Raw genomic sequence first — 208076 nt, forward strand, 5'->3', positions numbered from 1 at the left:
TGCGTTTCCGACTCTATCAGATCTTTTCTCGACCCGATTTCCTCGGTGCTTTCCAGGTTCCCGCTTCCGCGTTTCCCTTTCCGGCGGTTCCGACTTTATCAGAAGTTCTGAGCCGGCTTTCCCACCCGCTCCGGGCATCACGTCCGGCACAGAAGTGCCGGGCTTCCCGGTTGGGCGGGCCGTAAACGTACTGGAGCGGGGCGCCCCGATGCAAATCGAGGCGCCCCGCTCCGGACGTACACCGACGAGGATCAGACCTCCACGACCACCGGGAGGATCATCGGCCTGCGGCGATACCTGTCCGAGACCCACTTCCCGAGGGTCCGGCGGATGAGCTGCTGGAGCTGGTGGAGCTCCACGACGCCGTCCTGGGCGGACCGCTCCAGCACCTCCGTGACCTTCGGCAGGACCTCGACGAACGCCGAGTCGTCGATGCCGGAGCCACGGGCCTGGACGTGCGGGCCACCGGTGATCTTGCCGGTGGAGGCGTCCATGACCACGAAGACCGAGATGATGCCCTCGTCACCGAGGATCTTGCGGTCCTTCAGGGCCGGCTCCCCGACGTCACCGACCGAGAGGCCGTCGACGTAGACGTATCCGGCCTGCACCTTGCCGGAGATCCGGGCCTTGCCCCCGACGAGGTCGACCACCACGCCGTCCTCGGCGATGACGATGCGGTCGTGGGGCACACCCGTCAGCACGCCCAGCTCGGCGTTGGCCCGCAGGTGGCGCCACTCGCCGTGCACCGGCATCAGGTTCTTGGGGCGGCAGATGTTGTAGAAGTACAGCAGCTCGCCCGCGGACGCGTGGCCGGAGACGTGCACCTTGGCGTTGCCCTTGTGGACGACGTGGGCGCCCCAGCGGGTCAATCCGTTGATCACGCGGTAGACCGCGTTCTCGTTCCCGGGGATCAGCGAGGACGCCAGGATCACCGTGTCGCCGTCGACGATCCGGATCTGGTGGTCGCGGTTGGCCATGCGGGACAGGGCCGCCATCGGCTCGCCCTGGGAGCCCGTGCAGACCAGGACCACCTGGTGATCGGGCAGGTCGTCCAGCGTCCTGACGTCCACGACCAGGCCCGGCGGGACCTTCAGGTAGCCGAGGTCGCGGGCGATCCCCATGTTGCGGACCATGGAGCGTCCGACGAAGGCGACCCGGCGGCCGTACTCGTGGGCGGCGTCCAGGATCTGCTGGATGCGGTGGACGTGACTGGCGAAGCTCGCCACGATGATCCGCTTGTTGGCGTTGGCGAAGACCGTGCGCAGGACGTTGGAGATGTCCCGCTCGGGCGGGACGAAGCCCGGGACCTCGGCGTTCGTCGAGTCGGCGAGGAGCAGGTCGATGCCCTCCTCGCTGAGCCGCGCGAACGCGTGCAGGTCGGTGAGCCGGTTGTCCAGGGGGAGCTGGTCCATCTTGAAGTCGCCGGTGTGGACGACCATGCCGGCGGGGGTGCGGATGGCGACCGCGAGGGCATCCGGGATGGAGTGGTTGACGGCGACGAACTCGCAGTCGAAGGGGCCGATGCGCTCGCGGTTCCCCTCCGCCACCTCCAGGGTGTACGGGCGGATCCGGTGCTCCTGGAGCTTGGCCTCGATCAGGGCGAGGGTCAGCTTGGAGCCGATCAGCGGGATGTCCGGCTTCTCGCGGAGCAGGAAGGGGACGCCGCCGATGTGGTCCTCGTGGCCGTGCGTGAGGACGATGCCCTCGATGTCGTCGAGGCGGTCGCGGATGGACGAGAAGTCCGGCAGGATCAGGTCGATTCCGGGCTGCTCCTCCTCCGGGAAGAGCACTCCGCAGTCGACGATCAGCAGACGGCCGCCGTACTCGAAGACCGTCATGTTCCGGCCGATCTCACCGAGGCCACCGAGCGGGGTGACCCTCAGGCCGCCCTGGGGCAGCGGCGGGGGCGAGCCGAGTTCAGGATGCGGATGACTCAAAAGACTCTCCTCACCACGCGCGCCACGTACCGGTACGGCACGTGGCGCGCATGACGTTCGTGCGGAAGCAGTTGTCGTTGTGCGACGCGGGCACCGGTGGCCCGCGTCTTTCTGTTGTTGTTCAGTTGTGAAGCCCGTGTGATGCCAAGTCTGTTGTCAGAGCTGTACCCCACCCGCAGCAAGATCGATCTTGAGCTGGGCAATCTCCTCGGGCGAGCACTCGACCATGGGCAGGCGCAGCGGCCCGGCGGGCAGGCCCTGGAGGGCGAGTGCGGCCTTGGTGGTCATGACGCCCTGGGTGCGGAACATGCCCGTGTAGACGGGGAGCAGCTTCTGGTGGATCTCGGTGGCCTTGACGACGTCACCGGAGACGTAGGCGTCCACGAGGGCGCGCAGGTCGGGGGTGACCAGGTGGCCGACGACCGAGACGAAGCCGACCGCGCCCACGGAGAGCAGCGGGAGGTTGAGCATGTCGTCACCGGAGTACCAGGCGAGGCGCGAGCGCGCGATGGCCCAGCCGGCGCGGCCGAGGTCGCCCTTGGCGTCCTTGTTGGCGACGATCCGGGGGTGCTCGGCGAGCCGGACGAGGGTCTCCGTGCTGATCGGGACGCCGCTGCGGCCGGGGATGTCGTAGAGCATGACCGGCAGCCCGGTCGCGTCGGCGACGGTGGTGAAGTGCCGGTACAGGCCCTCCTGCGGGGGCTTGTTGTAGTACGGCGTGACGACCAGCAGGCCGTGCGCGCCGTCGCGCTCGGCCCGGCGGGCCAGCTCGACGCTGTGGCGGGTGTCGTTGGTGCCGACACCGGCCACGACGTGGGCGCGGTCGCCGACCGCCTCGACCACGGCTCGTACCAGGTCCGATTTCTCCGCGTCACTGGTCGTGGGCGACTCGCCGGTGGTGCCGTTGACGATCAGGCCGTCGTTGCCTGCGTCCACCAGGTGGGCGGCGAGCCGCTGCGCGCCGTCGAGGTCGAGTGCGCCGTCCGCCGCGAAGGGCGTGACCATGGCGGTGAGGACCCGCCCGAAGGGGGTCTGCGGAGTCGAGGTCGGAGCCATGGGTAACACGCTACTCGGTGCTCGATGGGGGGTGTGTCCATGGGGTCTGGGGAAAGTCAGGACAAAAAGGGAGCCCGGCACTGCCTGCTCGGGGGTTCAAGCAGTGCCGGGTCCGTTTGATCAGGCTAGATGAACTTCTACAAATGCCGCAATACGGACACTTCGCGAGGCTGACCCGTACATCCGTTCCGGGTGGGCGAACAGGGCTTCGTCACGGGGCCACCCGCCCGTTCGCATTGAAGGCCGCGTACGTGAGCGGCATGAGCTTCGCCCACTCCGCCTCCATCTTCTCGCCCACCATCTCGATCTCCCGCTGCGGGAAGGACGGCACCTTGGCCAGCTCGTGCTGGGTGCGCAGACCGAGGAAGTGCATCAGGGAGCGGGCGTTGCAGGTGGCGTACATGGAGGAGTAGAGGCCGACCGGCAGGGCCGAGCGGGCCACCTCGCGCGCGACGCCCTCGGCGAGGAGCTTCTGGTAGGCCGCGTACGCCTGCTCGTACGACTCCTTCAGGGTGCTGCTCACGCTCTCGTGCTGGCCCGGGGTGCCCTCGACGAAGACGTACTTGCCCGGGCGGCCCTGCTGGACCAGCTTGCGGGAGCTGTCCGGGACGTAGAAGACGGGCTCCAGCTCCCGGTAGCGGCCGGACTCCTCGTTGTACGACCAGCCGACGCGGTGCCGCATGAACTCGCGGAACACGAAGATCGGGGCGCTGATGAAGAACGTCATCGAGTTGTGCTCGAACGGGCTGCCGTGCCGGTCCCGGAGCAGGTAGTTGATCAGACCCTTGGAGCGCTCGGGGTCCTTCTTCAGCTCGTCCAGGGACTGCTCGCCGGCGGTCGAGACGCGGGCGGCGAAGAGGACATCGGCGTCCGACGCGCTGGACTTCACCAGCTCGACGGTGACGTCACTGCGGAACGTGAGCGACTCGGTGGTCACGGGGGTTGGGGTCCTTCCCTCACTTCTGTGGTTCGCGCCCACCTTACGGGGCACCCGCCGGGGCCGGAGCAGCACCTCGCCCCGAGAACGTACCGGCGACTTCTTCCGACATGGGCACCTTTTGTGCCATCCGTTCGTCTGTATCGGTGAGGACTGCACGTTCGATCCGAACCCGAGACGAGAGGCAACCGCGATGTTCCGTCGGCGCGAGCCCGTACCCTTCGCCTTCCTGGCCGAGGCGGACAGGTTCCGCAGCAATATCACTCCCCCGCCCCGACGGCGGGCGCCCGTCGGCGAGCTGGCCGGGCGCTGGCTGCTGGGGCTGACCATCGTCGCCGGGCTGGTCGGCGCCCTGATCGTCGGCATGCCGGCGGTGTCCACGCCGTCCGGTGCACCGGCTCAGCAGTCCCAGGCGTCCCACGGACAGCCGGCCGGGGGGCGCTGACCCTTACGGCCGCTCAAGGCTGGTGAGCGGTAACACAGCCGGATAATCTCACCGGGCACAGTCCACGCGAGGACCGAGTGAGGACCAGCCGTGCCCCTGCCCTTCCTGACGGCCGACCGCACCTTCGAGACGGCGTCCGAGAGCGCGCTGCCGTACGACGACCCGGACCGCTGGCGACGCCCCTACCGGCCGGGTCCCTGGCGGGTCGGCGTGGCCGCGCTGGGACTGCTGCTGGCCTCGTTCGTCCTGTTCGCGGCCGTCCTCATCGCACCGGCCGGCTCGCTGTCCGCCGCCTGCGCGGTCCTCGCCGCGGGCCTGGCGATCGTCGCCGGCGCGCTGCGGCTGCTGCGCATGGGGGTGTGGGTGAGCGGGCGCGGGCTGCGCCGGGTCGGTCTCTTGCTGACGCGGACCGTGCCGTGGTCGCGCGTGGCCGCCGTGCGGACGGCGCAGCAGCCGGTGCGCTGGCTGGGACTGCCGCGCACGGTGCAGGGACAGGCGCTCGTGCTCGTACGCAAGGACCGGCGTCCCGACGATCCGGCACCGCTGCTCACCACGCACGGCCTGGACTTCCTGGGCCGTCCGGCGGCCTTCGACCGGGCGGCGGACACGGTGGAGGCCTGGGCCGCGGAGCACCGGCGCGGCTGACCGGCGGACACCGCACCGAAGGGCCGGGCCGCGTTGTCGCGGGCCGGCCCTTCGGCGTAGGTACGGCACCCGGACGCGGAGCCGCGTCGACGGCCTGCGGGTCGCGCCGGGTCTCCCTACCCCCGCTGCTGAGTGGACGCGGGCGGGACCCGTGCCGACCCCCTGCCGCCGGGAAGCGGACGCGAGCCGGCCGGTGCCGGACGGCACCCGACCCCGGACCCCCGTGGCCCTGCCGGGCCCGGACCGCCGGCGGCCGCACTGTTCCTTCCGGGGCCCTCGGCCCTCCCCCAGTGCAGAGCCAGCGCGGGCGTACCCGTGCCGGCGACATCCGGTCTCGCCGTCACGCCGGCGGCCGGCCGCACCCGGGCCGGCCCTTACGTCCTGCCGGTCCCCGGCCCGCTCGACCCCCGCCGCCGGGAAGCGGACGCGAGCCGGCCGGTGCCGGACGGCACCCGACCCCGCCCCCCGTGGCCCTGCCGGGCCCGGACCGCCGGCGGCCGCGCTGTTCCTTCCGGGGCCCTCGGCCCTCCCCCACCGGTGGAGAGCCGACGCGGGCGGACCGTGCCAGAGACAGCCGTCTTGGGCCGGCCCTTACGTCAGCCGCCTGCCGGGTACGGGCCGCCGTCGGCCGGGCCCTCGGCGTTCCGGTGGGGAGCGGACGCGGGTCGGTCAGGCTCGGGCGGGTTCGGCGTCGTGCAGGGCGATGGCGCGCTGCATCGCCTTTCTGGCCCGTGGGGTGTCGTGGGCGTCGTGGTAGGCGACGGCGAGGCGGAACCAGCAGCGCCAGTCGTCGGGCGACTTCTCCGTCTCGGCCTTGCGCCGGGCGAAGACCTCGTCGGCCGAATCGCGGTCGATCCGGCCGCTGGGCGTGCGCTTCAGCTCGTCGACGGGCAGGCCGCCCTCGGCGTCGAGTTCGGCGGCGAGCCGGTTGGCCCGGCGGACGAACTGGGTGTTCTTCCACAGGAACCACAGGCCGATGACCGGCAGGATCAGCACCGCCACGCCGAACGTGACGGTCAGGAGCGTGCCGGACTGGATGAGCATGACGCCGCGGCTGCCGACCAGGAGGAAGTAGAAGACCAGGACGGCGGCCGTGACGAGGTAAGTGATCTTCGCGCGCATGACGGATGGCTCAGCTCAGGTCCAGGAAGTGCTCCAGGCCGAACGTGAGGCCCGGAGTGGTCACCACGCGGCGCACGCCGAGCAGGATGCCCGGCATGAAGCTGCTGTGGTGCAGGGAGTCGTGCCGCACGGTCAGGGTCTCGCCCTCGGCGCCGAGCAGCACCTCCTGGTGGGCCAGGAGGCCGCGGAGCCGGACGGCGTGCACCGGGATCCCGTCGACGTCCGCGCCCCGGGCGCCGTCGAGGGCCGTGACGGTGGCGTCCGGCGCCGGGGCCGTGCCGGCCGTCCGGCGGGCCTCGGCGATGAGCTGGGCCGTGCGGGTGGCCGTACCGCTCGGGGCGTCGACCTTGTTCGGGTGGTGCAGCTCGACCACCTCGACGGACTCGAAGTACGGCGCGGCGATCTGCGCGAACTTCATGGTCAGGACGGCGCCGATGGAGAAGTTCGGCGCGATGAGCACGCCGGTCGCCGGGGATGCGGCGAGCTGGTCCCGGAGCCGCGCGAGGCGCTCCTCGGTCCAGCCGGTGGTACCGACGACCGCGTGGATCCCGTGGCGCACGCAGAAGTCGAGGTTGTCCATGACCGAGGCGGGGGTGGTCAGCTCGACGGCGACCTGGGCGCCGGTTTCGACCAGCGTCCGGAGCTCGTCGCCCCGGCCGAGGGCGGCGACCAGTTCCATGTCCTCGGCGGCCTCGACCGCCCTGACCGCCTCGGACCCGATCCGGCCCCGGGCACCGAGGACCGCCACGCGCAGCTTGCTCATCTTCGTTTCCTTACCGACTTACCGACGTATCGATTCCGAGGACGGACGGGTCACGCGACAGCATCGTGCAGGCGTGCGGCCTGCTTGTCCTTCAGCGGGCCGATGACCGACAGCGACGGCCGCTGCCCCAGGATGTCGCGGGCGACCGAGCGGACCTCGTCCGGGGTGACCGCGGCGATCCTGGCCAGCATGTCGTCGACGGACATCTGCTCGCCCCAGCACAGCTCGCTCTTGCCGATGCGGTTCATCAGCGCGCCGGTGTCCTCCAGGCCCAGGACGGTGGAGCCCCGCAGCTGGCCGACGGCGCGGGTGATCTCGTCGTCGGAGAGCCCGTTGTCCGCGACGTGGTCGAGTTCGTCCCGGCAGATCCGCAGCACGTCGTGGACCTGCGAGGGACGGCAGCCGGCGTACACGCCGAACAGGCCGCAGTCGGCGAAGCCGGAGGTGTAGGAGTACACGCTGTAGGCGAGGCCGCGCTTCTCCCTGACCTCCTGGAACAGCCGGGACGACATGCCGCCGCCGAGAGCGGTGTTCAGCACGCCCATGGCCCAGCGGCGGTCGTCGGTGCGGGCGAGGCCCGGCATGCCGAGGACGACGTGCGCCTGCTCGGTCTTGCGGGCGAGCAGTTCGACCTTGCCGTGGGTGCGGATCGTGCGGCTGCCGTCGCGGGGGGCGATGGGCCGCGCGTCCGTGTTCCCGAGGGCGCCCGCCTTCTCGAAGGCAGCGCGGACCTGTCGTACGACCTTGTTGTGGTCGACGTTGCCGGCGCAGGCGACCACGAGGTGGGTGGGGTCGTAGTGCTTGCGGTAGAAGCGGCGGATGCGGTCGGCGGTGAGGGCGTTGACCGTGTCGACGGTGCCGAGGACCGGGCGGCCGAGGGCGTTGTTGCCGAACATGGTCTGCGCGAACAGGTCGTGCACGCAGTCGCCCGGGTCGTCCTCGGTCATCGCGATCTCTTCGAGGATCGCGCCGCGCTCGACGTCGACGTCCTCCTCGCGGATCAGGGACCCGGTCAGCATGTCGCAGACGACGTCGATGGCCAGGGGCAGGTCGGTGTCGAGCACGCGTGCGTAGTAGCACGTGTACTCCTTCGCCGTGAACGCGTTCATCTCGCCGCCGACGGCGTCGACGGCGGAGGAGATGTCGAGCGCGCTGCGCCGGGAGGTGCCCTTGAAGAGCAGGTGCTCCAGGTAGTGCGTGGCGCCGTTCAGGGCCGGGGTCTCGTCGCGGGAGCCGACGTGCGCCCAGATGCCGAAGGTGGCGGAGCGCACCGAGGGGAGGGTCTCGGTGACGATGCGCAGGCCGCCCGGGAGGGTGGTCCTGCGGACCGTGCCGATGCCGTTCGCGCCCTTGACCAGCGTTTGGGTACGGGCGACGGCCCGCGCCTCCGAAGAGGTGCGGGCCGTCGCCTTGGAGCTACGGGACGTCACTGGTCGGCGTCGTCCTTCGCGGTCTCGTCCGCTTCCTCGCCCTCGATCACGGGGATCAGGGAGAGCTTGCCGCGGGAGTCGATCTCGGCGATCTCGACCTGGACCTTGTGGCCCACGCCGAGGACGTCCTCGACGTTCTCCACGCGCTTGCCGCCGGCGAGCTTGCGGATCTGCGAGATGTGCAGCAGACCGTCCTTGCCCGGGAGCAGCGACACGAACGCGCCGAAGGTCGTGGTCTTGACGACCGTACCCAGGTAGCGCTCGCCGACCTCCGGCATGGTCGGGTTGGCGATGCCGTTGATCGTGGCGCGGGCGGCCTCGGCCTGCGAGCCGACCTGGGCACCGATGTAGATGGTGCCGTCGTCCTCGATCGTGATCTCGGCGCCGGTGTCCTCCTGGATCTGGTTGATCATCTTGCCCTTGGGGCCGATGACCTCACCGATCTTGTCGACCGGGATCTTGACGGTGATGATCCGCGGGGCGTTCGGGGACATCTCGTCGGGCCGGTCGATGGCCTCCATCATCACGTCGAGGATGTGGAGACGGGCGTCGCGGGCCTGCTTGAGGGCCGCGGCCAGGACGGAGGCGGGAATGCCGTCCAGCTTGGTGTCGAGCTGGAGGGCGGTCACGAACTCCTTGGTGCCGGCGACCTTGAAGTCCATGTCACCGAAGGCGTCCTCCGCACCGAGGATGTCGGTGAGGGCGACGTAGTGCGTCTCGCCGTTGATCTCCTGGGAGATCAGGCCCATGGCGATACCGGCGACCGGGGCCTTCAGCGGCACACCGGCGTTCAGCAGCGACATGGTGGAGGCGCAGACCGAGCCCATGGACGTCGAGCCGTTGGAGCCGAGGGCCTCGGACACCTGGCGGATCGCGTAGGGGAACTCCTCGCGCGTCGGCAGGACCGGCACGATGGCGCGCTCGGCGAGGGCGCCGTGGCCGATCTCGCGGCGCTTCGGGGAGCCGACGCGGCCGGTCTCACCGACGGAGTACGGCGGGAAGTTGTAGTTGTGCATGTAGCGCTTGCGGGTCACCGGGGAGAGGGTGTCCAGCTGCTGTTCCATGCGGAGCATGTTGAGGGTGGTGACGCCCAGGATCTGGGTCTCGCCACGCTCGAACAGCGCGGAGCCGTGCACCCGCGGGATGGCCTCGACCTCGGCGGCCAGCGTGCGGATGTCGGTGACACCGCGGCCGTCGATGCGCTTCTTCTCCTTGATCACGCGCTCGCGGACCAGCTGCTTGGTGAGCGAGCGGTACGCGGCGGAGATCTCCTTCTCGCGGCCCTCGAACTCCGGCAGGAGCTTCTCGGCGGCGAGCGCCTTGACGCGGTCCAGCTCGGCCTCGCGGTCCTGCTTGCCGGCGATGGTGAGCGCCTGGGCCAGCTCGGGGCGGACGGCCGCGGTCAGGGCCTCGAAGACGTCGTCCTGGTAGTCCAGGAAGACCGGGAACTCGCCGGTCGGCTTGGCGGCCTTGGCGGCGAGGTCGGCCTGGGCGCGGCAGAGGACCTTGATGAAGGGCTTCGCGGCGTCCAGTCCGGAGGCGACGACCTCCTCGGTCGGCGCCTCGGCGCCGCCCTCGACCAGCTTGATGGTCTTGTCGGTGGCCTCGGCCTCGACCATCATGATCGCGACGTCGCCGTCCTCCAGGACGCGGCCGGCGACGACCATGTCGAAGACGGCGTCCTCCAGCTCGGTGTGGGTCGGGAACGCGACCCACTGACCGCGGATCAGCGCGACGCGGACGCCGCCGATCGGGCCGGAGAAGGGCAGGCCGGCCAGCTGCGTGGACGCGGACGCGGCGTTGATCGCCACGACGTCGTACAGGTGGTCGGGGTTGAGGGCCATGATCGTGGCGACGACCTGGATCTCGTTGCGCAGGCCCTTCTTGAAGGACGGGCGCAGCGGGCGGTCGATCAGGCGGCAGGTGAGGATCGCGTCCTCGGAGGGCCGGCCCTCACGTCGGAAGAAGCTGCCGGGGATCTTGCCGGCGGCGTACATCCGCTCCTCGACGTCCACCGTCAGGGGGAAGAAGTCGAGCTGGTCCTTGGGGTTCTTGGAGGCGGTGGTGGCCGACAGCACCATGGTGTCGTCGTCCAGGTACGCCACGGCGGAGCCGGCGGCCTGCTTGGCCAGGCGGCCCGTCTCGAAGCGGATGGTGCGGGTGCCGAAGGAGCCGTTGTCGATGACGGCTTCGGCGTAGTGGGTCTCGTTCTCCACTAGCGATTTCTCCGTTACTTTGTCGTCTTTCGTCCCTCGGCTGCCCGTGTGGCAGGGGGACGGTGGCGGAGAAGCGCGCCGTCTGGTGCGGGCCGGTCTTCGATCGAAGCACCCGGGGCTCGCTTCCCCCCGGGGGCCACTACCGAGGACCGGCGGCGGCGCGGTGCGCTTCTCCTCGTTCTGTGTCGTCGTACGTACTGCGTTCGTACTGCGTTACTGCGTTGTGCTACCACACTACAAAGCGTCGGTGACACTCCGCACGTTTCCGCACGTGCGGCGAAGTATGCCGGGTGCGGAGCGATTCCCCGCATACGGCAAAGGGAGCGGTCCCCGGGTTCCGGGAACCGCCCCCTTCATGGCGTCCTACTTGGCGCCGGCCGCACCGCGGCGGATGCCGAGGCGGTCGACCAGCGCACGGAAGCGCTGGATGTCCTTCTTCGCCAGGTACTGCAGCAGGCGACGACGCTGACCGACCAGGATCAGCAGACCCCGGCGGGAGTGGTGGTCGTGCTTGTGGGTCTTGAGGTGCTCCGTCAGGTCGGAGATCCGACGGGAGAGCATGGCCACCTGGACCTCGGGGGAGCCGGTGTCGCCCTCCTTGGTACCGAACTCGGTGATGATCTGCTTCTTCGTAGCGGCGTCGAGCGACACGCGTACTCCTCATAGTCTGGGATTGCCACCGAGTGCCCCCGGTCTGCATCGCGGGGGAGCTTCCGTTACTCGGAAAGCGGGGATCCGCTGGGCGCGGCCTCCAGGGCGCAGTTTCCTGCGGGCTCCGGGGGTGCGTACACAAACGGCCGTCACTCAGGGTACCAGCCCGTGAAGGACCTCCTCCGCCCGGTCGGCTCACCCTCCTGAGCGCAGGGGCCTGGGCCACTAGGGTGAGCGCCCGGACCGTACGTACCTCGGGAAGGGGTCGCTGCACGATGGCGGAAACGGAAGCGGAGATCAAGGCGCGCAAGGAGCGGGAGCGGGACGAGCTGTACGGGCTCGACATCTCCGGTGCCGAGTGGCACTGCGCGCCGGGCACGGAGGAGCACGAGGAGCGGGTGGAGATCGCGTACCTGCCCGGCGGCGCGGTGGCGATGCGGTCCTCGCTCGACCCGGACACCGTGCTGCGCTACACCGAGGCGGAGTGGCGGGCGTTCGTGCTGGGAGCGCGGGACGGGGAGTTCGATCTGAAGCCCATGGCCCACAACGGCGGGCTGGACCCGCAGTAGCGGCACGACCGGGCGGTCACCGGGCCCCGGCTCCTCGTGAGCCGGGGCCCGTGCCGTCGGTCGCGCTGACGCGCCGGCCGTTGGCGGTTGTGCGGCCGGCGGTCCGGACGGTCGGCCGTCTGCGGTCGGCCGTGCGGTCGTACGGTCGTCGGCGGGTCCGGCCGGCCGTTGGCGGTCGGCCGGCTGGCCGTGCGACTGGCGGTCCGGCCGAGCGGTCGGCGTCGATCGCGCTGATGCGCCGGCCGCCGACGGTCGCGGGGCCGGCGGTCCGGACGGTCGACCGTTGGCGGTCGGCCGGCTCGGCCGGCCGGTCCGCGGACCGGCCGGGCGGTCGGCGTCGATCGCCCTGATGCGCCGGCCGCCGACGGTCGCGCGGCCGGCGGTCCGGACGGTCGACCGTTGGCGGTCGGCCGGGCCGGCCGTGTGGTCCGCGGGCCGGCCGGGCGGTCGGCGTCAGTCGCCCTGATGCACCGACCGCCGACGGTCGCGCGGCCAGCAGTCCGGCCGGGCAGTCGGACATGCGGTCGGCGGTCCGGTCGGGCATGCGGTCGGCGGTCCGGCGGTCGGTCATCGTACGACGGTTGCCGTCCGACGGTCGGCGTCCGACGGTCGGCGTCCGAACGTCGGCGTCCGAACGTCGGCGTCCGAACGTCGGCGTCCGACGGTCGTCCGTCAGGAGCTGGTCATCGACCGGGCCGTCGCGTACACGTCGAAGACGGCCAGGGCGAGTGGGATCAGCGTCAGCAGCACGAAGCCCTCGCAGATCTCCAGGAAGCGGCCCCAGAAGGGGGTCGGTCCACCGCGCGGCAGGATCAGGCCGAGGGCGGTCACCAGGGCCGTGGCCAGCGCGATGACCGCGATCAGCCAGACGGTGCGGATGTCGAGGTCGGTGCGGTCCCCGGCCAGCGCCGCGCGCACGACGTGCTGCGGCGGGTTCAGGGCGAGACCGAGGCCCAGCAGGACCAGGGAGGCGAGCCCGGCCGCGAGGACGGAGGCGACCTGGGCGGTGTAGCGGAACAGGCCGGCGCGCATGAGCATCGCGATGCCGGTGGCGAACGCGAGCAGCTGGGCCCAGACGTCGTCGGAGAAGCCCAGCACGGCCGAGGCGCCGACGGCGAGCAGCGCGCAGCCGCCGACCAGGCCGACGAGGAGTTCGTGGCCGCGCCGCGTCTGCGCCTCGATGCGCCCGGTGTCCACGGGCTCCTGCGCGGCGGTCTCGATGCCGTAGGCGGAGCGCGCGGTGCCGCCGCTGGGATTCTCGAAGCCGATCGGCAGCCGGGCGAAGCGCATCGACATGCCGGGCAGGAAGGCGAGGGCGCCGACGGCGACGGGCGCGCACAGGGCGGCCGTCTCGGTCGGGGCCCAGCCGGTGAGGGTGGCGGTGAAGACGACGGCCAGGGCGATCGCCGAGGCGAACACGAACGCGACGAAGGGACCGTCGCCGTGGGGCGCGCACAGGGCGAGGACCAGTGCGGCGACCAGGACGGCCGCGCACGCCAGCAGGAACTGGAGCCTGCCGATGCCCTCGCCGTCGCTCAGCGGCAGCAGCCCGCTGCCGGCGACGCCGATGTTGGGCAGGGCGCCGAGGCCGAGGGCGACGGCCGAACCGCGGTCGTCGTAGACGCGGGCGCGGACCGCGGAGAGCACGACCAGGAGGACGCCGGTGACGGCGGCGAGGATGCCGGCCAGTCCGTGCATGTCGTGCAGCGGGTCGGCGGTCCAGGCGACGAACGCGAGCAGGGCGGGCAGGACCCCGCCGCCGGTCAGGCCGGCGGCCCGGGTCAGGTCACCGCTCCACAGCTTGTGCTGCCTGGTGACGGAGGAGGCGACCGCCTCGGCGACGTCGTCGTGGACGGCCGGCGGCAGGGAGTCCGCGAACGGGCGGAGGGTGAGGAGTTCGCCGTCGAGGATGCGCTGGGCGGCGAAGGAGCGGGCGCTGTCCAGCACGGTGCCGTCGGTGCGGACCAGGTGGTAGCCGACCGGGGCGCCCGCGGTGGGGCTCTGCTGGGACAGGCGGAGGATCTCGGGGTAGAGGTCGGCGACCGGGACGTCGTCGGGCAGTGCCACGTCGATACGGCTGTCCGGCGCGACGATGGTGACCCGGCAGAAGCCGAGTCCGGTGCCGGGGCCGGATCCGGAAGGGCCTCCCGTCCCGGATCCGCCGGTGGCGGCGGCCGTCATGCTCACCTGCTGCTCCCCCTCGGTGGTGGTGGTGCGTCTATGTCGTGAAGGTCCCGTGCCGGTCCGCTCCGTACGCGGCGGCAGGGGTGCCCTACGGCGGTGTTCCGGGACTGCCTCCCCCGCGTATCGAGGGGTTCGCCCCGGTATCTCCGGCCTGTTCGGCGTGTGCTCACGCGAACATCCGGCACCCTACCGCTCACCCGTGTCCCGCGAACTCAGTAGGATCACGCGGCGGCCTGCGCTCGCCGGACACGGGGCGGCGAGCGGAATGCCTGGGTCGGGCAAGGGAATTGGTGGAGCGGTGAGCCAGATTGTCGTGAAGCGCCCTCCCCGGGCGCTGCCGTCCGAGGTGCCCACGGAAGAGGTCGTCGTCCAGCCACCGCCGGAACTGCCGCGGGGGCACCAGGAGAGCGTGCTGATGCAGCTCCTACCCACGCTGGGCATGGGCGGTTCGGTGGTGTTCTTCTTCACGAACGGCCAGCCGTTCATGAAGATCATGGGCATGATCATGATCGCCTCGACGGTGGGGATGTCCATCGCGATGGTGGTCCGCTTCCGCCGCGGCTCCCAGGGCCAGCTGGCCGACATGCGCCGCGACTACCTCAGCTATCTGTCACAGACGCGCCGGTCCGCCGTACGGACGGCGAAGGCCCAGCGGGACGCGCAGTACTACCTGCACCCCTCCCCCGAGCAGCTGTGGGCGCTCGTCGCCGAGGGCAGCCGGGTGTGGGAGCGGCGGCCCGGCGACGAGGACTTCGCGCACGTACGCGTCGGCCTGGGCCCGCAGCCGCTGGCGACCCCGCTCGTCGCCCCTGAGACGGGCCCCGTCGAGCAGCTGGAACCGCTGACCGCCGGTGCGATGCAGCGGTTCCTCGCCGCGCACCACAGCGTCGGCGACCTGCCGATGGCCGTGTCGCTGCGCGCCTTCTCCCACGTCACGGTCAGCGGTGAACCGCGGTCCGTACGGGCCTCGGCCCGCGCCCTGGTCGGCTCGCTGGCCTCGCTGCACTCCCCCCAGGACCTGATCATCGCGGTGGCCGCGGGCCGCGAGGCCCTGCCGCACTGGGACTGGGCGAAGTGGCTGCCGCACGTGCAGGCGCCCGGTGCCGTGGACGGCGCGGGCTCCCGCCGGCTGATCGGCGCCGACCCGCGCGAGCTGGAGGACCTGCTCGCCGCCCGGCTGACCGGCCGGCCGCGCTTCCACCCCGGCGCGGGACCGCTGCTGGACGAGCCGCACATCGTGCTCGTCCTGGACGACCTGTCCCTGCTGCCGGACTCGGTCCTCGCCAACCCGGAGGGCCTCCAGGGCGTCACGGTGCTCGAGGTGGTGCCGGGCGACCTCACGACGGTGGGCGGCGACCTGTCCATCGTCGTACAGCCCGGCCTGCTGCGCCTGGAGTCCGGGCACGGCGAGGTCTACGACGGCACCCCGGACGCCCTCTCCTACGAGTCCGCCGAAGCGCTGGCCCGGCAACTCGCGCCGCTGCGCATGGCGTCGGGCGGCGACGACGACGAACCGCTGCTCGCCAACCTGGAGTTCACCGAACTGCTGGGCCTCGGCGACGCCGCGTCCGTCGACACCAAGCGCACCTGGCGGCCGCGCGCGCTCGCGGAACGGCTCCGGGTGCCGATCGGCGTCGGCCCGGACGGCAGGCCCGTCATGCTGGACCTGAAGGAGGCCGCGCAGGAGGGCATGGGCCCGCACGGCCTGTGCGTCGGCGCCACCGGTTCCGGCAAGTCGGAGTTGCTGCGCACGCTCGTGCTGGGCCTCGCGGTCACCCACTCCTCGGAGACCCTGAACTTCGTCCTCGCGGACTTCAAGGGCGGCGCGACCTTCGCCGGAATGGCGCAGATGCCGCACGTGGCGGCCGTGATCACCAACCTCGCCGACGACCTCACCCTGGTCGACCGCATGGGCGACTCCATCCGCGGCGAACTGAACCGCCGCCAGGAACTGCTGCGCGACGCCGGCAACTACGCCAACATCCACGACTACGAGAAGGCACGCGCGGCGGGCGCCCCGCTCCAGCCGATCCCCTCCCTGGTCCTGGTCATCGACGAGTTCAGCGAACTGCTCTCCGCCAAGCCCGACTTCATCGAGATGTTCGTGCAGATCGGCCGCATCGGCCGATCCCTGGGCGTGCACCTGCTGCTCGCCTCGCAGCGCCTGGAGGAGGGCCGGCTGCGCGGCCTCGAGACCTATCTGTCGTACCGGATCGGTCTGCGCACCTTCTCCGCGGCCGAGTCCCGCGCCGCGCTCGGCGTCCCCGACGCCTACGAACTCCCCAACGTGCCCGGTTCCGGCTTCCTGAAGTACGGCACGGACGAGATGGTCCGCTTCAAGGCGGCGTACGTCTCGGGCGTGTACCGCTCGGGCACACAGCGCGGAACCCTGACCGGCGGGCAACTCCCCGTGGACCGGCGGCCGGTGCTGTTCACGGCCACCGAGGTGCCCGTCCGCTACACCGCGCTCCCGCAGCAGCGCGCGCACTCCGAGGCCGCGGTGGACGAGGCGCTCGCCGACACCGTCCTGGACGTGATCGTGCGCCGTCTGGAGGCGCAGGGCCCCGCCGCGCACCAGGTGTGGCTGCCCCCGCTGGAGAGCCCGCCGTCGCTGGACGCGCTGCTGCCGGGCCTGGCGGCGGTGCAGGGCCGCGGCCTGACCCAGCCCGGTTACGAGGGCGCGGGCCGGCTGGTCGTCCCCGCCGGCCTCGTCGACAAGCCGTACGAGCAGCGCCGCGACCGGCTGATGCTCGACTTCTCGGGCGCGGCCGGCCACATGCAGATCGTCGGCGGCCCCCAGTCCGGCAAGTCCACGCTGCTGCGCTCCCTGATCTGCTCCTTCGCGCTCACCCACACGCCGTACGAGGTGCAGTTCTACGGCCTCGACTTCGGTGGCGGCGGCATGGCCGCGGTCGGCGGGCTGCCGCACGTCGGCGGCATCGCCTCGCGCCTGGACCCGGAGCGGGTCCGCCGTACGGTCTCCGAGGTGTACGGCGTCCTCACCCGCCGCGAGGAGTACTTCCGCACGGCCGGCATCGCCTCGATCGCCGACTACCGCGCCCGGCGCGCCCGCGGCGACATCTCGGTGACCGACCAGCCGTGGGGCGACGTCTTCCTGGTCATCGACGGCTGGGGCAACTTCCGCGCGGACTACGAGGGTCTGGAGACGGCGGTCCTGGACATCGCCGCCCGCGGCCTCGGCTACGGCATTCACGTGATCATCACGGCGTCGCGCTCGATGGAGGTCCGGGCCAACCTCAAGGACCACCTCATGAACCGGCTGGAGCTGCGCCTCGGCGACGTCATGGACTCGGAGATCGACCGCAAGGTCGCGGTGAACGTCCCCGCGGGCGTCCCCGGCCGCGGTCTGTCCCCGCAGAAGCTGCACTTCATGGCGGCGGTCCCGCGCATCGACGGCCTCACCTCCGACACGGACCTGGCCGAGGCCACGGCCGCGCTCACGACCGAGGTCGGCCGCCACTGGCAGGCGCCGGGCGCCCCCGAGGTACGGCTGCTGCCGCGCCAGCTGGAGGCCGTCGAGCTGCCCTCCGGCGAGCGCTTCCCGCAGCGCGGCGTCGCCTTCGCGCTCGACGAGGAGAACCTGGAACCGGTGTTCCTCGACTTCGAGCAGGACCCGTTCTTCCTCGTCTTCGGCGAGAGCGAGTCCGGCAAGTCCAACCTGCTGCGCCTGCTGATCAAGCAGCTCACCCTGCGGTACGGCGGCGACGAGGCGAAGTTCTTCGTGGTGGACAACCGGCGCTCGCTCCTGGACGTCACACCGGCGTCCCACCTCGCGGAGTACATTCCGATGTCCAGCCAGATGGAGCACCACATGGTGGCCCTGGCCGACCTCATGCAGCGCCGCACCCCCACCGCCGACGTCACGCCGCAGCAGCTGCGGGACCGCAGCTGGTGGCGCGGCCCGCAGGTCTTCGTCGTCATCGACGACTACGACCTCGTCTCCAACTCCACCGGCAACCCGCTCAGCGGCCTGACGGAGATGCTGCCGTTCGCCCGCGACGTCGGCGTCCGCTTCATCATCGCCCGCTCCTCCGCGGGCGCCGGCCGGGCCTCCTACGAGCCGTTCATGCAGCGCATGAAGGAACTCGGCGCCCAGGGCGTCGTCCTGGCCGGTGACCCGGCGGAGGGTGACATCCTCAACGGCGTCCGGCCCCGCCCGATGCCCGCGGGACGCGGCGTATTCGTGTCCCGCAAGCGGGGGAAGCCGCTGGTGCAGACCGGGTTGGTGGACGTGGAGTACTGAGGCGGAGGGCGACGGGGCGTCGCGTCACGGGGTGACGCGACGCCCCTCGCGCCTTCCGGAGACGCCTCAGCGGGCCCGGCCGGGCATGACAAAGGGTGGGCACCTCCCGTGCGTGCCCACCCTGTTGCCGTGACGTGCCGGCCGTTCCGACCGACCTACATGAAGTAGCTGGCGGCCTTCCGGTCGCCGCCCTGGTAGTCACCGCCGGCCGCGTGCACGACCTTGCCGATCTGGACCAGGGCCTCGTGGATGCCCTTGGCCTCGCGGTCCCAGGCGGCCTGCTGCTCGGTGTACGCGTTGTGGGCCTCGCCCTCCCACATGCTGGCGACGCCGGCGACCTTCTGCTTGATGGCCTCGAGGCCCTCTTCCAGCCGCCGCGCGTGGTTGGCCAGCTGGGTGGCGGTCTCGTCAAGGCTGCCGTAGGTGACTTCCAGCTCGCCGCTGTTGTTGACGCCCATGATTGCTCCGTTGCTGAAGGGTGGTGGCCTGGTGGGGATCAGTAGCTGGACAGCGCCGAGTGCGCGCCACCGAGGTCGACGTCGATGCTCTGGACCTGCGAGCGGACCTCGTCCTCCGTGCCGTCCTTGATCTTCCGGGTGGTGCTCATGGCCTCGATGAACTTGGCGAGGATGTTGCCGATCTTGACCATGCGCTCGTTGATCTCGGTCTGCTTCGAGTTGAAGGCACCGGCGCCGATGCCCTTCCAGTTGCCCTCGAGGCTGTCGATCAGGGCCTGGAGCTCCTTGAGCTGACCCTTGATGCCCTCGAAACGGTGCAGAAGCTCCTTTTCGAGGACAACAATGTCCTTGTCACTTACCTTCTGGCGCTGCGTCGCCATTTCCATGCCTTTCTTCGTGGGCTGACCTTGCCGGGCGCCGCGTCATGAGTCAGGCGTCAGCGCTGTCGGCAAGTGGTCCTGCTGCTCACTCGGCGAATGAGCAGGTATGCGGGAGAACGCTCAGGCGTTACGGCGTGCGCGCTTCACGGCGAGACCGGCGCCTGCGATGACCAGTACGGCTGCTACGGCGCCGATGATCACCCAGGTCTGGGTGTTGTCGCTGCCGGAGTCGGCGTCCTTGGCGGCGGACGTGGGGCCACCGGAGGAACCGGTGTCCTTGGCCGGCGTCTTGGCGGAGGGCGACGCCGCGGGGCTCTTGGTGGCGGTGATGTCCTCGTCCGGGGCCGTTCCGTTCTCGGCGGCCAGGGGGTCCCTGTTGGCCGGACCGGGATCGAAGTTCTTGTCCGCCAGCACCAGGCGCGGACGCATGAGGCCGTAGCCGAGGTACTTGCTGGGCTTGCCCTTCGGCCACGTACGCCCGGCGGTGTCGATGAGGGACCGGAGGACCTGGTTGGCCGTCCAGTCGGGATGAGCGGACCAGACGAGGGCGGCGGAGGCGGAGGCTATGGCGGAGGCGTTGCTGGTGCCCTGCGTGTCGCAGTATTGGGTGAACGTGGTGTCGCACCAGCCGGGAAGGTTGAGGCCGGGCGCCGACAGGTCCACGTAGTTGCCGTACGTGGAGAAGTTGCCGACCGTTCCCGCCTTGTCGACTGCGGCCACGCCGGTGACATAAGGATCGCTCGACGGATACTCGCGCTTGTTTCCCTTGTCTCCGCCATTACCGATAGAGGCGAACAGCAATTTACCCTTGGAGGCGGCGTACTTGACGGCGTCCTCCTCCTCACCCTCGTAGTACTCGCTTCCGAAGGACATATTGATGATCTTGGCGTCACTGTCGGCAGCCGCCCTGATCGCCTCGGGAGAGGTGAGGGACTTCGCCCGCTCCTCCCTGTCCTTCAGCGCATCGAGTCCCACGCGAATTGGGATGATCTTCGCCCCCGGAGCGAGGCCCTTGATGCCACCACCGGCCCCTGTGCCGGCGATTATCTCTGCCATCGACGTGCCGTGGCCGACGTAGTCCCGGGTGACGTGATACTTGGCGGCGTCCGGCACCTCATCGACAAGCACCTGCCCCTTGAGCGAGGGGGTCTGCGGGTTCACCCCGGTGTCGATGACCGCGACCTTCACCCCCTTGCCGGTGCTGTGCTTCCACATCTCGTCCGCGTGCATCACGTCCAGATACCACTGCTTGGACTGAACATCGTCCGAGGCCGCGGCTCCGGGGGCCAGCCCTGCCGACGTGATGACCAGCGTGCCCAGTACGGAGCACACGGCAGACAGCCGTATCGCGTTACGCCTCGTCAGCAGGGCGATCCCCATGCCACGTCGGCCGGTCCCTGGCTTCATGCCTGTCTACGTCCTCGCTCGTGTTCAGTCGCTCGTCTGTGGCACATCACGCCGCTGCCGCGACGAGCGGTGCTCTTCCTTCTCGGCGGGCGCACCAGTACGACCGGGCTTGTCGCCCGCGCCCTGGGGGCCGCCCACCGCTCCACGACCGAGCCCCTTGGCACCGGCCTCGGAGCCCTTGAGCGGGGCTCCCGCAGTATTGCGGGGCGCGCCGATCGCACCCTCCGGGTTGCCCGCCGAGCGCAGCACCGCCTGGCTGGCGCCGGGTTCCGTCTTCGCCGCGGGGGTACCGACGACCCCTCGCTGACCGAGAGCGCCCTTCGAGGGCTTATTGGTGACCGGTTCGTCGGCGCCGACGACCGTACCGCGCGGCACACGAGGGTTGGCCGTCCCACCGGACGTACGGCCCGTGACCGGCTTGCCGCCTACGACACCGTTGCGTGCCGCACCGGTGGGACCGGCCGTTCCGGACCGCCCGCCAGGCGGGGTGGCCGGCCTCGGCGTTCCGCCGGTGACGCCGCGCCCCATCGGTGCCCGCCCGGACTGAGCGGCCCCTCGTGCACCCGGCTGACCCGTCGGAGTCGTACGACCCACGGCACGAGCCGCCTGTCCCATGCGGCCCTGCGGGGCTCGGCCGCCCGCGACGGAACGTCCCGTCTGCCCCGCGGGTCCCTGCGGTACTCGACCGCTTCCGGCACCCGAAGGGCCGGTGCGTCCCTGCGCGGAGACCGGGAACCGGCTGGTCGGCCCGTAGCCAGGGGTACGGCCGGAGGTGGGCGCTACGGGAGGCCCCATCGGCCCCGGAGGCAGCGGCAGCTGCCCACCGCCCCCAGCGGTTGTCGGCAGAGTAGGCGCCGGGGAACTGGGCGGCGTGGCGGGCGTCTGCGGAGGCAGCGTCGTCGTGGTGTTGATCTCCGTGCCGACATCGTGCCCGGAGGGTGCAGTGGGCTCGGGAACTTCTTTGAGCGGCGGTACGTGGCCGCCGACCTCGGTTTCGTGCACGGTGGGCGTGCCGTGAACGGTAGCCGTAGCGTGGTGGCCTTCCACCGCGCTTCCGTGGTTTGCCGCCACACTTCGCCGGACGGTGACAGGGCGGGACGAGGCCGATTCCGAGCCGTTCGGCATCAAGCTCGTCGCATGTCGTGACGGCTTTGGCACACCCACATCCGGAATCGGACTGTACGGCTTAGGGTCGCTCGCCATAGCCGTCCCCAGCGCGGTCGCGGACACCGCGTAGAACGACGCCAGCCGGTTCACCTGGTTGATCGCCTCTTGGCGGTTCTTCTCCACGGCGAGCGCGGCGGCGTAGTCGGGGTTGCCGTCGACCTGCTTGGTCTTGGGCAGCTGCGTGGGGCGCTTCTGCTCGCTCGCGGGCCGGGTGTCGCGGGGCGGCATGGACTTGCGTACGGAGGCCAGCCCCGTGGCGGCGGCCGAGATCTCGGTCGCGGCGGCGTCGGCGAAGGTCGCAAGTCCCTTGGTCCAGTCGATGAGGCCCGAGGTCCACTTGTGGAAGGCGTCCGCGCCCTCGCCCTGCCAGTCGACGCCACGGAGGTGGGTCTCCAGGTCCGTCGCCGCGTCGTGGATGGCTGTACGGGCATCCCACAGGGCCTTGCTGGCCGTCTCCAGGTGCTCGGGGTTGGAGTGGTGGACCAGATCGATCATCGCGTTGAGGTCGTGGTCCTCGAAGTCGGTCCTGCCGAGGGACAGCACCGCTCCGATCGGCGTGCCCTTGAACGCGTTCTGGAACCGGCTGAGCGTGTTGACCGCGCCGACCTGCTCGTTGGCCTGCTGGACGTCGTTCTTGTACTCCGGCTTCTGCTGCCAGTTGTCGCTCATCAGAACTTGCCCCCCGCGGACTTGTTCCCGCCGCTGTGCTCAGCCCCGGCGGGCTTCTCCTGGGTGTGCTTCTCCTCGGGCTGCGCCTTGCGGTGTTCCGCTTCGAGGTGCGCGCGGATCTCCCAGAACCGGCGCCGGACCTCGTCCTCCGTACCGTCGTACGTGACGTCGGCCGCGTGGGCCGCCAGCGTCAGCGCCTCGATCTGCATGCTGAGGTTCTTCGACAGCGAGGTGAGACGCTCATGCACCTGCTCGTACCTGCCGTGCAGCTCGGTCGCCTCGTGGAAGGGGATGTTCGAGCCGCTGAAGGAGCTGGGGCTCAGCGTGTGCTCCGCGAGCCTGGACGGACTGCCCGGAGCCCCCTCGAAGGCTTTGAGCGCGTCGTCCACTTTCCTCTTGAACTTCGACAGCGCATCGATGCCGCGCCTCATGCCCGAGCCGCCACCGTCGCCCACCGCGACCCCTTCCCCGTTTCCCCGTTGGTAGAACTGGACAGGCCGAGGGGACAGAGTCGCGCCCCCGATCTATCGCTGACCACTGTAGTCATTGTGTAAATCGCGGCCAACTGAACTCTGCGACGGTTCAGTTGCGAAGGCGTCCCGAAGTGGTCGGGGCGTGATCGCCGGAGACCGACAAGGCGGTCAATAACGACAGATGGGGACGGTCATCTCCGCAGAAGCTTCACAGGGACACGCTGGACGGTGCGCCGGCGCACCTCCGCCGAATTTTCACGCCTGACAGATCCCGCATAGCGGACATGGCATTAATTTTCCCCGACAGCGGTTGCTAGCTTGACCCGCAGCGACGTAGTCACGGGGGAAAGGGCCTGTCCATGGCGTGGGACGAGTGGGAGCAGCTCAAGACGCGGGCCGCCGAGGGGCAGTCGGCGCACATGCAGCTCAACCATGTCGACGGGGGCGGCGGCACGTACGGCCCGTACGTCCTCCCCGGCAAGACCGGTGACCTCAAGGTGGGGCACGAGGATCTGGAGAAGATCGGCAGCGCCGCCCACCACCTCTACAACCAGCTCTGGGACAAGGCCCGCGTGGCCTCGCCCAGCAGCGACTCCGCGGCCGGCGACCTCTCCCAGCAGGGCTTCGCCCTCGGCGCCGGACTCCAGCACGTCTCGACCCGCTGGGAGGAGCAGCTGAAGTCGCTGATGGACGCCTGCGCCCAGATCTCCAACCACATGCAGACCACCAAGGCCGTGCACGCGAACGACGAGCACTACATCCAGCGGCAGATGAGCAGCATCGACACGCTGGACGCCGGGTTCGACGAGCGGGTCGGGGCGCCGGGAAAGAAGAACTCCATCTACGGGGAGAAGGACAAGAAAGAAGAACTCCATCTACGGGGAGAAGGACAAGAGCGAGCAGAAGGAGTAGCGGCGCCGGGAGAGCGCGACGAGACCTGCCTCCGCACCGGCTGCCACCGCTACCCCGAAGGACGACACCCGTATGGATTTCAACGCGCTGTTCCACGCCAACTTCAAGCTGCTCGACGACGCCGTCACCGACTGGTCGACGCTCGTCAAGCACCTGGCCGACCTGAAGAAGGACGCCGAGGACGACCTGCACAAGGCTGCCCTCACGGCCGACTGGGCCGGCGTGAACGCACAGGTCTCCAGGGAGTTCATCGGCAAGACCGCCGGTGAGTTCGGCGACGCCCACACGCAGGCCACCACCATCCACAACATCCTGCGCGACACCCGGGACGAGCTGAAGACGTATCACCAGCAGCTGACGGGCGCCGTCTCCCGCGCACACGACAAGCACCTGACCGTCGTCGACACCGGCAACGGCACGTTCACGGTCACGGGCAACACCCGGCCCGACTGGAACTCCGACCCCAGCGGCAACACGGGCGCGACGAACCAGAAGGACGTCGACGCCTTCCGCGACGAGATCCAGGGCATCCTCGGCAAGGCCACCGAGAGCGACAACACGGCCAGGGACGTCCTCACGGCGATCGTCGACCAGAGCACGACGGGCTTCTCCGACGCCGCCTACAAGGACCGGGACACCGCGGCGGATGCCGTCAAGGAAGCCGACGAGCTGGCGAAGCTCGCCAAAAAGAATCCGGACGACCTGTCCGTGGAGGACTTCGACCGGATCAACGCGGGGCTGAAGAAGTACGCGAACGACCCGCTGTTCGCCGAGCGCTTCACCACCGGCCTCGGGCCGCAGAAGACCCTGGAGTTCTGGACCGGGATCAGCGATCCCAACCGGGGCAACTACGAGCTGGGGCACAAGCGCCTCGACCAGTTCGACGACCTTCAGCGCAACCTGGGGCTCACGCTGGCCCACGCCACACAGAGCGATTCCGCGAGCATGACCGAGTGGCAGCGCAACATGATCGACATCGGTGACAAACCGCTCTACGGCGACCGGGGTGGCCCCATGGGCTTCCAGGTCATGAGCAACCTCATGCGGACCGGTGATTATGACGACCAGTTCCTGAAGGACTACGGAACCCGGCTGATGGTCACCGAGCGGAAGATGACCGGTAACGGCGCACACGGGAACCCGATATGGCAGCGCATGGGCGGGAGTGCCTGGCTGAACCGGATCGGCGACGACAGCGGCAACGATCCGCTCACCGGCTATCTCAAGGGTCTGTCCAACAGCCCTGACGCGGCCACCGATTTCCTCAACCAGCAGTACGTCTCCAAGGACGACCCGGACAACCCCTTCGAGCGGGACACGGACGGCAACGGCAAGAAGGGCAAGGTGTCGTTGTCGAACTTCCAGTACCTGTTCGAGGAGCGGGAGTGGCCCAAGGAGGCGGACCTCCACGGCGACGAGATCGTCACGGGCCAGAACAACCTTGCGCTGGCCCTGGAGGCCGCCACGACGGGACATCCGGCTGGCGAGATGCCCACGGTGGACACCCCTCCCCACAGTGCGGGGCAGGCGAAGCTCGTGGAGGACATCTTCCAGTCGGTGTCGGAGGACCCGAAGCGGCTGACCGGCCGCGGCTACATGTCGGACAGCATGGGCCAGATCGCCGCCGAGTACATGCCCGACATCCACCGGGAACTGCACGCGGGCGACGCCAGCGAGAAGACCCTGTTCCCCGTGGCGGGCACGGCGGCCAAGCTCAACGAGCGGGACATCACTCGGTTCCTGTACACGGTCGGCCAGAACCCCGAAGGCTACGCCGCGGTGAACCTCGGCCAGCACAGTTACACGACGCAGCTGATGCGGCATCACTTCGAGCACCCGGGGGCCTACGTAAGGGATCCTGCGTTCTCGGAGGCCGACAACCTGAAGCAGGGAACCGAACAGATCGCCCGGAAAGCGGGCGAGATCGAGGGCATCATCGGTGCCGGCCGCGCCTACCAGGCCGAACTGGAGGGTGGCGCGAAGGACGCCGACTACAACGCCGCGATCGAGAGGGCCGGAAGCTGGGGCGGCACGGCCATCGGCATCGGCATCGGCATGGCGACGGAGCCGATGACCGGTCCCGGCGGTGCCATCATCGGTGACGTGGCCGGTACGGCGGCCGACGAAATCATCGGGAAGATCACTGAAGGAGCCATGAAGGACAGCTCCGGAGAGATCATCTACCGCAACGGGGAGAGCTTCGAGGAGACGTCCGACTCCACCTACAAGCTGGTGGAGCTCGCCGCCCAGAAGGCGGGGGAGAACTCCGGGCACCGCTACCCGCTGATCGAGGCTTCGGTGGCCACAGCCGCGGAGGACGGTTTCAACACAGCCGGGACGAAGGTGCACAAGTACCTCGACGGGGAGGGCATCCCCAGGCAACTCGACACGGAAGACTGAGACATTGGCATCCACTCGTACCAAGTCCCTGCTCGCGGGGGGAGCGGCGCTGCTGCTCTGCCTGGTCCTGGGTGTCCTCTACGCACTGGGGCTGCCGCCCTTCGGGGACGAGGGGGGCGACATCAAGGCGTCCGAGGTGTGCGGGGTGCTGGGCCGCTCGTCCAGCAGCGCCACCGCGTTGAAGCGCGTTCTGCCCGACAAGTCGTCCTACGCGTTCGACGGCGCCGTGACCGACCCTCGTCTCGACGACATGGACTCGAGCTACTCCGCGTCCTGTTTCGTCGACGGCGACGGGAAGCAACTCGTCGCGGCGACGGCCGAGATGGCGCAGTACGGCAAGGCCGATGAGTGGGTGGAGGACGTGATCAAGAACAATGTGCCGGCCGGCACGGTGAAGCCGTTCGGTGCCGGCGACAAGGCAGTCGCATCGGACAAGGTCGCCGCCATCTACTTCCCCTGTGTCGCCCGCGGTGTCGGCCAACATCTGAGCGTGGTCGTACACCTCGTACAGCCCGGCAGCGCTGACAGCGGTCAACTGCGGGACGGGCTGATCACCCTCGCCCGGAACGCCGCACTGGCCGCCCACCGGAAGGCGAACTGCGACGCACCGCCCGAGCTGACGCACTGAGCCGGTGCGCCTCCTCCTGGCCCTCGGCGATGACGAGAATGCCAGGAAGACGATTGCCGGCCCTTGCCAGGGCCTCCTGGGGAAGCCATCGCGGTCTCTGTTCTCCTGTTCACCCTGACGAGTTGTCCCGAGGGCGATCAGCACGCTCGTCAAGGTGCTGAAGCCCGCGCGCCACGACGAGGCTGCCATGGAGAAGCTCGTTCGCGGTTACACGGTCCCACTGAAGAAACAGCGTCCGTGCAAGACCGCGTCCTGAACCCCGGCCGGGTTCGGCGCGTACGTTCTACCGTCCTGGGCCACCACGCGGTCCGCTGTCACCGCAGGGTCGGCCAGAACCGACGCGACATGCCGCGCCGCCTCTCCCGCGTACGAGGTCATCCTCGGCGCAGAAGCCCCCGGCGTCTCCTGCGCGCGTCTCGCAAGGCCACCGCTCCGCCGCTCAGGCCCGCCACCAGGACCGCCACGCCGACGGCCACGTACGTGGCGATGCGGGCGGTGCGTTCCTGGGGGGTTTCGCCGAGGGTGAGCCGGGCGGGGGTCGGGGCCTGCGCATGGGTGAGGCCCGCGTCGGAGTGAGGGGTCTCGATCGGGTGATCGTCCTCCGTCAGCGCGCGGACGGGGTCCACCACGCCCCAGCCGACCAGCCGGTCGTGGCCGGTGATGGAGCGTTCCGCCGTCTGCTCGATCTGGGCCACGACCTCACGCGCCGTCCACGTGCGGTGCTTCGCCTTGATCAGCGCGGCGACGCCGGCGACGTACGGGGCGGAGAAGCTGGTGCCGTTGTCGGTGCAGTGGCCGCCCTTGGGGACCGTGGAGATCATGTCGACGCCCGGGGCGGCGACTCCGACGAAGTCTCCGGACTGGGAGAAGGCCGCGCGTTCGTTGTTGCGGTCGGAGGCGGCGACGGCGAGGACGCCGTCGTAGGAGGCGGGGTACGTCTTCTTCGAGTTGCCGCCGAGGCCGCCGTTGCCGGCGGAGGCGACCACGACGATCCTGGCCGCCAGTGCCTCGTTCACCGCCCGGTGCAGGTCCTCGTCGGGGACGGCGGCGTCGGCCGTGTCCTGGGAGATGTTGATGACGTCGGCCTTCTCCTTGATCGCGTGCCGGATGGCCGTGGCGAGAGTGGCGGCCGTGCCGTGGCCTTCCGCGTCGTTCTGCTTGATCGGGATGATCGTGGCCTCGGGGGCGAGGCCGACGAAGCCCGTGCCCTTCATGGGGCGGGCCGCGATGATGCCCGCGACGCGTGTGCCGTGGCCGACCGTGTCGGTCGTGCCCTTGGCGTTGCCGCGGTCGAGGGGCTGGCCCTTCTTGTCCTTAGGTGGCAGGAAGTTGGCGCCCAGGGAGGCGTCGACGGCGTGGGTGAGCTGCGGGTTGGCCGTGTCGACGCCCGTGTCGATGACGGCGACCCTGGTGTTGCTGCCCTTGGACCGGCTCCACAGCTCGTCGAGGTTGACGCGCTGGAGCGCCCAGGGCGTGCCCGTGTACCTGTGGTTGGTCCTGGAGAACGTGCACTGGCCGAAGTCGGGGTCGGCCGCCGCGGCCGGTGCCGTCAGCAGGGTGACGGCCAGTGCCGCGGTCGTCGCGAGGGCCGTACGGGTCGGGAGCGTCCGCGTCATCGCCGTACCCCTCAGGAGCCCTGCGGCTGGCGGGCCGCCGCGGTCGACAGGCGGGGGCCGGTCGGCAGGAACTCCGACCAGGCCGCGGGGATCGGCGCGGGGCTCACATCGGCGTAGCCGAGGCGGGTCTGCGCCAGCTTCGCCTCCCCCTGGAGCTGCTTGCGCAGCCTGGCCGACATGCCGATGCCCTTGTCGGCGCCGGCGCTGTCGTCGTTGGACTGGAGGGCGTAGCGCAGACCGGTGTCGGTGACCAGGAACACGCCGCCGACCGTCGTCTTCGTCCCCTGGAACTGGCGGTAGAGCTGGCCGGAGCCGGCGGTGACGTAGGCGCTGGAGGAGCCGGTGGGCAGGACGGCCGGGAAGTCGGTGCCGGCCCAGGTGCTCAGGGTCGTGGCGCCGTTGTGGGGGTCGACGTGGCCGAGGACGTTGCAGACGGTGTTGCGGCTGCCGTCGGCGGTGGAGGCGTCGTTGACCGCGCTGGGTTTCTCGGTGGGCCACGTGTAGCGGGCGGCGAACGGTGCGCCACGGGTGATGGCGCCCGCGCTGACCTCCAGGGGGTGTCCGGCCTGGCCGAGCCGCACGAGGTCCTTGCTGACCAGCAGGAGCTGGCTGACGAAGTAGGAGACGGGGGCGACCCGGCCGGGGAGGACGACGAAGTACTGCTCCTGGCCGTTGACCGGCGCCCGGAGCACCATGCCGACGCGGTTGGCCTGCTCGTCCAGCTGGCCGGGGGCCTTGGCCGGGGAGCCGGGGACGCCGTCGATCGTCGGGAAGCGGATCGGGTCGCCCTCGTGCAGCGTCGCGATCCACTCCCTGGTCACCTGCTGCGGTGTGCGGTCGGTGCCCACGAGGGTCTGGAGGAGCAGGCTGTCGCCGGCGTCCACCGGGTAGGCCCGGCCGTGCGCGTCGATCACGTACTGCTTCTTGTCCGGGGTGGCGACGTAGAGGAGTTCGCCGCCGCGCAGTTTCTCCCGGGGGTCGGCGAGCTTGTCCTGGTCGCGCGGGGCGAGGACGAACGCGGCCCGCTGGAGGGAGTTGCCGCTGCCGCTCGGGCGTTCGCAGACGGCCCACTGCTTGGCCGCGCCGGCCTCCGTGCTGGAGGGCAGCCGGTCGGGGGCGTAGGGGATGCCGATGGTGACGCCGTGCGGAACCTTGCCGTTGTCGAGGATCGACTCGTCGACGGTGACGACGTCGACGTTGTTCTGGGTGTCGAGGACGAGCCTGGCGGAGGCCATGTTGAGCACCGGGTGGAGCTGGGTCTTGCCCTTGGTCTTCAGCACCACGTAGCGGGTGGTGGACTTGCTGGCGATGATCACCTTCTGGCCCGGGTCGTTCCAGCCCTGTGGAGCGGTCGGCTTGAACATGCCCCAGGCACCGAAGGCCGCGAGGACGACGACACCGACGATCGCGCCGGGCAGGACGGCGCGCAGCGGCCGGGGCGCTCCCTCGTCCGAGGCATCCGGTGACGACTGCACGAACGACGCGAGCATGCGGCGCTTCGCGAAGGTGTAGGCGTTGAGTTGGTCCCGCCGAGATGCCATCTGTGCCCGTTTCTCCCCGTGTCTCACCCGGAGCGTGCCCGGGGACCACGTTCCCCCGCCCTCCGTTGTCGGACCCGGCCCCTACTATGCCTGGTACGGAGCGGGTCTCGTGGAGCGGGTAGGGTACCTGGGCCCTCAAGGGCCTTGTTCAGTGGCCTGGTTCCAGCGAGTTGTGAGCAAATCGGGGGGATGGAGTGATGGCTTCCGGAGCGCGGACGCGAACACGCGGCCGGTCGGCGGCACGGGGCCGCGCGGCCGGGTCCGGGACGCCGGCGCACGAGACGCCCGCCCGGAGCGGCACGCAGCGGCAGCAGGTCACGCCCGGCCTCCGGCAGCGGCCGGGCCGGGCCGGCTCGTTCCGTTTGCAACGGCTCCTGCTGGTGGAGCTGGCGGCGGCCGTGCTGCTCGTCGGCTGGGCCGTCGGGATGGCGGCCCTGGTGCCGGCCGCGGTGATCGCCCTGGCACTGCTCCTGCTGGCGTTCGTACGGCGGCGCGGCCGCTCCCTGCCCGAGTGGCTGGCCACGGCTCGGGAGCTGCGGGCACGGCAGAAGCGGGCCGCGAACACCCCGATACCGCCGGGTACGGAGCCCGGGCTGGTCCCGGCGGTGGAGTGCGAGCCGGCCCTGCGCACGTACTCCTACGGCGCGCGTGACCGGCGGCCGGCCGGTCTCGTCGGGGACGGGACGTTCGTCACGGCCGTGCTCCAGGTGGAGGCCGACGCGACCGCGCTGCGGGCCGAGCGGAGCCGGCAGCCGCTGCCCCTGGGGCTGGTGCGGGACGCGCTGGAGGTGGACGGGATCCGCCTGGAGTCGGCGCAGATCGTGCTGCACACCCAGCCGGCGCCCGCGCTGCACCTGCCCCAGCAGTCCGTGGCCGTCGCCAACTACCTGCCGCTCCAGGAGCAGACCGGCGCCCCGGCCGTCCGCATCACCTGGATCGCGCTGAAGCTCGACCCCGAGCTGTGCGCGGAGGCCGTGGCCGCGCGCGGCGGCGGACTGACGGGGGCGCAGAAGTGCGCCGTACGGACCGCGGACCATCTGGCGAGCCGGCTGACCGGCGCCGGGTTCCGGGCGCGCGTGCTGGACGAGGAGGAGCTGGTCGCCGCCCTCGCCACCTCCGCCTGCGCCAATCCCCTGGTGACCGCGGAGGCGGGGCGCGGCGAGACCCGGGAGCGGCGCACGGAGGAGTCCGGGCGCAGCTGGCGCTGCGACAACCGGCGGCACACCACGTACTGGGTCCGGCGCTGGCCCCAACTGGGCGGCGCCGGAGGCGAGTCGCTCCCGCAGTTCGTCGCCCGGGTCACCGCGATACCGGCCCTGGCGACCACCTTCAGCCTCACCCTCGCGCGCGGGGAGCGGCAGGAGGTGTCGCTGTGCGGGCATCTGCGGGTGACCGGGCGCAGCGACGACGAACTCGTCGCGGCGCGCCGCGCCCTGGAGGACGCGGCCCGGCAGGCAGGGGCCGGCCTGGCCCGCCTCGACCGTGAGCAACTGCCCGGCATGCTGGCCACTCTGCCCCTCGGAGGTGCGCGGTGACGACGATTCCGACGGCCCCCATGACGCCGGGTACGCCCGCGCGGGAGGCGAGTGAGCCGTCCGGGCCACGGCGGACCGTCGAGCGGCTGCGGCACGGGCTCGGCCTGATCGGCCCCCGGCACGGCCGGCACGGGCTGCCCGCGCAGCAGCTGGACGCGCTCGCCCTGCCCATCGGGGACGACGGAGTGGTGGCCGGTGTCGACGCCGAGGGCCAGCCGGCCGTCCTCGGCATCAACCGGCCCACGCCGTACGACGTCGTCCTGATCGGTGGCCTGTGGACCGCGCAGGTCCTGGCGCTGCGCTCGGCCGCCACCGGCGCCCGGGTCGCCGTGGAGACCGGCCGGCCACAGGCCTGGATGCAGATGGTGCACGCCATGGGCGGCGGACAGAACGGCCTGTCCGTGTACGACGTCGGGCGGGTGCCGCCGCAGGGCGCCTCCGCCGGTACACCCGTGCTGGTGGTCCGGGACTGCGGTATGCGGCCCCCGCGCGGCCGGGTGGTGTCCGGGCCCTGGCAGTCGGTGCTGACGCTGCTGCCGTACCTCAGCCCGGTCGCGCCCCGGCTGCTCCGGCAGGCCCGGCTCGCCGGCATCCAGCGGGTCTCGCCGGACGAGGCGGCCGAACTGGGGCGCACGATGGGCCTGTCACGCACCGAGATCGAGTCGCTGCCCGCGCTGCCCGACGGCGTCACCCTGTGGTGCACCGACCGCGACCGGCAGTACGTGCTGACGCAACCCACCGACGCCGAGACCGGATTGTTGGGCACACCCCGACGGATGGACTGAACGCCCCTTTCCGCCGCTTTTGTTCGCGGTCTCGACGGGTCCACGAGGGACGCACGGGGCGTCTGCGGGCGTGCGTGACCTGGTGGGCGGGTGCCGAGGGACGGGCGGGCCTGCCGAGGGGCCGCTCCTGGTGATTAGGCTGGGAGCGGGCGCGATGGCAGGACCCGTGGACCGGGCGTCGGTGTCCCGGGGGGAGGGCCGGTGCACCGGACCGCCCCGAACGACGACGGACGACTCGGTACGACACGACATGGTCGCCCCGGCACGGCATGAGGGTGCTCGACCACACCAGGAGGAACTGTGAGCAGCGATCGGGACGGGACGCGCGGGGGCTGGGACACACCCGGCGATGACCAGCCCGACGCGGAGGCCGTCGAGACCACCGGCGAGTTCACCATCGACTACGCTCCCCCCGCCTGGTACACGCAGAACGCGTCCGGTACGGGGGCGGGCTCGGGCGGCGTGAGCGGTTTCCCCGGGGCCGGCGACCCCCGGACCGCCGGTGGCCCGGGCTCTTCGGCGGCCCCCGGACTGCCGTTCCCCACGGGCACGCCGGTCACTGGTCCGACACCGCCTCCCCCGTCCGCCCAGCCGACGGGCACCCCGCCCCAGGGCACTCCGTACGCTCCGCCGCAGGGGGCTCCCTTCACGCCGCCGCAGGGCGTCCCGGCGCAGGGGGCTCCGTACGCTCCGCCGGCTCCGCCCGCGCCGGTGAGCGGTCCGCCGTTCGCCCCGGCCGCGCAGCCCGCGCCGCCGGTCGGCAGCCCCGTCCCGATGCCGCGGCTGCCCGAGGGCTTCGAGCCGCAGGACGCCCGGCAGGAGGCGTCGGGCGCCTCCCCCGTGGTCGAGCCGGAGACGGACAACGGCGACCTGGAGAGCGGGGCGACCATGCGGTTCTCCGCCGTCGCCCTGAAGCGCCAGATGGCCGAGATCGCCGAGCGCACGGCAGCGACCGGGGAGCCGGGTGAACCGGGTGAACCGGGTGAACCGGGTGAACCGGGTGACTCTGACGGTGAGGCATCCACGGAGAGCACGGTTGCCGCGAAGGTCGGCGGCGTGGACGCCGGTGACGCGGGCGACGAGGTCGGTGGGGGCGAGGTCACGCCGGCCGGTGTCGCCGAGGAGTCCGGCGACGGCGCCGGCGCGCGGACGGACGGGGTGGCCGACGTCGCCGCCACCGTCCCGGAGGCTTCCTCACCCTCGGTGAACGAGGCGCGGCGCGAGGACGATCAGGATGGCGCCGAGGGCACGGGGACCTCCGAGGCGCCGGAGACGGCCGCCTCGGACAACGGCTCGGCGGACAACGCCGCCGCGGGGCAGGGCCCGGACGCGGCTGCGCAGCCCGGCGAGCAGGAGGGCACCACCGACGCCGCCCGGCCCGGGACACCCGAGGACTCGGCCGACGCCGCGCAGTCCCACGCGCCGGAGGACGCCTTCTCCGGCGCCGGTGACTCGGCTGACGGCGGCTCGGATGACGCCGCCCGGCAGACTGGTGCACCGCGCTCGGACGCACCGCACGCGGAGGCACCGCACGCAGACGCTTCGCACGCGGACGCGCCGGAAACGGAGGGACCGCAGGGCGACCCACCGCAGCCTGACGCGCCGCAGACCGACGCGGCCCAGCCCAACGCCCACTTGGGCGGCGCCACACAGCCCGGCGGCCACGGCGCCCAGCAGCCCGGCGGATACGGCTTCCCGCAGCCCACCCCGCCCGGGACCGGCACCCCGCAGCCCGGCAGCCCGCAGCCTGGCGGCCACAACGCGCAACAGCCCGGCGCCTACGGCTTCCCGCAGCCCACCCCGGCCGGGGTCGATGCCCCACAGCCCGGCGTCCAGCAGGTCGGGGTTTTCCAGCCCGGTGCAGGCGTTCCGCAGCCGGGCGTGTCTCAGCCCGGAGCCGGCGCCCCGTACCCCGCCGCGCCCCCCGCTCCCCCGGCCCCTCAGGGGGCGCAGCCCGGCTGGGCCCCGCAGTCCGCGCCGTCCGCGCCGCAGAACGGGCTGCCCCCGTTGCCGCCCTCGTACCAGCCCGCCGCCCCCGCTGCCGCGGCCCAGTGGCCCGCGCAGCCCGCGCCGCAGCAGACTCCCCCGCCGCAGACTTCCCCGCAGCAGCCCGGTCCGATGCCCGGCCAGCAGCCGCAACCGCCGGCCGCGCAGGGCCCCGTCGGCGTGCCCGGCCAGCAGCCGCCGTTCCAGCCGCAGGCCCCGCAGCCCTCGCCCGCCGCATGGAACCAGCAGCACCCGGCCGGCCGGCCCGGCGCGCCCGCCGCACCGGCGCCGTCCCCGCAGCCGACGCCCAACGGCCCCACGCCGCCGACCGGTTACGGTTTCCCGCAGACCGGCGCACCCAACACCTTTGCCCCGCCGGCCGGTTACGGTTTCCCCCAGCCCCCGGCGCCCCAGCCGAACCCCAACGGACCCACGCCGCCGAGCGGTTACGGCTTCCCGCCGGAAGCCGCCGCCCCACAGCCCCAGCCCCAGCCCCAGCCGCAGCCCGGCGGCTACGGTTTCCCCCAGCCCCCGCAGAACCCGGGCTTCCCCCCGGTGTCCGACGCGCCGCAGGCCCCCCAGGCCCCGGTCGACCCCCGTTCCGGTGCCGCGTGGCCGCAGGCCGTCCAGCATGACCAGCGGCAGCCGACCAACCCCGGTGCGGCGCCGCTCGGTTACACCGCTGCCGTGGAGCTGTCCGCGGACCGGCTGCTCAACAACAAGCGGCAGAAGGCGAAGAGTGGCCGGCCCACGGCGGCCACCTCACGGTTCAAGCTGGGCGGGAAGAAGGAGGAGGCCGAGCGGCAGCGGAAGCTGGAGCTGATCCGTACGCCGGTGCTGTCCTGCTACCGGATCGCGGTCATCAGCCTCAAGGGCGGCGTCGGCAAGACGACCACGACGACCGCGCTCGGTGCGACCCTGGCCACCGAACGGCAGGACAAGATACTCGCCATCGACGCGAACCCGGACGCCGGCACGCTCGGGCGGCGGGTGCGGCGCGAGACGGGGGCGACCATCCGTGACCTCGTCCAGGCGATCCCGTACCTGAACTCGTACATGGACATCCGGCGGTTCACCTCGCAGGCGCCCTCCGGCCTGGAGATCATCGCCAACGACGTGGACCCCGCCGTCTCGACCACGTTCAACGACGAGGACTACCGGCGGGCTATAGACGTGCTCGGGCGGCAGTACCCGGTCATCCTGACCGACTCGGGTACGGGTCTGCTGTACAGCGCCATGCGCGGGGTGCTCGACCTCGCCGACCAGCTGATCATCATCTCGACGCCGTCCGTGGACGGGGCGAGCAGCGCCAGTACGACGCTGGACTGGCTGTCCGCGCACGGGTACGCCGACCTGGTCTCCCGTTCCCTCACCGTGATCTCCGGGGTCCGCGAGACCGGCAAGATGATCAAGGTCGAGGACATCGTGGCGCACTTCGAGACGCGGACCCGCGCCGTCGTGGTCGTGCCCTTCGACGAGCACCTGGCCGCCGGCGCCGAGGTCGACCTCGACATGATGCGCCCGCGGACACGCGAGGCGTACTTCAACCTCGCCGCGCTGGTCGCCGAGGACCTCACCCGCCACCAGCAGGCGCACGGACTGTGGACGAGTGACGGCAACCCGCCGCCGGTGGCCGCTCCGCCCATGCCGGGCCAGGCCCAGGGCCAGCCGTACGCCCCCGGTCAGCCGTACCCGCAGGGGCAGGGACAGCCGTACCCGCAGGGGCAAGGGCAGCCCTACCCGCAGGGGCAGCAGCCGTATCCGCAGGGCCCCGGACAGCCGTACGCCCCGCCGCAACAGCCGTACCCGGGGCAGCCGTATCCGGCGCAGCCCGGGTATCCCCAGCCCGGACACCCCCAGCCGAAGCCGGGCCAGCAGCCGCCGCAGGCTCCCCCGGCCCCGCCCCAGCAGTAGGCGCACGCAGGAGGGAGGCACGAGAAGGGCGGCCGGTGCTCCACCGCACCGGCCGCCCTCCGTGTCGTACCGCCCTGCCGCGCTACCGCCGTACGGCGGTCACTCCTGCGCCGCCACGATCTGGCGGCACCGCTCCACGTCGTGCGCCATCTGGTCCAGCAGGGCCTGAAGCGACTCGAACTTCGCCTGGCCGCGCACGTAAGCGAGGAAGTCGACGGCGACGTGCAGGCCGTACAGGTCGAGGCCGACGCGGTCGATGGCGTACGCCTCCACCGTGCGCTCGGTGCCGTCGAACTGCGGGTTCGTGCCGACGGAGATCGCGGCCGGCATGACCTCGTCCTGGGCGTGCAGATAGCCCGCGTACACGCCGTCGGCGGGGATGGCGGTGTGCGGCAGGGTCTCGACGTTGGCCGTCGGGAAGCCCAGTTCACGGCCGCGCTGGGCGCCGCGGACGACGATGCCCTCGACGCGGTGCGGGCGGCCCAGGATCTCGCGGGCGCCCGCGAGATCGCCCTCGGCGACCAGACGGCGCGTCAGGGTCGAGGAGAACGGCTCGCCGCCGCCCGCCTCACCGGTGACGTACAGGTCGACGACGTCGACCTCGAAGTCGTAGACCTTGCCCTGCCCGATGAGGAACTCGACGTTGCCGGCGGCCTTGTGGCCGAAACGGAAGTTGGGGCCCTCCACGACCGCCTTGGCATGCAGCTTGTCCACCAGGACCTTCACCACGAAGTCGGCGGGCGACAGCTTGGAGAACTCGGTGGTGAACGGGAGGATGAGGACCGCCTCGACGCCCAGCTCGGCCATCAGTTCGGCGCGGCGGTGGTGCGGGGCGAGCAGCGGCGGGTGGCTGCCGGGGCGGACGACCTCGCTGGGGTGCGGGTCGAAGGTGACCACGACGGCGGGTACGCCCAGTTCACGGGCGCGGTCGACGGTGTGCTTGATGATCAGCTGGTGGCCGCGGTGGACTCCGTCGTAGGAACCGATGGTGACGACGCTGCGCCCCCAGTCCTGGGGGATGTCCTCCAAGCCACGCCAGCGCTGCACTGTGACCGCTCCTCGAACCCGTGTCCGTGTCTGTCCTGACCTCGTTGTGCAGGTCTAAGGGTGCCATGCCGGGTGCGCGCTGCCCGCATCGGCATGGAGGCTGTGACGGGGCGCACGTTCCCGCCGCCGCTCAGGCCGGTACGCGTACGCCCGCCAGGCTCTCGATCACGCGGCGGGTGCCGGGGCCCGGCACGGCGGCCCAGTCGTCGGGGGCGTCGGTCAGCCAGCGGGCCAGGCGCGCGGCGAAGCCGGGCACGTGCCGGCCGAGGTCGGTCAGAGCGCGGTCGAACCGGACGGCCCCCTCGGACGTGCGGGCGAGGAGCAGGCCGGTGCGGTGGACGAGCCCGCGGACCTCCTCCTCCGGTCTGGCCTCCTCCTGGCCGCCGCTGTCCTGGGCCACGGCCGCGTGCAGGACGGCGTCCAGTACGGCCGGGTCCTGTTCCCGGGTGAGCAGTAACTCCAGCAGTTCGCGGCGCAGCGGGCGGGAGGCGGGGGTTCCGGTGGCGGCGAGGACGGTGGCGAGCGCCGCCCGGAGCTGCTCGGGACCCTCGTCGAGCAGGCCGGTGACGAGGGGCAGCAGGACCGGGCGGGCGGTGGGGCCCTGTTCGAGGCGGCGGTCGACGTGTCCGGCGACGTGTCCGGCGGTGTCCGGACGCAGCCGCACCGCCTCCCCCACGAGGACGGCGACGCGGCGGGCGAGGGCCGGATCGGTGACCTCGGCGAGGCTGCGCAGGGCCGCCGCGGTGTCCAGGCCCTCGGTGTCCGGGGCACGCAGGTGCGTGCGGAAGGCTTCCAGGACCGGTTCCGGGTGGGTGGCCAGGGCCGGGATCAGGGCGCTCGGCGGGAACAGCGGGTCGCCGTCGGCGAAGTGGCGCAGTGCGGCGGGCAGATGGCGGTCGCGGGTCCGCGGGTCGTGGACCAGCAGGGCGAGGGCGCCGCCGTGCAGGTCACGGTCGGCGGGGCGGGCGAGCAGCGCGAGGGCGGCCCAGCGCAGCAGTTCCCGGTCGGCGTCCGAACGGACGTGCGGGGCCGTGCGCAGTCCGCTCGTCACCGCCGCCGCCCGGCGGACGGGACGCTCGTCGTGCGCCCAGCGGTCCACGGCCCGGCACACGGCCGACGGCTCGTCCTCGGCGAGTACGGCGAGCAGCTCGTCGGCACGGCGGTCCCCGCAGGCCACCAGCACCTCGGTGAGATCGTCCGGTGCGCCGTGCCGGTGCGTGTGCAGCAGCGCCTGCGCGGCCGTGGCCACGGTGGCGTGCGGGGTCGCGGGCAACGGGCGCTCGTCGGCGAACCAGCGGGTCAGCAGGGGCTGTACGACGGTGGGGGCGGCGGCGAGCAGCCCGGCGACGGCGTCCAGGTACCGGTCCCCGGCCGCGGGCGGCGCCGGGTCGGCCAGCACCAGCCGGCGCAGCAGGTCCAGGCGCTCGGCGCCGGAGACGGGCACGGCCGTCCAGAAGGCCGGGCCGAACTCGGCCGGCACGGGCCGCTCGGCACGGCGCCGGGCGACGACGCGGTCGGCGAGCAGGCGCAGCACCTCGGTGTACGGCGTCGCGTCCGGGACCTCGAGCAGCGTCCGGGCGAGCAGCCGGGCGGCCCACCAGGAATCGGGGTCCCGCTCCAGGGCGTCGATCAACTCGCCCAGTTGGTAGGCCAGTTGCTGGGGCCCGTGCTGGCGGGCGAGGTGCAGCAGCGCCTGTACGACGGGGCCGACGCGGTGGTGCGGCACCGGGACGGGGTGGGACTCGTGGCGGCTGCCGGGGCGGTGCACCAGGGCCCGCAGAGCCTCCTCCAGGTCCAGGTGCACGCCCTGGATCCAGTCGGCCAGTTCCTCGTGGGCGAAGCGGTAGCCGCGGCCGGCCGGCACGAGGAGCCCTTCGGTGAGGACGGCTGAGGCCCAGCCGGTACCGCCGCCCAGCCGGGCCGGGGCGGGCCCCCAGGGGAACACCGCCTCGAACGCCTCCCGGTCCAGCTCGCCCTGCCCGGGCCCGAGGCTGCGCCGGGCGGCCTCGTGCACCTGGCCGGCCACGCGCGCGGCGAGCCGCCGTACGGCCGTACCCCGCAGACCGGCCGCGGCGGCGAGACGCACCGCGATGCGCAGGCACATCAGGTCGAGGTAGGCGGCGAAGACGTCGTGCCGGTCGACGGGCCCGGCGACCGGGGCGTCGGGGACGGCGGCCCGGACCTCGGACACCAGCCGCAGAGCGAGCGGATGCCCGGCGTCCCGCCCAGCCAGAACACCCTCCGCGATGCCGTACCGAGCACGGGCCCGGCATGCCTCGTCGTCGTCCAGATCACCGAGACGCAGACAGGGCGGAAGCGGCAGAGGGGCGTTACCGGGCGCGGGGTCGGTCGTGCGGCGCGGCGGGGCCGGGGACACGGCCGGGGTGGCGGGTGGCGCCTTCGGCGGGGCCGGGCCGGTACAGCCGGCGGGCGGGACCGCGTCGGCGGCCGGGGAGGAGGGCCGAGCCTCTGCGAGGGGGACGGCCGGCGCCCGGACCACATGCTCGGCCGGGGCGGGCAGCGGCACTGCCGATGTGGCCGCGACGGGGAGCGGTACGTCCGGCGCGGCCGCTGCGAGGAGTGGTGCTTCCGGCGTGAGCGGACCGGGCGCGGCAGGACGCGGGGCCGCGTGAACGGGGGCCGGAACGAAGGGCCGCGCATTCGCGGTGGGGACGGCCGACGGCGGAACCACAGGGGCGCCGGCCGGGGCAGAGGCCCGCGCACCCGCGGTCGGGACGGCGGACGGCGAGACCACAGGAGCGGCCGCAGCGGAGGGCGGCGCGTCCGCAGTCGGCCGTGGGGGCGTCGGAGTGGCCGGGGTGTGGAGCAGGTCGGCCGGGAAGTACGTCCCGGCGCGTTCCCAGTACTCCTCGCGACAGGCCACCACCAGGCGGGCCCCGGTCCCGCGCAGCCAGTCGGCGGTACCCCGGGTCCACTCGGGCAGCCGGTGGGCGAGGACGGGCGGCATCTCCTCGGGGCCGTCGAGGAGGAGCAGCAACGGGCGGCCCACCCGGGCGGCGAGGCCGGCCAGGCGTTCGGGGGTGAGGTCGCCGAGGTCCTCGGGGTGCGCGCCCCGGGACGCGGCGACGATCCGGGCGGCCCGCTCCACCGCCCGAGCGGCGGCCTCCGCCACACAACCGTCGGTCTCCATCAGGTCGGCACCACGCAGCCACACCGTCGGCGCGGGCGGACCAGCCCCCACCCGGCCGACCGCCGCGGAGCCGTCGGCCTCTGCCGCATCGCCACCACCCGCCCAGACCTCCGGCCCGGACAGACCACCCCCCACCCGGCCGACCGCCCCCACCGCAGAACCCTCGGCCCCCGCGGGTTCGCCACCGGCCACCGCCGCCACGGAACCACCGGTTTCCGGCAGGTCGGAACGGCACGGGTGCGGGTGCGGGGTCGGCGTGGGGAGATCGGAACGGCACGGGTGCGGCGTAGGCAGGCCGGTCCGGGCCCGGCGGGCGGCGAGTGCCGCGAGTTCTGTCGTTCGGCCGCTGCCCGGGGCGCCGACGAGGCCGAGCACGGGCCGGTCGCCCCCGGTGAACGCGGCCAGCTCCCGCACGATGCCGGCTCGTTCGACGGCGTCCGTGTCGCCGGTGAGGGCACCCGGAGGCCCGTCCTGGCCCACGGAGGTCGCGGTCAGCTGGAGGATGCCGGCGAGGTTGAGGTCGGCGCCGTACGCGGGCACGGTGGCCGCGTTGCGGGCGAGCACACCGGCGAGGGTGGTGCCGGCGGCGGGACGCAGCGGGACCGCGAAGCCCGCGTCGCGCCGGTCGGAGCGCAGGGCGGTGCCGAGGACCCCGACGACCGCGCCGGTGCGGGCGTCGATCACCGGCCCCCCGGCCGCGCCGCCGCCGAGCCGGAGCGCGTCCCGGCCGGCCGTACCGATGGCCAGCTCCAGGGCGTCGTCGAGGAGGTGGACGCCGTGCGGGGCGGTGTAGGTCACCGGGGTCGCCGCCAGCACCCTGGCCTCGCGCCAGCAGCCGGCGACGATCCGTACGTACGTGCCGGCGTCGATGCGGTCCCGCGCCGTCAGCGGTAACGGGTCCACGCCCAGGCCCTGGGTACGCACCAGAGCGAGGTCGAGGGCGGGCAGCGGGGTGACCGCGTCGGAGGTGACCACGCGGGTCCGGCCGGCCGCGTGCAGCACCAGGCGGGAGAGGCCGTCGACGTTCTCGTGGCTGGTGAGCAGGGTGCCCTCGTGATCGACGAGGAAGCCGAGGCCCCGGAGGCGGCCGGCCGGGTCGTGGAGCCGGACGAGAGCGGCGTCGGCCCGGCCACCATCAGCACCGGCACAGGCGGCACGCTCTCCGTCGGTCCCCGTACCGGTACCAACACTGTCCACGTCGGTCACGCAGACGCCCCGGCCGGACTCGTCCCCGTGCTCCCGGCGCCCGCCCGCGGTGCGCGGGCCCCGTTGCGTCATGGCCGTACCTCCCGCCGTCCCCGCGTGCCCTGGGCACCGACGGTAGGCGCGTGATGATCGGCGGGACAGATCCCCCGGCGAACGCGCCCCCTTCCGCTCCCCCGGTTCACTCCGAGCGCCTGCCCGGACGGGTGAATAGGCGGGGGCGGCTGGACAAGGCTAGGGGTGGGGGAACCGGGGGGGCCGTGGAGCGGCGGCAGGGGCGGGGGTCCGTGCCCGGCCGCCGCTCCACGAGAGGACGACGGCCGGGGAGGACGAAGGCCCGGCGGACCATCCGGCCGCCCGGCCCGGCGGACCGGCCGGGCGACCGGTCAGCCGAAGACGGCCAGGCTCTTCGCCTTGCCCTTGTGCTCCTCGACGAGCGCGAGGAAGCGGCCCTCGCGGTCGAACACGGCCACGGGACCGGCGCCCGCGTACTCGTCCGGCATCTCCAGCCGGACGCCGTTCAGCAGCAGCTGGGACCGCCTGGCGTCGACGTCCCAGCGGCGGAACGCCGCCGTCGCGGCCTCGGCGACCGGCATCACGGTCAGCTCCTGCTGGAGCTGGTCGAGCGTCTTCGCCGTGTCGAGCTTGTACGGGCCGACACGCGTCCGGCGCAGCGCGGTGAGGTGCCCGCCCACGCCGAGGCCGGCGCCCAGGTCGCGGGCGAGGGCGCGGATGTAGGTGCCGGAGGAGCAGACCACCGACACGATCAGGTCGAGCACGGGCGTGCCGTCCTCGGCGACGGCGTCCCGGACGTCGTACACCGTGAACGAGGAGACGGTCACGGGCCGGGCGGGGATCTCGAACTCCTCGCCCTCGCGCGCCCGCTTGTAGGACCGTACGCCGTTGATCTTGATGGCGCTGACCTTGGACGGCACCTGCATGATGTCGCCGCTCAGCCGGGCGATGCCGGCGTCGATGGCGTCCCGGGTCACCTTGGAGGCGTCGGTGGCGGAGGTGATGTCGCCCTCGGCGTCGTCGGTGAGGGTGTTCTGGCCCAGGCGGATGGTGCCCAGGTACTCCTTCTCGGTGAGCGCCAGGTGCCCGAGGAGCTTGGTGGCGCGCTCGATCCCGAGGACCAGGACGCCGGTCGCCATCGGGTCGAGGGTGCCGGCGTGGCCGACGCGGCGCGTCCGCGCGATCCCGCGCATCTTGGCGACCACGTCGTGCGAAGTGAAGCCCGACGGCTTGTCGACGATGACAAGGCCGTCGGGCGTGGTGTGCTTCTGGGTCATTCCGCGGCGTCGCCGTCCGTGTCGGTCTCGTCGTCGTCGGGCTTGCGGTAGGGGTCCGGGCCGGCGGCGTACGAGGCGCCCGTGGCCGCGTCGCGTACCTGCTGGTCGGACTGCCGGGCCCGGTCGAGGAGGTCCTCGATGGTCTTGGCGGTGTCCGGCAGGGCGTCGGCGACGAAGGTGAGGGTCGGCGTGAACTTCACCTGCGCCGCGCGGCCCACCTCGGACCGCAGGACGCCCTTGGCGCTCTCCAGGCCCGCGGCGGCGGCGGCCCGCTCCTCCTCGTCACCGTAGACCGTGTAGAAGACGGTCGCCTCCCGCAGGTCACCCGTGACCCGGGTGTCCGTGATGGTGACGTGCGAGCCGAGCCGCGGGTCCTTGATCCCGCGCTGAAGCTTCTGGGCCACCACCTCCCGGATGAGGTCCGCCAGCCTTTTCGCCCGCGCGTTGTCGGCCACTGGTCCGTCTCCCGTTCTTTCTTCTGCTTCGTGTTCTGTGGTCAGTCGTCGTCGCCGTGGAGGCGCCGTCGTACGGACAGCAACTCCACCTCGGGGCGCCCGGCGACCAGCCGTTCGCACCGGTCCAGTACGTCGGTGACGTGCGCCGTGTCGCCGGCGACCACGGCGAGGCCGATGACTGCCCGCCGGTGGAGGTCCATGTGGTCCACCTCGGCCGCGCTCACGGCGTACTTCCGCTGGAGTTCGGCGACGATCGGGCGGACGACGGAGCGTTTCTCCTTCAGCGAGTGGACGTCGCCGAGGAGGAGGTCGAAGGACAGAGTCCCCACGTACATGTGTGTAACCGGTTCACCCGCCGGTACGGGATCGATGACCCCGGATCCGTATGGCCGGGGACACCAAGAACCGTACAACGAAGCGGCCCGTGGGCTCGACGGATATTACGCTCCGTGGGCCGTGGACACGGGCCGCAAACGGCGTGCCGGCCGACGGGACCGAAGTCCCGTCGGCCGGCACGCACCGTGAGCGTTACGCCCGCGGCTTCTCGCGCATCTCGTACGTCGCGATGACGTCGTCGACCTTGATGTCGTTGAAGTTGCCGAGGTTGATACCGCCCTCGAACCCTTCGCGGATCTCGGTGACGTCGTCCTTGAAGCGACGAAGACCCTCGATGTTGAGGTTCTCCGCGACCACCTTGCCGTCGCGGATGAGGCGCGCCTTGGTGTTGCGCTTGACCTCGCCGGAACGGATGAGGACACCCGCGATGTTGCCCAGCTTGGACGACCTGAAGACCTCGCGGATCTCCGCCGTACCGAGCTGGACCTCCTCGAACTCCGGCTTGAGCATGCCCTTGAGGGCCGCCTCGATCTCCTCGATCGCCTGGTAGATGACCGAGTAGTACCGGACGTCCACACCCTCGCGCTCGGCCATCTGCGCCGCGCGGCCGGCCGCGCGGACGTTGAAGCCGATCACGATGGCGTCGGAGCCCATCGCCAGGTCGATGTCGGACTCCGTGACCGCACCGACGCCGCGGTGCAGGACCCGGATGTCGACCTCTTCGCCGACGTCCAGCTGGAGCAGGGAGGACTCGAGGGCCTCGACGGAACCGGACGCGTCACCCTTGATGATCAGGTTCAGCTGCTGGATCTCGCCGGCCTTGAGCACCTTGTCCAGGTCCTCCAGGGACACGCGGCGCGTGCGCTTCGCGAAGGCCGCGTTGCGCTCACGGGCAGCGCGCTTCTCCGCGATCTGGCGGGCCGTACGGTCCTCCTCGACCACGAGGAAGTTGTCACCGGCACCCGGGACGTTGGTCAGGCCCAGGACCTGGACCGGCGTCGACGGACCGGCCTCGGCGACGTTGTTGCCGTTGTCGTCGAGCATGGCGCGCACCCGGCCGTAGGCGTCGCCCACGACCATCGTGTCGCCGACCCGCAGCGTGCCTCGCTGGACGAGGACCGTCGCCACGGCACCACGGCCGCGGTCGAGACGGGACTCGATCGAGATGCCCTGCGCGTCCTGGCTCGGGTTGGCCCGAAGGTCGAGCGAGGCGTCGGCCGTGAGGACCACGGCCTCCAGCAGCGAGTCGATGTTCAGACCCTGCTTGGCGGAGATGTCGACGAACATCGTGTCGCCGCCGTACTCCTCGGCCACCAGACCGAACTCGGTCAGCTGACCGCGCACCTTGGTCGGGTCGGCGCCCTCGACGTCGATCTTGTTGACCGCGACGACGATCGGCACGTCGGCCGCCTTGGCGTGGTTGAGCGCCTCGACCGTCTGCGGCATGACGCCGTCGTTGGCCGCGACGACCAGGATCGCGATGTCGGTCGACTTCGCACCACGGGCACGCATGGCGGTGAACGCCTCGTGACCCGGGGTGTCGATGAAGGTGATCTTGCGCTCTTCGTCGTTGACCTCGGTCGAGACCTGGTAGGCACCGATGTGCTGGGTGATGCCGCCGGCCTCGCCCGCGATGACGTTCGTCTTGCGGATGGCGTCGAGCAGCCGGGTCTTACCGTGGTCGACGTGACCCATGACGGTCACGACCGGCGGACGGACGACCAGGTCGTCCTCGTCGCCCTCGTCCTCACCGAACTCGATGTCGAAGGACTCGAGCAGCTCGCGGTCCTCCTCCTCGGGGCTGACGATCTGAACCGTGTAGTTCATCTCGCCGGCGAGGAGTTCCAGGGTCTCGTCGGAGACGGACTGCGTGGCCGTGACCATCTCGCCGAGGTTCATCATGACCGCGACGAGCGACGCCGGGTTGGCGTTGATCTTCTCCGCGAAGTCCGTGAGCGACGCGCCGCGGGAGAGGCGGATGGCCTCGCCGTTGCCGCGCGGCAGCATCACGCCGCCGACGCTCGGGGCCTGCATGGCCTCGTACTCCTGGCGCCTCTGCCGCTTCGACTTGCGGCCACGACGCGCGGGACCGCCGGGACGGCCGAAGGCGCCCTGCGTGCCACCGCGGCCACCGGGACCACCGGGACGGCCACCGAAGCCGGGACGGCCACCGCCGCCACCGCCGGGACCACCCGGACGACCGGCGAAGCCACCGCCACCGCCACCACCGGGACCACCGGGACGACCGGCGAAACCGCCGCCGCCGCCACCGGGACGACCGGCGAAGCCGCCGCCGCCACCCGGGCGACCGCCGCCGCCACCGGGACGACCGCCGGCACCGGGACCGCGGCCGCCGGGGCCACCGCCGCCCGGACGCGGGCCGGCAGCGGGACGCTGCGGCATCATGCCGGGGTTGGGACGCGGACCGGCCGGGCCGGGACGCGGGCCGCCCTGCGGGCGGGGCATGCCGGCCGGCGACGGACGGGAACCGCCGGGAGACTGCGGACGCGGACCGCCGCCCTGGGCGCCGGGCGCCTGCGGACGGGGGCCGGCGCCGGGGGCACCGGGGCCACCGGGACGCGGACCGCCCTGCGGGCGCGGAGCCTGCGGGCGGGCCATGCCGGTGGAACCACCGGAGGTGAAGGGATTGTTACCCGGACGCGGACCGGCCGGACGGCCACCCGGACGCGGCGCGGAACCGCCGGGACGCGAGCCGCCCTGGGCGGCCGCGGGGCGCTGGCCCTGCTGGCCCTGACCGGGACCGCCGGGGCGGCCACCGGGCCTGGGGGCACCGGGACGAGCGCCCGGACGCTGGCCCTGGTTCTGGGGCTGACTCTGCGGCTGGCTCTGTGCTGCCGGAGCCTGCGGGGCCGGGGCCGGGGCCTGCGGGGCCGGGGCAGCCGGCGGAGCGGTGAACTCCGGGGCGGCCGGGGCCGGGCGCGGCGCGGGCTTGGGACCCGGCACGGGACGCGGGCCGGGGGCCGGCGCGGATGCCGAAGAGGCCGCCGGGGCGGCCGGCTGCTGGGCAGCGGGCGCCGTCGACGGCTTGGGGGCCGGCGGCCTCGGGCCAGCCGGACGTGCCGCCTGCGCCGGAGAGGGCGCGGCGGGCCTGGGGGCAGCCTTGCGCGGGGCGGGCTTCCCGGCGGACTTGCCGGAGCCACCGCCCTGGAAGGCGTCGGTCAGCTTGCGTACAACCGGCGCTTCGATGGTCGAAGACGCCGAACGGACGAATTCACCGAGTTCCTGGAGCTTGGCCATGACGGCCTTGCTCTCTACACCGAACTCCTTGGCGAGTTCGTATACCCGGACCTTAGCCACTTCGCTCCTTTGAGGTCCGGGTTGAAGCCGGACCGTCGCTAGTTCATGGGCGTACTCATCGCGTACTCATCGAGTGCTCATCGCAATCTCGACCTGCTTTCGACTCGCGAGGTACCAGGCCGCACGGTGTTCCGTACGGCATGTCTTACGGCGTTGCCTGCTTGGCAACTGTCGTCTGCTCGACGTATCGGCGCAACGCCTTTGTGTCGAGCGCTCCCGGGGCGCGCAGTGCCCGCGGGAACACCCGGCGGCGTACCGCCTGGTCGAGACAGACCAGGACGGGATGCACGTAGGCACCCCGGCCGGGCAGCGTACCGCGAGGATCGGGGACGCATGCGTCCCCGCTCTTCACGATCCGCAGGAGATCGTTCTTGGCCGCCCGCTCCCGACACCCCACACAGGTGCGTTCAGGGCATACTCGGTCGTGCGTCCGGCCAGACACAGCTAAGTCTACCTCCCCGTACCGACCTCACCCCTTCGGGGCAGCGATCGAACGGCTCTTGTCGTGATTCAAGCGACCTACGGCCTGGATCTATTCCCCGGAGCCACGGTCTCCCGCGGGTCCTACTCCCCGGCCTGCTCGATGTCGGGCCGGATGTCGATCCGCCAGCCGGTGAGGCGGGCGGCGAGGCGGGCGTTCTGGCCCTCCTTGCCGATCGCCAGCGACAGCTGGTAGTCCGGCACGGTCACCCGGGCGGAGCGGGCGCCCATGTCCACGACCTCCACCTTGTTCACCCGCGCGGGTGACAGGGCGTTCGCGACCATCTCCGCCGGGTCGTCCGACCAGTCGACGATGTCGATCTTCTCACCGTTCAGCTCGCCCATCACGTTGCGCACCCGGCCGCCCATGGGGCCGATGCAGGCGCCCTTGGCGTTCAGGCCCGAACGGGTGGACCGTACGGCGATCTTCGTGCGGTGACCGGCCTCACGGGCGATCGCGGCGATCTCCACCGAACCGTCGGCGATCTCCGGCACCTCCAGGGCGAAGAGCTTCTTCACCAGGTTGGGGTGCGTACGCGAAAGGGTCACGGAGGGACCGCGGACGCCCTTGGCGACCCGGACGACGTAGCTGCGCAGCCGCATGCCGTGCGGGTAGGTCTCGCCGGGCACCTGCTCCTGCACCGGCAGGATGGCCTCCAGCTTGCCGATGTCCACCAGCACGTTCTTCGGGTCGCGGCCCTGCTGGACGACACCGGTGACGATGTCGCCCTCCCGGCCGGCGTACTCGCCGAGCGTCGCGTCGTCCTCGGCGTCGCGCAGCCGCTGGAGGATCACCTGCTTGGCGGTGGACGCGGCGATCCGGCCGAAGCCGGACGGGGTGTCGTCGAACTCGCGGGACTCCTGGCCCTCTTCGAGGTCGTCGGGGTCCTCCTTCGCCCACACGGTCACGTGTCCGGTCTCCCGGTCGAGCTCCACGCGCGCGTGCCGGCGGCTTCCCTCGGTGCGGTGATACGCGATGAGGAGGGCCGACTCGATCGCCCCGACCAGCAGGTCGAAGGAGATCTCCTTCTCCCGCACCAAGCCCCGCAGGGCGCTCATGTCGATGTCCACGGCTACGCCTCCTCCTCTTCCTTCATGTCCTTCTCGGTGTTCTTGCTGTCCTTGCGGTTGAACTCGACCTGCACCCGGGCCCGGGCCACCTCCGGGAAGGCGAGCCTGCGGGCGGTGGCCTTGCGGCCCTTCACCCCGGGCACCTCGACGTCGACGCCCTCGTCGTCCACCCGCAGGATCCGCGCGACCAGTTCGTCACCCTCGGCCAGCTGGAACCGCACCAGCCGGTCGGTGGCGCGCACGAAGTGCCGGTGCTCGGTGAGGAGGCGCTCCGCGCCGGGGGTCCCGACCTCCAGGTCGTACGCGTCCTCGCCCATCGCGTTCGTCTCGTCGAGCTTCGCCGAGAGCGCACGGCTCACATCGGCGATCGCGTCCAGGTCCGCTCCGGTGTCGGAGTCCACGACCACACGCAGCACCCGCTTGCGCCCTACGGAGTCCACGGCGATCTCTTCGAGATCCAGCCCCTGGGAGGTGACGAGCGGTTCGAGCAGCTCTCGCAGCCTCTCGCTCTGGGTGGTGCTCATCCGGGTGACTCCTCGGCCGCGTGTGCTGTTGTGGGATGGGTCGCGTGTCTGGTCAAAGGGTATCGGGTCGCGGAAGGTGTTGCCGTCCACCCGAGGCCTCGCGGTGCCGGTGAGTGGCGCGGGACGGGTGCGCGGGTACGGTGATCACGGGCGGGCCGCCCGCCAGCCGTTTCTCCCTCCGCACGAGTTCTCCGAGGACGTCCGCCGTGCCGTACCCCCCACCGCCGCGCACCCCTTCGGGGCCGCGCAGAAGATCCCTGCTCGTCTCGGCCGGCGCCGCCGCCCTGCTGGCGGGCTGCTCGGCCGGACCGGACACGGGCGACGGTCCGTCGGCCGTCGCCGCGGCGCGCGCGCGTGCGGCCCGGGACAGCCGGGGGCTGCTGGAGCGCTACGACGCCGTGCTCGCCGCCCGTCCGGGGCTCGCGGACCGGCTGCGCCCGCTGCGGGCGCAGGTCGCGGCCCACGCGGCGGCCTTCGGGGACGGTACGGCGGCCACCGGCGCGATCGCCGGCACGGCCACGGCCACGGCGTCGTCCTCCCCCGCTCCCGTGCCCGGCACCGACAAGGAGGCCCTCGCCGCCCTCGCCGCCGCCGAGCGGGCCCTCGCCGACCGGCGGGGCAGGGAACTGCTGGACGTACCCGGCGAGCTGGCGCGGCTGCTGGCGTCGGTCGCGGCGGCCGGGGCCGCGCACGCGTACCTGCTGACGGAGGGGGCCAGGTGAGCGACGTCACCGAGCAGGCCGAGCTGACGGCGCTCCAGGCGGCGCTGGCGGCGGAACACGCGGCGGTGTACGGCTACGGCGTCGTCGGCGGCCGGGTCGGCGAGCAGCGCCGGTCCGAGGCGCGGGCGGCGTACGACGCCCACCGGGCGCGCCGGGACACGCTGGTGCGCGCGGTGCGGGACCTGGGCGGCGCGCCGGTCGCCGCGAGCGCCGCGTACGCGCTGCCGTTCCCGGTCCGGGACGGAGGGTCGGCGGTACGGCTGGCGGCCCGGCTGGAGGAGCGGGTGGCCGCGGTCTACTCGGACCTGGTGCGGGCGGCGAGCGGCGCGCGGCGGGCCGACGCCGCCGGGGCGCTGCGGGAGGCCGCGGTGCGGGCGGTCCGCTGGAGCGGGGAGAGCGTAGCCTTCCCTGGGCTCGCCGAGCGGTCCGCCGGGCAGGCGGGTGCGGCCGGTACGACCCCGTCGGCACCGGCGTCCCGGTAGGCGCTCGGCAAGGGGCCGGACAGGACGGGACCGGACAGGAAGGGAACGACTCGCGCATGGCTTTCGAACCGCCGCAGCGCCTGGTGCGGGCGCTCGGTGAGACGGCACCGGCCGGTGACGACTGGCTGGCGCGGCTGCCCGCGGTGGCCGAGCGGGCCGTGGCCCGGCGCGAGTTGACCGTCGAGCGGGTCCAGGTGCCGGGCGGGCGCAGCAGCCTGGTCGTGCTGGTACGGCGGGCGGACGGCACACCGGCCGTGCTGAAGCTGGCCCCGCCGCGGGCCCGCCCGGGCAGCGAGCGGGTGGCGCTGGCGCACTGGGCCGGGCTGGGCGCCGTACAGCTGCTGGACGCGGAGCCGGACGAGGGGGTGCTGCTGCTGGAGCGGCTGCACCCGGATGTGTCGGTGCGGTCGCTGCCGGAGGCGAAGGCGCTGCTGGAGGCGGCGGGGACGCTGCGCAGGCTGTGGGTGGAGCCGCCGGCCGGGCATGTCTTCGAGACCGTGGCGGAGCGCACCGGCCGGCAGGCGGCGGCGATGCGGGCGGGCGCCGGGGCCGACGCGGAGGCGGCGGCGCTGGTCGACGCGGCGCTGGCGGCCCGCGAGGAGCTGCTGGCCGCGCCGCCCGGGCAGCTGCTGCTGCACGGCACGTTCCGGCAGAGCAAGGTGCTCGCCGGGGAGCGGACGCCGTGGCTCGCGGTGGGCCCGGACCCGGTGGTCGGTGAGAGCGCCTTCGATCTGGCCCGGCTGGTGCGGGACCGGGTGGAGGACCTGATCGCGGCGCCGTCCGGACCGGCCGTCACCCGGCGCCGTATCAAGCGGCTCGCGGAGTCGCTGGAGGTGGACCAGGAGCGGCTGCGCGGCTGGACGCTGTTCCGGGCGGTGGAGTCGGGGATCCGGGCCCGGCGGGTCGGCCGCGAGAAGGACGCGGAACTGCTGCTGGAGTTCGCGGGCTGGCTGTGAAGCCTGCCCCCGGAGGGGTCGGCCCGCTACCGTTCGCCGCGCCCGCCGTCCGGCCACGGCCACGGCCACGGCAGGATCCGGAGGGCGCCGGGCTTCTCCGCCGGGGCGGGCAGGCGGCCCCGCGCGGGCCCCGGTGCGTGCCGCCGCGAGGCGGAGGGAGAGCCGGCGCGGGGGGCGGGCCCAGGTCGTGTCGTCGAACTCCCGCCGTTCGCCCGGAGGGCGGGCTCCGCGGCGTCAGGTGCGTGCTCTCGGCGTGCCGGGTCCCGACTCTCGTACCGGACGTACTCGGGTCGGCGTCGTGGAGCAGGCGGGAGTCCGACGACACCGTCTAGAGCCGGCCGGTGTCCGGGCTCAGGTGGCGCCGGTAGTGGACGCCGGGGCGGCCGGCGACGGTGATGTTCCCCGTCACGGTGAAGCCGTTGCGCTCCAGGACGGTCCGGGAGGCCGTGTGGTCGGCGGTGGTGCGCGCGGTGAGGGCGGACAGCCCGTACGCCGCGCGGGCCAGGCCGCAGATCTCGCCGACCATCGCGGTGGCCAGTCCGCGGCCCGCGGCGTGCTCGCCGATCCGGTAGCCGAGTTCGGCGCTCCCCGCGGCGACGTCCATCAGGTTGACGCGGCCGACGATCTCGCCCCGGTCGTCGAGGACGACGTGGAAGTGGCAGACGCCGGCCGCCTGTTCGGCGAGGAGTGCGCGGTGGCGGGCGGCGAACCCGGTGAAGTACGCCTCGCCGCGGTCGGACACTGTCCGGGCGAAGTACGCCCGGTTGGCGCGTTCGAAGGCCAGCAGGGCGGCCTCGTGGCCGGGCCGCAGTCGCTCGAGTGTCGGCATGCGGGCCAGCGTAGACAGCGGTCGGCGTCCGGTCGAAGCGGTTTTCCGGGGGCGCACCGGCGGGAGTCCGGGGGCGGCCGTCGGCCCGCGGACTCCCGTGGGTGCGCTCTACTGCGCGGTCAGGCGGGCGATCGCGTCCTCGACCGTCAGCTCCTCGCGCTCACCGGTCCTGCGGTCCTTCAGTTCCAGGACGCCCTCGCCGGAGCGGCGGCCGGCCACCAGGATCTGCGGGACGCCGATCAGCTCGGCGTCGGTGAACTTCACGCCCGGGGAGACCCCGGCCCGGTCGTCCACCAGGACGCGGACGCCCGCGGCGGCCAGCTTCCCGGCGACGTCGAGGGCCAGCTCGGTCTGGAGGGCCTTGCCGGCGGCGACGACGTGCACGTCGGCCGGGGCGACCTCCTTGGTCCACACCAGGCCGTGCTCGTCGGCGGTCTGCTCGGCGAGCGCGGCGACGGCGCGGGAGACGCCGATGCCGTAGGAGCCCATGGTGACGCGGACGGGCTTGCCGTTCTGGCCGAGGACGTCCAGCTTGAGGGCGTCGGTGTACTTGCGGCCCAGCTGGAAGATGTGTCCGATCTCGATGGCGCGGTCCAGCTTCAGGCCGGTGCCGCACTTCGGGCAGGGATCGCCGTCCTGGACGACGACGACGTCCACGTACGCGTCGACCTCGAAGTCACGGCCGGCGACGACGTTCCGGGCGTGCGTGTGCTCCTTGTTGGCGCCGGTGATCCAGGCGGTGCCGGGGGCCACGCGGGGGTCGGCGATGTACGTCACCTTCTCGCCGAGGCCCTGCGGTCCGACGTAGCCGCGCACCAGGTCGGGGCGGCCGGCGAAGTCCGCCTCGGTGACCATCTCGACGGAGGCCGGGGCGAAGTGCGCCTCGACCTTGTCCAGGTCGACCTCGCGGTCCCCGGGCACGCCGACGGCGACGATCTCGCCGTCCACCTTGACCAGCAGGTTCTTCAGCGTGGCGGAGGCCGGGACGCCGAGGGAGGCGGCGAGGGTCTCGATGGTCGGGGTGTCGGGGGTGGGAATCTCCTCGAGCGCGGGCACGGCGGAGCCGTCGACCGGCTTCAGCTCGTAGGTGATCGCCTCGGTGTTGGCGGCGAAGTCGCAGTTCGGGCAGTCCGCGAAGGTGTCCTCGCCGGCCTCGGCGGGAGCGAGGAACTCCTCGGACTTCGAGCCGCCCATCGCGCCGGCGGTGGCGGCGCAGATGCGGTAGTCGAGGCCGAGGCGCTCGAAGACGCGCTGGTAGGCCTGGCGGTGCAGGGCGTAGGACTTGGCGAGGCCCTCGTCCTCGGTGTCGAAGGAGTACGAGTCCTTCATGAGGAACTCACGGCCGCGCAGGATGCCGGCGCGGGGGCGGGCCTCGTCGCGGAACTTGGTCTGGATCTGGTAGAGGATCACCGGCAGGTCCTTGTAGGACGTGCACTGGTCCTTGACGAGGAGGGTGAAGATCTCCTCGTGGGTGGGGCCGAGGAGGTAGTCGCCGCCCTTGCGGTCCTTGAGCCGGAACAGCTCCTGGCCGTACTCCTCCCAGCGGCCGGTCGCCTCGTAGGGCTCGCGGGGCAGCAGGGCGGGCAGCGAGACCTCCTGGGCGCCGATGGCGTCCATCTCCTCGCGCACGATCCGCTCCACGTTGGCGAGGACCTTCTTGCCGAGGGGCAGCCAGCTCCAGATGCCGGCGGCCGTGCGGCGGACGTAGCCGGCGCGGACGAGGAGCTTGTGGCTGAGGACCTCGGCGTCCGCCGGGTCGTCGCGCAGCGTCTTCACCATCAACTGGGACATGCGCTGGACCGGTGCGTTGGCCATGGTTCTCGTACTCCTGCCGGATGGGGGTCCCCCACTCGGGCGGGGCCGGGAGTGGGGAAGGGTGCTGGCACAGGAGGTTAGCCGGGCCGCCTGTGCCGGTGGAAATCGGTTAACGCCGGCGCAGGGGCAGGGGGGCGCCCATGACGGCGTACGGTCTCGTCGCGCTCGGGAAGTGGACCTGGCGGGCCAGGTCGGTGTAGCCGAGGGAGTGGTAGAGGCCGCGGGCGGGGCTGTCGGTGTCGATCGCGGAGAGGATCGAGCGGGGTTGCGCGGCGCTGTCAGTGATCGTGGTGATCAGCTGGCGGCCGATGCCGTGGTTCTGGTGGTCGGGGTGGACGTGGAGCTCGGTGATGACGAAGGAGTCGTCCAGCCAGGCCTGGTTGCCGTTGGCGCGCAGGTAGGGCTCCACGACGGTGGACCACCAGTGGATGCGGCTGTTGGGCATGCCGTACACGAATCCGACGAGCAGACCGCCGGCTCTCGCGCCGTAGGCCCGGGCGCCCTCGTACTGCATGTGGCGCAGGACGATCTGGCGGCGTACGGCGACCTCGTCGGGGCCCAGCCCGAAGGCGAGGGCCTGGACCGCCAGGGCCTCGTCGACGTGGGCTGTGAGGTCCAGGGTGCCGATCACGGGGTCCATGCGGGGAGCGTACAGGGGGTTCAGAACAGCACACTCATGAAGGCGCCGACCTCGTGGAAGCCCACGCGGTGGTACGTCCGGCGGGCCGCGGTGTTGTAGTCGTTCACGTAGAGACTGGCGACGGGGGCGATGTCGGCCAGGGCGTAGCGCAGGACCGCCGCCATGCCGGGGGCGGCCAGGTTCCTGCCCCGGTACTCGGGTGCCACCCAGACGCCCTGGATCTGGCAGGCGTGGTGGGTGGCCGCGCCGATCTCCGCCTTGAACACGACCCGCCCGCTGCCGTCGACGCGGGCGAAGGAGCGGCCGGCGCCGACCAGCTCGGCCACGCGTGCCTGGTAGAGCAGGCCGCCGTCGCCGGCCATCGGGGAGACGCCGACCTCCTCGGTGAACATCGCCACGCACGCCGGCATGATCGTCTCCATCTCGTCCTTGCGGACGCGGCGGACGTGCGGGTCGGGGGCGACGGAGGCCGGCATGCGGTCGGTGACCATCAGCGGCTGGTGGGCGCGGACCTCGCGGGCCGGGCCCCAGTGCGGCTCCAGCAGCCGCCACAGCTCGGCGGTGGCGTCGGCGGGGCCGACGATGGAGGAGCAGCGGCGGCCGGCCCGCCGGGCGCGGTCGGCGAAGGCGCGGACGGCGCGGGGGGTGGCGCAGAGGGGGACGAGGTTGGCGCCCGCGTAGCACAGGGACGTGAGCATGCCGTCCTCGTACCAGCCCCACATCTCGCCGCCGAGGCGCCAGGGGTCGAGGCCGGCGACCTGGACCCGGGAGGCCACGAAGGCGTTGGCGACCGGCTCGCGGTCGAGGACGGCGAGCGCGGCGTCCAGGTCGCTCGGTTCGAGCACCCGTGAGGTGGTCTGGGTCAACACGTGCGGGGCCTCACCCTGGCTGGGTTCTGCTGATCTCCGCACTATAGCCGCGCCGCTTGTGCGGTGCGGCTCCCGGCCGGTGGCCCGCGGCCGGCCGGTATCAGCCCGTCACGGACACCGACGGTTCGCCGGAGGCGGTGCCGTCGGCCTCCATCTCGGCGGCCAGCTTCATGGCCTCCTCGATGAGGGTTTCCACGATCTTGGACTCGGGGACGGTCTTGATGACCTCGCCCTTGACGAAGATCTGGCCCTTGCCGTTGCCGGAGGCGACGCCGAGGTCGGCCTCGCGGGCCTCGCCGGGGCCGTTGACGACGCAGCCCATGACGGCGACGCGCAGCGGGACCTCCATGCCGGTGAGGCCGGCGGTGACCTCTTCGGCGAGCTTGTACACATCGACCTGGGCGCGGCCGCAGGACGGGCAGGAGACGATCTCCAGGCCGCGCTGGCGCAGGTTCAGCGACTCCAGGATCTGGATGCCGACCTTGACCTCCTCGACGGGCGGCGCTGAGAGGGAGACGCGGATGGTGTCGCCGATGCCCTGGGAGAGGAGGGCACCGAAGGCCACGGCCGACTTGATGGTGCCCTGGAAGGCGGGGCCGGCCTCGGTGACGCCGAGGTGGAGGGGGTAGTCGCACTGCTCGGCGAGCTGGCGGTACGCCTCGATCATGACGACCGGGTCGTTGTGCTTGACGGAGATCTTGATGTCGCGGAAGCCGTGCTCCTCGAAGAGGGACGCCTCCCACAGGGCCGACTCGACCAGGGCCTCGGGGGTCGCCTTGCCGTACTTCTGGAGCAGGCGGCGGTCGAGGGAGCCGGCGTTGACCCCGATGCGGATCGGGGTGCCGTGCTCCGTGGCGGCCTTGGCGATCTCCTTGACCTTGTCGTCGAACTGCTTGATGTTGCCCGGGTTGACGCGGACGGCGGCGCAGCCCGCCTCGATGGCGGCGAAGACGTACTTGGGCTGGAAGTGGATGTCCGCGATGACCGGGATCTGCGACTTGCGGGCGATGGTCGCGAGGGCGTCGGCGTCGTCCTGGGTGGGGCAGGCGACGCGGACGATCTGGCAGCCGGACGCGGTCAGTTCGGCGATCTGCTGGAGGGTGGCGCCGATGTCGGACGTACGCGTCGTGGTCATCGACTGGACCGATACGGGTGCGTCTCCGCCGACCGCCACGCTTCCGACCTGGATCTGCCGGCTCCTGCGGCGTTCGGCGAGCTTGGTCGGAACGGACGGCATGCCGAGAGAAATCGCAGTCATCTGCTGTGCAACCCCAAGTCGTGGATCAAGGTCCGGTCCCGTGAACCGCGGGTCCCGGGCTTCGAGATTACGGCACCGGCCCGGGCGCGGGCACATCCCACCCGGCAATGGCACCCGTTCGGGGCGGCCCGGGAACGGTCGTGTCCCGGGCCGCCCCCGAAGGCCGCCCGGCTAGGTGATCTTCACCGGGTTGACCACGTCGGCGATGAGGACCAGGACGGTGAAGCAGACGAAGATCCCGGCCACCACGTACGCCACCGGCATCAGCTTGGCGACGTCGAACGGGCCGGGGTCGGGCCGGCGCAGCACCCGGGCCAGGTTGCGCCGCAGCGACTCCCACAGGGCGCCCGCGATGTGCCCGCCGTCGAGCGGGAGCAGCGGGAGCATGTTGAACAGGAACAGGGAGAGGTTGAAGCCGGCGAGCACGAACACGAACATGGCCAGCTGCTGCGAGGCGGGGATGTCCAGGGTGGCGATCTCGCCGGTGACCCGGGCCGCGCCGACGATGCCCATCGGGGAGTCCGGTTCGCGCGGGCCGTCGCCGAAGGCCGCGTCCCACAGGGCCGGGATCTTGCCGGGCAGGGCGACGAGGGAGTCGACGGCGTCGCCGACCCGGTCGCCCATCCAGGTCACGGACTCGCCGAAGTCCTGCTTGACGACGCCGGTCGCGGAGCCGAAGCCGAGGAAGCCGGCCTTGACGTAGCCGTCGACGTAGTTGCCGGCGGCGTCCTTCCTGGCGACCCGGTTCTCGGTGATCTTCGCGTGCAGGGTCAGGCGCTGCCCCTTGCGGTCGACGACGATCGCGACGTCCTTGCCGGCGCTGTCCCGGATGAGGTCCGAGAGCGTGTTCCAGTCCTTGGTGGGCACGCCGCCGAAGGAGATGATCCTGTCGCCCGCCTTCATGCCGGCCCGCGCCGCCGGGGACTCGGGGTCGGACTTCTTGCAGGTGTCGCGGTGCTGGCTCTGTTCGATGACGCAGGCCGAGACGGAGGCGACGGTGGTGGTCTGCTGCTGGATGCCGAAGCCCATCAGCACCGTGAGGAACAGGGCGATCGCGAGCACCAGGTTCATGAAGGGGCCCGCGAACATGACGATGACGCGCTTCCACGGCCTGCGCGTGTAGAACATGCGCGTCTCGTCACCCGGCTGGAGTTCCTCGAAGGCCGCCGAGCGGGCGTCCTCGATCATGCCCCGCCACGGCGAGGTGGAGCGGGCGGAGACCCGGCCCTGGCCGTCGGGCGGGAACATGCCGATCATGCGGATGTAGCCGCCGAGCGGGACGGCCTTGATGCCGTACTCGGTGTCGCCCTTCTTGCGCGACCAGATGGTGGGGCCGAACCCCACCATGTACTGCGGGACGCGGATGCCGAAGAGCTTGGCCGTGGACAGGTGCCCCAGCTCGTGCCAGGCGATCGAGACGAGCAGGCCGACGGCGAAGACCACTATGCCGAGGATGAACATCAAGGTCGTCATGCACGCGCCTCCGCGGTCGCCGTCGTGGCTGTGAGTTCGCGGGCCCGGGCCCGCGCCCAGGTCTCCGCTTCGAGGACGTCCGACACGGTGAGCGAGGTTCCCGCGAGCGGGGTGCCGTGCTCCTCGACCACCCGCGTCACGGTCTCCATGATGCCGTTGAAGGGCAGCGCGCCGTCCAGGAAGGCGGCGACGCACTCCTCGTTGGCGGCATTGAACACCGCCGGGGCGGTGCCCGCGAGCCGCCCCACGTGCCGGGCGAGGTCCACCGAGGGGAAGGCCTCGTTGTCCAGGGGGAAGAACTCCCAGGTGGAGGCCTCGCTCCAGGAGAAGGCGGGGGCCGCGTCGGGAACGCGTTCGGGCCAGCCCAGGCCGATGGCGATCGGCCCGCGCATGTCGGGGGGCGTCGCCTGGGCGATCGTGGATCCATCGGTGAACTCGACCATCGAGTGGACATACGACTGCGGGTGCACGACGACCTCAATGCGGTCGAAGGAAATGTCGTACAGCAGGTGCGCCTCGATGACCTCCAGCCCCTTGTTGACGAGGGTCGCGGAGTTGACCGTGATCACCGGGCCCATCGCCCAGGTGGGGTGGGCGAGGGCGTCCGCCACGGTGACGTGCGCCAGGTCCGCCCTGCTCCGGCCGCGGAAGGGGCCGCCGGACGCGGTGACGACGAGCTTGCGGACGTCGGCGCGGGTGCCGGCGGCGAGGGCCTGGAAGAGGGCCGCGTGCTCGGAGTCGACCGGGATGATCTGGCCCGGCTCGGCGAGCGCCCTGACCAGCGGGCCGCCGACGATCAGCGACTCCTTGTTGGCGAGCGCCAGGGTGCGGCCCGCCTCCAGGGCGGCGAGGGTGGGGGCGAGGCCGATGGAGCCGGTGATGCCGTTCAGCACGGTGTGGCAGTCGGAGGCGGCGAGCAGGGTGGCCGCGTCGGCACCGGCGAGGATCTCGGGCAGCGGCTCCGCGGCGCCGTACTCGGCGGCGAGCGCCTCGCGCAGCGCGGGTACGACGTCCTCGCGGGCGACCGCCACGGTCCGTACCCGCAGCCGGTGCGCCTGCTCGGCGAGGAGGGCGATCCGGCCGCCGTTCGCGGACAGGCCGGTGACCCGGAAGCGGTCGGGGTTGCGCAGCACGAGGTCGATGGCCTGGGTGCCGATGGATCCGGTGGAACCGAGGATCACCACGTCCTTGGGGCCGTCCCCGGTGACGGGGTCGTACACGAGGTGCGGGTCGGCGAGGGGCGCCGGATGGGCGGGACTGTCGGTCATCCCCCCATTGTGGCCGCAAGCCGAGCCGCGCCGGGCAGGGCGTCCCTCGCACGGGTGTCACGGCGGCCCGCGCGGCCGGCGGGAGGGGGTTCTCCGAAAGTGAAGTCCTGGTGAAGATCGTGTGATAACACTTCAGTTCACACTGTTTCGCGGACGACATCCTGGGGGGATCTCCATGCGTACTGCGCACCTGCGCGCCGCCCTGCCCGCCTTCGCCGGGGCCGCCGTGCTCACCGGCACCCTGCTCAGCACCCCGGCCGAGGCCGCCGGGGGCGTGCGGATCCATCACGTCTGGTTCGACAGCCCGGGCTCGGACAACCGCTCCAACAAGAGCCTGAACGCCGAGTGGGTGCAGCTGAAGAACACCAGCGGATCCGCGGTCTCCCTCAAGGGCTGGGTCCTGAAGGACGCCTCGAACCACAGGTACGTCTTCCCGAGCGTCAGAATCGGCGCCGGGAAGTACCTGAAGGTCCACACGGGCAGCGGCTCGGACACCGCGTCGGACAAGTACCAGGACCGCCGCGCCTACGTCTGGAACAACGACAAGGACACGGCCACGCTGACCAGGGCGAGCGGCACCAGGGTCGACTCCTGCTCCTGGACGACGCGGGACCCGAGCGACACGTACTGCTAGCTGCCGTACGGCCTCCGCATGCTCTCGTGACGGCTCTCGCCCGGACTGGCGTCGGCGATCCACGGGCCGTCACCCGAGGGGTCGAGGATGCCCTCCTCCAGCCACTCGTACGCTCCGCCGAGGACCTGCTTGACCACCTTGCGGTCCAGGTCGTCGGTGTTGGTCCACAGCCGGGTGAAGAGTTCGTCCACCCGGATGCGGGCCTGGCGGCAGAAGGCGTCGGCGAGCTGGTAGGCCTCGCGGCCGTGCTCGCCCCGCGTGCGCAGCCGCTCGGCCCGGACACAGGCCGCGCTCATCGCGAACAGCTCCGCGCCGATGTCCACGATCCGGCCGAGGAAGCCCTGCTTGGTCTCCATCCGGCCCTGCCAGCGCGCCATGGCGTAGAAGGTGGAGCGGGCCAGTTTGCGGGCCGTGCGCTCGACGTACCTCAGGTGCCCGGAGAGGTCGATGCCGTGCCGGAAGTCGCCGTACGACGTGGGCAGTTGGCCGGGGCCGGCGACCAGTTTCGGCAGCCACCCGGCGTAGAAGACGCCCGCGCTCGCGCCCGCCCTCGCCTTGGCGGACAGGGACTTGTCGGGGTCGATGAGGTCACCGGCGACCGAGAGGTGCGCGTCGACGGCCTCCCTCGCGATCAGCAGGTGCATGATCTCCGTCGAGCCCTCGAAGATGCGGTTGATGCGCAGGTCGCGCAGGATCTGCTCGGCCGGGACGGCGCGCTCGCCCCGCGCGCGCAGCGACTCGGCCGTCTCGTAGCCCCGGCCGCCGCGGATCTGGACCAGTTCGTCGGCCATCGTCCAGGCCATCTCGGAGCCGTAGAGCTTGGCGAGGGCGGCCTCGATGCGGATGTCGTTGCGGTCCTCGTCGGCCATCTGCGACGACAGGTCGAGGACGGCTTCGAGGGCGAACGTGGTGGCCGCGATGAAGCTGATCTTGGAGCCGACGGCTTCGTGCAGCGCGACCGGCTTGCCCCACTGCTCGCGCTCCGCCGCCCATTGCCGGGCGATCTTCAGGCACCACTTCCCGGCGCCCGCGCACATGGCGGGCAGCGAGAGCCGGCCGGTGTTGAGGGTGGTGAGGGCGATCTTGAGTCCCGCGCCCTCGGGGCCGATGCGGTGGGCGGCGGGGACTCGGACCCGGTGGAAGCGGGTGACGCCGTTCTCGATGCCGCGCAGACCCATGAAGGCGTTGCGGTTCTCCACGGTGATGCCCTCGGACGCGGCCTCCACGACGAACGCGGTGATGCCGCCCTTGTGGCCCTCGGACCTCGGCACGCGCGCCATGACCACGAGCAGGTCGGCGACCACCCCGTTGGTGGTCCACAGCTTCACCCCGTCGAGGACGTAGTCGTCGCCGTCCGGCACGGCCGTGGTGGCGAGCCGGGCCGGGTCCGAGCCGACGTCCGGCTCGGTGAGCAGGAAGGCGGAGATGTCGGTGCGCGCGCAGCGGGGCAGGAAGGCGTCCTTCTGCTCCTGGGTGCCGAACATCTTCACCGGCTGGGGTACGCCGATCGACTGGTGGGCGGAGAGGAGCGCGCCGACGGCGGGGCTGACGGAGCCGACCAGGGCGAGGGCCTTGTTGTAGTAGAGCTGGCTGAGGCCGAGACCGCCGTAGCGGGAGTCGATCTTCATGCCGAGGGCGCCGAGTTCCTTCAGGCCGGCCACGACCTCGTCGGGGATGCGGGCCTCGCGCTCGATGCGGGCGGGGTCGATGCCCGACTCGCAGAAGGCGCGCAGCTTCGCCAGGAACTCCTCGCCGCGCCGCACGGACTCGTCGGCGGGGAGCGGGTGGGGGTGGATGAGGTCGAGCCGGAAGCGTCCGAGGAAGAGTTCCTTGGCGAAGCTGGGCTTGCGCCAGTCCTGTTCCCGGGCGGCCTCCGCCACCTGTCGGGCCTCGCGCTCGGTGACGGTGGTGCGTGGGGTGGAGGGGGCGGACATGGAGGCTCACCTCGCCGCGAAAAGGGATGAGGGGGATGGTTCACGACCGATCGGTGCTACTGGATCGTTGGTACCCGAAACGCACCGGCCCCACCACCCCTCGCGCGTCCGAACGGCCGAAAGGCCCGCCGATGGCCACGGGGGGTGGGGCGGGGAAACTACGGGAGACTACGGGGGGCAGCCGGAAGGCCTCCGGAAAGTTGTCGAAGCGCTTCGACTGCCTCTGGACACCCCACCCCGGCTGGAGCTAGTGTCCTTCTCATCCTCACTCGTCGTATCGGCAGCGCGCGCTGTCGAAGCGCTTCACCAGGTTGGGAGAGCTGGATGGTCACCCTCGCCGAGGTCGCCCAGCACGCCGGAGTATCGGCGAGCACGGTGAGCTATGTCCTCAGCGGCAAGCGGTCCATCTCCACCACCACCCGGCATCGGGTCGAGCAGAGCATCCGGGAACTGGGGTACCACCCGAACGCGGGCGCCCGCGCCCTGGCGAGCAGCCGTTCCAACATCATCGCCCTGATGATCCCGCTGCGCACCGACATGTACGTGCCGGTGATGATGGAGATCGCCATCGCGGTGGCCACCACGGCCCGCACCCACGGGTACGACGTCCTGCTGCTCACCGGTGAGGAGGGGCCCGACGCGGTGCGCCGGGTGACCGGCAGCGGGCTCGCCGACGCCATGATCCTGATGGACGTGGAGCTGGACGACGAGCGGCTGCCGCTGCTGCGGGGAACCGACCAGCCGTCGGTGCTGATCGGTCTGCCCGCCGACACCACCGGTCTGACCTGCGTGGACCTCGACTGGAGCGCGACGGGCGCGCTCTGTGTGGAGCACCTGGCCGGGCTCGGCCACTGTGACATCGCAGTCATCGGCGAGGCCCCGGCGGTCTACGAACGGCACACCGGCTTCGCCGAGCGCACGCTCGACGGGCTGCGCTCCCGGGCCCGGGAGACGGGGATGCGCGTACTGCACCGGCCCTGCGAGGGCGGCTACGACGCGATGGCCCTCACACTGGCCCGGATCTTCGACGAGCGGCCGCGGACGACCGGGTTCGTGGTGCAGAACGAGTCGGCGGTGGAACCGCTGCTCGCGCTGCTGCGCCAGCAGGGCCGGGCCGTGCCCGAGGACGTGTCCGTGGTCGCGGTCTGCCCGGAACAGGTCGCCGTCCAGGCCTCGGTGCGGCTGACCTCGGTCGCCGTGCCCGCCCAGGAGCTGGGCCGGCACGCCGTGGAACACCTGGTCGCCAAGCTGGAGGGGCGGGGCGGCGACGAGGTCGAGCTGCTCGCGCCCGAGCTGACGGTACGGGCGAGTTCGGGACCGGCGCCCGCGGTGTCCTGACCCACCGGGTCCTGACCCACCGGGTCCCGGCCGACCGTCCCCGACCGTGTCCGGACCCGCCGAGTCCGACCCAACCCCTTGTGCCCGACGAGTCCTGACTCCGGCCCACCGTCTTCTGCCCGACCGAGTCCTGACCCGCCGAGTCCGACCCACCGCCTTGTGCCCGACCGAGTCCTGACCCGCCGAGTCCGGCCCACCGTCTTCTGCCCCGCTGTCCCGACCCACCGCGTCCCCGCCCGCCGACTTCCCGCCTACCGCTCCCCGGCCCGCCGTCTCCTCCCGGCGTGTCCCGACCCACCGTTTTCCGGCCCGCCGTCGTCCGCCCCACCGGGGCCCGGTCCACCGCCCCGCCGGCGGTACGTCCGGGTGCGCCGGGTCCGCTTCCCCCCGCGCCGGCGGGACGCGCCCGCCTGTCCCGTACCTGTCCGCACGCCTCTCCTCGGGAGCCGCCGTGAACCAGCCTGCCGTCGCGCAGAGCGCGATCAGCCTCGCCCAGTCCTCCCCCACCGTCGGCACGCTCCGGGAACGGGACGGGGCGCTGGAGTGGAGCGGCCGTCAGGAGACGGTGCGGATCGAGCCGTGGGGTCCGGACGCGGTCCGGGTGCGGGCCCGGCTCGGCGGTCCGGTGCTCCAGGGGCTGCCCGGGGCGCTTCTCGAACCGCCGCCCGCCCGGGACGGCACGGTCGTCACCGGTGACGGCGTGGGACGGCTGACCGTCGGCGCCCTCACCGTCGAGGTGTCCGCCGAGGGCCTGATCCGTTTCCTGCGCACCGACGACCGTACCGAGCTGCTCGCCGAGGAGCGCGCCCACTTCTGGTGGCCGGGCCCCCGCCTGTACACGCCGGCCGGCAACGGCCACCACCGGCTGGAGCAGCGGTTCGCCGCCTACGAGGGCGAGAAGCTGTACGGCCTGGGCCAGCACCAGCACGGCCGCCTCGACCAGAAGGGCCTGGTGCTGGACCTGGTGCAGCGCAACGCCGAGGTCAGCGTGCCGGTGCTGGTCTCCAGCCGTGGCTACACCCTGCTGTGGAACAACCCGGCGATCGGCCGGGTGGAGCTGGCAGGCAACGGCACCCGGTGGGTGGCGGACTCCGCCCGGCAGATCGACTACTGGATCACGGCGGGCACGCCGGCCGACGGACAGCGCGCCTACACCGCGGTGACCGGGCGTTCGCCGATGCTGCCCGAGTGGGCGGCGGGCTTCTGGCAGTGCAAACTGCGCTACCGCACACAGGACGAACTCCTCGCCGTGGCCCGGGAGTACAAGCGCCGTGGGCTGCCCCTCGCGGCGATCGTCTGCGACTTCTTCCACTGGACGCACCTGGGCGAGTGGAAGTTCGACCCGAAGGAGTGGCCCGACCCGGCGGCGATGGTGCGGGAGCTGGACGAACTCGGCGTCAAGCTGGTCGTCTCCGTCTGGCCGTCGGTGTCCCCGCTGTCGGAGAACCACCAGCTGATGGAGCAGCGCGGCCACTTCATCGGCACGCAGTACGGGCCGCTCGCGCACGCCGACTGGCCGGACAAGGGCGTCGACTCCACCGTCCAGGTCGCGTTCTACGACGCCACGAATCCCGGGGCCCGGGAGTTCGTGTGGTCGCGCGTCCGTGACAACTACCTGATCCCGTACGGCATCACCGCCTTCTGGCTGGACGCGTGCGAGCCCGAGCTGAAGCCCGGCTTCCAGGAGAATCTGCGGTACTGGGCGGGCCCGGGTCTGGAGGTCGGCAACCTCTATCCGGCCGAGAACGCCCGCACCTTCCACGAGGGCCTGCGCGCGACCGGCGAGCAGGAGGTCATCACCCTCAACCGCTCGGCGTGGGCGGGCAGTCAGCGCTACGGCGCCGCGCTGTGGTCCGGAGACATCGGCACGGACTTCGCGACCCTGCGCCGGCAGATAGCGGCCGGGCTGAACACCGCCCTGTCCGGCATCCCGTGGTGGAACACCGACATCGGCGGCTTCCACGGCGGCGACCCGGACGACCCGGCGTACCGGGAGGTGCTGGTCCGCTGGTTCCAGTTCGGCGCGCTGTCCCCGCTGATGCGGCTGCACGGTTTCCGGGACCCGGGCATGCCGCTGGGCCCGGAGATGACGGGCGGCCCGAACGAGGTGTGGTCCTACGGCGAGGAGGCCGGCGCGATCCTGGAGCGCTTCCTGCGGCTGCGCGAGCGGCTGAGGCCGTACATCCTGACGGTCATGCGGGAGGCGCACGAGGAGGGCCTGCCGGTGATGCGCCCGCTGTTCCTCGAGTTCCCGGCGGACCAGGCGGCCTGGGGGGTGGACGACGCCTACCTCTTCGGCCGGGACCTGCTCGTCGCCCCGGTGCTGACGGCGGGGGCGACGGCCCGGACGTCGTACCTCCCGGCGGGCGCGCGCTGGACGGACGCGTGGACCGGTGTGACGTACGAGGGTGGTGCGGCCGTGACGGTGGACGCGCCACTGGACCGGATCCCGCTGTTCCTGCGGGACGGGGCGCGGCTGCCGGTGGCGGAGTAGGACAGCAAGGGGCCGGCCCCTGGGGAGGGAGCCGGCCCCGACGGCTCAGCTGCTGCTGACGCTGAGGCTGTTGGTGGTGAAGTCCAGTCCGCCGGAGGAGGACGTGATCTCGTAGCCGAACTGGACGTCGCCGATGGTCACGTCGCCGAACCAGCCCTTGGTGTCCTTGATCCACTTCAGGATCGGCAGGATGTTGACCGTGCCGGATCCGGAGTTGGAGCTGCGGACGAAGGAGAACACCGCGTTGGCGCCGTTGTCGCCCTTGTAGACGGTCCAGGTGGAGCCGCCGAGGGTGACCGTGCCCTGCGAGGTGCCGAGCGGGCCGACCGCGCCGGTCTTGTTGACCCAGAGCATGATCTCGTAGTGGTAGGCCGTGTCCCAGATGTCGTACGACGTGTTGTACGCGCCGGACGACGGGACGGTGACGTTGTAGCTGCTGGTGAGGGAGGTCAGGGAGCCGATCGGCTTGTTGATGACCTTCTTGGCGTTGGGGTAGGACTTGATGCCGCCGGTGTTCGGGTGGTTCGCCCGGACGCCCCAGTTGGTGCCGGAGTTGGCCCAGATGCACTGGCTGCCGGCGCCGGAGCCCCAGATGTCGTTGTAGAGGGTGTAGCCGTTCAGGGTGGTGCTGCCCCACTGGTCGCAGGAGTTCCAGACGGCGGCGGAGGCGGGTGCCGAGGCGAGGCCGACGGTGGCGCCGAGGGCGAGCGCGGGGGCGATCAGGGCCTTGGCGACCCTGGTCAGTGTGCTTGTTGCCATGGTGTCCCTTCCATGGGTGGGGGAGGTGGGGGAGGTGGTGCTGATCGCCGCGTCCTCAGGGTGAGGACGCGTTCTTCTCCGGCGACCAGGTCGAGCGGCTCGGCGCCGGAGGAAGTCCGCAGTTCGATGCGGTGGGTGCGGTGGGGCCGCAGGACGGCTCGGGCACCGTCGGGGCTCCAGCCGAGGTCGAGTTCCGCGCCGAACCGGGTGCGTATGCCGCGCAGTTCGCCGCCGGGGCAGGTGTCCGGTACGGCGGGCAGCAGGACCAGCCGGTGGGGGGTGGACTGGACGAGCATCTCGATCAGCACGCCGGGCAGGGTGTGCGCGGCGTCCGCGTTGTAGACGTCGCGGTGCGGGTAGTGGGCGCTCATCAGGGAGGCGTGGAAGAAGTCGCCGTCCAGAACCCGGCGCAGGGCCCCGGCGGCCCGGACGGTGTCCCCGAGCCGGGCGGCGATCAGGGCGCGGTGCAGGTGCCCGTGGGCGGAGTCGTTCCCGGTGCCGCGCAGGGCGAGCGCACGGTGGGCGGCGGCGGCCAGGCGCGGGGTGTCGTACGGGGTGATCTCCTCCAGCGGCCAGACGCCGTACAGGTGGCTGAGGTGGCGGTGGTCGTACGTGTCGTCGAGCCCCGGCCAGGCCCATTCGGCGAGGGCGCCGTCGGCGTTGATCCGGTGCGGGGGCAGCCGGTCCGCCAGCGCCCGCCAAGCGGCGGCGCGTCGGGGGTGGTAGCGGGCGGCGGTGCGCAGGGTGTGCCGGGCGGCGGAGAGGTCCATGGCCGCGTTGACCGTGCCGCAACCGCCGTTCGCGGGGCGGTTCTCGGGCGAGTAGGAGGGCACGACGACGAGATGGCCGTCGGCGTCGGTGCGGGTGAGGAAGTCCTCGTAGAAGACGGCCGCCTCGGCGAGGGCGGCGGCGGTGCGCGGATCTTGGGCGCCGTGGATCTCGTCGTGGTCGACCAGCGGTTTGAGCAGCCAGTCCGCGCCGGCGGTCCACAGGTGCAGCGGGTAGTCGCGGCTGAAGTGGTACGTCAGCCCGGACTCGCCGTCGGTGTGCGAGGGCGCGACCGCGCCCCGGGCGCCGAAGACGGCACGCGCGTTGGCCCGCCAGTCCGGCAGCTGCCGCTCGACCAGCGCGGCCAGGGATTCGGTGACCTCGGGCAGGGCGGCGGCGGGTGCGGCGGCGGTCTGGAGGTTGAGGTTGGCGTTCGTGGTGAACGCCCCCGACCAGGCGGTGTCCCAGTCCCCCGTCCACAGTCCGGTGAGCCGGGGCGGGAGCAGGCCGCTGGCGGAGAGCAGGTGGTAGCGGCCGGCCGCGAAGAGCCTCTCCAGCAGGGCCGGGCTGTGCGGGCGCCGCAGCAGCTCGGAGCCGGGCAGGGCACGCTCGGCCGGGTCGGCGCCGAGATCGAGGGTGACCCGCAGGTAGGCCGTGCGGTGCCGGACCAGGTGGCGGGCGAGCAGACTGTCGTACGGCCGCTCGGTGCCGTCCAGCAGGTCCTGGAGCCCGCGGGCCTCGGCGACGACGTCCGCCTCGCCGGTGTGCCGGCGCACCCGGGTGAGCAGCAGCACCGAGCGGGCGCCGGTGACGCGGACGCCCGGCGGGACGAGTTCGGTACGGCCGCCGAGGGCGGCGACGAGGGTCACGCCGGTGTAGGCGCGGTCGCTGTCCGGGTAGCGGGCGCGCAGGCTGAGCAGGGCGCCCTCGGGGGTGAGCAGGGTGCCCTGGCCGACCCGCAGTCCCGTGGGGGCGCCCGGCAGCCGGTGGTCGAGGCAGACCTCGAGATCGCCGGCGGTGACCTCGTGCACGATGACGTCGTCGGCGCGGGAGACGAAGACGCGGCTGCCGGTGCCGGCGCGGACCGCGGTGGCCTCGCCGGTGGTGAAGTCGACGGCGCGGTGGTGGCCGTCGGGTCCGCTGCCCGCCGGTCTGCTCAGCCGTATCCGGAAGGCCGGATGGAAGGGCTGCACCCACTGCAACGGCCGGCCGTCGGTGAAGCCGTCGGCCGCGGTGAGGTCACCGGCGAGCAACCTGTCCTGTACGGAGTGGAGTCGGGCGGCGAGCCGCGGCGGTCGGGCGTGCTCGGCGCCGTTGGGCCGCACCAGGGTGTGATGGGTGACGACGACCCGCTCGTCGTTCGGGTCACCGGACACGAGGACGCCGTGGTGGCCGTTGCCGCTCAGGAAGGCGTCCTCCCAGCGGGCGGCCGGGGCCGGCTCCCAGGTGCCGTGGACCGGGATGTGGCTCATGGCCGCAGCACCGCCACGCCGTGGCGGCCGAGGGTGACCGCGTCCGTGACGTCCGTACCGCCGATCAGCTCGCGACGCGTTCCGGGCACCTGGACGGTGACCTGCTCCCGCCCGTGGTTGAGCAGGAACAGCAGCTCCCCGCGGCGCACCGCCTCCACCCCCGCCGGAAGCCCGTCGAGCACCGGCCGCACCCCCGCCCCGGCGGCGATGCCGGCCAGCAGGGAGCACAGCGCGTCCGGCTCGGGGAGGGTGGAGACGTACCAGGCGCGGCCCCGGCGCAGCACGGCGGGCAGCCCGTCGAGTTCTCCGCCCCGGTACGGCACGGTCTCGGCGGCGCCCGGCTCCGGTTCGATCTCCTCCGACCACAGCGTGCCGCGGAAACCTTCGCACTCCACGGTCTCCCCCGCCTCCAGCGGCCACCACTCGTGCAGGGTGCGGATGCCGAACAGCTCGCGCAGCCGGGCGTCCATGCCGCCGGTGCGGACCCGGTCGTCCTCGTCGGCGACACCGGTGAGGAAACCGCAGACGAGGGTGCCGCCACCGCGGACGTACGCGAGGAGGTTGGTGACGGCCGTGTCGGTGAGGAGGTACAACTGCGGGACGACGACGAGCCGGTAGCCGGACAGGTCGTGCTCCGGGTGGGCGAAGTCGGTGGTCAGGTGGGCCTCCCACAGGGCCCCGTGCCAGGCGGTGAGGACCTCCGGGAGGTCCACGAGCGTCGACGGCCGCCCCTCGTGCGCGCCGGCCCACCACGAGTGCCAGTCGTGCAGGACGGCGATGTCCGCGTCGATCCGGCCGCCGCTCACGTCACCCGAGATCCGCTCCAGCTCGGCCCCGAGCTGCCGGATCTCCTGGTACGTGCGCCCCTGCTCCCCCGCGTGGCCGACCATGCCGGAGTGGAACTTCTCGGCGCCCTGCCGGGACTGGCGCCACTGGAAGTAGCAGACGGCGTCGGCGCCGCGGGCGACGGCCTGGAACGACCACAAGCGGTTGAGGCCGCGCGGTTTGGGATGGTTCACGCCCCGCCAGTTGACCGGGCCGGCCGCCTGTTCCATGAGCATCCACGGCCCGCGCGCCTGCGAACGGGTGAGGTCCTGCACGAGAGCGCCGTGCTGCGCGCCCAGCGGATCACGCGGGTCTGGGTAGAGGTCGACGGAGACGACGTCCTCCTCCCCGGCCCAGCGCCAGGCGTCCTGCCCGATCCACAGCGGCATGAAGTTGGTGGTGACGGGGAGGTGCGGGGTGTACCGGCGGACGATGTCCCGTTCGGCGGTGTAGCACTCCAGGAGCATGTCGGAGGTGAACCGGCGGAAGTCCAGCACCTGGGCGGGGTTCTTCAGGTAGTGGGCGCGGCGCGGGGGCAGGATGCCGTCCCAGGTGTCGTAACCCTGGCTCCAGAAGGCGGTCCCCCAAGCGGTGTTGAGCGCGTCCAGGGTCGTGTACCGCTGCCGGAGCCAGCGGCGGAAGGCGGCGGCGGCCTCGTCGCCGTGGTCGGCGGTGCAGTACTCGTTGTTGATGTGCCACATGGTGAGGGCCGGGTGGGTGCCGTAGCGGGCGGCGAGGTCCTCGGTGATGGCGGCGGCGTACCGGCGGTAGGTGGCGCTGGAGTGCGAGAAGTGCTGCCGGCCGCCCCACCACTCGGTGTGGCCGTCGGCGTCCCGGGGCAGGGTGTCGGGGTGCAGCCGGCCCATCCAGGGCGGCGGGGAGGACGTGGGCGTGGCGAGGACGACCCCGATGCCGTTGGCGTGCAGGAGGTCCATGAGCCGGTCCAGCCAGCCGAAATCGCGTGCTCCCGGCTCCGGTTCGAGCCGGGACCAGGAGAAGACGCCGAGGGTGACGGAGTTGACCCGGGCCCGCGTCATCAGTCGGACGTCGTCCTGCCAGGTCTCCTCCGGCCACTGCTCGGGGTTGTAGTCGCCGCCGAAGAGGATGCGGCCCCGGGTGGCGTCGCTGAGGGCCGGTCTCATGCGCTCTCCCCGTACTGGATCCCGCGCCCGTTGGTGGCGAGGTAGACCCGGCCGTGGATGCGCGGGTCACCGGTGATCGCCTGCCCGGTCCAGCCCCACTGGTGGGCGTCGTCGTTGATCCGGGTCCAGGTCCTGGCCCCGTCGTCGGAGCGCAGGACGGCGGGGCCGGAGCCCGTGGCGCCGACCAGGTAGAGCGCCGGGTAGCGGGCGCCGGGCGCGGCCTTGCCGAAGCCGAGGGTGTAGGCGGCCCGGACACCGCCGACCGCGGTGAAGCTCACCCCGCCGTCGGTGGACCGGTACAGCCCGTGCTCCTTGGCGCTCAGCCACAGGTCTCCGCTGCGCCCGGGTGCCACGGCGAGCTGGAACTGGCTGTCGCCGGCGGGCAGTCCGGTGGCGCGGGCGGTGAACGTACGGCCGTGGCCGGTGCCGGCGTACAGCGTGCCGGTGGCGGTGTCGTAGGCGTAGAAGACGGCCGGGTCGGCCGGGTCGGCCACCGGGGTGGCTCCCTGCGGGAACGAGGGCACCTCAGCCCAGCCGGCACCGCCGTCGGCCGACCGGTGGGCGGGCCCGTTCGCGAGGGCCCACAGCAGCACACCGCCGTCGGCGCTGACGGCGATCGGGCCGGGGCCGTCACCGGCGTGGGCGGGCTGGGCCGGGAAGGGGGCCCAGGTGCGTCCGCCGTCCTCGGAGAAGGCGCCGTTGCCGTGGTCGCCCCACCCGGTCCGCACGACGTACGACGGTCTCGCCGCGGCCAGCGCGAGTCCGGTCGCCGTGCCGAACACGGGGTTCGTGGCCATGCCGCGCGCCGGGGATGCGGTGAGCCGCTCGTGGTACAGCACACCGATGTCGCCGTTCCCGCTGATCAGATGGGCCGCTCCGGTGGGCGGTGAGATCAGCTGCCGTACGGAGGTCTCCTCCAGGCCGCGGACGCGGGGCGCCCAGTGGACGAGGTCGCGGGTGCCGTAGACCGTGGCGCCGGTGCCGTACAGGACGTGCTCCGGGTCGTACGGGTCGACGGCGACGGCCTGGATCCACCAGCCGAACTTCGGCTCGTCCCGGCCCCAGCGGAGGTAGGGGGTCTCGGAGACGTCGAGGACGGCGGTGTCCTCGAGGGACACCCAGCTGCGGCCGCCGTCCGTGGTCCGGTACAGGGTGTCGACGGCGGACCACCGGTTGTTGGTGGAGACGACCACGGTGCCGGGACGGCGGGCGGCGACGGCGACCCCGCCGTACCCGAAGGTGTCGGTGCCGCCCGGGACGGCCGGGGTGACGTCGGTCCAGGTGCCGGTGGCGGTGTCCAGCTTGTGCACGCTGCCGGTGGTCTGGCCGTTGGGGCCCGGCGCGTCGGCGTACGTGACGTACAGCTCGCGGGTGTGGTGGTCGTGGGCGGCACGGACCGGGACCCGGGCGGAGGCACCGGCCGGCTGCCCGGGGACGGGCTCCCAGGTGGTGCCGTCCGCGGTGCGGTACAGGTTGGGCCGCGCGGAGGTGCCGTCGGCGTCGCCCCAGCCGGCGTACACGGTGCGGCCGGCGGCGACGAGGAGGGTGACGCCCTGGCCGGTGCCGGTCGGCGTGGCCGGGAATCCCGGCGCCGCCGACCAGGTGGCGCCCCGGTCCGTCGACCTGAGCAGCCCGTCGTGGCGGGTGCCGAGCCAGAGGGTGTCGCTGTCACGGGGGTCGACGAGGAGCCGTTCGCCGGTGCCCCGGCCGTCCTCGTTGGCGCCGAGCCGCGCGGGCAGACCGGTGCGGTGCCAGGTGGCGCCGCGGTCCTCGGAGCGCAGGAACGCGCCGTCGCCGGCCCAGGGCTGGGCGTACGTGCCGAGGGCGAGATACAGCCGGTCCGGGTGGGCGGGATCGACGGCCAGGGCCTCCACCCCGAGGAGGTTCCAGTCGTCCCAGCCGAGGTGGTCGGTGAGCGGGGTCCAGCGGGCGGTCTCCCGGTCCCAGCGGTAGGCGCCGCCGATGTCCGTGCGGGCGTAGGCGAGGCCGGGGACGGTGGGGTGGAAGAGGATGCCGGTGACGAATCCGGTGCCGCCGATCACCGCCGTGCGCCAGCGGTACGCCGGGTGCCGGGCCTCGGCCGCGTGTCCCTGCGTGGGCAGACCGGCGAGCGCGGCGGCCGCGGCGGTTCCGGCGAGTACGGTTCTGCGGCTCGGGTTGGGCATGGGGTACCTCACTGGACGGGGGCGGGGTGGGTGGTCCGGGGCGGGACCGCTGGTTGTGCTCGGCGGGGGCGGCTTCTCGGATGACGGAGCCGCGGTGCCCGGGGGCGCGGGCCGCGGCGGTACGGGGGCGCAGTACTTCGGGGTCGGGGAGCACGGGGTGGCGAGGGGGCCGACGCGCGGCCGGCACCGCCCGCGGCCGGGCCCCACGGCGCGGCCCGCGGCCCTACGGTGCCCCCCGCGGCGGCCCCCGGTCACCGGCGAGCCGCACCACCCGCCCCCCGGGGGGCGCCGGTCAGCCCTTCACCGCCCCCGTCAGCATCCCCTTCCTGAAGTGCTTCTGGACGAACGGCGACAGCACGGCCACCGGCAGCAGGGCCATCACCATGACCGCCATCTGTACGGCCAGCCCGGACAGTTCGCCCGTCTTGATGGCCTGCCCCAGCCCCACGGGCGCCTCCTGCTTCTGCACCAGCTGGATCATGACGTTCTGGAGCGGCATCATGTCCTGGTCGTTGAGGTACAGCGAGGCGTTGAACCAGGCGCTCCAGTACCCGACCGCGTAGAACAGCGTGATCACCGCGAGGACCGCCCGGGAGAGCGGCATCACGATCTGGAACAGGATGCGGATGTCCCCCGCCCCGTCGATGCGCGCGCTGTCGGTCAGTTCGGGCGAGATGCCCATGAAGAAACCGCGCAGGACGAGGATGTTGAAGACGCTGATCGCGCTGGGCAGGATCAGCGCGAGGTAGGTGTCGGTCAGCCCGAGGGACTGCACCAGCAGGTACGTCGGGATGAGCCCGGCGCTGAAGAACATGGTGGCCATCAGCACCATCAGGATCCACCGGTGCCCCAGCGACCCGCTGCGCGAGAGGCCGTAGGCGCACAGGACGGACACGGTCATCGAGAACGCCGTGCCGACCAGCGTGACGAGGATGCTGACGAGCGCGGCCCGGGTGACCTGGCCGCCGCTGAGCAGTTCCCGGTAGGCCACGAAGGTGATGCCCTTGGGGATCATGACCAGGCCGCCGGCCTCGTCGATGGTCCGCCGTGAGGACAGGCTGGTGACGAGGACGATCCACAGCGGGAAGAGGACGCCCAGGCAGGCGAAGGTGAGCACGAGGCTCTTGGCCGCGAGGCCCGCCCGGCCCGGCTTCTCCTCCCACACCGGGCGGGGCGGGGCGGCCCACCGGCGCGGCCTGCCCACCACCGGGTCCGCCGCCGGGTCCGCCGGTCGGCCGAGGACGGTTGTCACTTCTGGTACACCCCCTGCTCGCCCATGAGATGGGCCACCTTGTTGGCGGCGAGGACCAGGCCGATGCTGACCACGCCCTTGACGAGACCGGCGGCGGCCGCGTAACCGAAGTCCTGGTTGCGGACGCCGTTCCACCACACGAAGGTGTCCAGGACCTCCGAGGCTCCCGGTCCGACGGCGTCGCGCTGGAGCAGGATCTGTTCGAAGCCGACGGTCAGCGCGTCACCGACGCGCAGCACCAGCAGCAGCGCGATCACCGGGCGCAGCGCGGGCAGCGTGACGTGCCACATGCGGCGCCAGCGGCCGGCGCCGTCCATCGCGGCGGCCTCGTACAGGTCGGGGCTGACGGAGGCCAGCGCGGCGAGGAAGACGATGATCCCCCAGCCGGCGTCCTTCCACACGCTCTGCGCGGTGACGAGGAACTTGAAGGTGTCGGGGTCGGTCATGACGTCGAGGCCGTCGAAGCCGTGCTGCCGCATCAGCTGGGAGAACAGTCCTGCGCCGCCCATGAGTTGCTGGAACACGGCGATGACGAGCACCCAGGAGAAGAAGTGCGGCAGGTACAGGACGGCCTGCGCGACGGCCCGGACCCGGGGCCTGACGACGCTGTTGATGAGCAGCGCGAGGAGGATCGGGATCGGGAAGTAGAGGACCAGCTGGAGGACGAACAGCACCAGCGTGTTCGACATCGCGTTCCAGAACGCGGAGTCCTGGAAGATCTGCTGGAAGTTGGCCAGGCCGACCCAGGGACTGTGCAGGATGGAGATGACGCCGTTGTCGCTGACGTAGGGGTCGTAGTCCTCGAAGGCGACGATGTTGCCGAGGATCGGCAGGTAGTTGAAGAGCAGGAGCAGGACGACGGCCGGGAGCGTCATCAGGAGCAGGACGCGGTCGCGTCCGAACCTCAGGCGCAGGCTGGGCCTCGCCGCGCGTCGTCCGTCACGGGAACCGGTGGTGTCGCCGGGCGCCGCCGGGGTGGTCGCCGTCATGTCGGCCTCGGCCCTGCTCCGAGGCACCGTGCTGTGGGACACGGACTTCTCCTTGCCTCGTGCCTCGGGTCAGCCGGCCGCCGGGCCGTTCTCGTCGAGGACCTTCTTGTACCAGTCGCGCAGCTTGTCGCCGCCCCTGCTGCGCCAGTCGGAGACGGCCTGCTGCATGTCGCCGATCTTCTTGCGGCCGCGCACGATGTCGTCCTCCAGCTGCTCGAAGTCGTTGCCGAGGCCGGTGTAGCGGCTGGGCTCGGTGATCTGCATGCCGTAGAAGGAGGACTTGGTGGTGAAGGCGCCCATCCGCTGCTGCCACTCGACCTGGCCCCTGGCGACCTCGGGGAAGTCGGGGTGGGCGATGGTCGGGGCGGGGCCGGCGATCATGACGTAGGCGTTGAGCACGTCGATGTTGCCCTGGTCGGTCTTGGTGGGGACGCCCTTCTTGACGGTGTAGTGGGTGCCCTCGACGCCGTAGTTGGTGAGCATGTACTCCTTGGTGCCGTACGGCGCGGCGGTGGCGTCGGCGACGGCGAGCACGTCCCGGATCACCGCTTCGGAGGCCTTCCTGTTGACGAAGGCGAAGATCCCGGCGGGCTGTTCGGCATAGAGCCGGGGGGCACCGCCGTCGTGGCCGAAGACGTCCATGCCCCAGACCTTGAACCCGGGGTTGTGGGTGGCCTGTTCGGCGGTGCGGCTCCACCACTGCGAGATGTTGTTGGCGTAGATGAGGAACTCGCCGGCCGCGAACTTGGGGCCGGGGTCGGTGGCCTGGCTCTTGCCGAGCCTGGCGTCGGGGTGCACGACGCCGGCGGCGAAGAGCTTGCGGGTCCACTCCAGCGCCTCGAGGTACTCGTCGGTCTCGATGCGGTTGACGAGCTTGCCGTCGGCCAGGTTCCAGCCGAGCGGCTTCTCGCTGCCGGAGAGCACGCCGAACATCTGGAAGGCGGTCCACTTCATGTCGAGGCAGGCCCACCGCTTGGCCTTGGCGTTGGTGATGTCCTTGGCGAGGGCCATGAACTCGTCCGCCGAGCGCGGTACCCGGTAACCCTCCTTGTCGAAGACGTCCTTGCGGTACAGGGGCACGATGCCGGTGACGTAGGGGGCGGGCTGGGGCAGGCCGCGCAGTCTGCCGCCGAAGACGGAGCGCTGCCAGGCGTCCGTCGGGATCGCGGCCAGGTTCGGGTAGTCCTTGACGGCGTCGCCGGAGAGGTAGGGGCCGAGGTCGGCGAACTTGGAGATGACGGCGCTGGGGATCTTGCCGTTCATGTTCCAGCCGGGGACGACCACCACGTCGGGCACCTCGCTGGAGGCGAGGACCGCGCCGAGCTTCTGCTCGTAGGTGTTGCCGTCCTGGTTCTGCCACCGGACGTCGACGCCGACGAGGTCGTTCATCGCCCGGTAGTAGGCGTTGTCCTGCTTGGGCGGTGAGCCCCAGAACGGCGACATGACGGTGACCTTGTTGCCCTTGCCGAGCTTCCTGGGCACGGATGTCTTCAGGTCCGCGAGGTCGAGCCTGCGGGTGAACCCGGCGGCCGAGCCGTTCTTGGCCGGGATGTCCGGCGCCACCACGTTCCCGGCCACGTACGCCGGGAGCAGTTTCCTGGCGTTCTTGCCGGCCGAGGTGCCCCCTCGGGCACCGCTGTCCGCGCTTCCGCAGGCGGTGAGCAGCGGCATCCCCCCGGCCACCGCGGCGGCGGCGACCGCGGTGGAGGCGAGGATGCCTCTCCTGCTGGGAGCGGAGGAGGCGGCGTTCGGCGTCATTGCGTCAACCCTTCGTGGCGCACCAGGACACCCGGCGGTGGCCGTCGGCTGCGGTGTCTCGAGTGGATCTGGCTGAGCGGAAGCGTTCTTCGGTGGGGCACGACAGTCGAAGCGCTTCGATGTTGCTGCGAGGTTAAGTGAACGCCTGGGGGCGCACAAGGGTCGTCGCCAAGATTCCTGCGATCTCCGGCGCCCTTGCGGGGAGTCGATTACGCCGGTGGTGCCATGGAGAAGTCGGCGGTGTTTCGCCCATGCACCTTGACACCCGGCCTTGTGCGACTGAGCATCGAAGCGCTTCGAAAGCGCCGGGCCGCTGCCGTGCCGCTCCATTCGCAAGGGGAACCACTCGTGACCGTTGACCCGCCGTCCACCCCGCCCTTCCGCGATCCGCGGCTGCCGTTCCAGAAGCGCGTCGAGGATCTGCTGGCCCGGCTCACCCGTGCGGAGAAGATCTCCTTCCTGCACCAGTTCGCGCCCGCCGTGGAGCGCCTGGGCATCGCCGCCTGGCGGACCGGCCAGGAGGCACTGCACGGCGTGGCCTGGATGGGCCCGGCGACGGTGTTCCCGCAGGCCGTCGGGCTCGGCGCGACCTGGAACCCGGACCTCGTACGGCGGGTCGGCGAGGCGGTGTCCCGGGAGATCCGGGCGATGCGCGCCCGCGACGAGCGGGTCGGCCTGAACGTCTGGGCCCCGACGGTCAACCTGCTGCGCCACCCGCTGTGGGGCCGTAACGAGGAGGGCTACGCGGAGGACCCGAAGCTGACCTCGGTCATCGCCACGGCGTACACCCGCGGCCTGCGCGGCGACCACCCCTTGTACTGGCGCACCGCGCCGGTGCTGAAGCACTGGCTGGCACACAACAACGAGCGGGACCGGGACACCTCGTCGTCCTCCGTGCGTCCGCGCGTGCTGCACGAGTACGACCTGCGCGCCTTCCGTGACACGGTCGGGGCGGGCGCGGTGGCCGGGGTGATGCCGGCCTACAACCTGGTCAACGGCCGCCCCAACCACGTCTCCCCGTACCTGCGCGAGCACCTGCGCACCTGGACCGACGAGGAGCTGCTGGTCTGCTCGGACGCGGGCGCGCCCTCCAACCTGGTCGACACCGAGCACTACTTCGACACCCACGAGGAGGCCACCGCGGCGGCCCTGCTGGCCGGCGTGGACAGCTTCACCGACCACGGCACGGACGGCACGCTGATCACCGCGCGGGTCGAAGGGGCCCTGGCGCAGGGCCTGCTGACGGAGGCGGACATCGACACCGCCGTGCGCCGCCAGCTCTCCGTCCGGTTCCGGCTCGGCGAGTTCGACCCGCTCCTCGACCCGCACGCGGGCACCGGCGCGTTCGACACCCCGGCGCACCGGGCGCTCGCGCGGGAGGCCGCCGAGCAGGCGGTCGTGCTGCTGAAGAACGACGCCGACCTGCTGCCGCTCGCCCCGGACACCCGGCTCGCGGTCGTCGGCCTGCTCGCCGACGAGTGCAAACTGGACTGGTACAGCGGCTACCTCCTGCACCGCTCCACCCCGCTGGACGGCCTGTACGAGCGGTTCGGCGCGCAGCGGGTGCGGTTCGCGGAGGGCGTGGACCGGGTCCGGCTGCGGACGGCGGCCGGCGCGTTCCTCGCCGTGCCCGTGGCGGACGCCCCCGACGAGGCGCGCGGCGCCGAGGGCGCCCTGGACCCGGCGCTGCTGTCCGGGCGCACCGACCTGCCGCCGCTCACCACCGACGCCACCGGCACCGAGTTCGCGCTGGCCGACTGGGGCGAGGGGGTGCTGACCCTGCGCGCCCCCGACGGCCGCTACCTCTCGGTCGCCGAGGACGGCTGCGTCCGGGCCTCCGCCGACCAGCCCGGCGGCTGGGTCGTCCAGGAGACGTTCCGCCTGGAACCGCACGACGGCGGTCACCTCCTCAGGCACCTCGGCACGGGTCGTCATCTCCGTGTCGCCGCCGACGGCGTGCGGGTTGCCGACACGGGTGACGTCTTCCAGGTGGTCACGGTCGAACGGGGCGAGGACGCGGTGGCGCGGGTGGCGGGCGCGGCCGACGTCGTCGTGGTGGTGGCGGGCAACGATCCGCACATCAACGGCCGCGAGACCGAGGACCGTACGACGCTGCTGCTGCCGGAGCACCAGCAGCGGCTGCTGCGCGCGGCCCGGGCGGCCAACCCGCGCACCGTGCTGGCGCTCGTGTCGGCGTACCCGTACGCGGTGGACGCCGCCTCACTGCCGGCCGTTCTGTGGACGGCGCACGGCGGCCAGGCGGCGGGCACGGCGCTGGCCCGGGTGCTGGCCGGCGACGTCTCCCCGGCCGGCCGCCTCCCCCAGACCTGGTACGCCGACGACGCCGACCTGCCCGGCCTCCTCGACTACGACGTGATCGGCGGCCGGCAGACCTACCTCTACTTCGACGGCAGCCCGCTCTTCCCCTTCGGCCACGGCCTGTCGTACGCCTCCTTCGCGTACGACGGCCTGACGGCCCGCGTGCGGGCCGGCTCGGTCCTCGTGAGCTGCACGGTCGGCAACACCGGCGACCGGCCGGCGGACGAGGTGGTCCAGCTCTACGGCCGGGCCGTGGACCCGTCGGTGCCCCGCCCGCGCCGCGAACTGCTGGCCCACCGCCGGCTCACGCTCGCCCCCGGCGAGACGGCCGAGGTCGCGTTCGAAGTCCCCCTGTCCGCGCTGGAGTTCTGGGACGTGGCCCACGGCGTCCGGCGGCTGGAGGACGGCCCGTACGAGCTGCTGGTGGGGGCGTCCAGCGAGGACGTACGGCTGCGCACGACCGTCAGCCCCGGGGGCCGGCCCGCCACTGTGCGGCCGGTGCTGGACCGGGGCCTTCCGGCCGCCGACTTCGACGAGCAGTCCGGAGCCGCGATCGTGGACCGGACGAGGACGGCGGGCGACGCGGTGACCCCGGCCCACGAACGGAGCGCCGAACTCCTCTACCGCGCCTGCGACTTCGGTGCGGGGGTGACCGAGGTGACCGCAGAGCTGGCGGGCGAGGGCACCCTGGAACTGTCCCTGGACGGCGGCCCGGTGCTCGCCGTCCTCACCCTGGACACCCCCACGGCCGGCCCGTACGCCTACACCACCCGCACCGCCGGGCTCGTCGCCGCGGGCGTCCACGACGTCCGCCTCGCGCTGCGCGGCCCCCTGCGGCTCGCGCACGTCCGTTTCCCCGGCTGAGGGGGGCGGGGAAACGGCGGACATGCGAACGGCCGCAGCCCCCGCACAGTGGGCTGCGGCCGTCCTGTTCCGACCTGTCCGTGGCAGGTCAGAGCGCGAGACCGGTGAGAACCAGCACGCGCTCGTAGGTGTAGTCCTCCATCGCGAACCGGACGCCCTCGCGGCCCACACCGGACTGCTTGGCGCCGCCGTACGGCATCTGGTCGGCACGGTAGGACGGGACGTCGCCGATCACCACACCGCCGACCTCGAGGGCGCGGTGGGCACGGAAGGCGACCTGGAGGTCGTGGGTGAACACGCCCGCCTGGAGGCCGTACTTGGAGTCGTTGACCGCGGCGAACGCCTCGGCCTCGCCGTCCACCTTCCGCACGGTGAGGACGGGTCCGAAGACCTCCTCGCAGGCGATCGTGGTGTCGGCCGGTACGTCGGTGAGGACGGTCGGCGCGTAGGAGGCGCCGTCGCGCTTGCCGCCGGTGAGGAGCTGCGCCCCCGCCGAGACGGCCTCGTCCACCCACGCCTCCACGCGCTTGGCGGCGTCCTCGCTGACCAGCGGGCCGACGTCCGTCGTGTCGTCGGTGGGGTCACCGGTGACCTGGGCCTCGACCGCGGCGACGATGCGCGGCAGCAGCCGGTCGTACACGGAGGCGTCGGCGATCACCCGCTGCACCGAGATGCAGGACTGGCCGCCCTGGTAGTTGGAGAAGGTCGCGATGCGCGTCGCGGCCCAGTCCAGGTCGGCATCGCAGGCGTAGTCGCCGAGGACGACCGCCGCGCCGTTGCCGCCCAGCTCCAGCGTGCAGTGCTTGCGCGGCACCGAGTCCATGATCGCGTAGCCGACCTTCTCGGAACCGGTGAAGGAGATCACCGGCAGGCGCTCGTCCTGGACGAGGGCGGGCATGCGGTCGTTGGCGACCGGGAGGATCGACCAGGAACCGGCGGGCAGGTCGGTCTCGGCCAGCAGGTCACCCAGGATCAGCCCGGACAGCGGCGTGGCCGGGGCCGGCTTCAGGATGATCGGCGCGCCGGCGGCGATCGCCGGGGCGACCTTGTGGGCGCACAGGTTCAGCGGGAAGTTGAACGGCGCGATGCCGAGCACGACACCCTTCGGGAAGCGGCGGGTGAGCGCCAGCCGGCCCTGGCCGCCGGCGTCGGTGTCGAGCCGCTGGGCCTCGCCGCCGTTGAACCGGCGGGCCTCCTCGGCGGCGAACCGGAACACGGAGACCGCGCGGCCGACCTCACCCCTGGCCCACTTGATCGGCTTGCCGTTCTCGGCGGAGATCAGCTGGGCGATCTCCTCGGTGCGCTCGGCCAGCCGCCTGCTGACGTGGTCGAGCGCGGCGGCGCGCACGTGCGCCGGGGTGGCGGCGAACTCGTCCCGCACGGCGTACGCGGCGGCCACGGCCTCCTCGACCTGGGCGTCGGTCGGCACGCCGACCTTCCCCACGAGCCGGCCGTCCCACGGGGAGGTGACGTCGAAGGTGTCCTCGCCGGTGACCTGGCGGCCGGCGAGCCAGAAGGCATGGGTGGAAGTCATGTACGAGTCCCGGCCCTTCCGCGTTGGGGGTGTACTTGGCTTGCGTGCTCCACGGTAGGACGGCGCCGCCGGAGGGTCGCTTGTCCGTGCCGTACCACTCGGGGCGGGGGGTACGCCGGTTTGGCGGGGTGGACCACGCCCGGTGGGCCGGGGAGCCTGCGGAGCCGCTCTCCCCCGGGCGGTCACTCGGTCGACGTCGCCTTCAGGGCCAGCCACAGCTCCATGCGTACGTCCGGGTCGTCCAGGCTGCGCCCCAGGATCTCCTCGACCCGGCGCATCCGGTAGCGCAGCGTGTGCCGGTGGACGCCGAGGTCGGCCGCGGCCGCGTCCCACTGCCCGTGCCGGGACAGCCACGCCCGCAGCGAGGCCACCAGATCGCCCCGGCCCGTCGCGTCGTGGTCGTGCAACGCCCGCAGCAGCCCGTCGGCGAACGCCTTCACCGCGTCATCGGCCAGCAGCGGCAGCACGGAGCCCGCGGCCAGCTGCTCGTGCTCCACGAACACCCGCCCCCGCCGCCGCGCCACCGACAGCGCCTGCCCGGCCTGCTTGTACGCCAGTGCCGCCGCGGTCGGCCCGGCGGGCGCCGACAGGCCTACGACCAGGTCGTTCTCGTCCGCACGGCCCTGCTCGGGCGCGGTTCGCGCGCTCTCGCGCGCCGCCGCGTACGTGGCACACGCGGCCACCGCCGTACCCCCGTCGGCGGCCAGCACCACCAGCCGCTCCCCCTCGGGCACGACCAGCACGGCCTCCCCGGAACGCGCCGCGGCGGACTCCACGGCCTCCGTGAGCTCACCCAGCGACTCGCCCGCCGTGCCGGCCGGGGACTCGGCGACGATCATCCGGAACGGCGCGTCGAGCAGCCCGCCGTACAGGTCCCCGGCGACGGCCCGGGCGTGATCGGGCTCGCCGGCGAGCAGCATGCGCAGCACCGCCGTACCGATCCGCTGCTCGGCCGCGTGCAGGGAGCGGGAGCGTTCGGTGGTGAGGGTGAGCAGGGCGATGGCGGAGTGCACGGCGTAGCGCTCGGCGGTGCCGAGGGGCGCGGCCGTGCCGACGGCGAGCGCGGCCCGCGGGCGGCGGCCGGTGCCGAGACTGTGCAGTTCCACCCGGTCCTCGTGGTCCGGTCCGCCGACGACGGAGGACGCGGGGGCGGGCCGCTCCCGCAGCCGTTCGACCTCGGCGGTGATCCGGGCGGCCCGCCGGCCCGCCCAGTCCGGGGCGGCGGCGACGACGGCACCCGAGGCGTCGTACAGCGCGGCCCAGCCGTCGACCTGCGTGGCGAGCACGCCGAGCACGCCCTCGGGGCCGGAGTTCAGCGCCTGCCGGGTCAGCTCGCGCTGGGCGGCGAAGCCTGCCGTGACCGCGCGGTACTGGTCCGCGGCGATCGCCGCGGACACCGCCTTGCTGATGGCCAGGAAAGGGGTGCGGCGGGGCACCTCCAGCAGCGGCAGCCCCTCCTCGGCGCAGGCGTCGACGAGCGGCTCGGGCACCTGCTCGTAGTTGACGCCCACGGCGAACCCCAGGCCGACCACGCCCGCGCCGGACAGCCGCCGCACATAGCGCCGCATGGCCTCCGGGTTCTCGGCGTCCAGTTTCAGCGCGGTGATCAGCAGCAGCTCACCGCCCTCCATGTAGGGCACGGGGTCGGCCAGCTCGCTGACGTGCGCCCAGCGGACGGGCACGTCGAGACGGTCCTCGCCCGCGCGCACGGTCAGCTTGAGCGCGGAGTGGTGGACGAGCGAGGCGAGAGTCGGGGGCATGGCGCCTTCACGGTGAGGGAGGGGTGATCTTTTGGCCACGGTGTATGAACGGCCTACGGCGATTCTGCCTCACCGTACGATCACCCGCTGGCCGTCACGCCCGCAGATCCACCAGCAACGGCGGCGCGTGCTCCCCCTGCACGGTGGTCAACGACAGCACCGCGTGCCCCGCCGGCACCCCATGAGCCAACTCGGAAGCCGACCACCGCTCCCGCTCCACCTGCCGAACGGTGACGGCCCGCGCCGTCGGCGCCTGACCCGTGATGACCCGGCGCAGCATGTGCACGGCCTTGCCGGCCGGGGTCTCGGCGATGATCTGCCGGTCGGTGACGTCCCGGGTCTCGGTCCACTCCTTGCCCCACACCTCGGCGAAGTCCTGCCCGTCCCAGGGCGTGAGCCCGGACAACGCCATCCGGCAGCCGGTGGCACCGAGCAGCGGGCCGCGCAGCGGCCGGGGTGCGTCGTCCAGGGTGCGCAGCGTGAGCACGGTCCCGGCGTTGACGCTGCGCAGCCGCTGGATGCCGCGCACGGCCTCCGGGGTGACGACGCCGGTGGCGTCGTCGAGCAGCAGGCAGGCGAAGAGCGAGCGGTCCTCGCGTACCGTCACGGCGGCCGTGAACTGGGCGAGCACCAGCCGGGCCAGGATCCGGGAGGCGTCGGCGTGGCCGCGCTGGGGCAGGTCGATGCGGACCCGGACCGGGTGGTCGAGGGCCCGCAGCGAGAACGGCCGGCTCTGCCCGGAGGTGTCGAAGAACGCGGCGAAGGCGGGCCGGTCGAGCAGCGCGATCCGGTCGGCGAGAACCGTGCCGACATCGCCCGGGTGGGCCATCTGCCGCTCACGCGCGTCCAGTTCACGCAGCAGCGAGGAGTGCCCGGTATCGGTCAGCGCCTTGCGCAGCGCGGCCAGCGGGCCGGGCGTGCCGTCGAGGAGCTGCCGCAGTTCCGGCACGGAGGGGAAGCGGTCGTGGACGGCCCGGAAGGGGCCGAGCAGCTGGGCGAGGACGGTGGTGGAACGGCGGGTGTCACTGCCCGGGTGCGGGTCGGCGAGGTCGCCGACGAGGGCCTCGGCGAGTATGGCGGCGGCCTCGTCGGGATCGGTGGTGCCGCCGTAGAGGTCCAGGTCGTAGGCGGATTCGGGGTGACCGACGCGTACGACGACGTCGTAGGCCTCGGCCGGGCCGAGTCCGGCGCCCGCCGCGCCGGCCACCACGACCGCCGCCCGGCCGGCGAGGGCGTGCAGACACAGGGACTCGGCGAGCGGCCGCACGACGGCGCCGGTCTTGCCGGAGCCGGCCGGGCCGACGGCGACCAGCGAGGTGCCGAGCAGGTCGGGGCCGAGGGCCAGCCCGGCGCCACGGTAGTGGTAGGGGTTGCGGGGGTCGTCGGCGGCGGTGCCGAGCCGGACCTGGCCGGTGAGCAGGTCGTGACGGGCCTGCCGGACGGGCAGGTCCCGGTCGCCGGACGGGTGCGGGCAGGCCGCGGCGCCGTCCTTGAGCACGGCCCCGGTGAAGGCGGCCAGGGCGTGCCGCCCGGACCGTACGCTCTGCCAGGCCCTGCTGATCCGGGCGTGGTCCACGTCCCGCATCAGCCCGGCCCGCGCCTCACCGGCCAGCCGCTCAGCAGCCTCGTACGCCCCGGCCTGCCGCAGCTGGGGCCATGCGGCGGGGTCGTGGTCGGGGGTGGACGGCTGTGTGACCTCGGGCGTCGCGGGCTTCCAGGCGGGGGGGCCGTACCGGCGCCATACCTCGCCCCAGCGGCCGAGGCGGCCGACGACCAGCAGGATGGCGAGGGCGATGACGCTGTAGTACGAGTACCAGAGGATCGCGTTGCCGACGCGGTCGTTGCCCTGGCGCCAGGAGTCGGGGGTGAACAGCACCAGCGGCAGCACCCACCAGCCGCCGAGGTAGTTGTTCCACAGCAGGGACCACACGAGCCACCCCACCAGGAAGGCGATCACCGCGCCGCTGAGCAGCTGCCGGGCCGGGATCAGCTGGGGCTCCTGTTCGGGCCGGGGCCGGTGCCCGAAGCGCCAGACGCCGGGCGCCGCGTCCGGGCGTGGGGTCCGCAGCCAGGTCAGGAACGCCGAGCCGTCCGGCCGGGGCGGCACGCCGGGCGGCATCGAGGGCATGGCCGGCACCCCGGAGGCATCCGGCGGACCCCCCGGATGCGGTACCGGTGTGGTGTGGGTGCCGCGTGTGTCATGTGTGCCGTCGCTGTCCATCCGCCCTGCCCCCTGACCAGCCGTTCCGTCCGCCATCAGCGAGTCAATCTAACGCCCCGGCCAGGGGAGTTCACCGCTTACGTGGCCGTAAGGCGCCGTACCCGTCCGGGTGGGCTATGTCCACCGCGGACAACGACTTCCGCCGACAACGCCCACATGGAGCATGCCCACCCCGCGGGAGCGGTCTTAGCCTGCGAGAAAAGAAGGTATGCGTCCGAAAACGCACCGCCCGGAACCGCCCGGGACCGCCCGGTACGCAAGATCATCAGGGAGCCCCCATGACCGCACTTCCGCAGGAGCGCCGCGTCGTCACCGCCATTCCCGGCCCGAAGTCGCAGGAGCTTCAGGCCCGCCGTACCGCCGCGGTCGCGCAGGGCGTGGGCTCCGTGCTGCCCGTGTTCACCACCCGCGCGGGCGGCGGCATCATCGAGGACGTCGACGGCAACCGGCTCATCGACTTCGGTTCCGGTATCGCGGTGACGAGCGTCGGCGCGTCCGCCGAGGCCGTCGTGCGCCGGGCCTCGGCCCAGCTCGCCGACTTCACCCACACCTGTTTCATGGTCACCCCCTACGAGGGCTACGTGGAGGTCGCCGAGGCGCTGGCCGAGCTGACCCCGGGCGACCACGCCAAGAAGTCAGCGCTGTTCAACTCCGGCGCCGAGGCCGTCGAGAACGCCGTCAAGATCGCTCGCGCGTACACCAAGCGGCAGGCCGTGGTCGTGTTCGACCACGGTTACCACGGCCGGACCAACCTCACGATGGCGCTGACGGCGAAGAACATGCCGTACAAGCACGGCTTCGGGCCCTTCGCGCCCGAGGTGTACCGCGTGCCGGTGGCGTACGGCTACCGCTGGCCGACCGGTGCGCAGAACGCCGGCCCGGAGGCCGCCGCGCAGGCCATCGACCAGATCACCAAGCAGGTCGGCCCGGACAACGTCGCCGCGATCATCATCGAGCCGGTGCTCGGCGAGGGCGGCTTCATCGAGCCGGCCAAGGGCTTCCTGCCGGAGATCGTGAAGTTCGCCAACGACAACGGCATCGTGTTCGTCGCCGACGAGATCCAGTCCGGTTTCTGCCGTACCGGCCAGTGGTTCGCGTGCGAGGACGAGGGCATCGTCCCGGACCTGATCACCACCGCCAAGGGCATCGCCGGCGGTCTGCCGCTGGCCGCCGTCACCGGCCGCGCGGAGATCATGGACGCCGCGCACGCGGGCGGCCTCGGTGGTACGTACGGCGGTAACCCCGTCGCCTGCGCGGGTGCGCTCGGCGCCATCGAGACCATGCGCGAGCTGGACCTCAACGGCAAGGCCAAGCGCATCGAGGAGATCATGAAGGGTCGCCTCACCGCCATGGCCGAGAAGTTCGACGTCATCGGCGACGTCCGTGGCCGTGGCGCGATGATCGCCGTCGAGCTGGTCAAGGACCGCGCCACCAAGGAGCCGAACCCGGAGGCCACCGCCGCGCTGGCCAAGGCCTGCCACGCCGAGGGGCTGCTGGTCCTGACCTGCGGCACCTACGGCAACGTGCTGCGATTCCTGCCCCCGCTCGTCATCGGCGAGGACCTGCTGAACGAGGGCCTCGACATCATCGAGCAGGCTTTCGCGGGCGTCTGAGCCGCACATCCGAGCGACTGGTTCGCACCTCTGTAGGACACCTGCGGCAGGCCGTGTGAAGAAGGTGTGCGGGGTGGATGACGGGAGCCGATTCCGTCTGCCCAAGCGCCCCGGCCTGCCGTAGGTTTCCTTCAGATGAGAGATACACCCCGCCCACAGGGGACTGTGGGCGGCGCCGGGCCGAGGCATCCCCAGCTTCGACCTGGTCGTGCCCTCGCGCACAGATCCGGCGCCTGACGGCTCCGGGATCTCCTCACCGATCGGACGGTCGCCGCCCCAAACCCCCCGGGGCGCGCGACGTTCCGGTCCGGGCGGCCGCCCCGGAACGACCCCCCCTTGTTCCGGGGCGGCCGGCCTCCTTCTCCGCGATGTCTGCCAAGCTGGTCGCCGTGTCGACCTCAGTCCGCCGCGCCCTGCTCGCCGGCGTCCCGGCCGTCGCGGCCGTCCTGTTCGTCCTGATCACCTGGCAGGTCGTGGCGCACGGCCCGCTGCTGGGGCCGGATGCCCGGCTGAGCCGGGCCCTGGTCCGCCCGGACCGGTTCTCCGAACTCCTCTCCGACCTCGGCAACGTCCAGGTCGCCGTCCCCGCGCTCGCCGCCGCCCTCGCGTACGCGGCCCGGCGGGGCCGTGCCACCGGCGTGGACCGGTGGTGGCTGCCGCCGCTCGCCGCGGCCGTGCTGATGACGCTGGTGCCGGCGGCCGTGGTGCCGCTGAAGGACTTCACCGGCCGGCCGGGGACCCCTGTGGTGCCCCCGGCGACCGGCTACTTCCCGTCGGGTCACACGGTGACGGCGATGGTCGCGTACGGTTCCGCGACCCTGCTCCTGCTGCCCGGGCTGCGTTCGCCCGCCGCCCGCCGCCTGCTGGTGGCCGGCTGTGCGGCGCTCGTCCTCGGGGTGTCGTACGGCCTGGTCCGCCGGGGCTGGCACTGGCCGCTGGACGTGGTGGCCGGCTGGTGCCTGGGCACGGTGCTGCTGACCGCCCTCGCCCTGGTGGTCAGCCGAAGTAGGCGTCGAAGTTCTTCTGGAACTCCCAGTTCGCGTAGCGGTCCCAGTTCACCGACCACGTCATCAGACCGCGCAGGGCGGGCCAGGTCCCGTGGGGCGCGTACGAGCCGCAGTTCGTCTTCTTCGTGAGGCAGTCCAGGGCCTTGGTGACCTCGGACGGGGAGACGTAGCCGTTGCCCGCGTTCGTCGACGCCGGCATGCCGATGGCGACCTGGTCGGGGCGCAGCGGCGGGAAGACGTTGCCGGTGTCGCCGGCGACCGGGAAGCCGCTGAGGAGCATGTCGGTCATGGCGATGTGGAAGTCGGCGCCGCCCATGGAGTGGTACTGGTTGTCCAGGCCCATGATCGGGCCCGAGTTGTAGTCCTGGACGTGGAGCAGGGTCAGGTCGTCGCGCAGGGCGTGGATCACCGGGAGGTAGGCGCCGCAGCGCGGGTCCTGGCCGCCCCACTTGCCGGTGCCGTAGTACTGGTAGCCGTTCTGCACGAAGAAGGTCTCGGGGGCCATGGTCAGGACGAACTTGGCGCCGTACCTGGCCTTGAGGGTCTTCAGTGCCGAGATCAGGTTGACGATCACGGGGGTGGTCGGGTTGCGGAAGTCGGTGTCACCGGTGTTCAGGGACAGCGAGTGGCCCTCGAAGTCGACGTCGAGTCCGTCGAGGCCGTAGGTGTCGATGATCTTCGAGACGGAGGAGACGAAGGTGTCGCGGGCGGCCGTCGTGGTCAGCTGGACCTGGCCGTTCTGGCCGCCGATCGAGATCAGCACCTTCTTGCCGGCCGCCTGCTTGGCCTTGACCGCGGCCTTGAAGTCGGCGTCGCTCTCCACGTTCGGGCACTCGGTGACCGGGCAGCGGTTGAAGCGGATGTCGCCGGAGGTGGCCGAGGTGGGCTCGCCGAAGGACAGGTCGATGACGTCCCAGCTGTCGGGGACGTCCGCGAGGCGGGTGTAGCCGGCGCCGTTGGCGAAGCCGGCGTGGAGGTAGCCGACGAGGGCGTGGGCGGGCAGGTCGGCCGGGCCGCCGCCGGTGCCCGCGCCGGTCGTGGCGGTCACGGCCGTGGATCTCGCGGACTCGCCGGCGTCGTTGACCGCGGCGACCTGGAAGCTGTAGGCGGTGGAGGCCGCGAGTCCGGAGACGGTCGCCGAGGTGCCGGTCACGGTCTGGACCCTGGCGCCGTCGCGGTAGACGGCGTAGCCGGTGGCGCCGGTCACCGCCGACCAGGACAGGCCGACGGAGGACTGGGTCACGGAGGTGGTCCTCAGGCCGGCGGGCGCGGCGGGCGGCTGCCCGGTGCCGCTGCCGCCGGGGCCGACGAGGGTGATGTCGTCGGCGTTGTAGGCGCCGGTGCCGTACCAGCCGTGGGTGTTGATCGTGACCTTGGTGGTCGTGGGTCCGGTGCGGAAGGTGGTGCTCAGCTTCTGCCAGTCGGGGGCGGACCGGGTCCAGGTGGAGACGTCGGTGGTGCCGGTGCCGGTCGCGCCGAGGTAGACGTAGGAGCCGCGGACGTAACCGGACAGGGTGTACTGCGCGTCGGGCTGGACGGCCACGGTCTGGCCGCACTGGGCGTTGTCGCCGCCCGCGGGCGTCGCCTGGAGTGCGGCCTTCCCGCTGTGCACGGGCGAGCCGACGGTCGTGCCGGCCGTGCAGGTCCAGCCGGTCAGGCCGGACTCGAAGCCGCCGTTGACGGCTGTGTCCACGTCGGCCCCGCCGCCCCCGTCGGCCGCGTCGGCGGCCGAGGAGAGCGCGGTGATGCCGGGCACGGCCAGCAGTGCGGCCGTGAGCACGGTGAGGACGGTGCCGGGACGTCTGGGGCGATCCACAAGGGCCTCCGGGGTCAGGGGAGTTGACGGGGCCGAGCGGACACAACTTGGTCCAGACCAATCTTGTTGTCAAGGTGTCCGGGCGTCACCCGTCCGCGTTCCTCCCCCGCGCCGGCCCCGCCACCGCCTCGTGCATCGCCATCTCCAGCAGCGCCGGGTCGGTCAGCGTGCCCGAGCCGTCCGGCGGCACCAGCCAGCGCACCCCCCGGGTCGCCCGGCCCGGATACGGCACGACGATCCAGGTGCCGGCCCCGGCGGTACGGATGCCGGTGCCGAGCCAGCGGGCCGCGGTGCCCGGCGGCACGAGGAACCCCACCCGGCTGTCGCCGAAGTCGGTGAGCACCGGGCCGGGCCGGCCGAGCATGCGGGTGAGCACGTCGAGAGTCGGATAACCGAGGTCGCCCGGCAGGATGAGGACGTCCCACGCCTTGCCCGCGGGCAGCAGGGCGACCCCGAGGGGGTTGCGTTCCCACTCCCGGCGGCAGACTCCGGGGTCGGGTGCGACGGATGCCAGCCATGCGACCGCCGTCTTCGGACCGGTCATCGAAGAACCTCCCTCTCTCGTCCGACGCGGTCGCGTCACGGGGAGAGAGGGAGGTCCGGCCGGAGCATTACGCGGGTTCTCCCGCCTTCGCCGCGCGGTCCGGATCGTGGCTAACTGTCGAAGCCCAGGCCGAGCCGGTCCATCGTCCGCAGCCACAGGTTCCGGCGGCCGCCGTGGGCGTCCGCGCGGGCCAGGGACCACTTGGTGAGGGCGATCCCGGTCCAGGCGAAGGGTTCCGGCGGGAACGGCAGCGGCTTCTTGCGGACCATCTCCAGCTCGGTCCGCTCGGTGCGCTCCCCGTCCAGCAGGTCCAGCATGACGTCCGCGCCGAAGCGGGTCGCGCCGACACCGAGGCCCGTGTAGCCGGCCGCGTAGGCCACGCGGCCCTGGTGGGCGGTGCCGAAGAACGCCGAGAAGCGGGAGCAGGTGTCGATCGCGCCGCCCCAGGCGTGGGTGAAGCGGACGCCCTCCAGCTGCGGGAAGCAGGTGAAGAAGTGGCCGGCGAGCTTGGCGTACGTCTCGGGCCGGTCGTCGTACTCGGCGCGGACCCGGCCGCCGTACGGGTAGATCGCGTCGTAACCGCCCCACAGGACGCGGTTGTCGGCGGACAGCCGGAAGTAGTGGAACTGGTTGGCGCTGTCCCCCAGCCCCTGCCGGTTCTTCCAGCCGATCTCCGCCAGCCGGTCGGGCGTGAGCGGTTCGGTCATCAGCGCGTAGTCGTAGACGGGGACGGTGTACGACCGCACGCGGCGCAGCAGGCTCGGGAAGATGTTCGTGCCGAGCGCCACCCTGCGGGCGCGGACCGCGCCGTACGGGGTGCGTACGGCCATGCCGCCGCCGTACTGCTTCAGCGTCAGCGCGGGCGTGTGCTCGTAGACCCGGACGCCGAGCCTGACGCACGCCCGCTTCAGGCCCCACGCCAGTTTCGCCGGGTGCAGCATGGCCACGCCCCTGCGGTCCCACAGGCCGGCCTCGAAGGTCGGCGAGTTCACCTGCTCGCGCACCGCGTCGGCGTCCAGGAACTCGATGCCGTCGGCGAGCCCCTTCTCCTCCAGTTCCCGGTGCCAGTCCCGCAGTTCCCAGGCCTGGTACGTCTCGGTGGCGACGTCGATCTCGCCGGTGCGTTCGAAGTCGCAGTCGATGCCGTGCCGGGCGACCGCGGCCTCGATCTCGTCGAGGTTGCGCAGGCCCAGCTCCTGGAGCCGCTGGATCTCGCGGGGCCAGCGGGCGAGCCCGTTGGGCAGGCCGTGGGTGAGGGAGGCGGCGCAGAAGCCGCCGTTGCGGCCGGAGGCGGCCCAGCCCACCTCGCGGCCCTCCAGCAGCACCACGTCGCGCTGCGGGTCGCGCTCCTTGGCGTTGAGCGCGGTCCACAGTCCGCTGTAGCCGCCGCCGACGACCAGCAGGTCGCACGTCTCGGTGCCGGTGAGGGCGGGTTCGGCGGGCGGCTTGCCGGGGTCCTCCAGCCAGTACGGCACCGGTCGTGCCTCGCGGAGAGAGGCGGTCCAGTTGTCTCTGCCACGGCTCATGGCGCTCGGGGCCATGATTTCAACTCCCTACAGGGGCTTATGCCTTGTGTTTGCTACGGCGGCCGGTGACGACCATCGACGTCAGCACGAACAGCACCGCGACCAGGAACATGGCCGTGCCGATCACGTTGATCTGCACGGGTGTGCCGCGCTGCGCCGATCCCCACACGAACATGGGGAAGGTGACGGTCGAACCGGCGTTGAAGTTGGTGATGATGAAATCGTCGAAGGACAGCGCGAAGGAGAGCAGCGCGCCCGCGGCGATCCCGGGTGCCGCGATGGGCAGGGTGACCCGCACGAAGGTCTGCGCGGGACCGGCGTACAGGTCCCGGGCGGCCTCCTCCAGACGCGGGTCCATCGACATCACGCGCGCCTTGACGGCGGTGACGACGAAGCTCAGGCAGAACATGATGTGCGCGATGAGGATCGTCCAGAAGCCCAGCTGAGCACCCATGTTGAGGAACAGGGTGAGCAGCGAGGCGGCCATGACGACCTCGGGCATGGCCATCGGCAGGAAGATCAGCGAGTTGACGGCGCCGCGGGCACGGAAGCGGTAGCGGACCAGCGCGAAGGAGATCATCGTGCCGAGGACGGTGGCGCCGGCCGTCGCCCACACGGCGATCTGGAGGCTGAGGGACAGCGAGCCGCACATGCCGGCGACCCCGCACGGGTCCCGCCAGGCGTCCGTGGAGAACTGCTGCCACTCGTAGTTGAAGCGGCCCTTCGGCCGGTTGAAGGAGAACACCGTGACGATGACGTTCGGCAGCAGCAGATAGGCGAGCGTCAGCAGTCCCGCGATGACGACGAGACGGCGCTTGAGCCAGTTGACGAGGAGCATTTAGACCAGGTCCTCCGTCCCCGACCGGCGGATGTAGAGCGTGACCATGGCCAGGATCGCGGCCATGAGGATGAAGGAGAGCGCCGCCGCCGTCGGGTAGTCCAGGATGCGCAGGAACTGGGTCTGGATGACGTTGCCGATCATGCGGGTGTCGGTGGAGCCGAGGAGTTCGGCGTTGACGTAGTCGCCGGCCGCCGGGATGAACGTCAGCAGGGTCCCGGAGACCACGCCCGGCATCGACAGCGGGAAGGTCACCTTGCGGAAGGTGGTCCAGGGCTTGGCGTACAGGTCGCCGGCCGCCTCGTGCAGCCGTCCGTCGATCCGCTCCAGCGAGCTGTACAGCGGCAGGATCATGAACGGCAGGAAGTTGTACGTCAGTCCGCAGACCACCGCCAGCGGGGTGGCCAGCACCCGGTCGCCGGCCGTCCAGCCGAGCCAGTCGGTCAGGTCCAGGACGTGCAGCGAGTTCAGCGTGTGCACGACCGGGCCGTTGTCGGCGAGGATCGTCTTCCAGGCCAGGGTGCGGATCAGGAAGCTGGTGAAGAACGGTGCGATCACCAGGATCATGATCAGGTTCCGCCAGCGGCCCGCGCGGAAGGCGATCAGATAGGCGAGCGGGTAGCCGAGGAGGAGGCAGAGCACGGTCGCGGCGGCGGCGTAGAGGACGGACCGCAGGAACTGCGGCCAGTACTCGGACAGGGCGTCCCAGTACGTCGCCAGGTGCCAGGTGACCTTGTAGCCCTGTTCCAGGGAGCCGGTCTGCACGGACGTGGAGGCCTGGTAGAGCATCGGCAGCGCGAAGAAGACGACCAGCCACAGCAGGCCGGGCAGCAGCAGCCAGTACGGCGTGAACCGGCCGCGTCTGCGCGGTGGCCTCTTCTCCGGTGCGGTGGGACTGAGCGGCGGGGGCGCCTCGGTGAGCGTCGACATCAGGCGGCGGCCTCTTCCTCGGTGCCCGCGTCGATGTCCTGCGCCGCGTCGAGGCCGAAGGTGTGCGCCGGGCTCCAGTGCAGGACCACCTCGGCGCCGGGCACCAGCCGGCCGTCGCGCTCGACGTTCTGCACGTACACCGACAGCTCCTTGCAGACGGGGCTGTCGATGACGTACTGCGTGGAGACACCGATGAAGCTCGCGTCGGCGATCCGGCCGGTGACGCGGTTGCGGCCCGCGGGGACGGAGCCGGCGTCGTCGGCGTGCGTGAGGGAGATCTTCTCCGGGCGGATGCCGACCAGCACCGTGCCGCCGGCCGTCGTCGGGGCCGAACACCGCGCCTCGGGCAGCACCAGCTTGCCGCCGCCCGCCGTGAGCACGAGATCGTCGCCGCTGCGGGTGTCGACCTCGGCGCGGATGAGGTTGGAGGTGCCGAGGAAGTTCGCTACGAAGGTGGTCCGCGGGTTCTCGTAGAGGTCGGCCGGCGAGCCGAGCTGCTCGACCCGGCCGCCGTTCATCACGGCGACCGTGTCGGCCATGGTCATGGCCTCCTCCTGGTCGTGCGTGACGTGCACGAAGGTGATGCCGACCTCGGTCTGGATCCGCTTCAGCTCCAGCTGCATCTGGCGGCGCAGTTTGAGGTCGAGGGCACCGAGGGGCTCGTCGAGGAGGAGCACCTTCGGGTGGTTGATGAGGGCGCGGGCGACGGCCACGCGCTGCTGCTGGCCGCCGGAGAGCTGGTGCGGCTTCTTGCGCGCCTGCTCGCCCAGCTGGACCAGGTCCAGCATCTCCTCGACCTGCTTCTTCACGCTCTTCACGCCGCGCCGGCGCAGGCCGAAGGCGACGTTCTCGAAGATGTCCAGGTGCGGGAAGAGGGCGTAGGACTGGAAGACCGTGTTCACGGGCCGCTTGTACGGCGGCAGGTGGGTGACGTCCTCCTCGCCGAGGCGGACGGTGCCCGACGTGGGCTCCTCCAGGCCGGCGATCATGCGCAGGGTGGTGGTCTTGCCGCAGCCGGACGCGCCGAGCAGGGCGAAGAAGGAGCCCTGGGGCACGGTCAGGTCCAGCGGGTGTACGGCGGTGAAGGAGCCGTAGGTCTTGGAGATACCGGAGAGGCGGACGTCGCCGCTGTTGTGTGGTGTCGTCTTCATCGTCGTCGTCACGCCCCTGTGAGCTTCGCGAACTTCTCTTCGTAGGCCGTCTCTTCCTTCTGGCTCAGGGAGCGGAAGGCATGGGACTTCGCCTGCATGGCCTTGTCGGGGACGATCAGCGGGTTGTCCGCCGCGTCTTTGTCGATCTTCGCAAGGTACGGCTTCACCCCGTCGACCGGCGTCACGTAGTTGATGTACGCGGCCAGCTCCGCGGCCTGCCGGGGCTCGTAGTAGAAGTCGATGAGCCGCTCGGCGTTGGTCTTGTGGCGCGCCCTGTTCGGTACGCACATGTTGTCGGTCGACGTCATGTAGCCGCTGTCCGGGACGACGAAGCCGACGTCCGGGCTGTCCGCCTTGAGCTGGACGACGTCGCCCGCCCAGGCCACGCAGGCCGCGAAGTCGCCCTTGGTGAGGTCGGACGTGTAGTCGTTGCCGGTGAAGCGGCGGATCTGGCCCTTGTCGACGGCCTTCTGGAGACGGGCAATGGCCGCGTCGAAGTCGTCGTCGGTGAACTTCCCCGGGTCCTTGCCCATGTCGAGCAGGGTCATGCCGACGGAGTCGCGCATCTCCGACAGGAAGCCGACGCGCCCCTTGAGCCGGGGGTTGTCCAGCAGGTCGGAGACCGAGGTGACCTCGATGCCGTCGAGTGCCTTCTTGTTGTAGGCGATGACGGTGGAGATGCCCTGCCAGGGGTAGGAGTACGCCCGCCCCGGGTCCCAGTCCGGGTCGCGGAACTGGGCCGAGAGGTTGCTGTAGGCGTGCGGCAGGTTGGACGGGTCCAGTTTCTGGACCCAGCCGAGCCGGATGAGCCGGGCGGCCAGCCAGTCGGTGAGGACGATGATGTCGCGGCCGGTGTCCTGGCCCGCGGCGAGCTGTGGCTTGAGCTTGCCGAAGAACTCGTTGTTGTCGTTGATGTCCTCGCTGTACCTGACCGTGATCCCGGTCCGCCTGCGGAAGGTGTCGAGCGTCGGGTGGCGTTTTCCCTTGTCGTCGACGTCGATGTACTCGGTCCAGTTGGAGAAGTTCACCACCTTCTCCTCGGCCGAGTGGTCCTCGGCGGAGGTGCCGCCCCGGCTCTTGCCGGCCGCGGGGATCCCGCAGGCGCTCAGCGCCCCGAGGCCGCCGGCCGCGAGCGCACCGCCGGTGGACGCCCGCAGCAGCGACCGGCGGGTCAGGCCCGCCCTGCCGTTGCGGAGACTGCGCCGCATGGCCGCGAGTTGCGGCGGGGTCGGGCGGTCGGGCTCGTACTGCTCCATGCGCGTGGTGCCCTTTCGGGAGGGATCGGCCTGGTCACTGGCCTGATCGTCGCTAGCGGTCCCCGAAGATCGTGCGGTGCCAGTCCTTCCGCGCCACCGCCGTGTTGTCGAACATTACGTGCTTGACCTGCGTGTACTCCTCGAACGAGTACGCCGACATGTCCTTGCCGAAGCCGGAGGCCTTGTATCCGCCGTGCGGCATCTCGCTGATGATCGGGATGTGGTCGTTGATCCACACGCACCCAGCCTTGATCTCGCGGGTGGCACGGTTGGCGCGGTAGACGTCGCGGCTCCACGCGGAGGCGGCGAGGCCGTACGGTGTGTCGTTGGCCAGCCGGATGCCCTCATCATCACCGTCGAACGGCAGTACGACCAGTACGGGACCGAAAATCTCGGACCGGACGACCTCGCTGTCCTGCGGGGCGCCGGCGATCAGGGTGGGCCGGTAGTAGGCGCCCTTCCCCAGGTCCCCCCCGGGGGCCTCGCCGCCGGTCACCACGCGCGCGTAGGCACGCGCCCGGTCCACGAAACCGGCGACCCGGTCGCGCTGGGCGTGCGAGATCAGCGGCCCGAGGTCGGTACCGGGCGCGAACGGGTCGCCGAGCCGCACGGTTTCCATCAGCGCGGCCGTCCGCTCGACGAACGCCTCGTACAGCGGTCGCTGCACGTACGCGCGCGTGGCCGCCGTGCAGTCCTGGCCGGTGTTGATGAGCGCGCCGGCGACCGCGCCGTGGACCGCGGCCTCCAGGTCGGCGTCGTCGAAGACGACGAAGGGTGCCTTGCCGCCCAGCTCCAGATGCAGCCGCTTGACGGTCGCGGTGGCGACCTCGGCGACCCGCTTGCCGACACCGGTGGAGCCGGTGAAGGAGGTCATGGCCACGTCCGGGTGGCCGACCAGGTGCTCCCCGGCCTCCCGCCCGGTCCCGGTGACGATGTTGACCACCCCGTCCGGGATTCCGGCGTCGGTGGCGGCCTGGGCGAACAGCAGCGAGGTCAGCGGGGTCAGCTCGGCGGGCTTCAGCACGATCGTGTTGCCCGCGGCGATCGCCGGGAGGATCTTCCAGGCGGCCATCTGGAGCGGGTAGTTCCAGGGCGCGATCGACCCGACGACCCCGATGGGCTCGCGCCGGACGTACGAGGTGTGGTCACCGGAGTACTCACCGGCGGACTGCCCCTGGAGATGCCGGGCGGCGCCCGCGAAGAACGCGGTGTTGTCGATGGTGCCCGGCACGTCGAACTCGCGGGTGAGCTTCAGCGGCTTGCCGCACTGGAGGGACTCGGCGCGGGCGAGGTCCTCGGCGCGGTCGGCGAGCACGGCGGCGAACCGGTGCAGGGCGTCCGAGCGCTCGCCCGGGGTCGCGGCGGCCCAGCCCGGGAAGGCCGCGCGTGCGGCGGCGACGGCCGCGTCGACGTCGTCGGCGCCGGCCAATTCGTACGTGTACACCCCCTCGCCGCTCGCGGGGTCGACCACCGTGTGGGTGTGACCCGAGGTGCCCCTGGTCAGCCGGCCCGCGATGAACTGCGCGCCGTCCGCGAAGCGGTCCTGCGCGGCGAATCGTTCCTCTGCGGGGAATCGTTCCGGGGTGGCGGTGCCCGGGTTGTGCATGTCGCTCTCCTCCGCCGTTCGCCCCGTCCCGGTGGGCGGGTGGCGTAGCTCCAGCTCGATTTGAGTGCCGATCCTGGCAGAGGGAGTGGTCGTCAACAAGTGATTCCGTTGTTGCCTTTTGGTTACGCGACGGAATCTGTCGACCAGGTGTCGAGTCGGGAAGGAAAAGGACGGACGGAGTGTCAGTGGTGCGTGCCACACTCGCGTGCATGGGGAAGATCGACGGGCTGGAAGCCCTGATCAGGGAGGTCCGGGCCGGTTCCCGGATCAAGTACCTCCACTTCTGGGGGCACCGGCCGCGGCCCGACGGCCGGATCGGCGCGAGCTGTCTCAGCCAGTGGTGGCCGTCACCGTTCGTGGTGGACGGTGCGGAGTACGCGACGGCCGAGCACTGGATGATGGCCGGCAAGGCCCGGCTGTTCGGCGACGCGGAGGCGGAGCGGCGGGTGCTGGCCGCGGAGCATCCCGCCGAGGCGAAGAAGGCGGGCCGGCTGGTCCGGGGATTCGACGACGCGACCTGGGAGCGGGAGCGGTTCCGGATCGTGGTCGAGGGCAGCGTGCACAAGTTCGCGGCCCACGAGAACCTGCTCCAGTACCTGCTGGGCACCGGCGACCGGGTCCTGGTGGAGGCCAGTCCCGTCGACCCCGTGTGGGGCATCGGCCTGCCGGCGGACGACGATGCGGCCGACGACCCGCAACGCTGGCAGGGCCAGAACCTGCTGGGCTTCGCCCTGATGGAGGCCCGGGAGAGATTGGCGGGGACGGGCGCCTGAGGGGACCGGCGCCTGAGCGGGGGCGGGCGCCGGGGGAGGCGGGCCTCCGAGCGGGGGCGGGCCTGAGCGGGGGCGGGGGCGGGGGCCCGAGTGAAGGGGGCGGGGACCCGGGGAGGCGAGCCCGAGCGGGGGGCGGTGCCCGAGCGGGGGCGGGGGCCCGAGTGAAGGGGGCGGGGGCCCGAGTGAAGGGGGCGGGGGCCCGGGGAGGCAAGCCCGAGCGGGGGGCGACGCCTGAGCGAAGGCGGGCCCGAGCGGGGGGCGAGGGACCGGGTAGGCGAGCCCGAGCCGGGGCCGGTACCCGAGCGGAGGCGGACCTGAGCAGGCGTCGACGCCCGAACGGGGGCGAGCCGGGGCCGGTGCTCGAGCGGAGGCGGACGTGAATATGGGCCGGGCCTGAGCGGGAGCCGACGTCTAGGCGGAGGCCAACCTGAGCGGGAGGGGGGACGAGCGAGGGTGGGGCCCGCACGGGGCGGGAGCCTGAAGCCGGGCGGGGCGGGTGCCCGAACGGGGGCGGGCACCCGCCGGGACGGGGCCCCGGGCGGAGGCAGGCATCGGAACGGGGGGCCGGGCGGAGGCCCGAGCCGGAGCGGAGGCCTGTGCCGGAGGTGGGCGCCCGAGCGGGACGGGAACCTGAGCCGGGATGAGAGCCCGAGCCGGAACGGACGCCCGAGCGGAGGCAGGCACCGGAACGGAGGGCGGGGGCCCGACCGGAAGCAGGCGTCGAGACGGGGCGGGGGCGCCGGGACAGGGCGGGGGCCCCGAGCCGGAGGTGGGCGCCCGAGCGGAGACGGGAGCCTGAGCCGGGAGCAGGGCCCGAGCCGGGACGGAGGCCCGAGCGGAGACAGGCACCGGAACGGAGGGCGGGGGCCCGACCGCAGGCAGGCGTCGAGACGGGGCGGGGGCGCCGGGACAGGGCGGGGGCCCCGAGCCGGAGGAGGGTGCCCAAGCGGGGACGTGGGCCCGAGTCGCGGTGACGGGAGCCCGAACGGAGACGAGCCGCCGGACGGGTGCCCCGAGCCGGAGGCGGGGTGTCCGAGCGGGAACGGCGGCCCGAGCGGGGGGACGGGAGCCCGAACCGGGACGGGAACCCGTATCGGGGCGGGAACCCGAGTCAGGGCGGGAGCCCGAACCGGGACGCGGGCCGAACCGGGGTGGGGCGTTGTCCGGGGTGGGGCGTTGTCCGGGGTGGGGTCTCAGGTGTACACCGCGACGGCGAAGGCGAACAGGGCCGCCACCAGGACGATCCCCGCGGCCCCGCAGATGATGCCGGCCAGGGCCACGCCCGGGTTGGTCGCCTCGCCGTGGCGGGCCTTGGACCTGCCCACCGCGCCGAAGATCACCGCCAGGACGCCGAGCACCAGCGCCACCGGCCACAGCAGGAAACCGGCCGCCGCGATGATGCCGAGTACCAGCGAGGCCGTCCCCATGCCGTTGTTCGGAAGCGGCTGCGTTCCGGGCCAGGCGTAACCGGGGCCGCCGCCGTACGGGGCGGGCGAGGCGCCCGGGTAGCCGTACGCCGGAGCCGTCCCCGGGTAGCCGTACGGCACCTGACCGGGGCCGCCGGGGGCGATGGGAGGCGGCGGCACCGGGTCCGCCGCCCCCTGCCCCGCGGTGGGAGGCACCGGCGGCGCGTAGGGGTTCGGCTGCGGGATGCCGGCCGGCGGCGTGAACGGGTTCGGCTGCGGGGCCGGGGTTGAGGCGGAGGCCGGGGGCACGTAAGGGTTCCCCTGCGGGGCCGGAGTCGAGGCCGGCGGCGCGTACGGGTTCGGCTGCTGGGCCGAGGGAGGCGACGGCGGCGCGTACGGGTTGCCCTGCGTGGCCGGAGTCGGTGGCGCGAAGGGGTTCGGCCGCTGGGCCGGGCTCGTCGGGGCGGAGCCGGCGGCGGGGCTCGCCCATGGCGCGGCGGCGCCGGCGGGCGCCTCCGGGGCCGTGGGGAACGAGGTCAGCGTTCGCTGGTCGTGGACGGAGCCGGGGCCGGAACCGGGGGCCGGGACAGCGTCCCGCACCGGTGCCTCCCCCGCGGCCCGGGCCGCCGCGTCCTTGTGCAGGGAGACCCGGGGCGCCCCGGACCCGTGCCCGGCGGCCTGCTCCCCCGGCGTGGACTGCGGCACCTCGTCGGACATGGTGGAAGAACCCTCCGCTGGACGTCCCGTCATGCTACGGGCAGGCCGGGACACCGCGGCCCGGGGCCTACGATGATCCGGCGTCACCGATCAGCCGATCACCGCGCCCGCACGACCGACGCCGTCCCGCGGGCGCCCGTCCCGGGGAGGACCCCTTGACCGACAGCTCCGTACCCGCCGCCGGCACCACCGGCCGCGATCTGCGCGCCTTCATCGCCGGGCTGCCCAAGGCCGAACTGCACGTGCACCACGTCGGCTCCGCCTCCCCCCGGATCGTCTCGGAACTGGCCGCCCGCCACCCCGACTCCAAGGTCCCCACCGACCCCGAGGCCCTGGCCGACTACTTCACCTTCACGGACTTCGCGCACTTCATCGAGGTGTACCTGTCGGTCGTGGACCTCATCCGCACCCCGGAGGACGTCCGGCTGCTCACCTACGAGGTGGCCCGGGACCTGGCCCGGCAGCAGGTGCGGTACGCCGAGCTGACCATCACCCCCTTCTCCTCCATCCGCCGCGGGATCGAGGAGCGGTCCTTCATGGCCGCGATCGAGGACGCCCGCAAGGCGGCCGAGGCCGAGTTCGGGACCGTACTGCGCTGGTGCTTCGACATACCCGGCGAGGCCGGTCCCGACGCGGCCGAGGAGACCGCGCGGCTGGCCACCGACGACCGGATCCGCCCGGAGGGCCTGGTGTCGTTCGGGCTCGGCGGCCCCGAGATCGGTGTGCCCCGGCCGCAGTTCAAGCCGTACTTCGACCGGGCCCTCGCCGCCGGCCTGCACTCCGTTCCGCACGCCGGTGAGACGACCGGGCCGCAGACGGTGTGGGACGCGCTGACCGAGCTGCGCGCCGAGCGGATCGGGCACGGCACCAGCTCCGCGCGCGATCCCCGGCTGCTCGCCCACCTCGCCGAGCACCGCATCCCGCTGGAGGTGTGCCCGACCTCCAACATCGCCACCCGCGCGGTCCGCACCCTGGAGGAGCACCCGCTCGCGGAGTTCGCGCGCGCCGGGGTGCTGGTCACGATCAACTCGGACGACCCGCCGATGTTCGGCACCGACCTCAACAACGAGTACGCGGTGGCCGCCCGCCTCCTGGGCCTGGACGAGCGCGGTCTCGCCGGCCTCGCGAAGAACGCCGTCGAGGCCTCGTTCCTGGACGCGGAGGGCAAGGCACGGATCATCGCGGAGATCGACACGTACACCGCCGGGCGGCTCGCCTCCTGACGCCCACCACAATGGGCTCATGCAGACCGTGACCGCCGTGGCCCACCGCGGCGACCCCTACCGTTTCCGTGAGAACACGACCGACTCGCTGCGTTCCGCGCTCGACCGGGGCGCCGACGCCGTCGAGATCGACGTACGGCTCACCCGTGACGGCGTCCCCGTGCTGCTGCACGACGACACGCTCCAGCGGTTGTGGGGGGTGCGGCGGCCGCTGAGCGCGCTGTCCGCCGAGGAGGTGCGCGGCCTCACGGCGGGCGGTGTGCCCACGCTGGCGGAGGCGTTGTCCGCGACCGGCGAGGCCCGGGTCATGGTGGACCTGTGCGGACGGGTCGACCGCCGGACGGTCGAGCGGGTCCTGGACGCCGTACGGCAGAGCGGGGCCCGGGACCGCGCCTACTACTGCGCGGGCGCCGAGGCGATGCTCGCCGTCCGGGCCGCCGACCCGGCCGCCGAGATCGCCCTGACCTGGACGTCCCTGGCCCCGCCCCGGCCCGCGCTGCTGGCGGCGGTGCGCCCCCGCTGGCTCAACTACCGGTTCCCGCTGGTCGACCGGGAGCTGGCCGCCCGGGTCCACCGCGACGGCTGCCTGCTGTCGGTGTGGACCCCGGACACCCGCCGCGCCATGCGCCGGCTGCTGGATCTCGGCGTCGACTCGATCACGACGAACCGCGTCGACGTCCTGCACACCCTGCGCGCCCCGGAGTTCCCGCCGGCTCCGGGGGACCAGCTGTCCCCGTAGGGGTGATCCCTGGCCATTCCCCTGTGGAGAGGGGCGGTTGCTCGGGGACCAGCAGGGGTCGTATGCCGTCCTCGGTGAGGATCCGCCCTCCGCCCCGGCGCCGGAGGATGATCTCGCGTCCTCTTCCCGATCTTCTCAAGGAGCCCCGTATGCGCCGGAACAGCCGCCTCCTCCTGTCCGCCGGTCTCGTCGCCGCGCTGGCCGCCGGCCCGCTGGCCGCACCCGCGTCCGCCGCCCCGAGGGCACCGGCCGCCGCCGGTGTCACGGCCGGCCCGGACAGCGAGGCGCTCTCCGCCGCGATCGCCGGCCTCCCCGACCAGGACGCCACCGCCGCGTTGCTGCGCGTCGGCGGTGACGGGACCTGGCGCGGAACGGCCGGCGTACGGGACGTCAGGACCGGGGCCCCGGCGCTGGAGAACGGGCGGTTCCGGGCCGGGTCGGTGACGAAGGTGGTCACCGCGTCGATCGTGCTCCAGCTCGCCGCGGAGGGCCGGATCGACCTGGACGGCACCGTGCAGCGGTACCTTCCGGGCCTGCTCACCGACGAGTTCGCCCCCGTCACCGTACGGCAGTTGCTCGACTACACCAGCGGCCTGCGCCCGGGGGCGTCACTGGGTGACACGGTCGAGGACGGCTACTCGCACCGCTTCGAGACGCTGACGCCCCGGCAGGTCGTGGCGGCCTCCGTCGCGCGGGGCCCGGCGTACGCGCCGGGCACGCGGCAGGACTACGGCAACATCCACTACACCGTGCTCGGCATGCTCATCGAGAAGGTGACCGGTGACACGTACGCGCACCAGGCCGAGGCGCGGATCTTCCGGCCGCTCGGCATGCGGCACAGCTCCTTCCCGGCCGGCGCGGATCCCCGCATCCACGGGCCGCACAACCGCGGTTACGACTGGATCGACGGCAAGCTGGTCGACGTGACCGACTGGAACATGACGGACCGCTTCGCCGCCGGCGACCTGATATCGACCGACGCCGATCTGGAGCGGCTGCTGGTGGGGCTGTTCCGCGGCCGGGTGGTGCCCGAGCCGCAGCTGACGGAGATGTTCACGCTGCCTGACGTGCCCGGGGCGCGGTACGGGGCGGGACTGGAGCGGTTCGACTTGAACGGCCGGGTGATCTGGGGCAAGACCGGCTCACGCCCGGGCTACGCGACGGTGATCGCGGCGACCCGGGACCTGTCCCGCACCCTGGTCTACTCGGTCAACTCCACGGACGCCAAGGGCGACGGCCTCACCGTCGCCCGGCGTTTCGCGTTCCCCGCGTTCAACCGCTGATGCCCAAAGCCCACGCCCGTGGTTGAACGCGTTCAAAAGCAGTCCGGCAGGCTCCGGCCCGCACCCTGCGGGTCAGCGGTCGCGCCGTCACAGACCCGCGATCCGGTTCCACCGCCGGGCGAACTCCCCGCGTTCCGTGGACGTGATGTCGCGGGCGACGGCGAGGCGCTCGCGCATGCCGGGGTCCGGGAAGATCAGCGGGTTGTCGGCGAGGGCGGCGGTGTCCTTGTCCCGGGACGCGGCCAGGACCTCGCGGGCGGCGGGGACCGGGCACACGTAGTTGACCCAGGCGGCGAGCCGCGCGGCGGGCCCCGGTTCGTAGTAGTAGTCGATCAGGCGCTCGGCGTCGGCCTTGTGGCGGGCCCGGTCGGGGATCATCAGGGAGTCCGACCACAGCTCGGCGCCCTCCTCGGGGACGACGAAGCGGATGTCGGGGTTGTCGGCCTGGAGCTGGATGACGTCGCCGGAGTACGCCTGGCAGGCGAGGACGTCGCCGCTGACCAGGTCCTTGGTGTAGTCGTTGCCGGTGAAGCGGCGGATCTGGCCCCGCTGGACCTCCCGCTCCACCTGGTCGCACATCCGGTGGAAGTCGTCGGCGGTCCACCGTGTGATGTCCACGCCGTTGCCCTGCATGAGCAGCGCGAACGCCTCGTCCAGGCCGGACAGGAGTGTGACCCGGCCCTTGAGGTCCTTGGCCCAGAGGTCGGAGACACGGCGGATCTCGCGGCCGAGCCTGCGGTGGTTGTAGGCGATACCGGTGATGCCCGACTGCCAGGGCACGGTGAACCGGCGGCCCGGGTCGAAGGCGGGCGAGCGCAGCAGCGGGTCCAGGTTCTTCGCCACGTGCGGCTGGCGGGCGCGGTCCATCTCCTGGACCCAGCCCAGCCGGACGTACCGGGCGCACATCCAGTCGCTGATGACGATCAGGTCCCGGCCGGTGGCCTGGTGGTTCATCAGCGCGGGGCTGATCTTGCCGAAGAACTCGTCGTTGTCGTTGATCTCCTCCACGTAGTCGACGGAGATCCCGGTGCGCCTCCCGAACGCCTCCAGCGTGGGCCGGCGGCTGGGGTCGGCGTCGTCGGTGTCGATGTAGAGGGGCCAGTTCGCCCAGGTCAGCTTCCGGTCGGCCGCCGACTGGTCGGTCACGGACCGGTCGCCGGGCCGGACGTAGGCGGCGGGCACCCCGCAGCCGGCCAGGGCGCCGAGCGCGGCGGTGCCGCCGAGGGCGGCGAGGAGGGAGCGGCGGGACGGCGCGGACGTACGGGAAGAAGTCTGGGGCACCCCGGAAGCATGCCGCCGAGGTCCGCGGCCGGACAATCGACGCTGCGTCGAGCGGGACGGCGCCGGGCCGACACCTTGTCGATCAAGCGTGTGCCGGCCGCTTGCCCCGGCCGCCCGGCGATATGACGCGGCGCGGCCCGCGGAGGGGGAGGTGACCCGTCCGCGGGCCGCGCTGCCGGACGCCGGTCAGGACTCAGTCCAGCGACGTCATCACGTGCTTGATCCGCGTGTAGTCCTCGAACCCGTATCCCGACAGGTCCTTGCCGTAGCCGGACTTCTTGAAGCCGCCGTGCGGCATCTCCGCGACCAGCGGGATGTGCGTGTTGATCCACACGCAGCCGAAGTCGAGCTTCTTCGACATGCGCATCGCGCGGCCGTGGTCCTTGGTCCACACCGAGGACGCGAGGGCGTACTCGACGCCGTTGGCGTACGCGAGGGCCTGCTCCTCGTCCGTGAAGGACTGGACGGTGATGACCGGGCCGAAGACCTCGTTCTGCACGATCTCGTCGTCCTGCTTCAGGCCGGAGACGACGGTCGGGGCGAAGAAGTAGCCCTTGTCGCCGACCCGCTCGCCGCCCGCCTCGACCTTGGCGTGCGCCGGGAGGCGGTCGATGAAGCCGGCGACCTGCTTGAGCTGGTTGGGGTTGTTCAGCGGGCCGAAGAGGACGTCCTCGTCGTCGGGCTGCCCGGTCTTCGTCTCGGACGCGGCCTTGGCGAGCGCGGCCACGAACTCGTCGTGGATGGACTCCTGGACGAGGACGCGGGTCGCGGCCGTACAGTCCTGGCCGGCGTTGAAGAAGCCCGCGACGGAGATGTCCTCGACGGCCTTGGCGATGTCGGTGTCCTCGAAGACGACGACCGGGGCCTTGCCGCCCAGCTCCAGGTGGACCCGCTTGAGGTCCTTGGAGGCGGACTCGGCGACGGACATGCCTGCGCGCACGGAGCCGGTGATGGAGGCCATCGCCGGGGTCTCGTGCTCGACCATCAGGCGGCCGGTGTCGCGGTCGCCGCAGAGGACGTTGAAGACGCCCTTGGGCAGGATCGAGCCGATGATGTCGGCGATCAGGACGGTGGAGGCCGGGGTGGTGTCCGACGGCTTCAGGACGACCGTGTTGCCGGCGGCGACGGCCGGGGCGAACTTCCACACGGCCATCATCATCGGGTAGTTCCACGGCGCGACCTGCGCGCAGACGCCGACCGGCTCGCGGCGGACGATCGAGGTCATGCCGTCCATGTACTCGCCCGCCGAGCGGCCCTCCAGCATCCGCGCCGCGCCCGCGAAGAAGCGGATCTGGTCGACCATCGGCGGGATCTCCTCGGAGCGGGTGAGCCCGACCGGCTTGCCGGTGTTCTCGACCTCGGCCGCGATCAGCTCCTCGGCCCGCTCCTCGAACGCGTCCGCGATCTTCAGGAGGGCCTTCTGCCGCTCGGCGGGCGTGGTGTCGCGCCAGGCGGGGAAGGCGCGGGCGGCGGCCTCCATGGCGGCGTCGACGTCCGCCTGCCCCGACAGCGGCGCGGTGGCGTAGGCCTCGCCCGTCGCGGGGTTGACGACCTCGGTGGTCCGTCCGTCGGCGGCGTCCCGGAACTCACCGTCGATGTAGTTGCGCAGACGACGCAGCTCGGTGCTCACTGCCGGCCTCCTGATCTGGGGTTCTGGCTGTCCAAACGCTGAGACACCCACCCTAGTCGCCGAACCCGCGTTTTCAACACCCCCACCGCCGCCACTTCTGCGAAATCCGCAAGGTCTGGTCTCAGAAACAACGAATTTCATCGCTCGCACCTTGCAAAACTGTCGAGACGTCGTGCACAGTGAGGTCGTGGCCAGTCGAAGCGCAGACCAGAGGGACTCGTCCCGCGAGTCCAGGAACGGCACTCCCCAGCTGGATGCCGTCTCCCTCGCCATCATCCAGCAGCTCCAGGAGGACGGCCGCCGGCCGTACGCCGCGATCGGCAAGGCCGTGGGCCTGTCGGAGGCCGCCGTGCGCCAGCGCGTGCAGAAGCTGCTGGACCAGGGCGTGATGCAGATCGTCGCCGTGACGGACCCGCTCACCGTGGGCTTCCGCCGGCAGGCGATGGTCGGGATCAACGTCGAGGGCGATGTCGAGTCGATCGCGGACGCGCTGACGGACATGTCGGAGGTCGAGTACGTGGTGATGACCGCGGGCTCGTTCGACATCCTCGCCGAGATCGTCTGCGAGGACGACGACCACCTGCTGGGCGTCATCAACAAACGCATCCGTGCCCTGCCCGGCGTGCGCTCCACCGAGAGCTTCGTCTACCTGAAGCTGAAGAAGCAGACCTACATGTGGGGAACCCGATAACCGTGAGCACCAAGGACCTCAGCCGCACCGCGTACGACCACCTGTGGATGCACTTCACCCGCATGTCCTCGTACGAGAACGCTCCCGTCCCGACCATCGTCCGGGGCGAGGGCACCTACATCTACGACGACAAGGGCAGGCGCTACCTCGACGGTCTCGCGGGTCTGTTCGTGGTCCAGGCCGGTCACGGCCGTACGGAACTCGCCGAGACCGCGTTCAAGCAGGCCCAGGAGCTGGCCTTCTTCCCGGTGTGGTCCTACGCCCACCCGAAGGCCGTCGAGCTGGCCGAGCGGCTGGCCGACTACGCCCCGGGCGACCTGAACAAGGTCTTCTTCACCACCGGTGGCGGCGAGGCCGTCGAGACCGCCTGGAAGCTGGCCAAGCAGTACTTCAAGCTCCAGGGCAAGCCGACCAAGTACAAGGTCATCTCGCGCGCGGTCGCCTACCACGGCACCCCGCAGGGCGCCCTGTCCATCACCGGTCTGCCGGCTCTGAAGGCCCCCTTCGAGCCGCTGGTCCCGGGCGCCCACAAGGTGCCGAACACCAACATCTACCGCGCCCCGATCCACGGCGACGACCCCGAGGCCTTCGGCCGCTGGGCCGCCGACCAGATCGAGCAGGAGATCCTCTTCGAGGGCCCGGAGACCGTCGCCGCGGTCTTCCTCGAGCCGGTGCAGAACGCCGGCGGCTGCTTCCCGCCGCCGCCCGGGTACTTCCAGCGGGTCCGCGAGATCTGCGACAAGTACGACGTGCTGCTCGTCTCCGACGAGGTCATCTGCGCCTTCGGCCGCCTGGGCACGATGTTCGCCTGCGACAAGTTCGGCTACGTCCCGGACATGATCACCTGTGCCAAGGGCATGACCTCGGGCTACTCCCCGATCGGCGCCTGCATCGTCTCCGACCGGATCGCCGAGCCGTTCTACAAGGGTGACAACACCTTCCTGCACGGCTACACCTTCGGCGGCCACCCGGTGTCGGCCGCGGTGGGCTGCGCCAACCTCGACCTGTTCGAGCGCGAGGGCCTCAACCAGCACGTGCTGGACAACGAGGGCGCGTTCCTGTCGACCCTCCAGAAGCTGCACGACCTGCCGATCGTCGGCGACGTCCGCGGCAACGGCTTCTTCTACGGCATCGAGCTGGTGAAGGACAAGAACACCAAGGAGTCCTTCAACGACGAGGAGACCGAGCGCGTCCTGTACGGCTTCCTCTCCAAGGCGCTGTTCGACAACGGCCTGTACTGCCGTGCCGACGACCGCGGCGACCCGGTCGTCCAGCTCGCCCCGCCGCTGATCTCCGACCAGGGCACCTTCGACGAGATCGAGCAGATCCTGCGCGCGACGCTGACCGAGGCGTGGACCAAGCTTTGAGCCGCACGCGTCCGATCAGCTGATCACACCGGCCCCGGTGCCGCCCGTTCGAGTGAGAACGGCGGCCCGGGGCCGTGTGCCGTCCGTCCCCGCCCCGGTGAGCTGCCTAGCGTGCAGTGACCGATCGGCCCAGGCTTCGTTCGCCCACATGGGGGATCAGGCACGGGAATACGGATCAGAACCGAGGTGACGCCCATGGAGTCCCCGCCGGACAACGACGTGCTCTGGGCACGCTCCCTGCACTTCACGCACCGCGACGGCTCCCCCGGCCTCGCCGGGGTGTCGCTCGGCGTGCGGGAAGGCGAGATCCTCGCCGTCAGCGGTCCGCGCGGCAGCGGCAAGACGACCCTGCTGCGCTGTCTGTCCGGCCAGGTACCGGTGCGCACCGGCGAGGTCTGGTTCAACAGCGCCCCCGTGCACACCCTCGGCCCGGTGGCCCGCGAGCGGCTGCGCCGCAGCCGCTTCGGCTGGATCGACCCCGAGCCGGTCCTGGTCCCCGAGCTGAACGTCTGGGAGAACACGGCTCTCCCGCTGATGCTGCGCGGCACCGGCCGCCGCCGCGCCAAGGCCGCCGCGCTGGAATGGCTGGAACGGCTGGACGTCGGCGACCGGGCCCGCTGCCGCCCGCGGGAGCTGCGGCAGGCCGAACGCCAGCGCGTCGCCATCGCCCGCGCGCTCGCCCCCGCCCCGACGGTCCTCTTCGCCGACGAGCCCACGGCCCCCCTGCACCGCGCCGACCGCACCCACGTCCTGCGCACCCTGACCACGGCCGCCCGCTCGCACGGCATCACGGTCGTCCTCGCCACGCACGACGCCGACACCGCCGCCCTCGCCGACAGCACGGTGACCCTGCTGGACGGGCGGCGCGTGCACACCGTGCAGCTGCCGGACGCCCCCGGCGCGGAAGGCCGGGCCGCGTGCTCGCTCTCCGTCTGACCCGCGCCGCCCGGCCCGCCGTCCAGCTGCGCCGCCTGCTGGTGGCCGCGGCCGCGGCGGGCACCGCGTTCCTGCTCCTCGCCTGCCTCGGTTACGCCCTCGGCCACCCCGAGGCCGCGGGCCCCGCCGCGCTGCGCCTGACCTGGTGCGCGGTGCCGCTCGCCGCCACGGTGTACTTCGCGGTCGCGGTCGCCCGCACCGACCCGGCGACCCGGCCGCGCCCCGGCCTGTCCGCCGTGGGTCTCGGGCCGGCCCGCCTCATGGCCGTCTCCGCCCTGTCGACGGCCCTGGCCTGTGTCCTGGGCTCCGTGCTGGCCCTGCTGTCCTTCCTCCACCTGCGGGGCGACCTGACGGGCGTGCCGTTCCGCGACGCTACGGCCGACTTCCTGGCCGCCGGCCAGCCCCTCCCGGTGCCGGCGGCCCTGACCCTGCTCGCCCTGGTCCCCGCCGCCACCAGCGCGACGGTGGCCCTGGCCCTCCGCCCGCGGGACCCCCGCCCGGCGGCACCGGCCGCCCGCAGGTACGGCCGCTTCGGCGCGCACGGCGAGGCGGCGGCACGGGAGACCTTCGGGGCGTACGGCAGGTTCGGGGCACGATTCGGCCGGCGCCCCGCGGGCGGCACCGGGGACGGCGGGCACGCCGGCCGCGGGGCCGCCGGCGCGGAGGCCGGGGGGCACCCCGGCCGGGAGGCGGCGGCCGGCCGTAACGCCGGGAGGGTCCCCGCGGGCGCGGACCACGGTGAGGCGGCACCGGACACGGCGGCCGGCCCCGCGCTGCCCGCGCCGGACGCCGACCGCGTCGACGCGGAGCCCGCGTCCCTCGGCGGCGCACCCGCCACGCCCGCCGGCCTGCCCTGGGGCGTGGCCCTCCTCGCCGCCGGTCTCGCCGTCCACGCCTACGCCGGCCGCGTCGCGCCCGGACTCTCCCCCACGGCGCTCCCCGGCTGGGTGCTCACCGCGACCGGCCTCGTCCTGGCCTCCCCCGGCCTCACCCACCTGTGCGGCCGGCTCCTCCAGTCCGTCCGGCCGGGGGCGCTCCGGCTGCTCGCCGGCCGGGTCCTCATGGCCGAGGCCGCCCGGATCGGCCGTCCGCTGGGCGTGGTCTGCGCGGTGGGATCCGCCGGTTACGCCGTGACCGCCCTGTACGGCGGTGGCGCGGTCCCCTCTTCCGGCCCGCTGACCACGCTCGGCGCGCTGGTCGTCGCCGGCTGCACGGTCGCCACGCTGCTCACCGCGGCCGTGGAGGCCCGCCAGTGCCGCGCCGACACCGTCGCCGCGCTGCTGCGCCTCGGCGCGCCCGCCATGCTGCTGCGCGCCGCCGCCGCCCTGCGGGCAGCCGCCCTGCTGACGCTGTTCGGCCCGCTCACCCTGGCCGTCGCCACGCTGTCGGCGCTGCCGGCGCCCCGCTGAGCGTTCCGGCACGGAAAAAGGTCCCCGTCCGGCGATGAGTCCGGCGCCGCCGGCCGGTCTACCCACCGGAAGCGACACACCGCGCAGCCCCGACGGGAGAGGCCCCCATGTACCAGCAGATGATCTTCGTGAACCTGCCCGTGACCGACCTCGACGCCTCCAAGAGGTTCTTCACGGGACTCGGCTACTCGATCAACCCCCAGTTCAGCGACGAGAAGGCCGCCGCCGTGGTGATCAGCGACACGATCGTGGTGATGCTGCTGACGCGGCCGTTCTACGCGACCTTCACCAAGAAGGAGATCGCCGACGCGACGACCACCAACGAGGTGATGCTCTGTCTGAGCGCCGAGAGCCGTGAGCAGGTCGACGAGTTGGTCGACCGGGCGATCGCGGCCGGCGGCGCGGCGACCGGCGAGAACCAGGACCACGGTTCCATGTACGGCCGCGCCTTCGAGGACCTCGACGGCCACATCTGGGAAGTGATGTGGATGGATCCGGCCGCGATCCAGGGCTGACCGCCCCCCGGCCGAACGCCCGTGCCAGCATGGGCGGGTGCATCCGATACCCGCCCAGCCGCCCCGTGCCGCCCACGACCACGAGATCGAGTCCCTCGCCGAGTTCGACGAGGTGGTCGCCGAGCACGGCACACTCGCCCGGTTCCGCGTCCAGGCCGTGGACCTGACCGGCCGTACGGACGTCCTGCTCCGGCTCGACAGCACCGGCGCCGTCTTCCTCGGCTGCCCGATGGCCCCCGAGGCCGCCGCCCGGGTCCGGTCGGCCGGCGCCCTGGTGTTCCCGCCGATCCCGGGGCTGCCCTTCGACCCGTACCGGGGCTTCGTCTACACCCCGGACGAGCTGTTCGACTCGCTGGCGGCAGGGTACGAGGCGACACCGGACGCGCGCGCGTACGCCTGGTTCCAGCGGACGAAGGCCGACGGTGACATCTTCTCCTCGATGCTGCGGGCGATCCACGACGACGCCGTCTCCGACGCCCTGGACGAACTCCTCGCCGGCGCCCGGGTGGTGGGGGTCATGGGCGGCCACGCGATGGCCCGCGGCACGGCCGCATACGCGGGTGCCGCCCGGCTGGGCCGGGCCCTGACCCGCGCCGGGTACACGGTCGCCACCGGCGGCGGGCCGGGCGCGATGGAGGCCGCCAACCTCGGCGCGTACGCCGCGCCGTTCGACGACGACATGCTGGACGACGCGCTCCGGCTGCTGGCCAAGGAGCCCTCGTTCCGGCCGTCGGTCACGGACTGGGCGCGGGCCGCCTTCGAGGTGCGCGACCGCTGGCCGGGGGGCGGGACGTCGGTGGGCATCCCCACCTGGTTCTACGGCCACGAACCGCCGAACGCCTTCGCCGCGCACCTCGCCAAGTACTTCGCCAACGCCACCCGCGAGGACGGCCTGCTGGCCCGCTCCACCGCCGGGGTGGTGTTCCTGCCGGGCGCGGCCGGGACCGTACAGGAGATCTTCGACAACGCGACGCCCAACTACTACGAGTCCCGCGGGGAACCGGCCCCGATGGTGCTCGTGGACCGCGCGCACTGGACGCGGGACCTGCCGGCCTGGCCGTTGCTGGAGTCGCTGGCGCGGGGGCGGGCGATGGAGTCCCGTATCACCCTCGTTGACCGTATCGAGCAGGCGCCGGACGCCATCAAACGTCTGGGCGGGCAATAAGCGGGCAAAGTCAACGGCTGTTGACGGCCCACACGTTGACACTGCTTCCGGAGCGCTTATAAACCTGTGAGTTCTCGGGGGTGCTGGGGCCTCGCCTCGCCTTCCGCCCCAACTCCCCCGCCACCCCCCGCGATTGCACTCTGTAAAGGACAAACGTTGTCCATGACTCGCCGTAGCGTACGCCGTTCCGTGCACGTTCTGGGTGTCGCCTCCGGGTCGGCGGCGCTGGTGCTGGGCCTTACCGGCTCCGCGCTCGCCTGCGACATCAAAGACTTCTCCGCCGAAGCCAGGTGCGACGGCGCCAAGGGCGTCATAGTCGTCACCGACACGGACGCCTCCGCCGCCGACGCCACCGTCGGTGTCTTCCTCGAGGGCGACGGCGGCGTCGAGACGAAGGTCGGCGAACAGCCGGTCAAGGGCTCGAAGGGGGGCGCCCGGATCACGTTCCCCGAACAGTGGAAGCCGAGCGCCACCTACCGGGTCCATGTCAAGGCCCGCAACGTCGACCGTGACATCAAGCCCGACCTGGTGACCCCGTCCACCGCCTGCAAGGCGGAGAGCGAGCCCCCGAAGCCGACCGCCTCCACCACACCGCCGCCGTCCCCCTCCGTGTCGGCATCGGCATCGGCATCGGCATCGGTGCCGGCCTCCGCGTCCGCGTCCGCGTCGGCCCCGGCGGGGTCGGCGACCCCCTCGCCGGCGGCCTCCGGGTCCAGCTCCGCCCCGGCGGGCGCGCCGGGCAACGCGCCGTCCCCGGCGGTCGGTGACTCCAACCTCGCCGAGACCGGCGCCGACTCCCACACCGGCCTGATCGCCGGCCTCGCGGTGGCCCTGGTCGTCGTCGGCGGCGGTGCGGTCTACGCCGGCGCGCGCCGGCGCGGGGCGAAGCACAACGGCTGACCCGGCCCCGCCACACCCCGGCCGGCCCGCCCTCCCCACCCGGGGGAGAGCGGGCCGGTCAGCACGGGCCGCACCGACGCGGGACCGATGGCATGGGCCGGGACCGGTGAGCATGGGCCGGATCGCAGAGGGACCGGTGAGCACGGAGCGGGCCGACGAGGGACCGGTGAGCACGGGCCGGCCGACGGACCGCCACGGGCCTCCGCCGCCCCACCCAGCCAGCTGACCCGGCCGGCTCACCCAGCCGACTCCACCCAGCCGGCTCACCTGCCGTCGGTCCACCCGGCGGCAGGCCCGGCCCGCTCACCCGCCGAGGGTCCACCTGGCCGGCGGTCTCCTCACGGTGGTGGCCGTGCGCGAGACGCTCAGTCCAGGACGACGGTCTCGGACACGTCGAACTCCACCCCGACCACGCCACCCGGCTCCGGCGCGTCCCGCAGCGCGCAGGCCGCCTCCAGCCACGGGGCCCCCTCCGGCTGGAGGCGCACGGCCACATGAGTGCCCCGGAACGTACGGGCGGTCACCGTGCAGGGCAGGCCCTGGTCCACGGGCACCAGCCGGATCCCGGCGGGCCGGACGAGAATCGTGCGGGCGCCCTGCGCCGAGCCGTCGGGCACCGGCACCTTGCCCCACGGGCTGTCGGCGACCGTGCCGGCGACGGTCGCCCCCACCACGTTGTCGAAACCGAGGAACCGGGCCACGAACGCGTCGGCGGGCCGCTGCCACACCTCCAGCGGCGTGCCCGACTGCGCGATCCGCCCGTCGCGCATCACCACCACCCGGTCGGCCAGCGCGAACGCCTCCCCCTGGTCGTGGGTGACCGCGAGCACGGTGGTGCCCAACCGCCCGAACAGCTCCCGCAGTTCCACCACCAGCCGCTCCCGCAGCGAGCGGTCGAGCTGGCCGAGCGGCTCGTCCAGCATCAGCAGCCGGGGCCGGGGCGCGAGGGCGCGGGCCAGCGCGACGCGCTGCTGCTCGCCGCCGGACAGGGAGGCCACGGCCCGCCGGGCGGCACCGGGCAGCCCGACGAGCTCCAGCAACTGCCCCACCTCGGGGTCCCGTTCACCCCTGGCGACGCCGTGCATACGCAGCCCGAACGCCACGTTCGCGCCGACGTCCCGCTGCGGGAAGAGCTGGTGGTCCTGGAACATGAGCCCCATTCCCCGCTTGTGCGCGGGGACATGGGTCTGGTCGCGGCCGTCCAGCAGCACCCGCCCGGCGTCCAGGGGTTGCAGTCCCGCCACGGCCCTGAGCAGGGTCGACTTGCCGCTGCCGCTGGGCCCGAGCACACACACCACCTCATGCTCGGCGACGTCGAGGCCGACGGCGTCGAGCACGGGCCGCCCGCCGAGGCACACGGTCGCGGCGTCGAGGCTCAGCAGCATCAGAACTCCCCCGTCCGGTCGGTCCGCAGCCGCTCCAGGATCAGCAGCGCGGCGGCGCACACCACCATGAGAATGGTCGAAAGGGCCATCGCCTGGCCGTAGTTGAGGTCTCCGGGACGGCTCAGCAGGCGGGCCACGGCGACCGGGAGGGTGGGGTTGTCGGGGCGGGCGATGAACACGGTCGCCCCGAACTCCCCGAGCGACACGGCGAACGCGAACCCGGCCGAGACCAGCAGCGCCCGCCGCACCAACGGCAGGTCCACCTCCCGCCACACCCGCCACGGCGAGGCCCCGAGCACGGCCGCCGCCTCCCGCAGCCGTCCGTCCACCGCGCGCAGCACGGGCAGCATGGTGCGTACGACGAAGGGGGCGCCCACCAGGGCCTGGGCGAGCGGCACCAGGATCCACGACTGGCGCAGATCCAGCGGCGGCCTGTCCAGCGCGATCAGGAAACCAAAGCCGACGGTCACGGCGGAGACGCCGAGCGGCAGCATCAGCAGCGCGTCGAAGCCCCGCACCAGTCGTCCCGCGTCCCGCCCGGCCAGCGCGGCGGCGGCGAGACCGCCCACCAGGACGGCGATGGCGGTGGCGGCGACGGCGTACTCCAGCGAGGTCCACACGGCGTGCACGGGCGCCACCAGGAACGTACCGCCGTCGGAGTCGGTCAGGGCCCGGTAGTAGCCGAGACCGGGGGCGTCGAGGGAGCGCCGGACGAGCACGGCGAGCGGCAGCACCAGGAGCAGGGCGATCGTCAGGAGGACCCCGGCGAGCAGCGCCCACTGGCCGCCGCCGCGCGGCGGGCGGGCGGTCACCTTCGGGTCGACCAGGCGCAGGGCGGTCTCCCGCCGCCGTACGGTCCGGGCGTGCACGGCGAGGATCGCGCCGACGGCGACGAACTGCACGAGGGTGAGGACGGCGGCCGTGGACAGGTCGAAGACCTCGGAGGTCTGCCGGTAGATCTCCACCTCCAGGGTGGAGAAGGTGGGGCCGCCGAGGATCTGCACCACGCCGAAGGAGGTGAAGGTGAACAGGAACACCATCAGCGCGGCGGCGGCCACGGCGGGCGCGAGCGCGGGCAGGGTGACCTGCCGCCAGGCCTTCGCCGGGGAGGCGCCCAGCAGGCGGGCGGCCTCCTCCTGGCGTGGGTCGAGCTGGGCCCACAGACCGCCGACGGTGCGGACGACGACCGCGTAGTTGAAGAAGACGTGGGCCAGCAGGATCGCCCACACGGTGGTGTCGAGCCGTACGCCCCACAACTGGTCGAGCAGCCCGTTGTGCCCGAGCAGGGCCAGGAAGGCGCTGCCGGCGACGACGGTCGGGAGCACGAACGGGACGGTGACCACGGCCCGCAGCAGTTGCTTGCCCGGGAAGCGCAGGCGGGCGAAGACGTAGGCGGCGGGCAGCGCGAGCAGCAGGGTGAGCGCGGTGGAGGCCAGCGCCTGCCAGGTGGTGAACCACAGCACGTGCCGGATGTCGGGCTGCGTGACGACGTCCGCGATCCGTCCGAGCCGCCAGCCGCCGTCCGCCTTCAGGCCGCGCGCGACGATCGCGGCCACGGGCCAGGCGAAGAACAGCGCGAAGAACGCGACGGGCAGGGCCATCAGCCCGAACCGCGCCGCGCTCCCCCGCCGGGTCCGGGCTACCTCAGTACGAGTGACGTCCACGTCTTGACCCACTGGTCGCGGTTGGCGGCGATCCGGTCCGGGGCCATGGTCTGCGGGTCCTTGGCCTGGGGGCCGTACTTCAGGAAGTCCGGCGGCACCTGGGCGGCCTCGCGCACGGGGTAGACGAACATGTTCAGCGGCATGTCCTCCTGGAACTCCTTGCTGAGCAGGAAGTCGAGGAACGCCTTGCCGCCCTTGGGGTTGCGGGCGTTGCTCAGGAGCCCCGCGTACTCGGTCTGCCGGAAGCAGGTGCCGCTCGCCACACCGGTCGGGGCGGTGGCGGGCCGCTTCTTGGCGTAGATCACCTCGGCGGGCGGGGAGGAGGCGTACGACACCACGAGCGGGCGGTCGCCGCCGGCCTTGCGGCCCTGGGTGGAGCCGGAGAACTCCTGGTCGTAGGCCTGCTCCCAGCCGTCGACGACCTTGACGCCGTTGGCCTTGAGCTTCTTCCAGTAGTCCTGCCAGCCCGCGTCGCCGAACTGTGCGGCGCTGCCGAGGAGGAAGCCGAGGCCCGGTGAGGAGGTGGCCGCGTTCTCGGTGACGAGCAGGTTCTTGTAGCGAGGATCGGCGAGGTCGGCGAAGGACCGCGGCGGGGTCAGCCGGTGCGCGCTGAAGTAGGCCTTGTCGTAGTTGACGCAGATGTCGCCGGTGTCGACGGGCGTGACGCGGTGCCTCGTCCGGTCGACCTGGTACTGCGGCAGGACCGTGCCGGATCCCTTGGCCTGATACGGCTGGAACAGCCCGTTGTCCAGGGCGCGGGACAGCAGGGTGTTGTCGACGCCGAAGAGGACGTCGCCCTGCGGGTTGTCCTTGGTGAGGATCGCCTTGTTGACGGCCTGGCCGGCGTCGCCGTCCTTGAGGACCTTGACCTGGTACCCGGACCGCTTCTCGAAGTCCTTCAGGACGTTCTTCGAGACGCTCCACGAGTCGTGGCTGACGAGGGTGACGGTCCTGGAGTCCGTGGGCTTCCCGGTGTCCGACGACCCGCACCCGGTCAGCGCGGGCAGGGCGAGGAGACCTAGCCCCGCCGCCACGGCCACGAGGGTCTTGTTGTGCACTGGATGTCCTCCTGGGGTGGGCCAGGAAGAGACGCGGCCCTGCCCGGGCCTCCGCGAGGGAGGCCGGGCAGGGCGCAACAGCTTGAGTGGTGACCGAACTTCCTACCCAGAATGACCTGGGCGAGGTTCAGAGGGTCTGCGGCCCGGTTGCCGCACTCTCAGCGCTGTGGCGCTCCCCTGTCGGAATATGAAGATATGTGGACGTGGTCAGATTACCGCTCGGTGGCCGCGAGCTGACCGCAGGCCCCGTCGATCTCCTGTCCACGGGTGTCCCGGACGGTCACCGGCACGCCGTGCGCGGCGATGGCCTCCACGAACGCCTTCTCGTCCTCCGGCCGGGAGGCCGTCCACTTCGAACCCGGGGTCGGGTTGAGCGGGATGAGGTTGACGTGCACGGGCTTGCCCCGGAGCAGCCGGCCGAGCCGGTCACCGCGCCAGGCCTGGTCGTTGATGTCCCGGATCAGCGCGTACTCGATCGACAGCCGGCGGCCCGACCTCTCGGTGTACTCGAAACCGGCGTCCAGCACCTCGCGCACCTTCCACCGCGTGTTCACGGGGACGAGGGTGTCGCGCAGTTCGTCATCGGGGGCGTGCAGGGAGATCGCGAGCCGGCACTTGAAGCCCTCGTCGGAGAACCGGTGGATGGCCGGCACCAGTCCGACGGTCGAGACGGTGATCCCGCGCTGGGACAGTCCCAGCCCGTCCGGGGCCGGGTCGGTGAGCGCCCGGATGGCGCCGACGACCCGCTTGTAGTTGGCGAGGGGCTCGCCCATGCCCATGAAGACGATGTTGGACAGCCGCGCCGGTCCGCCCGGCACCTCCCCGTCCCGCAGCGCCCGCATCCCGTCCACGATCTGGTGCACGATCTCGGCGGTGGACAGGTTCCGGTCCAGACCGGCCTGCCCGGTGGCGCAGAACGGGCAGTTCATCCCGCATCCGGCCTGGGAGCTGATGCACATGGTGACCCGGTCCGGGTACCGCATCAGCACGGACTCGACCAGCGTGCCGTCGAACAGCCGCCACAGCGTCTTGCGCGTGGTCCCCTGGTCGGTCGACAGATGCCGGACGACCGTCATCAGCTCCGGCAGCAGCGCTTCTTGCAGCTTCCCGCGCGACCCGGCGGGGATGTCGGTCCACTGCGCGGGGTCGTGCGCGTACCGCGCGAAGTAGTGCTGCGCGAGCTGCTTGGCACGGAACGGCTTCTCACCGATCTCGGCCACCGCGTCCTTGCGCTCGGCGGGCGTGAGGTCGGCGAGATGCCGCGGCGGCTTCTTGGCTCCGCGCGGCGCGACAAAGGTGAGTTCTCCGGGCTTAGGCATGGCTCTACCAGTGTCGCAGATCCAATCGGGTGACCTGGGGCCGTCGCCCGCTACGAGTGCCCTTCGTGCTGTTCGCCGGTCGTCGCTCAGCGGCCGGACGGCCGGCGGGCGGTACGGACAACGCGGGCGGCCGTCCGGCGCGGGCGGCGCAGCCGGGGGTCCGTGCACCTGTCGGTGGGGCAAGTGGGCATTGCCCACTTGCCCCACCTCGGTTAGGCTGGGGATACCGCGATCCCGCCTGGACTCGGCGCCCTCCCGCGGTGTTGACCGACCAACGCCGAGACGTCGGACCACCAAGGAGTGCAGCCATGAGGACCAATGCGCGCGAGGAGTTCGAAGCCATAGCAGAGACCGAAGTCGACGCCCGAGGACGCGTCTCCCTCGGACGCGCCGGAGCCAAGCCGGGCCGGCGCTACCGGGTGGAGGCCGACCCCGACGGTGTGCTCTTGCTGACCCCTGTCGTCTCCATCCCCGAGCGCGAACTACTGGTCTGGACAGACCACGAGGTAGCCGATCGCGTTCGCCGCGGAGTGCAGCAGGCCAAGGAAGGGAAGACCAAGGACCTCGGCGACTTCAGCCAGTACCTCGCGGAGGACGAAACCGAGGACTGACCTTTGTTCACCCTTCGCTTTTCCGACGACGCTGAAGCCACGCTCGACCGGTTGACGGCGGGCGGCAACGCCACCGCCTCGAAGCTGAAGAAGGTTCATCGCACCCTCGGACGCCTCCAGATCGACCCGAGATATCCGGGCTTGCGTTCCCACCAGTACGAGCACTTCCCGAATCTGCCGAGCGAGAAGGTCTGGGACTCCTACGTGGAGAACCAGACGGCGTCAGCCTGGCGCGTCTACTGGATGTACGGCCCGAACGAGAAGGACGAGCAGGGCAACGAGGTGTCCGTGATCACCGTGCTGCTGATCGGTCCGCACCTCTAGCAGTGACGCCCACGCCCGGGTCCCGGCACAGAGGGGGATCTCGCCTCTCACCAGGTCACGGGCAGGGTCCTCGGGCCGCGGATCAGGCCCTGGCGCTGGAACTCGACCTCCTGTGGGGGCACCGCCAGCCGGATGCCGGGGAAGCGGGTGAGAACGGCGCCGATCACCACCTCGGCCTCCATGCGGGCCATGACGGCGGCCAGGCAGTGGTGCGGGCCGTGGCCGAACGCCAGGTGGGCCCGGTTCTCGCGGTCGAAGTCCAGGGCGTCGGGGTCGGGGAACACCTCGGGGTCGCGGTTGGCGGCGACGTACGCGTTGTAGACGACCTCACCGGCCCGGATCAACTGGCCGCCGACGGTGACGTCCTCCACGGCGATCCGGGGGATGCCGACGCCGTTGCGGTGCGGGACGTAGCGGAACAGCTCGTCCACGGCCCGGGGCAGCAGCTCGGGCTCGCGGCGCAGCCGGTTCAGGTGCCCGGGGTGGGTGAGCAGCGCGTACATCATCGAGCCGCTGTTGTTGCGGACGGCGTGGCCGCCGCTGACCTGGACGGCGGTGGCGAGGGAGATCGCCTCGTCGTCGGTGATCTCACCCGCCGTGACGGCCTGGGCCAGCACCCCGGCGAGGTCCTCGCGGGGCTCCGCACGGCGGTGCCGGAGCAGTTCGGCGATGCGGGCGCGGTTGGTCCGGGCCACCTGTGCGGCGCGCTCCTTGGACTCGGCGCCCGCGGACAGCAGTGCCTCGCCCGTCTCCGCCCAGCGGTGCCAGTCCTTCTCCTCCACGCCGAGGAAGTCGCGGATCACGGCGATCGGGAAGGGGCCGTGCAGGTGCTCCATCAGGTCGGCCGGTGCGCCGGCGCGTTCCATCCCGTCGAGCAGCTCGGCGGCCCGGCGCTCGGCCAGCGGGCGCAGCCGCTGCATGCTCCGGCCGGTGAACGCGCGGGCGACGACCCGGCGCAGCCGGTTGTGGCGGGGCGGGTCGATGTATTGCAGGCCCGCCGTCTGCGAGGCAACCGGCTCCGGGCGCATGCTGGTGACGTCGCGGCCGACGACCTGTTCCCGGGAGAAGCGCGGGTCGGAGGTGACGAAGCGGATGTCCTCGTACCGGGTGGCCAGCCAGGCGTGGCCCTCCCCGTACGGCAGCCTGATCCGGGTGACGGGCTCCTCGCGCAGCACCTCGTCCAGGAACGGGTCGGGGTCGAGTGCGGGCAGGTCGTCGACGGGCCAGAACCTCACCCGCGGCGGAGACGGGGCGGAGGGCGGTACGGCGGCTGGGTCGAGGGGCATCGGACACACTCCCTGCTGCGTGGCCGGGCGGCGGGGGAACGCCGTCCTCTGAAGGGAGTCTGCCGCGCCCGGAGCTCACCCGCCGAGTCGTGCTGCGGCATCCGGGTGCCGCCTTCCCCGGGACCGGCCGCCTCCGGAGCAGGGGTGGTTCCGGGACGCACGACGGCTTTCCAGCGGGGCTGATGCCGGGACACGGTCAGGTCCCAGGTCTGGATATGACGACGGGCCCCCGTCCTGTGTGCGGACGGGGGCCCGGAAGTCGTACGGTGCCCGGCTCGGCGCTCTCAGCCGCCGCCGACGAAGACCACCATCAGCAGCCACACCACCGGAGCCGTGGGCAGCAGGGAGTCCAGCCGGTCCATGATGCCGCCGTGACCGGGGAGCAGGGTGCCCATGTCCTTGATGCCCAGGTCCCGCTTGATCATCGACTCGCCCAGGTCGCCCAGCGTGGCGCTGGCCGCGACCGCGAGGCCCAGCAGCAGGCCCTGCCACCAGATGCCGTCGTCGATCAGGAAATGCATGCACAGCGCGCCCGCGACCATCGCGAACAGCACGGCGCCCAGCAGGCCCTCGCGGGTCTTGCCGGGGCTGATGCGCGGGGCGAGCCGGTTCTTGCCGAAGCGCCAGCCGACCGCGTACGCGCCGGTGTCGCTGACGACCGTCAGCAGCAGGAAGGTCAGGACACGCCAGGGCCCGTCGTCGGCGGTGAGCATCATCGCGACGAAGGTGGCCAGGAAGGGCACGTAGAACGCCGCGAAGACGCCGGCCGTGACGTCCTTGAGGTAGCCCTCCGGTGGTTCCGTCATGCGCCAGACCAGCACGGCCAGGGCGGTCAGGGCCATGGCGACCCACGCGCCCTCGGCGCCGCGCACATACCCGGCGACGACCATCGCCGCGCCGCCGACCGCCAGCGGCACGAGCGGCGCCTTGATGCCCTTGCGTTCCTGGAGCCTGCTCGTCAGTTCCCACAGACCGACGACGACGGCGACCGCTATGACGCCGATGAACACGGACTTGACAATGAACAGCGAGGCGATGATCACCACACCGAGCCCGACCCCGACCCCTATGGCCGCGCTCAGGTCACGGCCCGCGCTCTTCTTCTGCGGCGCCGGCGGCGGGGGCTGCGGGGCGTCGGGCATGGGCTCCGGGTTCTGGGTCTCGGCGGGGAGTCCCCCGGTCTGGAACGCCTCGTTCGGGAACGGCTCGTTCGGGAACGCCTCGTCCTGGAAGGTGTCATTCCGGAAGGTGTCATTCCGGAACGTGCCGTTGTGGAGGGCTTCGTTCGGGAACGGCTCACTCGGGAACGAGGGGCCGCTCAGCCGAGCGGCCCCCCGGTCGTCGTCCTGGTCCCCGCCGTACGCGGGTACGTCGGGCACGATGGGCATGGGGCGAGTCTGCTGCGCCTCAGGCGCATCGTATGCGGGACCCGCCGGGACGGCCCCCGGGGCAGGCTGGGCAGGTCCGCCGTCGGCGGGACCCCAGTACCCGGCCTGCCCCGCCGACGGCGGCGCCCCCCAGGAAGAGTCGTTCATCAGACTTCGAGCAGCTCCGCTTCCTTGTGCTTCAGGAGCTCGTCCACCTGGGCGACGTACTTGGCCGTCAGGTCGTCGAGTTCCTTCTCCGCACGGCGGCCCTCGTCCTCACCGATCTCGCCGTCCTTGACGAACTTGTCGATGGTGTCCTTGGACTTGCGGCGCACGGAACGGATGGACACCTTCGAGTCCTCGCCCTTGCTCTTGGCGACCTTGATGTACTCGCGGCGCCGGTCCTCGGTCAGCTCGGGGAACACCACCCGGATGATGTTGCCGTCGTTGCTGGGGTTGACGCCCAGGTCCGAGTCGCGGATGGCCTGCTCGATGTTGCGCAGCGCGGTCTTGTCGAACGGCGTCACGACCGCCATGCGCGGCTCCGGCACGGAGAACGAGGCCAGCTGGTTGATCGGGGTCGGGGCCCCGTAGTACTCGGCCACGATCTTGTTGAACATCGCCGGATGGGCTCGGCCGGTGCGGATCGCGGCGAGGTCCTCCTTGGCGACCACGACGGCCTTCTCCATCTTCTCCTCGGCCTCGAGGAGGGTCTCTTCGATCACCACTTGCTCCTGCGTGTCTTGAGTAAGGCCCGGCTGCGGTTCCTCGTCGAGGCGGCGGCCGGCTGCGTCGCGTCTTCTTCCTGCACGGTTCCCGACCGTCAGGACATTGTCCATCCCCCGGCCGGGGTGCGTCCCGTCCGTCCCCCGGACAGGTGGTACGCCCGAGGCGGCGGGGGTGTGCCGGTCAGTCCCGGTTGCCCTGCTCGCCCACCAGCGTGCCGATCTTCTCACCCTTGACGGCCCGGGCGATATTGCCCTCGGCGAGAAGCTCGAAGACGAGGATCGGCAGCTTGTTGTCACGGCACAGGGTGATGGCGGTGGCGTCGGCGACCTTGAGCTCCCGGGTGATGACCTCGCCGTAGCCGAGGGCGTCGAACTTGACGGCGTCGGGGTTGGTCTTGGGGTCGGAGTCGTAGACCCCGTCCACACCGTTCTTGCCCATGAGCAGCGCCTCGGCGTCGATCTCCAGGGCGCGCTGGGCGGCGGTGGTGTCGGTGGAGAAGTACGGCATGCCCATGCCGGCGCCGAAGATGACCACGCGGCCCTTCTCCAGGTGGCGCACGGCGCGCAGCGGGATGTACGGCTCGGCGACCTGGCCCATGGTGATGGCGGTCTGCACGCGGGACTGGATCCCCTCCTTCTCCAGGAAGTCCTGGAGGGCGAGGCAGTTCATCACGGTGCCGAGCATGCCCATGTAGTCGGAGCGGGCACGGTCCATGCCGCGCTGCTGGAGTTCGGCGCCACGGAAGAAGTTGCCGCCGCCGATGACGACCGCGACCTGCGCGCCGTCACGCACGACGGCGGCGATCTCGCGGGCGATCTTGTGCACCACGTCGGGGTCGACGCCCAGGCCCCCGCCACCGGAGAAGGCCTCTCCGGACAGCTTCAGCAGAAACCGGCCGTGTACTTTGCCGTCGTCGCTCTTCTGGGCCTTGGTGGTCATGGGGGATCCCGCCTCTTTCACGTGGTGCGCATACGAAGAAGGCCATTGCCGATGGGGGTGGTTTTCGCTCCCATGCGCGGCAATGGCCTCCTCGTCAGATCTGCTGCCGTCCGCCCTCACGCCGGGGTGTGGCGGTGTGCGCGGACGACTGCGGTCGACCCTATCGGGATTTCTCCGGGAATCTCCCCGGGGATATCCCCGCGGGCCGGGTGTCGATCGCGGTCCGGACTCAGATGCCGACCTTGATGCGCGAGAAGCGCTTCAGGGTGACACCGGCCTCGTCCAGCACCTTCTGGACCGACTTCTTGTTGTCGAGCGCGTACGGCTGACCGAGCAGCGTCGCGTCCTTGAAGAAGCCGTTCAGACGACCCTCGACGATCTTCGCGATCGCGGCCTCGGGCTTGCCCTCGGCGCGGGTGGTCTCCTCGGCGATGCGGCGCTCGGACTCGACGACCTCGGCCGGGATCTCGTCCTTGGAGAGGTACTTCGGCGCGAAGGCGGCGATGTGCTGGGCGACGCCCTTGGCGACCTCGGCGTTCGGCTTGTCGAACTCGACCAGAACACCGATCTGCGGGGGCAGGTCGGGCATGGTGCGGTGCATGTAGGCGCTGACGTAGCCGTCGGTGAACTGCGCGAAGCGGTCCAGGACGATCTTCTCGCCGAGGTTGGCGTTGGCCTCGTCGACGTACGCCTGTACGGTCTTGCCGGCCTCGATCTCGGAGGCGAGCAGGGCCTCGATGTCGGCCGGGTTCGTCTTGACGACGTGCTCGGCGATGGTGTTGGCCACGGCCTGGAACTTCTCGCTCTTGGCGACGAAGTCCGTCTCGCACTTCAGCTCGACCAGGACACCGGAGGAGTTGTCGCCGGCGATGATGGAGACCACGGCGCCGTTCTCGGCGGAGCGGCCCTCACGCTTGGCGACGCCCTTCTGGCCCTTGATGCGCAGCGCCTCGACGGCCTTGTCGACACTGCCCTCGGCCTCGTCCAGCGCCTTCTTGCAGTCCATCATGCCGGCGCCGGTGAGCTCACGGAGCTTCTTGACGTCGGCGGCGGTGTAGTTCGCCATGAGTCTGTGAGTCTTTCTCGAAGTCTGGAAGATCTTCAGATCCGCACGGTCCGCGGTCCGGTCCGTGGTCCGCGTCCACAGGTGAACGCGGACCGCGTACGTCGTGCCGACCTACGGGTGAACAGCGGGGGCGGACTTCATCGCGCCCGAGGCGCATGGGATGCAGTACCGCCCCGCTGTCGAACGCTGACGGACCGGCGTCAGGCCTGCTCGCCCTCGGCGGCCTGCTCGCCCTCGGCCGGAGCCTCGGCCTCGGCAGCCGGAGCCGCCTCGGCGGACTCGGCGGCCTCGTCGGCCGGAGCCTCGGCCTCGGTCTCGGCGGCCGGGGTGGCCTCCGCGGCCGGAGCCTCGTCCTTCTTCTCACCCTCGAGCAGGTCGCGCTCCCACTCGGCGAGCGGCTCGCCCGCGGCCTTCTCGCCCTTGTCACCGGTGGCGACGCCGGAACGGGAGATGAGGCCCTCGGCGACGGCGTCGGCGATCACACGGGTGAGCAGGGTGACGGAGCGGATCGCGTCGTCGTTGCCCGGGATCTTGTAGTCGACCTCGTCGGGGTCGCAGTTGGTGTCGAGGATCGCGACGACCGGAATGTTCAGCTTCCGGGCCTCACCGACGGCGATGTGCTCCTTCTTGGTGTCCACGATCCAGACGGCGCTGGGCACCTTGGACATCTCGCGGATACCGCCGAGGGTCTTCTCCAGCTTGGCCTTCTCGCGCGAGAGGACCAGCAGCTCCTTCTTGGTCAGACCGGAGGCCGCGACGTCCTCGAAGTCGATCTGCTCGAGTTCCTTCAGGCGCTGAAGACGCTTGTAGACGGTCGAGAAGTTGGTGAGCATGCCGCCCAGCCAGCGCTGGTTCACGTAGGGCATGCCGACGCGGGTCGCCTGCTCGGCGATGGCCTCCTGCGCCTGCTTCTTCGTGCCGACGAACATGACCGTGCCGCCGTGGGCGACGGTCTCCTTGACGAACTCGTAGGCGCGGTCGATGTACGACAGCGACTGGAGCAGGTCGATGATGTAGATGCCGTTGCGCTCGGTGAAGATAAAGCGCTTCATCTTCGGGTTCCAGCGACGGGTCTGGTGACCGAAGTGGACGCCGCTTTCCAGCAGCTCCCGCATCGTGACGACGGCCATGGCCGTTCTCCTTGGTGTTCTCGGTTGTGCCGCGTCCGCCGGACGGCGGTCGCGCCTGACGCCCGTGATGCGCCGTGCCGCGAAGGACCGAGGGGCGCTTAGTACGGACCCTTGACGGGTGCCGAACCGGGGCGTGCGAAGTCGACCCGGTGACCCGGATCGCCATGAGAAGTGTACGGGACCGGCGGGGTACCGGGTGACGCCGCTGTCCACAACCGGGGAGTGGTCCACAGGGTCCGGCGGGGAGCACGGCGGATGCGGGACGGTTCTCGCATGCGACGAGTGATGCGGTACGCGGCGTTGTGGGTGGTTCTGCTGTGCGGATCGATGACGGCCGCACTGTCCGCGCCGGCCCGGGCGGACGATCCACCGGGGCCGGCACCGGGGCCACCGCCCGCGCCCGGGCCGCCCGGGGCTCCGGTCCCGGCCGTGGGCCGCGCCTGGCCGGTGGGCGGCCGGCCGACGGTGGTACGAGGCTGGAATCCGCCGGCCACGGTGTACGGCCCCGGGCACCGGGGAGTGGACCTCGCCGCGCCGGCCGGCACCCCGGTACGCGCGGTGGCCCGGGGGCGGGTGTCCTTCGCGGGCCGGGTGGCCGGGCGGGGCGTGGTGTCGGTGGAGCTGGCGGGAACGGATCTGCGGACCACGTACGAGCCGGTGAGCCCGTCGGTGAGGAAGGGGGACGAGGTGGAGGCGGGCGGGGTGGTGGGGGTGGTGGAGCCGGCGGGCTCGCACTGCGCGAGGACGGCGTGCGTGCACTGGGGCGCGCTGCGAGGCGGGACCTACGTGGACCCACTGGCCCTGCTGCCCCCGTGGCTGCTGCGCAGAGGCCCGTCGAGACTGCTGCCGGTGCTGGGCGTGCCCATGCCGTGACCGCTGATCGGCCAGGGGCGGAGGAGGGCGGGGCGGGGGGCGAAGCGGGGGGCGGGGGGCGAGGGGGGGCGGAGGCGGTCAGCCTCGGACGCCGCGCAGGGCCATGGTCACCGCGGCCTCCGTCACCACGGCGGGGTCCTCGGCCGCGCCCAGCTCGATCCGCCGGACCGCCGCGTCCACGACCCCCTGCAACAGCATCGCCGCCAGCCGGGGCTGGCCGTGCCCCAGCTCCCCCAGCGCGTCGACGATCATCGCGACGAGCCCCCCGTGGGCCGCGCGGATCTTCTCCCGGGCCCCGGCGTCCAGCTCACTGGCGGAGATGGCCACGACCGCCCGGTGCCGCCGGTCGCCGACCAGGGCCAGCTGCTGCCGGACATAGGCCTCGACCTTGCCCTCGGGTGACTCGGCGCACTCCATCACCGCCGCGACCTCCGCCGCCCACACGGGGAAGTCGGCCTCGCACAGCTCCTCGACCACGGCCGCCCGGGACCGGAAGTACTCGTACACCGACGACCGGGCGAGCCCGGTCCGCTCGGCCAGCGCGGGAAAGGTCAGCGCCTCCGTCCCGCCCTCGGACAGCAGGGTCCGGGCCGCGTCCAGCAGGGCGGCTCGCTGCATCGACCGGTGCTCGGCCACGGAGGCCGCTCGAATCCTTGGCACGCCGACCACTTTACGGACGCGCCCGGGCGAACGGGAGCGGCTCAGCGCCCGAAGCTCGCCAGCTTCGCCCGCAGCTGGAGCACCGACTTGGTGTGGATCTGGCTGACCCGGCTCTCGGTGACGCCCAGCACGTTGCCGATCTCGGCGAGGGTGAGTCCCTCGTAGTAGTACAGCGTGACCACGGTCTTCTCCCGCTCCGGCAGCGTGTTGATGGCCCGCGCGAGGAACCGCCGCAGCTCCCGGTCCTCGGCCACCTCCACCGGGTTGTCGGCGGCGGTGTCCTCCAGCGTGTCCATCAGGCTGAGCCGGTCCCCGCCCTCGCCGCCGACGTGCAGCAGCTCCTCCAGGGCGACGACGTTGGCCAGCGACAACTGGCTGAACACGGCGTGGAGTTCCTCGACCTCCATGCCCAGCTCGGCGGCGACCTCGCTCTCCGTCGGCGTCCGCCGCAGCCGCGCCTCCAGGGTGGCGTAGGCGCGCTCGACGTTGCGCGCCTTCTGCCGGACCGAGCGGGGGATCCAGTCCAGCGCCCGCAGTTCGTCGATCATCGCGCCGCGGATCCGGGTGATCGCGTACGTCTCGAACTTGATCTCCCGGTCGATGTCGAACTTCTCGATGGCGTCGATCAGCCCGAAGACGCCGGAGGAGACGAAGTCCGCCTGCTCCACGTTGGGCGGCAGGCCGACGCTGACCCGGCCCGCGACGTATTTCACGAGCGGCGAGTAATGCAGGATCAGCTGCTCCCGCAGCCGGTCGTCCCCCGTCGCCTTGTACGACCGCCACAGCTCGTCGAGCGTCGAGGGAGCGGGCGGCCGCACGTTGCCACCGTCGCGGGCGGCTGGGGGGATCGCCGCCCGGTCGGACCCGGAGGTGTGCTGGGGCATTCGTCGCCTTGTGCCGTTCTGCCGTGAAGTGCCGTGACTTGCTGCGGGGTGGGAGCGGGTGGGCCGAAGTGAGCTGACTGGGTGAGGTGTCGGTCTGGTGCCGGGTTGGCGCGGTCTGCACCACCGCTTTCGTGAGCGTAGCGTGACTGAGGAGTCGCGGTGTGCGAACAGTGAGGCGCCACCCGTGCGCGGGGCGCTCCGGCCGGGCGGGCGACCGCGGTCGGCGGATCGCTGTGCGTGATCGGCCGCGGGGGCCAACTCCGGGAAACTCCAAGGGCGTCGGGGGTTCCCCCGGACGGCCGAACACGCTCGGTCAGCGGGGGCGGTGACCGTCCCGGACCGAGGTCATCGCCTGGCGTGTCAACTTCCAGCCATCGCCGTGTCGTTCGACGTATCCAAGTGCTCGGAGTTCGTACAGTCTCGCGATCGCCTCGTCCGGTGTCGTACCGGCGCCGAGCGCGATCTCCCCGGCCGGGGCGGCGCGGTTGCCGGGCAGGGCGGCGAGGACGGTCCGGGCGGCCGGCTCCAGCAGGTCGCGCGGGAGGACCGGGCCCCGCCGGGCCGGTGCGAGGTCACCCATGTCGCCCACGAGTTCCACGACGTCCGCGGCATCGGTGACCAGGGTGGCCTCGTCGCGCAGCAGCTCGTGCACGCCGGCGGAGAGGGCGCTGGTGACCGGGCCGGGCACGCCCATGGTGAACCGGCCGAGGCGCTGCGCGGCCCGCGCGGTGGCCAGCGAGCCGCTGCGGCGGGCGGCCTCCACGACGACCGTTCCCCGGGTCAGGGCGGCGATCACCCGGTTGCGCAGGATGAACCTGCTCGGGGTGGGATGGTCCCCGGGCGGCAACTCGCCCACCAGCAGCCCCTGTTCCGCGATCCGGTCGAGCAACGCGGTGTGGCCGCGCGGGTAGGGCCGGTCGACACCGCAGGCCAGGACGGCGACGGTGGCACCGCGGGCGGCGAGGGCGCCGCGATGGGCGGCGCCGTCGATGCCGTACGCGCCACCCGACACCACCACCCAGCCGCGCTCGGCGAGGTCCGAGGCGAGGGTGGCCGCCACATGGGTTCCGTACCCGGTGCACGCGCGGGCCCCCACCACGGCGACGGACCGCAGCGCCCACATCCGCAGGCTCGGCCGGCCCCGCACCCACAGCCCGACCGGCCGGGCGTCACCGAGGTCGTCGAGCTGCCGGGGCCACTCGCTGTCCCCCGGGCACAGGAACCGCGCCCCCGCGGCCCGCGCCAGGCCGAGGTCCCGCTCCGGCTCGGCCCGCCCGGCCCGGGCGAGGAGCCCCGCCCACCGGGTGCCGCTCACTCCCGGCAACGGCTCCCCGCCGCACCGCAGCCGCCGCGCCACCTCCGCCACCCCGAACTTCCGCACCCACCGTCCGCCGACCTCGTCCCCCGGCTCGATCACCCGCCCGAGGAATACTCGTTCGAGCCGTTCGTCGCCGGGGTCTCCGGCCGCGGTCATGCCAGGGCTCCGATCGCCATCGGTACCCCCCGGGGGACGCCGGTGCGCAACTGGAGGGCCAGGGCCACGTCGGTCGCGTCCGGCCGGTCGTGCCCGACGAGGTCGGCCACCGTCCAGGCGACGCGCAGGACCCGGTCGAGGCCACGGGCGGTGAGCACGCCCCGCTCCAGGTTGCGTTCGGCCTCGTCCATCGCCCCGGGAACGGCCTGGTACCGGCTGCGCAGCTCCCGGCCGGGCACCTCGCTGTTGGTGTGCCACGGGGTGCCGGCGAAGCGGACGGCGGCCCGCTCCCGGGCCTGCCGTACCCGGTGCGCCACGGTCGCCGTGGACTCACCTCGCGCGCCGGGTTCGGTGAGCTGGGCCCGGGTGACCGGATCGACCTCGACACGCAGGTCCACCCTGTCCAGGAGCGGTCCGGACAGCCGGGACTGGTAGCGGCGGATCACCGACGGGGGGCACTCGCACTGCGAGTCGCGCGGCGAGAACCGTCCGCAGGGGCAGGGGTTGGCCGCCAGCACCATGAGGAATCTCGCCGGGAACCGGACCACGCCGGCGCTGCGCGCGATGACGACGTGCCCCGACTCCAGTGGCTGGCGCAGCGCGTCCAGGGTCTGGCTGCGGAACTCGGGCGCCTCGTCCAGGAACAACACGCCTCGATGGGCGAGGGACACCGCTCCCGGGCGCGCGAAGCCCGCTCCGCCGCCGACGAGTGACTGCATCGTGGCCGAGTGGTGCGGTGCGCAGTAGGGCGCGGCGTCGATGAGCGGCTTGCCCGGTGGCAGCAGTCCCGCGACCGAGTGCACCGCCGTCACCTCCAGCGATTCCTCCCGGGTGAGCCGGGGAAGGACGGCGGGCAGGCGTTCGGCGAGCATGGTCTTGCCCGCGCCGGGTGGTCCCTCCAGGAAGAGGTGGTGGCCCCCGGCGGCGGACACCTCCACGGCGGTGCGGGCGGAGATCTGCCCCACGACGTCCGCCAGGTCGTGGTCCTGGTCGTGCTGTGCGGCTCCGCTGCTGTGCATGCCGGTGGCGGCACCCGTGCCCGGTACCCGCAGTCCCGCCAGGAGCGGGTCGGGGCGGCCGTGATCGTCGGGCGCCTCGTCGGGGACGGGTTCGTCGGTGAGGACCGCGATGAGCTGCCGCAGGCTGCGCACGCCGAGCACGGACACACCGGGGACGAGTGCGGCCTCGGCGGCGGCGCACTCGGGTACGACCACCTGCTCGTACCCGGCGTCGGCAGCGGCCAGCACGGCGGGCAGGATGCCCCGGACCGGCCGGACCCGGCCGTCCAGGCCCAGCTCTCCGATCATGACGATGTCGGCGAGTACCCGGGGGTCGATGCGCTCGGCGGCACCGAGCACCGCGCACGCGACGGCGAGGTCGAAGCCGGAGCCGGCCTTGGGTACCGAGGCCGGGCTGAGTCCGACGGTGAGCTTCTTCTGCGGCCACTCGGCTCCCGAGTTCACCACGGCCGCCCGGACCCGGTCGCGGCTTTCGGTCAGGCTCTTGTCCGGGAGGCCGACCAGGGTGAACGCGGCGACGCCGGGTTCGAGGTCGGCCTGGACCTCGACGACCACGCCATCGACGCCGACGAGGGCCACCGAGCACGTACGGGCGAACGCCATTCAGGCCACCCCCCGCGCGTGCTCGACGGCCGGGGCGCCCCGGCGGGGCAGCACCACGCCGATCAGGTCGATGCGGACGCCACCCGGCGGGGCTCCGCCGTGGGCCTGGATCCAGTGTTCGGCGAGCCGGCGCAGCCTGGCGGCCTTCTCGGGGGTGATGGCGGCCATCGGGTGTTCGTAGCCACCGCCCCTGCGGGTCTTCACCTCGCAGACGACCAGTGCGTCGCCGTCCCGCGCCACGATGTCGATCTCGCCGGTCCGTCCGGAGCGCCAGTTGCGCTCCAGGATCGTCATGCCGGTCTCGGCGAGCCGCCGGGCGGCCAGGTCCTCGCCGTACTTGCCGATTGCTTCTCGTGCGTTCATGTCGGCACCACCTCCGGCGCCAACCGTCACGCGTCCCGTCACCAGATGTTGATCTTGGTGGATGGATCGGCGGTTGTGGAGAACTCCGTCACCCGAACGGGCGGCGAACGGGAAAACCCCAGGTCATCAGCCGCTCGGGAGTTCCAGGTCGCTCTTGTTCAGCTCTTCGATGTTCACGTCCTTGAACGTGAGGACGCGGACCTGCTTGACGAAGCGCGCCGGTCGGTACATGTCCCAGACCCAGGCGTCCGCCATGCTCACCTCGAAGAAAACCTCACCCTGGACCGAGTGCACCTGCATCTCGTAGTCGTTGGTGAGATAGAAGCGCCGCTCTGTCTCGATCACGTATTTGAACAGACCGACGACATCTCGGTACTCCCGGTAGAGCTTCAGCTCCATCTCGGTCTCGTACTTCTCGAGGTCCTCGGCGCTCATGGCATGTTCCCCTTCAGCCGTGCGATCCACCCATTGTGCGCCAGTCCGGCATTCCCTCAGACGATTTCCGTGTCGAGGGTCACGGGCCTGGCCGGGGGACCTTCGACGAGCAGCGTGCGCAGCAGCTCGGCGAGTCTGGTCGGATACACCGTCTCATGTGCCCGGGTCAGTTCCCGGCACGTCCACCAACGCGCTCCGGCGACAGTGCGCCGTTCCAGCTCCGTCAGCCCCGTCGCCGCGACGTCCGTCCGGGCGGTACGGGCCAGGTAGTACCACTCGTCCTGGTCCCAGCGGCGGCCCGCGAACGGGAACGAACAGCGGCGCCGCCAGAGCACGGGGCCGAGGTCGACGTCGGTGATGCCGGTCTCCTCGGCGAGTTCCCGCAGCGCGGCCTCCTCGCGTGTCTCGGCGCCCTCCAGGCCGCCGCCGGGCGTGAACCACCAGTCGTCGGCGGGGTCGTCCGGCTCGTGGCCGTGCAGCAGCAGAATGCGGTCCCGCGGGTCGAGCAGCACCACCCGGGCCACCTTGCGCAGGACACGCCCACCCTCGGACGCCGCCACGCCCTCGGACGGCTGTTCGCCGCCGTGCGGGTCCCCGGCCGACCGTGTGGTCTCAGCCGGCACGGGTCGTCCCGGGGTGGGCGGTGCGGGCGCGGGAGCGGCCGAGCAGGCCCGCTATCGGGCCGTAGGCGCCGCCGCCCAGGATCAGGACGGCGCCGGCGGCGATCAGCAGCTCGATCGTGCGCAGCGGGCCGGGCCGGGAGAGGGCGCCGAGCGGTTCGAAGCCGGTGGGCCGCGCGAGCATGCCCCTCCAGGGCCAGACGACGGCGTCCACGCGGGCCGAGACGGCGTCGCGGGAGACGGTGCCCCGGGCCGTGTCCGTGAGGTGGGCGGTGGAGTCCAGGGAGCCCTGGCGTTCGTCGCCGAGGAGGAACAGCCGGCCCTTCGGCACGGTCACCTCGGGAACGTCCTTGTTCTCGGCCAGGCTGCCCTTGGGCAGGTAGGGCTCGTCGATCTGCTTGCCGTTGACGGTCAGCTTGCCGTCGGTGCAGCAGGAGACGGTGTCGCCGCCGACGGCGACCACGCGCTTGACCACCTTCGCGTTGTCGACCCAGCTCTTGTCCTCGAAGACGACCACGTCACCGCGCCGTACCTCGTCCCCGTCGACGCGCTGGGCCATGACCCGGTCACCGGCGTCGATGGTGGGGGTCATGGAGCTGGTGGGCACGGTGTACGGCCGGTAGACCACCGCGCCCCACACGAAGCCGCCGAGGAACAGCACCACGCCCAGCGCCACGGCCAGCCCGGACAGCCGCTGCCCGACCCGGCCACCGCCGGCCCGTGCCGTACCGGTGCCGCCGCGCTGCGGGGCCGTACGCGTCATGCTCTCGCCACCCATGGACCCGCACCCTACCCGGCGGTACCGAGCGGGGGGAGCCCCTGTTTTCCGGCGGGGGTCAGCGTTGCCCGGAGGGGGCCTTCCGCGTGGCACCGGTCTCCGGCCGGTTCGCACGCCGGCGCCGCCACACGGCCACCGGCAGGACCGCGGCGACGGCCGCGCCCTGCGGGGCCACCGTCAGGGAGGCGGCGGAGGACTGGCGGTCCAGGCCGGGCTGGCCGAAGGTGTCGGGGACCGGCAGGGTGCCCCAGCGGTTGAGCGGCCAGGCCTTGACGATGGCGCGGCCGACGGCCTTGTCGACGGGGACCATGCCGTGGTTCTTGTCCGACTGGTTGTAGCGCGAGTCACGGGAGTTCTGGCGGTGGTCGCCCATCACCCAGATGTAGCCCTTGGGGACCTTCACCTTGAACTGGCCGCCCAGGTCGTCCACGGTGCACGGCGTGTTGCCCGGGTAGACGTACGGCTCGTTCAGCGCCTTGCCGTTGACCTTCAGCGGACCGCTGCCCTTGCACTCGACCGTGTCGCCGCCGACCCCGATCACGCGCTTGATGAGGTCCTTCTCCTCCGCCGACGGCATCAGGCCGACCCAGCTGAGGACCTTCTGCACCGGGTTCGGGTTCGGTGTCGGCTCGCCCGCCAGCCAGTTGTCCGGGTCGTGGAAGACGACGACCTCGCCGCGCTCGGGCTCGGAACCGAACCACGGGGTGAGCTTGTCGACGAGGACGCGGTCACCCTGCTGGAGGGTGTTCTGCATCGAGTCCGACGGGATCGAGAACGCCTGCACCAGGAAGGTCTTGATCAGCAGCGCCAGGACCAGCGCGATACCGATCAGGAGCGGGAGTTCCTTCCAGAACGAGCGCGGCTTCACCGGCCGGCGGCCGGAACCGTCCGTGCCCGCGTCCCCGGCGTCGCCGCGCTGCTCACCCTCCGGTGGGCCCTCGCCGGCCGCCGCCTCGTCCCCGGAGGTCATGGCGCCGTCCCGGCCGGGCGCGTCCGGTTCCCCGGGACGCCCGCGGTTCTCCTCGCCGTCGTGTCCCGACCGTGCGCCAACCGCCACATCCCCCACGCCAACTCCTCACTCTCTGCCGCTGCCTGCCCCGCATACGCCGCAGGCCCACCACTCCCATAACGAGCGGGAGTTCCGCAGGGGTCGGGAGCCGGGTCGTTCCGTTCGGATTCTCCTGGGCAACCCTATGCGACTGTCGGTGAGCCGCGGTCGTCCCCGACACGGAGTCGGTGACGCTTGCGAAGGTTTTAGGTTCCTCCAGGCGAGTCCAGTGGCCGAGCGGCCAGCCGATGACCATGGCCCGGCCGACGACCGAGTTCTCGGAGACCGTGCCGCCGTAGGACGTGTTCTGGTGGAAACGGGAGTCCGCGGAGTTGCCCCGGTGGTCGCCCATCACCCACAGCCGGCCCTTGGGGACGGTGATGTCGAAGGGCGTGGCGGAGGGCGCGTCCCCCGGGTACACGTAGTCGCCCTCGGTGAGCGGTACGCCGTTGACGGTGACGCGGCCCTGTGCGTCGCAGCACTTGACGTGGTCGCCGCCGACCCCGATGACCCGTTTGATCAGGTCCTTCTCGTTGTCGGAGGGCAGCAGGCCGATGAACGTCAGGCCTTCCTTGAGCTGCTTGACGACGACGGGGTCGTTCTTCTTGGCGGTCTGCTCGTCCTGGAGCCAGCCGCCCGGGTCGTGGAAGACCACCACGTCGCCGCGCGCGGGCCTGGAGCCGAACCACGGGGTGAACTTGTCGACCAGGACCCGGTCGCCGATCCGGATGGTCTCCTCCATGGATCCGGAGGGGATCACGAACGCCTGGACGAGGAACGTCTTCAGGACGAGCGCGATGAGGACGGCGACGCCGACCAGCAGGGGGATCTCCCGGACGGCGGAACGCCTGCGCTTGCGCTTGACCTTGCGCTGGAGTTTGCGCCGCTCCGCGCGCGTGCGGCCACCGCCGGACGCGGAGGTGCGGCGGGCGCCGGTGGGCAGCAGGTCGTCGGCGGGCGTGCCGGAGGGGCCGCGCCGTTTGCCGCGGTTACCCACGGGCGCCTGCCGCGGCGGACGCGCGCGCGTAGGCGGACGGCCGGGTCAGATGCGTCCAGTGGCGGTAGGGCCACACGATCCAGTCGGCGCGGCCGATGACGTCGCCCACGGGGATCATGCCGCCGCCGGGTGAGCCGAGGTGGTCGCGGGAGTCGCTGGAGTCGCCGCGGTGGTCGCCGAGGACGAACAGGCGCCCGGCGGGCACGGCGACGTCGAAGGGCACGCCGGAGGGGGCGTCCCCCGGATAGAGGATCGCCGTCTCGTCGACCGGCCGGCCGTTCACCTCGAGCCTTCCCTTCTGGTCGCAGCAGACCACGTGGTCCCCGCCCACCCCGACCACGCGTTTGACGTAGTCGGCGTTCCCGAAATACCCGGTCCCGTCGAACACGATGACGTCGCCGCGGCGCGGCTGGGCACCGAAACGGTACGCCAACTTGTTTACGAGAACGCGGTCCCCGATCCTCAACCCCTGCTCCATGGATCCGCTCGGGATCTGGAACGGCTGTATCACAAAGGCGTTGAGGAGCAGCAGGAACGCCAGGCAGGCGAAGAGGCCGAGGGTCATCCGACCGCCCGGGACCCAGTCGGCGATACGTGCCGCCAACGCGGAACGCGACCGGCCCTCCGTACCCGGGGACTCCGGGCGGGAGGGGCGGTCGCGTTCCGTCGGCTGAGCTTCGGTGTCCATCGGGGCCAGATGCTATCCGGCCCCGCTATGACACCGGGGAAGCGCTCACTTGTCGCGCTTCTCCTTGATCTTCGCGGCCTTGCCGCGCAGCTCACGGAGGTAGTACAGCTTGGCGCGGCGCACGTCACCACGGGTGACCAGCTCGATCTTCTCGACGATCGGGGTGTGCACCGGGAAGGTGCGCTCGACGCCGACGGAGAACGAGACCTTGCGGACCGTGAAGGTCTCGCGGACGCCGGAGCCCTGGCGACGGATCACCACGCCCTTGAACTGCTGCACACGGGAGCGGTTGCCCTCGATGACGCGGACGTGCACGTTGACGGTGTCACCCGGGCGGAAGGCCGGGATGTCGGTGCGCAGCGACGCGCCGTCGACGGTGTCGAGCAGGTGAGACATTTCGTCTGCTTTCTTCGCTGATGCCACAGGTCATCAACGGGAGATAGGTGTACAAGAGGTCTGTCGTGCGGTCGGGCGGGCGTCGTCTCCCCCTGTGGCAGGGGCGCGCCGGACGGACGCACAACATCGGGCTATTCTTCCATGCCGCTCGCCCGGCGCCAAAATCGGCCGTACGGGTCACCCTCCGGGTCCGGTTCCCAGCCGAGGACGGAGAGCATCTCCCGGTCCTTCTTGTCGAAGGTCCCGGGGGCGCAGCGCTCGATCAGGTCCGGCCGGTTCGCCGTCGTACGCCGCAGGGCCTCGTCGCGGCGCCAGCGGGCGATCCTGCCGTGGTGGCCGCTGAGGAGCACCTCGGGGATGTCCCGGCCGCGCCAGACGGGCGGCTTGGTGTAGACGGGGCCTTCGAGGAGGCTCGCCATCGCGCCGGGCGCGAAGGAGTCGTCGCGGTGGGACTCGGCGTTGCCGAGGACGCCGGGCAGCAGCCGGGCCACGGCCTCCGTGACGACGAGGACGGCCGCCTCGCCGCCGGCGAGGACGTAGTCGCCGATGGAGATCTCGTGGACCGGCATGCGGGACGCGTACTCGTCGATGACCCGCCGGTCGATGCCCTCGTAGCGGGCCGGGGTGAAGACCAGCCAGGGCCGCTCGGACAGCTCGACGGCCAGTTCCTGGGTGAAGGGCCGGCCGCTGGGGGTGGGCACGATGAGCGCGGGAGACCGGGCGCCCTTCTCGTAGCCGTCGGCGAGGACCGTGTCCAGGGCGTCGCCCCAGGGGTCGGTCTTCATGACCATGCCGGGGCCGCCGCCGTACGGGGTGTCGTCGACGGTGTTGTGCCGGTCGTACGTCCACGCGCGCAGGTCGTGCACGTGGACGTCGAGCTGCCCGCGCGCGCGTGCCTTGCCGACGAGGGAGACGTTCAGCGGTTCCAGGTACTCGGGGAAGATCGTGACGACGTCGAGCCTCATGCCTCTTCGTCCCTGGCGGAGGCGATCTCGGCGCGGTCGTCGATCAGGCCCGGCGGAGGCGCGATGACCGCCTTCTGCTCCTCCAGGTCGATCTCGGTGACGATCTCCTCCACGAAGGGAATCATCACCTCGCTGCCGTCCGGGCGTTCCACGATGAACAGGTCCTGGGAGGGCAGGTGCGAGACCTCGGTGATGCGGCCGACCTCGGTGCCGTCCTCGGTGACCACGTCGAGGTCGATCAGCTGATGGTCGTAGTACTCGTCCTCGCCCTCGGGGAGTTCCTCGGGGTCGATCTCGGCGATCAGCAGGGTGTTGCGCAGGGCCTCGGCGGCGGTGCGGTCGGTGACGCCCTCGAAGCGCAGGAGCAGACGGCCGCTGTGGACGCGCCCGGTGGCGATGGTGAGCGGCCCGGCGGAGGCCGGGTCGGTGGCCAGGACGGCGCCCGGGCCGAGCCGCAGTTCGGGCTCGTCGGTACGTACCTCGACGGTGACCTCGCCCTTGATGCCGTGGGCGCGGCCGATCCGTGCGACTACCAGCTGCACGTGTCCAATTCTCCTGTCATCTTCTGCCTCGCACGACTGCGGGCCGGGGACGGCCCGAGGGCCGTCCCCGGCCCGAGCCGGTTGCGATGAAGCGTCAGCGGACGTGGTCCACGTCGACGAGGTCGACGCGGACACCGCGACCGCCGATGGCGCCCACGACGGTGCGCAGGGCGCGCGCGGTACGGCCGTTGCGGCCGATGACCTTGCCGAGGTCGTCCGGGTGGACCCGGACCTCGAGCACACGACCGCGCCGCAGATCACGCGAGGCGACCTCAACATCGTCAGGGTTGTCGACGATGCCCTTCACGAGGTGCTCAAGCGCCTCTTCGAGCATGCTGCTCAGGCCTCGGTCGACTCGGAGGACTCGGCAGCGGCCTCGTCCTTCTTCTCAGCCTTCTTCTTCTGGGTGATGGCCTCACCCTTGCCCTCGTCGTCTCCGCCGAGAGCCTCGAACGTCGGACGAGCGGCCTTCGGCTCGGCGACGAGGAGCGGCGCGGGAGCCGGCTCGCCCTTGAACTTCTGCCAGTCGCCGGTCTTCTTCAGGATGGCGAGAACGGGCTCGGTCGGCTGAGCGCCGACACCGAGCCAGTACGCCACGCGGTCGGCGTCCACCTCGATGATCGACGGGTGGTAGGTCGGGTGGTACTTGCCGATCTCCTCGATGGCCCGGCCGTCACGGCGGGTACGGGAGTCGGCGACGACGATGCGGTAGTGAGGCGAACGGATCTTGCCCAGACGCTTCAGCTTGATCTTGACTGCCACGGGAGTGGGTTCTCCTGGATTTGACGTGAGTTGGGCACGACGGGACGCCGCGTGGGGTTGCGGTACCCGAGTGCCCGACGGACGCGTCAGCCGGAGGAGAGAGGGGTCCTGTGCGGCTGTCGAGTACAGCTAGCCATTGTGCCATACCCGGCGGGTCGCCCTGTGCCGAGGGTGCGTGAGCCGGGGCGGGCAGCACGGCGCGACCCGGCGTGGACGTGACCGCGCGGGTGTTGTCCGCGCCGGCCCGTGCGGGGCGGGGTCCCCCCGGCCGGAAGGAGCCGGGGGGAGGCACGACCGTCCGCTGGGTGCGATGCCCTCGTCCGGCACCCACGAGATGCCGGTGACCGGGTTCGTGACTACGCCGCTCCCACGACCTCCGGGATCCGGAACGGCTTGCCGCAGCCGCCGCAGACGATGGGGGCCTGGGCCAGGACCGAGGGGACGACCCGGACGTTGCGGCCGCAGTCGCACACCGCCTTGACCCGGACGCCGCCGCCGGAGGAGCCGTGCCGGGCGGCCGGGCCGCGGAAGGTCCGGGAGGTGTCGGCCGAGGTGGCCACCGTGTGGGCCTTCAGCGCGCGCTGGAGCCGCTCGATGGTCGGGCGGAAACGCCGCTTCGCCTCGGGGTTGAGCGTGACCAGGGAGAAACCGCTGCTCGGGTGCGGCTCCTCGGGGTGGTCCAGGCCCAGCTCCTCGGCGATCGCGAGGAAACGACGGTTGTGGTAGCGGCCGGCCCGGGAGGTGTCGCGGACCCCCCGGGCGGCGGCGATGCCGTGGACTGCCTCATGGAGCAGTCGTTCGAAGGAGAGTGCGTGTCCGCACGCGGACGACGACTCTCCGATCAGGGACTCCGGCGCGGCGAGATCCGGCAGCTCGGGGTGGTACCGCTGAATGTCGGCCCACGCCTGCGCCAGCTCGGCGGCGAGAACTGGTGGTGTCTGTGTCGTGCTCACGTAATGACAACGAGCGGGGGTGCCGCTGTGTTCCTATTACGGGGCATCCCAAATAATTTGCACGTACCCGTCAGTTGCCGCTGATGCGTGGAGACGAGGGCGGGTGCGCTGATCTGCGGAGAAGCCTCGCAGCTCCTACCAAGCTGGTGCGTAGTCCGCGCTACGCCCGAGCCCGTAGGTCCTGGCACAACCATGAGCGGCGGATGCGCAAGAGGTGTTTCGGCCGCTTCCGGCGCTCGGTCTCACCTCGGTCAGCGTCCACGGCGCTCGTGACGTTACCCCGGGCCTCCCGGACCCCCGGCACCGGCCCGTCCCCGCGGCACGGACACCGTACGGCCGGCCGGATTGCCGGGACGTGAATTCTCGCCACACCGGTGCCCCGGCACCAAGCCGGGGTCCTCGACCCCTGGACGGCACCGCGAGGCGGGAGTTACCTGGCATACGTGGGAAGGGCGCGCGCACGGCACACGGGGGCCATGCGACCGGGCGCGGCGGCGGACTGTCGGCGGATTGGGGCGCTTACCTATGACACCTACGCTCGTGCGGCAGCACGTGTCTCACGCGGTCTCCGCACCGCGCGTGGACCGGAGCGCACGCGCGCGTGACTGGTCCGAGATCCAGGAGCGGATGCTCGTACCCCTGTACGAAACCGTGTACGACCGACTCGACGTGGGCCCCGGCACCCGGCTGCTGGGCCTGCGCTGCGGGGCCGGACTGGCCCTGCTGATGGCGGCCTCCCGAGGGGCCGCGGTCACGGGCGCCGACTCCGCGTCCCCCGAACGGCTCGCCCTGGCACGTGAGCGTCTGCTGCCGGCCCTCCCGTCCGGCAGACGGGGCGGCCCGCCCGGCACGCGCGCGCGTACGGCCGCGCGCCTCCTCGACGGCCCGCCCTCGTGCGCGATCGGCGCCGAGACGGCCGGGTACACCGTGGTCACCGTCCTGGAGCCGGTCGGCGGCCTCGCGGGCGACCCCGGGGGGCTCGGCGACCTCCTCGCCGCGGCGGTGCCGCTGGCCGGGCGCGGGGCCGCCGTGGTGCTGGCCGGCTGGGGACCGCCGGAGCGCTGCGCCACCGCCTCGGTGCTACGGGTGGCCGCGGAACCGGCCGGGCCGCCGCGCGGCGCGGACCACTGGCGGCCGGCCCGGCGGGACGACCTGGAGGAGGCCGCCGAGCGCGCCGGGCTCCGGCCGGACGGCTCGGGCCGGGTCGCCTGCCCGTTCGGGTACGCCGATCTCGACAGCGCCGTGCGCGGGCTGCTCTCCACCGGTCTGTTCGACGCGGCGATCGCGGCGACCGACGCCCGGCAGGTGGACAAGGAGCTGACGGAGGCCCTGCATCCGCACCGCCGCCCGGACGGCACGGTGTGGATGCCGAACGTCTTCCGCTACCTCGTCGCCCGCGTGCCCTGACCGGGGCCGTCCTCGCCGGAACGGGCCATGCCGGCGATCCGGTGGACGTCCGCCTCGGTGCGCCGGGGCCGGTCCGCCGGCTTGCGCGGCGGCGCGGGGTGGGCCGTATCGGGGCGGTACGGCACCGACCCGTCACCGGCATGCGCCGGGGGTGCCCCCGGTACTCAAGGGGCGCCCCCGGCGACGTACGGACCCGGTCGGTCCATGGGCGTGGTCAGCCCATGAACTTCTTGAACTCGTCCGGCAGCTCGAAGTCCTGGGGGACCTGCTGGCCGGGCAGCCCGAGCGCGCCCCCGTTCTGCGCGGCGGCCTCGCGGCGCTGGGCCGCCTCCAGCTCCTGCTGCTTGCGCTTCATCGGGTTGCCGGAGCGCTGCTTGCCCTTGGTCTTCTTCTGCTGCTTCTTCTGCCGGCCGGGGCCGCCGCCCATGCCCGGGATCCCCGGCATACCCGGCATGCCGCCGCCCTGGGCCAAGCGGGACATCATCTTGCGGGCCTCGAAGAACCGCTCGACCAGGTTCTTCACCGCGCTGACCTCGACACCCGAACCCTTGGCGATACGGGCGCGGCGGGAGCCGTTGATGATCGTCGGTTCCTGGCGCTCGGCCGGGGTCATCGACTTGATGATCGCGGCGGTGCGGTCGACGTCCCGCTCGTCCAGGTTGTTGATCTGGTCCTTGATCTGGCCCATGCCGGGGAGCATGCCGAGCAGCTTGCTGATGCTGCCCATCTTCCTGACCTGTTCCATCTGGGACAGGAAGTCGTCCAGGGTGAAGTCCTGGCCCTTCCTGGACGCCAGCTTCGAGGCCATCTTCTGGGCCTCTTCCTGGCTGAACGTCTTCTCCGCCTGCTCGATCAGGGTGAGCAGGTCACCCATGTCGAGGATGCGGGAGGCCATCCGGTCCGGGTGGAACGCGTCGAACTCGTCCAGCTTCTCGCCGTTGGAGGCGAACATGATCGGCTTGCCGGTGATCTGCCGGATCGACAGGGCCGCGCCACCACGGGCGTCGCCGTCGAGCTTGGAGAGGACCACGCCGTCGAAGCCGACGCCGTCACGGAAGGCCTCGGCGGTGTTGACGGCGTCCTGACCGATCATGGCGTCGACCACGAACAGGATCTCGTCCGGGGAGACCGCGTCCCGGATGTCCGCGGCCTGCTGCATCATGTCGGCGTCGATGCCGAGACGGCCTGCGGTGTCGACGATCACGATGTCGTGGACCTTGGACTTCGCGAACTCGATGGAGTCCTTGGCGACCTTCACCGGGTCACCGACGCCGTTGCCCGGCTCGGGGGCGTACACCGCGACGCCGGCGCGCTCGGCGACGACGCTCAGCTGGTTGACGGCGTTGGGGCGCTGGAGGTCACAGGCGACCAGCAGCGGGGAGTGGCCCTGCTCCTTCAGCCACCGGCCGAGCTTGCCCGCGAGGGTGGTCTTGCCGGCGCCCTGGAGACCGGCCAGCATGATCACGGTGGGCGGCTGCTTGGCGAAGCGCAGGCGGCGGGTCTCACCACCGAGGATGGTGACCAGTTCCTCGTTGACGATCTTGAGGACCTGCTGGGCGGGGTTCAGCGCCCGGGAGACCTCGGCACCGAGCGCGCGCTCCTTGAGGTTCTTGATGAACGACCGCACGACGGGCAGCGCCACGTCCGCTTCGAGGAGCGCGATACGGATCTCGCGTGCCGTGGCGTCGATGTCCGCCTCGGAGAGCCGTCCCTTGCCGCGCAGGTTCTTGAAAGTCGCTGACAGGCGATCGGAGAGAGTGTCGAACACGGCGCTCGCGGTCCTCGGGGTCGGTGACGGTCTTGAAGGGAATCGCCCTCCAGGGTATCCCGGCGCCGGGCGCACCGGGGCGGGGTCACCCGCGCAGCGTCTCCTCCAGTGCCCCGGCCGTCGACGTGGCGTCCTCGCCGGGCAGCGGCGCGCCCGTGCCCGTGGTGACGTAGAACGCGTCCACCGCGTTGGAGCCGAGCGTGCTCACGTGCATGCTCCGCACCCGTACGCCCGCCTTCTCCAGGGCCATGCCGATGCGGTACAGCAGGCCCGGCGCGTCCTGGGCACGGACCTCGATCACCGTGGCGTGGTGGGAGGCGGCCGGGGCCACGGTCACGCGGGGCGGCGGCGCGGTCCAGCCGCGGCGGCGGGGATAGGCCGCGTCGCGTTCGGCGAGGCGGCCGGCGATGTCCAGGGTGCCGTCCAGGGCCCGGACCAGGTCGGCGCGCAGGCGGGCCGCCTGCGGCAGGGAGCCGTACTCGGCGGCGACCCGCCAGTTCAGCAGGAGGACCGAGCCGGCGTCGTCCACGTCCGCGGGCAGGCGCAGGGCGCGCAGTTCCGCGGTGCGTACGGTCAGGCGGTGCACGGCGAGGACACCGGCGACCACGGGCAGCACGCCGGGCTGGTCGGGTACGGCGATGAGGAGTTCGACGCCCAGGGGTTCCGGGTCACCGGACGGTTCCTCGTCCGGGACGGGTTCGGTCTGGGCGCGCAGGGCGAGGACCGGGCCGCCGGTGCGGAAGGCCTCGATGCCGAGTCGTTCCTGCTCGGCGGTGGGCGCGGCCGGCTCGGGCTCGTCGGGGGCGTCCCCGGCGAGGACGGCGCGGACCCGGCGGACCAGGTCGGCGACGAGGGAGGCGCGCCAGGACGACCAGGCGGCCGGGCCGGTGGCGAGGGCGTCCGCCTCGGTGAGGGCGTGCAGCAGCTCCAGGATGCTCTGGGTGCCGACCGCCTCGGCGACCGAGCGGACCGTGGCCGGATCGTCCAGGTCGCGGCGGGTGGCCGTCTCCACCAGCAGCAGGTGGTGCCGCACGAGTGTGGACAGTGCCGCCACGTCCGCGCGGTCGAAGCCGATCCGCGCGGCGACGTCCCTGGCGATGATCTCGCCGGCCACCGAGTGGTCACCGGGCCAGCCCTTGCCGATGTCGTGCAGCAGGGCGGCGACGAGGAGCAGGTCGGGGCGGCTGACGCGGCGGGTGAGTTCGCAGGCGCGGACGGCGGTCTCGATCAGGTGCCGGTCGACGGTCCACACGTGCACGGCGTTGCGCTGGGGGCGGCAGCGGACCCGTTCCCAGTCGGGGAGCAGGCGGGTGATCAGGCCGTCTGCCTCCAGGGCCTCCCAGACGTCGACCGTCGGGCGGCCGGAGCCGAGCAGGGTGACCAGCTGTTCGCGGGCCTCGGCGGGCCAGGGCGCGGGCAGGGGGCGCGCGGTGGCGGCCATGCGCCGTACGGCGTGCGGGGAGAGCGGGAGGCCGGCCTGCGCGGCGGCGGCCGCGGCGCGCAGCGGGAGCACGGGGTCGCGTTCGGGACGTGCGGCGCGGGCGAGGACCACCTCGCCGTCCTGCTCGACGACACCCTCGGCGAGCGGCGAGCGCTCGGTGACGGGCTTGCCGCCGTCGCCCGCCACCGCCCTGCGGAGGAAGTCGCCGCGGTCCTTCGCCAGTTTCCGCAGGCGCGGCCGGACGGCGCGGGCGCGCAGCACGCGCCCCACCTCGCGCCAGGTGACGTCGCTGGCGTACGCGATCACGCGGGCCGCCTCGTAGACCTGCCGCAGCAGGGCGTCGGCGTCCAGCAGCCCCAGTGCGGCGGCCACCTGGTCCTGCTCCTGGAGGGCGAGCCGGTCGGTGGCGCGGCCGGTGGACAGGTGCAGGGCGTCGCGGACGTCGAGGAGGCGGCGGCGGGCGTCGGCCAGGCCCTCGCGCGGGGCGTCGGCCAGCCAGGACGCGGCGACGGCGCGCAGGGCGGTGGCGTCGCGGAGGCCGCCGCGGGCCTCCTTGAGGTCGGGTTCCAGCAGGTAGCGCAGTTCGCCCTGCCGTTCGGCGCGCTCGGCGCACAGTTCCCGGAGTTCGGGCAGGCGCTTGGGGGCCTGGTTGCGCCACTCGGTGAGGACGGCGGTGCGCAGACCGGCGGTGAGGCCGAGGTCGCCGGCGAGGTGGCGGGCGTCCAGGAGGCCGAGGTGGACCTTCAGGTCCTCGCCGGCCGTCCTGCGGGCCTCGGCCGGGGTGCGCACCGAGTGGTCCAGGGCGATGCCGAGGTCCCACACCGGGTACCAGAGCCGGTCGGCGAGGGCGGCGACCGCGCCGGGGTCCGAGCCGTCGTGCAGCAGCACGAGGTCGAGGTCGCTGCGCGGGGAGAGTTCCCCGCGGCCGTAGCCGCCGACGGCGACGAGCGAGACGCCGCCGAGGCCGCCGGCCGCCGCGCCGAACAGTCCGGCGAGCCAGTCGTCGGTCAGTTCCGCGAGGGCGCCGCGGCGCGGCGGCCCGGGCCGCGCCCCCTCACCGAGGAGGCGCAGCCGGGCCGCCGCGTAGCCGCTGGGTCCCGAGTCTTCCGCTTCGTCGCGCACATCCGTACCCGTCACCCGGCGACTCCGTTCTTCCGTCGTGTCCAAGCGCGTCCGTGTCAGAGCGCGTCCGGCCCGCGCTCGCCCGTGCGGACCCGTACCGCCGTCTCGACCGGGAGCGACCACACCTTGCCGTCGCCGATCTTGCCCGTACGGGCGGCCTTGACGACGACCTCGATCAGCTGCTCGGCGTCGTCGTCCTCGGCGAGGACCTCGATGCGGATCTTGGGGACGAGGTCGACGGTGTACTCGGCGCCGCGGTAGACCTCGGTGTGGCCCCGCTGCCGACCGTAACCGCTGGCCTCGGTGACCGTCAGTCCGTGGACGCCGAATGCCTGGAGGGCTTCCTTGATCTCGTCGAGCCGGTGGGGCTTGACGACGGCCGTGATGAGCTTCATGCGTCCACCTTCCTGGTCTGCGCAGCGCCCGGGGCGTGGGCGGTGGTCGCGGTGACCCCGCCGCCGGCGCCGCTGAAGTCGTATGCGGTCTCGGCGTGCTCCGCCTGGTCGATGCCGGAGACCTCCTCGTCCTCGGTGACCCGCATGCCGAGGGTCCGGTCGAGGAGGAAGGCGAGGACGGCGGAGACGATCAGGGAGTAGGCGAGGACCGCGAAGACACCGGCGCACTGCTTCCACAGCTGGGTGAAGGTGTGGTCGCCGTAGAGGACGCCCGTGGCGGCGGACTGGCCCTTGCCGGTGGCGAAGAAGCCGATGAGCAGCGAGCCGATGATGCCGCCGACCATGTGGACGCCGACGACGTCGAGGGAGTCGTCGAAGCCGAACCGGAACTTCAGGCCGACGGCCGCGGCGCAGGCCACACCGGCTATGGCGCCGACGGCGATCGCGCCGAGCGGGGAGACCGCGCCGCCGGAGGGCGTGATGGCGACCAGGCCGGCGACCGCGCCGGAGGCGGCGCCGAGCGTGGTGAAGGCGCCGTGGCGGATCTTCTCGTAGGCGAGCCAGGCCAGCATGGCGGCTGCGGTGGCGACCTGCGTGTTGACGAACATCAGCGCGCCGACGCCGTCGTCGTTGCCGAGCCAGGAGCCGGCGTTGAAGCCGAACCAGCCGAACCAGAGGAGACCGGCGCCGAGCATGACCAGCGGGAGGCTGTGCGGGCGCATGGGATCCCGCTTGAAGCCGACGCGCCTGCCGATGACGAGGATGACACCGAGGGCCGCCGCACCGGCGTTGATGTGGACCGCCGTACCGCCCGCGAAGTCGATCACGCCCAGCTTGTAGGCCCAGCCGTCGGCGCCCCAGACCCAGTGGGCGACCGGCACGTAGACGATCGTGACCCACAGGGTGATGAAGAGCGCCCAGGCGGAGAACTTGACGCGGTCGGCCAGGGCGCCGCTGATCAGGGCCGGTGTGATGATCGCGAACATCAGCTGGAAGACCATGAAGACGTAGACCGGGATGGTGTAGCCGTCCCAGAGCTCCGTCAGCCCGATGTGGCTGAGCCCGAACCAGTCGGTGTTCCAGCCGATCAGCTTGTTGCCCGTGCCGAAGGCGAGGGAGAAGCCGTAGAGCACCCAGAGAATGGTGACGATCCCGAGGCTGATGAAGCTCATCATCAGCATGTTCAGGGTGCTCTTGACGCGGACCATGCCTCCGTAGAAGAAGGCCAGGCCCGGTGTCATGAGCATCACCAGGGCGGAGCAGATGAGCATGAAGCCGGTGTTGGCGGACGACAGTCTGGGTGCGTCCGCCGCAAGCATGATGGCTGGTGCCATCGGCGTCTCCTCGTCGGTTGGTACGGCCCCGTGCGGGCGGTGCCTGGCGGTCCGGTCGGTTGAGGGGTGGCCGGTTATGCGCCCTGAGACTGGCGCAGCGCGGTTTCGGTGGGAGCCCCTCGTTGTTTCGCCCGGGTGACGAAGACGCCGTGCGTGTTACGCGTCGGTGAAGCGCGAGATGTCCGGCTGCGGGATCGTTATCGTGGCGCAACCTTCTGCGGGAGGAGAAGAACCGGCCGCGGCCGGCCTCTCGACGACCTGGCATGGGGGAGCCGAGTCGGGCAGTTCGGGAGGACCGGCCGCGGCCGGGGCATGTGTTTCTCCGCGGGTCAGACCGCCTCGGCGTTCTCGGGGAGATCGACGGCGAGCTTGTCGGCGAGGTCGATCACGGCGCCGAGGTCGCCGTAGTCGCGTACGGCCGTGTCGACCGTTTTTCGGATACGAGTGTTCACACGCTCGGAGCGGACCTTCTTGGCGATGTCCATGGCCTGTGCGGCGTAGGCCGTGCTCTGCTCGGGCTCGCCCTGGAGCAGGTGCACGGTGGCCACGCCGATGAGGTTGAGCGCGTAGGACCGCTGGTGCTCGGAGTCGTCGGCGAACAGCTCCACCGCCCGCCGCATGAGCGGCTCGGCGAGGGAGGCGTAGGTGGGGCTGCGGCCGGCGACGTAGGCGAGGTCGCGGTAGGAGTGGGAGTTCTCGGCGTACAGCTCGGCCTCCGAGAAGAAGCGGATCCAGTCCGGGTCCGGCTGGTCCCAGTCGTCGGCCTCGGTGAAGGTGTCCTCGGCCATGCGGACCGCGCGCTTGGTCCGGCCGGGCTGGCCCATGTTCGCGTAGGCGCGGGCCTCCATCGCATACAGCATGGACTGGGTGCGTGGGCCCGCGCAGTCGCGGCTGCCGTACTGGGCGAGGTGGATCAGCTCCAGGGCGTCCTCGGGCCGGCCGAGATGGATCATCTGGCGGCTCATGCTGGAGAGGATGTACGAGCCGAGCGGTTTGTCCCCGGCCTCCTTGGCGGCGTGCAGGGCGAGGACGAAGTACTTCTGCGCGGTGGGCTGGAGGCCGACGTCGTACGACATCCAGCCGGCCAGCTCGGCCAGTTCGGCGGCGACCTGGAACAGCTTGCGGGTGGTGGCCTGGGGCTGGGGTTCCTGGAGCAGGTCGGTGACCTCGTGCAGCTGGCCGACGACCGCCTTGCGGCGCAGGCCGCCGCCGCACTGGGCGTCCCACTGGCGGAACATGCGCGTGGTGGACTCCAGCAGGTCCAGCTCGGGCGGGGAGAGCCGGCCCGGCCGGCGGGAGTCCAGGACGGACCGCGGTTCGGACGGGCCCGTGACGCCCGGGACCGGCACGAGCCAGCGCTGCATGGGCTCGATGAGGGAGGGCCCCGCGGACAGCGCGAGGGAGGTGCCGAGGAAGCCGCGCCGGGCGAGCATCAGATCACTGCGGGAGAACTCGCTGAGCAGGGCGACCGCCTGCGGGCCCGTCCACGGCAGGTCGACGCCGGAGGCGGCGGGTGACTGGCGGGCGGCGCGCAGGCCGAGGTCCTCGATGGAGACCACGCAGCCGAAGCGCTCGGAGAACAGCTCCGAGAGGATGCGCGGGATCGGTTCGCGCGGGTTCTCGCCGTCCAGCCAGCGCCGCACGCGCGAGGTGTCGGTGGAGATGTGGTTGGCGCCCAACTGGCGTGCCCGGCGGTTCACTTGGCGGGCCAGCTCGCCCTTGGACCAGCCGCTGCGCACGAACCACGAACCGAGCAGCTCGTTGGGGCGCTTGTCAGCGTTGGTCCCGCTACCGCCGTTGCCGCCCACTGGAACGCCCCCATCCCTGAGACCACTTGTCGCCGAGTGCGCCAAGCCCTATCAGAATGCCGGTGAGAACGGTCCGTCGTCCGCCGCTTCTCACCCTTGGAACGAGCTGACGCCTTGCCTCCGGCATACCCACGGGTACTTGCACCCCCAGGACTCGCACACTGACAGTAATCCCCTGATCACGCTCCCAGCCACGGGAATCCCGGAAACGCCACCATTCGCCACCCCTTCGTATGAACTCACGGTCGGCTGCGCACGATTGACTTGACACAGGACGAACGGGAGCGGGCGAAGTGATGCACATGGGGGCGCGTGTCCCGCGATGTGCCACCCGATGTGCTTCCAAGCGCCGCTTCGTCCCCGGAGCGTCAGGGACGGGCGAGCCGTAACGTTACGTTCCGCTTCCATCTCGCTCCGTGGCGTAACCACCGGCGCGCAGCACCCGTTGGAGGGGGCATGGGCTTCACGATCGGCGGCATCCGTGAGATCCGTTCCGGCACGCGCCGGCGCGGCCGGTCCGCCGAGTGCACCGCGGTCGCCGAGTTCACCGGGCTGTGGGGCTGGGACGTGGTGCCGGGGGCGCGGGCCGCGGCGGGCGCCTGTTCGTGCGGACGCCCCGACTGCCCGGCACCGGGCGCGCACCCCCTGGACTTCGCACCGCCCGTGCCCGCCGGGGCCACGCTGGACGAGGTCGGCAAGGCCTGGGCCGAGTTCCCGGGCGCCTCGGTGATGCTGCCGGTGGGCCGGGCGTTCGATGTCCTCGAGGTCTCCGAGGCGGCCGGCCGCCGGGCCCTGGTCCGCCTGGAGCGCATGGGCCTCCCGCTCGGTCCGGTCACCGCCGGCCCGGACGGCCGCGCCCACTTCTTCGTGGCCCCCGGCTGTGCCGCGGACCTCCCCCGGCTGCTCTACCGCATGGGCTGGGACGACCCCGGCGCGCTGGACCTGCGCGGGCTGGGACCGGGGACGTACATCACCGCGCCGCCGTCCGACCGGGGCGGGCTGGGCCCGGTGCGATGGCTGCGCCCGCCCGCGCTGGACGCCGCGACACGCCCGCCGGCGGCCCGGCTCCTGCTGGGCGCGCTGGCCTACGTGGCGCACCGCTCCCGCGACTGAACCGGCGGGCGCACAAGGCGAAGCGCCCGTCCCCGACTGCACCTCGGGGGCGGGCGCTTCTCATCTCTTGCGCGGCGCGGGACACCTACCCCGCCGCGGCTGCTCCCTTACTCGCCGATGAGCGCGTCCACGAACGCCTCCGGCTCGAACGGCGCGAGGTCGTCCGCCCCTTCGCCGAGCCCGATCAGCTTCACGGGCACGCCCAGCTCGCGCTGGACCGCGACGACGATGCCGCCCTTGGCCGTGCCGTCCAGCTTGGTCAGCACGATGCCGGTGATGTTCACGACCTCGGCGAACACACGGGCCTGCACCAGGCCGTTCTGGCCGGTGGTGGCGTCCAGGACGAGCAGCACCTCGTCCAGCGGCGCGTGCTTCTCCACCACACGCTTGACCTTGCCCAGCTCGTCCATGAGGCCGGTCTTGGTGTGCAGGCGGCCGGCGGTGTCGATGAGGACGACGTCGACCCCCATCTCCTTGCCCTCCTTGACCGCGTCGAAGGCCACGGAGGCGGGGTCGCCGCCCTCGGGGCCGCGCACGGTGTGGGCGCCGACGCGCTCGCCCCAGGTCTGGAGCTGGTCGGCGGCGGCGGCCCGGAAGGTGTCGGCGGCACCCAGGACGACGGTGCGGCCGTCGGCGACCAGCACCCGGGCGAGCTTGCCGGTGGTGGTGGTCTTGCCGGTGCCGTTGACGCCGACGACCATCACGATGCCCGGCCTGCGGCCCTCGGGCTCGGTCCTGACCGCGCGGTCGACGTCGGTGCCGACCAGGTGGAGCAGCTCCTCGCGCAGCAGGCCGCGCAGCTCCACGGGAGTGCGGGTGCCGAGCACCCGCACGCGTTCGCGCAGCCGCTCGACCAGTTCCTGGGTGGGCTGCACGCCGACGTCGGCGGTGAGCAGCGTGTCCTCGATCTCCTCCCAGGTGTCCTCGTCGAGGTGCTCACGGGAGAGCAGCGTGAGCAGACCCTTGCCGAGGGCGTTCTGCGAGCGGGACAGGCGGGCGCGCAGCCGGATCAGCCGGCCTGCGGTGGGCTCCGGGATCTCGATCCCGACGGGAGCCTCGACTACGGGGGGTTCCTCGACGGCGACCGGTGCGGGGCCGCCCGGGAGATCCACCTCCTCGATCGTCCGGCGCGGTTCGTCGCGCGGCGTCTCGGCCTCGTCGCCGACGTGCGGCTCGGCCGGTGGCGCGGTGATGTCGGGCGTTCTCGGGGGCGGCGGAGGCAGCGGCTTGTGGCGCCGGCTGCCCACGATCAGCCCGCCGAGCGCGCCGAGCACGACCACGGCGATGACTACAGCAAGGATGACGGTTTCCATAACCCGACCAGTATCGGCCATAGGCCTCCCGGGGACCTCGCTTGTGGCTTCCTCCGAGAGACAAACGCCACTTAACGCAAGGACTCGGAGCAAAGTACGATGGTGACACCGCTGTCCACGCGCGTAGAGTCCCCTCGTCCCCCTGTCCCCCCATGTCTGGCACCTCTTTCATGAGCAAAACCGTCGAGACCGAAGGCGCTCTCGAGACCCGCGGCATCGAGCAGGTCCCCGACCACGAGCGCACGGCGCGGACCCGCGAGCTGTTCCCCACCTGGGTCGGCGCGAACATCAGCGTGCTGCTGCTGACGATGGGCGCCAGCCTGGTCGTGGCCTACCACCTGAACATCTGGCAGGCGCTGGTCGTCGCCGTGGCCGCGCCGGTCGTGTCGTACGGCCTGGTCGGGCTGATCGGCATCGCGGGCAAGCGGGGCGGCGCCCCCGGCATGGCACTGTCGCGCGCGGTCTTCGGACAGCGCGGCAACCTGCTGCCCGGTTCGCTGATCTGGGTCGCGCGCTGGGGCTGGGAGACGATCAACGCGGTGACCGGCGCCTACGCGATGCTCACCATCCTGGACATCCTGTTCGGCATCAGGGCCAACAGCGTCCTCGACATGGTGATGCTGCTGGCGTTCGTCGTGGCGACCTTCGTGATCTCCGGGCTCGGCATCAACGCCGTGCAGAAGTGCAACAAGTACGCGACGTACCTCTTCGGTCTCTTCTCCGTGCTGGTCCTGGGCTACCTGGTGGCGAACACCGACTGGTCGAAGGTCATGCACCACGGTGCCGGCTCCACGGCCTCGGTGATCACCGGCGTCGGCATGATCGCGGCCGGTGGCGTCAGCTGGATCCCGTCCGCGCCGGACTTCACCCGCTATCTGCCGCGTACGGCGTCCTCGAAGGCGATCGTGGGGACGGCGGTGGGCGGCGCCGGTGTCGTCGTCCTGCCCATGGTCCTGATGGGCGCGGTCATGGCGGTGTCCACGCCGGACCTGGCCTCGGCCACCGACCCGGTGTCCTTCCTCGGCGAGATCCTGCCGACGTGGATCGCGGTGCCGTACCTGGTCATCGCGCTGATCGGCATGCTGCTGATCAACTCCATGTCGATGTACTCGGCGGGCTTCACCGCGCAGACCCTCGGCTTCAAGGTGCCGCGCCACTGGGCGGTCTCGGTCAACGCCGTGATCTCGCTGGTCTTCGGCGGTGTGCTGATGCTGGTGGCGACGAGCTTCATGGGCTCCTTCATCGCCTTCCTGTCCCTGCTCGCGGTCGCCTTCTCCGCCTGGGTCGGCGTCTTCGGCGCGGACATGCTGCGCCGCACGGAGTACGACGGCCGGGCCATGGCCGACACCACGCGCACCAGCGCCTACTGGTACCGGGGCGGCTTCTCCCCCGCGGCCGTGGCCGCGTGGGCGATCGGTCTGCTGTCGGGGCTGATGTTCACCACGTCCGACTGGTTCACCGGCCCGCTCGCGAAGAACAACGTGATCGGCGAGTACGGCCTCGGCTGGGTGGCGACGGTCGTCATCTCCGGTGTGCTGTACCTGGTGCTGCCGAAGCCCGCGGTCGATCGCCCGGCGACCGCCACGCCCGCGCCGGAGCCGGAGCCCGAGCCCCTGACCGTCTGACCCACAACGGCCACCGTCCCCCTCCCCGAGCCACTCGGGGAGGGGGACTTCCGCGTCCCGTACGACGGGGGTACGACCGGCCCCGGCTGCCGTGCCTACCGGGCGCCCGGAGCGTCGCAGGGGGTCCGCCGTCGTTCGCGCAGCAGGTGCTGTCCCGGCTGGGTGACCGACCGACGACCGGCCGTTCCCCCCGGTGCCCTCCGGAGCCGCCGACGAGAACGCGGCGAGCGCGCGCCCGCATCCGGAAGGGAGGCGCCCGCGGCTCCGGCCCCCTGAGCTGCCGTTCCTGCCGGGCGCGCACCGCCGAGTACGGCGGCACCGGGCGCCGCCGGTGGGAGACGGGGGCGGCGGGGTCCACGGCTGTTCGCGGAACGGGTGCTGACCTGGGTCGTCCCAGTGCAGGTCCAGCGCCGCGTCGTGCCGCTGTCCCGGCGGCAGCGCTCGATCCGCACGTGCAGCGGCAGCGGATGCGTCGCGGCACCGGCGGAGCCTGCCCGGCGGCCCACTGCGCGTGCCCGGCGGCCTCCGCCAGCCGGCCCGAACCGCCGTGACCGACGCGGCGACCGACCGCGACCCCGCGCCCGATGAGGGGCGGCACGTGGGCCGCGCGTCCCGCCCGGCGGGCCCGCGCCCGCCGCTTCGGCTTCGTCGGCTTGCGCGGCTTCGGATCGCCCGGCTCTGGCCCCCCGGACCCCGGACCCCCGGGCCGCCCGTCCTGCGGGGCGTCCGGACCGGCGCTGTTGGGGGACGGAAGGTGAGGGGTCCACCGCTCTTCGCGGAGCGGGTGCTGTTGTCCCGGCTCGGTGACCGACGCCGGCGACCGGCGGCCCGCGCCCCGCGCCTGATGACCCCGGGACCGCCGGGACCACCGGGGCCGCCGGGGAGGCCGGGGACACCGGGGACGCCGGGGAGGCCGGGGACACCGGGGACACCGGGGCTGCCGGGGACACCGGGGACACCGGGGACGCCGGGGACGCCGGGGAGGCGGCTGCGTACCGCGCGCCGCATCCGGGAGGCCGGCGCCCGTGGCCCCGGCTCGCCCGGCTCCGGCGGCTTCCGTTCCCGCGGGCTTCGGCTCCTGCCGCTCCGGCGGCTTCGCGGCCGTGAGGCCGGACATGCACACCGCCGCCCCCGGTCCGGGCAGTGGCCGGGACCGGGGGCGGCGGACGGTACGAGGAGAGGGGCAGCGGGGACTTGGCCCTTCTCCCCGAGTTCGGGGAGGCCTCGCTACGAGGCTCAGCCCATCTCCTCCAGGGTCTTGCCCTTCGTCTCCTTGACGAACTTGAGGACGAACGGGATGGAGAGCGCGGCGAAGACCGTGTAGATCACGTACGTGCCGGAGAGGTTCCAGTCGGCCAGGGACGGGAAGCTCGCGGTGATGGCCCAGTTGGCGATCCACTGCGCGGCGGCGGCCACGCCGAGGGCGGCGGCGCGGATCCGGTTCGGGAACATCTCACCGAGGAAGACCCAGACCACCACGCCCCAGGAGAGGGCGAAGAAGAGGACGAACACGTGAGCGGCGATCAGGGCGACCCAGCCCTGTGTGGCGGGCAGCTTGCCGCCGACGAGGTCGTAGGAGAACGCCCAGGCCTCCAGCGCGAGACCCACGACCATGCCGACCGAGCCGATGAGGGCGAGCGGCTTGCGGCCGACGCGGTCGACGAAGATCATCGCGATCACGGTGCCGACGATGTTGATGATCGACGTCGTGAACGAGTAGAGGAACGAGTCCGTCGGGTCGACGCCGACCGACTGCCACAGCGTCGAGGAGTAGTAGAACGCGACGTTGATGCCGACGAACTGCTGGAAGACCGACAGGCCGATACCGACCCAGACGATCGGCTTGAAGAAGAAACCGCCGCCGAGCAGGTCCTTGAACGTGGACTTGTGCTCGCTCTTCATCGCGTGCTCGATCTCGGCGACGCGCGCGTTCAGGTCGATGTCCTTGCCCTCGACCTCGGCGAGGATCTCGCGGGCGCGCTCACGCTTGCCCACGGAGAGCAGGAAGCGGGGCGACTCGGGGATCGCGAAGGACAGCAGGCCGTACAGGACGGCCGGGACGACCATCACACCGAGCATGACCTGCCAGGCCTCCAGGCCCATCAGCTTGCCGCGCTGGTCGCCGCCGGCGGCGTTGAGCAGGCCCCAGTTGACCAGCTGGGAGATGGCGATGCCGATGACGATCGCGGCCTGCTGGAAGGAGCCGAGCCGGCCGCGGTAGGCGGGCGGGGCGACCTCGGCGATGTAGGCCGGGCCGATGACGGACGCCATGCCGATGGCGAAGCCGCCGATGACGCGCCAGAAGGCGAGGTCCCACAGCGCGAAGGGCAGCGCGGAGCCGACGGCGCTGAGGGTGAACAGGACGGCGGCGATCTGCATGCAACGGATGCGGCCGATCCGGTCGGCTATGCGGCCGGCGGTGGCGGCGCCGATGGCGCAGCCGATCAGGGCGATCGCGATGACCTGGGCCAGGGCCGCCGAACCGACGTCGTAGCGGCTGCGGATGGCCTCGACGGCGCCGTTGATGACGGAGCTGTCGTAACCGAACAGGAAACCGCCCATGGCGGCAGCCGCCGCGATGAAGATGACGTGCCCGAGATGATCGGGATGAGCCGTCCTGGCTCCTGGCTGAGGTGCCTGCGCTGTGCTGGTCACGGAAAAACTCCTCGGGCCGCGGCAACGCTGCCGGGGTGGGGTAGATCCCTTCCAGGTATCCAGTGGGGCACAACTTCACACCACTCACACCTGAAGGTAAAAGCAACGTTGCAGAGACTATGCCTTCAAGTTTCGAAGTCAATAGTCCGATGACTGTGAGCTTTGAGATACAGATCGACACTCAGTGTTCAAGAAGTGAACATAGAGTCAGTGGATCTTGAAAACGGGCTACCGAAGGCGCTGGGAAATGACCTTCGACACACCATCGCCCTGCATGGACACGCCGTACAGCGCGTCGGCGACCTCCATCGTGCGCTTCTGGTGCGTGATCACGATGAGCTGCGAGGCCTCCTGCAGCTCCCGCATGATCCCGATCAGCCGCTGGAGGTTGGTGTCGTCCAGCGCGGCCTCGACCTCGTCCATCACGTAGAACGGGCTCGGCCGGGCCTTGAAGATCGACACGAGCAGCGCGACGGCCGTCAGGGACCGTTCACCGCCCGACAGCAGGGACAGCCGCTTGACCTTCTTGCCCGGCGGACGCGCCTCGACGTCCACGCCCGTGGCGAGCATGTTGCCGGGGTCGGTCAGCACCAGGCGGCCCTCGCCGCCGGGGAACAGCCGGCCGAAGACGCCCTCGAACTCGCGGGCGGTGTCCCGGTATGCCTCGGTGAAGACCTGCTCGACACGCTCGTCGACCTCCTTCACCACCTGGAGGAGGTCGGCGCGGGTCTTCTTCAGGTCCTCCAGCTGCTCACCGAGGAACTGGTGCCGCTCCTCCAGCGCCGCGAACTCCTCCAGCGCCAGCGGGTTGACCTTGCCCAGCTGCTGGTACGCCCGCTCGGCCGCCTTCAGCCGCTTCTCCTGCTCGGCGCGCACGAAGGGGCGCGGCCGGTTACGGGGGTGCTCGGGGTCGTCCGGCAGCTCCTCGCCGTCGGCGGGGGGCGAGGGCGGCACGGGCTGGTGCGGCCCGTACTCCGTCACCAGCCCCTCCGGCTCCACGCCCAGCTCCTCCAGCGCCCTGCTCTCCAGCTGCTCGATGCGCAGCCGCTTCTCGGCGCCGAGCACCTCGCCGCGGTGGACGGAGTCCGTCAGCTTGTCGAGTTCGGCCTTCAGCTCGCGTCCCGCGGTGCGGGCGGCGGTCAGCTCCTCCTCGTGCCGGGCCCTGGCGGTCCCGGCCGCGGCGCGCTCCGCCTCGGCGCGGGTCAGGGACACCTCGACGTGCGCGAGCAGCTGGCGGGCCCCGGAGGCGACCGCTCCCGCGACGGCCGCCTCGTGCCGCAGCCGGGCGCGGCGCTGCTCGGCACGCGCGCGTGCCTCGCGTTCCGCCCGGGCCGCCCGGTCGAGCGAGTCGGCCCGTCCCGCGAGCCCCTTGACCCGCTCCTCGTGCGTACGCACCTGGAGCCGGGCCTCCATCTCGGTCTGACGCGCGTTGGCGCCGTCGGCGGCGAGCCGGTCCCGCACGGCGGTGTCCGGCTCCTCCTCGACCGGCATCTCCTCGGCCACCGCCAGCCGTTCGGCCAGCTCCTCGGCCTCCTGTACGGCCTTCTCCGACGCCTCCTGCGCGCGTGCGGCCGCCGCGGCGGACCGTTCCGCCTCCCCGGCGGCGCCGCGCGCCTGCCCGGCGAGGCGGCCCAGCCGCTGGGCGACCCCCGACTTCTCCCGTTCGGCGGCCCGGCGCCGCTCCCCCAGCTCCTCGACGAGGGCCGCGGCCTGGGCACGCCGCTCGGCCGCGACCCGCTGCTCCTCGGCCAGCTCCGCGCAGCGCACCGCCAGTTCCGCCAGCTCGGCGGCGGCCTCGTCCACGGAGGCCCGCACCTCCAGCAGACTGGGCGCACCGGCCGAACCGCCGTGCGCGAAGTGCGCCGCGAGCAGGTCGCCCTCGGCCGTGACGGCGGTCAGCTCCGGACACGCGTAGACGAGGGCCTCGGCGTCATCCAGGTCGTCCACGACGACGATCCCCCGCAGCAACCGGCGTACGGCGGGCATGAGTTCACCGGGTCCACGGACGAGATCGGCGGCATGAAGCAGCGCGCCGGACCGCGCACCGGACCGGACCGGAACCCCGTGGACAGCACGGCCGGCGGACTCGGTGCGCGAGGCAGGGGGCCCGGCGCTGTGGTCGACGGACTCCGTGGCAGGGCTTACGGACCGGGCGTCAGAGTCGGCGGAGGCAGGGGGCCCGGCGTCAGGGTCGGCGGAGGCGTCGGCACGGCCGGCGGAGGCGTCGGCAGGCAGGAGATCGCCGGGAGCGGGCGAGCCGGCGACGGTGCGGCCCGGGGCGCCGGTCCCGGCAACGGGCGCGTACCCGTCGGCAGGGCCCGGCGCACCGGCACCCTCCCCGCCGGTACGGCCCAGGGCCTCGACCGGGGCAGCGGGCGTGTCCGCGTCACGGGCGCCGGGCTGGCGCACCGGACCGGTCTCCCGGGGGGTCTGGTCTGCGGGGATGGCCCGGAGGGTGTCGTCCGCCGGGGTGGGTGGTGGCGGTGGCTGCTCCGGGGGGCCGGCCAGCAGGAGTGCCGCGCGGCCTCCGTCCTGCTTGCGCAGGAGGCGGAGCGCCTCGGCCGCCGACGCCGGGGTGGTCACGGCGATCGCGTCCGCCGCCACACCGAAGGCGGCGGCGAGGGCGGCCTCGTAGCCGGGGGTCACCGTCAGCAGCTCCGCCGCCGGACCCAGCACTCCGGTCAGCCGGTCCCGTGCCCCGAGCAGTATGCCGGTGCCGTCCTTCCGCCGGAGACCGAGCGCCAGCGCCTCGTGGCGGGCCTGGGTCGCGGCGCGCCGGCGTTCGGCCGCGGTGACCGCCTCGCGGGCCGTGCCCAGGGCGGCCTCCGCCTCCGCGAGCCGCCGCCTCGCCTCCTCGTGCCGCTCGGCGAGGTCCGCGTCGCCGGCGTCGAGGCCGTCGACCTCGGCCTTCAGGGCCTCGTACTCCTCCTGCGCCCGGACCGCGCGTTCCCGCGCCTCGTCGCGGGCCGTGGCCAGCCGGTCGATCTCGGCCTGCGCGGAGGCGGCGCGTGAGCGGGCGGCGCTGACCTGACCGGACAGCCGGGCCAGTCCCTCGCGGCGGTCGGCGATGGCGCGGGCGACGTCCTTCAGCCGGCGCTCCTCCACGGCCAGCTCGCGCTCCAGTTCCGCGCGGTGGGCGACCGTGTCGTCCAGCGCCCGCTGCGCCGCCTCCAGGGCCGCCTCCAGCTCGGCCTCCTGCTCACGGACGCGGGCGGCCTCGCGTTCCAGGTCCTCGGGGTCCCGGCCGCGCCGCTCCTCGGGAGGCACGGAGGTGGCGCTGTGCACGCGGGCGTCGGCCAGCGAGACGGTGCCGCGTACGCGCTCGGCCAGCTGGGACAGCTCGTACCAGGTCTGCTGGGCCCGCTGGAGGCGGGGGGTGAGGCGCCGCACCTCGTCCTCCAGCAGCGCCTCGCGGTGCAGGGCCTTGTTCAGCTCCTGCTCGGCGGTCTCCTTGCGTTCCTTCAGGGCCGCCTCGTCGGCGATCTCGGCGCGCAGGGCTTCTCGCAGGCGGACGAGGTCGTCGGCGAGCAGGCGCAGGCGCGCGTCGCGGAGGTCGGCCTGGATGACGGCGGCCCTGCGCGCGACCGCCGCCTGCCGGCCCAGGGGCTTGAGCTGGCGGCGCAGCTCGTCCGTCAGGTCCTGCACGCGCGCGAGGTTGGCCTGCATCGCGTCCAGTTTGCGGAGCGCCTTCTCCTTGCGCTTGCGGTGTTTGAGGACACCGGCCGCCTCCTCGATGAAGGCGCGGCGGCCCATCGGATCGGCGTGCAGGACGGAGTCGAGCTGGCCCTGGCCGACGATGACGTGCATCTCGCGACCGATGCCGGAGTCGGAGAGGAGTTCCTGGATGTCCAGGAGACGGCAGGTGTCGCCGTTGATCTGGTACTCGCTGCCGCCGTTGCGGAACATGATCCGCGTGATGGTGACCTCGGCGTACTCGATGGGCAGGGCGCCGTCGGAGTTGTCGATGGTCAGGGACACCTCGGCGCGGCCGAGCGGCGGGCGCCCGGTGGTGCCGGCGAAGATGACGTCCTCCATCTTGCCGCCCCGCAGCGACTTGGCGCCCTGCTCGCCCATGACCCAGCTGAGCGCGTCCACGACGTTGGACTTGCCCGAGCCGTTCGGGCCGACGACGCACGTGATCCCGGGTTCGAACCGGAGCGTGGTGGCGGAGGCGAACGACTTGAACCCACGGAGGGTCAGGGCCTTGAGGTGCACGCCGCTGGACTTTACCCGCCGCCGCTATCTCACTCCACGGACACTCGCAACCCCCCGGTTTCGCCATTGAACGGACAGGGCACACCAGACGTTAAGAGGGTGAAAGGATGCACGGGGGAGAAAAGAAAGAAGGGACGCCGAAGCGTCCCTTGCAGTTCCGACGGCTGGGTCGCAGCCGTCCGATCACTGAGCGGTTGATACGGGGCAGCCCGTTCGCTGCTAACGCTGTCGTGGAGCGATGCAGCTGTCAGGTGAGCGCAGGCTCCGCCTGGTGTGCGTCGATGCTCTCCATGATCCTGTCCTGAGAGGCGGCAGCCGACAGCGCTTCGTTCTCGGCCTGGATCCGTACCAACTCGGACTCCAGGTCCTGGACGCGCTGCTGCAACCGTCGCATCTCGGCGAGGAGTCGAGGGTCGGAGCCGCCGACGTAACCGAGAAGCGCCTTTGCCATGATGGATGGTCCTCCACACTGAGTGACCGACCGATGCGGTGTGGGTCGTGAGGGATTCGCACCCGCGGTGCTTGGCACATCCGAGTGTTGCCCTGGTGTTGCTCCATGCCAAACAGCTAAGGTGCGCGGGGCTTTCAGCGTCTCACCAAAAAGTTTGACGGTCAACACGATCACACCCTGTATCGGCGGGCGAACCGGGGCACGCGACCGGGAAACCGGCGGCGCTGTGACTCCTCCGGACCCTCAGGGCGTGGCGACCAGCAGTACCTGCGGAGCCTGCCACGCCGGGCCGTTCTTGGCAACCACCAGGCCGTTTCTGCTTTCTGCGGGCATCTGCGGGGACGCGGTGCGCCCCCGTCCGCGGGTCCGTACGGAACGGGCTCAGCGGATCGCGAAGCCCTCATAACCGCCTCGCGGTGTGTCCCAGATCTCGGTGACGCCGTCCACGCTCCCGGGCGTGTCGTCACCCTGGAGCCAGTCCAGCAGTCCCTCGCAGCGCTCCCGGGTCCCCTCGGCGACCACCTGGACCCGGCCGTCGGCCAGATTGAGAGCAAAACCACTCAGTCCGCCGATCTCCAGCGCCCTGGCGCGCGTGAACCAGCGGAAACCCACACCCTGCACGTGTCCACGGACCCAGGCGACCAGTCGTACTTCCTCACTCATGGCTGCAACCTAACCGGCCGGTGTCGTCCGGGACACGTCGTCCCCCGGCGGCATGAGGTACCGTCCGGACCCAATGAATCGCATGTGAAACTCACTCGATCGAGTGAGTCGGGTGGGTCAGAGGGAGTCACTCGCCACGGAGGCCGCGGCCGGACAGGCGCGCGCCGTGCGGGCACCGGCCGACCGCGAGCACGAGGAAGAGGGCAAGGACATGGGACGCCACCGACGCTCAGCCGCCGGCCGCGCCGCCACAGGCCGCGCCACCGCCGACCGCACGCAGCCGTCCGGCACCGGGGGCGGCGACGCCCGGCACTCGTCCGCGGGGGACCGTCCGGTGCCCATGGGCATCGCCCCGTATCTGAACCCGGAGGCCTACGCCGAGGCCACCGCCAGGGCGCAGGCCTACCTGTTCTCCACGGACGCCGGCCAGGCACCGGCGTCCCCGTCCGGTCACCCGGGCGGCGGCGGATCCACCCCGCCCGGCGGATTCCCCCTGCCCGGCGGCCGGCGCCGCGGCAGGAAAGCCGCGCGGCCGGTGCGTACGGGTCTGCTCGGGGTGTCCGCGGCCGTCGCCCTCGGCACGGTCGCGGTGGCCACGGGTGTGGTGCCGGGCCTGGAGCACTACCAGCTCGGCGGCGGTACGCACACCACCGGCGGGGACCGGGTGCAGGCTGTTGACACGCCGAGCAACACCGCGAGCGAGCAGGGCGGCACCTCGGGCACCGCCGAGAGCCGCGGCCCCGGCACCGCCGCCCCGGGCACCGGGCGCACCCGGTCGCCGAACCCGTCGGCCTCCGCATCTGCCTCCGGCTCCGCATCCACCTCGCCCTCCGCCTCCGGCTCCGCCTCGGCCTCCGCCTCCGCGTCGAAGCCGGCCGCCTCCCACGCTCCGGCCCCGTCGGAGACGGCCGCCGGGAAGCCGGCACCGCGCACGACACCCAGGGCGACACCGTCCACGTCGGCAGAGCCCGGCGGCACCCCGTCGCGTACGGCCACCAAGGCGCCGACGCCGACCGCCGCGCCGGTGACCGTGTCGGCGGAGGCCGCCGCCGCGGCCGAGGTGCTGAAGCTGGTCAACGACGAGCGGGCGAAGGCCGGTTCCAGCCCGCTGTCGGCGAACTCCTCGCTGACCTCACTGGCCGGGGTGTTCAGCGACGACATGGCCGCGCGCGGCTTCTTCGACCACACCGACCCCGACGGCCGTACACCGTGGGACCGGGCCGCGCGGGCCGGCATCACCGACCTCGGCGGCGAGAACATAGCCCGCGGCCAGACCGACGCGGCGGCCGTGGTGCGGGCATGGATGGACAGCCCCGGCCACCGCGCCAACATACTGAACCCCGACTTCAAGACCCTCGGCGTCGGCGTGCACTTCGGTGCGGGCGGCCCGTGGTGGACCCAGGACTTCGGGTACTGAGCCACGGTCCGGACGGTAGCCAACCCATGGCGGGCACGGTCGGCTAACCCATGGTTAGCGCCACCTGTCGGTGGGCGCTGTGCTCACGTACGCTGGTGGGATGAGCGGTACGAACGCCACCACCGGGGACACGACGGGGCACACCGCCGGGGACGGCGCCCCGGACCACGAGGACCTCGCCTACGACGTGTTCGCCAGGGCCTGCCCGTCGCGCGGCACGCTGGAGCACGTCACGGGCCGCTGGGGCGGGCTGACGCTCGGCGCGCTGTACGACAGTTCGCTGCGCTTCAACGAGCTGCGCCGCCGCGTCGACGGGGTGAGCGAGAAGATGCTGTCCCAGACGCTGCACGCGCTGGAGCGCGACGGCCTGGTGCACCGCGAGGCCCAGCCGACCAACCCGCCCCGCGTGGACTACGAACTGACTCCCCTGGGCCGCCGGGTCGCCGAGCGGCTGCTCGCGCTCATCCACTGCGTGGAGGGCGCGATGGACGACGTATTGGCGGCGCGCGCGGCGTACGACGGCCGGCGGCCGGCGTAGCCGCGGGACCTCTCCGCCCGCCGTCGCCCGCGTCCCGGCCGGGGCTCTCAGCCGCGGCCGGGCGCGTCGGCGCGGGGCGCTCGCTGACAGGTGGGGCAGAAGTAGCTGGAGCGGTTCATCCAGGGGCGGCGGCGGATGGGGGTGCCGCAGCGGCGGCAGGGCTCGCCCTCGCGGCCGTACGCGTCCAGGGAGCGGTCGAAGTAGCCCGACTCGCCGTTGACGTTGACGTACAGGCTGTCGAAGCTGGTGCCGCCGACCGCCAGGGCCGCGTTCATCACGTCCCGGACGTGGCCGAGCAGTTCGGCGGTGACCGGGCGGGTGAGGCGGGCCGTCGGGCGTTCGTAGTGGATGCGGGCCCGCCACAGCGCCTCGTCCGCGTAGATGTTGCCGACCCCGCTGATCAGCGACTGGTCCAGCAGGGCCCGTTTGATCGTGGTCCGCTTGCGGCGCAGAGCCTGGTGGAAGGCCTCGTCGTCGAAGAGCGGGTCCAGGGGGTCGCGGGCGATGTGCGCGATGACGTCGGGCAGGCCCTCGGGGGTGTTGTCGTGCAACGACAGCCCGCCGAAGGTGCGCTGGTCGACGAAACGGAGTTCGGTGCCGAGGGAGTCGGCGAACCGGACGCGGACGCGCAGGTGCCTCTCGTCGGGCGCCGTGTGCGGCTGGACCAGCAGCTGGCCGCTCATGCCGAGGTGGGCGAGGACCGACTGGTGCGTCTCCTCCAGCGGCAGCCACAGGTACTTGCCGCGCCGGCGCGGGACGCCGATGTGGTGGCCCTTGAGCCGGTGCGCGAAGTCGTCGGGGCCGGCCACGTGCCGGCGGACCGCACGCGGGTGCAGCACCTCGGTCTCGGCGACGGTGCGGTGGGCGACCCAGCGTTCCAGGCCACGCCGGACGACCTCTACTTCGGGCAGCTCGGGCACGGGGCTCCTCGGGCAGATCTGCGGGCAGCGGCAGCGTAACGCCGTGGACGGACCGAGCGCCCGCCCCGTACAGACGGGACGGGCGCTCGGGTGGTGCTCTGTCAGGCGGTGGCGGACGACGTGTCGTCGTTCTTCACAGCGTTCCCGACGGCCTCCTCGGCCGCCTTGGCACGCTCGTCCGCCGCGGCCCGGATGGACCGCCAGGCGGACTCGGCGGCCTGCTGCTCCGCCTCCTTCTTGCTGCGGCCGGTGCCGGTGCCGTACGAGACGCCTCCGACGCGGGCAGCAGCAGTGAAGATCTTCTCGTGGTCGGGGCCGGTCTCCGTGACCAGGTACTCGGGCACGCCGAGCCCCTCGATCGCGGTCAGCTCCTGCAGGGACGTCTTCCAGTCCAGGCCTGCGCCGAGATTGGACGACTTCTCGATCAGCGGGTCGAAGAGCCGGTGCACCAGCTCGGACGCCGCGTCGAGGCCCTGATCGAGATAGACCGCGCCGATCACCGCTTCCAGGGTGTCGGCGAGAATGGACGCCTTGTCCCGGCCGCCTGTGCCCTCTTCACCACGGCCGAGCCGGATGAAGGCGCCCAGGTCGAGGCCGCGCCCCACCTCCGCCAGCGCACGAGAGTTGACCACCGCGGCCCGCAACTTGGCCAGCTGGCCTTCGGGCAGGTCGGGGTGGATGCGGTACAGCGTGTCCGTGACGACGAGGCCGAGCACGGAGTCCCCGAGGAACTCCAGCCGCTCGTTCGTCGGCAGACCGCCGTTCTCGTACGCATAGGAACGGTGGGTCAGCGCGCGCACCAGAAGGGCGGACTCGAGCCGGTAGCCGAGCCGCCCTTCCAGAAGCGCGTGGGACGAGGCCTGGTTGTCCACTTTTTTCCTGGCGGAACCGTCCGCCTTGGCGTCCTTCTTGGGACTGGACACAGTGCCTCTCACCAGCCCGCTCAGACTTCGAGGACCTGGCGCTTGTTGTAGGTGCCGCAAGACGGGCACGCGATGTGCTGCTGCTTGGGCTCGTGGCAGCGCTCGCACGCAACCAGGGTGGGGACCGCAGCCTTCCACTGCGACCGGCGGTGGCGCGTGTTGCTGCGCGACATCTTCCGCTTCGGAACAGCCACGGCTACTTCTCCTGCTTCTCGTCGACGCGCGCTGATCGAGTCGCGTCGCCGCTCATCTCGTCCTTCTCGCCGTCCGTCGTCGAACCGGCGAGTCCCTGCAAAGCCGCCCAACGGATGTCGACGGCGTCATGGTGGTGGTCCGGGTCGTCCGCGAGCCGCACTCCGCATTCGGAGCACAGGCCCGGGCAGTCGTCCTGGCACACCGGCTGCATCGGCAGTGCGAGCACCACCGCATCACGCAGCACGGCCTCGAGGTCGATCAAACCGTCCTCGATGTAGAGCCTGTCCTCGTCGTCCTCGGCGTCGTCGCCCGGTTCCGCGATCACGCGGCCCCGGTCATCGGCGTCAGGGTACGAGAACATCTCCTGGAAGTCCGCTTCGAGCTCCAGCTCGACCGGCTCCAGACACCTTACGCACTCCCCCTCGGCGGTTGCACGGGCGGTGCCTGTGACAAGCACACCTTCCATGACCGACTCGAGCCGGAGTTCGAGTTCCACCGGGGCGCCCTGCGGCACTCCGATGACCCCCTGGATGCCGAGATCCCTGGGGGCGTCGATCTGGCGGGTGAGGCGCTTGAGCGCGCCCGGACGCCGACCCAGCTCGTGCGTGTCGATCACGAGGGGGTTGCGGTGGTCGAGGCGGGCGTGAGGAGCCATTCCTGCTTTCGATCTGTGAACTCGGAGGGACGCCGCCCGTAGGTGCGCGGGCAGCGCTGATCGCGGACATACACACGACCGAAAAGCCAGGATACTGGACCTTGCGCCCAGGACCCAATCCGGTCCGGCTACAGGCCCCGGCCCTGCTCGTACGCCCTCAGCTGCTCGGCGCTGATCATGCCGGTGTCGAAGAGGCTGGTCTCGTCCAGCGCGTAGCCCTGCTGGGGCTGTTGCTGCTGGGGTTGCTGGGTCTGCTGGGGCTGTTGCGGGTCGTAGCCGGCCTGCTGGGGGTCGTAGGAACCCTGGTAGGCGTAGGGGTCGGCCTGCTGGTAGCCGTAGGGGTCGGGCTGCGGCGCGTACTCCGGCTGGTGCGGGAAACCGGCGTACGGGTCCTGCTGCTGCTCGGCGGGGGCCGCCGCCGCGGGCGCGTAGCCGGGGGACGTGGGGTAGGCGGGCTGCTGCGCGTACGACGGCTCGTGCTGCCGCTGGGCCGCGCGGTCGCTGTCCGCGAGGGCCGTGAGATCGGCGAGGTAGTCCGCGTCGCTGGAGTGCTGGAAGGTCGTGGTGTCGTCGGCGAGGGCACCGAGGTCGTCGGTGGCGATCCGGCCGTGCAGTTTCTGCCGGCCGCGGCCGACGGCCTCCAGGGTCTTGGCGAGGACCGCCTCGAAGGCGCCCAGCTTGGCGTCGACGTAGGCGTCCGCGTTGTGGCGCAGGGTCTGCGGGTCCTGGCTGCGCTCCGGGGCGTCCTCGTCCTCGTAGCCGTTCTCGTCCAGGCCGGGCCCGGTGCCGAGCAGCTTCTCGCGGCCCCGGCCGACCGAGCCGAGGGTCTTGGTGAGGACGACCTCGAAGTTGGCGAGCTTGGAGTCGACGTAGTCGTCGGCCTCGGCGCGGATCTCCTCGGCCTCCTGGCGGGCCTCGGCGAGGATCCGGTCGGCCTCGGCCTGCGAGCGGCGGGCGATCTCGGTGTCGGAGATCAGCGAGCCCCGCTCGGCGTGCGCGTTCCCGATGATCCGCTCGGCCTCCAGCCGGGCCTGCTCGACCATCTGCTCACGGTCGCCGATCAGCTCCTGCGCCTGCGCGAGGGAACCGGGCAGCGCCTGGCGCACCTCTTCGAGCAGCGTGAGCAGTTCGGCGCGGTTGACCACGCAGGACGCCGACATGGGCATGCCCCGGGCGCCGGAGACCGTGGAGACGATCTCGTCGAGCTTCTTCTGCACGTCCACCTGTGCTCGCCACTCTCTACAGCCGGGTTGGAGACGGACGGGAAGACTGTAGTCCCATCAGCCCTTGGCGAGGCGCTCGTTCAGGGCCGCCAGGACCGGGGGCGGCACCAGGTGGGAGACGTCGCCGCCCCAGGCCGCGACCTCCTTGACGAGGGAGGAGGAGAGGAAGCTGTAGGTGGGGTTGGTGGGCACGAACAGCGTTTCGACGCCGGTGAGGCCGATGTTCATCTGCGCCATCTGGAGTTCGTAGTCGAAGTCGCTGACGGCGCGCAGGCCCTTGACGATGGCGGGGATGTCGCGCTGCTTGCAGAAGTCGACGAGGAGGCCGTGGAAGGCCTCCACACGGACGTTGGCGTACTCGGAGGTGACCTGGCGGATCAGCTCGATCCGCTCCTCGATCTCGAACAGGCCCTTCTTGGACTTGTTGATCATCACCGCGACGTAGACCTCGTCGTAGAGACGGGAGGCTCGGGCGATGATGTCGAGGTGTCCGTTGGTGATCGGGTCGAACGACCCGGGACAGACGGCGCGGCGCACTTGTGATCCCTCGCTCTCCGGTCCGGTCATCGTGCGTCTTCGCACGTAGAGGCGGCGCGACCGTACCAAAACGTTCCCTCGCCGTAGCGACGGGACCGGAGCGCCTCGAAGCCGTCCGGCCAGTGGAATTCGCCGCCTCTGGTGCTGCGCTCCACGGTGACGAGGGCTTCGGCGGTGAGCCAGCCCTCCGAGCGGAGTGTGAGCAGGATCTCGCGAAGATCGTCGTCCGTGACGGCGTACGGGGGGTCGAGGAAGACCAGGTCGTACGGCTCGGCGGGGGGCGCGGTCCGGATGACCTGTTCGGCCTTGCCCGTACGCACCTCGGCGCCGGGGAGTCCCAGGCTCCGCACGTTCTCGCGGACCGTTCTCGCGGCGCGGGCGTCCGCCTCGACCAGGAGGGTGTGGCTCGCGCCCCGGGAGAGGGCCTCCAGGCCCACGGCGCCCGAGCCGGCGTAGAGGTCGAGGACGCGTTCGCCGTCCAGGGGGCCGCCGAGGAGGGACTGCCAGGTGGAGAAGAGGCCCTCGCGCGCGCGGTCCGAGGTCGGCCGGGTTCCGGTGCCGGGCGGCACCGAGAGGCGACGGCCGCCGGCCGCGCCGGCGATCACGCGGGTCATGTCGGGAGTCCTTCGTCGTCGGCGGCTTTCGGGATCAGTCTGGCAGGCCCCGCGAACACCCGCCGACCGCCACCGGCGCCACCACGGGTTGGCACGCGTGCGGCGGCGGCGCGAGCCGGTCCGACGGGGCGGCAGCGCGGGGGTACGGGTACTGCGCCGTCGCGGGCCGGCACCGGTACGGCAGCAACGCCACGAGTCGGCACGGTACGGCGTCGTCGCGGGCCGGCACCGGTACGGCGGCGGTGCGAGCCGGTACGGGCGCGGCACACCGTCGCGAACCGGCACCGGTACTGCGCCGCCACGAATCGGCACGGGTACGGCACCGTCGCGGGCGGTACGGGCGCGGCGCCGACGCGGGTTGGTACGGGTACGGCACTGCCACGGGCCGGTAACCGTACTGCGCCGTCGCGGGCCGGCACCGGTACGGGCGGCGTCGCCAGCCGGTACGGGCGCGGCACACCGTCGCGAGCCCGTACCGGTACGGCGCCGCCACGAATCGGCACGGCTACGGCACCGGTACGGCGGCGTCGCGGGCCCGTACGGCTAGCCCTTTTCCAGGTACTGTTCCCGCTCCTCGTCCAGGAGGGCGTCCAGGGCTGTCCGGAGGCCCGGCAGGCGTTCGAGGCCGGGGTCGGCCGCCACGAGTGCCGTGGCCTCCTGCCGTGCCTCGGCGATGACCTCCTCGTCCTCGATGACCGCCAGGACCCGGAGGCTGGAGCGGGCGCCGGACTGGGCCTGGCCGAGGACGTCGCCCTCCCGGCGCTGTTCGAGGTCGATGCGGGAGAGCTCGAAGCCGTCGAGGGTGGACGCGACCGCGTCGAGGCGCTGGCGGGCGGCGGCGGCCTCGGGCATCTCGGTGACCAGGAGGCACAGGCCGGGCGCGGAGCCGCGGCCGACCCGGCCGCGCAGCTGGTGCAGCTGGGAGACGCCGAAGCGGTCGGCGTCCATGATCACCATGGCCGTGGCGTTGGGGACGTTGACGCCGACCTCGATGACGGTGGTGGCGACCAGGACGTCCGTCTCGCCGGCGGCGAAGCGGCGCATCACGGCATCCTTGTCGTCCGGGTGCATGCGGCCGTGCAGGACCTCCACGGCCAGGCCCTGGAGGGGGCCGCGGGCCAGCTCGGCGGCCACGTCCAGGACGGCGAGCGGCGGGCGCTTGTCGGCCTCGTTCTCGCGGGCCTCGGGGGCCTCGGGGGGTTTCTTCCCGCCGCCCTTCTTGGCGCCGGCCGCCTCCTCGTCGTCGCCGATGCGGGGGCAGACGACGTAGGCCTGGTGGCCGCCCGCCACCTCCTCGCGGACGCGTTCCCAGGCGCGGGACAGGAAGTGGGGCTTGTCGGCGGCGGGCACGACATGCGTGGCGATCGGGGAGCGGCCGGCCGGGAGCTGGTCGAGGACCGAGGTCTCCAGGTCGCCGAAGACCGTCATGGCGACCGTGCGCGGGATGGGGGTGGCCGTCATGACGAGGAGGTGCGGGGGCTGCTTGCCCTTGCCGCGCAGGGCGTCGCGCTGTTCCACGCCGAAGCGGTGCTGTTCGTCCACCACGACCAGGCCGAGGTCGTGGAACTGGACCCGGTCCTCGATGAGGGCGTGCGTGCCGATGACGATGCCGGCCTCACCGGTGGCCAGGTCGAGCAGGGCCCGGCGGCGGGCCGCCGTGCCCATGGAGCCGGTGAGCACGACCACCTTGGTGGCCCGGTCGGAGCCGCCCAGCATGCCGCCCTCGGCCAGCTCGCCCATCATCTCGGTGATCGAGCGGTGGTGCTGCTGGGCGAGGACCTCGGTGGGCGCGAGCAGGGCCGCCTGGCCGCCCGCGTCGACCACGGCGAGCATGGCGCGCAGGGCGACCATCGTCTTGCCGCTGCCGACCTCGCCTTGCAGGAGCCGGTGCATCGGGTGGTCGGTGGCGAGGTCGGCGAAGATCTCCTGGGAGACCTTCAGCTGGCCCTCGGTGAGGGTGAAGGGCAGGCGGTCGTCGAAGGCGGCGAGGATGCCGTCCGGCCGGGGGACGCGGGGCACGGCGGCGAGCTGGCTGTCGGCGTGGCGGCGGCGGGCCAGGGCGACCTGGAGGACGAAGGCCTCGTCCCACTTCAGGCGGGCGCGGGCGTCGGCGATGTCGGCCCTGGTGTGCGGGCGGTGGATCTTGAGCAGGGCCTCGGGCAGCGGCAGCAGACCGCGGCCGGCGCGCAGGGCGTCCGGGAGGGGGTCGAGGGCCTCCTGGGCGCTGGGCAGGACCGTCTGCACCGCCTTGCCGATCTTCCAGGACTCCAGTTTGGCGGTGGCCGGATACAGCGGGATGAGGGCGCCGGCCCAGGTCTCGACCGCTTCCTCGCCTTCCTCGCCGTCGCCCCGGAGCAGTTCGTAGGCCGGGTGGGCGAGCTGGAGGCGGCGGTTGAAGACGGAGACCTTGCCGGCGAACAGCGCGCGGGTGCCCGGCAGCAGTTCCTTGTGGGGCTTGTGGACGCCGTTGCCGAAGAAGACCAGCTGGAGCCGGCCGCTGCCGTCGGTGATCGTGACCTCCAGGCGCTGGCCCTTGCCGCGGGGCGCCCTGGCGGAGGCGAAGGTGTGCAGGCGGGCGTCGGCGACCTGGGCGACCACCGTGACGTGCTCGTCCATGGGGAGGTCGGCGAGGTGCGTGAGCTGACCGCGCTCCTCGTACCTGCGCGGGTAGTGGTGGAGGAGGTCGCCGACGGTGTGCAGGCCGAGGTGCTCGGCCATCACCTTCGCGGTGGCGGGGCCGAGCACTGACTTCAGGGGCTGCTTCAGTGGTTCTTCCAGTGCGGGCACGAGATCCATTGCACACCACGGCACTGACAATGCCGTAGCCGCTGCCCCGGGGATTCCTCCCGACACGTCGTACTCGTCCGGGAAACCCCTGGTCAGGTGGGCTGTTCGGCTCTAGGATGGCCCGCTCCGGCCATCCTTCGCGGTCACCGACCCCTCCGGGACCGCCCGACCCCGCGCCGCACGCACTCCCCCTCCGGCGCAGTGACGATGGACTCCCAGACCTCGCAGCCCTCCCAGGCATCCCAGCCGCCCCACCCACCTCACACCTTCCAGGTCGACCTGCGTGGCCTGGTGGACCTGCTCTCCCATCACCTGTACTCCGGCCCGAAGGTCTATCTGCGCGAGCTGCTCCAGAACGCCGTGGACGCCGTCACCGCCCGGCGGGCCGCGGAACCGGACGCCCCGGCGCGGGTCCGGCTGTACGCGGCGGACGGCACGCTGCGGGTGGAGGACAGCGGCGTCGGGCTCACCGAGTCGGACGTGCACAGCCTGCTGGCGACCATCGGCCGCAGCTCCAAGCGGGCCGAGGGCCTCCAGGAGGCGCGGTCGGAGTTCCTCGGCCAGTTCGGCATCGGCCTGCTGGCCTGCTTCGTGGTCGCCGAACGGATCCGGGTGGTCAGCCGCAGCGCCCGCACGCCGCAGGCGCCGCCGGTGGAGTGGACGGCGAGCGACGACGGCTCCTACACCGTGCGCACCCTGCCCGGGGCCGAGCGGCCCGAGCCGGGCACGACCGTGTACCTGACGGCGCGGGCCGGGGCGGCCGAGTGGCTGGCGCCCGAGCGGGTCCTCGCCCTGGCCCGGCACTTCGGCGCGCTGCTGCCGTACGACGTCCGGGTCGGCGACGAGCCGGTCACGGAGCTGCCCGCGCCCTGGGACCGCGCGTATCCCGGTCCCGCCGGCCGGCGGGCGGCGCTGGCCCGGCACTGCCGCGAACTGTTCGGTTTCACCCCGCTGGACTCGATCGACCTGGACGTGCCGCTGGCCGGGATCCGCGGGGTGGCGTACGTGCTGCCGTCGGCGGTCAGCCCGGCCCAGCGGGCGACGCACCGCGTGCACCTGAAGGGCATGCTGCTCACCGAGCGGGCCGAACAGCTGCTGCCGGACTGGGCGTTCTTCGTGCGCTGTGTGCTGGACACCGACAGTCTGCGGCCCACCGCCTCGCGCGAGTCGCTGTACGAGGACGAGACTCTCGCCGCCGTACAGGACGCGCTCGGCGAGCGGATCCGGTCCTGGCTGACCGGGCTCGCCGCCGGTGATCCGGAGCGGCTGGCGGCGTTCCTGGCCGTGCACCACCTGGGCGTGAAGTCCCTGGCCCGGCACGACCGGGACATGCTGCGCACGATGCTGCCGTGGCTGCCGTTCGAGACGACCGACGGGCAGCTGTCCCTGGCGGAGTTCGCGCGCCGGCACCCGGTGGTGCACTTCACCCGGACGGTGGAGGAGTTCCGGCAGGTCGCGCCGATCGCCTCGGCGCAGGGCATCGGGGTCGTCAACGGCGGCTACACGTACGACGGCGAGCTGGTGCAGGCGCTGCCGCAGGTGCTGCCGGGGGCGGTGGTCGCCGAACTGGACGCGGAGACCGTGACCGCGCACCTGGACGCGGTCGACCCGGGTGAGGAGCTGGCGCTGTCCGGGTTCCTGGCCGCCGCGCGGGCCACGCTGGATCCGCTGGGCTGCGACGTCGTCCTCCGGTCGTTCCATCCGCTGTCCGTGCCCGCGCTGCACCTGGACGACCGGGACGCCCGGCACGAGCAGGCCCGCGCGGCGGCCGAGGACCGGGCCGACGACCTGTGGGCGGGCATCCTGGGCTCGCTGCGCGGCAGCGCCCCGCGCGCGCGTCTGGTGCTCAACCATCTCAACCCGCTGGTCCGGCGGATCGCCGCGCTCAGGGACCGGGAGCTGATCGGCACCGCGACCGAGTCGCTGTACGGGCAGGCGCTGCTGATGGCGCAGCGTCCGCTGCGGCCGGCGGACTCGGCGCTGCTGAACCGGGCGTTCATCGGGCTGCTCGCGTGGGCGACCCATGGAGAGGGTGACGGACGATGAGCGGTGTCACGGACCTCGACGCGCTGCGCCGGGAGCTGGCGGAGAACTCCGGGCAGCCGGAGGGCCCGGCCCGCAACGCGCGCGCGGAGGAGCTGCTCGCCGAGGCCGAGCGGCTGGACGTCCCGCTCGCCGTCATCGAGGCGCTCGGGCACCTGCTGAGGGTCTACAACTACAGCTCCGAGAAGGACCGGATGTTCGTCCCGTTCGCGCGGCTGCTGCGCATGTGGGACGAACGGCCCGGGGACTTCGACGAGGACGAGACGCACTCGCTGCACTGGTTCTTCAAGTGGATGTCGGCGGGCATGCTGGACCAGCCGCACATCCCGCTCGCCTCGGTCGAGAAGTGGCTCGGCGAGATGGAGCACCGCTACCGGCTCGCCGGGCACTCCGAACGGGCCGTGCGCAGCGCCGAGTTCAGTGTGGCCGCGCACGTCGGGGACCTCGCGCGCGCGGAGCGGGCTTACGCCGCGTGGCTGGCCGCCGACCGGGACGGGATGGCCGACTGCCACGCCTGCGAGCTGGGGGCGCAGGGCGCCTGGCAGGTGCGGTGCGGCCGGGACGCGCGGGCGCTGGAGCTGTGGCGGCCGGTGCTGGACGGCGAGTTCTCCTGTGCGCACGAGCCGCACACCGTGCTCGCCGCCTCGCTGGGCCCGCTGCTGCGTCTCGGCCGCGTCGAGGAGGCCCGGGCGCACCATCTGCGCGGCTTCCGGCTGGTGCGGCCCATGGAGAGCATGCGCGGCGCGTACGCCGACCATGTGGAGTTCTGCGCGCTGACCGGCAACGAGGCCCGCGCTCTGGAGCTGCTGGCCGAGCGGCCGGCGTACTTCACGGACACCGGGCAGCCGCGCAGCCGGCTGGACTTCCTGGCCGTGGTGACCCTGCTGATGGACCGGCTGACCGGGCTGGGTCTCGGTGAGCGGCAGGTGCCGGGGCCGGCCGGGCGGACCTGGACCGCGCGGGAACTCGCCGGGCACGCGCGCGTGGAGGCGACGGAGCTGGCCGGCCGGTTCGACCGGCGCAACGGCACCTCGTGCGTCGGCGACCGGATCCGCGCGCGGATGGCGCAGCGTCCGCTGGTGGAGCGGCTGCCGCTGGGGGTTCGGGCGGCGCGGCCCGCGACGGCGCCGGTGACCGCCCCTCCCCCGCTCCCCGGAGGGACCACGCGGGAGACGGCCGAGCGGACCGGCGGGCAGACCGCCGAGGAGGCCACGGCGCCCGGGCTGCCCGCCCTGCTCGCCGAGGCGCGGCGGCTGTCGGACACCCTGCGGCCGCACGCGCTCGAGGCGTGGGCGGCGGTGGCACGGGCCGCGCGGGACGGCGCCGCGCTGGAACCGCGCGACCGCGCGGAGATCGCCGACCACGAGGCGATGGCCCTCGGGGCGGAGGGCATCGCCCTGTTCGAGCGGGCGGCGGAGCTGTACGCCGAGGCGGGCGACCCCGGCGAGGCGCTGGCGGCACGCGCGCGCGGGGCGTACGTCCGCGCGCTGGCGGGCGAGGTGGACGCGGCCCTGGACACCGTCACGGGCCTGTACGACGAGGTGCTCGCGCTGTACGCCGACGAGGGCACCGGCGTACGGCAGACCGCGTCGGTGGTGATGAGCCGGGCGCGGATCCTGATGCGGCGGGTGCACGAGAGCGCCGGAGGTGTCGGTGCGGGCACCGGCGAGGACGCCGTCGCGGACGCCGAGGCGGCCGTAGGGGAGGTCCTGGCGCTCGTCGAGGGGCACGGCGGTGACGACGTGCGGCCGGCCGCGCGGGCCGCGGAGGCGCGGGCGATGCTCGCCGAACTGGCCGGGCTCCGCGGGGACGCCGGGCGGGCGGCGGAGCTGTTCCGGCGGGCCTCCGGCGCGTACGTGGCCGCCGGGCTCCCGTGGTTCGCGGTGGAGTACGAGGCGCAGGTCGCCGCGCTGGCCCACCATGCCGGTGACCTGGACGAGACCGAACGGGCGCTGCGGGCAGCCCTGGAGCACGGCGGACCGTACCTGGAGCCGGTCGGCCGGGCTCAGCTGCACCTCCAGCTCGCCGAGGTCCTCGGCGGCCGGGACGCGGCCGGTGAGGCGGCCGAGCACGCGCTGGAGGCCGCGCACTGGGCCGACGAGGCCGGCGAGAGCGGCACGCTGGGCGCCTGGGCGCGGCAGCAGCTGGGCGGCTTCCTGCTGCGCGAGGCCCGGTACGCGGAGGCCGCCGAGGTGCTGGAGTCCGCGCTGGCCGACCTGCGTGCCGAGACGCACGGCGACGGGGCGGTCGTCCAGACCCGGTGGTGGCTCGGGGACTGCCTGGGCGAGCTGGGCGAACACCGGGCCGCGGCGGAACACCGGCTCAAGGCCGCCGACATCGCCCGGCACTGGCCCGAGCAGCAGGACCACGCCACGCTCGCCCACCTCGCCGCCGAGTCCCTCGGCGCCGCCGGCCTGGCGGACGAGGCGGACCGGGCCTACGTGCGCGCGGGCGACCTGTGGCGGGCGCTCGGCAACGCGCCGTTCCTGGTCCGCGCGCTGCGGGCCCGCGCCTGGCTGGCGCTGCGCGGCGAGTTTGGTGCGCGGGACGCCCGCGCGCTGATGGCGCAGGCGGTGCGGGAGTGCGAGGCGGCACTGGCGGCGGCGGCCCCGGCGGACCGGGTGGAGCTGACCGACGAACTCGGCGGGACCCACCGGCAGTTCGCGGAGCTGCTGGCCCGCTCGGCGTCCGAGGAGGCCGAGGATCCGGCGATCCGGGCCGCTTTCGAGGCGGCGCTGGAGCAGATGACCCGGGCCGCGGTGGTGTTCGGCGCGCTCGGCGCGGCGGGGCTGCACAGCCGTACCGGCGCGGAATTGGGCGCCGGCTGGCTGGAGGCGGACCTGAACCGTCCGGCGCGGGCGGCGGCACACGCGCGTGCCGTGCTCGCGGCGTACGAGGGCGCCGACGACACCGACGAGACCGTCCGGGCCCGGCGGACGGAGGCGGCACAGATGCTGGAGGCGGCCCGGGACGAGGGCGGCGAGGAGCCACCGGACCCACCACCCGCCCTGCGGACCTGAGCCACTCCACACCGCAGGAGCAACCAGCCGACGTGCGCACCGGCCGCACCGCGGGGGTGCGTCGTCCGGCGCGACGGCGGCAAGGAGCCCAGCTGACGCCCCCCGCAGGGCAGCGGGGCCGAGCCACCCCCCGGACGAAAGGAACCGAGGAGCCGACAGGCACACCGGCCGCACCACGGGGCCGAGCCACCCCGCGCGAAGGGGCCGAGGAGCCGACGGGGACACCACCGGTCCCACAGGCCTGAGCCACTCCACGCCGGAGGAGCAAGAAGCGCACCGCGGGGGTGCGTCGTCCGGCGCGACGGCGGCAAGGAGCCCACCGGACGCCCCCCGCAGGGCAGCCGGGCAGCCGGGCCGAGTCAGCCCCGAGCGAAAGCGGCCGCGGAGCCGACGGGGGCAACGGCCGGACAGCGGGATTGCGTCACCCACGCCGGAGGAGCAAGAAGCGCACCGCGGGGGTGCGTCGTCCGGCGCGACGGCGGCAAGGAGCCCACCGGACGCCCCCAGCCGGGCAGCCGGGGCGAGTCAGCCCCGAGCGAAAGCGGCCGCGGAGTCGAGGAGCCGACGGGGGCAACGGCCGGGCAGCGGGGGTGCGTCACCCACGCCGGGGGAGCAAGCCGCCGACGTGCGCACCCGGACGGGCCGTGGTGTCGAGCCACGCGAGGAGCCCGTCGCGGGGGGCCTCATTCCACGCCGATGAGCAGCAGTGCGCCCTGTCGGCCGCCCCGGTACACCACCGTGTCCACGGCCAGGTAGGAGTCCCGTACCCGGGCCTCCAGGTGGGCGGCGACCGTCTCGGACGCCTCCTCGCCGACGACCAGGGTGACCAGTTCGCCGCCGGCCTGGAGCATGCGGTCCAGGACGGTCCCGGCGGTGGCCGTGACGTCGTCGCCGATCACCGCCACGTCGCCGTCGATCAGGCCCAGCACGTCGCCGGCCTGGCAGATGCCGGCCGTCGTCCACGACCGGTGCTCGGCGACGACGACCTCCGCGTACCGGGTGGCGCCCGCGGCGGAGGTCATCTGGACCACGTCCTCGTCGAAGCGGCGCTCCGGCTCGTGCACCGCGAGCGCGGCGATGCCCTGGACCGCCGAGCGGGTCGGGATCAGGGCGACCCGGATGCCCTCGGCGCGGGCCTGCTCGGCCGCCGCGGCGGCGGTGTGGCGCAGCTCGGCGTCGTTGGGCAGCAGCACGACCTCGCGCGCGTGGGCCCGGCGTACCGCCTGCACCAGCTCGCCGCTGGCGGGCGGCTCCCCGGGGCGCGCGAGGACGGTGGTCGCGCCGGCCTCGGCGTACAGCCCGGCCAGTCCCTCGCCCGGTACGACGGCGACGACGGCCCGCTGGGCGGGCTCACGCGGCGGGCGCCCGCGGCCGGTGCGCACGTCGGCGGCCCCGAAGTGGGTGATCCGGATCCGGTGGGGCCGCCCGGCCTCCACGCCGGCCTCCACGGCGGCGCCCGCGTCGTCCACGTGCACATGGACGTTCCACAGCCCGTCGCCGCCGACCACGACCAGGGAGTCCCCGAGGGTGTCGAGCCGGGCGCGCAGCCGGGCCACGGCCGCGTCGCCGGCCTCCAGCAGATAGATCACCTCGAACGCGGGCCCGGACACCGGCTCGGGCCCGCCCCCTTCGCCCCCGTCGGCGCACCGCCCGGCACCGGGAACACCGTCCACGCACGCGTGGGCACCGGATTCCGCCCCTTCCGGGCACGGGCCCGCGCCGGGAACGACCTCCGCGCGCGCGTGGGTGGTGGCCTCGGGCTGCCTGGGGGTTTCTCGTACCGGCTCCCCGGTGCACGCCTCCACCAGGGCTCCCAGCACGGCCACGAGGCCCCGGCCGCCCGCGTCGACCACGCCGGCCCGCTCCAGGACGGCCAGCTGGCCCGGAGTGGCCGCCAGGGCCGCCCGCGCACCCTGGTAGGCGGCGCGCGCGACGCTCCCGCAGTCGCCCTCGGCCCCCTCCGCGGCGTCGGCGGCGGCCGAGGCGACCGTCAGCACCGTGCCCTCCACGGGGTGGGCCACGGCCTGCCGGGCGGAGTCGGCGGCCCGGCGCAGGGCGAGCCGCAGTTCGGCACCGTCGCCGCGGGACGCGTGCCCGTTCCCGGCGAGCACCTGTGCCATGCCCCGCAGCAGCTGCGCGAGGATCGTCCCGGAGTTGCCGCGGGCCCCGATGAGCGCCCCGTGGGCCATGGCGTGGACGGCGTCGGCCAGTGAGGGGTCCCCGGAGCCGGTCGCGTACCCGGTGAACACGGCCTCCACGGCCGTCGCCGCCGACTCGAGTGTCAGATACAGGTTGGTCCCGGTGTCGCCGTCGGCCACCGGGTAGACGTTGATCGCGTCGATCTCCTCGCGGGCCTGCCCGAGCGCGCGCAGCGCCAGACCGCACCAGGTGCGCACCGCGAGAGCATCGAAGAACGTCTGCGGCACCTGCGCCACCTGCGCCTCCCTGAGCTGGCTGGACGTGGACGCAGCGTAGACCCCGCGGCGGTGGCCTCCGGCGGGAGGCCGGGAGCGGGGGCCCGAGCTGTCATGGTAGTTTCGCTGTACGGACGCAGTCGTTGTATGCTGCTCCGGTTGCCCGATCCGATCGGGCCATTCCCCCTGGCAGCGCCACTCAGATCACAGGTCGTACGATCTCGATCCCGGCATGCCGGGATCAACCGTAAGTGCATCTGAAGTCTTTGGAGTGACCCGTGGCTGCCAACTGCGACGTCTGCGGCAAGGGCCCGGGCTTCGGCAACAACATCTCGCATTCGCACCGCCGTACGCCCCGTCGCTGGAACCCCAACATCCAGCGTGTGCGTACCGTGGTCGGCGGGACGCCGAAGCGCGTGAACGCTTGCACCTCGTGCATCAAGGCCGGCAAGGTCTCGCGCTGACGCTACAGCTGAGCGCGCGGCCACTGCCTGGTTCGTGCACTGAGCCGGTCCACCTCCGGGTGGGCCGGCTTTTTGCCGTACCCGCGGGGTGACGCCGCCGCCCGCCGGGGACGGCGCCGTCCGCCCGGTCTCAGGGAGTGTCCCGCCCCAGCGCCCACCCGTGGTCCACGGGCCCGATCCCGGCGCCCAGGGAGAACCCGGCGGCGATCGCCCCGGTGACGTACTCCTTGGCCGCCGTGACCGCCTCCGGCACGGACCGCCCCTTCGCCAGGCCGCACGCGATCGCGGAGGCGAGGGTGCAGCCGGTGCCGTGGGTGTGCCGGTTGTCGTGGCGCGGTGCCCGCAGCAGGTGTTCGGCACGGCCGTCGGTCAGCAGGTCCACGGCCTGGTCCGTGTCCGCCAGGTGCCCGCCCTTGATCAGCACCCACCGCGGCCCGTACTCCAGCACGGCCGCCGCGGCCCGCCGCAGGTCGGCCTCCGACCCGACCCGCACCCCGGTGAGCTGCGTCACCTCGTCCAGGTTCGGGGTGGCCACGGTCGCCGCCGGCAGCAGCTTCGTCCGCACGGCGTCCAGTGCGGACGCGGCCAGCAGCGGGTCGCCGTGCTTGGAGACGCCGACCGGGTCCACCACGGCCGGAGCGTCCGTACCGGCGATCAACTCGGCGACCTCCTCGACCAGTTCGGCCGAGGACAGCATGCCGGTCTTGACGGCCTGGACGCCGATGTCGTCCACGACACTGCGGTACTGGGCCCGTACCGCCGCCACGGGCAGCTCCCAGACCCCCTGCACGCCCAGGGAGTTCTGCGCGGTCACCGCGGTGAGCACGCTCATCCCGTGCACGCCGAGCGCCAGCATCGTCTTCAGGTCGGCCTGGATGCCCGCGCCCCCGCCGGAGTCCGACCCCGCCACCGTCAGCACGCGGGGGATCATGACTCGATGTCCCCGAAGTGGTCCCAGCCGCCCTTGCTGGTCCAGGGGGCCCCGTCGACGGTCACCTGGGGCAGCGCGGAGGGGTTGAGGACCTCGCCGATGACCGTCCAGCGGGCCGGAAGCTTGGTGTCCGCAGGGAAGGTCGCCACGATCGCGTGATCCTCTCCCCCGCTGAGCACCCACTGGAGCGGGTCGACGCCGACGGCCTGCCCGATGTCGTTCATCTGCGTCGGGATGTCGATGGCGCCGGAACGGATGTCGATCCGGACCTTGCTGGCCTCGGCGATGTGCCCGAGGTCGGCGATCAGGCCGTCGCTGACGTCGCACATCGCGGTGGCGCCGAGCCCGGCGGCGGCCGGGCCCGCGTGGTACGGCGGCTCGGGACGCCGGTGGGCCTCCACGAAGGCGCGGGGCGAGCGGAAGCCCCGGGAGAGCACCGCGTAGCCGGCCGCGGACCAGCCCAGCCAGCCCGTGACGGCCACGAGGTCGCCGGGCTGGGCACCCGCGCGGGTGACCGGCTCATGGTTGCGCAGATCGCCGAGCGCGGTGATCGCCACCGTGATCGTGTCGCCGCGTACGACGTCCCCGCCGACCACGGCGGCGCCGGCGACCTGGCACTCGTCGCGCAGGCCGTCCATCAGCTCGCTGGGCCAGGCGACCGGCAGTTCGGCCGGGACGACCAGGCCGAGGAGCAGCGCGGTCGGTACGGCGCCCATCGCGGCGATGTCCGCGAGGTTCTGCGCGGCGGCCTTGCGGCCGACGTCGTAGGCCGTGGACCAGTCGCGGCGGAAGTGCCGCCCCTCCAGCAGGATGTCGGTGCTCGCCACGACCCGGCGGTCCGGTGCGGCGACCACCGCGGCGTCGTCGCCGGGGCCGACCCGGACCGCCGGGGTGGTGGTGAGACGGGAGGTGAGCTCCCTGATGAGCCCGAACTCCCCGAGCTCACCAACAGTGCCCTTCATGTCCCTTGCTCCCCTTCTCTCCCTTGCCGTGCCCGGTCGCGCGTCTTCAGTGTCCCCGATACGGTCGAGGTGACCGCCGCCGCGGTCGGCACGGCCGCCGGGAACGGCCGTGGTGAGCGTCGCTCCGCGGTCCGGGTGACCGTCAACGTCCGTCGGGCCTGCACCCTGGCGCGCAAGCCCGGTTCCCGCGCATCTCCCCGCGGGGAGCGGCGACGCGGTACCGTGGCGTTCCTTTTCCCCACATGATCCTCGTGGCCGCTCTGGAGGTTCCGTGGTACAGGCGTACATCCTGATCCAGACGGAGGTCGGCAAGGCGTCGACCGTCGCCGAGACGATCAGCAAGATCCCCGGAGTGATCCAGGCCGAGGACGTGACAGGACCGTACGACGTCATCGTGCGCGCCCGGTCCGAGACGGTCGACGACCTCGGACGCATGGTGGTCGCGAAGATCCAGCAGGTGGACGGCATCACGCGCACCCTGACCTGTCCGGTCGTGCATCTCTAGCCCCCGTCTACGCTTGGCCGGTGAACATCTTCCGTCACCGGCCTCTCGCCCTGCTCGCGCCCGCCCTGCTGCTCGCGGCCGCGGCCTGTACCCCGGCGGACGACAGCACCACGGTCGCGGTTCCCACCCCCGACGCGAAGACCGCCCCGGTGTGCCGGGACCTGGACCGGGTGCTGCCCCGGAAGGTGAACGGGCAGACCCGCGCCGACCCCGAGCCCCGGTCCGTCTACACGGCGGGCTGGGGAAGCCCGGCGATCATACTGCGCTGCGGCATCGTCCGGCCGCCGAAGATGATCGACCCGAAGGTGGCGCTGGGCGACGACCCCGACGCGATGGGCGGCGGGGTCAACGGCGTCGACTGGCTGATGGAGAAGGAGAGCGACGGCACCTGGCGGTTCACCACGTCCGAGCGCCGTGCCTACGTGCAGGTGACGCTGCCGAAGAAGTGGTCCGGGCCCGACGACAGCGCACAGGTCCTCATGGATCTGGCGCCGGCGGTGAAGAAGGCGATCCCGGAGGGGCTCGCCTCCATGCGGGGCTGAGCCGGCCCGGGGATCAGCGCAGACCGGTCGGGCGGCGCAGCGCGGCCCCCACCAGCCGGTCGATCAGCTCGGGGTAGCTCACGCCCGTGGCCTCCCACATCTTCGGGTACATCGAGATCGGCGTGAAGCCGGGCATGGTGTTGATCTCGTTGATCACGAACTCGCCGTCCTCGGTGAGGAAGAAGTCCGCGCGCACCAGGCCCTCGCAGGAGGCCGCCTCGAACGCCTCGACCGCCAGCCGGCGCACCTCGGCGGTCTGCTCCGCGGTGAGCGGGGCCGGGACGATGCCGGGCGTGGAGTCGATGTACTTCGCCTCGAAGTCGTAGTACGCGTGCGCGTCCGGCGGCGGGATCTCGGCCGGGACGGAGGCCCGCGGGCCGTCCTCGAACTCCAGGACGCCGCACTCGATCTCGCGCCCGCGCAAACCGGCCTCGACCAGGATCTTCGGATCGTGCGCCTGTGCCTCGGCGATGGCCTCGTCCAGGCCGGACAGGTCGTCGACCTTGGTGATGCCGATGGACGAACCCGCGCGCGCGGGCTTCACGAACAGCGGCCAGCCGTGCTCACCGGCGAAGTCGACGATCTTCTTGCGGGCGGCGGACTCGTCCCGCGCCCACTCGCGGGGCCGGATCACCACGTACGGGCCCACCGCGAGCCCGAAGGAGGTGAACACCCGCTTCATGTACTCCTTGTCCTGGCCGACGGCCGAGGCGAGCACGCCCGCTCCCACGTACGGCACCCCGGACAGTTCCAGCAGCCCCTGAAGGGTGCCGTCCTCGCCGTAGGGGCCGTGGAGCACCGGGAAGACCACGTCGACCTCGCCGAGCGCCTTGGGCACGGAGCCCGGCTCGCTGTAGACGACCTCGCGGTTCGCCGGGTCGACGGGGAGCACCACGCCGCCCTCGTGCGACTCCGCCAGTTCGTCCACGGTGGGCGTGCGGCGGTCGGTGATGGCCATCCGCTCCGGCTCGTCGGCCGTCAGGGCCCAACGGCCGTCCGAGGTGATGCCGATCGGCAGGACGTCGTACTTCGTCCGGTCGATGGCCTTGAGGACGGCGCCGGCGGTGACCACGGAGATTCCGTGTTCGGAACTGCGCCCGCCGAACACGACCGCCACCCGCGGCTTGCGCGACGGCTGCTCAGGGCTCTGGGGAAGGTTCTCGGTGCTCATATCGGGTTGAGAGTACCCGGAGGCGGCGGCAACGTCAGCGCCCGCCTCCGGGCCGTCGCTCAGCGTCGCACGGACGGTCGCGCAGCGTCGCGCGGGAGATCGTCAGGGACCGGATGGGGGGCGGTTCAGCGCCGTTCGGGCTTGGCGCTGCGGGCCATCAGCTCCTTGAGGGCGACGACCGGCGGCTTGCCCTCGTGCACGATGCTGACGACCGTCTCGGTGATGGGCATGTCGACGTCGTGCCGGTGGGCCAGATCCAGCACGGACTCGCAGGACTTGACGCCCTCGGCGGTCTGCCGGGTGACCGCGATGGTCTCCTGGAGGGTCATGCCCTTGCCGAGGTTGGTGCCGAAGGTGTGGTTGCGGGACAGCGGGGAGGAGCAGGTGGCCACCAGGTCGCCCAGGCCCGCGAGTCCGGCGAACGTCAGCGGGTCGGCGCCCATGGCGAGGCCCAGCCGGGTGGTCTCGGCGAGGCCGCGCGTGATGAGCGAGCCCTTGGCGTTGTCGCCGAGTCCCATGCCGTCGGCGATCCCGACCGCGAGCCCGATGACGTTCTTGACGGCGCCGGCGAGTTCGCAGCCGACCACGTCGGTGTTGGTGTACGGCCGGAAGTACGGGGTGTGGCAGGCGGCCTGGAGCCGCTGGGCGACCTGCTCGTCGGTGCAGGCCACGACGGCGAGAGCGGGCATCCGGGCGGCGATCTCGCGGGCCAGGTTGGGCCCGGTGACGACCGCGATCCGGTCGGTGCCGACCTTGGCGACGTCCTCGACGACCTCGCTCATCCGCATGGTGGAGCCGAGTTCGACGCCCTTCATCAGGGAGACGAGGACGGTGTCCGGCGCGAGCAGCGGGGTCCACTCGGCGAGGTTGGCGCGCAGGGTCTGGGAGGGGACGGCGAGGACGGTGAAGTCCGCGTCCCCGAGGGCCCGGGCCGCGTCGCCGGTGGCGCGCAGGTTCTCCGGGAGTTCCACTCCGGGCAGGTAGTCGGGGTTGGTCCGCGTGGAGTTGACCGCCTCGGCCAGCTCCGGGCGGCGGGCCCACAGGGTCACCTCGCAGCCGGCGTCGGCGAGGACCATGCCGAAGGCGGTCCCCCACGAACCGGTGCCCATCACGGCCGCCCGCACAGGCTTGCTCACGTGCTCCGCCCTTCCGCTTGCTTGCCCTGCGTCTGCGTCTGGGCCTGCGCCCGTGTCCGGGTCTGCCCCTGCGTCTGCGCCTGGATCCGCTCCTGCGTCTGCGCCTGCGCCCGCGCCTGGGTCTGCCCCTGCGCCTGGGCCCGCGCCTGGACCTGTGCCTGGGTGCGGCGGCGCTGCTCGATCCGTTCACGGCGCGGGTCGTACGGCGTCTCGGGCGCCTTCTCGCCGCGGATCTGCTCCAGCTGCCGGGTGATGGCCGCCATGATGACCTCGGTGGCCTCCTTCAGCACGTCCGGGGTCATCTCCCTGTCGTAGAAACGGGACAGGTCGACGGCCGGGCCCGCCAGGACGTGGTGGGTCTTGCGCGGGAAGAGGTTCGGCTTCCTGGCGTACGGCGGGAGCAGTTCGTTGGCGCCCCACTGGGCGACCGGGATGACCGGGCACTTGGTCTCGAGGGCCACGCGGGCGGCTCCGGTCTTGCCGGTCATGGGCCAGCCGTCGGGGTCGCGGGTGAGGGTGCCCTCGGGGTAGAAGGCGACGCACTCACCGCGTTCGACGGCGGCGATCGCGGCCCGGAAGGCGCTGAGCGCGTCCGTGCTCTCGCGGTAGACGGGGATCTGCCCGGTGCCGCGCATGGCGGCGCCGACGAATCCCTTCCGGAAAAGCCCGCTCTTCGCCAGGAAACGCGGAACCCGCCCGGTGTTGTACTGATAGTGCGCGTACGCGAAGGGGTCCACGTGGGAATTGTGGTTGACCACGGTGATAAAGCCGCCCTCGGCCGGAATGTGCTCCATTCCACGCCACTCCCGCTTGATCAGAACCACCAGCGGCGGTTTGCAGAGCACCGCGGCGAAGCGGTACCAGAAGCCGATTCTGCGGCGGGGCACAAGGACACCTTCCTCTAGGGCTGCCACCCCGGCGGGGGCCGCACAAGTCTGGCCCCGGGCCGCCGGTCTGTCGAGAACACCGTACGCCCCGACACGCGGGCGGCCCGAGGCCCCCGGGTGACAATGAGCGCGACAAGAGAGGGACGGTACGCCGGTGCAGTGGACCTTGGTCATCCCCCTGAAGCCCCTCACGCGGGCCAAGAGCAGGCTCGCGGACACCGCTGACGACGGCGTCCGTCCGGGCCTGGCCCTGGCGTTCGCGCAGGACACGGTGGCCGCGGCGCTGGCCTGCGCGGCGGTCGTGGATGTGGTGGTCGTCACGGACGACGGGCTGGCCGGCCGGGAGCTGGCGGCACTGGGGGCGCGGATCGTCCCGGACGCTCCGGGCGGCGGCCTCAACGCCGCCCTGGCGCACGGCACGGCCGTCGTACGGGAAAGGCTTCCCGGCGCCGCCGTCGCGGCCCTGAACGCCGATCTGCCGGCGTTGCGTCCGCCGGAACTGTCGCGGGTACTGGAGTCGGCCGCGGAATTCCCGCGCGCTTTTCTCGCGGATGCGGCGGCGCTGGGCACGACACTGCTCGCCGCCGCGCCGGGCCTGGAATTGCGGCCTGCGTTCGGTGTCGATTCCCGTTCCCGGCACCGGGCGTCGGGCGCGACGGAACTCGTGCTGACGGGAGTCGATTCGGTACGGCAGGACGTGGACACCGGCGCGGATCTGCGGGCGGCACTGGCGCTGGGGGTGGGCCGGTATACGGCGGCCGTGTCCGCGGGGCTGCTGATCCCGGAGTGCTGACAAATCCCGGGAGGGCGCGGGAAACCGCGTGCGCGGCCACGACGGGCGCGCGGCCGGCCGGCGCCCCGGCGGTGCGCCGCCGAAGGCACTACGCTGGCCGTCATGCAGGCGACCGCGTACACGTACGACCCCGGCACCCGCAGCGGACAGGTGCTGCTCGACGACGGCACGCCCGTGCCCTTCGGGGCGGCGGCGTTCGACCGGGGCGGGCTGCGGCTGCTGCGGCCCGGGCAGCGGGTGCGGATCGAGACGGAGGGCGAGGGCGACGCCGCGCGGATCACCCTCGTGACTCTTCACACCCTGTAACTGCCCCTGTACACGCCGCGGGCCGGACTCCCTCGGGGAGTCCGGCCCGGCGTGTGCCGCCCTGGCGGCCTTACGACGTCGTCTTGCGGGCGGTGGCCTTCTTCGCGGTGGTCTTGCGGGCCGTCGACTTCTTGGCCGGGGCCTTCTTGGCGGTGACCTTCTTCGCCGGAGCGCTCTTCGCCGTGGCCTTCTTGGCGGTGGTCTTGGCGGCGCCCGTGGTCTTCTTGGCGGGCGCCTGCTTCGCCGGGGCCTTCTTGGCGGTGGCCGTGGTCTTCTTCGCGCCCGTCGTCTTCTTGGCGGCGCCCGTGGTCTTCTTCGCCGCACCCGCGGTCTTCTTGGCGGCGGCCTTCTTGCCGACGGCCTTGGCGATGGTGGGCGGCGGGCCGGACAGGCTGCCCTTGGGTGCCTTCTTGACGGCCACCTCGCCGCCCCGGGGAAGCTTCTTCGAGCCGCTCACCAGGTCCTTGAAGCCCTGACCGGCGCGGAAGCGCGGCACGGAGGTCTTCTTGACCCGAACCCGCTCGCCCGTCTGCGGGTTCCGGGCGTAGCGGGCCGGGCGGTCCACCTTCTCGAAGGAGCCGAAGCCGGTGACCGAGACCCGCTCGCCCGCGACGACCGCGCGGACGATGGCGTCCAGGACATGATCGACGGCGTCGGCGGCCTGCTGGCGGCCGCCCAACTTGTCGGCAATCGCTTCTACGAGCTGCGCCTTGTTCACGTCTTCCCCTTCGGAGACATCGCCAGAACGAAAGTGTTCAAGCTTTTTCGCACGTTAGGCAGATATATACCGCAAATCAAACACGAAACGGGCTTATCACCCTTGTGCCGCAACGGACTCGGCCGTCCCGGACGGTTCAGCGGTCCTCTCCGGGGATCCGACCCGCGTCGAGGTCCTCCGTGAACCGATCGAGCCGCCTTGCCGCGTCGGCGAGATCGTGCTTGGCCGCGGCCGTAATGACCAGCAGCTTCCGGGTCAGCGCCATCCGTACGCCCTCCGGGACTTGCAGTGCGCGCACCTTCGAGTGCGCTTCTTTGAGTTGGTTCGCGACCGCCGCATAGAGCTGGAGTTGGCCGTCGTGTCCCATGCACAGATTGTGCCATCTGGGGCGAGTTGTCGCCTGCGCAGGGGGCAACTGCCGCCTCAAATGGCCTTCCAGGCACTTGCGGACGACGCGAACACAGCACTCACCTACCCGAGCAACAGCCCTCTTAACGCGGGAAGTTGGGCGTACCAGGGGGGATGCGCGGGGCCGTTCGGGTGCAGACATGGCTGTACCCCCAATCGTGGCGATCGGGGGTACAGGCGGGGTGTTGGGGTGGCCGAAACCCGACCCGCTCGGGGGCCCGGGCGGCGCCGGATCAGACCGGGAGCGTCCGCGGCTTGTGGGCGGGCCGCCCGGCCTCGTAGGCGGCGATGTCGGGCTCGTCCCGGAGCGTGATCGAGATGTCGTCCAGGCCGTTCAGCAGGCGCCAGCGGGAGTTCTCGTCCAGCTCGAAGGGGGCGGTGATGCCCGGGGCGCGCACCTCACGGGCCTCGAGGTCCACCGTGACCTCGACCGTGGGGTCGGCCTCGGTCAGATCCGACAGCGCGTCCACGGTCTTCTGGTCCAGGACCACCGTGAGCAGGCCGTTCTTCAGCGAGTTGCCCCGGAAGATGTCCGCGAAACGGGAGGAGATCACGGCCTTGAAGCCGTAGTTCTGGAGCGCCCAGACGGCGTGCTCACGGGAGGAGCCGGTGCCGAAGTCGGGGCCGGCGACCAGGACCGTGGCGCCCCGCCGCTCGGGGCGGTTGAGGATGAACTCCGGGTCCTTGCGCCAGGCCTCGAACAGCCCGTCCTCGAAGCCGTCCCGGGTGACCTTCTTGAGCCAGTGGGCGGGGATGATCTGGTCGGTGTCGACGTTGCTGCGGCGCAGCGGCACGGCCCGGCCGGTGTGGGTGGTGAAGGCTTCCATGGTTATCGGACTCCAGCGGGCGTACGGTCGTCGGTCAGGTCGGCCGGGGAGGCCAGGTGGCCCAGGACGGCGGTGGCCGCCGCGACCTGCGGCGACACCAGGTGGGTACGGCCGCCCTTGCCCTGCCGTCCCTCGAAGTTGCGGTTGGAGGTGGAGGCGGAGCGCTCGCCCGGGGCCAGCTGGTCGGGGTTCATGCCGAGGCACATCGAGCAGCCCGCGTGCCGCCACTCGGCGCCGGCCTCCTTGAAGACGACGTCCAGCCCCTCGGAGACGGCCTGGAGACCCACGCGCGCGGAGCCCGGCACGACCAGCATCCGTACGCCGTCGGCGACTTTGCGGTCCCGCAGGATGTCCGCGGCGGCGCGCAGGTCCTCGATGCGGCCGTTGGTGCAGGAACCTACGAAGACGGTGTCCACGGTGATGGTCCGCAGCGGCTGTCCGGCCGCCAACCCCATGTACTCCAGGGCCTTTTCGGCGGCGACGCGCTCCGAAGCGTCTTCGTACGAAGCCGGGTCGGGGACGTCCGCCGAAAGCGGCGCGCCCTGGCCGGGGTTGGTGCCCCAGGTGACGAACGGCGACAGCTCGTCGGCGCGGATGACCACCTCGGCGTCGAAGACCGCGTCGTCGTCCGTCCGCAGGGTCTTCCAGTAGGCGACGGCCTCGTCCCAGTCGGTGCCCTGGGGGGCGTGCGGGCGGCCCTGGAGGTAGGCGAAGGTCGTCTCGTCGGGGGCGATCATGCCCGCGCGGGCGCCGGCCTCGATCGACATGTTGCAGATGGTCATCCGGGCCTCCATCGAGAGCTTCTCGATGGCGGAGCCGCGGTACTCCAGGATGTAGCCCTGGCCGCCGCCGGTGCCGATCCGCGCGATGATCGCCAGGATCAGGTCCTTGGCGGTGACGCCCTCGGGCAGTTCGCCGTCGATCGTGATGGCCATGGTCTTGGGGCGGGCCAGCGGCAGCGTCTGGGTGGCCAGCACGTGCTCGACCTGCGAGGTGCCGATGCCGAACGCCAGCGCGCCGAAGGCGCCGTGCGTGGAGGTGTGCGAGTCACCGCAGACCACGGTGGTGCCGGGCTGGGTCAGGCCCAGCTGCGGACCGACGACGTGGACGACGCCCTGCTCGATGTCGCCCAGCGGGTGCAGGCGCACCCCGAACTCGGCGCAGTTCTTGCGCAGCGTCTCCAGCTGGGCGCGGGAGACCGGGTCGGCGATGGGCTTGTCGATGTCGAGGGTCGGGGTGTTGTGGTCCTCGGTCGCGATGGTGAGGTCGAGGCGGCGGACCGGGCGGCCGTTCTTGCGGAGCCCGTCGAAGGCCTGGGGGCTGGTCACCTCGTGCAGCAGGTGCAGATCGATGTAGAGGAGGTCGGGCTCGCCCTCGGCGCGCCGGACGACGTGGTCGTCCCAGACCTTCTCCGCGAGTGTCCTACCCATCGCTTTCCCTCCGGCCGGCGAACGTCCACCGGCCCAACTAGAGATCTTGAGGAGCGGCGACTGCCCTTCTCGGGCCCCTGAAGTCGTGATTCCGGGCGTGCACCGCCGGGCCCGTCGATGTGCGGGCCGCTGTGTGATTCCAGGGTGGCGCGTTCCACCGAAAATTGAACTTGCGTTTCACAGAGTGAGACGTGAGTATCGTTGCATGGACAACAGTAGCGGCGTCGGCGTTCTGGACAAGGCGGCCCTCGTCCTGAGCGCTCTGGAGTCCGGTCCGGCCACCCTCGCGGGTCTGGTCGGGGCCACCGGACTGGCACGACCCACGGCCCACCGCCTGGCCGTGGCCCTGGAACACCACCGCATGGTGGCACGCGACATGCAGGGCCGGTTCATCCTCGGCCCGCGCCTCGCGGAACTCGCGGCGGCGGCGGGCGAGGACCGCCTGCTGGCGACGGCCGGACCGGTGCTCACCCACCTCCGCGACGTCACCGGCGAGAGCGCGCAGCTCTACCGCCGCCAGGGTGAGATGCGGATCTGCGTGGCCGCGGCGGAGCGTCTGTCCGGTCTGCGGGACACCGTCCCGGTCGGCTCCACGCTCACGATGAAGGCCGGCTCCTCGGCGCAGATCCTGATGGCCTGGGAGGAGCCCGAGCGCCTGCACCGCGGCCTCCAGGGCGCCCGCTTCACGGCGACGGCCCTGTCGGGCGTACGGCGGCGGGGCTGGGCCCAGTCGATCGGCGAGCGCGAGCCGGGCGTCGCGTCCGTCTCCGCGCCGGTACGCGGGCCGTCCAACCGGGTGGTGGCGGCCGTGTCCGTCTCCGGGCCCATCGAGCGCCTGACGCGCCACCCGGGCCGGATGCACGCCCAGGCGGTCATCGACGCGGCCGGCCGCCTCTCCGAGGCTCTGCGCCGCTCGGGCTGAGAGCGGCCGGTCCGCTCCCGCCGGGAAAGGGCTGCCCCGACGCCGCGGCGGCCCTTCTCCGACGGGAGCGGACGGACCTTGGTCCTCGCCGGTCAGCCGGACTGGGCGCGTGCCCTTGCCAGGGCGTCGTCCAGGGCTTGCCGGACGTCGTCGGGCAGCGGTCCGCCGCTCATCCGGTCGACGACGAGGCCGGCGACCGCACGCAGCTTCCTGTCGGTGTGCCGGGAGACGTCCCGCAGGACGTCCAAGCCCTGCGCGGGGTGCAGTCCGCCGAGGGCGATGACCACGCCTGTCGCCTGGTCGATCAGGGCGCGGGAGGTGATGGCCTCCTGCAGCTGGAGTCTTTCCCGCTCCAGGTCGGTGATCGTGGCCGCGGGGTCGACAGGCTCCGGCGTCAGCCGCTCCCCGGCCAGGTCGGGCCGGGCGTCGTGCCGGGAGTCCATCGTGATCACATCCTGGGCTGTTCTCCGCGCCGTCCGCGCCGTCCGCGCCGGCGGGAATGGTGAGGGTGACAGTCCCCTTCTACCCGCGAACACCGGTCGTCCGCACCCGTGCCTCGCGGTCCTGACGGGGAGTAGCGTGGGAACACGCGGAGGTCGGTTCCCGGGAGCCCATCAGCGCGAGGCTCCCCCGGTTCGGCCACGAGCCGGGGGAGCCGGCTGCGGGGCGCGGGCCGCGGTCGGCCCGTCGGCGCCGTACGACCGTGCGGCGGTCAGTGTCCGGCGGTCTTGTTCCCGTTGAGGACGACGGCGAGTTCCATGGTGCGGCCGACCAGGGCCTGCGCGGTGTCGGCCAGGCTGACGCCGTGGCCGTTGGCGTAGTCGGCCAGCAGACGTCCCGCCTCGTGCACGGGCAGCCCGTGGTACGCGGCGATCATGCCCTTGGCGGTCTCCAGGGCGGACTTGGCGGCGATGGCGCTCTGCACGCGCGTGACGACGTCGTCGCCGCGCGGTTCCGTGGCCCAGTGCATCAGTGCCAGCGTGGCGCAGTCCGCGAGGGCCTGCGCCAGATCGAGGTCGCCGTCCGGGAGGTCGCCCGTGGCGGTGTTCAGCAGGGTGAGCGCGCCGAGTGTGCGGTCGTGCAGGCGCACCGGCAGTGTGTGCAGGGACCGGTAGCCGGCGTCGGACATGGCGGCGACCACTTCGGGCCAGCGTGCGCGTTCGGCGGCGATGTCGGGGACGCTGCGTCCCTCGCCGGTGCGGTAGCAGTCCATGCAGGGGCCGCTCCCGGTCTGCATCTGCATCAGCTCGATGAACGCGGCCTCTTCCTCGGTGGCGGCCATCGTCTTCAACGTGCCCCGGGCGTCGGCGATCATCACCGCCGCCGCGTCCACGTCCAGCAGTCCCCGGCAGGTGTGCACCAGCCGCTGGAACAGGCGAAGGGGGTCGAAGCCCGGCGCATAGGTGTCCGCCAGGTCGACGAACGCCGTCGCCAGCTCCCGCTCGCGGTTCATGCTCGCCTCCCTGGCGCTGTCGTCCCGCATGTTCAGCTCTTCACTCATGGCCCATGTCCATGGTGCCGTCGATGACGGCCCGCGCGGTGTCGAGGGACGTGCCGCCCCGGGCGAACGCCCGGGCGCGCAGCCTCAGCAGCGCCTCCTCCGCGCTCACGCCCAACCGCACCATGATCATGCCGGTGGCCTGGTGGATCTCCTCCCGGTCCGACTCGGCTCCCTGAAGCCACAGTACGACTCCACCGGAGTCGGACGACGTGTGGTCGAGGGCGGTGACGGCCAGGGTGAGGGCGTCGGCGACCAGCAGCGCGGTGCGCACCTCGCCGTCGTCGAGCGGCCCCGGGGCCGCCCGGTACAGGTCGAGGGTGCCCAGCGCGCCCGCGGCACCGGACAGCGGCACCGAGAACGCGGCCCCGGCGCCCGCCTTGGCCGCCTGGGCGCAGAACAGCGGCCAGCGACGGATGTCCGGGACGCGGGTGAGGTCGGTGGCGAACACCGGCGCGCGCAGCCGTACGGCCTCCGTGCACGGTCCTTCGCCGAGCGTGTACTGGATCTCCGCGAGCTGGGCGGCCACCCCGTCGCTGGCGAACAGGACGACGCCCACCCCCGCGCCCTCTCCCATGACCGACAGCGACAGCCCCGAGACGTCCGGCAGGAAGGACACGCAGATCCGGCAGAGGGCCCCGGGCACGGAGGCGGGAGGGACGTCCCGGACCGCGTCGATCAGCTCCCGGGCGATCCGGGCGCGCAGGGCATGGGCGTCCCGCTCCGCGTCGCCGCCGCCCGGTGGCGCACCCGACATCGCCCTCACCTCCCCGCGCGCGGCCGGCCCTCGACCGACACGTCCGATCACTGCCGCGTCAGCGGTCCCGGCTCTGCCCGCTCCGGCGCGACCCGTCACGTGCCGTTTCGCTCGGAGCCCTTCTCCTCGATCGTAGCCCGCCGCGCCGCCGGGCCCGGCGATCGAAAGGTGGCGGTGTTGCGAGGAAGCGGGCACGCCGGCGCGGGTACGGCGGGGGTGTGGAACCGCTCATGGCGCGCGTGGAGTTAGCGGGGGCGGAAACGGCGAAGGCCCCCCACCGAAGTGGAGGGCCTTCCCTGTACGTACCCCCGACCGGATTCGAACCGGCGCTACCGCCTTGAGAGGGCGGCGTGCTAGGCCGCTACACAACGGGGGCCTGGATCTTACGTTTCCGCAGATCCCAGCTGGTCTACCTGGACTCGAACCAAGACTAACTGAACCAGAATCAGTCGTGCTGCCAATTACACCATAGACCAATGATGGTTTAGACCAGACAGTACCCCCGACCGGATTCGAACCGGCGCTACCGCCTTGAGAGGGCGGCGTGCTAGGCCGCTACACAACGGGGGCCCTAGCGATCCCGACATCGTCGAGATCAGTACCCCCGACCGGATTCGAACCGGCGCTACTGCCTTGAGAGGGCAGCGTGCTAGGCCGCTACACAACGGGGGCTTTGCAGATGAGCTCTGCGAGCTGGCCTACCTGGACTCGAACCAAGACTAACTGAACCAGAATCAGTCGTGCTGCCAATTACACCATAGGCCACTGGAACTCAAGCCCCTGCGGGGATCTCGTTCTAGCGTGCTCCGTGGGGTTCCGGCCTTCCGGCCCGCTCCCCTCGGCGCAGGAAGAACATTACCCGAAGGTGGACGGGGCTCCAAAACGGGTATCCGCGCGGAGGAGCGCCGGGAGTTCGGCGGGGTCCGGCACGCCCTGCGCGGCGGCCTCCCCGGCGGGGTGCGCGGCTCGGGCGCCGGGCAGCCGTACCGACGACGCAGGGGCGGCGCCCGGAACTCCGGGTGCCGCCCCTGCCGTGGTCCGTCCGGTTACGCGAGCTTCGCCAGCGCCGCGTCGATGCGGGCCAGCGTCCGCTCACGGCCCAGGATCTCCAGGGACTCGAAGAGCGGCAGGCCGACGGTGCGGCCGGTGACGGCCACGCGGACCGGCGCCTGGGCCTTGCCGAGCTTGAGGCCGTGCGCCTCACCGGCGGCCAGGACGGCCTCCTTGAGGGACTCCGCGGAGGTCCAGTCCGCCTGCTCCAGCTTCTCGCGGGCCGTACGCAGGAGCGCGTCCGAACCCTCCTTCATCGCCTTGGTCCACGACGCCTCGTCGAGGACCGGCTCCGGCAGGAAGAGGAAGTCGACGTTGGCGGTGATCTCGGAGAGGACCTTCAGCCGGCTCTGGGCGTGCGGGGCGATCGCCTGCCACTTGGCCTCGTCGAAGTCCTCCGGCGCCCACGGGGCGAACGGCGCCCGCAGCCACGGGCGGCAGCGCTCGGTGAACTCCTTCACCTCCAGCATCCGGATGTGGTCGCCGTTGATCGCCTCGCACTTCTTCAGGTCGAAGCGCGCCGGGTTGGGGTTCACGTCGGCGATGTCGAAGGCCGCGACCATCTCGTCGATCGTGAAGATGTCCTTGTCCGCGGAGAGCGACCAGCCCAGCAGCGACAGGTAGTTGAGCAGGCCCTCGGGCAGGAAGCCCTGCTCGCGGTAGAGGTTCAGGGACGCCTGCGGGTCGCGCTTGGAGAGCTTCTTGTTGCCCTCGCCCATCACGTACGGCAGGTGGCCGAAGGCGGGGGTCCCCTTGGCGATGCCCAGCTCGGTCAGCGCCCGGTACAGGGCGACCTGGCGCGGGGTGGAGGAGAGCAGGTCCTCGCCGCGCAGGACGTGGGTGATCTCCATCAGGGCGTCGTCGACCGGGTTGACCAGCGTGTACAGCGGGGCGCCGTTCGCGCGGACGATGCCGTAGTCCGGCACGTTCTCCGGGGTGAAGGTCAGCTCGCCGCGGACCAGGTCGGTGAAGGTGATCGCCTCGTCGGGCATCCGGAAGCGGACGATCGGGGTGCGGCCCTGGGCCTGGTACTCCTCGACCTGCCCGGCGCTCAGGTCGCGGCAGTGGCCGTCGTAGCCGGAGGGCCGGCCGGCGGCGCGGGCGGCCTCACGGCGGGTGTCCAGCTCCTCCTGGGAGCAGTAGCAGTGGTAGGCGTGGCCGGCGTCCAGCAGCTTGCGGGCGACGTCCCGGTAGATGTCCATGCGCTGCGACTGGCGGTACGGCGCGTGGGGGCCGCCGACCTCGGGGCCCTCGTCCCAGTCGAAGCCGAGCCAGCGCATCGCGTCGAGCAGCTGCCGGTAGGACTCCTCCGAGTCGCGGGCCGCGTCGGTGTCCTCGATGCGGAAGACCAGGGTGCCCTGGTGGTGCCGCGCGAACGCCCAGTTGAACAGGGCGGTGCGGATCAGCCCCACGTGGGGGTTACCGGTGGGCGAGGGACAGAAACGGACGCGTACGGGGGAGCCGGGTGCGCTAGCCACGCTTGACAACCTTGTTGGTGAGAGTGCCGATGCCTTCGATGGTGACGGCGACCTCGTCGCCGACGTGGAGGGGGCCGACCCCCGCCGGGGTGCCGGTGAGGATGACGTCGCCGGGGAGCAGCGTCATCGCCTCGGAGATGTTGACGACCAGGTCCTCGATGGAGTGGAGCATCTCGCTCGTGCGGCCCAGCTGGCGCTGTTCGCCGTCGACCGTGAGCTGGATCGTCAGGTCGTTCGCGCGCTCCAGGTCCAGGCCCGTCTCGACCCACGGGCCGAGCGGGCAGGAGGTGTCGAAGCCCTTGGCGCGGGCCCACTGCTTCTCGCGGCGCTGGACGTCGCGGGCGGTGACGTCGTTGGCGCAGGTGTAGCCGAGGATCACGTCCTTGACGCGCTCACGCGGCACCTCGCGGCACATGCGGCCGATGACGACGGCCAGCTCCGCCTCATGGTGGAGTTCCTCGGTGAACGACGGGTACTGGATGTCGTCGCCGGAGCCGATCACCGAGGTGGAGGGCTTGAGGAAGGCGAACGGCGCCTCGGGCACCTCGTTGCCCAGTTCGCGCGCGTGCTCGGCGTAGTTGCGGCCGAACGCCACGACCTTGTTGGGCAGGACCGGCGGGAGCAGTCTGACCTTGGCGAGCGGCACCTTCGTCCCGGACAGCTCGTAGTCCGCGAACGGGATGCCCTTGATGATGTCGAGGACGAGTTCGTCCTGCTTGTCGCCCTCGACCGCGCCGAAGGCGACGTTCCCGTCGATGGAGAACCTGGCGATGCGCACGGGATCCTTGCGCCCCTCACTGAGAACCGGCGTACTGACGCCCCAGGTTAACCGGTCGGACGGCCCCGCGTTCGGCTGGTGCGACGGCCGGCCGGGCGTTTTCCGGCCGCGGGAACCGGAGCGGGGGAATGCGATCGCCGGGGGCTGCGCCGCAGGTCGACGGGGTCCGCCGGGGAAAAACAGAGCGCGGCCGGGGGATCGTCGTGCGATCCGTCCGGCCGCGCCCGGCGATGCTGTCCGGCTACGCGCCGGCCGGGGCTCCGGCGCCGGCCGGGACCTCCATGAGGACCGTGCGCCGGGGGTTGGCCGTCTGGGCGGGGAGGTCGATCGTGTGCTCCGGCAGCTCGGGCGTGGCCAGGTCGCCGGCGTCGTCGAGGTGCGCCAGGGTCGTGCGCCGCGGGTTGGCAATCGGGCGGAACATCATCGTCGTCTTCACCGTTGTCGTCCTGTGCCTCTGGTCGTAGTGGCCGCTCTTGTAAAGCGTCAGGCTAAACATCCGATTCCCCGCCGGAGGCGCCGACCGCGCACGACATGCCTGTGAGTTTGCTCACGAATGCACGGGCAAACCGGTCAATTCCGGCCGCCGACCCGCCTCAGCGAAACGGACATTGACCACCTGAAGCCACCATTCCGCTCCTGATCATGGCGACTGGGACACCTCGTACCCAGCGGCGACTCACAGCGGTACGCCCGGTTTGCACCGAGATCGCTCCCACGGCTGGTAACCCACCCCTCACACCCCGTCACGTAGGTCACAGCTCGGCCCACTGCCCTTGTTGGAGATCCTTCACTGTGCTGGAATTCCACGGACCGCCGCGGGATCGAGCCGGTGCAGGTGGCGCTACGCAGCGCCGAGCGGCGGCGGGACAGGGGGGAACCAGCGCCGGTCACTCAAGACCACCCGGGGGGCGTATTCAGGGCGCTCTCCACGACGCCGACACCGTGTCCCTCCGTTCACGCGGAGGGGCGCCTGGTCCAGAGGTTGCGACGCTAGTGCAGGGACGTTTCAAGAGGGATGGCAGCGCTTCGGCGGAGCCGGAGTCGCACGACGGGACTGGCCCCATGAAGGGCAGCTCCTCGCCCCAGCACGCCCACAGCCAGGGTCCGGGCCCGTCCGGAGACGGCGGCGAGCGTGGCGGGCGCCACGGCGCGCCGGCCTCGTCGGGCGCCACGACGGCGGCGTCCGCGGGCAGCCCCACGCCGGCGGCGAAGTCCACGCAGCTCCCGACCGCCGGTTCACGCCTGCTGCTGCGCAACTGGCGCATCTCCACGCGCCTGGTGTCGCTGCTCGCGCTGCCCGTGGTCGCGGCGACCTCGCTGGGCGCGCTGCGCATCGACCAGAACATGAACGACATCCAGCAGCTCGACAACATGAAGCTGCTGACGGACATGACCAAGCAGGCGACCGAGCTGGCCGCCGCCCTCCAGGACGAGCGCGACCAGTCCGCCGGTCCCCTGTCGCACGGCGGCCTGAAGACGAACGACTACCAGGTCAAGGCCTACCAGCAGAAGACCAACCGGGCCCGCGACAACTTCCTGGACGCCTCCGAGCAGATCGACGCGGCCAGCAAGGACGGCAACCTCCAGGGCGTGCGTGACGCGCTCGTCGGTCTCGCCAACCAGCTGGACGACCTGGCCAAGATCCGCGACAAGGCGTACGCGTCCAAGGACAACGCGACCCAGACGGTCGAGTCCTACCACCGGCTCATCACCCAGCTGATCGGCCTCTCCCAGGACATGGCCGAGGCGTCCAGCAACCCGGAGATGATCTCGCGCACCCGCGCCCTGGCGGCCTTCTCCACCGCCAAGGAGTACGCGTCCGTGCAGCGCGCCATGATCGCCGCCGCGCTGCCCGCGACCAACGCCACCAAGGGCGACCTCTCCGAGAACGACCGCCTCTACGGCCAGTCGGCCTACGAGAGCGAGGGCTCCGAGCTGGCGATCTTCCGGAAGATCTACGCCAACCAGGACGCCGAGCTGCTCCTCCAGCCGATCGACGACGGCAACGCGACGATCAAGACGGCCGACACGTACGCCAAGCGCTCCTTCGAGTCCCCCGACGGCCTCCAGCAGCTGCCGGCGCGTTCGTACCGCGACTGGGTGGACGCCAGCTCGACCAAGCTCGAGCAGATGAAGAAGATCGAGCACACGCTGCTCGAGGAGATGGAGCAGAAGGCCCGCGAGCTGAAGAGCGCCACCCAGCGCGACGCCATCATCTCCGGTGCGCTGATCCTGCTCGTGCTCGGCGTGTCGCTGGTCGGCGCGTTCGTCGTGGCCCGGTCCATGATCCGGTCGCTGCGCCGGCTCCAGGAGACCGCGACGAGGGTCGCCCAGGACCGGCTGCCCGAGCTGGTCAAGCAGCTGTCGGAGACGGACCCGCAGGACGTCGACACCTCCGTGGAGTCGGTCGGTGTGCACTCCCGGGACGAGATCGGCCAGGTGGCCGCGGCCTTCGACGACGTGCACCGCGAGGCGGTCCGCCTCGCCGCCGAGCAGGCCCTGCTGCGGGGCAACGTCAACGCGATGTTCACCAACCTCTCGCGCCGCTCCCAGGGCCTGATCCAGCGTCAGCTCTCGCTCATCTCCGAGCTGGAGTCCCGCGAGGCCGACCCGGACCAGCTGTCCTCGCTGTTCAAGCTGGACCACCTCGCCACCCGTATGCGCCGTAACGGTGAGAACCTCCTCGTCCTCGCGGGTGAGGAGCCCGGCCGCCGCTGGACGCGTCCGGTGCCGCTGGTCGACGTGCTGCGCGCCGCCGCGTCCGAGGTGGAGCAGTACGAGCGCATCGAGCTGGCCTCCGTGCCGACCACCGAGGTGGCCGGCCGCGTGGTCAACGACCTCGTGCACCTGCTCGCCGAGCTGCTGGAGAACGCGACGTCGTTCTCCTCTCCGCAGACCAAGGTCAAGGTCACCGGTCACGCCCTGCCCGACGGGCGGGTGCTGATCGAGATCCACGACACCGGTATCGGCCTCTCCCCCGAGGACCTCGCGGCGATCAACGAGCGGCTCGCCTCGCCGCCCACCGTGGACGTCTCCGTCTCCCGCCGCATGGGTCTGTTCGTGGTCGGCCGTCTGTCGCAGCGCCACGGCATCCGCATCCAGCTGCGCCCCTCCGACTCCGGTGGTACGACCGCGCTGGTCATGCTGCCCGTGGACGTCGCCCAGGGCGGCAAGAAGCCCGTCCCGGGCAAGTCCGGCGCGCCCGTGTCGACCGGTGGTCCGGCCGCCGCGCAGGCAGCCGCCGGCGCGGCCGCGGCCCGGCGGGCGACCGGCGGCAACGGCGGCGCCCTCGGTGGCGCCCCGGGCGGTGGCGGTCTGCTCGGTGCCGGTCCCGGTCCGCGCGGCCAGGTCGGTTCCGGCCAGGGTCCCCGGGCCGCGCTGCCCGGCGCAGGCCAGGGCGGCCGTCCCGGCGCGCCGGGCGGAGCACGTGGCCCGCAGGGCGGCGCCGGTGGTCCGCAGCACGGCCGGCAGGGCCCCAGGCCCGCGTCGGCGTTCGAGCAGGGCACGCCCCCCGCCGCCGGTTCCTTCGGCGGTCAGACGCCGGGTGGCCCGCAGGGCCTCCAGGCCGCGAACCCGGGCGGACCGCAGCAGGACGCCTTCGGCGGCCGTAACGCGCAGCGCCCGGCGGGTTCCGACCAGGGCCGCCAGCCCCAGCTGCCGCCGCGCGGCGGTCCGCGGGCCGAGCTGCCCGGCGGGGCCCCGCTGCAGGGCCGTACGCCCGACTGGGGCACCTCCCAGGCCCCGCTGTCGCGTGCCTCGCTGGACACCCCGCGCGGCCACGACGAGCAGGACCCGGCGCAGACCGCGCCGATGCCGCGCGTGGACGACCGGCAGGGTCCGGGTCCGTCCGGCACGGGCGAGTACCCGCGCCCGGAGCTGTCCGACGGCCCCGGTTCCGCCGCGCACACGGGCCAGTTCGGCCGCCCGGACACCGCGCAGCAGCCGGGCCGGTACGCGCGTCCCGACGCCGGCGGCCGGCAGGGTTCCGACCCGTTCGTCCGCTCCGACGTGTTCGGCACGTCGGCGGCGCCCGCGCGGCAGGACAACGGTGACCGGCCCACGGGCCGGTTCCCGGCACCGCAGACCCCCCAGGCACCCCAGGCGCCGCAGGGCTTCGACGGCGGCTACGACAGTGGCTCCACCGGTCAGCACGCCCTGCCGGGCCGCCAGGATCCCGCGCAGACCGGGCAGTTCGAGCGCCCGCAGCCGGCCGGCCGGGACGAGTTCGGCGCTCCGCGCCCGCCGGCCCCGCAGCAGCGTCCGGTCCGCCAGGAGCCGCAGCAGCGTCCGGTCCGCCAGGAGCCGGAGGCGCTGCCGCCGGCCGGACCGGGTGACGGCCGTACCCCGTTGTACGACACGCTGGAGACCAACTGGTTCCACGGCATCCAGCAGCAGGAGAACGCGCCCGCGCCGCAGCAGCCGCAGGCACCCGCCACGGCTCCCCAGCGGTCCGCCTCGAACACCGGTTCCTGGCGCGCCTCGCCGAACGACGAACTCGTCCGGCAGGCCGAGCGCGTACGGCAACCCGCCGCGGGCGGGATCACCACCTCCGGCCTGCCGCGCCGCGTGCCCCGGGCGAACCTCGTCCCGGGAACCGCTCAGCAGCAACAGCACCAAGCCGGTCCGCAGGTCTCGCGTGCGCCTGACGACGTACGCGGACGGCTGACCAATCTTCGTCGGGGCATCGCTCAGGGCCGTCAGGCCGGCAGCGGCCAGACCGGCAGCTTCCCGAGCCCCACTCACCAGCAGGAGCATTAGTTGAGTCCGATGAGCCAGGCGGCACAGAACCTGAACTGGTTGATCACCAACTTCGTGGACAACACCCCCGGGGTGTCCCACACAGTGGTGGTCTCCGCCGACGGCCTTCTGCTGGCGATGTCCGAAGGCTTCCCGCGGGACCGCGCCGACCAGCTGGCGGCCGTCGCGTCCGGGCTGACCTCGTTGACGGCCGGGGCGTCCCGGATCTTCGAGGGCGGCACGGTGGCGCAGACGGTCGTCGAGATGGAACGCGGGTTCCTCTTCCTGATGTCCGTCTCGGACGGGTCGTCCCTCGCGGTTCTGGCCCATCCCGAGTGCGACATCGGCCTCGTCGGCTACGAGATGGCACTGCTCGTCGACCGCGCGGGTGCGGTACTCACCCCGGACCTGCGCGCCGAACTCCAGGGCAGTCTGCTTCACTGACCGCCCCCGGCACCACCCACCTCACAAAAACACCGTCCGGCCGCCACAATCCCCCCACCGGCCCCGTCAGACGGCTTGACTGACCGACTTGCTGTCCCGCCCGGAGGATTCATGACCCCGCCCACCGCTCATCATGATCCGTACGCGGAGCCGTACGGAGATGAGGGCGACCAGCCGCTGGTAAGGCCGTACGCGATGACCGGCGGCCGGACCCGGCCGCGGTATCAGCTGGCCATCGAGGCGCTGATCAGCACCACGGCCGATCCGGCCGCGCTCATGGGACTGCTCCCTGAGCACCAGCGCATCTGCCACCTGTGCCGCGAGGTCAAGTCGGTCGCGGAGGTCTCCGCGCTGCTGGCCATGCCGCTCGGAGTGGCACGGATCCTGGTCGCCGACCTCGCCGAGGCCGGCCTGGTCGCCATCCATCAGCCGGGTGGCGACGAGAACAACGGCGGCGCTCCTGACGTGACGCTGCTCGAAAGGGTGCTCAGTGGACTTCGCAAGCTCTGACACGGGTCGGGCCACCACCTCCGCGAAGATCGTGGTGGCGGGCGGCTTCGGCGTGGGCAAGACCACGTTCGTCGGCGCCGTCTCGGAGATCAACCCGCTGCGCACAGAGGCCGTCATGACGTCCGCTTCGGCCGGCATCGACGACCTGACCCACACCGGGGACAAGACCACCACCACGGTGGCCATGGACTTCGGCCGTATCACCCTGGACCAGGACCTGATCCTGTACCTGTTCGGCACCCCCGGCCAGGACCGCTTCTGGTTCATGTGGGACGACCTGGTCCGCGGCGCGATCGGCGCCATCGTCCTCGTGGACACCCGGCGTCTGGCCGACTGCTTCCCCGCGGTCGACTACTTCGAGAACAGCGGCCTGCCGTTCGTCATCGCCCTCAACGGTTTCGACGGCAGCCAGCCGTACTCGCCGGACGAGGTCCGTGAGGCCCTCCAGATCGGCCCCGACACCCCGATCATCACCACCGACGCCCGCCACCGCGCGGACGCCAAGTCGGCGCTGATCACCCTGGTCGAGCACGCCCTGATGGCGCGCCTGCGATAGCACTCGGACACGAGGAGCGACAGGGCAGTTGTCGTGAAGGTTCCGGAGCCGGCTGTGGCCTTAGACACGGTCGGCTCCGGCGTTCATAACAGTTCGGCAGAGGAATCGTCCGGTCTCGCCACGCGACGCGGTCGCGCGGTGCCGCTGCGCGCACGAACGCCCCGCCTTTTGGCGGGGCTCGCTCTTTATGACCGTTTTATCTTGCGTTTACAACTGCACCACTACCAAGTTTGCAGTGTTTGGATGTGCACTGGTCCACGTGCTGGAATGCCTGAACTGCCCAATGGTCAAAGACGTACTGAGTGCGTACTGAGTGGTCGATGACGAACCGGGTTCTGAGAGACTGCGGCACGACGAAGGTGCCGACCGCCGGAAGGTTGTTGGTCGAGTGAGGCGAAGCAAGAACGGTCCCGAGCCGTCGGCGCGGGGCAACTTCACCCCGCCGCCGCGCGCTGCGGCGCCCACCCCCGCGCCCGGAGCGGAGCCGGCGGCCACTCCCGTGTCCAGCGGCGGCCGTCTCTCCCCGCGGAACTGGCGGGTGCCCACCCGTCTGAACGCCATCCTGCTCATACCCGTGATGGTCGGCCTCGTCATGGGCGGCTTCCAGGTGAAGAGCTCCATCGACACCTGGCAGCAGGCCCGTGACGCCGAGAGCACCGCCCGTCTGGTGCGCGCCGCCCTCGGTTACGCCAACGCCCTGGAGAACGAGCGGGACGTCTCCGCGGCTCCCCTGCTCCTGCACAAGAAGGACGCCGCCGCCAAGCAGACCGTCGACACGGCCCGCAAGGCCACGGACCAGGCCGCCGTCACGTTCACCGAGGCGACCAAGAACATGCCGCGCACGTCGGGTCTGGTGCGCCGGCTGAAGCTGTTCCGCGAGGCCGAGCCCCAGCTGGCGACGCTGCGCCAGGCCGCGTACACCTCCAAGATGCACGGTGTGCAGACGGAGGAGGGGTACGTCAATCTCGCGCACCCCCTGATGGAGTTCGCCAACGAACTCGGCCTGGGCACCGGCAACATCACCTCCTACGGCCGTACCGTCTACGCCATGTCGCTGACCAAGGCGGCCCTGTCGCTGGAGCGGTCGATCGGCACCCATCTGCTGGTCAACCCCGGTCCCGACGCGCCGAACCTGGCGACCCAGCGGGTCTCCCTGTCCTCGTACGCCTACCTGGAGCGCATCGCCCGGGAGGAGTACATAGGTGGTGGCACCGAGGCCGACGCGCAGCGGCTGACCGACGCCGAGACGAAGATCAAGTCGGATGCCGCCGCCCTGGCCGAGGAGGCCAAGGGGCGCAACCCGAGGTACATCGCCCCGCCGTCCGACCCGTCCAAGTTCATCGGCGCCCTGGCCACGATGAAGGACACCGGCGAACTCACCCGGCAGGGGCTCGCCCAGGGCGGTATCACCGCCGAGAACTGGTGGGCGCTGAACACGCTGAAGTACAAGGCCTACCGCCAGATCGAGTCCGACATGGCGGACCGGGCCGTGAACGAGGCGTCGGGCATCGCCGACGACGCCAAGACCTCGGCGTTCACCACGGGTGCCGTGGTCGTCATCGCCCTGCTGGCCGCGTTCATCCTGGCCGGCCTGGTGGCCCGCCAGATGAGCCGCGCGATGCGCCAGCTGCGCAACGCCGCCTTCGGTATCGCCGAGCAGCGTCTGCCGATGCTGGTCGACCAGCTGTCCCGCACCGACCCCGGCCGGGTCGACACCCGGGTGGCGCCGATCCCCATCACCACCAAGGACGAGATCGGCGAGGTCGCCCGCGCCTTCGACCAGGTCCACCGCGAGGCGGTGCGGCTCGCCTCCGAGCAGGCGCTGCTGCGGGGCAACATCAACGCGATCTTCACCAACCTGTCACGCCGCAACCAGTCGCTGATCGAGGGCCAGTTGACCCTGATCACCGACCTGGAGAACAACGAGGCCGACCCGGACCAGCTGGAGAACCTCTTCCGGCTGGACCACCTCGCGACCCGTATGCGCCGCAACGGCGAGAACCTCCTGGTCCTCGCCGGCGAGGAGCCCGGCCGTCGCTGGGACCAGCCGGTCCCGCTGGTCGACGTGCTGCGCGCCGCCTCCTCCGAGGTGGAGCAGTACGAGCGCATCGAGCTGTCGGGCGTGCCGGAGGCCGAGATCCACGGCCGCGCGGTCACCGACCTCGTGCACCTGCTGGCCGAGCTGCTGGAGAACGCCACCACGTTCTCCTCCCCGCAGACCAAGGTGCGCGTCACGGCGACCCGGCTGCCCGACGGCCGCGTCATGGTCGAGATCCACGACAAGGGCATCGGTCTGACGGCCGAGGACTTCGCGGACATCAACCACAAGCTGGCCAACCCGCCGACCGTGGATGTCGCGATCTCCCAGCGCATGGGCCTGTTCGTGGTCGGCCGGCTGTCCGACCGGCACGGCATCCGCGTCCAGCTGCGTCCCTCCGGCGAACAGGCCGGTACGACCTCGCTGGTCATGCTGCCGGACGCGATCACGCACGGTGGTGGCGGCGAGGCCCCGCTGGACCGCGAGGAGTTCACGGTCTCGCAGATCATCCCGGAGCAGCAGTTCCAGGGTGAGAGCTTCGCCCCGCAACAGCAGCAGCCGTCGCTGCGGACCGCCGCCGAACTCGGTTTCGACGACAGCCGGTACACCGAGGTCCCCGACGACGCCCGTGACCTGGACCCCGTCGGCCGCTCCCTGACGCGGGAGGGGCGCCGCGCCGCCCTGGAGACCCCGTCCGCCGACGAGCGCCCCGCCGAGCCGCAGCAGGACGCGGCCGGTTACGGGGACCAGCGCTTCGAGGGACAGCAGCAGTCCTACCGGGAGCAGCCGCAGCAGTCGCCGTACGAGGAGTCCGCGTACGAGGAGCGGCAGCAGACCTCCTACCAGGAGCAGCCGTACCAGGAGCAGCAGCAGTACCAGGACCCGCAGGCGTACCAGGAACAGCCGTACCAGGAGACGTACTCGGGGTCGTACGAGAAGCCGTACGACGAGCAGTACTACGCGCCGGAAGCCGAGCAGCAGCAGCACGACGGCTTCTCCCAGAACGGTGGCTACGGCGAGCCCGCGTCCGCGTACGCGGAACCGGCTCAGGCCCCGTCCTACCAGGACGACTGGCCCCAGCAGGACGGCTACCAGAACGGCTATCCGGCCCAGTACGCTCCGGAAGCGGAAGCTCCGCAGGCCGCTGACGCAGGTGAGCGGAACCCCGTAGGCTTCGACCGTCCGGACACGGCCTCCGCCGCCGCACCCCAGGTGACCGACGCCGGGTTGCCCCGCCGCGGTTCACCCGCGGGCGCCTCCCAGGGCGCCGGCTCCGCGAACGGCATGGCGCGGGTGCGGCAGGAGACGCCCGCTCCCGCACCGGCCGACGCTCCGGGGGCACCGGCGGCGGGCGGCAACACCGACTGGCGCTCGGCGAACGACGAGCGCTGGCAGCAGGCCGCCCAGCTCCGCAAGCCCAAGGCAGGCGGGGTCACCGCCTCCGGCCTGCCGCGGCGGGTACCCAAGGCCAATCTGGTCGAGGGCGCCGCCGAGAACACCCCCCAGGGAGGCCCACAGGTCTCCCGCGCTCCGGAGGACGTCCGGGGCAGGCTGAGCAACCTGCGCCGGGGCGTCCAGCGCGGGCGCAGCGCAGGCAGTGAAACGAACGGCCAGGCAACCACCGATCAGCACGGTGGTCCTGACAGCACCTACAACCAGGAGCGTTAGTGTGAGCCCGATGAGCCAGGCGGCACAGAACCTGAACTGGTTGATCACCAACTTCGTGGACAACACCCCGGGGGTGTCCCACACGGTGGTGGTCTCCGCCGACGGACTCCTTCTGGCGATGTCCGAAGGCTTCCCCCGTGACCGCGCCGACCAGCTCGCTGCCGTCGCCTCCGGTCTGACCTCGCTGACCGCCGGTGCCTCGCGCATCTTCGAGGGCGGCAGCGTGAACCAGACGGTTGTGGAGATGGAGCGGGGATTCCTGTTCCTCATGTCCATCTCCGACGGTTCGTCGCTCGCGGTGCTGGCCCACCCGGAAGCGGACATCGGCCTCATCGGGTACGAGATGGCCCTGCTGGTGGACCGCGCGGGCACGGTTCTGACCCCGGATCTCCGCGCGGAGCTCCAGGGCAGCCTTCTCAACTAGTAATCGGACGGTGCGTTCGCGTGTCCCGGGGCCGTAAGGTTTCGGGACGCGGCTCCGCAGATTTTTTGGGCGCCCGGCGCAGTAGGAGGAGGAGAAAGTGGCAACACCCCCAGGCAGTTCGTCTTCGGGCAACTGGTCGTACGGCCCTGCCCAGGGTCAGGGCGACGGCTCGGCGAACCGGTACAACTTCCCCTCCGCCCCCAGCCACCGGCAGCCGTACGCCCCGCAGGGCCCGGGACCGTCCCCGTACGACCAGCCCCCGGCCCCGCGCATCCAGCCGGTACAGCCGCAGCGCCGCCCCGAGCCGGCCCCCGCGGCGAACAACCCCCTGGTGCGTCCGTACGCCATGACCGGCGGCCGGACCCGCCCGCGCTACCAGCTCGCCATCGAGGCACTGGTGCACACCACCGCCGCTCCGCACCAGATGCAGGGCCAGTTGCCCGAGCATCAGCGGATCTGCAACCTGTGCCGGGAGATCAAGTCGGTGGCCGAGGTCTCGGCCCTCCTGACGATCCCCCTCGGCGTGGCCAGGATTCTCGTCGCCGACTTGGCGGAGGCGGGCCTGGTCGCCATCCATCAGCCCGGCGGCGACGAGAACGCCGGTGGCCAGCCAGACGTGACACTGCTCGAAAGGGTGCTCAGTGGACTTCGCAAGCTCTAGCGGCGGTCCTTCCCGCTCCACCACCTCCGCGAAGATCGTGGTGGCGGGCGGCTTCGGCGTGGGCAAGACCACGTTCGTCGGCGCCGTCTCGGAGATCAACCCGCTGCGCACA

At 72.2% G+C, this 208076-nt stretch carries 166 protein-coding genes, 5 tRNA genes, 3 pseudogenes and 1 riboswitch; of the genes and pseudogenes, 54 read left to right on the forward strand and 120 right to left on the reverse strand.

Annotated elements, in window-relative coordinates:
- Window positions 1-251 precede the first annotated feature (251 nt).
- The 3 genes from ABZ117_RS19345 to thyX all read right to left on the reverse strand — a co-directional run bounded on the left by ABZ117_RS19345 (window position 252) and on the right by thyX (window position 3930).
- Window positions 252-1937, reverse strand: a complete 1686-nt coding sequence (locus tag ABZ117_RS19345; protein WP_356822291.1) for a ribonuclease J — start codon at window positions 1935-1937, stop codon at window positions 252-254.
- 156 nt (window positions 1938-2093) lie between these two features.
- Window positions 2094-2993: a 4-hydroxy-tetrahydrodipicolinate synthase gene (dapA, locus tag ABZ117_RS19350; RefSeq protein WP_356822293.1), complete on the reverse strand. Its 900-nt coding sequence runs from the start codon at window positions 2991-2993 to the stop codon at window positions 2094-2096.
- A 211-nt stretch (window positions 2994-3204) separates the two neighbouring features.
- On the reverse strand, window positions 3205-3930 hold the full coding sequence (gene thyX / locus ABZ117_RS19355) for an FAD-dependent thymidylate synthase (protein ID WP_356822295.1): 726 nt from the start codon (window positions 3928-3930) through the stop codon (window positions 3205-3207).
- A 193-nt stretch (window positions 3931-4123) separates the two neighbouring features.
- Between thyX and ABZ117_RS19360 the strand changes: the two genes are divergently transcribed.
- Entirely contained in the window at window positions 4124-4375 is a 252-nt protein-coding gene (locus ABZ117_RS19360) for a hypothetical protein (RefSeq protein ID WP_356822297.1), read from the forward strand.
- A gap of 90 nt (window positions 4376-4465) precedes the next feature.
- Window positions 4466-5020 (forward strand): hypothetical protein, encoded by a 555-nt coding sequence (locus ABZ117_RS19365; RefSeq protein ID WP_356822299.1) that lies wholly within the window; start codon window positions 4466-4468, stop codon window positions 5018-5020.
- A 669-nt stretch (window positions 5021-5689) separates the two neighbouring features.
- On the opposite strand, the gene ABZ117_RS19370 is transcribed toward ABZ117_RS19365, so the two are convergent.
- The 5 genes from ABZ117_RS19370 to rpsO form a co-directional block, all read right to left on the reverse strand.
- Window positions 5690-6142: a hypothetical protein gene (locus ABZ117_RS19370; RefSeq protein WP_356822301.1), complete on the reverse strand. Its 453-nt coding sequence runs from the start codon at window positions 6140-6142 to the stop codon at window positions 5690-5692.
- A gap of 10 nt (window positions 6143-6152) precedes the next feature.
- Window positions 6153-6905, reverse strand: coding sequence for a 4-hydroxy-tetrahydrodipicolinate reductase (dapB, locus tag ABZ117_RS19375; RefSeq protein ID WP_356822303.1), 753 nt, complete (start codon window positions 6903-6905; stop codon window positions 6153-6155).
- A gap of 50 nt (window positions 6906-6955) precedes the next feature.
- Window positions 6956-8335: a pitrilysin family protein gene (locus tag ABZ117_RS19380; RefSeq protein ID WP_356822305.1), complete on the reverse strand. Its 1380-nt coding sequence runs from the start codon at window positions 8333-8335 to the stop codon at window positions 6956-6958.
- On the reverse strand, window positions 8332-10551 hold the full coding sequence (locus ABZ117_RS19385; protein WP_356822307.1) for a polyribonucleotide nucleotidyltransferase: 2220 nt from the start codon (window positions 10549-10551) through the stop codon (window positions 8332-8334). Before ABZ117_RS19385 ends, ABZ117_RS19380 begins: the two co-directional genes overlap by 4 nt.
- 363 nt (window positions 10552-10914) lie before the next feature.
- The gene (gene rpsO, locus ABZ117_RS19390) at window positions 10915-11202 is read right to left on the reverse strand and encodes a 30S ribosomal protein S15 (protein WP_005479656.1); all 288 of its coding nucleotides are present in this window, start codon (window positions 11200-11202) and stop codon (window positions 10915-10917) included.
- Between the two features lie 275 nt (window positions 11203-11477).
- On the opposite strand from rpsO, the gene ABZ117_RS19395 reads away from it, so the two are divergent.
- Entirely contained in the window at window positions 11478-11771 is a 294-nt protein-coding gene (locus ABZ117_RS19395) for a DUF397 domain-containing protein (protein ID WP_356822309.1), read from the forward strand.
- A gap of 672 nt (window positions 11772-12443) precedes the next feature.
- On the opposite strand, the gene eccD is transcribed toward ABZ117_RS19395, so the two are convergent.
- A complete protein-coding gene (gene eccD / locus ABZ117_RS19400; RefSeq protein WP_356822554.1) occupies window positions 12444-13952 on the reverse strand; it encodes a type VII secretion integral membrane protein EccD in 1509 nt (502 codons plus the stop codon).
- A 301-nt stretch (window positions 13953-14253) separates the two neighbouring features.
- Here eccD and eccCa point away from each other — a divergent pair, with 301 nt between their 5' ends.
- The gene (gene eccCa, locus ABZ117_RS19405; protein ID WP_356822311.1) at window positions 14254-18219 is read left to right on the forward strand and encodes a type VII secretion protein EccCa; all 3966 of its coding nucleotides are present in this window, start codon (window positions 14254-14256) and stop codon (window positions 18217-18219) included.
- A 155-nt stretch (window positions 18220-18374) separates the two neighbouring features.
- Here eccCa and ABZ117_RS19410 read toward each other — a convergent pair whose 3' ends face one another.
- From ABZ117_RS19410 to ABZ117_RS19430, 5 genes are all read right to left on the reverse strand, one after another.
- A complete protein-coding gene (locus ABZ117_RS19410; RefSeq protein WP_356822313.1) occupies window positions 18375-18677 on the reverse strand; it encodes a WXG100 family type VII secretion target in 303 nt (100 codons plus the stop codon).
- 38 nt (window positions 18678-18715) lie between these two features.
- The gene (locus ABZ117_RS19415; protein WP_356822556.1) at window positions 18716-19057 is read right to left on the reverse strand and encodes a WXG100 family type VII secretion target; all 342 of its coding nucleotides are present in this window, start codon (window positions 19055-19057) and stop codon (window positions 18716-18718) included.
- 120 nt (window positions 19058-19177) lie between these two features.
- Entirely contained in the window at window positions 19178-20287 is a 1110-nt protein-coding gene (locus ABZ117_RS19420) for a S8 family serine peptidase (protein ID WP_356822558.1), read from the reverse strand.
- A 201-nt stretch (window positions 20288-20488) separates the two neighbouring features.
- On the reverse strand, window positions 20489-22300 hold the full coding sequence (locus ABZ117_RS19425; protein ID WP_356822314.1) for a hypothetical protein: 1812 nt from the start codon (window positions 22298-22300) through the stop codon (window positions 20489-20491).
- Window positions 22300-22731, reverse strand: coding sequence for a hypothetical protein (locus ABZ117_RS19430; protein ID WP_356822315.1), 432 nt, complete (start codon window positions 22729-22731; stop codon window positions 22300-22302). Before ABZ117_RS19430 ends, ABZ117_RS19425 begins: the two co-directional genes overlap by 1 nt.
- Window positions 22732-23132: 401 nt before the next feature.
- Here ABZ117_RS19430 and ABZ117_RS19435 point away from each other — a divergent pair.
- The 3 genes and pseudogenes from ABZ117_RS19435 to ABZ117_RS19445 form a co-directional block, all read left to right on the forward strand.
- Window positions 23133-23633 (forward strand): annotated as a pseudogene (locus ABZ117_RS19435) (hypothetical protein); the annotation flags it as partial.
- A gap of 124 nt (window positions 23634-23757) precedes the next feature.
- Window positions 23758-26085, forward strand: a complete 2328-nt coding sequence (locus ABZ117_RS19440; RefSeq protein ID WP_356822317.1) for a DUF6571 family protein — start codon at window positions 23758-23760, stop codon at window positions 26083-26085.
- A gap of 4 nt (window positions 26086-26089) precedes the next feature.
- Window positions 26090-26713: a hypothetical protein gene (locus ABZ117_RS19445; RefSeq protein WP_356822318.1), complete on the forward strand. Its 624-nt coding sequence runs from the start codon at window positions 26090-26092 to the stop codon at window positions 26711-26713.
- Between the two features lie 374 nt (window positions 26714-27087).
- On the opposite strand, the gene mycP is transcribed toward ABZ117_RS19445, so the two are convergent.
- Together mycP and eccB are read right to left on the reverse strand one after the other, a co-directional pair.
- A complete protein-coding gene (mycP, locus tag ABZ117_RS19450) occupies window positions 27088-28329 on the reverse strand; it encodes a type VII secretion-associated serine protease mycosin (protein WP_356822320.1) in 1242 nt (413 codons plus the stop codon).
- Between the two features lie 11 nt (window positions 28330-28340).
- Entirely contained in the window at window positions 28341-29870 is a 1530-nt protein-coding gene (gene eccB, locus ABZ117_RS19455) for a type VII secretion protein EccB (RefSeq protein WP_356822321.1), read from the reverse strand.
- 197 nt (window positions 29871-30067) lie between these two features.
- Between eccB and eccE the strand changes: the two genes are divergently transcribed.
- From eccE to ABZ117_RS19470, 3 genes are all read left to right on the forward strand, one after another.
- Window positions 30068-31405: a type VII secretion protein EccE gene (eccE, locus tag ABZ117_RS19460; RefSeq protein ID WP_356822323.1), complete on the forward strand. Its 1338-nt coding sequence runs from the start codon at window positions 30068-30070 to the stop codon at window positions 31403-31405.
- Between the two features lie 20 nt (window positions 31406-31425).
- Window positions 31426-32190 (forward strand): hypothetical protein, encoded by a 765-nt coding sequence (locus tag ABZ117_RS19465; RefSeq protein WP_356822560.1) that lies wholly within the window; start codon window positions 31426-31428, stop codon window positions 32188-32190.
- A 300-nt stretch (window positions 32191-32490) separates the two neighbouring features.
- Complete coding sequence (locus tag ABZ117_RS19470; RefSeq protein WP_356822325.1) at window positions 32491-36090, forward strand: SCO5717 family growth-regulating ATPase; 3600 nt, start codon at window positions 32491-32493, stop codon at window positions 36088-36090.
- 99 nt (window positions 36091-36189) lie between these two features.
- Here ABZ117_RS19470 and ABZ117_RS19475 read toward each other — a convergent pair whose 3' ends face one another.
- The 9 genes from ABZ117_RS19475 to rimP form a co-directional block, all read right to left on the reverse strand.
- Window positions 36190-37137 carry a bifunctional riboflavin kinase/FAD synthetase gene (locus tag ABZ117_RS19475; protein ID WP_356822326.1) on the reverse strand — a complete coding sequence of 316 codons (948 nt, stop codon included), beginning with the start codon at window positions 37135-37137 and terminating at the stop codon, window positions 36190-36192.
- A 130-nt stretch (window positions 37138-37267) separates the two neighbouring features.
- On the reverse strand, window positions 37268-41566 hold the full coding sequence (locus ABZ117_RS19480) for a trypsin-like peptidase domain-containing protein (RefSeq protein ID WP_356822328.1): 4299 nt from the start codon (window positions 41564-41566) through the stop codon (window positions 37268-37270).
- Window positions 41567-41877: 311 nt separating this feature from the next.
- Window positions 41878-42783, reverse strand: coding sequence for a tRNA pseudouridine(55) synthase TruB (truB, locus tag ABZ117_RS19485; RefSeq protein ID WP_356822330.1), 906 nt, complete (start codon window positions 42781-42783; stop codon window positions 41878-41880).
- Window positions 42780-43238 (reverse strand): 30S ribosome-binding factor RbfA, encoded by a 459-nt coding sequence (rbfA, locus tag ABZ117_RS19490; RefSeq protein ID WP_356822332.1) that lies wholly within the window; start codon window positions 43236-43238, stop codon window positions 42780-42782. The genes truB and rbfA overlap by 4 nt, the downstream gene beginning before the upstream one ends.
- A 41-nt stretch (window positions 43239-43279) precedes the next feature.
- Window positions 43280-43573 (reverse strand): DUF503 domain-containing protein, encoded by a 294-nt coding sequence (locus ABZ117_RS19495; RefSeq protein ID WP_356822334.1) that lies wholly within the window; start codon window positions 43571-43573, stop codon window positions 43280-43282.
- 193 nt (window positions 43574-43766) lie between these two features.
- Window positions 43767-46892 carry a translation initiation factor IF-2 gene (gene infB, locus ABZ117_RS19500; RefSeq protein ID WP_356822335.1) on the reverse strand — a complete coding sequence of 1042 codons (3126 nt, stop codon included), beginning with the start codon at window positions 46890-46892 and terminating at the stop codon, window positions 43767-43769.
- A 145-nt stretch (window positions 46893-47037) separates the two neighbouring features.
- Complete coding sequence (locus ABZ117_RS19505; protein WP_356822337.1) at window positions 47038-47334, reverse strand: YlxR family protein; 297 nt, start codon at window positions 47332-47334, stop codon at window positions 47038-47040.
- A gap of 122 nt (window positions 47335-47456) precedes the next feature.
- Window positions 47457-48443, reverse strand: coding sequence for a transcription termination factor NusA (nusA, locus tag ABZ117_RS19510; RefSeq protein ID WP_356822339.1), 987 nt, complete (start codon window positions 48441-48443; stop codon window positions 47457-47459).
- A gap of 2 nt (window positions 48444-48445) precedes the next feature.
- Entirely contained in the window at window positions 48446-48967 is a 522-nt protein-coding gene (gene rimP, locus ABZ117_RS19515; RefSeq protein WP_356822341.1) for a ribosome maturation factor RimP, read from the reverse strand.
- A gap of 206 nt (window positions 48968-49173) precedes the next feature.
- Between rimP and ABZ117_RS19520 the strand changes: the two genes are divergently transcribed.
- Genes ABZ117_RS19520 through ABZ117_RS19530 form a run of 3 tightly spaced genes read left to right on the forward strand, consistent with a single transcriptional unit; the run spans window position 49174 to window position 51127 of the window.
- On the forward strand, window positions 49174-49689 hold the full coding sequence (locus ABZ117_RS19520) for a hypothetical protein (protein WP_356822343.1): 516 nt from the start codon (window positions 49174-49176) through the stop codon (window positions 49687-49689).
- Window positions 49686-50171 carry a DUF4439 domain-containing protein gene (locus ABZ117_RS19525; RefSeq protein ID WP_356822345.1) on the forward strand — a complete coding sequence of 162 codons (486 nt, stop codon included), beginning with the start codon at window positions 49686-49688 and terminating at the stop codon, window positions 50169-50171. Before ABZ117_RS19520 ends, ABZ117_RS19525 begins: the two co-directional genes overlap by 4 nt.
- A gap of 56 nt (window positions 50172-50227) precedes the next feature.
- Window positions 50228-51127, forward strand: a complete 900-nt coding sequence (locus ABZ117_RS19530; protein ID WP_356822347.1) for an aminoglycoside phosphotransferase family protein — start codon at window positions 50228-50230, stop codon at window positions 51125-51127.
- A 328-nt stretch (window positions 51128-51455) separates the two neighbouring features.
- Here ABZ117_RS19530 and ABZ117_RS19535 read toward each other — a convergent pair whose 3' ends face one another.
- The 7 genes from ABZ117_RS19535 to dxr form a co-directional block, all read right to left on the reverse strand.
- A complete protein-coding gene (locus ABZ117_RS19535) occupies window positions 51456-51956 on the reverse strand; it encodes a GNAT family N-acetyltransferase (RefSeq protein WP_356822349.1) in 501 nt (166 codons plus the stop codon).
- Between the two features lie 108 nt (window positions 51957-52064).
- Window positions 52065-53771, reverse strand: coding sequence for a proline--tRNA ligase (locus tag ABZ117_RS19540; protein ID WP_356822351.1), 1707 nt, complete (start codon window positions 53769-53771; stop codon window positions 52065-52067).
- A 109-nt stretch (window positions 53772-53880) separates the two neighbouring features.
- On the reverse strand, window positions 53881-54411 hold the full coding sequence (locus ABZ117_RS19545; RefSeq protein ID WP_356822353.1) for a GNAT family N-acetyltransferase: 531 nt from the start codon (window positions 54409-54411) through the stop codon (window positions 53881-53883).
- A gap of 20 nt (window positions 54412-54431) precedes the next feature.
- Window positions 54432-55280, reverse strand: coding sequence for a GNAT family N-acetyltransferase (locus tag ABZ117_RS19550; protein ID WP_356822355.1), 849 nt, complete (start codon window positions 55278-55280; stop codon window positions 54432-54434).
- Between the two features lie 100 nt (window positions 55281-55380).
- The gene (ispG, locus tag ABZ117_RS19555) at window positions 55381-56538 is read right to left on the reverse strand and encodes a flavodoxin-dependent (E)-4-hydroxy-3-methylbut-2-enyl-diphosphate synthase (protein WP_356822357.1); all 1158 of its coding nucleotides are present in this window, start codon (window positions 56536-56538) and stop codon (window positions 55381-55383) included.
- Between the two features lie 171 nt (window positions 56539-56709).
- Window positions 56710-58011: a site-2 protease family protein gene (locus ABZ117_RS19560; protein ID WP_356822359.1), complete on the reverse strand. Its 1302-nt coding sequence runs from the start codon at window positions 58009-58011 to the stop codon at window positions 56710-56712.
- Window positions 58008-59279 (reverse strand): 1-deoxy-D-xylulose-5-phosphate reductoisomerase, encoded by a 1272-nt coding sequence (gene dxr, locus ABZ117_RS19565; protein ID WP_356822361.1) that lies wholly within the window; start codon window positions 59277-59279, stop codon window positions 58008-58010. The genes ABZ117_RS19560 and dxr overlap by 4 nt, the downstream gene beginning before the upstream one ends.
- Before the next feature lie 175 nt (window positions 59280-59454).
- On the opposite strand from dxr, the gene ABZ117_RS19570 reads away from it, so the two are divergent.
- Window positions 59455-59913, forward strand: coding sequence for a lamin tail domain-containing protein (locus ABZ117_RS19570; RefSeq protein ID WP_356822363.1), 459 nt, complete (start codon window positions 59455-59457; stop codon window positions 59911-59913).
- Here the strand turns inward: ABZ117_RS19570 and ABZ117_RS19575 are convergent.
- Window positions 59910-61847: an acyl-CoA dehydrogenase family protein gene (locus ABZ117_RS19575; RefSeq protein WP_356822365.1), complete on the reverse strand. Its 1938-nt coding sequence runs from the start codon at window positions 61845-61847 to the stop codon at window positions 59910-59912. The genes ABZ117_RS19570 and ABZ117_RS19575 overlap by 4 nt on opposite strands.
- Before the next feature lie 324 nt (window positions 61848-62171).
- Between ABZ117_RS19575 and ABZ117_RS19580 the strand changes: the two genes are divergently transcribed.
- Window positions 62172-63185 carry a LacI family DNA-binding transcriptional regulator gene (locus tag ABZ117_RS19580; RefSeq protein ID WP_356822367.1) on the forward strand — a complete coding sequence of 338 codons (1014 nt, stop codon included), beginning with the start codon at window positions 62172-62174 and terminating at the stop codon, window positions 63183-63185.
- A 451-nt stretch (window positions 63186-63636) separates the two neighbouring features.
- Window positions 63637-65679, forward strand: coding sequence for a TIM-barrel domain-containing protein (locus ABZ117_RS19585; RefSeq protein ID WP_356822369.1), 2043 nt, complete (start codon window positions 63637-63639; stop codon window positions 65677-65679).
- A 45-nt stretch (window positions 65680-65724) separates the two neighbouring features.
- Here the strand turns inward: ABZ117_RS19585 and ABZ117_RS19590 are convergent, their stop codons facing one another.
- The 7 genes from ABZ117_RS19590 to ABZ117_RS19620 all read right to left on the reverse strand — a co-directional run bounded on the left by ABZ117_RS19590 (window position 65725) and on the right by ABZ117_RS19620 (window position 76809).
- On the reverse strand, window positions 65725-66438 hold the full coding sequence (locus ABZ117_RS19590) for a hypothetical protein (RefSeq protein WP_356822371.1): 714 nt from the start codon (window positions 66436-66438) through the stop codon (window positions 65725-65727).
- Window positions 66420-68678: a glycoside hydrolase N-terminal domain-containing protein gene (locus tag ABZ117_RS19595; RefSeq protein ID WP_356822373.1), complete on the reverse strand. Its 2259-nt coding sequence runs from the start codon at window positions 68676-68678 to the stop codon at window positions 66420-66422. Before ABZ117_RS19595 ends, ABZ117_RS19590 begins: the two co-directional genes overlap by 19 nt.
- Complete coding sequence (locus tag ABZ117_RS19600) at window positions 68675-70645, reverse strand: beta-galactosidase (protein ID WP_356822375.1); 1971 nt, start codon at window positions 70643-70645, stop codon at window positions 68675-68677. The genes ABZ117_RS19595 and ABZ117_RS19600 overlap by 4 nt, the downstream gene beginning before the upstream one ends.
- Window positions 70642-72810 (reverse strand): 1,4-beta-glucanase, encoded by a 2169-nt coding sequence (locus tag ABZ117_RS19605; RefSeq protein ID WP_356822377.1) that lies wholly within the window; start codon window positions 72808-72810, stop codon window positions 70642-70644. The genes ABZ117_RS19600 and ABZ117_RS19605 overlap by 4 nt, the downstream gene beginning before the upstream one ends.
- A gap of 292 nt (window positions 72811-73102) precedes the next feature.
- Entirely contained in the window at window positions 73103-74062 is a 960-nt protein-coding gene (locus tag ABZ117_RS19610) for a carbohydrate ABC transporter permease (protein WP_356822379.1), read from the reverse strand.
- On the reverse strand, window positions 74059-75093 hold the full coding sequence (locus ABZ117_RS19615; RefSeq protein WP_356822381.1) for an ABC transporter permease subunit: 1035 nt from the start codon (window positions 75091-75093) through the stop codon (window positions 74059-74061). The genes ABZ117_RS19610 and ABZ117_RS19615 overlap by 4 nt, the downstream gene beginning before the upstream one ends.
- 27 nt (window positions 75094-75120) lie before the next feature.
- The gene (locus tag ABZ117_RS19620; RefSeq protein ID WP_356822383.1) at window positions 75121-76809 is read right to left on the reverse strand and encodes an extracellular solute-binding protein; all 1689 of its coding nucleotides are present in this window, start codon (window positions 76807-76809) and stop codon (window positions 75121-75123) included.
- Between the two features lie 348 nt (window positions 76810-77157).
- Here ABZ117_RS19620 and ABZ117_RS19625 point away from each other — a divergent pair, with 348 nt between their 5' ends.
- A complete protein-coding gene (locus ABZ117_RS19625; protein ID WP_356822385.1) occupies window positions 77158-79992 on the forward strand; it encodes a glycoside hydrolase family 3 C-terminal domain-containing protein in 2835 nt (944 codons plus the stop codon).
- Window positions 79993-80080: 88 nt separating this feature from the next.
- Here ABZ117_RS19625 and ABZ117_RS19630 read toward each other — a convergent pair whose 3' ends face one another.
- The 3 genes from ABZ117_RS19630 to ABZ117_RS19640 all read right to left on the reverse strand — a co-directional run bounded on the left by ABZ117_RS19630 (window position 80081) and on the right by ABZ117_RS19640 (window position 85507).
- Entirely contained in the window at window positions 80081-81526 is a 1446-nt protein-coding gene (locus tag ABZ117_RS19630) for an aldehyde dehydrogenase family protein (RefSeq protein ID WP_356822386.1), read from the reverse strand.
- 182 nt (window positions 81527-81708) lie between these two features.
- Window positions 81709-83286: a PucR family transcriptional regulator ligand-binding domain-containing protein gene (locus tag ABZ117_RS19635; RefSeq protein ID WP_356822388.1), complete on the reverse strand. Its 1578-nt coding sequence runs from the start codon at window positions 83284-83286 to the stop codon at window positions 81709-81711.
- A gap of 94 nt (window positions 83287-83380) precedes the next feature.
- Window positions 83381-85507 carry an ATP-binding protein gene (locus ABZ117_RS19640; RefSeq protein ID WP_356822390.1) on the reverse strand — a complete coding sequence of 709 codons (2127 nt, stop codon included), beginning with the start codon at window positions 85505-85507 and terminating at the stop codon, window positions 83381-83383.
- A gap of 278 nt (window positions 85508-85785) precedes the next feature.
- Here ABZ117_RS19640 and gabT point away from each other — a divergent pair, with 278 nt between their 5' ends.
- Both gabT and ABZ117_RS19650 read left to right on the forward strand, forming a co-directional pair.
- Window positions 85786-87120 carry a 4-aminobutyrate--2-oxoglutarate transaminase gene (gene gabT, locus ABZ117_RS19645; protein WP_356822392.1) on the forward strand — a complete coding sequence of 445 codons (1335 nt, stop codon included), beginning with the start codon at window positions 85786-85788 and terminating at the stop codon, window positions 87118-87120.
- 680 nt (window positions 87121-87800) lie between these two features.
- Window positions 87801-88067: pseudogene (locus tag ABZ117_RS19650) on the forward strand (phosphatase PAP2 family protein); the annotation flags it as partial.
- Between the two features lie 49 nt (window positions 88068-88116).
- On the opposite strand, the gene ABZ117_RS19655 reads toward ABZ117_RS19650, so the two are convergent.
- The 8 genes from ABZ117_RS19655 to ABZ117_RS19690 all read right to left on the reverse strand — a co-directional run bounded on the left by ABZ117_RS19655 (window position 88117) and on the right by ABZ117_RS19690 (window position 97794).
- The gene (locus ABZ117_RS19655) at window positions 88117-89943 is read right to left on the reverse strand and encodes a glycoside hydrolase family 18 protein (RefSeq protein ID WP_356822394.1); all 1827 of its coding nucleotides are present in this window, start codon (window positions 89941-89943) and stop codon (window positions 88117-88119) included.
- 85 nt (window positions 89944-90028) lie between these two features.
- The gene (locus tag ABZ117_RS19660; RefSeq protein WP_356822395.1) at window positions 90029-90487 is read right to left on the reverse strand and encodes a hypothetical protein; all 459 of its coding nucleotides are present in this window, start codon (window positions 90485-90487) and stop codon (window positions 90029-90031) included.
- Window positions 90488-90597: 110 nt separating this feature from the next.
- Window positions 90598-92028 (reverse strand): FAD-dependent oxidoreductase, encoded by a 1431-nt coding sequence (locus ABZ117_RS19665; protein ID WP_356822397.1) that lies wholly within the window; start codon window positions 92026-92028, stop codon window positions 90598-90600.
- Window positions 92029-92050: 22 nt separating this feature from the next.
- Window positions 92051-92851 carry an ABC transporter permease gene (locus ABZ117_RS19670; protein WP_356822399.1) on the reverse strand — a complete coding sequence of 267 codons (801 nt, stop codon included), beginning with the start codon at window positions 92849-92851 and terminating at the stop codon, window positions 92051-92053.
- Entirely contained in the window at window positions 92852-93781 is a 930-nt protein-coding gene (locus ABZ117_RS19675) for an ABC transporter permease (RefSeq protein WP_356822400.1), read from the reverse strand.
- Window positions 93781-94932 carry an ABC transporter ATP-binding protein gene (locus ABZ117_RS19680; protein WP_356822402.1) on the reverse strand — a complete coding sequence of 384 codons (1152 nt, stop codon included), beginning with the start codon at window positions 94930-94932 and terminating at the stop codon, window positions 93781-93783. Before ABZ117_RS19680 ends, ABZ117_RS19675 begins: the two co-directional genes overlap by 1 nt.
- Window positions 94933-94940: 8 nt before the next feature.
- Window positions 94941-96188, reverse strand: coding sequence for a spermidine/putrescine ABC transporter substrate-binding protein (locus ABZ117_RS19685; RefSeq protein ID WP_356822403.1), 1248 nt, complete (start codon window positions 96186-96188; stop codon window positions 94941-94943).
- Window positions 96189-96240: 52 nt separating this feature from the next.
- Window positions 96241-97794 (reverse strand): gamma-aminobutyraldehyde dehydrogenase, encoded by a 1554-nt coding sequence (locus ABZ117_RS19690; protein ID WP_356822405.1) that lies wholly within the window; start codon window positions 97792-97794, stop codon window positions 96241-96243.
- A gap of 209 nt (window positions 97795-98003) precedes the next feature.
- Between ABZ117_RS19690 and ABZ117_RS19695 the strand changes: the two genes are divergently transcribed.
- Complete coding sequence (locus ABZ117_RS19695; RefSeq protein WP_356822407.1) at window positions 98004-98567, forward strand: NADAR family protein; 564 nt, start codon at window positions 98004-98006, stop codon at window positions 98565-98567.
- Window positions 98568-99760: 1193 nt separating this feature from the next.
- On the opposite strand, the gene ABZ117_RS19700 is transcribed toward ABZ117_RS19695, so the two are convergent.
- Complete coding sequence (locus tag ABZ117_RS19700) at window positions 99761-100690, reverse strand: DUF4190 domain-containing protein (protein ID WP_356822409.1); 930 nt, start codon at window positions 100688-100690, stop codon at window positions 99761-99763.
- A gap of 17 nt (window positions 100691-100707) precedes the next feature.
- Between ABZ117_RS19700 and ABZ117_RS19705 the strand changes: the two genes are divergently transcribed.
- From ABZ117_RS19705 to ABZ117_RS19715, 3 genes are all read left to right on the forward strand, one after another.
- Window positions 100708-101913, forward strand: a complete 1206-nt coding sequence (locus ABZ117_RS19705; RefSeq protein WP_356822562.1) for an adenosine deaminase — start codon at window positions 100708-100710, stop codon at window positions 101911-101913.
- A 19-nt stretch (window positions 101914-101932) separates the two neighbouring features.
- On the forward strand, window positions 101933-102652 hold the full coding sequence (locus ABZ117_RS19710) for a glycerophosphodiester phosphodiesterase (protein WP_356822410.1): 720 nt from the start codon (window positions 101933-101935) through the stop codon (window positions 102650-102652).
- Window positions 102653-102801: 149 nt separating this feature from the next.
- Window positions 102802-103935: a serine hydrolase domain-containing protein gene (locus ABZ117_RS19715; protein WP_356822412.1), complete on the forward strand. Its 1134-nt coding sequence runs from the start codon at window positions 102802-102804 to the stop codon at window positions 103933-103935.
- A gap of 87 nt (window positions 103936-104022) precedes the next feature.
- Here the strand turns inward: ABZ117_RS19715 and ABZ117_RS19720 are convergent, their stop codons facing one another.
- Window positions 104023-105216, reverse strand: coding sequence for a spermidine/putrescine ABC transporter substrate-binding protein (locus ABZ117_RS19720; protein ID WP_356822414.1), 1194 nt, complete (start codon window positions 105214-105216; stop codon window positions 104023-104025).
- A 193-nt stretch (window positions 105217-105409) separates the two neighbouring features.
- Window positions 105410-106846, reverse strand: a complete 1437-nt coding sequence (locus tag ABZ117_RS19725; protein ID WP_356822415.1) for a gamma-aminobutyraldehyde dehydrogenase — start codon at window positions 106844-106846, stop codon at window positions 105410-105412.
- Between the two features lie 172 nt (window positions 106847-107018).
- Between ABZ117_RS19725 and ABZ117_RS19730 the strand changes: the two genes are divergently transcribed.
- From ABZ117_RS19730 to ABZ117_RS19760, 7 genes are all read left to right on the forward strand, one after another.
- Complete coding sequence (locus ABZ117_RS19730) at window positions 107019-107537, forward strand: Lrp/AsnC family transcriptional regulator (RefSeq protein ID WP_356822417.1); 519 nt, start codon at window positions 107019-107021, stop codon at window positions 107535-107537.
- Window positions 107522-108904: an aspartate aminotransferase family protein gene (locus tag ABZ117_RS19735; protein ID WP_356822419.1), complete on the forward strand. Its 1383-nt coding sequence runs from the start codon at window positions 107522-107524 to the stop codon at window positions 108902-108904. The genes ABZ117_RS19730 and ABZ117_RS19735 overlap by 16 nt, the downstream gene beginning before the upstream one ends.
- 195 nt (window positions 108905-109099) lie before the next feature.
- Complete coding sequence (locus tag ABZ117_RS19740; protein WP_356822420.1) at window positions 109100-109840, forward strand: ATP-binding cassette domain-containing protein; 741 nt, start codon at window positions 109100-109102, stop codon at window positions 109838-109840.
- Complete coding sequence (locus ABZ117_RS19745; RefSeq protein WP_356822421.1) at window positions 109822-111249, forward strand: hypothetical protein; 1428 nt, start codon at window positions 109822-109824, stop codon at window positions 111247-111249. Before ABZ117_RS19740 ends, ABZ117_RS19745 begins: the two co-directional genes overlap by 19 nt.
- 107 nt (window positions 111250-111356) lie before the next feature.
- Entirely contained in the window at window positions 111357-111764 is a 408-nt protein-coding gene (locus ABZ117_RS19750; RefSeq protein ID WP_356822423.1) for a VOC family protein, read from the forward strand.
- A 37-nt stretch (window positions 111765-111801) separates the two neighbouring features.
- Window positions 111802-112929: a Rossmann fold nucleotide-binding protein gene (locus ABZ117_RS19755; RefSeq protein ID WP_356822425.1), complete on the forward strand. Its 1128-nt coding sequence runs from the start codon at window positions 111802-111804 to the stop codon at window positions 112927-112929.
- 162 nt (window positions 112930-113091) lie between these two features.
- On the forward strand, window positions 113092-113829 hold the full coding sequence (locus tag ABZ117_RS19760) for an LAETG motif-containing sortase-dependent surface protein (RefSeq protein WP_356822426.1): 738 nt from the start codon (window positions 113092-113094) through the stop codon (window positions 113827-113829).
- Window positions 113830-114194: 365 nt separating this feature from the next.
- Here the strand turns inward: ABZ117_RS19760 and ABZ117_RS19765 are convergent, their stop codons facing one another.
- The 4 genes from ABZ117_RS19765 to rlmN form a co-directional block, all read right to left on the reverse strand.
- On the reverse strand, window positions 114195-115214 hold the full coding sequence (locus ABZ117_RS19765; protein WP_356822428.1) for an ABC transporter ATP-binding protein: 1020 nt from the start codon (window positions 115212-115214) through the stop codon (window positions 114195-114197).
- A complete protein-coding gene (locus ABZ117_RS19770; protein ID WP_356822430.1) occupies window positions 115214-116815 on the reverse strand; it encodes an iron ABC transporter permease in 1602 nt (533 codons plus the stop codon). The genes ABZ117_RS19765 and ABZ117_RS19770 overlap by 1 nt, the downstream gene beginning before the upstream one ends.
- Before the next feature lie 38 nt (window positions 116816-116853).
- Window positions 116854-117936, reverse strand: coding sequence for a thiamine ABC transporter substrate-binding protein (locus tag ABZ117_RS19775; RefSeq protein WP_356822432.1), 1083 nt, complete (start codon window positions 117934-117936; stop codon window positions 116854-116856).
- Between the two features lie 81 nt (window positions 117937-118017).
- Window positions 118018-118125: riboswitch (TPP riboswitch) on the reverse strand.
- 23 nt (window positions 118126-118148) lie between these two features.
- A complete protein-coding gene (gene rlmN, locus ABZ117_RS19780; RefSeq protein ID WP_356822434.1) occupies window positions 118149-119255 on the reverse strand; it encodes a 23S rRNA (adenine(2503)-C(2))-methyltransferase RlmN in 1107 nt (368 codons plus the stop codon).
- 308 nt (window positions 119256-119563) lie between these two features.
- Here rlmN and ABZ117_RS19785 point away from each other — a divergent pair, with 308 nt between their 5' ends.
- Complete coding sequence (locus ABZ117_RS19785; RefSeq protein WP_356822436.1) at window positions 119564-119866, forward strand: hypothetical protein; 303 nt, start codon at window positions 119564-119566, stop codon at window positions 119864-119866.
- A 3-nt stretch (window positions 119867-119869) separates the two neighbouring features.
- Window positions 119870-120190 (forward strand): hypothetical protein, encoded by a 321-nt coding sequence (locus ABZ117_RS19790; RefSeq protein ID WP_356822437.1) that lies wholly within the window; start codon window positions 119870-119872, stop codon window positions 120188-120190.
- Between the two features lie 47 nt (window positions 120191-120237).
- Here the strand turns inward: ABZ117_RS19790 and ABZ117_RS19795 are convergent, their stop codons facing one another.
- The 6 genes from ABZ117_RS19795 to rpsB form a co-directional block, all read right to left on the reverse strand.
- Window positions 120238-121476 carry a cytochrome P450 gene (locus tag ABZ117_RS19795; protein WP_356822439.1) on the reverse strand — a complete coding sequence of 413 codons (1239 nt, stop codon included), beginning with the start codon at window positions 121474-121476 and terminating at the stop codon, window positions 120238-120240.
- 284 nt (window positions 121477-121760) lie between these two features.
- Entirely contained in the window at window positions 121761-123011 is a 1251-nt protein-coding gene (locus ABZ117_RS19800; protein ID WP_356822441.1) for a phosphatidate cytidylyltransferase, read from the reverse strand.
- The gene (gene frr / locus ABZ117_RS19805; RefSeq protein ID WP_356822443.1) at window positions 123011-123568 is read right to left on the reverse strand and encodes a ribosome recycling factor; all 558 of its coding nucleotides are present in this window, start codon (window positions 123566-123568) and stop codon (window positions 123011-123013) included. The genes ABZ117_RS19800 and frr overlap by 1 nt, the downstream gene beginning before the upstream one ends.
- Before the next feature lie 184 nt (window positions 123569-123752).
- Entirely contained in the window at window positions 123753-124511 is a 759-nt protein-coding gene (pyrH, locus tag ABZ117_RS19810) for a UMP kinase (protein ID WP_356822444.1), read from the reverse strand.
- 229 nt (window positions 124512-124740) lie between these two features.
- Window positions 124741-125577, reverse strand: coding sequence for a translation elongation factor Ts (gene tsf, locus ABZ117_RS19815; RefSeq protein ID WP_356822445.1), 837 nt, complete (start codon window positions 125575-125577; stop codon window positions 124741-124743).
- Between the two features lie 200 nt (window positions 125578-125777).
- Window positions 125778-126707, reverse strand: a complete 930-nt coding sequence (rpsB, locus tag ABZ117_RS19820; protein ID WP_356822446.1) for a 30S ribosomal protein S2 — start codon at window positions 126705-126707, stop codon at window positions 125778-125780.
- 327 nt (window positions 126708-127034) lie between these two features.
- Between rpsB and ABZ117_RS19825 the strand changes: the two genes are divergently transcribed.
- Window positions 127035-127580 carry a M23 family metallopeptidase gene (locus ABZ117_RS19825; RefSeq protein ID WP_356822564.1) on the forward strand — a complete coding sequence of 182 codons (546 nt, stop codon included), beginning with the start codon at window positions 127035-127037 and terminating at the stop codon, window positions 127578-127580.
- A gap of 78 nt (window positions 127581-127658) precedes the next feature.
- Here ABZ117_RS19825 and ABZ117_RS19830 read toward each other — a convergent pair whose 3' ends face one another.
- The 17 genes from ABZ117_RS19830 to ABZ117_RS19910 form a co-directional block, all read right to left on the reverse strand.
- The gene (locus ABZ117_RS19830) at window positions 127659-128216 is read right to left on the reverse strand and encodes a helix-turn-helix domain-containing protein (protein ID WP_356822566.1); all 558 of its coding nucleotides are present in this window, start codon (window positions 128214-128216) and stop codon (window positions 127659-127661) included.
- Between the two features lie 65 nt (window positions 128217-128281).
- Window positions 128282-129124 (reverse strand): RNA polymerase sigma factor WhiG, encoded by an 843-nt coding sequence (gene whiG / locus ABZ117_RS19835; protein ID WP_356822448.1) that lies wholly within the window; start codon window positions 129122-129124, stop codon window positions 128282-128284.
- A gap of 313 nt (window positions 129125-129437) precedes the next feature.
- Complete coding sequence (dprA, locus tag ABZ117_RS19840) at window positions 129438-130598, reverse strand: DNA-processing protein DprA (RefSeq protein WP_356822449.1); 1161 nt, start codon at window positions 130596-130598, stop codon at window positions 129438-129440.
- Window positions 130595-132220: a YifB family Mg chelatase-like AAA ATPase gene (locus ABZ117_RS19845; RefSeq protein ID WP_356822451.1), complete on the reverse strand. Its 1626-nt coding sequence runs from the start codon at window positions 132218-132220 to the stop codon at window positions 130595-130597. The genes dprA and ABZ117_RS19845 overlap by 4 nt, the downstream gene beginning before the upstream one ends.
- On the reverse strand, window positions 132221-132583 hold the full coding sequence (locus ABZ117_RS19850; RefSeq protein WP_356822453.1) for a YraN family protein: 363 nt from the start codon (window positions 132581-132583) through the stop codon (window positions 132221-132223).
- Window positions 132584-132709: 126 nt separating this feature from the next.
- A complete protein-coding gene (locus tag ABZ117_RS19855) occupies window positions 132710-133018 on the reverse strand; it encodes a DUF2469 domain-containing protein (protein ID WP_003993268.1) in 309 nt (102 codons plus the stop codon).
- Window positions 133019-133074: 56 nt separating this feature from the next.
- The gene (locus ABZ117_RS19860; protein WP_356822568.1) at window positions 133075-133578 is read right to left on the reverse strand and encodes an NUDIX hydrolase; all 504 of its coding nucleotides are present in this window, start codon (window positions 133576-133578) and stop codon (window positions 133075-133077) included.
- Between the two features lie 52 nt (window positions 133579-133630).
- On the reverse strand, window positions 133631-134416 hold the full coding sequence (gene lepB / locus ABZ117_RS19865; protein ID WP_356822454.1) for a signal peptidase I: 786 nt from the start codon (window positions 134414-134416) through the stop codon (window positions 133631-133633).
- A 58-nt stretch (window positions 134417-134474) separates the two neighbouring features.
- Window positions 134475-135386 (reverse strand): signal peptidase I, encoded by a 912-nt coding sequence (gene lepB, locus ABZ117_RS19870; protein ID WP_356822456.1) that lies wholly within the window; start codon window positions 135384-135386, stop codon window positions 134475-134477.
- The gene (lepB, locus tag ABZ117_RS19875; protein ID WP_356822458.1) at window positions 135337-136461 is read right to left on the reverse strand and encodes a signal peptidase I; all 1125 of its coding nucleotides are present in this window, start codon (window positions 136459-136461) and stop codon (window positions 135337-135339) included. The genes lepB (ABZ117_RS19870) and lepB (ABZ117_RS19875) overlap by 50 nt, the downstream gene beginning before the upstream one ends.
- Window positions 136454-137149, reverse strand: a complete 696-nt coding sequence (gene lepB / locus ABZ117_RS19880) for a signal peptidase I (RefSeq protein WP_356822460.1) — start codon at window positions 137147-137149, stop codon at window positions 136454-136456. The genes lepB (ABZ117_RS19875) and lepB (ABZ117_RS19880) overlap by 8 nt, the downstream gene beginning before the upstream one ends.
- A gap of 45 nt (window positions 137150-137194) precedes the next feature.
- Window positions 137195-137545, reverse strand: a complete 351-nt coding sequence (rplS, locus tag ABZ117_RS19885; protein ID WP_356822462.1) for a 50S ribosomal protein L19 — start codon at window positions 137543-137545, stop codon at window positions 137195-137197.
- 131 nt (window positions 137546-137676) lie between these two features.
- Complete coding sequence (gene trmD / locus ABZ117_RS19890; protein WP_356822464.1) at window positions 137677-138510, reverse strand: tRNA (guanosine(37)-N1)-methyltransferase TrmD; 834 nt, start codon at window positions 138508-138510, stop codon at window positions 137677-137679.
- Window positions 138507-139052 carry a ribosome maturation factor RimM gene (gene rimM, locus ABZ117_RS19895; protein ID WP_356822466.1) on the reverse strand — a complete coding sequence of 182 codons (546 nt, stop codon included), beginning with the start codon at window positions 139050-139052 and terminating at the stop codon, window positions 138507-138509. The genes trmD and rimM overlap by 4 nt, the downstream gene beginning before the upstream one ends.
- 94 nt (window positions 139053-139146) lie before the next feature.
- Entirely contained in the window at window positions 139147-139386 is a 240-nt protein-coding gene (locus ABZ117_RS19900; RefSeq protein WP_356822468.1) for an RNA-binding protein, read from the reverse strand.
- A gap of 5 nt (window positions 139387-139391) precedes the next feature.
- Complete coding sequence (gene rpsP, locus ABZ117_RS19905) at window positions 139392-139814, reverse strand: 30S ribosomal protein S16 (RefSeq protein ID WP_121786685.1); 423 nt, start codon at window positions 139812-139814, stop codon at window positions 139392-139394.
- Between the two features lie 356 nt (window positions 139815-140170).
- Window positions 140171-140767, reverse strand: a complete 597-nt coding sequence (locus ABZ117_RS19910; protein ID WP_356822470.1) for a hypothetical protein — start codon at window positions 140765-140767, stop codon at window positions 140171-140173.
- 525 nt (window positions 140768-141292) lie between these two features.
- On the opposite strand from ABZ117_RS19910, the gene ABZ117_RS19915 reads away from it, so the two are divergent.
- On the forward strand, window positions 141293-142174 hold the full coding sequence (locus tag ABZ117_RS19915) for an SAM-dependent methyltransferase (protein ID WP_356822472.1): 882 nt from the start codon (window positions 141293-141295) through the stop codon (window positions 142172-142174).
- A 214-nt stretch (window positions 142175-142388) separates the two neighbouring features.
- Here the strand turns inward: ABZ117_RS19915 and ffh are convergent, their stop codons facing one another.
- The 5 genes from ffh to ABZ117_RS19940 all read right to left on the reverse strand — a co-directional run bounded on the left by ffh (window position 142389) and on the right by ABZ117_RS19940 (window position 150042).
- On the reverse strand, window positions 142389-143942 hold the full coding sequence (gene ffh / locus ABZ117_RS19920; RefSeq protein ID WP_356822474.1) for a signal recognition particle protein: 1554 nt from the start codon (window positions 143940-143942) through the stop codon (window positions 142389-142391).
- 85 nt (window positions 143943-144027) lie between these two features.
- A complete protein-coding gene (locus tag ABZ117_RS19925; protein WP_356822476.1) occupies window positions 144028-146520 on the reverse strand; it encodes a [protein-PII] uridylyltransferase in 2493 nt (830 codons plus the stop codon).
- 41 nt (window positions 146521-146561) lie between these two features.
- A complete protein-coding gene (locus tag ABZ117_RS19930) occupies window positions 146562-146900 on the reverse strand; it encodes a P-II family nitrogen regulator (RefSeq protein ID WP_039656487.1) in 339 nt (112 codons plus the stop codon).
- Complete coding sequence (locus ABZ117_RS19935; RefSeq protein ID WP_356822478.1) at window positions 146897-148234, reverse strand: ammonium transporter; 1338 nt, start codon at window positions 148232-148234, stop codon at window positions 146897-146899. Before ABZ117_RS19935 ends, ABZ117_RS19930 begins: the two co-directional genes overlap by 4 nt.
- Before the next feature lie 329 nt (window positions 148235-148563).
- Window positions 148564-150042 (reverse strand): hypothetical protein, encoded by a 1479-nt coding sequence (locus ABZ117_RS19940; RefSeq protein WP_356822480.1) that lies wholly within the window; start codon window positions 150040-150042, stop codon window positions 148564-148566.
- A gap of 456 nt (window positions 150043-150498) precedes the next feature.
- Here ABZ117_RS19940 and ABZ117_RS19945 point away from each other — a divergent pair, with 456 nt between their 5' ends.
- On the forward strand, window positions 150499-151155 hold the full coding sequence (locus tag ABZ117_RS19945; RefSeq protein ID WP_356822482.1) for a bifunctional DNA primase/polymerase: 657 nt from the start codon (window positions 150499-150501) through the stop codon (window positions 151153-151155).
- Window positions 151156-151262: 107 nt separating this feature from the next.
- On the opposite strand, the gene ftsY is transcribed toward ABZ117_RS19945, so the two are convergent.
- A complete protein-coding gene (gene ftsY / locus ABZ117_RS19950; protein WP_356822484.1) occupies window positions 151263-152468 on the reverse strand; it encodes a signal recognition particle-docking protein FtsY in 1206 nt (401 codons plus the stop codon).
- Between the two features lie 170 nt (window positions 152469-152638).
- Between ftsY and ABZ117_RS19955 the strand changes: the two genes are divergently transcribed.
- Window positions 152639-154093, forward strand: coding sequence for a cytosine permease (locus ABZ117_RS19955; protein ID WP_356822486.1), 1455 nt, complete (start codon window positions 152639-152641; stop codon window positions 154091-154093).
- Between the two features lie 1236 nt (window positions 154094-155329).
- Here the strand turns inward: ABZ117_RS19955 and ABZ117_RS19960 are convergent.
- The 4 genes from ABZ117_RS19960 to ABZ117_RS19975 form a co-directional block, all read right to left on the reverse strand.
- A complete protein-coding gene (locus ABZ117_RS19960; RefSeq protein WP_356822488.1) occupies window positions 155330-156748 on the reverse strand; it encodes a sugar porter family MFS transporter in 1419 nt (472 codons plus the stop codon).
- 228 nt (window positions 156749-156976) lie between these two features.
- On the reverse strand, window positions 156977-160963 hold the full coding sequence (locus tag ABZ117_RS19965; protein ID WP_356822490.1) for an AAA family ATPase: 3987 nt from the start codon (window positions 160961-160963) through the stop codon (window positions 156977-156979).
- A gap of 247 nt (window positions 160964-161210) precedes the next feature.
- The gene (locus ABZ117_RS19970) at window positions 161211-161414 is read right to left on the reverse strand and encodes a hypothetical protein (protein ID WP_031167290.1); all 204 of its coding nucleotides are present in this window, start codon (window positions 161412-161414) and stop codon (window positions 161211-161213) included.
- Window positions 161415-161795: 381 nt separating this feature from the next.
- A complete protein-coding gene (locus ABZ117_RS19975; RefSeq protein WP_356822492.1) occupies window positions 161796-162077 on the reverse strand; it encodes an acylphosphatase in 282 nt (93 codons plus the stop codon).
- A gap of 211 nt (window positions 162078-162288) precedes the next feature.
- On the opposite strand from ABZ117_RS19975, the gene ABZ117_RS19980 reads away from it, so the two are divergent.
- Both ABZ117_RS19980 and ABZ117_RS19985 read left to right on the forward strand, forming a co-directional pair.
- The gene (locus ABZ117_RS19980; RefSeq protein WP_356822570.1) at window positions 162289-163494 is read left to right on the forward strand and encodes a CAP domain-containing protein; all 1206 of its coding nucleotides are present in this window, start codon (window positions 162289-162291) and stop codon (window positions 163492-163494) included.
- Window positions 163495-163594: 100 nt separating this feature from the next.
- On the forward strand, window positions 163595-164032 hold the full coding sequence (locus ABZ117_RS19985) for a helix-turn-helix domain-containing protein (RefSeq protein WP_356822494.1): 438 nt from the start codon (window positions 163595-163597) through the stop codon (window positions 164030-164032).
- Window positions 164033-164079: 47 nt separating this feature from the next.
- On the opposite strand, the gene mutM is transcribed toward ABZ117_RS19985, so the two are convergent.
- The 8 genes from mutM to recG form a co-directional block, all read right to left on the reverse strand.
- A complete protein-coding gene (gene mutM / locus ABZ117_RS19990) occupies window positions 164080-164952 on the reverse strand; it encodes a bifunctional DNA-formamidopyrimidine glycosylase/DNA-(apurinic or apyrimidinic site) lyase (RefSeq protein ID WP_356822496.1) in 873 nt (290 codons plus the stop codon).
- A 101-nt stretch (window positions 164953-165053) separates the two neighbouring features.
- A complete protein-coding gene (gene rnc, locus ABZ117_RS19995; protein ID WP_356822498.1) occupies window positions 165054-165887 on the reverse strand; it encodes a ribonuclease III in 834 nt (277 codons plus the stop codon).
- Between the two features lie 8 nt (window positions 165888-165895).
- Window positions 165896-166069 carry a 50S ribosomal protein L32 gene (gene rpmF, locus ABZ117_RS20000; protein ID WP_003951102.1) on the reverse strand — a complete coding sequence of 58 codons (174 nt, stop codon included), beginning with the start codon at window positions 166067-166069 and terminating at the stop codon, window positions 165896-165898.
- A gap of 2 nt (window positions 166070-166071) precedes the next feature.
- On the reverse strand, window positions 166072-166725 hold the full coding sequence (locus ABZ117_RS20005) for a YceD family protein (RefSeq protein ID WP_356822500.1): 654 nt from the start codon (window positions 166723-166725) through the stop codon (window positions 166072-166074).
- Window positions 166726-166853: 128 nt separating this feature from the next.
- Window positions 166854-167948, reverse strand: coding sequence for an ATP synthase F0 subunit B (locus ABZ117_RS20010; RefSeq protein WP_356822502.1), 1095 nt, complete (start codon window positions 167946-167948; stop codon window positions 166854-166856).
- A gap of 57 nt (window positions 167949-168005) precedes the next feature.
- Window positions 168006-168485, reverse strand: coding sequence for a pantetheine-phosphate adenylyltransferase (gene coaD, locus ABZ117_RS20015; RefSeq protein WP_356822572.1), 480 nt, complete (start codon window positions 168483-168485; stop codon window positions 168006-168008).
- Window positions 168486-168511: 26 nt separating this feature from the next.
- Window positions 168512-169099: a 16S rRNA (guanine(966)-N(2))-methyltransferase RsmD gene (gene rsmD, locus ABZ117_RS20020; RefSeq protein WP_356822504.1), complete on the reverse strand. Its 588-nt coding sequence runs from the start codon at window positions 169097-169099 to the stop codon at window positions 168512-168514.
- Between the two features lie 543 nt (window positions 169100-169642).
- Entirely contained in the window at window positions 169643-171895 is a 2253-nt protein-coding gene (gene recG, locus ABZ117_RS20025; protein WP_356822505.1) for an ATP-dependent DNA helicase RecG, read from the reverse strand.
- A gap of 198 nt (window positions 171896-172093) precedes the next feature.
- Here recG and ABZ117_RS20030 point away from each other — a divergent pair, with 198 nt between their 5' ends.
- On the forward strand, window positions 172094-173932 hold the full coding sequence (locus ABZ117_RS20030) for an HSP90 family protein (RefSeq protein ID WP_356822507.1): 1839 nt from the start codon (window positions 172094-172096) through the stop codon (window positions 173930-173932).
- Window positions 173929-176949, forward strand: a complete 3021-nt coding sequence (locus tag ABZ117_RS20035) for a tetratricopeptide repeat protein (RefSeq protein WP_356822509.1) — start codon at window positions 173929-173931, stop codon at window positions 176947-176949. Before ABZ117_RS20030 ends, ABZ117_RS20035 begins: the two co-directional genes overlap by 4 nt.
- A gap of 683 nt (window positions 176950-177632) precedes the next feature.
- Here ABZ117_RS20035 and ABZ117_RS20040 read toward each other — a convergent pair.
- A complete protein-coding gene (locus ABZ117_RS20040) occupies window positions 177633-179384 on the reverse strand; it encodes a DAK2 domain-containing protein (RefSeq protein ID WP_356822510.1) in 1752 nt (583 codons plus the stop codon).
- A gap of 257 nt (window positions 179385-179641) precedes the next feature.
- On the opposite strand from ABZ117_RS20040, the gene rpmB reads away from it, so the two are divergent.
- Window positions 179642-179827, forward strand: a complete 186-nt coding sequence (rpmB, locus tag ABZ117_RS20045) for a 50S ribosomal protein L28 (RefSeq protein WP_004924906.1) — start codon at window positions 179642-179644, stop codon at window positions 179825-179827.
- A gap of 130 nt (window positions 179828-179957) precedes the next feature.
- Here the strand turns inward: rpmB and thiD are convergent, their stop codons facing one another.
- On the reverse strand, window positions 179958-180758 hold the full coding sequence (gene thiD / locus ABZ117_RS20050; protein WP_356822512.1) for a bifunctional hydroxymethylpyrimidine kinase/phosphomethylpyrimidine kinase: 801 nt from the start codon (window positions 180756-180758) through the stop codon (window positions 179958-179960).
- Window positions 180755-181720 carry a thiamine-phosphate kinase gene (locus tag ABZ117_RS20055; RefSeq protein WP_356822514.1) on the reverse strand — a complete coding sequence of 322 codons (966 nt, stop codon included), beginning with the start codon at window positions 181718-181720 and terminating at the stop codon, window positions 180755-180757. The genes thiD and ABZ117_RS20055 overlap by 4 nt, the downstream gene beginning before the upstream one ends.
- A gap of 271 nt (window positions 181721-181991) precedes the next feature.
- On the opposite strand from ABZ117_RS20055, the gene ABZ117_RS20060 reads away from it, so the two are divergent.
- Both ABZ117_RS20060 and ABZ117_RS20065 read left to right on the forward strand, forming a co-directional pair.
- Window positions 181992-182225: an Lrp/AsnC ligand binding domain-containing protein gene (locus ABZ117_RS20060; RefSeq protein WP_121786712.1), complete on the forward strand. Its 234-nt coding sequence runs from the start codon at window positions 181992-181994 to the stop codon at window positions 182223-182225.
- A gap of 20 nt (window positions 182226-182245) precedes the next feature.
- On the forward strand, window positions 182246-182767 hold the full coding sequence (locus ABZ117_RS20065) for a DUF3515 domain-containing protein (RefSeq protein WP_356822516.1): 522 nt from the start codon (window positions 182246-182248) through the stop codon (window positions 182765-182767).
- A gap of 13 nt (window positions 182768-182780) precedes the next feature.
- Here ABZ117_RS20065 and ABZ117_RS20070 read toward each other — a convergent pair whose 3' ends face one another.
- The 3 genes from ABZ117_RS20070 to ABZ117_RS20080 form a co-directional block, all read right to left on the reverse strand.
- Window positions 182781-183938 (reverse strand): D-alanine--D-alanine ligase family protein, encoded by a 1158-nt coding sequence (locus ABZ117_RS20070; RefSeq protein ID WP_356822518.1) that lies wholly within the window; start codon window positions 183936-183938, stop codon window positions 182781-182783.
- A 125-nt stretch (window positions 183939-184063) separates the two neighbouring features.
- Window positions 184064-185074 carry an NAD(P)H-dependent glycerol-3-phosphate dehydrogenase gene (locus ABZ117_RS20075; RefSeq protein ID WP_356822520.1) on the reverse strand — a complete coding sequence of 337 codons (1011 nt, stop codon included), beginning with the start codon at window positions 185072-185074 and terminating at the stop codon, window positions 184064-184066.
- Window positions 185071-185961 (reverse strand): lysophospholipid acyltransferase family protein, encoded by an 891-nt coding sequence (locus ABZ117_RS20080; RefSeq protein ID WP_356822522.1) that lies wholly within the window; start codon window positions 185959-185961, stop codon window positions 185071-185073. Before ABZ117_RS20080 ends, ABZ117_RS20075 begins: the two co-directional genes overlap by 4 nt.
- Before the next feature lie 154 nt (window positions 185962-186115).
- On the opposite strand from ABZ117_RS20080, the gene cofC reads away from it, so the two are divergent.
- Together cofC and ABZ117_RS20090 are read left to right on the forward strand one after the other, a co-directional pair.
- The gene (gene cofC, locus ABZ117_RS20085; RefSeq protein ID WP_356822524.1) at window positions 186116-186754 is read left to right on the forward strand and encodes a 2-phospho-L-lactate guanylyltransferase; all 639 of its coding nucleotides are present in this window, start codon (window positions 186116-186118) and stop codon (window positions 186752-186754) included.
- A 102-nt stretch (window positions 186755-186856) separates the two neighbouring features.
- Window positions 186857-187060, forward strand: coding sequence for a hypothetical protein (locus tag ABZ117_RS20090; protein WP_356822525.1), 204 nt, complete (start codon window positions 186857-186859; stop codon window positions 187058-187060).
- Between the two features lie 70 nt (window positions 187061-187130).
- On the opposite strand, the gene ABZ117_RS20095 is transcribed toward ABZ117_RS20090, so the two are convergent.
- The 4 genes from ABZ117_RS20095 to leuC form a co-directional block, all read right to left on the reverse strand.
- Entirely contained in the window at window positions 187131-187778 is a 648-nt protein-coding gene (locus ABZ117_RS20095; RefSeq protein WP_356822526.1) for an HU family DNA-binding protein, read from the reverse strand.
- Between the two features lie 136 nt (window positions 187779-187914).
- On the reverse strand, window positions 187915-188145 hold the full coding sequence (locus ABZ117_RS20100) for a hypothetical protein (RefSeq protein WP_356822528.1): 231 nt from the start codon (window positions 188143-188145) through the stop codon (window positions 187915-187917).
- Window positions 188146-188419: 274 nt separating this feature from the next.
- Window positions 188420-189013, reverse strand: coding sequence for a 3-isopropylmalate dehydratase small subunit (gene leuD / locus ABZ117_RS20105; protein WP_356822530.1), 594 nt, complete (start codon window positions 189011-189013; stop codon window positions 188420-188422).
- A 2-nt stretch (window positions 189014-189015) separates the two neighbouring features.
- Window positions 189016-190443 carry a 3-isopropylmalate dehydratase large subunit gene (gene leuC / locus ABZ117_RS20110; RefSeq protein WP_356822532.1) on the reverse strand — a complete coding sequence of 476 codons (1428 nt, stop codon included), beginning with the start codon at window positions 190441-190443 and terminating at the stop codon, window positions 189016-189018.
- Between the two features lie 205 nt (window positions 190444-190648).
- Between leuC and ndgR the strand changes: the two genes are divergently transcribed.
- Entirely contained in the window at window positions 190649-191365 is a 717-nt protein-coding gene (ndgR, locus tag ABZ117_RS20115) for an IclR family transcriptional regulator NdgR (RefSeq protein ID WP_356822533.1), read from the forward strand.
- A gap of 92 nt (window positions 191366-191457) precedes the next feature.
- Here the strand turns inward: ndgR and ABZ117_RS20120 are convergent, their stop codons facing one another.
- From ABZ117_RS20120 to ABZ117_RS20170, 11 genes are all read right to left on the reverse strand, one after another.
- Complete coding sequence (locus tag ABZ117_RS20120) at window positions 191458-191808, reverse strand: ANTAR domain-containing protein (RefSeq protein WP_356822535.1); 351 nt, start codon at window positions 191806-191808, stop codon at window positions 191458-191460.
- A gap of 269 nt (window positions 191809-192077) precedes the next feature.
- On the reverse strand, window positions 192078-192866 hold the full coding sequence (locus tag ABZ117_RS20125) for a GAF and ANTAR domain-containing protein (RefSeq protein ID WP_356822537.1): 789 nt from the start codon (window positions 192864-192866) through the stop codon (window positions 192078-192080).
- Window positions 192859-193620 carry a GAF and ANTAR domain-containing protein gene (locus ABZ117_RS20130; protein ID WP_356822539.1) on the reverse strand — a complete coding sequence of 254 codons (762 nt, stop codon included), beginning with the start codon at window positions 193618-193620 and terminating at the stop codon, window positions 192859-192861. The genes ABZ117_RS20125 and ABZ117_RS20130 overlap by 8 nt, the downstream gene beginning before the upstream one ends.
- A gap of 303 nt (window positions 193621-193923) precedes the next feature.
- Window positions 193924-193996 (reverse strand) — tRNA-Glu (locus ABZ117_RS20135).
- Between the two features lie 28 nt (window positions 193997-194024).
- A tRNA-Gln gene (locus tag ABZ117_RS20140) sits at window positions 194025-194096 on the reverse strand.
- 21 nt (window positions 194097-194117) lie between these two features.
- Window positions 194118-194190 (reverse strand) — tRNA-Glu (locus ABZ117_RS20145).
- Window positions 194191-194219: 29 nt separating this feature from the next.
- A tRNA-Glu gene (locus ABZ117_RS20150) sits at window positions 194220-194292 on the reverse strand.
- Between the two features lie 21 nt (window positions 194293-194313).
- A tRNA-Gln gene (locus ABZ117_RS20155) sits at window positions 194314-194385 on the reverse strand.
- A gap of 281 nt (window positions 194386-194666) precedes the next feature.
- Window positions 194667-196148 carry a glutamate--tRNA ligase gene (gene gltX, locus ABZ117_RS20160; protein WP_356822541.1) on the reverse strand — a complete coding sequence of 494 codons (1482 nt, stop codon included), beginning with the start codon at window positions 196146-196148 and terminating at the stop codon, window positions 194667-194669.
- Entirely contained in the window at window positions 196141-196926 is a 786-nt protein-coding gene (locus ABZ117_RS20165) for a fumarylacetoacetate hydrolase family protein (RefSeq protein WP_356822543.1), read from the reverse strand. Before ABZ117_RS20165 ends, gltX begins: the two co-directional genes overlap by 8 nt.
- 241 nt (window positions 196927-197167) lie before the next feature.
- Complete coding sequence (locus ABZ117_RS20170; protein ID WP_356822545.1) at window positions 197168-197362, reverse strand: hypothetical protein; 195 nt, start codon at window positions 197360-197362, stop codon at window positions 197168-197170.
- Between the two features lie 557 nt (window positions 197363-197919).
- On the opposite strand from ABZ117_RS20170, the gene ABZ117_RS20175 reads away from it, so the two are divergent.
- From ABZ117_RS20175 to ABZ117_RS20210, 8 genes and pseudogenes are all read left to right on the forward strand, one after another.
- Entirely contained in the window at window positions 197920-201684 is a 3765-nt protein-coding gene (locus tag ABZ117_RS20175; protein ID WP_356822547.1) for a nitrate- and nitrite sensing domain-containing protein, read from the forward strand.
- Between the two features lie 9 nt (window positions 201685-201693).
- Entirely contained in the window at window positions 201694-202107 is a 414-nt protein-coding gene (locus ABZ117_RS20180) for a roadblock/LC7 domain-containing protein (RefSeq protein WP_023546525.1), read from the forward strand.
- Window positions 202108-202218: 111 nt separating this feature from the next.
- On the forward strand, window positions 202219-202617 hold the full coding sequence (locus ABZ117_RS20185) for a DUF742 domain-containing protein (protein WP_009190816.1): 399 nt from the start codon (window positions 202219-202221) through the stop codon (window positions 202615-202617).
- Entirely contained in the window at window positions 202598-203173 is a 576-nt protein-coding gene (locus tag ABZ117_RS20190) for an ATP/GTP-binding protein (protein ID WP_121786724.1), read from the forward strand. The genes ABZ117_RS20185 and ABZ117_RS20190 overlap by 20 nt, the downstream gene beginning before the upstream one ends.
- Before the next feature lie 388 nt (window positions 203174-203561).
- Window positions 203562-206879: a nitrate- and nitrite sensing domain-containing protein gene (locus ABZ117_RS20195; RefSeq protein WP_356822550.1), complete on the forward strand. Its 3318-nt coding sequence runs from the start codon at window positions 203562-203564 to the stop codon at window positions 206877-206879.
- Between the two features lie 10 nt (window positions 206880-206889).
- Window positions 206890-207303, forward strand: a complete 414-nt coding sequence (locus ABZ117_RS20200; protein WP_030948713.1) for a roadblock/LC7 domain-containing protein — start codon at window positions 206890-206892, stop codon at window positions 207301-207303.
- Window positions 207304-207400: 97 nt separating this feature from the next.
- The gene (locus ABZ117_RS20205) at window positions 207401-207964 is read left to right on the forward strand and encodes a DUF742 domain-containing protein (RefSeq protein ID WP_356822552.1); all 564 of its coding nucleotides are present in this window, start codon (window positions 207401-207403) and stop codon (window positions 207962-207964) included.
- A pseudogene (locus tag ABZ117_RS20210) lies at window positions 207945-208076 on the forward strand (ATP-binding protein); the annotation flags it as partial. The gene ABZ117_RS20205 and the pseudogene ABZ117_RS20210, both read left to right, overlap by 20 nt.

The organism is Streptomyces sp. NPDC006309 (assembly GCF_040613095.1).
In the GTDB taxonomy this organism is placed as follows: domain Bacteria; phylum Actinomycetota; class Actinomycetes; order Streptomycetales; family Streptomycetaceae; genus Streptomyces.

What these genes read in the sequence shown, in the direction of transcription:
- ABZ117_RS19945 (WP_356822482.1), top strand. Translation starts at nt 150,499, where the DNA reads ATGGGCTTCACGATCGGCGGCATCCGTGAGATCCGTTCCGGCACGCGC.
- ABZ117_RS19530 (WP_356822347.1), top strand. Translation starts at nt 50,228, where the DNA reads ATGGCTTTCGAACCGCCGCAGCGCCTGGTGCGGGCGCTCGGTGAGACG.
- ABZ117_RS19675 (WP_356822400.1), bottom strand. Translation starts at nt 93,781, where the DNA reads ATGTCGACGCTCACCGAGGCGCCCCCGCCGCTCAGTCCCACCGCACCG.
- ABZ117_RS20035 (WP_356822509.1), top strand. Translation starts at nt 173,929, where the DNA reads ATGAGCGGTGTCACGGACCTCGACGCGCTGCGCCGGGAGCTGGCGGAG.
- ABZ117_RS19570 (WP_356822363.1), top strand. Translation starts at nt 59,455, where the DNA reads ATGCGTACTGCGCACCTGCGCGCCGCCCTGCCCGCCTTCGCCGGGGCC.
- dapA (WP_356822293.1), bottom strand. Translation starts at nt 2,993, where the DNA reads ATGGCTCCGACCTCGACTCCGCAGACCCCCTTCGGGCGGGTCCTCACC.
- ABZ117_RS19465 (WP_356822560.1), top strand. Translation starts at nt 31,426, where the DNA reads ATGACGCCGGGTACGCCCGCGCGGGAGGCGAGTGAGCCGTCCGGGCCA.
- leuC (WP_356822532.1), bottom strand. Translation starts at nt 190,443, where the DNA reads ATGGGTAGGACACTCGCGGAGAAGGTCTGGGACGACCACGTCGTCCGG.
- gabT (WP_356822392.1), top strand. Translation starts at nt 85,786, where the DNA reads ATGACCGCACTTCCGCAGGAGCGCCGCGTCGTCACCGCCATTCCCGGC.
- truB (WP_356822330.1), bottom strand. Translation starts at nt 42,783, where the DNA reads ATGACCCAGAAGCACACCACGCCCGACGGCCTTGTCATCGTCGACAAG.
- ABZ117_RS19915 (WP_356822472.1), top strand. Translation starts at nt 141,293, where the DNA reads ATGACACCTACGCTCGTGCGGCAGCACGTGTCTCACGCGGTCTCCGCA.
- eccE (WP_356822323.1), top strand. Translation starts at nt 30,068, where the DNA reads ATGGCTTCCGGAGCGCGGACGCGAACACGCGGCCGGTCGGCGGCACGG.
- ABZ117_RS19765 (WP_356822428.1), bottom strand. Translation starts at nt 115,214, where the DNA reads ATGCTGCTGAGCCTCGACGCCGCGACCGTGTGCCTCGGCGGGCGGCCC.
- dapB (WP_356822303.1), bottom strand. Translation starts at nt 6,905, where the DNA reads ATGAGCAAGCTGCGCGTGGCGGTCCTCGGTGCCCGGGGCCGGATCGGG.
- ABZ117_RS19800 (WP_356822441.1), bottom strand. Translation starts at nt 123,011, where the DNA reads ATGAACGACTCTTCCTGGGGGGCGCCGCCGTCGGCGGGGCAGGCCGGG.
- ABZ117_RS19855 (WP_003993268.1), bottom strand. Translation starts at nt 133,018, where the DNA reads ATGAGCGCCGAGGACCTCGAGAAGTACGAGACCGAGATGGAGCTGAAG.
- ABZ117_RS19690 (WP_356822405.1), bottom strand. Translation starts at nt 97,794, where the DNA reads ATGCACAACCCGGGCACCGCCACCCCGGAACGATTCCCCGCAGAGGAA.
- ABZ117_RS20005 (WP_356822500.1), bottom strand. Translation starts at nt 166,725, where the DNA reads ATGGCTCCTCACGCCCGCCTCGACCACCGCAACCCCCTCGTGATCGAC.
- ABZ117_RS19415 (WP_356822556.1), bottom strand. Translation starts at nt 19,057, where the DNA reads ATGGCGACGCAGCGCCAGAAGGTAAGTGACAAGGACATTGTTGTCCTC.
- ABZ117_RS20030 (WP_356822507.1), top strand. Translation starts at nt 172,094, where the DNA reads ATGGACTCCCAGACCTCGCAGCCCTCCCAGGCATCCCAGCCGCCCCAC.
- mycP (WP_356822320.1), bottom strand. Translation starts at nt 28,329, where the DNA reads ATGACGCGGACGCTCCCGACCCGTACGGCCCTCGCGACGACCGCGGCA.
- dxr (WP_356822361.1), bottom strand. Translation starts at nt 59,279, where the DNA reads ATGACCGACAGTCCCGCCCATCCGGCGCCCCTCGCCGACCCGCACCTC.
- ABZ117_RS19560 (WP_356822359.1), bottom strand. Translation starts at nt 58,011, where the DNA reads ATGACGACCTTGATGTTCATCCTCGGCATAGTGGTCTTCGCCGTCGGC.
- ABZ117_RS19630 (WP_356822386.1), bottom strand. Translation starts at nt 81,526, where the DNA reads ATGACTTCCACCCATGCCTTCTGGCTCGCCGGCCGCCAGGTCACCGGC.
- ABZ117_RS19395 (WP_356822309.1), top strand. Translation starts at nt 11,478, where the DNA reads ATGGCGGAAACGGAAGCGGAGATCAAGGCGCGCAAGGAGCGGGAGCGG.
- ftsY (WP_356822484.1), bottom strand. Translation starts at nt 152,468, where the DNA reads ATGGAAACCGTCATCCTTGCTGTAGTCATCGCCGTGGTCGTGCTCGGC.
- ABZ117_RS19370 (WP_356822301.1), bottom strand. Translation starts at nt 6,142, where the DNA reads ATGCGCGCGAAGATCACTTACCTCGTCACGGCCGCCGTCCTGGTCTTC.
- ABZ117_RS19425 (WP_356822314.1), bottom strand. Translation starts at nt 22,300, where the DNA reads ATGAGCGACAACTGGCAGCAGAAGCCGGAGTACAAGAACGACGTCCAG.
- ABZ117_RS20125 (WP_356822537.1), bottom strand. Translation starts at nt 192,866, where the DNA reads ATGAGTGAAGAGCTGAACATGCGGGACGACAGCGCCAGGGAGGCGAGC.
- ABZ117_RS19970 (WP_031167290.1), bottom strand. Translation starts at nt 161,414, where the DNA reads ATGGCAAAGGCGCTTCTCGGTTACGTCGGCGGCTCCGACCCTCGACTC.
- ABZ117_RS19850 (WP_356822453.1), bottom strand. Translation starts at nt 132,583, where the DNA reads ATGAACGCACGAGAAGCAATCGGCAAGTACGGCGAGGACCTGGCCGCC.
- ABZ117_RS20185 (WP_009190816.1), top strand. Translation starts at nt 202,219, where the DNA reads ATGACCCCGCCCACCGCTCATCATGATCCGTACGCGGAGCCGTACGGA.
- ABZ117_RS19750 (WP_356822423.1), top strand. Translation starts at nt 111,357, where the DNA reads ATGTACCAGCAGATGATCTTCGTGAACCTGCCCGTGACCGACCTCGAC.
- ABZ117_RS20120 (WP_356822535.1), bottom strand. Translation starts at nt 191,808, where the DNA reads ATGGACTCCCGGCACGACGCCCGGCCCGACCTGGCCGGGGAGCGGCTG.
- rpsB (WP_356822446.1), bottom strand. Translation starts at nt 126,707, where the DNA reads ATGGCCGTCGTCACGATGCGGGAGCTGCTGGAAAGCGGCGTCCACTTC.
- rimP (WP_356822341.1), bottom strand. Translation starts at nt 48,967, where the DNA reads ATGAGCACCACCCAGAGCGAGAGGCTGCGAGAGCTGCTCGAACCGCTC.
- ABZ117_RS19985 (WP_356822494.1), top strand. Translation starts at nt 163,595, where the DNA reads ATGAGCGGTACGAACGCCACCACCGGGGACACGACGGGGCACACCGCC.
- ABZ117_RS19430 (WP_356822315.1), bottom strand. Translation starts at nt 22,731, where the DNA reads ATGAGGCGCGGCATCGATGCGCTGTCGAAGTTCAAGAGGAAAGTGGAC.
- ABZ117_RS19580 (WP_356822367.1), top strand. Translation starts at nt 62,172, where the DNA reads ATGGTCACCCTCGCCGAGGTCGCCCAGCACGCCGGAGTATCGGCGAGC.
- ABZ117_RS19900 (WP_356822468.1), bottom strand. Translation starts at nt 139,386, where the DNA reads ATGCTCGAAGAGGCGCTTGAGCACCTCGTGAAGGGCATCGTCGACAAC.
- rlmN (WP_356822434.1), bottom strand. Translation starts at nt 119,255, where the DNA reads ATGCCTAAGCCCGGAGAACTCACCTTTGTCGCGCCGCGCGGAGCCAAG.
- ABZ117_RS19770 (WP_356822430.1), bottom strand. Translation starts at nt 116,815, where the DNA reads ATGGCCCTGCCCGTCGCGTTCTTCGCGCTGTTCTTCGCCTGGCCCGTG.
- thiD (WP_356822512.1), bottom strand. Translation starts at nt 180,758, where the DNA reads ATGATCCCCCGCGTGCTGACGGTGGCGGGGTCGGACTCCGGCGGGGGC.
- ABZ117_RS19980 (WP_356822570.1), top strand. Translation starts at nt 162,289, where the DNA reads ATGGGACGCCACCGACGCTCAGCCGCCGGCCGCGCCGCCACAGGCCGC.
- rplS (WP_356822462.1), bottom strand. Translation starts at nt 137,545, where the DNA reads ATGTCTCACCTGCTCGACACCGTCGACGGCGCGTCGCTGCGCACCGAC.
- ABZ117_RS19595 (WP_356822373.1), bottom strand. Translation starts at nt 68,678, where the DNA reads ATGAGCCACATCCCGGTCCACGGCACCTGGGAGCCGGCCCCGGCCGCC.
- ABZ117_RS19700 (WP_356822409.1), bottom strand. Translation starts at nt 100,690, where the DNA reads ATGTCCGACGAGGTGCCGCAGTCCACGCCGGGGGAGCAGGCCGCCGGG.
- ABZ117_RS19640 (WP_356822390.1), bottom strand. Translation starts at nt 85,507, where the DNA reads ATGGACAGCGACGGCACACATGACACACGCGGCACCCACACCACACCG.
- ABZ117_RS19360 (WP_356822297.1), top strand. Translation starts at nt 4,124, where the DNA reads ATGTTCCGTCGGCGCGAGCCCGTACCCTTCGCCTTCCTGGCCGAGGCG.
- ABZ117_RS19480 (WP_356822328.1), bottom strand. Translation starts at nt 41,566, where the DNA reads ATGACGCAACGGGGCCCGCGCACCGCGGGCGGGCGCCGGGAGCACGGG.
- ABZ117_RS20180 (WP_023546525.1), top strand. Translation starts at nt 201,694, where the DNA reads ATGAGCCAGGCGGCACAGAACCTGAACTGGTTGATCACCAACTTCGTG.
- ABZ117_RS19715 (WP_356822412.1), top strand. Translation starts at nt 102,802, where the DNA reads ATGCGCCGGAACAGCCGCCTCCTCCTGTCCGCCGGTCTCGTCGCCGCG.
- recG (WP_356822505.1), bottom strand. Translation starts at nt 171,895, where the DNA reads ATGGATCTCGTGCCCGCACTGGAAGAACCACTGAAGCAGCCCCTGAAG.
- ABZ117_RS19955 (WP_356822486.1), top strand. Translation starts at nt 152,639, where the DNA reads ATGAGCAAAACCGTCGAGACCGAAGGCGCTCTCGAGACCCGCGGCATC.
- ABZ117_RS19605 (WP_356822377.1), bottom strand. Translation starts at nt 72,810, where the DNA reads ATGCCCAACCCGAGCCGCAGAACCGTACTCGCCGGAACCGCCGCGGCC.
- ABZ117_RS19935 (WP_356822478.1), bottom strand. Translation starts at nt 148,234, where the DNA reads ATGGCACCAGCCATCATGCTTGCGGCGGACGCACCCAGACTGTCGTCC.
- ispG (WP_356822357.1), bottom strand. Translation starts at nt 56,538, where the DNA reads ATGACTGCGATTTCTCTCGGCATGCCGTCCGTTCCGACCAAGCTCGCC.
- ABZ117_RS19930 (WP_039656487.1), bottom strand. Translation starts at nt 146,900, where the DNA reads ATGAAGCTCATCACGGCCGTCGTCAAGCCCCACCGGCTCGACGAGATC.
- ABZ117_RS19410 (WP_356822313.1), bottom strand. Translation starts at nt 18,677, where the DNA reads ATGGGCGTCAACAACAGCGGCGAGCTGGAAGTCACCTACGGCAGCCTT.
- ABZ117_RS19575 (WP_356822365.1), bottom strand. Translation starts at nt 61,847, where the DNA reads ATGTCCGCCCCCTCCACCCCACGCACCACCGTCACCGAGCGCGAGGCC.
- lepB (WP_356822456.1), bottom strand. Translation starts at nt 135,386, where the DNA reads ATGACCTCCGGGGACGAGGCGGCGGCCGGCGAGGGCCCACCGGAGGGT.
- dprA (WP_356822449.1), bottom strand. Translation starts at nt 130,598, where the DNA reads ATGACCGCGGCCGGAGACCCCGGCGACGAACGGCTCGAACGAGTATTC.
- ABZ117_RS19975 (WP_356822492.1), bottom strand. Translation starts at nt 162,077, where the DNA reads ATGAGTGAGGAAGTACGACTGGTCGCCTGGGTCCGTGGACACGTGCAG.
- ABZ117_RS20070 (WP_356822518.1), bottom strand. Translation starts at nt 183,938, where the DNA reads ATGAGCACCGAGAACCTTCCCCAGAGCCCTGAGCAGCCGTCGCGCAAG.
- whiG (WP_356822448.1), bottom strand. Translation starts at nt 129,124, where the DNA reads ATGCCCCAGCACACCTCCGGGTCCGACCGGGCGGCGATCCCCCCAGCC.
- ABZ117_RS19660 (WP_356822395.1), bottom strand. Translation starts at nt 90,487, where the DNA reads ATGACCGGTCCGAAGACGGCGGTCGCATGGCTGGCATCCGTCGCACCC.
- pyrH (WP_356822444.1), bottom strand. Translation starts at nt 124,511, where the DNA reads ATGACCACCAAGGCCCAGAAGAGCGACGACGGCAAAGTACACGGCCGG.
- leuD (WP_356822530.1), bottom strand. Translation starts at nt 189,013, where the DNA reads ATGGAAGCCTTCACCACCCACACCGGCCGGGCCGTGCCGCTGCGCCGC.
- ABZ117_RS20055 (WP_356822514.1), bottom strand. Translation starts at nt 181,720, where the DNA reads ATGAAGGGCACTGTTGGTGAGCTCGGGGAGTTCGGGCTCATCAGGGAG.
- ABZ117_RS19670 (WP_356822399.1), bottom strand. Translation starts at nt 92,851, where the DNA reads ATGCTCCTCGTCAACTGGCTCAAGCGCCGTCTCGTCGTCATCGCGGGA.
- ABZ117_RS19710 (WP_356822410.1), top strand. Translation starts at nt 101,933, where the DNA reads ATGCAGACCGTGACCGCCGTGGCCCACCGCGGCGACCCCTACCGTTTC.
- ABZ117_RS19545 (WP_356822353.1), bottom strand. Translation starts at nt 54,411, where the DNA reads ATGGACCCCGTGATCGGCACCCTGGACCTCACAGCCCACGTCGACGAG.
- ABZ117_RS19600 (WP_356822375.1), bottom strand. Translation starts at nt 70,645, where the DNA reads ATGAGACCGGCCCTCAGCGACGCCACCCGGGGCCGCATCCTCTTCGGC.
- ABZ117_RS20090 (WP_356822525.1), top strand. Translation starts at nt 186,857, where the DNA reads ATGCAGGCGACCGCGTACACGTACGACCCCGGCACCCGCAGCGGACAG.
- ABZ117_RS19760 (WP_356822426.1), top strand. Translation starts at nt 113,092, where the DNA reads ATGACTCGCCGTAGCGTACGCCGTTCCGTGCACGTTCTGGGTGTCGCC.
- ABZ117_RS19495 (WP_356822334.1), bottom strand. Translation starts at nt 43,573, where the DNA reads ATGTACGTGGGGACTCTGTCCTTCGACCTCCTCCTCGGCGACGTCCAC.
- ABZ117_RS20100 (WP_356822528.1), bottom strand. Translation starts at nt 188,145, where the DNA reads ATGGGACACGACGGCCAACTCCAGCTCTATGCGGCGGTCGCGAACCAA.
- rsmD (WP_356822504.1), bottom strand. Translation starts at nt 169,099, where the DNA reads ATGACCCGCGTGATCGCCGGCGCGGCCGGCGGCCGTCGCCTCTCGGTG.
- ABZ117_RS19535 (WP_356822349.1), bottom strand. Translation starts at nt 51,956, where the DNA reads ATGCCGACACTCGAGCGACTGCGGCCCGGCCACGAGGCCGCCCTGCTG.
- lepB (WP_356822454.1), bottom strand. Translation starts at nt 134,416, where the DNA reads ATGGGTGGCGAGAGCATGACGCGTACGGCCCCGCAGCGCGGCGGCACC.
- ABZ117_RS19590 (WP_356822371.1), bottom strand. Translation starts at nt 66,438, where the DNA reads ATGGCAACAAGCACACTGACCAGGGTCGCCAAGGCCCTGATCGCCCCC.
- ABZ117_RS19665 (WP_356822397.1), bottom strand. Translation starts at nt 92,028, where the DNA reads ATGGCCCCGAGCGCCATGAGCCGTGGCAGAGACAACTGGACCGCCTCT.
- ABZ117_RS20130 (WP_356822539.1), bottom strand. Translation starts at nt 193,620, where the DNA reads ATGTCGGGTGCGCCACCGGGCGGCGGCGACGCGGAGCGGGACGCCCAT.
- ABZ117_RS19635 (WP_356822388.1), bottom strand. Translation starts at nt 83,286, where the DNA reads ATGCCCCCGACTCTCGCCTCGCTCGTCCACCACTCCGCGCTCAAGCTG.
- ABZ117_RS19540 (WP_356822351.1), bottom strand. Translation starts at nt 53,771, where the DNA reads ATGGCCAACGCACCGGTCCAGCGCATGTCCCAGTTGATGGTGAAGACG.
- ABZ117_RS19685 (WP_356822403.1), bottom strand. Translation starts at nt 96,188, where the DNA reads ATGGAGCAGTACGAGCCCGACCGCCCGACCCCGCCGCAACTCGCGGCC.
- tsf (WP_356822445.1), bottom strand. Translation starts at nt 125,577, where the DNA reads ATGGCGAACTACACCGCCGCCGACGTCAAGAAGCTCCGTGAGCTCACC.
- eccD (WP_356822554.1), bottom strand. Translation starts at nt 13,952, where the DNA reads ATGACGGCCGCCGCCACCGGCGGATCCGGGACGGGAGGCCCTTCCGGA.
- ABZ117_RS19695 (WP_356822407.1), top strand. Translation starts at nt 98,004, where the DNA reads ATGGGGAAGATCGACGGGCTGGAAGCCCTGATCAGGGAGGTCCGGGCC.
- ABZ117_RS19845 (WP_356822451.1), bottom strand. Translation starts at nt 132,220, where the DNA reads ATGGCGTTCGCCCGTACGTGCTCGGTGGCCCTCGTCGGCGTCGATGGC.
- ABZ117_RS19825 (WP_356822564.1), top strand. Translation starts at nt 127,035, where the DNA reads ATGACGGCCGCACTGTCCGCGCCGGCCCGGGCGGACGATCCACCGGGG.
- ABZ117_RS20200 (WP_030948713.1), top strand. Translation starts at nt 206,890, where the DNA reads ATGAGCCAGGCGGCACAGAACCTGAACTGGTTGATCACCAACTTCGTG.
- ABZ117_RS19680 (WP_356822402.1), bottom strand. Translation starts at nt 94,932, where the DNA reads ATGAAGACGACACCACACAACAGCGGCGACGTCCGCCTCTCCGGTATC.
- trmD (WP_356822464.1), bottom strand. Translation starts at nt 138,510, where the DNA reads ATGAGGCTCGACGTCGTCACGATCTTCCCCGAGTACCTGGAACCGCTG.
- ABZ117_RS19740 (WP_356822420.1), top strand. Translation starts at nt 109,100, where the DNA reads ATGGAGTCCCCGCCGGACAACGACGTGCTCTGGGCACGCTCCCTGCAC.
- ABZ117_RS19440 (WP_356822317.1), top strand. Translation starts at nt 23,758, where the DNA reads ATGGATTTCAACGCGCTGTTCCACGCCAACTTCAAGCTGCTCGACGAC.
- ABZ117_RS19795 (WP_356822439.1), bottom strand. Translation starts at nt 121,476, where the DNA reads ATGCCCCTCGACCCAGCCGCCGTACCGCCCTCCGCCCCGTCTCCGCCG.
- ndgR (WP_356822533.1), top strand. Translation starts at nt 190,649, where the DNA reads ATGGACAACAGTAGCGGCGTCGGCGTTCTGGACAAGGCGGCCCTCGTC.
- eccB (WP_356822321.1), bottom strand. Translation starts at nt 29,870, where the DNA reads ATGGCATCTCGGCGGGACCAACTCAACGCCTACACCTTCGCGAAGCGC.
- ABZ117_RS19785 (WP_356822436.1), top strand. Translation starts at nt 119,564, where the DNA reads ATGAGGACCAATGCGCGCGAGGAGTTCGAAGCCATAGCAGAGACCGAA.
- ABZ117_RS19420 (WP_356822558.1), bottom strand. Translation starts at nt 20,287, where the DNA reads ATGCACGCGGACGAGATGTGGAAGCACAGCACCGGCAAGGGGGTGAAG.
- ABZ117_RS19620 (WP_356822383.1), bottom strand. Translation starts at nt 76,809, where the DNA reads ATGACGCCGAACGCCGCCTCCTCCGCTCCCAGCAGGAGAGGCATCCTC.
- lepB (WP_356822460.1), bottom strand. Translation starts at nt 137,149, where the DNA reads ATGGACACCGAAGCTCAGCCGACGGAACGCGACCGCCCCTCCCGCCCG.